Here is a 225,640-nt window from a genome sequence, read left to right on the forward strand (position 1 = left end):
TGTCGCCCTTGAACTTGCCCCAGTCGCCCGTGAGCTTCAGCAGCGCGGTGACCTGCTCGGTCGGCTGAGCGCCGACCGACAGCCAGTACTGGGCGCGGTCGGAGTCGACCTTGATGATCGAGGGCTCCTCGGTCGGGTGGTACTGACCGATCTCCTCGATCACGCGGCCGTCGCGCTTGGTGCGCGAGTCGGCGACGACGATGCGGTAGTAGGGCGCGCGGATCTTACCGAGGCGCTTGAGACGGATCTTGACAGCCACAATTCTCCTGAGTGGTGTGATGTGAAGTGAACGTCGCCTGGAGCGTGGGGTGCACACCCGGCGGGAGCTCTGAGGGTGGACCTTCCCGCCGGATAGAGGGTCGAGCGAGCGGTCCAACCGTCTATTTTGCCAGATGATGACGGTCGTCGCGAACCGCACCGCACCGCGTGTCAGACTGAGCGCATGACGGTCCCCTTCGCCACGTCTGCCCGCTCCTCCGTGGGCATCGAGTGGGAGTTGATGCTCGCCGACCGCGACACCGGGGATCTCGCGCCCCGCGCGCCCGAGGTGCTGGCCGAAATGGAGGACTCCTCCGCGCTCGAGCGCTACACGATCACCGGCGAGCTGCTGACGAACACCATCGAGGTGACGAGCGGCGTCGGCGACACGGTCGCCGCGGCGGTCGACGACATCGACGACGCGATCCAGCGGGTGCGCGAGTTCGCCGCACCGCGCGGCCTCGAGATGCTCTGCGCCGGAAGCCACCCCTTCGCCCGGTGGTACGAGCAGCAGATCACCGACAAGACCCGGTACCACAAGCTCATCGAACGGACCCAGTGGTGGGGCCGGAACATGATGATCTGGGGCATCCACATCCACGTGGGCGTCGAGGACGTCAACAAGGTGTTCCCGCTGATCAACGCACTGTCGCTGTACCTCCCCCACCTGCAGGCCCTGTCGGCATCGAGTCCGTTCTGGGCCGGCGACCGCACCGGGTACGCGTCCAACCGAGCCCTCGTCTTCCAGCAGCTGCCGACCGCCGGCCTGCCGTGGAGCTTCACGCAGTGGAGCGACTTCGAGAACTACCTCGACGGAATGGTCCGCACGGGGGTCATGGAGGACGCCTCGGAGGTGCGCTGGGACATCCGCCCCGCACCGAAGTGGGGAACGATCGAGATCCGCGCGTGCGACGGGATGTCGACGCTCCCCGAGCTCGCGGCCGTGGCATCCCTCGTCCAGGTCCTCACCGAGCACCTCTCACGCCAGCTCGATGAGGGGCGCGCGCTACCGACGATCCCGCCGTGGTTCGTGCGGGAGAACAAGTGGCGCGCAGCCCGGTACGGATTGGACGCGCGTCTCATCGTCGACGCCGATGGCACGCAGCGCCACGTCGCCGATCACCTCCGCGACACGATGGCCGAGCTCGAGCCGATCGCGGAGGAGCTGCACTGCGCGCGCGAGTTCCGCGGATTGACCACGATCCTCGATCAGGGGGCCAGCTACCTCCGTCAGACGCGCGTCGCGGATGCCGCCGACGGCGACCTTCGCGAGGTCGTCCAGCACCTGATCCACGAGTTCCGCGACGGGCCCACGCTGCGCCAGCACTTGGCGAAACCGGACGTCGGCCGCTGAGGCGGGGCCGCTGACTCAGCCCTTGCCGAAGAGCTTCTGGATCTCGGCGAGGTCGGCCTCGCTCGGCTGAGCCTGCCCGCCTGCCCCCAGACCGAAGCCGGAACCGGTCGGCGCCGTCGCGGTCGCGAGGCCCGCGTTCTCGGCGGCGCGCTTCGCGGGGTTGCCCGAGCGGGAACCGCCCTTGTTCTTGGCCTGCTTGCCGCGCTTGCTCGAGGCGCCGGGCTTGCCGCCCATCGGCCCCATTCCCGGGATGTTGGGAACGCCCCCGCGAGCGACGGTCTTCATCATCTTCGCCGCCTGCTCGAAGCGCTGGACCAGCTGATTGACGTCGGTCACCGTCATTCCCGAACCGCGCGCGATGCGCAGGCGACGCGAGCCGTTGAGGACCTTCGGGTTGCGACGCTCCGCCGGGGTCATCGATCGGATGATCGCCTCGGTGCGGTCGATCTCGCGCTCGTCGAACTGCTCGAGCTGCTGCTTCATCTGCCCCATGCCCGGCAGCATGCCGAGCATCTTCTTCATCGACCCCATCTTCTTCATCTGCTGAAGCTGGTCGAGGAAGTCCTCGAGCGTGAACTGCTCCTTGGCGAGCTTCTCGGCGACCGCGAGGGCCTCCTGCTCGTCGAACGCCTGCTGCGCCTGCTCGATCAGGGTGAGGATGTCACCGAGGTCGAGGATGCGGCTGGCCATGCGGTCCGGGTGGAAGGGTTCGAGGTCGTCGAGGCCCTCGCCCGTGGACGCGAAGATGATGGGGCGCTGAGTGACCGAGGCGACCGACAGGGCGGCACCGCCTCGGGCGTCGCCGTCGAGCTTCGAGAGGACGACACCGGTGAAGTCGACTCCCTCCTGGAACGCCTTCGCGGTGTTGACCGCGTCCTGTCCGATCATCGCGTCGATGACGAAGAGGACCTCATCGGGATCGGTGGCCTTGCGGATCGAGGCGGCCTGCTTCATCAGCTCCGCGTCGACGCCCAGGCGTCCCGCCGTGTCGATGATGACGACGTCGTGCTGCTGGCGGCGGGCATGCTCGACACCGTCACGTGCGACGCGCACGGGGTCTCCGACGCCGTTGCCGGGTTCGGGAGCGTAGATGGCGGCGCCGGCTCGCTCGGCCACGACCTGGAGCTGATTCACGGCGTTCGGACGCTGAAGGTCGCACGCGACGAGGAGGGGCGTGTGACCGTCCTTCTCGAGCTGCTTGGCGAGCTTGCCCGCGAACGTGGTCTTTCCCGAGCCCTGGAGCCCCGCAAGCATGATGACGGTCGGCGGGTTCTTCGCGAACTGCAGGCGGCGCTGCTCGCCGCCGAGGATGCCCACGAGCTCCTCGTTGACGATCTGGACGACCTGCTGCGCCGGGTTCAGCGCGCGATTGACCTCGTCGCCGAGCGCGCGCTCGCGCACCTTGGCGGTGAACTCCTTGACCACCGCGAGCGCGACGTCGGCGTCGAGAAGCGCACGGCGGATCTCACGGACGGTCTGGTCGACGTCAGCCGCCGAGAGCTTTCCCTTGGTGCGGAGATTCCGGAAGGTCTCGGTAAGACGGTCGGAGAGCGTGCCGAAAGTTGCCATGATCCCTCGATTCTATGCGAGAGGGCGACCCGGTCAGCGCCCCTGGACGATGGCGATGGCCCGCCCCATCTCCTGAGCCAGGTCGGCGCGACCCGCTCCCCCGCGGGCCCACGAGCGGACGGCGCCGAGCACCGCGCCTCCCCAGGCCGCGCCGAGGATGTCGGCTTCGAGTGGCGCCACCCCCGAGCGGTGAAGGGCGGCGGCGACGGCACGCGCGATGCGGGCGGCCCGCAGCGCGGCATCCCGCGCGAGCTCGTCCGACAGCCCCATGGCGACGTCGTTGACTATCGCCAGCGCCAGGGCGTCGGGGGCGAAGCCCCGCGCGAGGTCGGCGACCGCGGACGCGACCTCGTGGGCACCGCCGGCGCCCCGCAGCGCGAGCTCGAGCGCGCCGATCCGCTCGTCGAGCCCCGACCACAGGACGGCCGACTTCGACGAGAAGTAGTTGAAGAAGCTCGACCGGCTGACGCCGGCGCGCCGGGTGATGTCGGCGACCGTCGTCGCCTCGTAGCCGCGCTCGAGGAACAGCTCGCAGGCGGCCTCCGCGAGCGTCTCGCGGGACGACACGCGAGGCCGGCCGGCGCGGGTGGATGACGTCACCATGACAGCCTAGGCGTGTCGTATTGTTGGCCGCAGTCCAGTATCTCGAGGAGGATCCGTGCTCGATGTCCGCGTCGTGGGGCTCGCCCCCGCCGTCGTCCCCTACGCAGAAGGCTGGGAGCTTCAGCGCCGTGTTCACGACGCCGTCGTCGCCGGCAGTCCGGACACGCTGCTCCTGCTCGAGCACGAACCGGTGTTCACCGCGGGTGCGCGTACCGACCCCGCCGAGCGACCGACCGACGGGACGGCCGTCGTCGACGTCGACCGCGGCGGCAAGATCACCTGGCACGGTCCGGGTCAGCTGGTGGGGTATCCGATCCTGCGCCTGCCCGAGCCGGTCGACGTCGTCTCGCACGTGCGGAGGCTCGAGCGGGTCCTCATCTCAGCCGTCGCCGACCTGGGCGTCGCCGCCCGGCAGGTGGCGGGGCGAAGCGGCGTGTGGGTGAGTCAGGACGGCCACGATGCCAAGATCGCGGCCATCGGCGTCCGGGTTCAGCGCGGCGTGACGATGCACGGCTTCGCGCTCAACTGCGACAACGACCTCGCGCCGTTCGAGCAGATCATCCCGTGCGGCATCACGGATGCCGGCGTCGCGTCGCTCTCCACAGTCCTGGACCGGAGGGTCTCGCCCGCCGACGTGGTGGACACCGTCACGAGTCGCTTCCGCGCCGAGTTCGAGACGGCGGCCGCGGCATGAGCGGCGGATGCGCGGTGCCCGCCGCCCCCGCCGCGGGAGGGCCGGAGGGACGCAAGCTCCTTCGCCTGGAAGTGCGCAATGCGCAGACGCCGATCGAGCGCAAGCCGGAATGGATCAAGACGAAGGCGCGGATGGGCGAGGAGTATCGCGCGCTGCACGACCTCGTCCGCGAGGAAGGCCTGCACACGGTCTGCCAGGAAGCGGGATGCCCCAACATCTACGAATGCTGGGAAGACCGGGAGGCGACCTTCCTCATCGGCGGCTCGCAGTGCACACGACGGTGCGACTTCTGCCAGATCGACACGGGCAAGCCGGCCGAGTACGACACCGACGAGCCGCGCCGCGTCGCCGAGAGCGTCAGCCGGATGCAGCTGCGCTACGCGACGGTCACCGGGGTGGCGCGCGACGATCTCGCCGATGGCGGAGCCTGGCTGCACGCGGAGACGGTGCGACGGATCCACGCGGAGAACCCGGGCACGGGCGTCGAGATCCTCGCGACCGACTTCAACGGCGATGCGGCGCAGCTCGACGAGGTGTTCGCATCACGACCGGAGGTGTTCGCGCACAACGTCGAGACAGTCCCCCGCATCTTCAAGCGGATCCGGCCCGCGTTCCGTTACGAGCGCTCGCTCGGCGTGATCACGCGCGCCCGTGACGCCGGACTGATCACCAAGTCGAACCTCATCCTCGGCATGGGCGAGACCCCCGAGGAGGTCGTCCAGGCTCTCCGGGACCTGCACGATGCCGGCACCGACATCATCACGATCACGCAGTACCTGCGTCCGACGCCGCGCCACCTGCCCGTCGACCGGTGGGTCAAGCCGGAGGAGTTCGTCGGCTTCCGTGAGGAGGCGGAGCGCATCGGCTTCCTCGGCGTGCTCGCGGGACCGCTCGTGCGGTCGTCCTACCGGGCCGGCCGGCTGTGGGCGCAATCGATGACCGCCAAGGGTCGGCAGATCCCGCCGCACCTCGCGCACCTCGCCGACTCCGGGCAGTCCGGGTTCGCGCAGGCCGTCTGACGAGGCCCCGACCCGGCCGCGCGCGACTCAGGACGCGGTCGGGTCCGACGGCCAGATGTACGGGAGGTCGTCGGGAACATCGCCGAAACGCGGCCGGTAGAACGCGGCATCCTTCCGAACCAGGTTCGAACGGTGAGACAGATGGAACGCCTCATCGCCCAGCCACGGCGGCACGTCGAGTTCGCTCTGGGGCATCCCATCGACGTGAGGGGCGAACTCCAGCAGTTGCGGCCGGACGGTGTCAGCACGCCCGGCGCTGATCCACGCGTCGGTCATCGCGAGACCGTACGCCGTCAACGCGGGCAGGTATCCGCGCCACATCTTGGCGGCGGGGTGGTTGCGCCATCCGTATCCCGGCACGGTGTTGGCCCGCAGCAGCTGCAGCGTCTCGACGCGCTGCTTGCCGAGTCGCGCCGTGTCGAGCGCGGCCGCCGACTCGGCGAACGAGGGATAGGGCAGAAAAGTCTGCACGTCAGTCGGCGCTGGTGACCGACTGGATGCTGCCGTCGCTCGTGAGGTTGACCAGGAGCACCTCTTCGGTCGAGTCGGGGTCGAGCGCGTACTCCAGCACCGCGAACGGATCCGATCCGCCGTGCTCATCGGCCAGGATCGTCATGCTGATCAGCTGCAGCGACCGGATGACGTCCATGTGGACGTCGCCCGAGATGTCGACCAGGTACGACTCGATGTCCTCCCCGAGCTCCTCCTGCTGCTGGAGGATGAACTCGGTCACCTCGCTCGTGCGGTCGTTGAGCTCCGACACCATCGCGTTGCGGGCGGAGAGGTCGATCGATTCGATCGCCGAGATCATCGCGGCAGCGACGTCGAGCGCGGCGGCGGAGACGTCGTCCTGATCCGGGGCCGTGAGATCGACGGTGACCGTCTGGTCGCCGATCTCGACGTGATCCGACCAGAAGATCGATCCGTCCGGACCCGACTCGAGGAGTCCGAAGTAGTCGTGCTCGATCGCCATGTGTTTATGAAACCAGCCGTGAGGGTGCGGGGGAAGTGGAGATGCGGCGCGGCGCTCAGTCGACGAGAGCCGCTGCGAACACGTGCGGGGTGAAACCGGTGAGGTCGTTGATGCCCTCCCCCTGACCGAGCAGCTTGACCGGGATGCCGGTGCGTTCCTGGACGGCGAGCACGAAACCGCCACGCGCGGACCCGTCGAGCTTGGTGAGGACGAGACCCGTCACACCCGCGTGCTCGAGGAACGCCTCGGCTTGCATCACGCCGTTCTGGCCGGTCGTCGCATCCAGCACCAGCAGCACCTCGCTGATGGGCGCCTGCTTCTCGATGACGCGCCGGATCTTGGTGAGCTCGTCCATCAGCCCGCCCTTGGTGTGAAGGCGGCCCGCCGTATCGACGAGCACGATCTCCGTGCCCGTCCGCTTGGCGTAGTCGATCGTCTGGAAGGCGACGGAGGCCGGGTCCTGCCCCTCCTGCTGCGGCCGGACGATCTGGGCCCCGCCGCGCTCGGCCCACGTCGCGAGCTGGTCGACGGCCGCAGCGCGGAACGTGTCGGCCGCACCGACGACGACCGACCGGCCGTATCGCTGCAGGAACTTCGCGAACTTCCCGATCGTCGTGGTCTTTCCCACGCCGTTCACGCCGACGACGAGGACGACGGCGGGACGCTCGGTCAGACGCAGGGTCGAGTCGAACGCCGCGAACCGCTCCTCGAGCGTCTCCTTCAGCATGCGCTGGAGATCACGCGGGTCGGTTGTGCGATACCGCTCGACCTTGCCGCGCAGGTCGTCGACGAGACGCTCCGTGATGTCGGGCCCGAAGTCGGCCGTCAGGAGCGCCGTCTCGAGGTCGTCCCATGTGTTCTCGTCGATGGTCGGCTTGACGAAGAGCCCGCGCAGCGCGCGCGAGAGCGACCAGGGATTGTCGGCCATACCCTCAGCCTACGGCGCCCGCGCGCTCTCGCACGCGCTGACCGACGACCGCGGACACCCCGTCCTGCCGCATCGAGACGCCGTAGAGGGCGTCGGCGATCTCCATCGTGCGCTTCTGGTGCGTGATCACGATGAGCTGGCTCGACTCGCGGAGCTGTTCGAACACGCCGAGCAGGCGTCCGAGGTTGGCGTCGTCGAGAGCTGCCTCGACCTCGTCCAGGATGTAGAACGGGCTCGGCCGAGCCTTGAAGATCGCCGTCAGGAGCGCGACGGCGGCCAATGAGCGCTCGCCGCCCGAGAGCAGCGACAACCTCTCGATCTTCTTGCCGACGGGGCGCACGGCGACCTCGATGCCGGTCGTGAGCGGATTGTCCGGGTCGGTGAGCGAGATGCTGCCCGTCCCGCCCGGGAACAGGATCGGAAAGACCTCGCCGAACGCGATCTTGGTGTCCTCGAAAGCGGCGAGGAAGATCGACTGCATCCGCTCGTCCAGCTCCCCGATGATCGTCAGCAGATCGGTCCGCGTCTGCGTCAGGTCCGCGAGCTGTTCGGTGAGGAATGCGTGGCGCTGCTCGAGCGCGGCGTACTCCTCGAGAGCGAGAGGATTGACCCGCCCGAGCTGCGTGAGTTTTCGCTCCGCCTCGGCGAGGCGACGCCGCTGCGAGGTCCGGTCGAAGGGCACCGGCTCGCCCGAGTCGTCGAGCACGGGCTGGTCGGGACCATATTCCGAAACGAGAATGTCCTCGTCGAACCCGAGTTCGGATGCCACGCGTTCGAGCAGGCTCGTCACGTGCAGCTTCTTCTCGTGCATCTGCATCTCGAGTCCGTGGACCGATTCGGTGAGAGCTGACAGCCGGCTGCGCGCCGATTGATCCTGGCGGCGCAGCTCTGCGAGCTCGCTCGTGATCTCGCTCCGCGCCTGCTCGGCGCGACCCAGCTCCACGCGGGCGGCCGCGACCGACCTGTCGATCGACTCGAGCAGCGGCGGCAGCTGTGCGGCGACGGCATCCGCGATCGCACGCTGCTGCCGCCGGATGACGGCGCGCCGGGCGGCTTCGGCGGCGGCGGCGCGTTCGCGCTCGCGCTGGCGTTCGAGCTGAACCACCCGCGCCTCGCCGGCTCGCACACGCTCCCGCAGGGTCTCGACGTCGAGACGGGCGCGCATCTCGCGTTCGCGAGCCTGTTCGAGGGCTTCGAGAAGCCCCTCGCGCGCCGATGCGTCGAGGATCGGCCGCGGCGCCGCAGCTGCTGCCGCGAGCGCTTCCTCGGCCTCGCGAGCCGCCGATTCGGCCTCGGTCGCGGCAGACACGGCGGGGGCGATACCCGATTCGAGCCGGTCGCACTCCGCGACGGCCGCCTCATATCGCACGGTGGCTCGGTTGAGCTTCTCCGCGTCGGCCGCGAGCGCCGCATCGTGCGCGCGAAGGGTCTCGAGCGCTGTCCTCGTCCGGGTGCGAGCCTCGGACCACGCGGCCTGCGCCTCGGCGAGCGACTCGCGCAGCGCGTCGGCGACCACGCTCATCTCGCTGAGCCGCTCGGCCGCCGCATCCCGCTCGGCCGCGAGCTCGAGGCGCGAGCGCCCTTCGCCGGAGCCGGCCCGCACCGTGCGCCATGAGACGAGCTCACCCTGCTTCGTCACGACCACGGCACGGTCGCGTTCGTCCGCGCTCCAGCCGTCGCGGATGCGCACGGCGGCGTCGAGGTCGTCCGCGATGACCACGTTCCCCAGTTGCCCGACGACACCGTCGGGGCCGCTGACGACGTCGGTCGCGCGGACGGCACCCCGTGGGGCGGGGACAGCCTCTCCCCGCGCAGCATCGGCGAGGACGATGTCGACGACGCCGAGGTCGTCCGCGGAGGCGGTGGCGGCCGCGCGCAGCGCTGCCGCCACATCGACCGCGAGCACGCCTTCAGCGAGCGCCCCCAGAGCCGCAGCCACGGGTGCCTCGTAGCCCGGCTCGACCTTCACGGCGTCGGCGACGAGAGAACGCAGCCCCTCGTCGCCGCGCGAGAGGAGGTCGGCAGCGGCGTTTCGAACCTCGAGTGCGCGGCCGAGGGCGGCCGTCTGCGCCGTGAGCGACTCGACCTCGCGCTCGGCCGCGTGCAGCCGCTCACGGATCCCCGACAGCGCGGTCTCGGCGTCCGTCGCATCGCGCTGAGCCCGCTCGTAGGCGGCGGTGTGCTCGGCGGAGCTGATCTCGGGAGCCGCGTCCGCCTGGACCTGCTCGAGAGCTGCCTCGGCCTCGGCGCGGCGCGCGCGAGCGGCATCGAGGCCCCGCTGCTGCCGCTCGACGGTCGCCCGGAGGGCCTCCAGCCGAGAGGCTGCGGCCTCGGCACGCCCCCGGAGCTTGGTCAGGCGCATGTCGTGCTCCGAGACGAGAGCGCTCTGCGCGGCGATGTCGGCGTCGAGCGCATCGAGTTCGGCGCGCGCCCGGATGACGTCGCGGGATGCCGCAGCAGCCGCATCCTGCGCATCGCCGACGCCCGACGCGATGTCGTCGACCTCCTGCCGCGCCTCGTCGATGGCCGACTGCCCGACCGTGGCGACCTCGATGGAGAGCTGGCCGTCGTCTTCGAGGAGCGCCCGGCGCTGCGCTGCGAGCGTGTGCAACCCGCGCACCCGCTCCTGGACCTGTTCGAGCGCGAAAGCGGTGGCGCGTGCGCGATCGACGGCCTCGGACCGCTGCTCGGCCTCGAGCTCGTCGATACGCCGCTTCACACCGTCGAGCCGGTCCTGCAGCACGAGCCGCTCGGCGTGCCGCTCATGCTCGTCGCGGGCATGGTCGGCGAGTTGCGCACGCAGCGCGACGAGGTCGTCGGCGAACAGCCTCGCCTTCGCGTCGCGGACGACGGCGGCGATCGTCGCCGCTTCGCGTGCGATCTCGGCCTGCTTGCCGAGCGGCTTCAACTGCCGTCGCAGCTCGCCCGCCAGGTCGCTCAACCGCGTGAGGTTCGCCTCCATCGCCTCGAGCTTGCGAACCGTCTTCTCCTTGCGGCGCCGGTGCTTGAGGATGCCCGCCGCCTCCTCGATGAAACCGCGGCGGTCCTCCGCGCTCGCCTGCAGCACGGTGTCCAAGCGCCCCTGCCCGACGATGACGTGCATCTCGCGGCCGAGACCGGAGTCGCTCAGCAGCTCCTGCACGTCCAGCAACCGGCATGTCTCACCGTTGATCGCGTACTCGCTCGACCCGTTCCGGAAAAGCGTGCGGCTGATCGTCACCTCGGAGTATTCGATCGGGAGCACGCCGTCGTGGTTGTCGATCGTCAGCTGCACCTCGGCACGACCGAGCGGCCCGCGTGTCGCGGTGCCCGCGAAGATGACGTCCTCCATCTTGCCGCCGCGGAGCGTCTTGGCGCCCTGTTCGCCCATGACCCAGGCGAGCGCGTCGACGACGTTCGACTTGCCCGAGCCGTTCGGCCCGACGATGCAGGTGACACCCGGTTCGAGCACGAATGTCGTCTGTTGGGCGAACGACTTGAAGCCCTTGAGCGTGACGCTCTTCAGGTGCATGTCGAACCCTCCCGGCGCTCGGTCAACGTCCACACGCTACCGGAGGATGACGGGCCGGACTTGACGCCGCACCGGAGGGACCGCTAGCGTCACTTCCCGCATCCCTGACGAAAGGAGGTTCCCCGATGTTGATTTCTGTCACGGCGTTTAACGCTGTTGCTGTTCGTTCCGAGCACCGCGACCGTTTCTCGTGCGCTATCGGTGGAGCCGTCGTCGTCGATGCTCCGCTGAACGTCTGAGTCTGCGAGTCCCTCGCCCCGTTCCGCCTTTCCGCCCCGCGTGATCGCCACGCGCCGGGCAGCAGCCCTGGCTGCACCCGCGACGCACATCGTCGCCATCGCACATCCGCCCTCTTCGAACGAGGACACCATGAACACCGTCGTACAACGACGTCCCGAGGTCGCGCCTGCGCGGCCTGCCATTCCCGAGCAGACGGCCCTCGGCCGTCCGACCCTCGCCCAGCGCCTTGCGCTGCGGATCGCACTGCGCCTCATCGTGTGGAGCGCGAACCGCGGCGCCAGCTCTGCGCCCGAGGTCGCGTACCGCCGCGAGCAGCTCGCCGCCCTCGAGTCGCGCGAGCGCCACTGGGAGCGCGCGTACCTGCTCACTCCCTACCGTTGATCCGCGTGGGGTCTCGGCGACGAGACCCCACGCCATCGAAAGAGAACCATGAACGACATCACCGCGCAGCTCGAGCTGCGCTCCCTCCACATCCCCGACAGCATCGATGCACCGGACGCCGTGGACTTCTGCGAGATGGTGCGCGTGCGCAATCTCGTGTATCGCGAGATCACCGGCGGCGATGACGATGCCGCCCGCCCCGACGAGCTGCTCCCCCACTATCGCCCGAGCCCGGATGAGACGAGATTCAGCTGGCTCGTGCTCTGGGAGGGCAGAGTCGTCGGGCGCGTGGGTCTCGACATCCCCCACGAGGCCGGATCCGACACCGCGTACTGGCTCATCGAGCTGTTGCGCGAGGTCCACGGGCGCGGAATCGGGTCCCGCGCGCACGCTCTCATCGAGCGCACGGCTCGGGAGCATGGACGTCACGTTCTGCAGACGTACGCGGAGCATCCCGATCAGCCGGGCGACCGGCTGGCCGCGCCCACGGGGTACGGTGACATCCCCCGCGACCTTGCCGCGCGCTTCCTGCTGCGTCACGGCTACACCCTCGAGCAGATCAACCGGAAGAGCGTGCTGGATCTGCCCGGCTCCGCCGCCGTCATCGATGCGCACCTGGCGAGAGCCACAGTGGCGGCCGCCGGGTACCGCGTGGTGCGATGGACCGCGCCGACACCGCCGGCGTTCGTCGAAGGGTACGCGTGGCTGAAGTCCCGCATGTCGACCGATGCCCCCGCGGCAGGCCTCGAGGTGGACGAGGAAGAGTGGGATGCCGCACGCCTGGCCCGCCACGATGCGCGCTACGTCGAAGCGGACCAGACACTGCTCGTGACCGCGGCGCAGCACATCGAGACCGGCGAGCTCGCGGCCTTCAACGAACTCATGATCAGCTCCGACCGCACCGGCGCGACCCACCAGCACGACACGCTCGTGGCGTCGAGCCACCGGGGCCACCGGCTCGGCATGCTCGTGAAGTGTGCGGGGCTCGTCGCGTGGCGTGAGATCGCACCCGACTCACCCCGCGTCATCACGTACAACGCCGAGGAGAATCGCCCGATGCTCGACATCAACGAGGCCCTCGGGTTCCGGCCGCTCTCGTACGAGGGCGCGTGGAAGAGACGGCTCAGTGACGACGCCGCTGGCAGCGCGGGCAGTAGTGGGATGACCGGTTCGTGAACGCGACCCGGACGATGGCCGAGCCGCACCGCGAGCACTCCGCTCCGGTGCGGCCATAGGCCTCGAGAGAGTGCGCGAAGTAGCCGGCCTGGCCGTTGACGTTGACGTACTGGGCGTCGAAGCTCGTGCCGCCTTCGGCGAGAGCCTTCGTCATCACCGCGACGACGGCCTGCAACAGGCGTTCACGCGCGGGCCTCGAGAGGAGGGATGCCACGGTCTCCGGGTGGATGCGGGCCGCCCACAGCGCCTCATCGGCGTAGATGTTGCCGATTCCGCTGACCACGCCCTGATCGAGCAGAACGCGCTTGATGCCCGACGACCGCCGCGCCAGCTCCCGGTGAAAGCGGGCCGCATCGAAGGCCGGGTCGAGGGGGTCGCGGGCGATGTGCCGCACCTGACCCGGGATCAGCGCAGCATCCGTTCCGCGCCCGGCTGCGGCGCCGTCCGCTGTGGGCTCGAGGTCGTCGACGGCGAGAGAGCCGAAGGTCCGCTGGTCGACGAACAGGACGGAGAGCTCGCCGTGCTCCGGGTGCACGATGTCCCAGCGGATGCGTTCGTGACGCTCGGTCGGCGCACCGGGCTCGCGCAGCAGCATCTGCCCGCTCATTCCGAGGTGGGCGATGACCGCACGCTGGGTGCCCTCCACGGGGAACCAGAGGAACTTGCCGCGTCGCGCGGCGGCGGTCACGGAGCGGCCGGTCAACTCCTGCTCAAACGACTCCGGCGTCCCGACGTGGCGCGTGAGCGCGCGCGCGTCGAGGACCGTGCAGGCCTCGATCCGCGCACCGACGACGGCCGGCTCGAGACCGGCACGGACGACCTCGACTTCGGGCAGCTCAGGCACGGGCCGACAGCACGTGCCACACAGCGAGGGCGGCGGCCATCTCGGCCTGCTTCTTGCTGCTTCCCACGCCCTCGCGTGACACGTCGCCGACGGTGACGGTCGCGGTGAAGACACGGTGGTGGTCCGGCCCCGAGGCCACGATGCCGTACACGGGAGGTGCAACGCCCAGGTGCGCGGCGAGCTCTTGCAGCGAGGTCTTCGGGTCCATCGCCGCGCCGTACCGCGCGGGGTCGGCCAGAAGCGGCGCCACCAGGCGGAGGACCAGTTCCTGCGCACGGTCCGGGCCCGCCGAGAGGAACGCCGCACCGATCACGGCCTCCATGGCGTCGGCGAGGATCGAGTCCTTGTCGCGACCGCCGGTCTGGGTCTCGCCGCGGCCCAGCATGATGTGGTCGCCGAGCCCGATCGTCCGAGCGACCTCAGCGAGCGCGACCGTCGACACGACGCTCGCACGACGCTTGGCGAGCGCACCCTCGTCGAGATCCGGATGCGTGCGGAAGAGGTGCACGGTGACGGCCTGACCGAGGATCGAGTCGCCGAGGAACTCGAGACGCTCGTTGTGAGGCGTCCCGCCGTTCTCGTATGCGTAGGACCGATGGGTCAGGGCGAGCGACAGAAGCTCGGGGTCGATATCGACCCCGAGCTTGTCGGTGAGCGCTGAGCGCTCGGTAATGTTCTCAGTCACGCCGCTCGTCGTCAGACGTCAGCGACCTTGCGACCCTTGTACTCGAGGAACAGCTCGGTGCCCTGCGAGTCGGTGACGACCTTCGCCTGGTGGGGACGGCTGTAGACGACCTTGCCGTTCTCGATGGTCTTGACGAGGGCGGGAGCCTCGGCCTTCCACTGCGCGCGACGCGAACGCGTGTTGGAGCGGGAGACCTTCCGCTTCGGGGGGTTACCTGCCATGGCTAGCTCTTCTCTGTGTCGGGCGCGACGCGATGGTCTGCGTCGTCGTGGTCTGGGGTGTAGGCCGTCAGCGCGGCCCAGCGCGGGTCGATCTGCACCTGCTCCGCAGGCTCCGCTCCGGGCGTCAGCTTCTCACCCGTGACCGGGTCGAGCCCGGGGCAATCCGGCTGACACACCGGCTGGAACGGAAGCGCCAGGACGATCGAATCCCTGACCGGAGTTTCAAGATCCACGTGGTCGTCTTGAACCTCGAAGTCGGACGCTTCGTCCCCAGAATACCCGAAGAGCTCCTGAAACTCGATTCGGAGGGGGCGTGTCAGCTCCGTGAGGCACCGACCGCAGACCCCTTCGTAAACGGTGTCCGCCTCCGCGGTGGCCAGGATGCCCTCGTGGACCGACTCGAGGCGCACCTCGAGATCGATCGGCTGACCCGACGGGACGAAGACGAGGCCCTCACCCCATTTGTCGGGCGCGGGCACGCTGAACGCGAACTCCCGCATCTCCCCCGGCTGGCGCACGATGTCGTGCACGGGGATGACGAATGGTCCGGTGACGTGCTTTCTACCCACGATCGACCATGGTAGTCGCCGTGGCGACGAGCGGACTCAGATGCCGCGGGATCCCGTGTCGAGGAAGCGCGCGACGGGACCTGGGACGAAGGGCGACACGTCGCCGCCGAGCGACGCGACCTGCCGCACGAGCGAGCTCGAGACGAGCGCGTGCGCGGGGTCGGGAAGGAGGAACACGGTCTCGATCTGTGCGAGGTGTCGATTGACGATCGCCATCGGCGTCTCGTACGCGACGTCGACCTGCGAACGAATCCCTTTGACGAGGATCCCGGCGCCGACGTCGGTCGCGTAATCGACGAGCAGCCCCATGCTCCAGGCGGCGACGACGATCTCGCCCTCGATCCCGGCGTCGTCGATCGACTGCTCGAGAAGCGTCTGCCGCTGTGCGATGGGGAGCATCGCTTCTTTCCCCGGGTTGTGCACGACCAGGACGTGGAGCTGGTCGTAGAGTGCCGCGGCCCGACGGATGACGTCGAGATGGCCGAGGGTCGGCGGATCGAAGGAGCCGGGCACGACCGCGATCCGGTTGCTCATGCTCCGAGCCTAGTTCCTATGGAGCGCGCCGCGCTCGTCTTCGCCCAGCCGCCGCGCGATCGCGGCGGCGAGTCCCGGATGGCGGGAGAGATCGGGGTCGTCGCGCAGCACCGCGGCGGCTTCCTCGCGCGCCTGCGCGATCAGATCGGCGTCGGCGACGACGCGAAGCAGACGGAGGGAAGAGCGGGCGCCCGACTGGGCATCGCCGAGAACGTCTCCCTCGCCGCGGAGCTCGAGATCGACCTCGGCGAGGGAGAAACCGTCGGTCGTCGCCGCGACGGCCTCGACCCGCGAACGCGCCGCCGTGTCGGGGTCGGCCTCGGTGACCAGGAGGCAGAGACCGGGAACGCTTCCGCGACCGACCCGGCCGCGGAGCTGGTGCAGCTGCGAGACGCCGAAACGTTCGGCTTCGAGGATCACCATCGTCGAGGCGTTGGGCACATCGACACCGACCTCGACGACGGTCGTGGCCACGAGCACGTCGATCTCACCGCGGGCGAACGCCTGCATCACGGCATCCTTCTCGTCCGCAGGCATCTTGCCGTGCAGCGTGGCCACCGTCAGATCGGCGAAGGACGGATGCTGCGCGAGCATCGCGCTCGCCTGCACGACGCCCCACCGCGTGCGCGTGCGCGTGCCGTCTTCGAGCATGCCCGCATCATCGGTGTCGTCGACGACGGCCTTCTCGGCGTCGATCGCCGCGCAGACGACGAAGGCCTGACGCCCGGCAGCCACCTCCTCGGCCACGCGCTCCCACACCCGCCCGAACCAGCCCGGCTTCTCGGCCAGGGGCGCGACGAACGTCGAGATGCCCGCGCGCCCCGTCGGCATCGTGCGGATCGTCGACACGTCGAGGTCTCCGAAGACCGTCATCGCCACGGTGCGAGGAATCGGCGTCGCCGTGAGGACGAGCACGTGGGGCGAGGTGCCCTTGGCGCGCAGGGCCTCGCGCTGCTCGACCCCGAATCGGTGCTGCTCGTCGACGACGACGAGGCCGAGGTCGGCGAACGTCGTCGAGGCGCTCAGCAGGGCGTGCGTACCGACGACGATGCGCGCCTGCCCGGATGCGGCGCGCAGCGCGGCCTTGCGCCGTTCGGCGGCCGGCTGCGTCCCCGTGAGCAGGGTGGGCATCAGCTCGGGCGCCAGCCGTGGCCCGAGCATCTTCGCAATGGACCGCACGTGCTGCGCAGCGAGCACCTCGGTCGGCGCGATCAGCGCTGCCTGCCCACCCGATTGCGCAACCTGCAGCATCGCGCGCAGGGCTACGAGGGTCTTGCCCGACCCGACCTCCCCCTGCACGAGACGATTCATCGGCCACTCGTTGACGAGGTCTTCGGCGATCGCGTCACCGACCGCGATCTGGTCCGGTGTGCGCTCGAAGGGCAGGGAAGCATCGAACTGCTCGAGCAGGTCGCCCGCGGGCCGGGAGGTCGCGGCGAGCTGGCGGACCTGGATGCGGTGCTGAAGGAGTGCAGCCTGCAGGACGAACGCCTCGTGCATGCGGAGAGTCGCGAACCCCGGCCGCACCTGTTCGGGAACCGTGGGCGTGTGGACCTGGACGAGCGCCGCGCGCGCGTCGAGGAGCTGATGGCGTGCGCGCACGTCGTCGGGGAGCGGGTCGGGCACCTCGCCGAGGCGGGCGATGACATCGGCGATGATCTTGCGCAGCTGCCAGCTGGTGACGGTGCTCGTGGCGGAGTAGATGGGGATCGGTTCGAGGCTTCGCGCGACGGCGGTCACGCGTGCCTCGATCTCGTCATCGAAGAGCTCGTAGTCGGGATGCGCGAACTGCTGCTTCCCCTTGAATACGCCGACCTTGCCGGAGAAGATGCCCTGTCGCCCGACCCGAAGCTCTTGCAGACGCCACTTCTGTCCGAAGAAGGTCAGCGTCGCCTCGCCGACGCCATCGCTGATCACGACTTCGAGGAGCGAGCCGCGGCGCTGACGCATCGGGCGCTCGGACACCGATTTCACCTCGGCGACGATCGTCGCCATCTCGCCGACGGGCAGTGAAGAGATGGGCGTCAGCTCGCCACGACGGGCATAACGACGCGGATAGTGCGCGAGGAGGTCGCCGACGGTGGACATCCCGAAAGCACGCGAGAGGGTCGCAGCGACCTTCTCGCCCACGGCCTGCGGCAGCGGGGTATCCAGGTCGACCTGCGGCATGGACACGAGTCTAGGCAGGAGGTCGGACACGGTGCCGCCAGGCTCTACGGTAAGAGGATGCTCCGACGCGCGATCGCCCGCCTCTTCTGGACGTTCAGCCGCTGGCGCCTCGTCAGCACGCCGGCCCCCACGAGGCCCACGATCCTCATCGGGGCACCGCACACCTCGAACTGGGACTTCGTGCTCATGCTCGCCATCGCGTGGCGCCTGCAGATTCCGATCCGCTGGCTCGGGAAGAAGAGTTTGTTCCATGGGTGGCGGAACGGTCCGATGCGGCGGCTGGGCGGCATCCCCGTCGATCGGGACGACCCGTCGCGCGTCGTCGACGACGTCCTCGCGCTGATCGCGGCGGGCGACGTGTTCGGCCTCGTCATCACCCCCGACGGGACCCGGACCTCGCGCACCGGATGGAAGTCGGGCTTCTACCGCATCGCGCGTGCGTCGGGCCTGCCCGTCACGCTCGGCTACGTCGACCGCACCACGATGACCACGGGCCTGGGACCGACGATCGAGCTCACGGGCGACGTCGCGGCCGACATGACGGTCATCCGAAACTTCTACGCCGACAAGTCCGGGTTCCGTCCCGAGCTCCGCAGCGAGCCGCGTCTGCGCGATGAAGAGGGCCGCGGGGCCTCGGACGATGGTGCCGGAACGGCGGCTCCGGCATGACCCGCATCATCGCCGGCGCGGCAGGATCTCTCGCGCTGCGTGTACCCGATCGCGGGACGCGTCCGACGAGCGATCGCGTCCGCGAGTCCCTCTTCGGCGGCCTCGACGCATCGGGCATCCTCGACGGCGCGCGTGTGCTCGACCTGTATGCCGGCTCGGGAGCGCTCGGCTTGGAGGCGCTCAGCCGAGGGGCCGCATCCGTCGACCTCGTGGAGAAGTCGGCCTCGGCCGCCACCGTGACCGAACAGAACGCACGGACGGTCGCGCGAGCAGTCGCCTCGTCGGCGGTCAGGGTCCACCGCAGCAGCGCCGACACGTTCCTCCAGTCGGCGACCGGCCCGTTCGACCTCGTCTTCCTGGACCCGCCCTACGACCTCGACGACGGCGCCCTCGCCGTCACGCTCGCGTTGCTCGCAGACGTCTGCTCCCCCGGGGCGATCGTCATCGTCGAACGCGCCAGCCGCTCCCCCGAGCCGCGTGTTCCGGCCCAGCTCGAGCCGTTGCGCACGAAGCGTTACGGCGACACGGCCCTGTGGTGGTTCGAACGCGCGGTCGACGCCGATCAGCCGCCGGCGCCGTCCCAGTCGCGGTAAGGGTCCCACCCGCCGGCCGAACGCTCCGGCAGTCCATCGACGGTGAGCGGGTCGGGGCCGGCCTCCCCGACCGAACCGATCGGACGAAAGCCCGCCGGGAGGACGGCGTTCGCCGGGAAGGTCGCGAGGAGCGCATGATCCTCCCCGCCGCGGAGCGCACGATCGCTGTCCGAGCCGAGCGCGAGCCGTTCGATGTCGAGCGTCACCCCCGAGGCGCGCGCGAGCCGGCGGGCGTCGCGCACGAGGCCGTCCGAGACATCCATCATCGCGGTCGCGCCCGCTCTCGCCGCAGCCGCACCCGACCCGATCGGCGGGCGCGGACGGAGCTGGCCCGCCACGGCAGCCCCCTCGGACGCGGTGAGCGTTGCGGCGTCCACGGCGACCGCGTGACCGCGCTCGTCGCGGAACCTCTCGAACAGGATGTCGAGCCCGGCCGCCGCGAGCCCGACCTCGCCGCAGATCGCCAGGATGTCGCCGGGGCGGGCCCCCGAGCGGAGCACCGGTGCGTGCCCCGGCTCGAGTTCACCGACCGCGGTCACCGCGATCGTCAGAGTGTCCGAGCTCGTGAGATCGCCGCCCGCGACACGGCAGCCCGGGGCGAGCTCGTCACAGGCCTCGCGCAGACCGGTCGCGAGCTCCCGAACGAACCCGATGCTCGTGTCGGGGGGCATCGCGAGAGCGACGAACAGGGCTACGGGCCGGGCGCCCATCGCGGCGACGTCCGCCAGGTTGACCGCCGCGGCCTTCGCGCCGAGGTCCCTGCCGGACGACCACGCGAGACGGAAATCGGGCCCGTGGATGAGGGTGTCGGTCGTCACGACGACGCGCGCATCGGCGAGTCGAAGCACCGCCGCGTCGTCACCGGGTCCGACGAGCGAATCGGAAGGACCGAGGCGTTCGAGGATCGCGGCGAGCACCGCCTCCTCCGAGAGCGAGCCGACGGGGGTGGCGGAGGCGGCGTCGGGCATGGCTCCACGCTACCGTCGCGGTCGACCGGCTCGCGGCGCAGTACCCTGGAGAGGTGCTCCGCCGCCGATCCATCCCCGCTCTCGTCCTGGCCTCGGCGACCCTCGTTCTCGCCGGCTGCGCGGGAACCGTGAACGTTCCGGCGGCACCGCAGGCGAACGCTCCGGAGTGCGCGGACGTGATGGTCCGCCTCCCGCAGTCGGTCGCCGGAGCGGAGCGTCGCTGGACGGACAGTCAGGCCACCGCGGCGTGGGGCGACCCCGCCACGATCATTCTCTCGTGCGGCGTGGCCTCGCCCGGCCCGACGACGCTGCGGTGCGAGTCCGTCGCGGGAGTCGACTGGGTGATCGACGAATCCGAGGCCCCCCGGTTCCGCGTCGTCACCTTCGGGCGCACTCCGGCCGTCGAGCTCTACTTCGACACCGAGAGCTCCGAGGACGTTCAGGGCGTGTCGAGCCGAGAGGTTCTCGACGAGCTCTCGCGGGTCGTCTCCCGGCTTCCCCGCGACGGCGGCCAGTGCGTCGAACGCTCGGAGGCCACCCCGGTCCCGTCGCCCGTCGAGCCCTGAGCGCGGGTCGCGCCCCCGCCGTCGGAACCGATCAGACGCGGTCGGCGACGCGCGAGAGCGCGACCTCGATCAGCTCGGAGATGAGCTCACCGTAGCTGAGACCGGACGCGATCCAGCACTTGGGGAACATCGAGATGGGCGTGAACCCCGGCATCGTGTTGAGCTCGTTGACGTAGAGCCCGTCGGCCGCCCGGAAGAAGTCGACGCGCGCGAGGCCGCGGCCGTCGACAGCGGTGAAAGCGGCCACCGCCATCCGCTGGAGCGCGTCGATCTCTTCGTCGGTGACATCGGCGGGGCAGACGACCTCTGCGCCGTCGCCGCCGAGGTACTTCCCTTCGAAGTCGTAGAACTCTCGCGTCGTCAGCACGATCTCCCCCGGCAGCGACGCCCGGGCGGGCTCGCCGCCGCGCCCCTCCAGGACCGCGACCTCGACCTCACGGCCGACGATCGCGGGCTCGATCAGGACCTTGCCGTCTTCCGCGAAAGCGAGTTCGAGGGCGGCGTCGAGCTCACCGGGTTCGTGGACCTTCGACACGCCGACGCTCGAGCCGGCGCGTGCCGGCTTGACGAAGCTCGGGATGCCGAGAGCCGCGGCATCGGCGCGGACGCCTTCGGGATCCCGACGCCACCGGGCCTCGTCGACGGTGACCCAGGGCGCGACGGGGATACCGGCGGCCTGCAGCACGATCTTCATGAAGTGCTTGTCCATGCACAGCGCGGAGTCGAGGACGCCGCCGCCGGCGTAGGGCAGCTGCAGCGTGTCGAAGAAGCCCTGGATCGTGCCGTCCTCACCGTGCGGGCCGTGCAGGATCGGCAGCACGACGTCGACTTCGCCGAGCACGTCGACGGCGCCGTCGGCGCGGCGGACACGCAGCTCGCGCCGTCCACCCGGCTCGGGCCACAGCACGCGGGTGCCGTTGTCGACGACCTCCGGCATCCGCTCCGGGTTCAGCGCGAACTTGTCGGCGTCGTCGTCCTCGAGGACGAAAGCCCCCTCGCGCGTGATCCCGACGGGGATCACGCGGTAGCGCTCACGATCGATCGCGCGCAGGACCCCGGCCGCCGTTGCGGAACTGATCGAGTGCTCGCTGGAACGCCCGCCGAAGAGCACCGCTACTGTTGTCGTCGCCATGGGGGGTCCTCTCGCCGGTCGGCTTGTCGTCGTCGGTGGTCAGGTGGGGCGCGATGTCGCGCGGGTTCATGGTGCCGTCCAGGACCATCTTGACCTGTTCGACGATGGGCATCTGCACACCCGCCGCGCGCGCCAGCGTCAGAACGGGTGCCACGGACGCCAGGCCTTCGGCGGTCTGGTCCATCTGCTTCACGACGTCCTGGAATGAGAAGCCCTGTCCGAGCAGGCGCCCGGCCGTGTTGTTCCGGCTCAGGGGCGACTGGCACGTCGCGATGAGGTCGCCGAGGCCGGCCAGGCCCTGGAGCGTCTCGGGGTGAGCGCCCTGTGCCACGGCGAAGTCCGTCATCTCGACCAGACCGCGCGTGATGATCGAGGCCTTCGTGTTCTCGCCGTACCCGACGCCGTCCACGATGCCGATCGCGACGGCGATCAGGTTCTTCAGCACGCCGCCGAACTCGGTTCCGATGACGTCGGTGTTGACGAACGAGCGGAAGTACCCGTTGCGGGCGCGCAGCGCGACCGCCTCGGCGGTGTCCTGACTCGCCGAGGCGATGACGGCGGCCGTCGGCTGCTCACGCGCGATCTCGAGCGCGAGGTTGGGGCCGGATGCCACCGCGATGCGGTCGGGGTCGCAGTCGAGTCCCTGTTCGATCACCTGGCTCATCCGCAGCCCGGTGCGCTTCTCGACGCCCTTCATGAGCGACACGACCGGCATGTTCCGGCCGGCGATGAGCGGGCGGATGGCGGTGAGGTTCTCGCGCAGTGCCTGGCTCGAGACCGCGAGGTACACCTGCTCGGCACCGTCGAGCGCCTCCGAGAGATGATGGGTGGCCGTCATCGAGCGCGGGAGGTTGATGCCCGGCAGATAGCGGCTGTTGCGCTTGCCCTCGCGGATCTCGTGCGCAAGCTCGGCGCGGCGCGCCCACATCGTGACCTGTGCTCCGCCGTCGGCGAGCACCTTGCCGAACGTCGTTCCCCAGCTGCCCGAACCGATGACGGTGACGCGGGGTCCGGTGGTCTCGGTCCTACGGCTCAAGGCGACCCGTCTCCTTCTGGCCGTGCTGTCCCGGGTTCCAGCGCTCGGCGGGCGGCTCCTCGCCGCGGAGCTCTCCGAGCAGACCCGCGATACGCGCCATCACGGTATCCGTGGCGGCCACCAGCTGCGCCGGCGACGGCGTGACGCCCGGCTCCAGCGGGAGATCCACCCGCGGCCCGAACCGCACGCGGATGCGTTTGCGGAGCGGCCAGGCGCTGAACTTGCCGTAGCGGGGCAGAATCGACTGCACGCCCCACGTCGCGACCGGGATGATCGGGATGTCGCCGGCCGTTGCTACGCGCACCGCCCCCGACTTGCCGCGCATCGGCCACAGGTCGGGCTCGCGGGTCAGCGATCCCTCGGGATACACGATGACGCCGCGGCCGTCGGCCACGAGCTCGGCGGCCTGGGCGATCGCCTGGCCGGCAGCGGAGGCCGACGTGGTCCGGGAGACCGGGATCATGCCGAGGCCCTTCAGGACCGCGCCCACGACCGGTACCCGGAACAGGCTCTCCTTGGCCATGAAGCGCGGTGCCCGCCCGAGCCGCCAGGTCGCGACCGCGATCACGATCGGATCGAACTCGCTGTAGTGGTTCGGGGCGAGGACGTACGGTCCCTCCTCGGGGAGATGCTCGCCGCCCTCGATCTCGATCCGGGCGAGCAGCCCGACGGCGGGCACGACCACGGCGGCCGCCAGCCAGAACGGTGTCGGCTTGGTCTTCTCCGCTGACGCGCGACGGCGGTTCTCGGACATCGGTCAGCCGATGACGTCGAAGTCGGCGCCGAGCGCCTCGAGCTTGTCGAAGAACTTCTCGTAACCGCGACGGATGATCCCGACGTTGCGAACGACCGAGACGCCCTCGGCTGCCAGCGCCGCGATGACGTAGCTGTAGCCCCCGCGAAGGTCGGGCACGACGACATCCGCCCCGTGCAGTGGGGTCGGGCCGGTGATGACCGCAGCCTGCTCGAGCGCACGCCGCGGAACGCGGCGATCCGGGCTCGCGATGCCCTCGGGGTGCACCACGATCTGAGCGCCCATCTTGTTGAGAGCCTGAGTGAAGCCCAGACGGTTCTCGTACACCGTCTCGTGCACCGTCGAGACGCCTTCAGCCTGCGTGAGCGCGACGATGAGCGGCTGCTGCCAGTCGGTCATGAACCCGGGGTGGACGTCGGTCTCGACCGAGACGGGACGCAGAGCGCCGTCGCGACGGAACCGGATGCCGTCCTCCTGGATGTCGAAGTCGCCGCCGGCCTTGCGGAAGACGTTGAGGAACGTCAGCATCTCCTGCTGCTTCGCACCGCCGACGAAGATGTCGCCGTCGGTCGCCAGCGCGGCGCATGCCCACGACGCGGCCTCGTTGCGGTCGAAGATCGAGCGGTGGTCGTAGCCGCGGAGCCTGTCGACGCCCTCGATGAAGATGACGCGGTTCGGCTCGTAGGAGATGATCGCGCCCATCTTCTGCAGCACCGCGATCAGGTCCATGATCTCGGGCTCGATGGCGGCGTTGCGCAGCTCCGTCGTGCCCTTGGCCCGCACCGCCGTCAGCAGGACCTGCTCGGTCGCCCCGACGCTCGGGTAGGGCAGTTCGATGTCCGCCCCATGGAGGCCCTCGGGCGCCGAGAGACGGATGCCGCTGGGCTGCTTGTCGACGATGGCGCCGAACCTGCGGAGCGCGTCGAGGTGGAAGTCGATCGGGCGGTCGCCGATGCGGCATCCGCCGAGGTCGGGGATGAACGCCTGGCCGAGCAGGTGCAGCAGCGGCCCGCAGAAGAGGATCGGGATGCGCGAAGCGCCGGCGTGCGCGTCGATCTCCTCGAACCCGGCCGACTCGGCGCCGCTCGGGTCGAGCCGGTACGTGCCCTCGCCGTCGTCGGCGACCGTCACCCCGTGCACCTCGAGGAGCGAGCGCACCACGGCGACGTCGCTGATGTCGGGGACATCGCGCAGGACGCTCTCGCTCTCACCGAGCAGCGAGGCGACCATGGCCTTGGTCGCGAAGTTCTTGGCTCCCTTGACGTCGACACGTCCGACGAGGGGCCGTCCGCCCCGGATCTCGAGGATCTCGCCGTCTTCGCGACGGCTGCCGTTCTCCGATGCGATCGGCTCACTCGGCGGAGTGCTCATGCAGGACTTCCTCACTTGGTGATCGAGGGTGGGACGGATCTTCGCCCCACGGGTCAGGGGCGTGATCCGGGGCTACGCGACGGGGAGTGTCCGGGGTCGCCACGCCTCGCGGCGTGCCTCGAACTGCGCGATCGCCTCTTCATTGCGCAGCGTGAGCCCGATGTCGTCGAGTCCTTCGAGGAGCCTCCAACGAGTGTAATCGTCGATCTCGAAGGGGACTCGGAGGTCGCCCAGAGCGGCGACGCGCGCCTCGAGGTCGACCGTCATCCGCACCCCGGGCTGCGCATCCACGGCAGCCCAGATCGCCTCGCGGTCCGACTCGGAGATGACGCCTGCGAGGAGTCCCTGCTTCCCGGCGTTGCCGCGGAAGATATCGGCGAACTTGGGCGCGAGCACAACGCGGAAACCGAAGTCGCGCAGCGCCCAGACGGCGTGCTCACGGCTAGAACCGGTACCGAAATCCGGACCCGCGACGAGGATCGACGCGCCCGCGAAGGCCGGCTGGTTCAACACGAACTCGGGGTCCTGACGCCAGTTGGCGAAGAGGGCGTCCTCGAAGCCGGTCTTGGTGACGCGCTTGAGGTAGACGGCGGGGATGATCTGGTCGGTGTCGACGGCGGAGCGCCTGAGCGGGGCGACGACACCGGTGTGGGTCTCGAACTTCTCCATGGTCAGGCCTCGACCTTCTCGCGTGCGGGCAGATCGCTCGGTGACGCGAGGCGTCCGAGCACGGCGGTGGCGGCGGCGACGAGCGGCGAGACCAGGTGCGTGCGGCCGCCCTTGCCCTGGCGTCCCTCGAAGTTGCGGTTGCTGGTCGACGCGCATCGCTCACCGGGAGCGAGCTGATCGGGATTCATCCCCAGGCACATCGAGCAGCCGGCGAAGCGCCACTCGGCGCCGAACTCGGTGAAGACCCGGTCCAGACCCTCGGCCTCCGCCTCGAGGCGGACGCGGGCCGAGCCCGGAACGACCATGACGCGAACGCCGTCCGCCTTCGTGCGTCCCTCGATGATCGACGCGAACGCGCGGAGATCCTCGATGCGGCTGTTGGTGCACGATCCCATGAAGACGGCGTCGACCGGAATCTCCTTGAGCGGCGTCCCCGGCTGCAGGTCCATGTACTCGAGCGCACGTTCGGCCGCGGCCTTCTCGTTCGGATCGCTGAAGTCGTCGGGCGAGGGAACCGTCGCGCTGAGCGACACCCCCTGGCCGGGGTTGGTGCCCCACGTGACGAACGGCTCGAGCTCGCCCGCGTCGATGAAGATCTCGGCGTCGTAGACGGCACCCTCGTCGCTGGGGAGCGTGCGCCAGTAGGCGACGGCGTCATCCCAGTCCTGCCCCTTCGGCGCGTGGGGACGGCCCTTGACGTATTCGAACGTGATCTCGTCGGGGGCCACCATGCCGGCGCGGGCACCCGCCTCGATCGACATGTTGCACATGGTCATGCGCCCCTCCATCGAGAGGGAGCGGATGGCGCTGCCGCGGTACTCGAGCACGTAGCCCTGTCCGCCGTTGGTGCCGATCTTGGCGATCACGGCGAGGATGATGTCCTTCGCCGTCACGCCTTCCTTCAGCTCGCCTTCGACGGTGATCGCCATCGTCTTGAAGGGCTTCAGCGGCAGGGTCTGCGTCGCCATGACGTGCTCGACCTCGCTCGTGCCGATGCCGAACGCCATCGCGCCGAACGCGCCGTGCGTCGACGTGTGGCTGTCACCGCACACGACCGTGATGCCGGGCATCGTGAGTCCCAGCTGGGGACCGACGACGTGGACGATCCCCTGCTCGGCGTCGCCGAGAGAGTGGAGGCGGACGCCGAACTCATCGGCGTTGCGCCGCAGGGTCTCGATCTGCGTCCGGCTCGTGAGGTCGGCGATCGGCTTGTCGATGTCGAGGGTCGGGGTGTTGTGGTCCTCCGTCGCGATCGTGAGGTCGAGGCGCCGCAGCGGTCGCCCCTCGGCGCGCAGACCGTCGAAGGCCTGCGGGCTGGTGACCTCGTGGACGAGGTGCAGGTCGATGTAGATCAGGTCGGGCTGACCGTCTTCACCCTTGACGACGAGGTGGTCGTCCCAGACCTTCTCGGCCAGGGTGCGCGGGCGCTCGGGAGGGGTGGGGATGCTCATGGGTTTCGTTCTCCTTGCGAACCGGGATCAAGCCCACGACGGACTCCGCGGCGAGGAGGGGCTCAGAACGAGACCTCGCCGCGGCCGCTAAGGAGAAGGCGAGCGATCCGCATGCGGTCAGAATACCACCGGGCGCGGCGGCGACGTCCGGTCACGAGCGCTCGTCGTCGCGCGCGTGCGGCTGCTCGACCGTCGGGGGCGTGCCCTGCTCGTCGGCGACGGCAGCAGCGGCCTGGGTCGGGCCGGTCGCGTCGCGGTCGTGACGCGCGGCGATCAGGCTGGCGACGGTGGCGACGAGCATGGCACCGATGATGACTCCGAGCGAGACCCACGTCGAGATCTCGGGGGCCCAGTCGATCCCGTCGCCGCCGTTGATGAACGCGAGCTCGTTCTCGTGCATGGCGTGGAGGATCAGCTTCACGCCGATGAACGCGAGGATGAACGCGATGCCGTAGTGCAGGTACTTGAGCCGATCGAGCAGATCCCCCAGCAGGAAGTAGAGCTGCCGCAGGCCCATCAGCGCGAAGATGTTGGCGGTGAACACCAGGAACGGGTCCTGCGTGATGCCGAAGATCGCCGGGATCGAGTCGAGGGCGAAGAGCAGATCGGTGACGCCGATCGCGACGAAGACGATGATCATCGGGGTGAACATCCGCTTGCCGTTGACGACGGTCCGGACCTTGGGACCGTCGTACTCGTCGGAGATGTCGACGGTTCGACGGATGATGCGGACGAGGAAGTTCTCCTTCTTCACATCGTCGTCGTGATCGCCCTCGGGCAGCGCCTGCTTGATCGCCGTGTAGATGAGGAAGGCCCCGAAGATGTAGAACACCCAGCTGAACTGCTCGATGATCGCCGCCCCCGCGAGGATGAAGAGCCCTCGAAGCACCAGCGCGATGATGATGCCCACCATCAGCACCTTCTGCTGATATCGCCGGGGAACCGAGAACTGGCTCATGATCAGGACGAACACGAACAGGTTGTCGATCGACAGGCTGTACTCCGTCAGCCATCCCGCGACGAACTGGCCGGCATGCTCGACGTCGGCGACGGCCCACAGGATGCCGGCGAAGACGAGCGCCAGCGACACGTAGAACAGCACCCACAGCGTCGACTCCTTCGGCGACGGGATGTGGGGTCGCTTGACGATGATGAGCAGGTCGGCGACGAGCACGAGCACCAGGACGACGAGCGCGACGATCTGGAACGGCACGGGGAGGTCCATGCGAGCCTTTCGGGGAGGAAGCCTCCCGAGACTACACCCCGGCTCCCCCGCGGCCCGGGTGTGAGACGGTTCGCGACGACGGGACACTGATGGGGTGAGGGAAGGAACTCGGACGCATGGTCGACACGATCGCACGCGGTGATGCCGAACTCGTCGCAGCGGCGGCATCCGGAAGCGAACACGCCTTCCGCACGCTCTACCGGGCATACGTCCGGCCGGTTTACTGGCTCGCGCACGGCCTTCTCGGTGATCCCGCCGAGGCCGAGGACGTGGCCCAAGAGACGTTTCTCGTGGCCTGGCGCAAGCTCCCCGAGCTCGAGCTGGCGGGCGAGTCGCTTCTGCCGTGGCTGATCACGATCTGCCGGTTCCAGAGCGCCAACCGCATCCGAAGACGCCAACGCGAACGCCGGCACACGACCGAGGCGGACACCGCCGACGTCGCTGACACCGTCGATGTCGAGCGGCAGGTCGTGCAGAGCGACCTCGTCGAGCGGATCCTCGCTGCCGTCGGCTCGCTGAGCCCCCTCGATCAGGACATCTTCCGGCTCTGCGCCGCCGAGGGGTACGCGTACCAAGCGGCCGCAGACAGGCTCGGCGTCACCCACGGGACAGTCAGGAACCGCCTCTCCCGCATCCGCACATTCGTCCGCTCGAGCGTTGAACCGGAGCAGCCATGAACGATCTACCCACCCTCGACGACCGCCGCATCGATGCGATCGAGGAAGCACTGTTCGCGGACATCGCCCGCGAACGGGCGGAGGCACGGGCCCGCGAGGACCGCTCCGCGTCGCGGCGACGGCGTCGGCGCCGCGCCTGGTGGGGCGCGACAGGAGCGGCCGCAGCCGTCATCGTCGTCGCCGCGGCCATCGCTCCGCAGCTGACCAGCAGCAGCGGCGGGGCGTCTTCGGTCGCCCCCGTCAGCGAGCCGGGCTGGACGCTCGGCACGCCCGAAGACGGTGGCGTCTCGTCGGACGGCGGCAGCTCCGAGGCTGCTCCCGAGCCTTTCGTCCTCGACGACTCCGGCGCCGGGATCTCCGCGAGCCGCGCCGAGACCGGTGCGGCGGCGGACGGGCGCGAGGTCGTCGCAACGGCATCGGCCTCGGTGGTCGTCACCGATCCGCGCGCTGCAGCGCAGGCGATCGCCGACGCAGCGATCGCCGCCGGCGGCTACGTCGAGTCGATGAGCCTCGGCGACGGCGGATCGGCGTCCCTCGACGGCGTCGCGACGTGGCCTCGCCCGTCGGGGACGGCATGGGTGAGCGTGCGCGTGCCGGCGACGAGTCTCGACGACGTCAGCGCGGGCCTCGCGGACATCGGCGATGTCGAGAGCTCGCAGGTCTCACGCGACGACGTGACGACGCAGACGACCGACCTCCGCGCCCGGGTGGCCGCCGGTCAGGCTTCGGTCGAGCGGCTGACGGAGCTCATGGGGCAAGCCGGGTCGGTCGCGGACCTCATCGCAGCCGAGTCCGCGCTCGCTGAGCGACAAGCAGACCTCGACTCGCTGCAGCAGCAGCTCACCGCGCTCGAGTCCCAGGTCGCCCTGTCGTCGCTCACGGTTCAGCTGCAGGCGCCCGCCGAGAAGGTGGACGCCGACCCCGCGGGGTTCGCCGACGGCCTCGCGACGGGGTGGAACGGGCTCGTCGCGACGTTCAACGGGATCGTCGTGGGGCTCGGGTTCCTGCTCCCCTGGCTCGCCGTGATCGGGCTCACTGCTGCGCTGGTCTGGCTCGTCGTCTCGGCGATACGTCGGCGCCGGGCGCGACGGGAATCGCGCGAGTCCTGACCTGCAGCGGCGAGATCGCCCGCGGGAATGCGAAACGCCCATCCGATCGGATGGGCGTTTCGCGGTGGTGACCCCAGCGGGATTCGAACCCGCGTTACCGCCGTGAGAGGGCGGCGTACTAGGCCGCTATACGATGGGGCCGTACTTTTCTGTCTTCCCCGGGGCTCCGGAGGCAACCGTTAAAGTATGCCACGGCCTCGCGCATCCGGCAAAATCGGGGCCCCCATTGCCCTCTCGGGCGTGTCGGGCGTTGACTGAGGGCATGCATGTCACCAAGCACGAACACGCCTGCCTGCGCCTCGAGCGCGAGGGCAAGACCCTGATCATCGACCCCGGCACGTTCACCTCGCCGCTGGAAGACCTGCACGACGTCGTGGCGGTCGTCGTCACGCACGAGCATCCCGATCACTGGACGTCGCAGCACCTCTCGTCGATCCTCGAACAGTTCCCCAACATCCCCGTGTACGGCCCCGAGGGTGTCGTGCGGGCGGCCGCGGGGTTCGACATCCGCGAGGTCTCCCCCGGCGACAAGCTGGAGGCGGGCCCGTTCAGCCTCGAGTTCTTCGGCGGGCGCCACGCGGTGATCCACGAGTCGATCCCCGTGATCGACAACGTCGGCGTCCTCGTCGACGACGAGTTCTACTACCCCGGCGACTCGTACGCCGTGCCCAAGGGAGCGCATGTGAAGCTCCTCGCGGCGCCCGTCGGCGCCCCCTGGCTGAAGATCGGCGACGCGATGGACTTCGTGCTCGAGGTCAAGCCGCAACGGGTCTTCGCGACCCACGACATGACGCTGTCTGCGGCGGGCCTGTCGATGGGCCGCGAGCGGCTCACGTGGGCTGCGCAGCAGAACGGCGGTGACTTCGTCGCGCTCGACCCCGGCGATTCCACCGACCTCTGACGCGGAAACGACGGATGCCGTGGACCCGAAGGTCCACGGCATCCGTGCGTTGCGAGCGGATCAGGCCGCGTCGTGGTCGATCTCGAGGAAGGCGACGAGCTCGTCGAGCGCCTTCTCGGCACCCTCACCCTCGGCCTTGAGCGTCACGACCGAGCCCTGCGAGGCGCCCAGTCCCATGATGCTCAGGATGCTGCCGGCGTTCAGGTCGGGGCCGCCCTCGACGGCGATCGTGACGGGAACGCCCTTCGACTGCACCTCCTGCACGAAGAGCTTCGCGGGGCGGGCGTGCAGGCCGGAGCTGCTGGCGATGGTGGCGGTGCGTTCTGCCATGGTGGTGTCTCCTCAGACGGTCACGGTCGCCGCGGCCGGGGCCGGGGCGGTGGAGCTCTTGCGGACGTACTTCTTGAGCACGACGAGCAACAGCGCAGAAACGACGGTACCCGCCAGAAGCGCGACGAAGAAACCCCACACCGGCGAGATGGCGAACAGCACGAACACGCCGCCGTGCGGAGCGAAGCTCTGGACGCCGAACCACATGCTCAGCGCACCGGTGATCGCGCCGCCGACGAGCGAGGCCGGGATGACACGCAGCGGGTCCGCCGCGGCGAACGGGATCGCTCCCTCGCTGATGAACGAGGCGCCCAGCAGCCACGCAGCCTTGCCGTTCTCACGCTCGACCGGCGTGAAGAGCGGACGAGCGAGCACCGTCGAGGCGAGGGCAAGAGCCAGCGGCGGCACCATGCCGGCAGTCATGACGGCAGCCATGATGAGGTACGGCGCGGTGTTCTCGGTGGAGGCGGCCGCGAGTCCGGTCGTCGCGAAGACGTAGGCGACCTTGTTGATCGGACCGCCGAGGTCGAAGCACATCATGAGGCCCAGGATCACGCCCACGACGATGAGGCCCGCACCGCTCTGGGTGAGGTTCGTGAGTCCGTCGGTCAGGAGCGCCATGAGCGCGGCGATGGGGCGGCCCAGGAACAGGATCATGAGGCCCGAGGCGACGATCGAACCGAGCAGCGGGATGATGACGACGGGCATCAGACCACGCAGCCAGCGCGGCGCGGGGAGGCGTCCGAGCCACCAGGCCACGAAGCCCGCGAGGAAACCTCCGATGATGCCGCCGATGAAGCCGGCGCTCATCGTGACGGCGATCGCACCGGCGACGAATCCGGGCGCGATGCCCGGCCGGTCCGCGATCGCGTAGGCGATGTAGCCCGCGAGGGCGGCCACCAGGAAGCCCATGGACGTCGAGCCGATCATGAACGCCACCGACCCGAGGTACTGGCCGAGCGGCCCGAACGGTGAAGTGATGTCGGTCGTGGGCAGGTTCCACAGCGCGTTGTCGATGATGACCTTCGACGCGTTCGCCGTGACCTCGTAGCCGCCGAGGGCGAAACCGAGGGCGATCAGCAGTCCACCGCCGGCGACGAAGGGGATCATGTAGCTCACGCCCGTCAGCAGGATGCGCTGGATCTTCGCGCCCCACGACAGGTTCTGCGACGTGGCGCCCGCGCCGGAGCCGGCGTCCGCTGCGGCACCGCTGACGCGGGCGGCGTTCGGGTTGGACGCGGCGGCGACGGCCTCGCGGATCATCTGTGCGGGCTGCTCGATGCCGCGCTTGACGCCCGAGCGGATGACCGGCTTGCCGGCGAACCGCGAGATCTCGCGGACGTCGACGTCGGTAGCGAAGATCACGGCGTCGGCGTTGTCGATGACGGATGCCGGCAGCGCCTGGTATCCGCTCGAGCCCTGGGGTTCGACGACGAGGTCGATCCCGGCTTCCTTCCCCGCGGCGGTCAGCGCGTCGGCGGCCATGAAGGTGTGGGCGATGCCCGTCGCGCACGAGGTCACGGCGACGATGCGCGCGGGCCGGCCGTCGATCGTCAGGTCGCCGGAGGCTGCCGCAGTCGGTGCGGCGGAGGTGGCGGTCGGCGCGGCGGTCGCGGAAGCCGGAGCGGCATCGCCCTCGCCGATCGCCGCGCGAACCGTACGCACGACGTCGTCGGCAGTCGCCGCCGCGCGGAGGTCGCTCGTGAACGCGTCCTGCATCAGGCTGCGCGCAAGACGCGACAGCACCGCGAGGTGCTCTTCGGCGGCGTTCTCGGGCGCGGCGATGAGGAAGACGAGGTCGGCAGGCCCGTCGGGCGCCCCGAAGGCCACGCCCGGCTTCAGCCGTGCGAACGCGAGGGAGGCCTGCGTCACCGCAGAGCTCTTCGCGTGCGGGATGGCGATGCCACCGGGAAGCCCGGTCTCGTCCTTCTCCTCGCGAGCGATCGCGTCGTTCGCGAGGGCGTCGGCGTCCGTGGCGCGGCCCTGCGCTGCGACGAGGCGAGCGAGAGCGCGGATGACGTCCTTCTTGTCGGTCCCGAGGGGCGCGTCGAGGCTGACGAGCTCCGGGGTGATGGTGTCGGACACGGTGTCCTCCTGGTTCGAGTGTTGCGGGTCGTTCGGATCAGTGATGGAGCTCGCGGACGGGGACGTCCGCGGTGGGGATATCGGTCGGCGTCGGGGCTTGCGTGCCATCGAGCGCCGCGGCCGCCGAACCGTAACGGATGGCGGAGACGAGGGATGCAGCGGGGTCCGCGCCACGCGAGTCGGCGAGCAGGAAGCCCGCGAGTGAGCTGTCGCCCGCGCCGACCGTGCTGCGAACGCGGGTGGGAGGCGGAGCGGCCGCCCACGCGCCTCGGTCAGAGACGAAGACCGCCCCGTCGCCGCCGAGGGTGACGAGCGCCGCACCGACCGCTGCGGGCACGAGCTCACGAGACGCGATGTGGACGGCGTCCGCGAGGGTGTCGGCGGCCGGCAGCGCCGCTCCCAGCAGATCGGCGAGCTCCTCATCGTTGGGCTTGATGAGGTCGGGACGTCCGTCCGCGACGACCGCGCGCAGCGCGGCGCCCGACGTGTCGACGGCGATCCGGGGAGCCTCATCGCCCAGTCGCTCGCGCACCGCGCGGATGACCCGGACGTAGGCGTCATCGGGCAGACCCGGCGCGAGCGAACCGGCGAGAACAAGCCATTGAGCGCCGCGCGCGCACTCCGCGACGACATCGATCATGTGCGCGAGATCGGCCGCGCTCAGCGCCACACCCGGCAGGTTGATCTTCGTGGTCTCCCCCGTCGGGTCCGTGACCGCGATGTTCGCGCGCGTGCGGCCGCGCACCGCGACCGTGCGTACGTCGACATCCCCCTCCGCCAGCACCGCCTCGAAGGGGTCGGTGGGATCCAGCGGCAGCACGGCGAGGCTGTTCGTTCCCGACGCACGCAGCACACGAGCCACGTTGATGCCCTTGCCTCCGGCATCCTCACGGATGGCGGATGCCGTCTGCACCTCGCCGACGCGCAGCGGCGCGTCGATCGAGATGGTGCGGTCGAGCGACGGGTGCACCGTCAGGGTCACGATCATGCGATCCATACCTCCACGTCGGCCTCGCGCAAGGCGCGGGCGAGGTCCTCATCCGGCTCCCGGTCGGTCACGACGACGTCGAGGTCCGGGAGGTCGGCGAACGAGACGAGCAATTCAGAGTCGAACTTGTCGGCGTCGGCGAGCAGGATGACCCGCCGGGCGCCGGCGACGACGGCGCGCTTGACGGCGGCCTCGTCGGGATCGGGCGTGGTCAGTCCGGCGCCCCGCGCGATGCCGTTCGTGCCGAGGAAGGCCACGTCGGGGCGCAGCCGTGAGATGGCCGCCACGGTGTCGGATCCGACGGCGGCCGCGGTCAGTCCGCGGACGCGCCCGCCGATCGCGGTCAGCCCGATGCCGCTCGCGCCGGCGAGCGAGTGAGCGATCGTCATCGAATGCGTGACGACCTCGAGACCGCTGGGCGCGCTGCGCGCGATGAGCGCCTCGGCGAAGGCGGCGGTCGTCGTGCCCGCATCGACGTAGATCGATCCGGCGCCGCCCGGAAGCGCAGACAACGCGCGACGGGCGATCCGCTCTTTGGCAGCCGAGTGCCGCTGGGAGCGTTCCGCGACGGAGGGCTCGGCCGTGCTGACGCGTTCTGCCGAGACGGCGCCTCCGTGGACCCGGCGCAGGACGCCGGTCTCCTCGAGGACCGCGAGGTCGCGGCGGACCGTCTCGGTCGTGACGTCGAACCGCGACGCGAGGTCGACCACGGCGACGCGGCCGTGGGCGGCGAGCATTCGTTCGATGAGCTGCTGGCGCTCCATTGCGTACACGACATCCTCCTTCGGATGCCCACACGATACAACGCGATCAAACGCAAAGCAACAAAATGCAACACAGTCTTTGGTCCCGAGGCCGGAAACGACGGAGGGAGGCGCCGGCCGCAGCCGACGCCTCCCTCCGGGAGAATCCGAGGCTCAGGCCTCGCTCATCGCGATGACCTCCTGCTGGCCACGCGCTGCGAGCGCGGCCGCACGAGCTGCGATACGGCGCTCCTGCTCGATCTGACCAGCGTCGAGGGTCTCTTGGTCGACCGGGTAGCTCTCCACCTTGTTCACGCCGTTGTACTTCGCGATGTAGGCATCGAGCTCGGGGCCCGACTCCCACGACGTGATGAGGCAGTAGCGCGGCTCGTCGCCGTAGTGGGCGGCCGCGTGCCACAGGCGCTGGGTGTCGACGATGAGCTGCGCACCGGCGGGCAGCGCGATACGCGTCTCCTCGCTGGGATCGGTGCGGTTCTCACGGAGCACGAAGTAGCTCGTCTTGTCGTCCGTCAGGTTGAAGAAGCCGCGGACGACCCAGCCCGTGCCGTCGGGGTTGAGGCGGTTGTTGTCGTCCTGGTGCAGGTTGTAGAGGCAGTCGGCGTACGTGTTCGGCTGCAGCTCGATGATGCGGCAGCGGCCGACGTTCGCGCCGGGCTCCTGCGCACGCGCGGTCAGAGTCGGCGCGATCGCGGTCTGCGAGTCGATCCACACGCCGTCCTTGTCGGTGCGCGGCGGCTTGTGGTTCCAGAAACCGTTGCACTCGATCTCACCCTTGGCCGAGGCCAGCGGGGCGAAACGGGTGTCGCCCGAGGACTTCCAGTCGACGTACTCGACGTCGAGCCACTCCTTCGGATCGATCTCCTTGTTGTAGCGGTCGAGGACGACGTAGCCGGTCTCCTCGAGGGCAGCGGACTTGATGTAACCCATGACGGATCATGACCTTTCTGTCGGACAAGCGAAGTTTTTACAGGCCCGACTTAGGTCAGCCTACCTAGGGCTCCTGAGCGCGCCGGTAGACTCGTCCGGGGTTTTCGAGGAGCGATTTCGGAGAACATGAGCACTGCCACGAATGTCGAAGCGACCGCCGTCAACACGATCGGCTGGCTCTCGGCATCCGACACCACCATCGTCGTCCCGGTCTACCAGCGGCAGTACCGCTGGGACATCGGCGGCTGCGAGCAGCTGCTCGGCGACATCCGGTCGGTGTCCGCCTCCGATGACACTCACACCCACTTCATCGGATCGATACTCTCCACCGCGAGCACCTCGGCCGACGACGACGCCCAGCTCGTGCTGATCGACGGGCAGCAGCGGATCACCACCCTCATGCTGCTCGTCGCGGCACTGCACCACACCCTGCGCCACGACGATCCCGAGCTCGCGCGCGAGTTGGAGGCGGTCCTCGTCCGGGCCGACGATCGCACGCGCACCAAGCTCCGACCGCACCGGGCCTGGGCCGACGTCTTCGAGAGCGTCGTGCTCGACCGCCGCGACCCCGAGGACGAGCAGCGAGCCTCGCGCTTCGACGACAACTACGCGTTCTTCCGCAGCCAGATCCGGCCCGGCGAGGCGGCGGCGCTGTGGCGCGGACTGCAGAAGCTCGAGCACGTCGCCATCACGCTGGGAGCGCAGGCCAACGCACAGCAGATCTTCGAGAGCCTGAACTCCACGGGCGAGCCGCTGCGCGACCACGAACTCATCCACAACTACGTGCTCATGGGGCTCACGCACACCGAGCAGAACGAGATCGAGCAGGAGTACTGGCTCCCGATCGAGCAGAACACCGGCGATGCGATCGGGTCGTTCTGGAACCACTACCTCGTGATGCTCACGGGGCGCGAGGTGCTCATCACCGGGGGGCGCGGCGTCTACGACGTATTCCGGCAGCAGTTCCCGCGGCTCGACATCGGCAGCCTGCGGGAGCACGCGACAAGCTGGCGGACGTTCTCGGAGATCTACCGGGAGCTGCTCGATCCCGCCACGAGCGAGGACCCGGAGGTCGGCCGACAGCTCGGGTACCTCGCGGTGCTCGGACGCCAGATGTTCCCGCTCGCGATGCGACTCGTGCACGATCAGCGCGCCGGCATCCTGCCCCGCGACGAGCTGATCGCCCGTCTCGAAGACATCCAGTCGCTCCTGCTGCGCCGTGTCGTCGTCGGCATCGCGACGGAGCGGCTCGTCGCACGCCTCTGCCGTGCGTACGCCGAGGGACCCGACGCCCTGACTCGTGCGATCGCGCGCATCACCCCCTCGGACGAGCGCGTGCGCGTGGGACTCAAATACGGCGACCTCCCCCACCCGCGATACGTTCTCGGGCGCCTCGCCGACGTCGATCCGGGCGACCTGCTCGACGTATCGCCCGTCTTCCCCGCCGGCGCCGGCGACGACTGGTCGGGAGACGGCGCGCGACGCTTCGCCGAGTACAGCGAGGACGAGCAGAACAGCCACCGCGCCTTGGCGCACACGATCGGCAACCTCACGCTGCTCGAACAGGAGCGCGCGGAGCGCGCGCTCGATGCCACCTTCCCGCAGCTGCGTCCGCTCCTGGCGGGCAGCGCGGTGACGATGTCGCGCGAGATCGCCGACCGCGCGAGCTGGGATACCGCGGCGATCGGCGTCCGGACGGAGGAGCTGGCAGCGCGATTCGTCGACCTGTGGCGGCGGCCGCCGCTGACCGGCATCGACGACGACAACCTCACGCCGATCCTCGACGCCAAGCTGCGACGGGGCTGGCCGCGCGGCTGGCAGCGCGAGTTCGACTACGTCGAGTTCCGCGGCGAGCACTGGGAGGTTCCCGACGTCCGGTACCTGTTCAACCGCGTCTTCAAGCGCCTCTGGGTGGACTCCCGCCAGAGCGTCGTCGACTTCAGCGCCCGTCGCGGCGGCCCGGTGTACCCCGCGATGGCGTGGAACGGCCAGTGGGACGAACTCGGCGAGGGTAGCTACCTCTACATGGGCTGGGACTCCCGCTACATGCTCACGGCCGTTCAGGGCGTTCTCGAAGAGGCGGGCTGGGCGTCAGAGGTCTTCCTGAAGTACTCGTACATCGGCGAGGCGATGCGCTGATCGCGTAGCAGAGTCGGAAGCGCGGCGTCAACGACCCCGCGATCCGGTTCTCGACCGCGTAGCTTCACTGTTGTACGTGAGCGGCTCGGTAGAGACGGTGTTCGGGTCACTTTCTCCCAGGGCTCACTGACGGCCCCGCCGTGAGATCTCATCTCCGGCGGGGTCGTCCCCTCTCTACGGCTGCACGAGCTGCCAGGCGCGCAGGCCGACGGAGCGATCGGCGCGCAGAACGAACCGCTCCCCCGTCTGCGGGTAGGCCCGATAGGTCGCCGCCTCGCGCCCCGAGAAGAACACCTCCACGATGGAAGCATCGATCAGAAGACGGATCTGCTCGCCGTCTGCGAGCTCGCCGCGCCAGATCACCTGTACCGCCGCATCGTCACCCAGACCGAGCTCGGCGGCCCCCGGCCCGATCAGCTCGATCTCAGCCTGGTCGGGCAGCTCGTCCGGATCGGCATCCGGACCGCGCAGCGCCACCAGCTCGCGAGCGGGCACGGACTCGACGGCATCCTGGTGCACGACCAGCTCGCGCGGGAACGTGAGCAGCCCCGACCAGCCGTTGTCATCGTTGTCGGTCTGCGAGCGCGTACGGACTCCGGCGGGGGCGATCTCCTGCGCCCATCCCCAGAGCAGAACACGAGGCTCGACGCCGTCCCGCCCGTCGGACTGCACCGCTTGGGGTGCGTAGAAGCTGGAACCGGTGTCGAGGATCCCGGCGCGCCGCGAGGAGAACACCGGGAGTCCCGAACGCTCGTCGATGACGAGATCGCCCACGATGTAGCCGACACCGCGGTGCGGGGCGTTGTAACGCCAGAGCGACACGATGAGCACCCAGCTCTCACCGACACGGACGAGCTGCGGGCACTCCCAGGCATCGCATTCCGGGAGATCGCGGGCGATCGAGTCACTCGCGTCGATCAGGATGCCGCATTCGCGCCAATCGTCGAGATCGGACGCGTCGTACAGCAGCAGCGCGCCGCCGCTCTCGGCGAAACCCGCTCCCTGCAGCGCCCACCTCCGTCCGCCGAGTTCGAACAGGAAGGGGTCGCGCACGACGATCAAGCGCGGGTCGGCAGGCATCTCCGCCGCAACGACGCGCTCGGGTCCCCACGATGATCCGTCTCGAGCGCCGCGCACGACGAGGGCGTCGGAGCGATCGTCGCCCGCCTGGACCCCGGAGTAGACGAGCGCAGGCACGCCGTCGTCGATCGTCGCGACCCCGCTCCAGCATCCGAACGAGTCACGCCCGCCGGGCACGGGACGCAGTGCCACCGGGTGCTCATTCCACGTGAGCAGGTCCGGCGAGCTCATGTGTCCCCAGCAGATGTCGGCGTGACGAGCGGAAGCCGGGTTGTACTGGAAGAAGACGTGCCACCGACCGTCCAGGTAGAGGATGCCGTTGGGATCGTTCACCCACCCGCTCTCCGGTCGCGAGTGCAGGCGGGGGAAGCTGCGGTCGGCGTGCTCGATCGAGGTCGCGCTGGGCAGGGTCATGGGGTCCTTTCCGGGACGATGGGGGTAGGGGGGTCATTTGCTGACGCCGGCGGTCAGGCCCTCGCGGAGCGGCTTCTGCCCGAAGACGAACACCAGCACCGCGGGGATCATCGAGAGGATCACGCCGGCGAGCACGGTCGACACCGAGCCGGTCCCGAGGTTGCCCTGCAGCGTGACGAGCCCGAGGGGCAGGGTGAAGTTCTGCTCGCTGATCGTGAGGATCAGAGGCCGAAAGAACTCGTTCCAGTGATAGTTGAAGGCGAGGATGCCGACGATCGCGAGCCCGGGCGTCGCGAGGGGCAGGTAGATGCTGAAGAAGACCTTCCACGGCCCGGCCCCGTCGATCTGCGCCGCCTCTGCCAGCTCGGCCGGCAGGCCGAGGAAATACTGACGCATCAGGAACGTCCCGAAGGCGGTCGGCAGCATCGGCACGATGAGCGCGAGAAGCGTATCGGCGAGCCCCATCCCGCGGATGAGCATGAAGACCGGCACGATCGTCACCTGCATCGGCACCATCATCGTGGCGATGATCAGGCCGAACAGGAGCTTCTTGCTGCGGAACTCGTACCTCGCGAAGACGTACCCGGCCATCGCAGCCGTCAGCATCTGCCCGGCAGCGATGAGAAGCGTCACGAGAGCGCTGTTCCAGGTGTACAGCAGGACCGGGATCTTGTCGAACACGTCGGCGAAGGCGGCGAACCCCACCGTGGCCCGCCCGGTGTCGACGTCGTTCGGCGTCAGCGCCGTGATGAGCGTCCAGATGACGGGGGCCAGGGTGAAGAAGGCGGCTATGCCGAGGAGTGCGAAGCGGCCGGCGGTCGCCAGACGCGGGCGCGCCGAACGGGCGGAGACGGTTGCGATGGACATGACGGACCTCTACCCGTAGAAGACGAAGCGCTTGCTGAGCTGGAACTGGATGGCGGTGACGAGCATGATCAGCAACGTCAGGACGATGCCGATCGCCGCTGCCGCGCCGAACTCGAGCCGCTGGAAGGCCGACTCGTAGATGACCATGACGGCGGTACGGGTCTCATCGCCGGGACCGCCGCGGGTGAGCACGTAGGGCTGGTCGAAGATCTGCAGCGCGCTGATGATCGCCATGACGGAGGCGACCAGCAGCGTGGGGCTGATCAGCGGCAGGGTGACGTGCCGGAACTGCGACCACCCGGTGGCACCGTCCAGCGACGACGCCTCGTAGACCTCCCGCGGGATCGCGGCGAGCCCGCCGATGAAGAGCAGGAACGTGAAGCCGAAGTTCTGCCAGACGTACACGAACAGCACGACGACCTTGGCCCCGATCCCCGTCGTCAACCACCCGATCTTCCCGACGCCGAGGAAGGCAAGGAGCTGATTGACGAGACCGAACTCCTGGTTGAACAAGTAGGCCATGACGAGCGACACGGAGGCGGCCGACAGCACGAGGGGGAAGAAGAGCGCGGAGCGGAAGACGGTGCGCAGCCATTCGGGCATGCGCGACTGCACCAGAATCGCCAGCAGCAGAGCGACGCCGAGCTGCAGGACCACGGCGACCGCGACGAAGCCGACGGTGTTCAGGAACGACACGCGCACGGTCGGGTTGGCCGCCAGGTCGACGAAGTTGTCGATCCCGACGAACTCTGGAGCCGAGATGATGTCCCAGCGGAAGAACGCCAGCGCGAACGAGCCCAGGATGGGCAGGAAGCTGAACAGTCCCAGCCCGATGAGTGTCGGCGCGAGGAACGTCCAGACGAGCAGTCGAGGCGGGCGGCCGCTGCGGGCTCGGCGAGCCGCTGCGGTGTCGGCGGTGACCACGGCGACCGTAGGCGGAATCGGAGCGAGAGATGAGGTGGACATCAACGTCCCTTCAGAGCGATTTCGAGGTCACGCTGCATCGTCTCGAGTCCCCGGCGCACGCCGCCGGGACCGTTCGTGATGGTTGCGACGACGTTCTTGATGAGGGCCGACTCGACCGCCGCCTGCTGCGGCGGGGCCGGCATCGGCGCGGTATCGGGGAATCGGTCGAGAGTGTCGTAGAACACCTCCCAGTGCCGCGGACCGACCCCCGCCCCGTACAGCTCCGTGTTGAGCGAGCGGCGGGGCAGCGACGAGTCGGGCCGGGTGTGGGCCAGCCCCATGCCCTCGCGCGAGATGCAGTACTTCATCCATTCCCAGGCTTGGTCCTTACGGGGTGAGGTCCGCATCATCGCGTAGCCACCCGCGCCGAATTGATGTCGCTGACTGCGCATTTGGGGGAAGTAGGTGACGTCGTACGCGTCGTTCGGGAAGCCCGCCTCGTTCAGCCCGTGTACCCAGAAGCCGCCGGAGGGGGTCATACCGACCGATCCGCGCGCGAAGAGCGAGACGAGCTCGTTGCCGCCGCCCTGGGCCGGGTTGGCGGCGAGGCCCTCGGCGACCATGCGCTGCAGCACCTCGAAGCTCTCCACCGTGCGCTCGCCGAGTGCGTCGGCTCCCCGCCAGAGGAAACCCCCGCCGCGCGGTTTGTCATTCGGATAGAACTGCGACCAGAACCAGTCGCCGCCGCTCGCTTTCTCCTCGGTGAGGAAGCTGGCGTCGTTGACGTAGAGCCAGGGCACGACACCGCCCCACAGGCGGTTGTTCCAGAAGTACGGCAGGAACGAGCCGGACGCGCTGTCGCGCATGGTTCGCGCGACCGAGAAGAAGTCATCGACGGTCCAGTCGTCCCGGGGTCGCTCGAGGCCCGCGCGCTCGAGCGCCGCGGTGTTGTAGAACACGTTGGCCGCGTTGAAGTTGTCGGGCAGCTGGAAGAGACTCCCCTGGTACATGAACGACTCGACGAGGCTCGGGTGCACGTCGTCGAAGTAGTCGCGCAGCTCCGCGGCGTCGCGGCGCACGAACTCGTCGATCGGGTGCGCGAGGCGCTCGGCGAACAGCTGCGTGCCCTCGGTGGCGACCGAGACGACATCGGGCGCGTCGCCTGCGGCGACCATCGTCAGGATCTTCGCGAAGAAGTTGCTCCAATCCTGCCCCTGGATGGCCACGATCCGCACCGGGATGTCGGGATGCAGCCGCTGGAAACCGTCAACGAGCGACTGCCGCGCTGCGGCGTCCTGTGCGGTGCCGAACAGCGCCACCGTGAGGACATCGGATCTACGGCCGGGGATGTCGGAACCGGTCAGTCTCGGCCATGAGACCGCCGTGCCGACGACGCCTAGCCCGAGGAGGGCGAGGGTCGCCCGTCGAGTGAGTTCAACCACGTCGTTGCTCCTGCGTGTCGGATCACCGTCGGATCCGGCGACCACTGCTTGGATGCTGAATGCGTTCAGCAGGAGCAACGTAGCATCTTGGGGTGCGGGGCGCTACGGGTAAGCTGAACCAATTCAGCACAGCGCATCCGCTGAGCCGTCGATGAACGATGAACACTGAGCCATCGCTGCCGCCACCACGAGGGAGTGTCGCATGACAGAGCCGACGCGTAGGGCGACCCTCGCCGACGTCGCCGCACGCGCAGGCATGTCGAAGGCCGCGGTGAGCATGATCCTCAACGATCGTCCCGGCTCGCGACTCTCCGCCGCAGCAGCAGAGCGGGTTCGCGCCGCCGCCGCAGAGCTCGACTACCGCCCCAATCCCGCCGCCCGGATCCTGCGCAAGGGCCGGACGCGCACGATCGGTTTCATCTCCGACGAGGTCACCTTGACCCGGCAGGCGTCCGGCCTTCTTGGAGGCGCGCTCGAGGTCGCCAAGGCGCACGATCACACGGTGCTCATCGCCGAGACAGGCGGGGCGGACGGCGCGATCGATGAGGCCTTCGAGACGATGATCGATCATCGCGTCGACGGCATCCTGATCGGTTTGATGCGGGCCCGCCGTATCGCACTGCCGACGACCTCCACCGATGTGCCGATCGTGCTCGTCAACGGCGTGACCGCCGACGGCCATGCCAGCGTCCTGCCCGACGAACGCGCGGCGGGTCGGGCAGTCGCGGAGCGCCTCGTCCGTGCGGGGCATTCGCGGATCGGCGTGGTGGGGCGGCTACCCGACGCGCACGTCCGCGACCTCTCGCAGAGCGCCACGATCGCCCTCCGCTTCGCGGGTATCGACGCCGCGTTCGCCGGCGCTGGTATCGAGCCGGTGCAGATTCCGATGCTCGATTGGCAACCGGACCTCGGTTTCGACGGTACGGTCCGGCTGCTCGACGAGCACCCCGACGTCACCGCCCTCCTCGCTGGCAACGATGCTGTCGCGCTCGGCGCCTACCAGGCCCTCGCTCAAGCGGGACTGCGCATTCCCGATGACATGTCGGTCATCTCTTTCGACGACGAAGTGCTCGCGGGGTATCAGCGCCCGGGTCTGACGACAGCGCGGCTGCCGTACCCCGAGATCGGAGCATTGGGCGCCGAGATGCTGCTCGGTCGCCGTGATCTTTCGAACGAGCTGGTCGAGATGCCGATCGTGGAGCGAGCGTCGCTCGGTCCACCGCGACGGGCCTGAGCCAGACCGCACGACGCGGTCCACCGAAGACCCGCAGTCCGGATGTCGTAGAATTCCCTGTGCTTCCCGACACGATCTCCCCCGCTTCCGTCGCGCCCAGCGGCATCGATCCGGCCGACCTCGCCGCGACGCTGCGCGTTCTGGAGCAGCTCGCCGACATCGACCACGCGCACCCGGACTACGTCACGGTGCGTCGCGCGACGGCGGCGATGTTCAAGGCGGCGAAGAAGGTGCGGCGCCGCGAGATCCGGGATGCCGTTGCCTCCGCCGACCGTGCCGTGGTGCACGCCACCGCGACCGGCGCCCCCGACCGCATCGACGACGAGACCCGCGGCATCCCGATCTCGTCGTCGACGACCGCTCCGATCGCCGGCACCCTCATCAAGGCGCGCGCCTGCTACATCTGCAAGCAGCCGTACACGATCGTGGACGCCTTCTACCACCAGCTGTGCCCGGACTGCGCCGCTCTCAGCCACGCGAAGCGCGACGCCCGCACCGATCTCACGGGACGCCGGGCGCTGCTCACCGGCGGGCGCGCCAAGATCGGGATGTACATCGCATTGCGGCTGCTGCGCGACGGCGCGCACACCACCATCACGACGCGCTTCCCCCGCGACGCGGTCCGCCGGTTCACGAGCCTTCCCGACTCGGCGGAATGGATCGACCGGCTCAAGGTCGTGGGCATCGATCTGCGCGACCCCGCTCAGGTCGTCGGGCTCGCGGATGACGTCGCCGCGGCCGGTCCGCTCGACATCCTGATCAACAACGCCACCCAAACGGTGCGACGCTCCCCCGGCGCCTACCAGCCCCTCGTCGACGCCGAGCTCTCACCGCTGCCGGACGGACCGCTGCCCGAGCTGGTCACCTTCGGCCACACGAACGACATGCACCCGCAAGCGCTCGAGCGTTCGGTGAACGCTCACCCCATCCTCGCCGCCGCAGCCTCGCGCGCCGACGAGCTCACCGAGCAGGCGATGGCCGCGGGTTCGAGCTCGCTCGAACGCCTCGCCGCCGGCACAGCGATCGACGCCGGCGGACTCATTCCCGACCTCGACAGCGTGAACTCGTGGACGCAGCGCGTCGGCGATGTCGACCCGCTCGAGATGCTCGAGGTCCAGCTCGCCAACACCACCGCGCCCTTCCTGCTCGTCTCGAAGCTGCGCGCCTCGCTGGCCGCGAGCCCGGCCCGCCGCACCTACGTCGTCAACGTCAGCGCGATGGAGGGCGTGTTCAACCGCGGCTACAAGGGCCCCGGTCACCCGCACACGAACATGGCCAAGGCCGCCGTCAACATGCTCACGCGCACGAGCGCCCGCGAGATGTTCGAGACCGACGGCATCCTGATGACGAGCGTCGACACCGGATGGATCACCGACGAGCGTCCCCATCCGACCAAGGTGCGTCTCGCTGAGGAGGGCTTCCACGCCCCGCTCGACCTCGTCGACGGCGCGGCGCGCGTCTACGACCCGATCGTCCGCGGCGAGGCCGGCGAAGATCTGTTCGGGGTCTTCCTCAAGGACTACTCCCCCGGCGCATGGTGAGGCTGCCCGCTCCCGGCGCTCGCGTCGTCGTGCGCTACCTGCTGCCGACGGGACAGGCGACGGATGCTCTCGGCGAGCTGCTGAGCGCGGACGACGAGCTGGTCGTGGTGGACGGCAAGCGCGGTGTCGAGCGCATCCGCCGCTCGGACATCGTCGCGGCGAAACCCGTTCCGCCGCCGCCGGCACCGCGGCCGCGTCGCGCCTGACGCTCGCTTCTGCGGCGGGGCACGCAAAAGCCCGCGAGCCGATGACTCGGACTCGCGGGCTCTCGGCTGCGGGATCAGGCGTCCGGCCTCAGGCCTCCGAGCGCACCAGGATCTTCGCCCCGGCCCCACCACGGAGCTTCTCGATGGCGCCGACGACACCGTCGATCGGGACCTCCTCGACCCATCCCGTCGTGTCGTAGACGCCGCGCGACATGGCTTCGATGACGGCATCGAAGTCGGCCGGCAGGTACGCCAGCGCCCCCGCGATCTCGGTCTCGGCCATCACGAGCTGCGTCGGCGAGAACTCCATCGCGCGCTCGTGGATCGCCACGACGACGAGGCGCCCGCCGGGCACCAGGCTCGCGAGTCCCGACGTGATGGCGGGGCCGGCGCCTGCGGCGTCGAACGCGACGTCGGCACCGCGTCCGTCGGTCAGCTCGGCCACCGCTGCGGCGAGGTCGCCCGAGACAGGGTCGACGACCGAGGCCCCGAGCGCGGCGATCGTCTCGCGCCGCGACGCGCTCGGCTCCGAGACGAGCACCTTCTCGACACCGTGAGCCTTGAGAGCGAACCAGACTCCGATGCCGATGGGACCGGCACCCGCGACGATCGCGGTCTGCCCCTCCTTCACGAAGGAGCGCTCGACCGCGTGCCACGCGACGGCCATGGGCTCGACGAGGGCGCCCATCCGCAGATCGACGTTCTCGGGGAGCTTGTGGAGCATCGACGCCGGAACCGTCGTGAATTCCGCCATGCCGCCGCCGTGAGAGCTGAGGCCGTGGAACCCGATCTTCTGGCAGGCGTTGAACATGCCCTTCTGGCATGCGGGGCACTCGCCGCAGTAGTAGACGGGCCAGACGGCGGCACGGTCGCCGACCGCGACCCCCTCGACCCCGTCGCCGACCTCGACGACGGTTCCCGCGAACTCGTGACCGAGGATCTGCGGAAGCTGCGCGCCCGTCACGGGGTGCGGCTCGTCGAGCGTGAGGCCCGCGGCTTCCGGGGCGTAGTAGACGTGCAGATCCGACCCGCAGATGCCCGCGAAGGCGTTCTTCAGCTTCACCTGGCCTGCGCTCACCGTGGGTTCGTCGACGTTCTCCACGCGGAGGTCTTCCTTCGCGTGGAACACTGCTGCCTTCATCGTGATCTCCTCTCGTTCGGCTGCGTCACCGCAGCCACCATTCCGGTGATGCGGCGAGAATCGCCCTCGTCGCCCACGCAACGTCGTCCGCGCCGGAGCGCAGCCAGGACTCGATGGCGGCGACCGTCCCGCCCGCCGCGTACGCGACGGCGATCTCTCGCGACGGCACATCGTCGATCGCGGGTGGTTCGATCTCCGGATGTCGTTCGAGCCATTCCACGAGGCCGCCGGCGACGACCCGCTCGAGCACGTCGCGGATCGGCGCGGCGAGCGAAGGATGCAGCGCCCCGCGGTAAACGTCGGCTCGTTCCTTGACGTGCGTGAGCAGCAGGGTCTCGGCGGTCGAGAGCGAGTCGAGCTCGCCGACGTCGGAGAGCACCTCCGCCAGCTCGACGCTCAGCGCGTCGGCGACGAGCGAGACCGGGGCATCGGCATGACGGTAGAAGGTGTCGCGCGTCACGCCCGCCGTGCGGCAGATCTCCGACACCGAAAGGTCGGAGAGCGGGCGCGTCGCAGCCAGATCGAGCGCGGCCCGGCGCAGTGCCTCTCGGCTGCGCATCGACCGCGGGTCCATGACGTCAGCCTATCCGACACGTGTCAGACAGTGGGCGGCTCGCTGCTGGTCGATTCCGCGCCACCGTCGGTGTCGACCTCTCCACCCTCCGATGCGGTCGGGGGCGTGAGCGGGATCGCGATCGACGCGATACCGCCCCCGCCGAGCAGGTCGCCCGCGGGATCGGCGGGCGGCGGCTCGTCGGGCAGCAGCTCGGCGTTCGACTTCCGACGAACGGGCTCGGAGGGCAGACCCGCCCATTCGCTCGGTTCTTCGGGTCGCTGCGTGAAGAGTCCCATACGCCCATTGTGACTCCACGGCACGCCGTTCGCGGCCGCACGGCCGTCGTCTTGCGATGATCGTTTCGGTGCGTTGCACGACCCACCCCCTCCGCGGGCCCCGACGCGGTCCGCCGACGCCATCCGAAGCCCGAGAGAGACCGACGTGCCCGAACCATCTCCCGGTGCCGCAGCACCGCGCGCCGCGCGCACCCCGGTGCTGCTGGCGACGCAGTTCCTCTTCAACACGGGCTTCTACGCCGTTGTGCCCTTCCTCGCGCTCGTCCTCACCGAGGACTTCGGCGTCGCGGCCACCACCGTCGGACTGATTCTCGGGATCCGCACGTTCGCCCAGCAGGGAATGTTCCTCATCGGCGGGGTGCTCGCCGACAGAATCGGCGCGCGCCGCGTCATTCTCCTCGGCTGCGGCATTCGCGTGGCCGGATTCACGACGCTTGCGACATCCCTGCTGCTGGAACCGCCCCAGCTCGCCCTGTTCGTCATCGGTACCGTGCTCACGGGCCTCGGCGGAGCGTTGTTCTCACCGGGGCTCAACGTGCTCCTCGCGGACGCCGAGGGCCGGCGACCGCCCGCGGGAACCGGAACACGTGCCTCGCTCTTCGCCTGGCTCAGCATCACCGGCGAGCTGGGAGCCGTGACCGGACCCATGGTCGGTGCCGCTCTCCTCGGCTGGGGCTTCGAAGCGGTCGCGCTCTGCGGGGCCGCCTTCTTCGTCCTGATCGGACTGTTCCTCGCCTTCTCGCTGCCCGCCGCGCGCCGCGAACACACCTCGAAGGTCGCGGCGGGTCCGACAAGACGCTGGTGGTCGTTGCGCGACCGGCGCTTCGTCGGCTTCTCGGCCGCGCACGCCGCCGACCTGCTGGCCTACAACCAGCTCTATCTGGCGCTGCCGCTGCAGCTCGCGACGACGGCTCACCCGGCGACCGCGACCGCCGGGATGTTCGCGTGGGTGTCGGTTCTCACGCTGGCCCTGCAGATCCCCGTGGCCCGCTGGTCGGCACGTGTCGGCGCTCCGGTCGCCCTCCGCCTCGGCTATGCCCTCTCCGCCGCCGGCTTCGCCGTCGTGGCGATCGGCGCGATGACGCCGGTGACGGATGCCGCACGCGTCACCATCGTCGTCGTCGCGGCATCTCTCGTCGTGGCGGGCCACATGACGACCAACCCGACAGCCCTGTCGCTTGTCCCCCGTTTCGCGGACGATCACCCGACGGGGTCGTTCTTCGGCCTGCTCGCCACCTGCGGGGGCGTCGCGGTGCTGATCGGCAACCTCATCGTGGGTGTCCTGCTCGCGATGCCGGGGGCCTCGGCTGCGGCCTGGCTCTTCCTGGCGGCACCGCTGATCGTCGCCGCCGTCGTGGCACCCCGGCTGGCGCCGTCGCCCCGGCTCCACTGATCACGGTCACTCGCGGCGGGAAACGGAAAAGCCCCGCCGAAGCGGGGCTTTCTCGAAGCTGGGGTACCTGGACTCGAACCAAGAACAACTGAACCAGAATCAGCCGTGTTGCCAATTACACCATACCCCATGGTCGGTTTGACCTCAGTCGCACCGAGGATCAACTATACCCGACGGATGCGGTGGGGCCTAACCGAGCGCCGCCCGGGCGCGTCAGCCGACGCGCTGGACGAGCGCGTCGAGCCGGCGGATGGTCTCGGATTTGCCGAGCAGCTCCATCGACTCGAACAGCGGCGGCGACACGCGACGTCCACTGAGGGCGACACGCAGCGGCCCGTAGGCGACACGCGGCTTGAGCCCGAGCCCCTCGATGAGGGCGGGCGCGAGGGCATCCTGCACCGCGGCTGCGGTGAAGCCCTGCTCGGGGACGAGCTCGAGGGCGCCGACCGATGCGACGAGCACCTCCCCCGCGTTCGCCGGAAGGCCCGAGAGGGCATCGTCGTCGTACGCGACCTCGGAGCGGAACAGGAAGCCGAGCAGACCCGGTGCATCGCCGAGCAGCTGCATCCGCTCCTGGACGAGGGGCGCCGCGGCCTCGAGGATCTCGCGCTGCGCCGCCGTGGGAGGGTTCTCGATCAGCCCGGCGCCGGCGAGGTAGGGCACGAGGCGCTCGGCGAAGTCGTCGGGCGCGAGCATCCGCACGTGGTCGCCGTTGATCGACTCGGCCTTCTTCTGGTCGAAGCGGGCCGGGTTCGGGTTCACGTCGGCGATGTCGAACGCGGCGATCAGCTCGTCGCGCGTGAAGACGTCGCGATCGGGCGCGATCGACCAACCGAGCAGCGACAGGTAGTTCAGGAGCCCCTCGTGGATGAAGCCCTTCTCACGCTGCAGGAAGAGGTCAGCCTTCGGGTCGCGCTTCGACAGCTTCTTGTTGCCGGTCTCACCGAGGACGAGGGGCATGTGACCGAACCGCGGGACGAAATCGGTGACCCCGGCCTCGATGAGCGCCGCGTACAGCGCGAGCTGACGCGCCGTCGACGGCATGAGGTCCTCGCCGCGCAGAACGTGGGTGATGCCCATGAGCGCGTCGTCGACGGGGTTCACGAACGTGTAGAGCGGAACGCCGCCGGCGCGAACGATGACGAAGTCGGGGAACGACCCGGCGGGGAAGGTCACCTCGCCGCGGATGAGATCGACGAAGGTGAGGTCGTGGTCGGGCACGCGCAGGCGCCACGCGGGCTCACGACCCTCGGCACGGAAGGCGGCCTTCTGCTCGTCGGTGAGGTCACGGTCGAAGTTGTCGTAGCCGAGCTGCTTCGCGCGGCCGTTCGCCTCGTTGCGGGCGTCGATCTCCTCGGCGGTCGAGTACGACTCGTAGACGACCCCGGCGGCGATGAGCTTGTCGAGCACCTCGCGGTAGATCTCGTGGCGCTGCGACTGGCGGTACGGCGCGTGCGGGCCGCCCTTCTCGACGCCCTCGTCCCAGTCGATCTCGAGCCACCGCAGCGCTTCGAGCAGCTGCTGGTAGCTCTCCTCGCTGTCGCGCGCGGCGTCGGTGTCTTCGATGCGGAAGACCATCTTGCCGCCGTTGTGGCGTGCGTAGGCCCAGTTGAACAGGGCCGTGCGGATGAGGCCGACGTGCGGCAGACCGGTCGGCGACGGGCAGAACCGCACGCGGACATCGGTTCCGGTGGCGGTCGTGGTGGCGGGGTGCGGTGCGGTGGACATCCCCTCCAGCTTAGTTCTCGTGAGCGTCGCCGCCGGTGAGCTCCGCGACGACGGCCCGCAGGTGCCCCAGGACCGATGCCACCGCAGGAACCCGCCCCGCACCGCCCGCGGACACCGCGTGGATGGCGCGGCGTTCGCTCGCGGGAAGCGGGCGCGTCACCACCCCGGGGAGGACGGGGAACGACGCGACCGCGAGCCCGGGGAGGGTCGCGACACCGATTCCCTGTGCGACCAGCTGCTCGACCGCGACGAAGTTGTCGGTCTCGAAGCGGATCGCGGGGACGAACCCGGCTCGGCCGCACACCTCGAGCAGATGGCCGCGGCAACGGGGACACCCCGCGATCCAGGCCTCGTGCGCCAGCGGCGCGATCTCGATGGCGCCGGAGCCGCGGGCGGCCGGGTGCTCGGCCGGCAGCACCGCCAGCAGGTCGTCGTACCCGATGACCTCGGTGTCGAGTCCTCGGACGTTCTCACCGTGCGGGTCGCTCCGATCACCCGGGTAACCGAACGTCAGAGCGATGTCGGCCCGGTCCGCCCGCACATCGGCGATCGCCTCGGGCGGCTCCGCCTCGACGTACGTCAGGGTCAGCCCCGGCTCCGCCAGGGCGAGCCGGTCCATCAGCCGCGGCAGCACCGTCGGCGAAGCGGAGGGGAAGCCGACCATGCGCACGGTCCCCGACCGCAATCCGGCGAGCTCGGCCAGTTCACCCGAGGCCGCCTCGATGACCGTCGCGACCGCCGCCGCGTGCCGGGCGATCACGCGGCCTGCCTCCGTCAGCCGCATCCGTCGGCCGACCCGCTCGACGACCGGCACGCCGAGGCGCTGTTCCAGCCGCTTGATCTGCTGGCTCACGGCCGGCTGGCTATAGCCAAGGGCCGTCGCCGCCGCCGTGATGGAGCCCCCGTCGGCGACGGCGCGCACGACGCGCAACTCGGTGACGTCGAGGCGGTAGTCCGGAGCGCTCATGCCGACAGATAACTAGACGTGATGCTTTGCATGCAAATCCTGCCGTAGACCAATAGGTCAGGATCACGCAGCCTGGATGCATGCAGACGACGACTCTCACGCCCGAGGCGCTCCAGGCCGCATTCACCGGGTCTCGCGGCTACCTCGCCGCCTGCAGCACGGGTCTGCCGACCGCCGCGACGCGCGCGGCGGTCATCGCCGACCTCGACGTCCGACCCGATCTCGTTCATTACGCGGACGTGGCCGAACGTTGCCGTGCCCACTTCGCCCGATTGGTGTCCACCGTCCCCGACCGTGTGACCATCGGGTCGCAGACGTCGGTCCTGGTCGGACTGATCGCGGCTTCCCTCCCCGATGGTGCGACCGTGCTGTGCCCCGAGGGCGAGTTCTCCTCGCTCGTTCTCCCGTTCGCGCACGCCGGGCGCGGCATCCGGGTTCGCGCCGTCCCGCTCGCCGACATCGCCGGCGCGATCACTCCCGACGTCGACCTCGTCGCATTCTCGATCGTGCAATCGGCCACGGGAGAGGTCGCCGACGCGGCGGCGATCGTCGCGGCAGCGCGGCGGCACGACGCCCGCACACTCTGCGACGCGACGCAGGCCGCGGGTTGGCTCCCCCTGGACGCCGAGCAGTTCGACGCTCTCGTCTGTCACACGTACAAGTGGCTGTGCGCGCCCCGCGGCGTCGCCTTCCTCGCGCTCTCCGACGGTTTCGCGGCGACGCTCACACCTCTGCATGCCGGGTGGTACGCCGGCGAAGACCCCTGGGCTGCGTGCTACGGGACCGACGCGACCCTCGCCCGCTCCGCCCGACGCTTTGACGTGTCACCCGCCTGGCAGGCGATGGTGGGGGCGGAACCGGCCCTGGCGATGTTCGCGGATGCCGACCCTGCGGCCCTGCACGCGCGGGTGACCGGTCTCGCCTCGGACTTCCGCACGCGGCTCGGACTGCCCGAGCCGCTGCGCGCGAGCCCCATCGTCACGTGGCCCGACCCCGCGGGTGCGGATCTCGCACGTCTGACGGCCGCCGGGGTGGCGGCATCCGGTCGGCGCGGCAATGCGCGCGTCGCCTTCCACGTCTTCAACGACGAGGCCGACGTCGAGTTGGCTGCGAACGCCCTCCTCGCCTGATCAGCTGAAGAGAGCGACGGGTTCGTGCGTCAGGCGGTCAGCGCCCAGCCGCTCGCCCCGATCGCGTCGGCGATGTGGGAATCGCCCGCGAAATCGATGCCGTCGGTGAAGAAGCTGATGATCACCAGCGCGAACATCAGCGCGATGGAGAGGAAGAGGATCGCGCTCGAGACGAGGGCGATGATCAGCTGTGCGCGGTGACTCATGACTCCACGGTGCCAGCCTTCCGCGCCCGAGCAAAATGCTTGCCGCTGAGTGCCCCGGCAGCTAGAGCTCGACCGGGTCGGTGGCGGCGTCAGCCGAGCGCGTCGATCGGGCCGCGCGAAGGCCGCCGATCACCACGACGGCGACGACAGCGAGAGCGCACACAGCCAACCCCGCGAAGCCGATCAGGCCCAGCACTCCCCCGGCAACGGCAGCCCCCGCGGCCCCGACGACGTTCATGATGGCGTCGCTGCGCCCCTGACGCACCGTCCGTCGCTCCGGCGACGACGCCTCGGTGAGCAGCGCCGATCCCGCCACAGTGGCGCCGCTCCAGCCGAGGCCGAGCAGGATCAGCGAGACGGTGATAGCGAACGCCGAGTCGGCTCCCATCGCGGCGACGACGAGCGCGACGGCGAGCAGAGCCTGACCGAGCAGGATCGTCGCCACGCGCCCGAGGCGGTCGGCGAGGATGCCGAAGACAGGTGACAGCGCGTACATGCCGGCGATGTGCAGGCTGATGGTGAGCCCGACGACCGAGAGCTCCGCACCGTGATGGACGAGATGCAGGGGCGTCATCGCCATGACGGACACCATGACCCCGTGCGACCCGGCGATGGCGAGCATGGCGTAACGGGCGGCACGGGGCCGATCGGCACGCGCCCGGCGCGCCGCCGACACCTCGGATCCCCCCGCGCTCGACGCACGCGCGAGCAATAGCGGGTCGGGCCGCAGAGCGACGAGGTACAGGGCGATGGCCAGCAGCTGCGCGACCGCCGTGAACAGGTACGGCCCGGTCAGGGGAGGCATCCCCACCACGTCGCCGAGCGCCTCGCCGGCGCCGATCAGGTTCGGACCGAGCACAGCGCCGATGGTCGTCGCCCACACGACGATCGAGAGGTCGCGCCCGCGCGTGAGATCGGTCGCGAGATCGGTGGCGGCGAACCGGGACTGCAGATTCGCGGCCTGGCCCGCTCCGATCAACGCGAACGCGACCAGCAGCACGGGGAACAGCCCGGAAGCTGTGCCGACGACGACGAGGACCACCCCGACGAGAGCCAGCAGCATGCCGAAGGCCAGTGCCGGTCGGCGCCCCGCCCGCGACGCGAAGGAGGCCAACGGCATCGCGAGCAGCGCGGCGCCGAGGGTCACCGCCGCGGTCGGAAGACCCGCGAGCGCTTCGTCGCCCGTGAGCCGCTCGGTGATGACCGCACCGAGCGAGATCGTCGAGCCGAAACCGATGCCGCCGAGCACCTGACCGAGCGAGAGCACGACCAGGGCACGCCGGCGGACGGCGTCACGCGCGCCGACCTCGGCGGGCGTGGTCGGAAGCGGCATGCTCTCCCGGTCAGGCATCCCGGACGATGTTGCGCAGCATGCCGAGACCGTCGATCTCGACCTCCACGACGTCGCCGGCGACGAGCGGGCCGACGCCGGCGGGAGTGCCCGTCAGGATGACGTCGCCCGGCAGCAGCGTGAACGCTGCGGATGCGTAGGCGATGAGATCGGCGATGCCGTGGACCATGTCGGTCAGCGGAGCGCGCTGCTTCTCGTCGCCGTTGACACGCGCTACGAGCTGTGCCTGGGCCGGGTCGAACTCGGTCTCGATCGCCGGCCCGAGTGGGCAGAACGTGTCGAAGCCCTTCGCGCGGGTCCATTGCCCGTCGCTGCGCTGCAGATCGCGCGCGGTGACGTCGTTGGCGATCGAGTAGCCGAAGACGTGGCTCAGCGCGTCGTCGGCTGAGACGTTGCGGGTGACCTTGCCGATGACGACAGCCAGCTCTCCCTCGAAATCGACCTGCTGCGACTGGGCCGGGCGGACGATGGCGTCACCGGGACCGATCACCGAGGTGTTCGGCTTGAAGAACAGCAGCGGCTCGGCCGGGACCTCGTTGCCGAACTCGGCGGCGTGCTCGCGGTAGTTGCGGCCGACGGCGATGATCTTCGATCGCGGGATGACCGGAGCGAGCAGCACGGCGTCGCTGAGCGCCACGCGCTCGCCCGTCGTGTCGTAGCCCGCGTACATCGGGTCGCCCGCGAGCGTCACCAGGTCGGTGCCGTCGAGGATGCCGTAGCGGATGGCCTCGTTGTGCGAGAAACGTACGATCTTCATCTCAGCCGTCCAAACGCACGAGCCAGCCGTGCTTGTCTTCGCGACGTCCGTACTGGATGTCGGTGAGCTCCTCGCGCAGCGACAGGGCGAGCTCGCCGACGGGCTGCTCGTCGAAGAAGTCGCGGCCCTTGAGAACACCGATGGGGGTCACGACGGCAGCCGTACCGCAGGCGAAGACCTCGACGATGTCACCGGATGCCACACCCCGGCGCCATTCGTCGAGCGAGACGGCGCGCCCCTCGACCTTGTGCCCGCGGTCACGCGCGAGCTGGAGGATCGAGTCTCGGGTGATGCCCTCGAGGATCGAGTCGGACTGCGGCGTGACGATCGTGCCGTCCTTATAGACGAACACGACGTTCATGCCGCCGAGCTCCTCGACGTTGCGGTCCTGATCGAGGAAGACCACCTGGTCGCACTCGTTCTCGTACGCCTCCGCCTGCGGCAGAAGGCTCGACGCGTAGTTGCCACCGGTCTTGGCCGCGCCCGTGCCGCCCTTGCCTGCGCGCGCGTAGTCCTCGCTGAGCCAGATCGACACCGGCTTCACGCCGCCGGTGAAGTACGCACCCGCCGGGCTCGCGATGAGGTAGTAAGCGACCTTGTTCGCGGGGCGCACACCGAGGAACGCCTCCTTCGCGAACATGAACGGACGCAGGTAGAGCGACTGGTCGGCGCCCGAGGGGACCCAGTCCCCGTCGACCGCGATGAGCTCGCGGAGCGACTGGACGAACCACTCGACCGGCAGCTCGGGCAGCGCGAGGCGGCGCGCGGACCGCTGCAGGCGTCGGCCGTTCTGGTCGGGTCGGAAGGTGTGCACCGACCCGTCCGCGTGACGATAGGCCTTGATGCCCTCGAAGATCTCCTGGCCGTAGTGCAGCACGGCAGCCGCCGGATCGAGGCTGATGGGTCCGTAGGGCTGGACGCGCGGACGGTGCCAGCCGCCGCGGACCGACCAGCAGATGTCGACCATGTGGTCGGTGAAGTGCGTTCCGAAGCCGGGGTTCGCGAGGATCTCCTCGCGACGGGCGGCCGGGGCCGCGGCGAGGTTCCGGGTGACGGTGAACTCGAGGGGTTCGAGTCCGGCGTCGGGATCGTTTTCGAGGAGGGTCATCTGTCTTCCAAGCGAATGTCGGGCGGCGGGCGGATTCCAGGCTACGCCTGGAGGCGAGCCGCGATCGCGTCGCCGATCTGCGTCGTGGTGCGGGGCTCCGAGCTGCGGTCGGCGATGTCGGCCTCGACGGCGCGGGTGACGCGTCGGGCGGCGTCCGTGAGCCCGAGGTGATCGAGCAGCAGCGAGACGGAGAGGATCGCGGCCGTGGGGTCGGCCTTCTGCTGGCCCGCGATGTCGGGCGCCGATCCGTGAACGGGCTCGAACATCGAGGGGAACGCGCCGTCGGGGTTGATGTTCCCCGAAGCGGCGAGGCCGATGCCTCCGGTGACGGCGCCGGCCAAGTCGGTCAGGATGTCGCCGAAGAGGTTGTCGGTGACGATCACATCGAAGCGGCCCGGGTTCGTGACCAGGAAGATCGTCGCCGCGTCGACGTGGAGATAGTCTACGGCGACGTCGGGGTGCTCAGCGGCCACCTCGTCCACGATGCGCTTCCAGATGCCGCCCGCGTGCACGAGCACGTTCGTCTTGTGCACCAGCGTCAGCTTCTGCCGCCGGCGCTCGGCCAGATCGAACGCGTAGCGCACGACGCGCTCCACACCGAAGGCGGTGTTGACCGAGGTCTCGTTGGCCACCTCGTGCGGGGTGCCGCGGCGGATGCTGCCGCCGTTGCCGACGTACGGTCCCTCGGTGCCTTCCCGCACCACGACGAAGTCGATGTCGCCGGGCTCCGCGAGGGGACCGGGAACGCTCGGGTACAGCTTGGACGGACGGAGATTGACGTAGTGGTCGAGCTCGAAACGGAGCTTCAGCAGGAGCCCGCGCTCGATGTTGGCGTCACGCAGCCGCGGATCGCCCGGCACACCCCCGACCGCGCCGAGGAGGATCGCGTCGTGGCCTGCGATCGCCCGCAGGTCATCGTCGGTGAGGGTGTCGCCGGTCTCGAGGTACCGGGCGGCACCGAGCGAGAAGCGCGTCCTGTCGATGACGACATCGGTTCCCGCTACCGCCGCGTCGAGCACCTTCTCGGCCTCGGCGACGACCTCGGGGCCGATTCCGTCGCCCGGAATCACGGCAAGTTTCACGACGCGCGACATCGCTCTCCTCGTTCTCGGCGGCGCGGCGCGCCGAGCGCTCAGTGCTCGGCGGGCCGCGAGTGGGATCCCTTCAGCGTAGTGGCCGCGATGATGCCCGCGCAGACGACCAGCACGGCGCCGATCGTCGCCGTCACGCCGACGCCGGAGTCGAAGGCGTGCGCCGCGGCGTCCAGCAGCTGACGTCCGACGGAGTCGGGCAGGTCCTGTGCGACGTTGACCGCGCCCGCGAGGGTCTCTCGCGCCTCGTCGGCCGCTTCGGCGGGAACACCTTCGGGCACGGCCATGCCGAGCCGGTACATCGCCGTCAGGATGCCGCCGAGCACGGCCGTTCCGAGGACTGCGCCCACTTCATAGGCGGTCTCCGAGACCGCGCTCGCCGCGCCGGCCTTGGCGGGAGGAGCGCTCGCGAGCACGAGCTCGTTCGAGACCGTCTCCGCCGCCCCGATGCCCATGCCCAGCAGGGCGAAGGCAAGCACGAGCTCGATCATGCTGTCGGGCTCGGTGAGAAGAGCGATCATGACGTAACCGGCGGCCGAGAGCGTCAGAGCCGCGGGGACGACGATGCGAGGCGACACCCGGCGGGAGATGGGCACGACTCCCAGGCCCGCGACGATCATCATGGCCAGACCGGGCACGAGCGCGAGCCCCGCCTGCAGCGGCGACAGGCCGACGATGAGCTGCAGGTGCTGCGTGACGAAGTACAGGAAGCCCACGAGCGCGACGACGCTCAGCAGGTTGACCAGCAGCGCGCCGCTGAAGGTGCCGCGCGAGAACAGCCGCATGTCGAGCATCGGCTCGCTCGCCCGCAACTGACGACGCACGAAGAGCCAGCCGAACACCACACCGATCGCGAACAGCGCCGGCGGCATGACACCCCACCCCTTCACGGCGAAGTCCTTGATCGCGTAGACGATCGGCACCATCGTCAGCATCGACAGAGCGATGCTGATCGGGTCGATGCGGCCCGGTCGCGGATCGCGGCTCTCGGGCACGAGGAAGGGTGCCAGCACGAGAAGCGGTACCAGGACGGGCACCGCCATGAGGAACACGGACCCCCAGCTGAAGTGCTCGAGCAGGAGGCCACCCACGATCGGGCCGAGAGCCGCGCCGGCCGAGAACATGGATGCCCAGACCGCGATGGCGAGCCGTCGCTGATCGCGGTCGGTGAAGATGCTGCGCAGCAACGAGAGCGTCGAAGGCATCAGCATGGCACCGAACACGCCCATTGCGGCACGAGCGGCGATCAGGAGTTCGGCGCTCGGGGCGAAGGCCGCCAGCGCCGAGACGGTCGCGAACCCGGTGGCGCCGATCAGCAGCATCCGACGACGGCCGAACCGGTCTCCGAGCGACCCCATGGTCACGAGCAGGCCCGCGAGAATGAGCGGATACACGTCGATGATCCAGAGCTGCTGGGCGCTCGTCGGACTCAGCGCGCGAGCGATCTCGGGCAGCGCGAAGCTGAGCACCGTGTTGTCCACCGACACGAGCAGAACCGGCAGCATGAGCACGCCGAGTGCCGCCCACCCCTGCCAGCCGACGCGCCGGCCCTGTCCGTCTGCGATTGCGATCTCTTCTGTCAACGTCATTAGTTCACCGTCCAGCCGGTATAGTAACAGGACCGAACGCCGAAACGCGAGAGGATCGAAGACATGAGTCGTCCCCCACGTGCACGCGAGAGCGTGCTCGACGCGTACGAGAACCTTTTGATATCCGACGGCGCACGCGGCGCCACGATGGATGCCGTCGCCGCAGCAGCCGGTGTCTCCAAGGGAGGATTGCTCTACCACTACGCCTCGAAGGAGGCGCTCGAGACGGCCCTGCTGGATCGGATGATGGAGCTCGCCCGCCTCGATGTCGATGACATGGCGCAGCACCCCGAGGGCATCGTCGCCGCCTACCTGCGGACCTCCGTCATGGAGGACAGCGCCCTCGATCGCGCGCTCCTCGCCGGATCGCGACTCGCGCAGAGCGGGCACCCCGCCGCGAGCGCGGCGCTCCGCGACGTCCGGACTCTCTGGGAGGAGGCGCTGCGCGGTCACACTCGTGACGAGACGGCGCTGCAGCTCGTTCTGCTCGTGGGCGACGGCCTCTACTTCAACAACGCCCTCGGCGCGGGGGCGGTCGTCGGCCCCCTCCCCCAGGGCGAGGACTTCGACGCGCTCATCCGGCTCGTCCTCGGCGTCGCACAGCGATGACGATGCCCGGGGCGAAAGCACCCCGGGCACCGTTCCGCATCGTCAGACCTCGGTCAGCTCGATCTGGCGGAACAGATCGGCGGCCACGGCCTCGCGCATCTCGTCGAGCAGGTGGTCGGGCACCGGCGAGTCGACCGTCAGCACCGAGAGGGCCCGGCCGGACGCATCGGGCCGCGCGACCTGCAGGCCCGCGATGTTGATGCCCGCCTCCCCCAGCTTCTGGCCGTAGATGGCGACGATGCCCGGGCGGTCGGCGTATCGCATCACGACGTGATGGCGCTCGATCGGCACCTCGACCTCGTAACCGTTGATCCCGACGACCTTGGGCACCATGCGCGTTCCGGCGAGCGTGCCCTCGACAGTCAGGACCGAGCCGTCGGAGAGCGTGCCGCGCAGGATCGTGATGTTGCGGTACAGCGGGCTGTCGGACTCGACGATGAGACGCGTCTCGATGCCGCGCTGCTCCGCGAAGAGCGGAGCGTTCACGTACGAGACGTTCTCGCTGACGATGTTGGTGAAGATCCCCTTCAGCGCCGCGAGCCGGTAGACGCTGACGTCGTAGTCCGCCAGTTCGCCGCGGACCTCGATGTCGAGGCTCGTGAGCGCGCTGGGCGCGAGGCCGGTGAAGATCTGACCGAGCTGCTCGACCAGGGCGATACCGGGGCGGACGAACGGGTCGATGACGCCACCGGCGACATTGACGGCATCGGGCACCAGATCGCCCTCGAGAGCCAGCTTGACCGACTTCGCCACCGAGACTCCGGCCTTCTCCTGCGCCTCGTCCGTCGAGGCGCCGAGGTGGGGCGTGACGATGACGTTGGGCAGCGAGAGGAGGGGGAACGCAGTGCCGTCCTCCTTCGGGGGCTCGGTCGTGAACACGTCCAGACCGGCGCCCGCGATCTCTCCGGTCGTGAGCGCGGTGTACAGCGCCTCCTCATCGATCAGCCCGCCGCGAGCGACGTTGACCACGTAGGCCGACTTCTTCATGCGCGCGAACTGCTCCGCACCGATCATGCCGGTCGTCTCGGGGGTCTTGGGCATGTGGATCGTGACGAAGTCGCTCTGCGCGAGCAGTTCGTCGAGGCTCAGCAGCGTCACACCGAGCTGCTGCGCCCGGGTGGGCGTGACGTACGGGTCGTACGCGACGACGCTGACGCCGAAAGCCTGCAGCCGTGCGGCGATCAGCGCGCCGATGCGGCCGAGGCCGATGATGCCCACTGTCTTCTCGAACAGCTCGGTGCCGGTGAACGACGAGCGCTTCCAGGCGCCGGCTGCGAGGGACGCGTGAGCCGCGGGGATGTGACGCGCGAGGCTCAGGATGTGCCCGACGGTCAGTTCGGCCGCCGAGATGATGTTGGAGGTCGGGGCGTTGACGACCATGACGCCGGCGGCCGTCGCGGCCTTGATGTCGACGTTGTCGAGTCCGACGCCGGCACGCGCGATGACCTTGAGCGACGGCGCGGCGGCGATCGCTTCGGCATCCATCTTGGTCGCCGACCGGATCAGCACGGCATGCGCGTCGGCGAGGGCCGGGAGCAGCGCGGCGCGGTCGGCGCCGTCGACCGATCGGATCTCGAAATCAGGACCGAGGGCATCGATCGTTGCGGGCGAGAGTTCTTCGGCGATGAGCACGACGGGCTGGGGCACGGACGATCCTCTGGAGCATGCGCAGGAGCGCGGAACGGGTGGTCGCCACGACAGCCGACGGCGGTGCGGCGGGTCGTCTCAGCCTAGCGCGGCGCCGACGACACCCACGACCGTGTGACGTCGTGCGGACTCAGACGGCGCCGGAGGTCAGAGCGAACGACAGCACGTTCAGAAAGAACACCGCCGCGAGTCCGAGTCCCGCGAGAAGGATCAGCGCGAACGCGCCCGGGCGCCGGCGCCACCCGAGCGCGAATGCTCCTGCGAAGATCAGGATCGGCAGCACCACGGCGGCGATCACCGCGACCCACCCGACCGCGGTTCGAGCCGGCGACGGGGTGACCAGCAGTGGGACCGCGGCCCAGACCGCGTATGCGTAGAAGAGGCCGAAGGCACCGGCGACGGTGGCCACCTGCCATACCGCGGGCGTTCGACGGGCTTCTTGCGTGTCGCTCATCGCAGTCAACTCCCCGCTCCAAGGGTCGCGAACGGCCAGGGCACGAGCAGCAGCGCCCCCGCGACGAGCCAGGCGAACCGGATCCAGGCGCGCGCTCCCCGGGTGAGCACGTACGTCGCGATGAACCAGATGGCGGGCGCGGCGACGGCCAGCACGAGGACGGGAACCGAGACGGCGGCGTCGATCCCGAGCAGACCGCTGAGGTTGTGGACGCGGATGCCGCCCACGAACCAGCCGACCGAGTACAGCAGGTAGATGCCGCCGAGAACTCCCAGCGAGATCAGCGCGGCATTGCTCAAGCCCTCGGGCGGAGCCTCAGCCGAGACCTCGCCCGGCACGTCGGTCTCTGCGTCGACCGGCTCGTCGCGCTGGCGCCGCGCGGACCCGGGCCCTGCCACGGGAGCCGGCGCAGGCGCGGACACGAGGGTCGGGTCGTCGTCTCCGGCCCAGCTCAGGGCGTCGTCATCGCGGCTCGTCACCTCCTCAGAGTAGCGCCCGGCCACCGGCGAACGGGAGGCACGAGCGCGCTCGGACGAGGTCAGCGACCGATCTGGCGACCGCCACGCAGGACGAGCACGGCGACGGCGGCACCGGCGACGGCCAGGGCGCCGCCCCACGGGGCCCAGACGGCGGGTCGCGCGAGCTCGGCACCCGAACCGTCGTGCAGCGAGCCGACGCGGACGGCATCGGTTCGTCCCGTGGGGTCCTCCGCGGGAACCGACGCGCCGAGTTGGGCCGATCCCCCGACGTCGGGCCCGCCGTCGACATGGACGACATCGCTCGGCTCGGGCGTCGGCGAGGCCGGGGCGGCGTTGCGAGCCGTCAGGCGCAGCAGAGCGCCGAGGCGAACGGCGGTCGGTGCGCGCAGCTCGATGCCCGCGTCACCTTCGACGCGCGGCGGGACCGGTGCCGGCGGCACCGGAACGGGAGGAGAGGGCTCTGGCGTCGGCTGGCTCGGCGACGGGCTGGAGCTGGGCGACGGCGTGGGCTGCCCGTCGGTGGGCGAGGGGTCGGGCGTCGGCTCGGGAGACGGCGTGCCGCTCTCCCCCGGCGCCGGGCTCACGACATCCTCGTTCGTCTCGCCGTCCTCTGGTTCCGTCGGCAGGACCGGAGTGTCCGACCGCGGAACGATCTCGACCTCGTCGGCCGAGACCGACCAGGCGGATGGCGCGGTGATCGCCCCCGCGATCACAGAAGCTGCGACGCACACCGCCCCCAGGCGCGCGCGAGCGAACTGCTTCTTACGGACGGGCATGCATCCATCGTAAAAGGTCGGGGCGGTGCAAGCACGCCGAAAGCCCGGCCCCTGATGGGGACCGGGCTTCCGTGGCACGAGGCCGGGCTCGACGGGGTGCCGCCGAGGGTCGCGGAGCGGACGGAGCCGTCCGTCACGGGTCAGCGCGCGGCGCTGCCCTCGATGTAGTCGCTGTCCTGCTGCTTCCAGGCGAAGAGGCCGCGCAGCTCCTTGCCGGTCGCCTCGATGGGGTGACCCTGCTCCTTCTCGCGGAGGCCGAGGAACTCGGTGGCGCCGTTGTCCTGGTCGGCGATGAAGCGCTGCGCGAACGCACCCGACTGGATGTCGGCGAGCACGGCCTTCATGTTCTCCTTGACCTCGGGCGAGATGACGCGGGGGCCCGAGACGTAGTCGCCGTACTCGGCGGTGTCGGAGATCGACCAGCGCTGCTTGGCGATGCCGCCCTCCCACATGAGGTCGACGATGAGCTTGAGCTCGTGGAGCACCTCGAAGTAGGCGATCTGGGGCTGGTAGCCGGCCTCGATGAGCGTCTCGAAGCCGTACTGCACGAGGTGGCTCATGCCACCGCAGAGCACGGCCTGCTCGCCGAAGAGGTCGGTCTCGGTCTCTTCGGTGAACGTGGTCTTGATGACCCCGGCGCGGGTGCCGCCGATGGCCTTCGCGTACGACAGTGCGGTGTCCCAGGCCGAGCCGGAGGCGTCGCGCTCGACCGCGATGATGTCGGGGATGCCACGGCCGGCGACGAACTCGCGGCGCACGGTGTGGCCCGGAGCCTTCGGAGCGACGAGGATGACGTCGACACCCTCGGGAGCGTCGATGTAGCCGAAGCGGATGTTGAAGCCGTGTGCGAACGCCAGGGTCTTGCCCGCCGTCAGCTTGTCCTTGATGGAGTCGGCGTAGATCGAGCGCTGGTGCTGGTCCGGCGCCAGGATCATGATGAGATCAGCCCACTCCGCGGCATCCGCGACGTTCTTGACCTCGAAGCCCTCGTCCTGCGCCTTCGCGGCCGACTTCGAGCCGTCCTTGAGCGCGATGACGACCTCGACGCCGGAGTCGCGGAGGTTCTGGGCGTGAGCGTGCCCCTGCGAGCCGTAGCCGACGATCGCCACCTTCTTGCCCTGGATGATCGACAGGTCGGCGTGGTCGTCGTAGAAGATCTCGGCCATGTTCGTGTGTTTCTCCTTGATTCGTGGTTCGGAAGGTCAGCCGCGCAGGACGCGTTCGGTGATGCTCTTGCCGCCGCGCCCGATGGCGAGCAGACCCGACTGGGCGAGCTCCTTGATACCGAAGGGCTCGAAGGCGCGGAGGATCGCGTCGATCTTGCCGCGGTCTCCGGTCACCTCGACGACCAGGGCATCGGGTGCGTAGTCGACGATCGACGCCCGGAACAGGTTCGCGACCTCGATGACGTTGGAACGGGTCTGATTGTCGGCCCGCACCTTGATGAGGATGTGCTCGCGCTGCACCGACGACGAGAAGTCCAGTTCGACGATCTTGATGACGTTGACGAGCTTGTTCAGCTGCTTCGTCACCTGCTCGAGCGGGAGCTCCTCGACGTCGACGACGACGGTGATGCGCGAGAGACCCGGCACCTCCGTGACGCCGACCGCGAGCGACTCGATGTTGAAACCGCGTCGGGCGAACAGCCCGGCGACGCGGGTCAGCAGACCCGGCTTGTCCTCCACCAGGAGGCTCAGCACGTGGCGCGACATCTCAGGCCTCCTCGTCGAATGCGGGCGCGTGCTCGCGGGCGTACTGGATGTAGCTGTTGCTGACACCCTGCGGGACCATCGGCCACACCATCGCGTCGGCGCTCACGACGAAATCGATGACGACGGGGCGGTCGTTCGTCTCGAGTGCGAGCTTGATGGCGTCGTCGATCTGGTCCTCGGTCTCGACCCGGATGGCGAGACAGCCGTACGCCTCGCCGAGCTTGACGAAATCGGGGATGCGCGCCGTGCCGTGCCCGGTGTTCAGGTCGGTGTTCGAGTGGCGACCGTCGAAGAAGAGCGTCTGCCACTGGCGCACCATGCCGAGCGACGAGTTGTTGATGATGGCGACCTTGATCGGGATCTGGTTGATGACGCAGGTCGCCAGCTCCTGGTTGGTCATCTGGAAGCAGCCGTCACCGTCGATCGCCCAGACCACACGGTCGGGCTGGGCGACCTTCGCTCCCATGGCCGCGGGGACCGCGTAGCCCATGGTGCCGGCCCCGCCGGAGTTGAGCCACGAGTTGGGGCGCTCGTACTTGATGAACTGCGCGGCCCACATCTGGTGCTGGCCGACGCCGGAGGCGTACACGCCCTCGGGACCGGTGAGCTCGCCGATCCGCTGGATCACGTGCTGCGGCGACAGCAGCCCGTCGGTCGTCGGGGCGTAGCCGAGCGGGAACTCCTCGCGCAGCCCGTCGAGGTAGGCCCACCATTCGGTCGTGTCGGGCTTGCCGTCACCGATCACGCCGCGGAAGGCCGACTCGAGGTCGACCAGCACGTCGCGCACATCGCCCACGATCGGGACGTCGGCGAAGCGGATCTTCGAGATCTCGGCCGGATCGATGTCGACGTGCACGACCTTGGCGTGCGGCGCGAACAACGACGCCTTGCCGGTGACACGGTCGTCGAAGCGCGCACCGAGGGCGACGATCAGATCGGACTCCTGCAGCGCGAGCACCGCGGGCACCGTGCCGTGCATGCCCGGCATGCCGAGGTGCTGCGGGTGCGAGTCGGGGAACGCGCCGCGCGCCATGAGGGTGGTGACGACCGGTGCGCCCGTCGCCTCGGCGAGGGTCAGCAGCTCGTCCGAGGCACGCCCGCGGATGACGCCGCCGCCGACGTAGAGGACGGGCTTCTGCGACTCGGCCAGCAGCTGCGCGGCGGCCTGGATCTGCTTGCCGTGCGCCTTGGTCACCGGACGGTAGCCCGGCAGGTCGACCTTCGGCGGCCACACGAACGGCGCGGTGTTCTGCTGGGCGTCCTTCGTGATGTCGACGAGCACGGGGCCGGGGCGACCGGTGCCGGCGATCTCGAAGGCCGCGGCGATGGCGCCCGGGATCTCCTCGGCGGTCTTGACCAGGAAGGAGTGCTTCGTGATCGGCATCGTGATGCCGACGATGTCGGCCTCCTGGAAGGCATCCGTTCCCATCAGGGTCGAGAACACCTGGCCCGTGATGCACACGAGCGGGACGGAGTCCATGTACGCGTCGGCGATCGCCGTCACGAGGTTCGTCGCGCCGGGACCCGAGGTCGCGATGGCGACTCCGACTCGGCCGGATGCCGCGGCATAGCCCTCGGCGGCGTGGCCGGCGCCCTGCTCGTGCCGGACGAGGATGTGGCGCACCGCCTCATCGTCCATGAGCGGGTCGTAGACGGGCATGATCGCGCCGCCCGGAAGCCCGAAGACCTCGGTGACGCCGAGGTTGTCGAGCGAGCGGACGACGGCCTCCGCTCCCGTGATCACGGGTGCCGAGGGCGTGCGGGACGGCGGCCGGGGAATGGCCGCGGAGATGTCGGTGGACATGGTGATGAACCTCGCTGGAGAAGAGGAGACGATGTCGGAGCCGAAGTCAGCCGGTGGTCGCGCCCTCCGCGGCGGAGCGCACGAGCTTGGAGTACTTGGCCAGAACGCCACGGGTATAGCGCGGGGGAAGAGGAGCCCAGCCGTCACGGCGGGCGTTCAGCTCAGCCTCGTCGACGAGTAGGTCGAGGGAGCGAGCCGCGATATCGACCCGTATCAGATCACCATCGCGCACGAATGCGATGGGACCTGCGTCCACCGCTTCGGGTGCTATGTGGCCGATGCACAGGCCGGTTGTGCCGCCTGAGAATCGTCCGTCCGTCAAGAGTAGTACATCTTTCCCGAGGCCGGCGCCCTTGATGGCGGCCGTGATGGCGAGCATCTCGCGCATGCCGGGTCCGCCCTTCGGCCCCTCGTAGCGGATGACGATGACCGAGCCCGGCTCGATCTCGCCGTTCGCGACGGCATCCATCGCCGCCCGCTCGCGCTCGAACACGCGGGCGGGCCCTTCGAACATGGCCGCGTCGAATCCGGCGGTCTTGACGACGGCGCCCTCGGGGGCGAGCGATCCGTGCAGGATCGTGATGCCGCCGCTGGCGTGGATCGGGTTGTCGAACGTGTGGATCACCTTGCCGTCGATGGGCTCCGGGTCGAGGTCGCGGAGGTTCTCGGCCAGCGTCTTGCCCGTCACCGTCAGCGCGTCGCCGTGCAGCAGCCCCTCATCGAGCATCGCCTTCATGACGACGGGGATGCCGCCGTGGCGGTCGACGTCGTTCATGACGTACTGGCCGAACGGCTTCATGTCCGCGACGTGCGGCGTCTTGTCGCCGATGCGGTTGAAGTCGTGCAGGCTCAGGTCGACTTCGGCCTCGCGGGCGATCGCGAGGAGGTGCAGGACGGCGTTCGTCGAGCCGCCGAGCGCCATGACGAGGGCGATCGCGTTCTCGAACGCCTCCTTCGTCAGGATGTCCTTCGTCGTGATGCCCTGGCGCAGGAGGTTGACGACGGCCTCGCCGGAGCGGTGGGCGTAGTAGTCGCGGCGACGGTCGGCCGACGGCGGCGCGGCCGACCCCGGCAGGCTCAGGCCCAGGGCCTCACCGACGGAGGCCATCGTGTTGGCGGTGTACATCCCGCCGCACGCCCCCTCACCGGGAACGATGGCGCATTCGATGCGCTTGAGGTCGGCCTCGCTCATCTTGCCGGCGCGGCACGCGCCGACGCCCTCGAACGAGTCGATGATCGTGACGTCCTTCTCAGTGCCGTCGCTGAGCTTGACCCAGCCGGGCATCGTCGATCCGGCGTAGAGGAAGACGCTCGAGAGGCCGAGACGCGCGCTCGCCATCATCATGCCCGGGATCGACTTGTCGCAGCCGGCGAGCAGCACGGTGCCATCGAGCCGCTCGGCCATGATGACGGCCTCCACGGAGTCGGCGATCACCTCGCGCGAGACGAGCGAGAAGTGCATGCCCTCGTGGCCCATCGAGATACCGTCCGAGACGGAGATGGTGCCGAACTGCAGCGGGTAGCCGCCGCCGGAGTGCACGCCTTCTTTGGCGCCCTGCGCGAGCCGGTCGAGGCTCAGGTTGCAGGGAGTGATCTCGTTCCAGCTCGAGGCGATGCCGATCTGGGGCTTGTCCCAGTCCTCATCCCCCATGCCGACGGCACGGAGCATGCCTCGGGAGGTCGTGGCTTCGATGCCGTCGGTGACGGCACGACTGCGGGGCTTGATGTCGATGGTCTCGGAGCTGTCGGGCATTCTCGAATTGTATGCCCGCGGGCCGAGGCTCATTCTCCGGCGCGCGCCTCGGCGAGCCGGCCGAGCAGCTCCGCGAGCGCGGCGGCATCCGGCACCCGATACTGGGCGACGCTCTCTCCCCCGCCCACCCGGATGCCGACGTCGCCGGCACCGAGCGATCGCAATGCGTCCTCATCGGTGACATCGTCGCCCGCGAAGACGACCACGTCGGCACCGACCCGCTCACGGAGTCTGCGCACCGCCGAGTCCTTGCCCTCGTGACGCGACGCGAACTCGAGGATGTCCTGGCCGGTGCGCCGACGCCACGTCGGGGCTTCCGTGCGGACGAGCGCGTCGATACGAGCTGCTGCGTCCGCCGCGCTCGCCCGGTCGGCGAGGCGCGTGTGGAGACCGAATCCGAACCGCTTGTGCTCGATCCACGCGCCCGCGATGCCCTCGACCATCTGCTCCGCCTGCGCCGTCAGGGCATCGCGGAGTGCGGCATCGTCATCGGATTCGGAATCGGCTTCGGCGCCCGGATGCCAGAACTCGGCGCCGTGCGAACCGGCGAGATGGATCCGCGAATCGGGATCGCGCTCGGAGATCTCCGCCAGGTGCTCGAGCGTTCGCCCCGATACGAGCGCGACCGTCGTGTCGGGTTCCTGCGCGAGCCGCGTGAGCGCCTCGCGCGCCGCGGGCAGCATCCGGGCCGACATGGGCTCGTCGACCAGCGGCGCGAGCGTGCCGTCGAAATCGAGGGCGACGAGCAGGTGGCGCGCGTGCGCAGCCCGCGTGACGGCGGCCGTGAGCGCGTCGGGGGATGTCATCTCCTCGCCGGTCACGCGCTCGCCTCCGCTTCCGTCGCGGCGGTGGAGACCGCCCGAGCCGACGCCGCGCTGTCCGTCATCCCGTTGCGCTCGGCTGCTGCCGCCAGAGCGTCCAGGAACGAGCGGGACCAGTCATCCACGTCGTGCTCGCGGACGCGCTTGCGGAGAGCCCGCATGCGCCTCCCCTGCTCGGCCGCGGGCATCTCGATCGCCCGCACGATGGCGTCCTTCATGCCGTCGATGTCGTGCGGATTGATGCGCACGGCGCTCGCGAGCTCGTCCGCAGCGCCGGCGAACTCGCTCAGCACGAGGACACCGCGGTTGTCGATGCGGCTCGCGACATACTCCTTCGCGACGAGGTTCATGCCGTCGCGAAGGGCGGTGACGAGCATGACGTCGGCCGCGAGATAGAGAGCGACCATCTCCTCGCGCGGGAAGGCCTGGTGCATGTAGCGGATCGCGCTGTGACCCCACGTGTCGTGATCGCCGTTGATACGCGCGACCGTGAGCTCGATCTCGTCGCGCAACTGGACATACGACTCGACGCGCTCGCGGCTCGGGCTGGCGACCTGCACGAGCGTCGCATCCTCGACCGAGACGCGCCCGTCTTCGATGAGCTCGCCGAACGCCTTCAGCCGGTGCCGGATTCCCTTGGTGTAGTCGAGACGGTCGACCCCGAGCAGCACCGTCTTCGGGTTGCCGAGGTCTTCGCGGATCTCCGCCGCGCGCGCCTGGATGTCGGGGCGCTGAGCGAGCTCGATGTAGTCATCTGTCGAGATCGAGATCGGGAAGGCCTTCGCAAGAGCCGTGCGGTGCCCGCCGCCCTCCGCCGGGACGCGGATGCCGCTGGCCTTGGTCTCGTACCGCAGCTGGCGCCGCACGGCGCGGGCGAAGTTGCCGGCATCGGCGACCCGCTGGAAGCCGATCACGTCGGCGCCGAGCAGCCCCTCCAGCACCTGCTTGCGCCACGGAAGCTGCGAGTACAGCCCGTACGCCGGGAACGGGATGTGGTGGAAGTAGCCGATCGTGAGGTCGGGACGCATATCGCGCAGCATCTTCGGCACGAGCTGAAGCTGGTAGTCCTGCACCCACACGGTGCCGCCGTCCGCCGCGACAGCCGCCGCCGCTTCGGCGAAGCGGCGATTGACACGCTGGTAGGCCTCCCACCAGTTGCGTCGGTACCGCGGGGCCGCGATCACGTCGTGGTAGAGCGGCCAGATCGTGTCGTTGGAGAAGCCCTCGTAGTAGTCCTCGACGTCAGCGGCGCTGAGCGCGACGGGAACAAGGTGCATGCCGTCGAAGTCGAACGGTTCGAACGTGAGGTCGGGCTTACCGGGCCAGCCGACCCAAGCACCCTCGGTGCGTCGCATGACGGGCTCGAGGGCGGTGACGAGCCCTCCGGGCGAACGGCGCCATTCCCCGTCCCCACCACCATCCGTGTTCCGGTCAACCGGAAGCCGGTTGGCGACGACGACGAAATCAGCGGTGCTCATGCATGCCTCCAGGCTGCGATCGGCGGTGATGCCAGCCTACCCGCGCGCCCGGCGCCCCTCAGGGCCAGCTACGTTTGTGGTATGCGCAAGTACCTCTTCGGCACCGGCCTCTTCTCCGCGATCACCGGCGGCGTGACGCTGCTCCGCTCGGCCCGCAGCGACGAGCCGTTCACGTGGCGCACCGCCCTCGCCTGGCTCAGCTGGGGTATCACGATGGCTCTCGCGATCGGCGCCGTGGTCGACAGCTACCGCGGGGCGCGCGGACGTCTCGTCGCGGACGACTCCAACGTCGACCGCGACAAGCTCTTCGCCGAGCGGGTCAAGCGCAACCGCCGCTGACGAGGGCCGCCGGGGTCACCGAGTCAGGATGAGAGCCTCGCCCTGACCGCCGCCCCCGCACAGGCCCGCGGCGGCCGTCCCCGAGCCGCGGCGCGCGAGCTCGTGGGCCAGATGCACGACGAGCCGCGCTCCGGAAGCGCCGATGGGGTGGCCGAGCGCGATTCCCCCGCCGTCGATGTTGACGATGTCGGGTGAGACGCCCAGGCGGCGCTCCGAGGCCGCGACGACGGCGCCGAACGCCTCGTTGATCTCGATGAGATCCAGATCGGATGCCGTCATTCCGTGCTTCGCGAGTGCGCGCTCGATCGCGACGGCGGGCTGCTCGTGGAGCGAGTTGTCGGGTCCGGCCACCTGACCGCTGGCGCCGAGCACGGCCATGACCGGCCATCCCTCGCGCTCGGCACGCTCTCGCGTGGTGAGCACCACCGCGGCTGCGCCGTCGGAGATCTGCGAGGCGTTGCCCGCCGTGATCGAGCCGCCCTTCGCGAAGGCGGGGCGCAGACCGGCGAGAGTATCGGCGGTCGTGCCGGCGCGGATGCCCTCGTCGGTGTCGATGACGACAGGCTCACCTCGGCGCTGCGGAACAGTCACCGGCGCGATCTCAGCCGCGAAGCGGCCCGCGTCGCGGGCAGCCGCGGCACGCTGGTGCGAGCGCGCGGCGACGGCATCCTGCTCCTCCCGGGTGACGTCGAAGCGCGAGTTCAGACGCTCGGTCGAGGCGCCCATGCTCTCGCGATCGTACGCATCGGTCAGACCGTCGAACGCGGCGTGGTCGAGCACCTCGATGGATCCGTACGACCATCCCGAGCGAGAGCCGGGAAGCAGGTGAGGCGCTCGGCTCATCGACTCCATGCCGCCCGCGACGACCACCTCGGCGTCACCGAGCGCGATCATGCGCGACGCGTCGATGATCGCGGTGAGTCCGGACAGGCAGACCTTGTTGACGCTGGAGGCCGGGACATCCCACCCGATGCCGCCCGACAGTGCAGCCTGACGAGCCGGGTTCTGCCCGTTTCCAGCGGGGAGCACCTGCCCCATGATGACCGCGTCGACGGCCGCTGCGGCAACGCCCGACGCCGCGAGCGCCCCGGCGATGGCGGTGCCGCCGAGCTCGGGCGCCGGAATCGACGACAGACTGCCCTGCAAGCGCCCCTGCGGGGTACGGGAGGCTGCGACGATGACGATCTCGGGCGGGGTCATGCTCCCAGCCTAAGAGCGGAGCCGACGTCGACGGGCGACAGCGCACGAGCTCGGGATGACCGCGACCGTGTTCGAGCTGTGGAGAGTGACGGGGCGATGTCGGAGGTCCGTGACATGATTCGAACATGCATTCGAATGGCGGACTCGGCGGCGGGATGGGCAGCGACGGTGATGTCGACGTCCTCGCTCAGCTGGTCGCGGATGCCGAGGGGGTTTCGGATGCCGCGCGGGCGGTCCAGGTCCGGGAGGTTCGGGTGCTCGCGGCGGCCGGGGTACTCGCGGAGAAGCAGGCCGCTGGGGCATCCGAGAAGGTCAAGGCGCGAGAGATGGCGTTGCGCGGGATCGCCGCGGAGCTCGCCGGGGTGTTCGTCACGACCGACCGAACGCTGCAGCGCCGCATCGACGAGGCGCGGGACCTGGTTGAGAACTACCCGGTGACGATGGCGGCGTGGGAGGACGGGCGCATCGTCCGCGGCCACGTGCGGGTGATCCAGGAGGTCGGGGGTCTGGTGCCCGCGGCAGAGCGGGCGGAGTTCGAACGCGTTGCGGTCGAACGGTGCGAGGGCGAGACGCCGAATCGGGTGCGTGACGTACTGCGGATGCTGGCAGAGCGGATGCATCCGCGGAGCTTCACTGAGCGGCACGAGGAGGCCTCGGCGGGACGGTGCGTGCGGGTGCAGGCCGGCGCCGATGGGATGTCGGATCTCATCGCGACGCTGCCGACGGTGATCGCGGACGGGATCGTGGATCGTCTCACGCGGCAGGCGCGGGAGATCATCAACGCGCGGGCGCAGGCCGACGAGGTGCGTGCCGAGGTGGGTGACGAGGCGGAAAGCGCAGAGGGCGACGGAGACGAAGCGGTTGGCGGGGGCTCGTCCTTCATCGACGATGCCCGCACGATCGACCAGGTCCGCGCCGACGTGTTCTCCGACCTCTTGCTCGCCGGAACGCCCGCCCTCGATCCCACCGGCGCCGGTGACGGCGACGGAACGCTCGGAGCCATCCGCGCAAACGTGCAGGTCGCGGTCTCCGCGCTGACACTCATGGGACAGGACAACGGGCCCGCCGACCTGGCCGGCCGCTCCCCCATCGACGCCGCCACCGCCCGCGAGCTCGCCGGCAACGCGACCTCCTGGGACCGGCTGCTCACCCACCCCGTCACCGGAACCGTGCTCGAATGCGACACCTACCGGCCCACCGCCGCCATGGTGCGACTGCTGCGCGCCCGCGACCGGCACTGCCGATACCCCGGATGCCGACAACCCGCCATCCGCTGCGAACTCGACCACACCATCGCCGCATCCCACGGCGGCGCCACCCACGTATGCAACCTCGCCAACCTCTGCAAACGACACCACGACGTCAAACACCACTCCCGATGGCGAGTACAACAACTCCCCGGCGGGCGGCTCGTGTGGACCTCACCTACCGGGCGGATCTACCGCGATGACGCACCACCACCCCTGGTGGCATTCACGACCGCGGGTCCACCCGGCGGTGACAGACCACACTCCGTCGTGAACGCGACACCGACCGCGTTGGGCCATGCCCTGCGGACCGCCGGCGGCGCCCCGCCGTTCTGAGGCGCTCGACCGCGCCCTGACGGCAACACACGAAGGCCCCGCAACTGGCGAGAGTTGCGGGGCCTTCGTGCTGGTGCACCCCCTGGGACTCGAACCCAGAACCCACTGATTAAGAGTCAGTTGCTCTGCCGATTGAGCTAGAGGTGCAGGCTGTTCGCAGTGAAGCGAACCGAGGAGAAACGTTACCCCACTTCGCGTCATCGCGCCAATCGAGGCCTCCGGCGCGTCGTATCCTGGAGCCGTGACCCCCTCCACACCGGATCCGACAGCGCCGTTCGCAGACGCCCTGGCCGACGACCTGGCTCTCGCGCTCCGCCTGGCAGACGCCGCCGACGCGGTGAGCATGTCCAGGTTCGACGCGGCCGACCTCGACGTCCAGCTGAAGGCAGATGCATCGCACGTGACCGAGGCCGACCTGGCCACGGAACGCGCCATCCGCGACCTCCTGAGCGCGGAGCGACCTGACGACAGCGTGCTGGGCGAGGAGTACGGTGCCACCGGAGACGCGCGTCGCCAGTGGATCATCGACCCCATCGACGGCACCGCGAACTACCTCAAGGGCATCCCGATGTGGGCGACGCTGATCGCGCTGGCCGTGGACGGCGCGCCTCGGGTCGGTGTCGTCAGTCAGCCGGCGATCGGCCGCCGGTGGTGGGCCGCGACGGGACACGGCGCGTGGACGAACGTCCCGGGCGACACGACCCCCCGGCGCATCGCGGTGTCATCGATCGACGACCTCGCGCAGTCGAGCATCAGCTTCCAGAGCATCCATCAGTGGGACGAGGTGGGTCGCGGCGAGCAGCTGCTCGCACTCTCGCGACGGGTCTGGCGTGACCGCGGCTACGGCGACGCGTGGCCGTACATGCTCCTGGCGGAGGGCCGACTGGAGTTCGTGGCGGAGTTCGGCGTGAAGGAGTACGACCTGGCCGCACACGTCCCGATCGTGAGCGAGGCGGGCGGACGCTTCACCGACATCGACGGCGCCGAAACCCTGTCGACCCGCTCATCTCTCGCGACCAACGGCGTGCTCCACGACACCTACCTCGAACTGCTCTCCCGCGACGGCGGCGACGCATGACCCGGCGGCACGCACCCCTCGCCCTCGCGACCGGCTCCGCGGCGATCCTGATGCTGCTCGCCGGATGCTCGGCCCCCGAGCCCGCCGAGACCGCTCCTCCCGAGGCCGTGCCGTCGTCGCCCGTCGCGACGCCCGAGGCCACCGCTTCCGAGCCCGCCCTGCCCGACCCGACGTGCGAGAACATCATCCGAGAGGCGAGCCTCGAAGAGCTGCAGTCACAGGGCTGGGAGTACCAGCAGGGTCCGTTCATGATCGGCGAGATGCAGATCGACGCGGGAGTCTCGTGCACCTGGACGAACGCCGCCGAGCCCGGCGGCAACATCCTCCAGTTCGGATGGGCGCCCCTCACCGCTGCCGAGACGACGGATGCCGAGCGCGCCCTCGAGTCCCAGGGGTGGATCCGCGAAGAGGGCGACGGCGGGGTCTACCTGACCGAAGACCCGGCCTTCGCGCTCAACATCGACGGCGACGGATACGGCGTCACCTACTTCTTCGGCGACGGCTACGCTCAGGTCGCCGACGTGAAGCAGGGCCTCGTCGTCATCGAGCGACGTTGATGAACGAGCTCGAAGCCGTCGGCGTAGCCGACGACCTCGCCGGCCGCATCCGCGACGCCGAGCGCGACCTGCTCACGAGTGCCGTGCGCCAGGACGCGCGTCGCCTGCGTCAGCTCATCCATCCCGACTTCACCGAGATCGGCCGATCCGGTCGCCTGTGGACACGGTCCGATCTCCTCGTCGAGCTCGTCGAGGAAGCGGCCCGGGACACCCCGCAGACGGACGAGTGGGTCATCCAGCGCCTGGACGTCGACACGGTGCTCGTGACGTATCGCCTCATCGCCGGCACGCGCATCAGCCGCCACTCCTCCGTCTGGGCCACTACCGGCGACACCCTGACGCTGCGCTTCCATCAGGGGACCGAACAGTCACCCGCCGACGCGCGCCCGTAGGCGCCCTCATAGAGTCTGCGCAGCGCGAGGTCAAGGACCTGCGCCGAAGCCCGGTCCGCGTCACAATCGAGGCATGCCTGCACTTGCGATCATCCTCATCATCATCGGCATCGCGTTGCTCTTCACGGGAATCTTCGTCGAAGCGGTGAAGTTCCTGCTGTTCGTCGGCATCGCGCTCATCCTCATCGCGGTCATCGCCTGGCTCATGCGTTCGATCCGCAACAAGACCTGAGACCGCTATAGCCCACGAAAGCCCCCGTACCTCAGCCGAGGTCGGGGGCTTCCGCTTACGCGCACGACATCACTCAGCACGCTCATCGTCGACGGTCGCGCCTTCGCGTCGGGCCCGCAAGACGCCGATCAGCGTTGCGACCCAGAACACCAACAGCACGCCGAACAGCACGGCGAGCACGATGGTGAACGCGCCGCCGTCACCGCGCGCGACGGACCAGACGTTCATGACGAGCAGGCCGGCGGCCGCCACGATCTGAACGATCAGCAGCCACAGCCGCGATCCCGACCACGTCTTCACGTTGTCCCGCCAGTACGCCATGCCCCGAAGGTAGCGCACGACGGCCTCTGATCGACGTACGCGGCGAAAAAAGCCCCCGATCCCACTGTTTGCAGGGGATCGGGGGCTATGCAGCGTGACAGCGGCAGTGGTGGAGATGGGGGGAATCGAACCCCCGTCCATCGCTGAGATACGGCGTCTTCTCCGGGCGCAGTCTGTAGAGGCGTTCTGCTCGGCCCCGACTTTCAGTACAGACACATAAGTCGACGGGCCCAGTCCGGGAAGAGTCCCGCGTGACGTCCGGACGCCGTCACGCAGCAAGATCCCTAGATGACGCCAGGGTCCGTGGCGGGATCACACACGGTCTGACGGACTATCGGGCTCGCTTATGCAGCGAGGGCGAAGTCAGTGCGCTTGGATTCGGCACTTATTGGTTTGCAGAGATCGTTAACGAGATAACCCTGCATCCTCGGCCCGCTTCTCGCCGACACACAGGCGATGTCGAAACCGATCATCCCCATGAGCCTTCGGACGAAGGGCCGCTGTCACACTGTGGAGTTACCAAACCGGATGCCGCAGCACCCGAGCACTACAGACTACAACCGATCGGCATCCTGCGCCATTCCCGCCGACCGCGCCTAGAGTCGGACCATGGCAGACATCCTCATCTCCGTCCGCGGCGAGGCCGAGCGGCGCGTCTCGCCCGAGGTCGCGATCGTGTCCGCCGCCGCCTCCGCCGATGGTCCCGAGCGGACCGCCGTCGTGTCCCGGGCCACCGCGACCATCGCACCGTTGCGCACCCGCCTCGAACAGCTCACCCGTGCCGGCGCGGTCTCGAACTGGTCGAGCGGGTCCGTCTCGACCTGGTCGGACCGGCCGTGGACCCCCGAGGGGAATCAGCTCGCGCCCGTGCACCACGCCTCGATCGACCTCGTGGCCACCTTCGATGACTTCGTGGCGCTGGCCGAATGGGTGTCGCTGCTCTCGGACGACGAGGGGATGCGCGTCTCGCACGTCGATTGGCAGCTCTCCCCCGCGACACGAGCGACGATCGAACGCGAGGTCGCCACGTCGGCCGTCGGCGTCGCTGTGGCGCGCGCATCCGTGTATGCGACCGCGCTCGGTCACGGAACCGTCGAGCCCGTCGAGATCGCCGACGTCGGTCTGCTCAGCGGTGCCGACACGCCGCCCGCTTCGCCGATGTTCGCGCGCTCCGCGACGATGTCGGCCGACGCGTCATCCGCCGGTCTCGAGCTCCGCCCGGCTGAGATCGTCGTGACGGCCGCGGTGGAGGCCCGTTTCCGGGCTCGATGACGGGGCCAGAGCGAACCGCACGGCGGTCAGCCGCGGGCTATCCCGGATGCCGTCACTCCCCGAGGCGGTTGCGGGTGCGCATGGCGCGCTCGGCCTCGCGCTTGTCCTCGCGCTCGCGGATGGTCTGGCGCTTCTCGAACTCGCGCTTACCCTTCGCGACGGCGATCTCGACCTTCGCGCGGCCATCCGAGAAGTACAGTCGCAGCGGCACGAGCGTGTAGCCCCCCGCGCTGACTGCATGGGAGAGCTTGACGATCTCCTCCTTGTGCAGCAGCAGCTTGCGCGTCCGCTTCGCCGCGTGGTTCGTCCAGTGCCCCTGCGAGTATTCGGGGATGTGCACGGCATCCAGGTAGGCCTGGCCGTTGTCGATGTAGGCGTAACCGTCGGTGAGGTTGGCTCGGCCCTGCCGCAGCGACTTCACCTCGGTGCCGGTCAGCACGAGACCGGCCTCGTACGTCTTCTCGATGGCGTAGTCGTGACGGGCGCGCTTGTTGCTCGCGACGAGCTTCTCGCCCTGTTCCTTCGGCATGACGCGCCTCCTTCCTGGTGCACTGGCGCAGCCCTACAGTCTAGGGGCACACCGGCCGGGTGCTCGACGCCGAGCGCGCGACCCGATGTCAGGCGCGCAGCCACCGCCGGATGGCGAACCCGGCCGAGACGGCCGCCAGCACGACACCGATCACGATGACCGCGGGCACGACCAGCGCGACATCCCCCAGATTCACCCAGGTCGTGACGAAGTCGATCTGCGACGACAGATAGTCGCCGACGCCGACCTGCACCATCGCGATGATCGCGACGCTCGCGAGCGCCGATCCGATGAGCGCCGCGAACACCCCCTCGAGGATGAACGGTGTCTGGATGAAACGGTTGGAGGCGCCGACGAGGCGCATGATGCCGAGCTCTCGCCGACGCGCGTATGCCGACAGGCGGATCGTCGTCGCGATGAGGAGCACCGCGGCGATCAGCATCAAGCCGGCGATGCCGACCGCGATGTAGGTGGCGACGGTGAGCGCCGAGAACAACGGATCGAGGTATTGCAGCTGGTTCGCGACCTCTTCGACGCCGTCGAAGTCCTTGAACGCCTCGCTGATGACGTCGCTCTGCGACGGGTCGGCGAGATTGACCCAGTAGGTGTTGTTGAGCTGCTCGGGACTGACGAACTCGGCGTAATCCTGACCCATGAGAGAGAGGACGTTGTCGTACGCCTCCTGACTCGTCTCGAAGCGGACATCACGCACGACGCTCTGCAGCGCGGGTGATTCCAGCCGCTCCGCGACGGCTGCGATCTGCTCGTCGGTCGCGGCGCCGTCGGCGCAGTTCTGCACCGTGGCGTCCTCGCGGCACATGTAGACCGCGACCTGCGCACGCTCGGACCAGTAGTCCTTCGTCTTGCTGATCTGCATCTGCATGAGCATCGCCGCACCCACGAACGTGAGCGAGACGAAGGTGACGAGCACGACGGAGATGACCATCGACGCGTTGCGGCGAAGACCGGTCAGGGCCTCGCCGAGGATCAGACCGACTCTCATGACGTGGGCCCCACTTCGTCGCTGCGATCATCGCGATCGCCGAGTCCGAGCTTCTTGGCGACGTCGGGCAGCCCGAGGCCGGCGAGGTCGATGTCGGGTGCGACGATCGGGATGGCCCGCGTCTCCCCCACCGGCGGCGCGGGCTCCACGGGCTCCTCGGGCTCGTCGGGGACGGGAACGTGCGCGGTCGGCGGCGTCTCGGCGATCTCGCGTTGCAGTTCGAGGACCGCGGTGAGCGCGGCGACCGCGGCGGCGCCGCGCACCGGCTCGGGAGCCAGGCTCGGGAGCGCCGACGTGTCGCCGTAACCGCCCCCGACCTCATCCCGGACCATGACGCCACCGCTCAGCTCGATCACGCGGCGCTGCATCTGGTCGACGAAGCCGGCCTCGTGCGTGGCCATCACGACCGTGGTGCCGTTGGCGTTGATCCGCGCAAGCAGCTGCATGATGTCGACGGATGTCGCGGGGTCGAGGTTTCCCGTCGGCTCGTCGGCCAGCAGCACCTGCGGCCGGTTGACGATCGCGCGCGCGATGGCGACGCGCTGCTGCTCACCGCCCGACAGCTCGTGCGGGAGTCGCTTCTCCTTCCCCGCGAGGCCGACGAGCGCGAGCGCCTCCGGTACGGCCTGCGAGATGAAGGCGCGCGACGACCCGATCACCTGCAGCGTGAACGCGACGTTCTGGAAGACGGTCTTGTTCGGCAGCAGCCGGAAGTCCTGGAAGACGGCGCCGATGTGGCGCCGGAAGTACGGGACCTTGCGGGTCGACAGACCGCGGAGGTCGCGGCCGAGCACGACGACGCGGCCTTCGGAGGCGACATCCTCGCGCAGGATCATCCGCAGGCACGACGACTTCCCCGATCCGGAAGCGCCGACGAGGAAGACGAACTCGCCGCGCTGGATCTCGAAGTCGACGTCGCTGAGCGCGGGCTTCGAGGTGCCGCGATACCGCTTGCTGACGTGTTCGAACCGGATCATGACTCGATGAGCCTAAGCCGCTCCCCCGCACAACCCGGCCGCGACACCCGCGCGCCGCGGCATCCGCGCCTCAGCACTCGATCAGGCGTCGTCGTCCTTGCGCTTGCGCCACCGGATGCCCGCCGCGATGAAGCCGTCGAGGTCGCCGTCGAACACGGTCGAGGGGTTTCCGACCTCGTGGCCGGTGCGCAGGTCCTTCACGAGCTGCTGCCCGTAGAGGAAGTACGAGCGCATCTGGTCGCCCCAGCTCGCGGTAATCGTGCCCGCGAGCTCCTTCTTCTTCGCCGCCTCCTCCTCGCGCTGGAGCAGCATGAGGCGGGTCTGCAGGACGCGCATCGCCGCGGCGCGGTTCTGGATCTGCGACTTCTCGTTCTGCATCGACACGACGATGCCGGTGGGGATGTGCGTGATGCGAACCGCCGAGTCGGTCGTGTTGACCGACTGCCCGCCCGGGCCGGACGAGCGGAAGACGTCGACGCGGATGTCGTTCTCGGGCACGTCGACCTCGACGGCCTCCTCCATCACCGGGATCACCTCGACGGCGGCGAAGCTCGTCTGGCGCTTGTCCGCCGAGCCGAAGGGGCTGATGCGCGCGAGGCGGTGGGTTCCGGCCTCGACCGACAGCGTGCCGTACGCGTAGGGGGCGTCGACCTCGAACGTGGCCGACTTGATTCCGGCGCCCTCGGCGTACGAGGTGTCCATGACCTTCACGGGGTACTTGTGGCGCTCGGCCCAGCGCAGGTACATGCGCAGCAGCATGTCGGCGAAATCGGTGGCGTCGTCGCCACCGGCGCCCGAGCGGATCGTCACGACGGCTGCGCGGTCGTCGTACTCGCCGTCGAGGAGCGTCTGCACCTCGAGCTGACCGATGACCTCCTCGAGCTGCTTGAGCTCCTTGCGCGCTTCCTCGGCCGACTCCTCGTCGTCCATCTCGATCGCGAGCTCCACGAGCACGTCGAGGTCGTCGAGACGACGCTCGACCTCGGTGACGCGCTTGAGCTCGGCCTGGCGGTGGCTGAGCGCGCTGGTGACCTTCTGCGCCTTCTCGACGTCATCCCAGAGATCCGGCGCGCCGGCCTCCTCGGACAGGCGGGCGATCTCAGCCCGGAGAGCCTCGACGTCGACCACCGCCTGGATGTCGGCGAACGTGGAGCGCAGGGCCTGGATGTCGGCGGAGATATCGAATTCGAGCATGGCACTCCAGAGTATCGTGGAAGCAATGGGAGCCAGCCACGAGAACGAACCGATCCGCCGCGTTCTCTGGCGCCTCGCCCCGATGATCTACGGACCGACGACCCTGTTCGGGCTCGGCGAGGGCGCCGTCATCCCCCTCATCCCCGTGATCGCCGCCGAGCTCGGCGCTGACGTCGCCACCTCGGCGCTCGTCGCCGCCGCACTCGTGGTGGGCCAGCTGTGCGGCAATCTGCCGGCAGGATGGGCTGTCGCACGCATCGGTGAGCGGGCGACCATGATCATCGCCGGGCTGCTCGCGCTCGTCGGCGTCGGAGCGATGGCCTTCGCCCCGGTGCTGGGGGTGTTCGCGGCATCCGTCTTCGTCATCGGCATCTGCGCGGCGGCCTTCGGAGTCGCCCGGCACGCGTTCATGACCACGCGCGTACCCCTCACCTTCCGAGCTCGAGCCCTGTCGCTGCTCGGCGGCAGCTTCCGCCTCGGCATGTTCGTCGGGCCCTTCATCGCCGCCGCGCTGCTGTGGGCTTTCGGCGACGAGCACGCCACGATCTGGTTCTTCGGGGTCTGCCTCGTCGCGATGATCGCACTGGTCGCCTTCGGCCCCGAACCCGAGAAGCGGCTGGGACCGCCGCCCGCCATCGCGCGAACGGTCGAGGGCGAAGCGATCACGACGGCGCCTGTTCGGACGCGCCGCGTCCCCGGCACGGGCGTCGTCCGCACCGCCTGGCGCAATCGCGACGTGCTCGCGCGGCTCGGCGTCGCCGCCGCGTCGCTTTCGGCGCTGCGGTCCACACGTCAGGTCCTGCTCCCCCTGTGGGGCGTGGCGATCGGACTGGACGGCTCGACGATCGCGCTGGTCGTCGGCGTCTCCGGTGCGATCGACTTCGCGCTCTTCTACGCGAGCGGTCAGGTCATGGACCGCTTCGGCCGCCTGTGGGCCGCCCTCCCCGCGATGCTGCTCATGAGCGCGGGCCTCATCGCGCTCGCACTCACGTCGGCCAGCGCGCAGCCCGAGCTGTGGTTCGCGCTCTTCGCCGCGGTGCTGGGCGTCGGCAACGGTCTCTCGAGCGGCATCCTGCTCACCCTGGGAGCGGATGTCGCGCCGACGGCGAATCCGGCCCCGTTCCTCGGTTCCTGGCGCACGCTCACCGACGCGGGCGGTGCCGCCGCCCCGCTGCTGGTCTCCGGCATCACCGCCGTCGCCTCGTTGCCGGTCGCCGCCGCCGTCATGGGGGCGTTCGGTCTCGTCGGCGCGCTGGGTTTCATCCGCTGGGTCCCCCGGTTCGTCCCGCGAACGCGAGCGGACCGCGAACCCGGTGGCTCCGGGCAGGACGCCTAGCATGCGCCTCCGGCGCGGGTTCGCGGCGGTCGGCTCGGCCGTACTGAGCGTCGCCCTCCTGTGCGGCTGCTCCGCGCCCGCGCCGGCGAACGGGGAGGCGGATGCCGACGTCGCGCTGCCACCGGTCGCCGGAAAGCCGGACTACCAGCTGGGCGGAGCATATCCGCCCAGCGACGACGTGATGATCGTCGGTCGCGACCGCGCAGCGGAGCCCGCGCAGGATCGCTACTCGATCTGCTACGTCAACGGTTTCCAGACGCAGCCCGGCGAGCTCGAGCTCTGGGACGACGATCTGCTCGTGACCGTCGACGGCGAGCCCCTCACCGATCCTGACTGGCCCGACGAGGTGCTCGTCGATTCATCCACAGCCGACAAGCGCGAACGCATCCTCGCTCTGGTGTCGCCCTGGATCCGCGGCTGCGCCGAATCCGGCTTCGACGCCGTGGAGTTCGACAACCTCGACTCATTCACCCGATCCGAGGGCGTGCTCGACGTCGACGACAACCTCGCCCTGGCGACGGCCTACGTCGAGGTAGCGCATGCGGCGGGACTCGCAGCGGGTCAGAAGAACGCGGCGGAATTCGCCCGCCGGCTGCACGACGAGGCAGGGTTCGATTTCGCCGTCGTCGAGGAATGCGCCGCGTACCAGGAATGCGAGCGGTACCGGGACGTCTACGGCCCGGCTGTCGTGGACATCGAGTACACCGACGATCTGCCACGGACCTGGGCCGAGATCTGCGACGATACGGCCACGCCGGCATCCGTCGTCCTGCGGGACCGCGACCTCACGGTCGAAGGCGATCCTGAGCACGTCGCAACCCACTGCTGAGGCGGATCATCGTCTGATCGGTCACTCGGGCGCAACCCGTTTCCCCCGGCGGGCAGCTCCTGCGAACGTTGGCGTCGACCGAGGGAGATCGATGGTCTTCGAGACGACGCTGGGCCGCGAGGGCACACGGCGCGATGTCGCGCGCCAGTCGAAGCGGACGGCGAGACGCCTCGCCCTGATCCGGCTCGTCGTGCTGCTCGCCGCGATCTCCGGCGTGAACTACATCGTCTGGCGCTGGCTCGCCTCCGTGAACTGGGAGGCGTGGTGGATCGCCCTGCCCCTCGTCCTCGCCGAGACCTACAGCCTCATCGACTCGCTCATCTTCGCCGTCGGTGCCTGGCGGCTGCGGGAACGCCATGATGCGCCGCCGCTGACACGCGATGTCACGGTGGACGTCCTCGTCACCACCTACAACGAACCGCTCGACCTCGTCATGCGCACGGCACGTGCGGCCCAGGCGATCGACTACCCGCACGAGACGTGGATCCTCGACGACGGCGACCGGCCCGAGCTCCGCCGTCTCGCGGAGGCCGAGGGCATCGGCGTCGTCACCCGGTCGCAGGCATGGCGCGACCGCCCACGCCATGCGAAGGCCGGAAACATCAACAACGCCCTCATGGTCACCGAAGGCGAGTTCCTGCTCATCCTCGACGCCGACCAAGTGCCCTCGCCGAAGATCCTCGACCGTACGCTCGGCTGGTTCATGGACGACAAGGTCGCTCTCGTCCAGACGCCGCAGTGGTTCGTCAACGTCCCGCCGAGCGATCCGCTCGGCAGCCAGGCCCCGCTCTTCTACGGCCCGATCCAGCAGTCGAAGGACGGGTGGAACGCGGCGTTCTTCTGCGGCTCGAACGCGATCCTGCGCCGCGAGGCCCTGATGCAGCTCGGCGTCTCGCGGTACGTCGACGAAGTCACGCTCGCCGTCAACCGCGGCGTCCGCTCCTCCCGTCGCGTGCTCGCCCGTGCGCGCCGGGACCACGGCTCCGACCCGCGCATCGCGGCTGCCCTCGACACCGTCGCCGCAGCGCTCGACGAGGTCAAGGCGGAGATCGCGCGCGGTGACGCACTGGCGGATGTCACCTACGCCTTTCAGAGCCGGATCGACCGCGTCCGCCGCGACCTCGCCGACCAGGACGTCTCCGACGTCCGCGAAGAGCTGCGCGCTCTCGCCGAGCTGACCGCCGACACCGAGGCCCTCGCCGTCATCGACGAGGTCACTCTCGACGCTCTGGGCGATCGGAGCCTCTCTCCGTTGGCTGCGCTCGAGTCGATCAGCATGCTCGTCTCGGCGTTCGATGTCGGGCGAGACGAAGAAGCCCAGGCGATCATGCCTCTCGCGACCATCTCGGTCACGGAGGACATGGCGACGTCGATGCGGCTGCACGGCCTGGGCTGGAAGTCGGTGTACCACGATGAGGTGCTCGCCGAGGGTCTCGCCCCCGAGGATCTGCCGACGATGCTGACGCAGCGGCTGCGATGGGCTCAGGGCACCATGCAGGTGATGTTCCGCGAGAACCCCCTCGTGCAGCGCAGCCTCAGCTGGGGCCAGCGGATCATGTACTTCGGCACGATGTGGAGCTACCTGGCCGGCTTCGCCGGCATCGTCTACATCGCCGCACCGGTGCTGTACCTGACGTTCGGCGTCATGCCCGTGCAAGCGTGGAGCGTCGATTTCTTCGCTCGGTTCATCCCCTTCTTCCTCCTGAACCAACTGCTCTTCCTCGTCGTCGCCAACGGACGCCCGACCTGGCGCGGTGCGCAGTACTCGCTCGCGCTCTTCCCCGTCTGGATCCGCTCCGTGACGACGGCGTTCGCCAACGTCTACCGTGGTCGAGCTCTCGGCTTCGCGGTCACCCCGAAGACGCGCGCCACCGAGGACAGCCCGCGGTGGGATCTCGTGAAACCGCAGCTGATCGCGATGGCCGCGCTCGTCCTGTCGCTCGTCGCCGTCGCCATCCGTTACGCCGTCGGACAGGCCGAAGGCATCGCACCTCTCGTGAACATCGTCTGGGTGCTGTACGACCTCATGGTCTTCAGCATCATCATCCGCGCCGTGCTGTACCGGCCGCCGGCACACCTGGAACTGAAGGAGACCTGACCCATGCTGGAGCTCGATATCGACGTACGCGAGAACGGTCGGGTCGTCCGCCCCCACGGGCGTCTCACCATGGTCTCGGCCCGTCCCTTCCGAGAGCGGGTGACCCAAGAGATCGCCGCAGCGGGCGAATCGCCCGTGATCGTGGATCTGTCGGATGTCGCTTTCATCGACTCGTCCGGACTGGGCGCCCTCGTCGCCTGCCTCAAGACCGCTCGGCAAGGTGGTGGCGACCTCCGACTCGCCGCGCCGAGCGAACAGGTGACGATGGTGCTCGGCCTGACGAACCTCGACCGCGTGCTCCGGCCGCGCGCCACCGTGCAGGACGCCCTCGATGGCTGAGGTCGCGCACCGGTCGCTCGTCGCCGACGTCTCGCTCGAGAGCGTCGATGCCGTCCATGATCTGCTCGCATCGTGGTGGGAGGAAGCCGGCGACGTCGAGCCCCGTACGCGCTTCGCATTCGAGATCGCCGTCGTCGAGATCGCGGGCAACATCGTCGAGCACTCGGTCGCCGCGCACGGCGCCGAAGGACGGCACTTCACGCTCGACCTGCGGGCCACACCCGAGGCATTGACGGCGACCTTCGAGGACGACGCTCAGCCCGCCGAGCTCGACCTCAGCGCGGTGACCATGGCCGACGCCGACTCCGAGGACGGCCGCGGGCTCGCTCTCGCGCTCGCGAGCGTCGACTCCGTCGAGCACCGCTACGAGAACGGGCGCAACGTCTGGACTCTCGAGTGCCGCCGCGAGTGACGCGGCACCTGCGGCGGGCGCTCGCCGCCCTGACTCTCGCCGCCGCCGGCGCTCTCCTCGCGGCGCCCGCGGCCGTCGCTGATACTTCCGTGCCCGCGCCCGTCACGCAGGATGGGCTCTGGTTCGGCCCGGAGCTCGACTGGGGCTCGGACGGTCCGGACGGGTACGCCGACCGGCTCGGCGAGACACCCGCGACCTATGCCATCCGCTTGTCGTACCCGCTCGATGACAAAGCTCGCCAGGGCTGGTCTCGCGCCGCCACGGCAGCCGCTGCCCAGGGCGCCGTCCTCGTCCTGAGCATGGAGCCGCGGGTTCCTCTCGCGGACCTCACGCGCGACGATGCCGCGGCGTTCAACGCGATGCTCGAGAAGATGCAGGGCGACTACGACACGCACCACCTCGTGCGCTTCGCCCCCGAGATGAACGGTTCGTGGACCTCGTGGGGGCAGCAGCCGCGCGAGTTCGTGCGCGCCTTCGAGGCCGTGGCCGACATCGTCCACGACGGCGGTTCGGGCGCCGAGATGGTCTGGGCCCCCTCGTATGGCGCGGGGTACCCGTTCGAGCGCGCCGATGGGCGCCTCGACGATCTCTCCCCCGCCGACCTTCGGGCGCTCGACACCGACGCGGACGGTCTGCTGACGGAGGCCGACGACCCGTACGGCCCCTACTTCCCCGACGCGGATGCCGTCGACCGGGTCGGCCTGACGATGTTCTACTTCGGCAAGGGCGAGTCGGGTGCCGCCGCGGGCCGTGACGTGCCGCTCCTGTCGAACAGTGCGCCCGACGATGGCGAGGTAGCCGCGCGCCTGGACGAGCAGTGGGGCTACACCGTGCCGCAGGCGGAAACCTTCTACGACAGGTTCGCGGCGGGCGAGAGCCGCGACCTCCTGCTCGACACCGGTGCGCTCTACGACTTCTCGCTCGACGGAGACACCGAGCTCGCCGTCAAGCAGGGCTGGTGGCGCCAAGTGCTCGCCGAGCTGCCCGACCACCCGCGCATCACCGCGGTGACCTGGCTCGAGGCCGTGCGCGAAGAGGCCGAGGCCGGCGCGCAGGAGGTCGACTGGCGTCTGACGGCTTCAGGCGAGCTCGCGAGCGCGTTCCGTGCCGACCTCGCGGCATCCGGGCAGGTGCAGTGGAGTCCGATCACCGAGGTGATCACGCCGCAGGAGGGCTCGGCGACCACCGTCCAGGTGCGCGAGGGCAACGACGCGATGACCTGGCTCACGGGTTCCGTCGCCGCGCTCGCCATCGCGTTCCTCGCCTCCGGATTCGTCGGCAGGATGCTGCCGTCGTGGCGCTATCCGGACGAATCGGCGCCCCGTGACCTGCGCATCGACATGCTACGAGGGTTCGCCATCGTCGTCGTTGTGGTCACGCAGATCGAAGTTCTGAGCCCCTTCTCGCTGGCGGCTCTCGATGTGTTCGGGGTGGTCAGCGGCGCCGAGCTCTTCGTCCTGCTGAGCGGGATCGCCCTCGGCATGGCGTTCCCGGCCGCTGTCAGACGAGCCGGCGAATGGGGCGCAGCCCTCGTCGCCTGGGCGAGAGCTCGAAAGCAGTATCTCGTCGCGCTCGCCGTCACTCTGCTCATCTTCGTCCTCAGCTTCGTGCCGTTCATCGATGCGTCGTCGATCATGACGTTCACCGACCGTGGCACCGGCGACGACGGTCAGGCGACCTCCGGCCGCGTGTACGACCTCTACCCGAACGCCGACCGCCTGCTCGACTACCCGCCGCCCTGGTACGCGGTGAGACAGCTGCTCCTGCTCGAGATGGGCCCGTGGCCGTTCAACATCATGGGACTGTTCGTCGTCCTGAGCCTCGCCTATCCCGCGCTCATGTGGCTCATCCGCCGGCGCCTGTGGTGGCTCGTGCTGGCGGGCAGCTGGGGTCTCTACGCCCTCCACATCACGATGCCGGAGCTGTCGCCCCTGCCGTCGCAGTTCAACGCGGTCTTCCCGCTGCTGGCGTGGCAGGTGCTCTTCACGCACGGACTCGTCATCGGGTACTACCGGCGCCAGATCATCCGGGCGCTCACCTCCACACCGGGGAAGATCCTCATCGGCCTCTTCGTCGTCGGCTACGCCGGCTTCCTCGTCTATCTCTGGGCGGGCGACAGCTTCGGGTTCGAGCCGGCCCCGTTCCCCGCCGGCCTCTACGGGATGCTGTACGACTCGGGCTACCCGCGGATCGACCTGCATTGGGGGCGCCTGCTCGACCTCGTGCTCGTGATCACCTGCAGCTACGCCGTGCTCACGGTGGCTTGGAAACCGATCAACGCGGTCATGGGGTGGCTCTGGATCCCGCTGGGCCAGGCGAGCCTCTACGTCTTCATCGTGCACGTGTTCTTCGTGCTCGCCGTCGCGAACATCCCCGGCCTCGACCGGCAGAGCTTCTGGCAGGGAACGCTGATCCATACCGCGGTCATCGCGCTCATCTACCTGATGGTGCGGCGGCGGTTCCTCTTCTCGGTGATCCCCCGCTGACGCGCGGTCAGCGCGCCCGCGCCGTGCGTCAGCGCACCGAGACGACCACGGCCGTCACGTCATCGTCGACGACGTGCTCGGAGACGCGAATGGACAGCTCGTCGAAGAAGGCGTCGGGTTCGGCGGCGCGGCGGAGGTCTTCGCCGATGAGACGCAGGCTGTCGAGCGTGGAGTCGTAGGCATCGAGGGCACCGTCCGAGACCGAGATGATGAGGTCGCCGTGACCGACCACCGTCTCGCCGGCCTCCCACTCGGCGTCGGATGGGCGCAGGCCGAGCGGGAGGTTGCGGGAGCTCAGGCGCTCGCTCGTGCCATCGGCACGGAGAAGCAGCGTGAGCCCGTGTCCCGCATCGACATAATCCACGCGGCCGCTTCGGGTCTCGATGACCGCGTGGAACAGAGTGGCGAAGGTCTCGCGGTAGCGCTTGTCGTGCCGGGCGTAGTCCTCGACCGAGAGCATCGCCTCGACAGGGTCGAGGTGAGCGCGCTGCTGGAGTGCGCCGATCAGCTCCTCCGCGAACCCGCCGGCCTCTTCACCCTTGCCCATGACGTCGGCGAGGGTGACGATGATGCGGTCCCCGACCTGCTGCCAGCTGCTCCGGTCGCCGCTGACCTGCCCGTACGGGATCGCCAGGGCGGCCAGGCGGACCTCCCCTGCCGCGAGACGGTCATCGCGTACGGCCGGGGCGACCGACGCGGCGGGCACGGGCCCGGGCCCGGGCCCGGAGGCACCGGGATCGTCCATGCGCATCTCCGCCTGCGCCCATAGGCCGAAGCGTTCGAATGCGTCGCGGTCGGTGTCGCTGAGCTCGCGCGGCGAGGTGTCGAGCAGGCAGAGCGTGCCGACCGTCTCGCCCGCATCGGTGTGGATCGGGAAGCCCGCGTAGAAGCGGATGCCGTGCTCGGCGACGATCGCGCGGTCGGCGAACCGCGGATCGGCACGGCCGTCGGGGACCTCGAGCACGGCGGGCTGCTTGACGGCCTCGCCGCAGAACGAGTCCTCGATCGTGGTGTGCCGGAAGTCGGACTCCGCCGGCTGCGACTTCGTGAACACCGTCTCGGAGTTCACGACGTTGACGACGGCGTAATCGACGTCGAACATCTCGCGGGCGAGCCGCGTGATGCGGTCGAAACGCTCCTCCGGGGCGGTGTCCATCAGACCGAGACGTGTCACCGCGTCGTCGTTGACATCGAGTTGCTGGGTCATGAGCGGGCTCCCCCTCCACGCATAGCCGGTCATCCGACCCTAGCCAGCGCCGATTCCTCCGGGAAGGAGGTTGCGCAATCGCTGCGCGTCGGGGACTCAACGCAGCACGGTCCGGCTCGTCGCGGTCGCCTCGACCCGCACACCGTCGGGCACGAACAGCGATGACACCGGAGGGTGCCACACGGTCGCCACGGTGACGCGAGCGGACACGCCGTCGGGAGTAGCAGCGTCGACCAGCGTCACGTCACCGGATGCCGCGACGACCTCGGCGGCGAGGTCACGGACATCAGCCGGGTCGAGTAGCGCGCGCGGCGAGCCCTGTTCGACGGAGAACTCGAACCCGTCGGATGCGGCCAGGGCCGCGGCATCCGCGACGGTGTCCGCCCGCTTGTGGGCGAGATACAGGCTCATCGCGTCCGCGCTGACGAGGACGAGCACGATGGCGAGCAGAGCGTAGCCGAGGGCGAGGGGCAGCACGCTCCCCTCGTCGCCCAGCCGATGATGTCTCGTCATGGCGCGCCCCACAGCCGCGGCATCCGGTGCACCGCGCTCGCCTCGATCGGGACCCGAGCGAGCCGATCGAGGCCGAGCACGGGAGGCACGAGCGGCAGCACCGCCTCGGTCTCCGCCGTGACGCGGAACATCGCCCCCGGCCGCGGGCACGAACCGACGCCATCGCACGAGACGGCGAGCGCGAGATCGTCCGCCGTTATCCCGTACTCGGCGGCGATCGCCCGCGTGATGTCGTCGGCGCGGGCGTCGGCCTGGGCGACATCCGTCGCTGTCGCGATCGCGCGAGCCACGTGCCGCGCCGCCGCCTGCGCAGCGAAGGTGTGGGACTGCACGATACCGAGGGAGACGATCAGGTACACGACGGGGACGAGCAGGATGAGCCCTGCGGTCAGGAACTCGAGCGACGCCGATCCGTCGTCAGCACGGTGCTGCTCACTCCCCGTCGTCCGCAGGCGCATGCGCGGTCACCTCCCACGCGGCCGGGATGCCCATCAATCCGACGAGCGGCAGGGTGAGCCGCATCCTCACCTGCACCATCGCCGCGTCATTGACGGCCGTGCGCTGTGTCTGGACGTCCTGCACGAATGCCGGGCCGAGCGTCCGGTCGACGATCTCCCGTGCGCGCGCGGCGCCCTCCCCGTCGGTCACATCGGCGAGCGCGGCGTCATACGCTCCTTCGACCGCCGCGTCGTGCGCGACCTCTCGGACGTAGACGGCGAGAGCGAGCTGCATGACCCCCAGAGTCAGCAGGGTCAGCAGCGCTCCGACCATCACGAACTCCGCCGGACTCGAGCCTCGGTCGTCGAGAGTGAACGCCATGTCAGAGGCCGGAGACGCGTGCGATGGCTTGCTCGAACAGGTTCGACAGCGCGGGACCGGCGAGCGCCCAGATGACGACGACGAGCCCGGCCGTCATCAAGGTGACGAGCACCCAGCCGGGAACGTCGCCTTGCTCGTCATCCCGGAGCGCGCTCATCAGGCCGCGCATACTCTCTGCGGTTCTTCTCATCGTGTCATCCCTTCTTCGTCTCCGTTTCACTCACAGGCCCAGGCGCAGCATCACGATGCCGGGGAACACCGCGAACAGCACCGAGAGAGGCAGCACGAGGAAGACCAGGGGAAGCAGCATGAGGATCTCCTTGCGCCCGGCCTGCTCGATCAGAACCCGCTTCGCGTCCTCTCGCGCATCGGCGGCCTGGGTCTGCAGGACCTGCGCCAACGGCGCACCGCGCTCGATGGCTCCGACGAGCTGGTCGACCGCACGGTCGACGCTCGCCACGTCGAGTGAGCGCGCCATGTCTCGCAGGGCATCGGTCAGGCTCGACCCGGTGCCGGCCGCAAGGACGGCCGCACGCAGGTGACGGGTCAGTTCTCCGGCTCCCACGTCGCTGACCCGGCGCAGCGCATCGTTGAGGCTCTCTCCCGCAGAAAGACAGAGGGCGAGAAACTCCAGCACCGTCGGCACCTCTTCCCGCACCCGCCGCATCCGGTTCTCCGCGGCCTGCACGAGCACCATGTGGGCCGCGAGCACTCCGACGCCGGCGAAGACGATCGGCAGCAGCAGCGTCGCGCCGTTCGCATCGCCGCGCACGGCCACGGCAATCGTGATCGCGGTTCCCGCCACGAGGCCCCCGACGCCGGCGAACAATTGCCGCAGGCGGAACGTCTCGGGCGAGACGGACCATCCGGCCCGCAGAAGCCGGCGTCGCACCACGTCCGATCTGCCGAGTCGCGCGCCCAGCCGCGAGCTCCAGGCGCGGAGCCCGCTCTGCCAGGAGGATCCCGGGTGCAGCGGGGTCAGGCCCATCGGGTCGGCGATGTCGCGCAGGTACGGCGCGATGCGGCGTTCGAGCGGAGGTGCCGCCCATCGCGGCATCCCTGCGACGGTGAGGAGAACCCCGGCGGCGAGAACGCTCCCCCAGATGATCGCGAGGGCGAGGTCGGAGGCGGCCGTCATCGCACCCACCTCCGCGGTTCGGGGAGCCGGCCGATCCGCAGCATGAGCCGGTACGCGACGAAGGACACCGCTGCTCCGGCCACGATGAGGATCGCTCCCTCACCCGAGGCATACGCGCGTGCACCTTCCGGTCTGAGAGCCAGGAGCGTCAGCACCACCCAGGGCGCGACCAGTCCGAGCACGGCCGCGCCTCGGATCCACGATTGGCGCGCCTCCACCTCCGCGCGAAGGGCCGCATCGGCGCGGACGGAGGTCGAGAGCGCCCTCAGCACCGGGACAAGCTCGGTCCCACCCACCTGACGTGCCATCCGCAGCGTCTCCACGATGCGGTCGGCCGCAGGATCGGCGAGCATAGCCTGCAGGCGCACGGCGCTGCTGTCGAAGTGACCGGAGGCGGCGAGATCTCGCGCGAATCCTCGGAACGCGGGCCGCAGAGGCGGAGGCCCGTTCTCCCCTATCGACGCGACCGCCTCGCCGAGAGGCATCCCGGCTCGAACGGATGCGACGAGGAGGTCGCAGACATCGGGCCAGAGCCCTCGGCGAGCTCTCCGCAGTCTCCGCGCGCGGGATCGAAGCCAGGCCCCGGGCAGCAGTGCACCCGCGCCCCCGGCGACGATGGGCGCCACAGGCAGCGATGTCACGAGCCATGCAGTCGCGGCGGCGAGCATAGCGGCCCCGACCGATGTGGCGGCGAGCCCGCTCACCGGTGCGTGCGCGAAACCGGCGGATTCGAGGAGGACGCGACCGAAGCGCCGGGTCGGACCGGATGTCGCCGGGGTCGTCGCTGCCCGGGGCGCGAGCCAGGGCGCCGCTATCAGGAGGAGACCCGCGCCGAGCGTCGCGCCCCAGAGCAGGATCACGCGCCGCTCCGGAAAACCGAGCGCGTCGCGATCACCTCGTCGACCACTGCACCGGTCGGCGACACGATCTCTGCGATACGCCGCCGGCCCGACGACAGCAGCTCGCAGTGCACCACGAGATCGACGGACGCCGCGAGAGCATCCCGCACGAAGCCGACGTCGATGTTGCGGCCCGCCAGGAGGGGAAGGGCCGAGAGCTTCCGCAGCGCGTCCGCGGCGGAGTTGGCGTGAACGGTCGCGGCCGCGGGGACGCCGGTGTTGAGTGCGAGGATCAGGTCGAGCGCTTCCGCGTCGCGCACCTCACCCACGACGAGACGGTCTGGCCGCATTCGCAGAGCTTCTTTGACCAGACGCCGCAGCGTCACTTCGCCGCCGCCCTCGAGGCTCGGCTGACGGGCCTGCAGGGCGACGACATCGGGGAGGTCGACGGCGAGCTCGAACGTCTCCTCGACGGTGACGACCCGTTGCTCGGAGGGACTTGCTGCCATCAGCGCGCTGAGCATCGTGGTCTTCCCCGCGTGGGTCGCCCCGGAAACGATGATGTTCCGTCCGCCCGCGATCGCGGTGCGGAGGATGTCGGCAGCGTCGGGCGTCACCGAACCGACGGTGACCAAGTCGTCGAGGGTGCGGAACCTGCGCAGGAACTTGCGGACGTTGATCGACCAGTGGCGGGTGATGTCGGGGATGACGACGTGAAGCCGCGAGCCGTCCGGAAGCGAGGCATCGGCGAAGGGCTGACTCAAGTCGACGCGGCGACCACTCGCGTGCAGCATCCGCTCGACCAGGTCGCGTACCTCCCCCTCGGTCAGGGTCAGCGCGATCCTTTCGCTCCGGCCGCCGCGCGCGACGAAGATCCGGTCGGGAGCGTTGATCCACAGCTCCTCGACACTCGGATCATCCAGCAGCGCCTGCAAGGGTCCGTACCCGGCAACCGATGCCAGGACGCGGCGCACTGCTGAGACCTCGTCGTCGACCGCTGCGAGCCCCCGCGCCAGAGCGAAGTCATTGTGCCGCTGCACTTCCGCGACCGCGACGCGCTCGACCTCGTCCGGACGCTCAGCGGGGTCGATGCCCTCCGACCGCAGCCGATCGCGCAGACGGCACGCGATACGCGTCTCGGGAGGCAGGTCAGGCGGCTCGGAACCGGATGCGGACGAGAGGGAAATGCTCACCCGCAGCATCGTGGTCGCTATCTGATCAGCCGGTCGCGACTTTCCACAGGGCTCGCACGCGTACTCAAGGCGTCGGCGGCGAGTGAGCGCTACTCTGCCCGATCTCGCACCTCGTGGAGCGTCCGCGCGAGCGACAGCACTGCCGTCTTGTACAGCTCGGGGCTCACATTCTCCGGATCGAAAAGGGCGAGCGCAGACAAGCCCAAGTCGAGGGCCGTCAAGATGCGGAACTGATCGGCAGGAGGAATTCGCGCGAACCTGCTGTCAGTCGGGATCGGGGACGCATCGGCCAGGATGTCGTCGGACGGCGAGATGAACTCGAGCAGCCCAGCCGTGAGTCGGTCGTCCCGCAGCGCATACGGGATGAAGTCGAAGAGCAGCCGCGCGTAGCTCCCGCGGTCGCCGCTTCTCGCGGTGTGGATCCAGATGTCGCACCACGCTTCGAGTCGTTCATCGTCATCGGTCGCCCGATCGAGGATGGCACGAAAGTCCTGCGCCTCCGGCGAAAGCGCCTGCCGGTATCGGATGACCTCCAAGATCAGTTCGCCCTTGTCGCGAAAGTTGGAGTAGACCGCACCCTTCGTCAGCCCGGCTTCCAACGCCACGTCGTCGAGAGAGGCGCCCGCAACCCCGCGCGCGGCGAAGATGCGCTCTGCCGCTTCGAGCAGCAGAGTCCTGTTGCGCTGCCGCTGCTCATCGCGGGTCATCCGTGTCATGCGTCGAATCCTAGAACATCCGGACCAGCCGACTTCGCAACCCTGGAGCCGTTGATTCGGGCCTCAAATACTGCCAGTATCTGAATATGACGCGCGCGACGTCCGAGGCTGAGAACCTCTCGCTGGAGCAGATCACCAAGACCTACAAACGCGGGAGCACGGCCGCGAATCAGACGGTCAGTCTGACCTTCCGCCCGGGTGAGCTCGTCGCGTTGGTCGGCCACAACGGGGCAGGGAAGACCACGCTCCTCAATCAGATCATCGGGGTTGTGAAACCCACCTCCGGGGACATTCGTTACGGAGCAGTCTCTCTCGTTGCGTCACCGAACATCGCGCGCCGGGTCGCGTCGATGATGCCGCAGATGCACGCACCGCTGACCGGCGTGACACCGTGGCAGGCGATAACGTCGATCGCCCGATTGAGGGGCCTCTCTGGATCAGACGCCAAGACCGCCGCGCTCGGCTTGATCGATTCGCTCGACGTCGAGCCCTGGAAGAACACCGGCGGTGAGAAGCTCTCCGGCGGCCTGCGTCGGCTGACGTCCCTCGCCATGGCTGTGATCGCACCCCCGCCCGTGCTGCTGATCGATGAACCCACGAATGACGTCGACCCGGTCCGGCGCCCGCTGATCTGGCGGCATCTGCGCCGGCTCGCCGATGCCGGACATACCGTCGTGGTAGTCACGCACAACCTGGTCGAAGTCCAGCGCGCCGCCGACCGGTACGTGTTGCTCCAGAACGGCTCCGTCCTCATCGACAGCACGCCGACCCAACTGCGTCAACAGGCGCGCACCGCCACCCTCAGCGTTTCTCTCCATCCCGGTGCCGAGCTCACGACAACTCCCCCGGCCGCAGCGCACGTGGTCGACGACGACGGGCAGCTCACACTCGACCTCGAACCGGCGCAGATACCCGCCGCGATCGAATGGGTGCTCCATCTCGTCGATGCCGGCGCCGCCGACACCTATGCGCTCGCGCCGGCATCGCTCGAAACCCTCTACGAAGGGATCACCCATGGCCGTTGACGTTCTCACGACCCCGAAGATCACCGTGCCACGGCGGCGCGCGTGGCTCGGCAGCTGGTGGGGTCTCGTCCGGTGGAGCCTGACTCGGCACAGATACCTCTTGCCGGCTTTCACCGTGGTGCAAGCCCTGTTCGCCATCGCGATCGTTTACGGCCTCGCGCTGATGATCCCGAACATCGGCGCCGAGGCGGCCCGCTATCTCTCCTCAGGTGCCTGGACGCTGGGAATCATTGCCGTCGGGTGCGTGCTCGCCCCGCAGATCATGAGCACCTCGAAGCAGGAGGGCCTGCTCGATTATCAGAGAACCCTTCCGGTTCCGCGCTCCGCGATCCTCCTCGCTGACGCCGTCGTCTGGAGCTTCGCCGCGTTGCCCGGGATCGCAGTCGGAATGCTCGCCGCGTTCCTGCGCTTCGGGCTCGACATCCACATCGACCTGCTCGCCGTGGCCGCGATCCTCGCTGCGCAATTCACCGCGGTGAGCATCGGCTACGCGATCGCGCTCTGGTTGCCGCTGGGTGCGACGTCTCTCGTGACGCAGGTCATCATGATCGGAGGCTTGCTGTTCTCACCGATCACCTACCCCGCCGAGCGCCTCCCCGAGTGGGCCGTCACGCTCCACCAGTTCCTTCCGTTCACGCCGATGGCAGACATCATCCGCGAAGCGACTTTTCGGACCGGCGAGAGCCAGGTGGTGAACACTATCGTCGTGGCCGCGTGGGCGACGGCGGCATACTCGACGGCTTATCTCGCGCTGCGCAGGAGAAAGTGAACGCGTCGACCGACGTTCGGTGGGCGTCAGCCCGCGGCTGATCCCGTGTCGTAGGACATGCCCGCACCGTAGAAGCAGGCTTCCACACCGAGGTCGTCGGAATCGAACGGGAAATCACCTCGCATCGACGCGAACATGAACCGATGAACGTCCTCGACGGTGCCCGAGGCGGCGATGAGATCACCGTCTCGCAAACAGGTGAACGCCCGCAGTGACGGGTCGGCGTAGAGATCGGGATTCGCTTGCTGCATCTCGTATCCCATGATCACGTGGATCGATGTCGCCCGTTCGCAACCGTGCTTCACCGCCATCATCCTGTCCGGATCGGCCACGGCAGCGGGGGGCTGCACGTTCACGATCCCCGAGGGGTATGTCGTGAGGTCGAGGTCGTAGCCTGCGTCCGCCATACAGTCAACGAGCCGCTCGAGGGAGTCCTCGTACTGGACGTGTGTCACCCGGCCCGTCGCTTGGGCCTCGGTGAGGATCTCGACATCCCTCTCCGTCAGTTCAGGATCCTCGAGCCAGCTCGCGTACATCGCCTCGAAAGAGTCCGCCAAGCGCTCTGCCCCGTGCGCCTGTGTTGCGGGACGGACGCACCCGACCAGACCTCCCACCGTTAGCAATGACGCAATCGCGACGACGACGATTTTCTTCAGCATGACCCCTCCGCAAAATGTATTCGCGCTCTGCACCCTTGGCATGTTCACGCTAGCCAGCGGGACGTAGGGGCCGGGTGGCCGCAGCACCCGCTCCGTGAACTGTCAGGTCAATCTAGCCTTATCGCTTTTTCGGCGGCGCACCAAGGCCACGCTCGGCACTTTCCGCCTTCTGCTGCCGTCGCACCGCCCGATTCAGGGCCCCGATACCTACGTAGACGCTTCCGAGGACAAAGGCGAGGCCGAGCAGGAGCAGTAGATACGAAGCACTGGGTGGCGACAAGAGGACCGCAAGCGCCAAGAGAAGCAGCAGCGCGGCCGACGTCAGCACCCACGGATAGAGCGCCTGAAGACCGGCTCGCCAGGCGGCGTCGGACTCATCCGCTCGACGCCGCCGCATTCCGTTGATCGACGTCGTCTCGCATCTACCGCGTACGCCGAGGGTGCTGGCGATGACGACAGCCAACGCCCACGCCACCAGCAGCCCCGCGGTGATGATCTGCATCCCGCCGCACCTCCTCCAGGTCCGACGCGAAGGGGGATGTCACGCAGAGTAGACGACCGCGTAAGGCTCGGCCGCCAAGGCCCACCGGAATCGTGAACAATCCGTAACACTAACGAAACACACCGTTTCGTATCGTTGTCGTCATGACGCCGCAGACCGAGAAGCCGGGCCGCCCCACAGACGAGGACCTGACCCGCCGCATCCTCGTCACCGCCGCCGAACTCCTCGGCACGCACGGGTACCAGCAGCTCAGCGTCGAACAGGTCGCCAGGGCCGTCGGTTGCGGGAAGACGGCGATCTACCGTCGCTACTCCGACAAGGGAGCGCTCGTCGCCGCCGTGCTGCTGTCGCAGGTCGAGGTCGGCGCCATGCCCGACCACGGCGACGTGCGCGCCGACCTGCTCGAGCATGCCCTGCAGAACCAGCGCAACCAGGTGCTCTCCCCCGAACAGCGCAACGGACTCCGTGCGATGTTCGAGCCCGACGTCTTCACCCTGCTGTGGGACACCTTCTTCCAGCACCGCCGCCAACAGGGCATCGAGATCATCGATCGCGCCATCGCCCGGGGCGACCTCCCCGAGGACGTCGACCACGACATCCTCCTCGACACGATCGCCGGGCTCACCCTGTACCGGCAGTCCGTCAAGCGCATCCACATCGATGAGCGCCACTACGTCGACATCATCGACGCCCTCGTGACACACCCTCCCCGTCGACTGCCCGACGCCGATGAACAGGTTCCCGATGTCCCCTGAATCCCCGCCCCTCACCCAGTCCCTGCCGAAGGTCAGCGTCCGCGCCGTCGTCGGCTTCCTCGTCTTCTGCGAGCTCGCCAGCGGTTTCGTCCAGGGGTTCTACGCCCCGCTGCTCGGCGAGATCGCCGGTCACCTGCAGGTCTCCGACGCCGACATCACCTGGTTCCTCACGGTTCAGACGCTCGCCGCCGCCGTGTGCGTCCCCCTCCTGTCGCGACTCGGCGACATCTTCGGACACCGCCGGATGCTGCGCATCGCGGTCGTCGCGGTCCTCATCGGCACCGTCGTCACAGCGTTCCTGCCGAGCTACCCGATCGTGCTCGCCGCCCGCATCCTCGTCGGTCCGCTCGCCGTCTGGCTGCCTCTCGAGATCGCGCTCGTCCACAACCGCATCAAGGGCGAGACGGCTCGTACCTCGATCGGTCTGCTCGTATCGTGCCTGACCGGTGGAGCGATCCTCGGCACCCTCGCCGCCGGCCTGTTCTCCGCCGTGCTGCCGAGCCTCACCCTCACGCTCCTCGTGCCCGTCGTCTTCGTGGTGGTGAGCGCATACGCCGTCTTCTTCAAGGTGCCCGAATCGACGACGCGCACGCAGGTGAGGATCGACGTCCCCGGCTTCGTCGGCATCGGCCTGGCCATGGTCCTCCTCCTGTTCGGGCTCCGCCTCGCATCGACCGCCGGGTTCGCGTCGCTTGCGACGGTCGCAACGCTCGGTGCCGCCGTCATCGTGTTCGTCCTCTGGGTGCTCTGGGAGCTGCGGGCGCCGTCTCCCGCGATCGACATCCGGCTCGTGGTGTCGCCGAAACTGGGGCCGGTGTATCTCACCGCCTTCCTCTTCGGCATGGTCATGTTCGGGGCGCAATCGCCGACGACGACCTTCCTCACCGCCGACCCCGCGCAGACCGGCTACGGATTCGCCGCGTCGGCCAGCACGGCCTCGGCCGTCACCGCGGTCGTCACCATCCTCGCCACCGTCGGTGCCGCGACCTTCGCACCGATCGCGCGCCGCGTCGGGATCCGCGCCGTCCTCGTCACGGGGGCTCTCGCCGCCGCATCCGGCTCGCTGATCCAGATCGCCTTCCACGACCACCTCTGGCAGATCTTCCTCGTCTCAGCCATCAACGGCATCGGCATGGGACTGCTCCTGGGCGCGCTTCCGGCCCTCGTCGCCGAGATCGCACCGAGCGATTCGACGGGCATCGCGACCGGTGTCTACAACTCCCTCCGCACGCTCGGCGGTTCGACCGCGGGCGCCGCGTTCGCCGTCGTCCTGGCGGGCTTCACGAGCTCGGGCGCACTGCACTCGTCCATCCAGGGCTACATCACGATCTGGAGCATCTGCGCGGGCGCCTTCCTCCTCGCCGCCGTAGCGCTCGCTTCCCTGCGCATTCCGCGCGCCGCCGACATCGCAACGAAAGGCTGACATGCACACCCCCGACTTCACCGCCGATGCGGCCGCGATCCTTCCCGATCTCGTCGCACTGCGCCGGGCGCTCCACGCCGACCCCGAGCTCGGGCTCGACCTGCCCCGCACACAGCGGCGCGTGCTCGACGCCCTCGAGGGGCTGCCGCTCGAGATCACGACGGGAACAGCGACGACGTCGATCGTCGCCGTCCTCCGCGGTGCCCTGCCCGGGCCGGCTGTGCTGCTGCGCGGCGACATGGACGCGTTGCCGATCGACGAGGCCACGGGGCTCGACTACGCCGCGACGAACGGCAGCATGCACGCCTGCGGCCACGACCTGCACACGGCAGGCCTCGTCGGGGCGGCCAAGCTGCTCTCGGCTCGCCGCGACCAACTTCACGGGTCGGTCGTCTTCATGTTCCAGCCCGGCGAGGAGGGCCACGGCGGCGCCAAGGTCATGATCGACGAGGGGCTGCTGGATGCCGCGGGCGAGCGCCCCGTCGCCGCCTATGCGATCCACGTCGCCCCGGGGCCGCGAGGCGTGTTCGCAACCAGGACGGGCGCCGTGGCGGCCGGCTCGAACCAGCTCTTCGTCACCGTCAACGGTCGCGGCGGGCACGGCTCGCAGCCGCACCAGACGCTCGACCCGGTGCCGGCTGCCGCCGAGATCGTGCTCGCTCTCCAGAGCTTCGTGACGCGCAGCTTCGACGCCTTCGACCCCGTGGTGCTGTCCGTCACCCGCCTGTCGACGGGAGACGGTGCCGTCAACGTCATCCCTGAGAAGGTCGAGATCGCCGCGACCGTGCGGAACATGTCACCGGCTTCGCTGGCGATTCTGCAGACCGGACTGCCGCGGGTCGTCGACGGGGTCGCCTCGGCGCACGGTCTCACCGCCGACATCCGCTTCGAGACCATGTACCCCGTGACCGTGAACGACGTCGCCGAGACCGAGGCGACACTCGCCGAGCTGCGCCGGACGTTCGGCGAGCGGCGCGTCATGGTGATGCCCTCCCCGATGATGGGCTCCGAGGACTTCGCATTCGTGCTGGCAGACGTTCCCGGAACCTTCATCGCGCTCATGACGTCGCCCGAGGGAACCGACCTGAGCACCGTCGAGTGGAACCACTCCCCCCGCGTGGTGTTCGACGATTCGGTGCTGGGCGACCAGGCCGCGGCGTTGGCGTCGGTCGCCTTCGCGCGAACCTCCCGGTAGGCGGCGCGTCGTCGCCGCGGCCACCGCACACGGTCCGCGGCGACGACGTGGGCTCAGCCGAGCAGGTCGATGCCGAACCCCGCGACGACAGCGCGCACTTCCGCGAGATAGCGCTGCGCCTGCTCGGTGAGCGGAACGGCCGTGCGGCCGATCCAGCCGATCTCGATGCGCTCGTCGACGTCGAGCGGCACCGCGACGATCTCGGGGTCGAGGTCGTCGCTGATGATGCCCGTCGAGATCGTGTAGCCGTCGAGGCCGATCATGAGGTTGAAGATCGTCGCGCGATCCGACACCCGGATCTCCTGCTTGCTCGACAGCGTCGAGAGGATCTCCTCGGCGAAGTAGAACGAATTGTTCGCGCCCTGGTCGAACGTCAGCCGCGGCAGGTCGACGAGGTCATCCAGCGTCGCTCGGGATCGCGAGGCGAGCGGGTTGCGACGCGCGACGAAGATGTGCGGCTGGGCGACGAACAGCGGGTGGAACGCGAGCCCCGAATCCCGCAGCAGCTTGTCGATGACGTTCCGGTTGAAGTCGTTGCGGAACAGGATGCCGAGCTCGCTGCGCAGCGTCCGGACGTCTTCGATGATGTCCCACGTCCGGGTCTCGCGCAGCGAGAACTCGTATTCGGGCGCCCCGGTGCTCCTGACCATCCGCACGAACGCGTCGACGGCGAACGAGTAGTGCTGCGTCGAGACGCCGAGCAGCCGCCGCGACGGCGGCCGCCCGAGGTAGCGCTGCTCGAGCAGCTCGGCCTGCTCGACGACCTGACGGGCGTATCCCAGGAACTCCACGCCGTCAGTGGTGAGTGTCACGCCTCGGGCCGACCGCACCAGCAGATCGCGGCCGACCCGCGCCTCGAGGTCTTTCATCGCCGCCGACATCGTGGGCTGGGCGACGTAGAGCAGATCGGATGCCGCGGAGATCGAGCCCTCGGCGGCGACCTCGATGAAGTACTGCAGCTGCTGCAGGGTGATCCCGCTTCGACGCACGGCCATAGCTCCAGACTATGGCACCGGATAGTGAGGGGGAATTACCCGATGACCGCCGCCGGCCCGCACGATGGAGCCATCATCTTCCGCACGGCTCCCCGGAGCTCCGCTCGATTGGCTGCTCATGGCGAACGACTTCGCGTTCCGCATCTCGACGACGCGCTTCGACGAGGACTACACCCCCTCTGACTCGTCGCGCATCACCACGAACTTCGCCAACCTCGCCCGCGGCGAGCGCCGCCGAGAGAACCTCCGCAGCGCGCTCGCGATGATCGACGCTCGCCTGAACGACCTCGCCCGCACCGACAACCCGGACGGCGACCGCTACACAGCCGAACTCGACATCGTCTCGGCGAACCTGCGGTTCGACGCTGGCCCGGAGGATGCTACCGCGGATGCTGCGGAGGACCGTGAGTTCCCGCTCCTCGAGGTGCTCGACATCCATATCGTCGACCGACGGACCGGCGAGCGCCACCACGGCATCGTCGGCAACAACTTCTCGTCGTACCTGCGGGACTACGACTTCAGCATCCTGTTGCCGTCGGCGCAGCAGACGCCGGGCGAGTTCACGGTGCCGGACGGGTTCGGCGACCTCCACGGGAAGCTCTTCCAGCACTTCCTCGAGTCCGACGCCTACCGCGAGAGGTTCCCCCAGTCGCCCGTCGTGTCCATCAGCGTGTCGACGAGCCGGACCTACCGGCGCAACGGCAACCGGCATCCGGTCCTCGGCGTCGAGTACGAGCAGGACTCGTTCTCGCTGACGGACGAGTACTTCGCGAAGATGGGGCTGCAGGTGCGGTACTTCATGCCGCGCGGAAGCGTCGCGCCGCTGGCGTTCTACCACCGCGGCGACCTGCTCGCCGATTACACCGATCTGCAGCTGATCGGCACCATCAGCACGATGGAGACCTTCCAGAAGATCTACCGGCCCGAGATCTACAACGCGACCGAGCCTGCCGGCGAGGTCTACCGCCCCACCCTCAAGCGCGACGACTTCGTGCGGACCGACATCACCTACGACCGGGTCGAGCGCAGCCAGCTCGCCACGACGCAGGGCAGATACGCCGAGGAGCACTTCGTGACGCCCCACCGGCAGGTGCTCAGCCGCTGGGCCGCCCGCTACGCCGCCCCGACCGCCCAGACCGCGCCGACCCGCTGACCCGCTGACCCGCTGACCCGAAGGACGATCCGTGTCGCACACCCTTCTGCCCACCTCGACCGTCGGCAGCCTGCCTAAGCCCTCCTGGCTCGCCAAACCCGAAGTTCTGTGGTCACCGTGGGAGCTCTCCGGCGATGTGCTCGTCGAGGGGAAGCGCGACGCTCTGCGCGCTGCGGTTCACGAGCAGGAACGCCGCGGGCTCGACATCATCAGCGACGGAGAGCAGACGCGCCAGCACTTCGTCACCACCTTCATCGAGCACCTCGACGGCGTCGACTTCGAACGGCGCGAGACCGTACGCATCCGCGACCGCTACGACGCGAGCGTGCCGACCGTGGTCGGTGCCGTGAACCGCAAGCGCCCGGTCTTCGTCGACGACGCGGCGTTCCTCCGGACGCAGACCGACCGGCCGATCAAGTGGGCGCTCCCGGGCCCCATGACCATGATCGACACGCTGGCCGATCGCCACTACGGGAGCCGCGAGAAGCTCGCGTGGGAGTTCGCGACGATCCTCAATCAGGAGGCCCGAGAGCTCGAGGCCGCCGGCGTCGACATCATCCAGTTCGACGAGCCCGCATTCAACGTGTTCTTCGAGGAGATGAAGGACTGGGGCATCGCCGCGCTCGAGCGGGCTGCCGAAGGTCTGCGCGCCGAGACCGTGGTGCACATCTGCTACGGCTACGGCATCGCGGCCAACAACGAGTGGAAGGCGACGCTCGGGCCGGAGTGGCGGCAGTACGAGGAGTCCTTCCCCCTGCTGCAGCGCTCGAGCATCGACGCCATCTCGCTCGAGAGCCATCATTCGCATGTTCCGGTCGAGCTGATCGAGCTCATCAGTGGCAAGAAGGTGATGCTCGGCGCCATCGACGTCGCAAGCCACGAGGTCGAGACGCCGGACGAGGTCGCCGAGACGCTCCGTCGCGCCCTCGAGTTCGTCGACGCCGACAACCTGATCCCGAGCACCAACTGCGGCATGGCACCGTTGCCCCGCGCGGTGGCGTATGACAAGATCAGCGCTCTGGTGGCGGGCGCCGCCCTCGTCCGTGCCGAGGTTTCCGCGCCCAGCGCTCTCGCCGCGCGCTGACCCGGGTTATCCCCGGCCCGTCGCCGCCTCTCCGCCCGCGCCGCGAGCGCACACTGGCGGCGGAAGGACGGTGATCCTGTGCTCACGATCCCCGAAGCGCTCGGCGTACAAGCCGACAACGGCCGCCACAAGGCCGACGGGATGCACTCCCCCGCTCGCTTCACCGTCGCGGGCATGCTCGCGGGCGCATACATCGGTGTCGGGGTCGTCCTCATGGTCACCGCGGCCGGGCCCCTCTTCGCGGCAGGCTCGGGGTGGGGCAAGCTCGTGTCGGGACTCGTGTTCGGGGTCGCGCTGACGATCGTCGTCATCGCGGGAGGCGAGCTCGTGACCTCGTCGATGATGACGATCCCCCAGGCCGCGCTCATGGGGGCCGTGCGACCGGGGCGCGCTGCCGGGGCGATCATGTGGACCTTCGGCGCCAACCTCGTCGGCTCCATCGTGTTCGGGGCCCTGATCGTCGCATCCGGAGTACTGCACAGCAACGCTGCGGCCGGCGCGATGATCTCCGACATGCTCGCTGCGAAGGCCCACGAGTCGCCGCTCGAGCTGTTCGTCCGCGGCATCCTGTGCAACGTCCTCGTCTGCGTCGCGATCTGGATGACGGTCCGGCTGAGCAGCGAGACCGCCCGCATCCTCGTCGTGTTCGCCGCGATCCTCGCGTTCATCACCTCCGGCTTCGAGCACGTCGTGGCGAACATGACGACGTTCACGATCGGCCTGCTCTCCGGCGACCCGTCGGCCACGATCGGCGGTTTCGTCCTCAACCTGCTGCTCGTCGGCGCCGGGAACCTCGTCGGCGGCGGGCTCGTCGTCGGCGCCGGTTACTGGTTCGTCGGCGGCTCCCCGCGGCTCGCTGACGCGACAGCGAACGTCCCGAACTCCGGACTCGGGAGCTCTATCGCGCGATAGGTGCGCCCGAGCGGCCATGCGCGCCGTGGCCGCTTCGCCGTCTCGGCGAATTCGGGGGTTATCCGGACGGATTCGCTTATCGCTGACGCCTAGACTGAACCCGTCCGCGGGAGTGGTGGAATTGGCAGACACGCAGGATTTAGGTTCCTGTGCCTCACGGCGTGTGGGTTCAAGTCCCACCTTCCGCACGGATCGGGCGTTCGCCCGTCCTCGCGTCATCCTCTCCCGACGGGAAACTCGTGCATCAGATCGCCCTCATCCCCTGGCTCGACCCCGCCACCATCATCAGCGCGGCGGGCCCGTGGGCTCTGCTCGTGGTGTGCTTCATCATCTTCGCCGAGACGGGACTGCTCGTCGGGTTCCTGCTTCCCGGCGACACGCTGCTGATCATGGCGGGCCTGCTGTCGAACCCCGTCACGCATGCGCCGCACGGGGTCTTCGGGATCAACGTCTGGATCGTCGGTCTCCTGATCGGGCTGTCAGCCTTCCTCGGTGGTGAGGTGGGCTACGTCATCGGCCGCAAGGGTGGTCCCGCCGTCTTCGAGCGCAAGGAATCGGGCCTGTTCAGTCGCCGCAACGTCGAGCGCACGAACGCCTTCTTCGAGCGATACGGCGGCGTCACCGTCATCCTCGCCCGCTTCGTGCCCATCGTGCGCACCTTCGCGCCCGTCGCCGCCGGCGTCGGCAAGATGCCCTGGCACCGCTACTCGCTCTACAACCTCATCGGCGCGGTGATCTGGGGGTTCGGTCTGACCGTCATCGGCTACCTCGTGAGCCTCATCCCCGGCGTGGGCGAGTTCGTCGCGAAGTACATCGACATCATCCTGCTCGCGGCCGTCGTCGGCACGGTCTTCTTCATCGTGTGGCATTACTTCGCCGAGAAGCGGAAGGCCAAGAAGGAGATGGCCGCCGGACCCGACGAGTACACCGACGCCGAAGAGGCGCGCGAGCTCGTCCTCGACCCGGAGGTCTTCCGCGAGCACGGCCACGGCCACCCGCACATGCACCGCCCCGCGGCGCCGGCGGCCGACGCCGACGGCGGTCACGAGCCGCCGCGGAGCTGATCAGGACGCCTTCGCGCTCTTCTTCGCGGGAGTCTTCTTCTCGGCCGTCTTCTTGGCGGGCGCTTTCTTCGCCGGCGCCTTCTCATCGGCGTCCTTCTTCGCCGCTGCGCTCTTCCCGCCGCTCTTCTTCGCGGGAGTCTTGGTGTCGCCCCGTCCCGCGTCGTCGTCTGATGTCTTCGAGCCACCGCCACGCGCCGCACGGCTGCGCTCGACGCTCGCCCGCAGCGCTTCCATGAGATCGATGACCTCGCCGCCTTCCTTCTCGGCCTTCTCGCCGAAGGTCTCCGAGGTGTCGAGGGCGTCGCCCTTTTCGAGCTTGGCGTCGATGAGGGTCCGCAGTTCCTCCTGGTACTCGTCCGTGAACGCCTCGGGGTCGAAGTCGCTCGAGAAGCTCTCGACGAGGGATGCCGACATCTCGAGCTCCTTCGCCGAGATGCGCACCGACTCATCGAGGGCCGGGAACGTCGCCTCACGGACCTCGTCGGCCCACAGCAGCGTCTGCAGCACGAGCACATCGCCCCGCACCCGCAGCGCGGCCAGCCGCGTCTTCTGCCGCAGGGAGAACCGCACGATCGCGGTCCGATCCGTCTGCTCCAGGGTCTTGCGGAGCAGGACGTACGATTTCGGCGACGAGGAGTCGGGCTCGAGGTAGTACGCCTTGTCGAGCGTGAGCAGATCGATCTGATCGCTCGGTACGAACTCGACGACGTCGATCTCGCGGCTGCGCTCGGAGGGCAACGACGCCAGATCCTCTTTCGTGAGCACGACGGTCTGCTCGCCGTCGTCGTAGGCGCGATCGATGTCGGCGTAGGGCACGACCTCGCCGTCGATCTCGCAGATGCGCTGGTATCGGATGCGCCCGCCGTCCGCGTTGTGCACCTGGTGCAGCGGCACGTCGTGGTCCTCGGTCGCCGAGTAGACCTTCACCGGCACATTGACGAGCCCGAAGGTGAGGGCGCCTTTCCAGATCGATCTCATGCACGAAGTACACACCGCAACCCCTCGGCGACGCCAGCGGGTGGCGCAATACCCTGTCGGCATGGCAGGAGAGCAGACGGTACAGGTCGACGGCCGCCGACTGCGCCTGTCGAACCTCGACAAGGTGCTGTACCCGAGAACGGGCACCACGAAGGGCGAGGTGATCGACTACTTCTCGCGCATCGCGCCCCTGATGCTCCCCCACCTCGACCGGCGCCCGGTGACGCGCAAGCGCTGGCCCGAGGGTGTCGAGCAGCCCGATTTCTTCGCGAAGGCCCTCGAGCCGGGCGCCCCCGCGTGGCTCCCCCGCATGCCGATCGACCACTCCAGCGGGTCGAAGGACTACCCCCTCGTCGAGGAGGTCGCCTCGCTCGTCTACCTCGCACAGGTCGCGAGCCTCGAACTGCACGTCCCGCAGTGGCGCTTCACCGATACCGGCGAGCGCGGGTCCCCCGACCGGCTCGTCCTCGACCTCGATCCCGGCCCCGGCGTCGGGCTGGCCGAGTGCGCCGAGGTGGCGCGGTGGGTGCGCAGCATCCTCTCGGACATGGGAATGGACCTCTTCCCCGTGACGAGCGGCAGCAAGGGCATCCATCTGTACGCTCCCCTCGCGGGCGCGCAGACGAGCGACCAGGCCTCGGCGTTCGCGAGAGAGCTGGCTCGCGCCCTCGAGGCCGACCACCCCGATCTCGTCATCAGTCAGATGACCCGCAGCGCCCGCACAGGCAAGGTCTTCCTCGACTGGAGCCAGAACAACGGCTCGAAGACCACCATCGCCCCCTACTCCCTGCGCGGCCGCGATGAGCCGACCGTCGCTGCGCCGCGGACATGGGACGAGCTGGACGATCCGGGCCTCCGCCACCTGCGCTTCGACGAGATGCTCGAGCGCGCACATGACCTGGGCGATCTGCTGGCGCCCCTCGCGCCCCGGCGAACGGCGCCGCTCGCGCCCTACCTCGCGAAGCGGTCCGCGGACCGCACGCCCGAGCCCATGCCCGAGGCCGTGTCGGGTGCTCCGGTGGCCGTTCCGGATGCAGGCTCCCCGCGCAGGCCCCGCTTCGTCGTGCAGGAGCATCACGCCCGACGCCTGCACTACGACCTACGTCTGGAGCGGGATGGGGTGCTGGTCAGCTGGGCCGTGCCCCGCGGCATCCCCGAGACCACCGACCGCAACCATCTCGCCGTGATGACCGAGCCGCATCCCCTCGAGTACCTGACCTTCCACGGCGAGATCCCCGCCGGCGAGTACGGCGCGGGGACCATGACGATCTGGGACACCGGCGTCTATGACCTCGAGAAGTGGCGCGAGGACGAGATCATCTTTACGCTCCGCGGCACCACCGGCGGAGCCGCGGCCGACGCGCGCCTCGTGCTCATCCGCACCGGCGGGTCGGGTGAGAAGTCGCAGTGGCTTCTGCACCGGATGAAGACCGAGGCTCCGGCGGCCGGCTCCGCTCCGGCGGGATCCGCGCGGCCGGCGGCGTCCGATCATCCTGACGGCGACACGGGCGCGTCCCCGAGCGCCGCCGGTCCGGTGTCCCCCATGCTGTCCGTCTCATCGTCGCCCGGAGCCGCCCGGGCAACGGCGGAGCGCTGGGGGTCGTGGGTCGAGTTCAAGTGGGACGGCGTTCGGGCGATCGCGTATTGGGACGGCGAGCGGATGCGGTTGCACGCCCGCAGCGGCACCGACATCACGGCCCGCTACCCCGAGCTCACCGGAGACGATGCCGATCTGGGACTCGGCGAGACCCCGCTCGTGCTCGACGGCGAGATCGTCGCTCTCGACGCGGCCGGACGTCCGAGCTTCCCGCTCCTGCAGAACCGGATGCACCTCACGAAGGCTCGCGACATCGCGCGGGAGCGCGACCGCACGCCCGCCGATCTCTTCGTGTTCGATCTGCTGCGGCACGGCGACCGAGACGTCATGGCCCTGCCCCTGCGCGAGCGTCGTCGACTGCTCGAGTCCGCGACGGCGCACGCGAACCCGCCGCTCACGGTGCCACCGGTCACCGATGACCTCGACGCCGCGCTGACCGTGGCTCGAGAGCTCGATCTCGAGGGTGCCGTCGTGAAGGACCCGTCATCCCGTTACCGCGCCGGCGTCCGATCGGAGGAATGGCTCAAGGTCAAGCTCACCCGCACCCAGGACGTCGTCGTCGGAGCGATCAGGCCCGGCAAGGGAGCACGCCGCGGCGGAATCGGGTCGCTGCTGCTGGGCATCCCCGACGACGACGGCGCGCTGCACTACGCCGGGCGCGTCGGGTCGGGATTCTCCGATGCCGAGCTCGCCCGGCTGACCGCCGCCCTCGACCCCCTCCGCTCGCGCGAGAACCCGTTCGTCGGCATCCCTGCGGCCGACGCCTCCGACGCCCTGTGGGTTCGGCCCGAGCTCGTCGGCGAGGTCGAGTTCGCCGAGTTCACGCCCGGCGGCATCCTGCGCCACGCTCGCTGGCGCGGCCTGCGGCCGGACCGGACCCCCGGCGACGTCCGCCGAGACGAGGGCTAGGGACGCCGATCGGCCTCGCCCCGGTGGACGGCGCCTGGCCCGCGATTGGTCGCCGGTCCGGGCTCGGTCGCCGTTGCGGGCCGTGCGGTGCGGTGCAGGGCCGTGCGGTGCAGGGCCCAGCGGTGCCGTCAACAGGCTGAACGGCTGGACAGAGCCACATCGCGCCCTCCGCACCCGGCTCAGCCTGTCGACGGAACCGCACAGGTCGCGCGGCACGGTGTGCGCGACACCTCTCGCTCTGACACGAATGGCGTGCTCCGACGCGAACCGTGTGCTCTGGCGCCTCGCCGCCGCGCTGCGAGCAGTTGCGATTGAGCGCGATCCTCGTGCCGCGGACAGGCAGAACCGTGACTGGCCCTCTCGTTTCGGGCCGACGGCCACGCTCAGCCTGTTGGCGGCACCGATGTCCCAAAGCCGCAGCTGCCGTCGCCGGCCGATCGTCCGGGCGGCCGCAGGCCCGCCCACCGGCGCGAGGGGCGCGGCCGCCATCGGGCGGCAGGGGGGCTGAGAGGTGCCGCGAACAGGCTCCTGCAGGGCCTCCGGCCTCGACTGAGGCGTGCCGCGGCGCTCAGCCTGTCGACGGGACGCGAGCCGCGCGACGCGCCGACGCGAGGCAAGTCAGAGCGAGCGCAGCAGCTCGGTGAGCGCGACGAAGGCACGCGCGCGGTGCGATGCGGCGTTCTTCTCCGCCGCCGACCACTCCGCGACGGTGCGAGCCGGCTCCGGCTGCCCGTCGGGCACGAAGACCGGGTCGTATCCGAAACCACCCGCGCCGGCCGCCTCGGTCGCCAGCCGGCCCGGCCAGACGCCCTCGACGACGTGCTCGGTCCCGCCGTCGACGAGCGCGATGACCGAGACGAACTGTGCGGTGCGGCGCGGGTCGGCGATGTCGGAGAGCTGATCGAGCAGCAGGGCCGTGTTGGCTGCGGCATCCTTCTGGTGACCCGCCCAGTAGGCCGAGAAAGCACCCGGGGCTCCCCCGAGCGCGTCGACGCAGATGCCCGAGTCATCCGCGAGCGCCGGCAGCCCCGTGTGCGCCGCGGCGGCTCGGGCCTTGATCAACGCGTTCTCGGTGAAGGTGACGCCGTCCTCGACCGGTTCCGGTCCGTCGTACCCGATGACCTCCAGGTCGGGGCGGACCGCGGCGACGATCGCGTGGAACTCCTCGACCTTGTGCGGGTTGTGGGTCGCGAGGACGATACGACCGGTCATGCCAGCGTCGCCTCCTGGATGTCGCGCAGCTGCGCGCACCCGTTCACGCCGAGCTCGAGCAGGGCATCGAGCTCGCGCTTGTCGAAGGGAGCACCCTCGGCGGTCCCCTGCACCTCGACGAAGAGCCCGCGGCCGGTGACGACGACGTTCATGTCGGTCTCGGCCCGTACGTCCTCGACGTAGGCGAGGTCGAGCATCGGCGTTCCGTCGATGATCCCGACCGAGACCGCCGACACCGAGTCCACCAGCGGCGCCGAGCGCTGCGCGATGAACTTCTGCGACCGGCCCCACTCGATCGCGTCGGCCAGGGCGACGTAGGCCCCGGTGATCGCGGCGGTGCGGGTTCCGCCGTCGGCCTGCAGCACGTCGCAGTCGATGACGATCGTGTTCTCGCCCAGCGCCTTGGTGTCGACGACCGCGCGCAGCGCTCGACCGATGAGACGCGAGATCTCGTGGGTCCGACCGCCGACCTTGCCCTTGATCGACTCGCGGTCGTTCCGGCTGTTGGTCGCCCGCGGGAGCATGGCGTACTCCGCCGTGACCCACCCCTTGCCCTTGCCGGTCAGCCAGCGCGGGACGCCGTTGGTGAACGAGGCCGTGCAGAGCACCTTCGTGCCCCCGAAGCTCACGAGAGCCGACCCTTCGGCGTGAGCGCTCCAGCCCCGCTCGATCGTCACGGTGCGGAGCTGGTCGGCGGTGCGCCCGTCGGCGCGCAGGGAATCGGTCATGAGGGTGTCTCCGATCGGACGGCGGATGAGGGTCAGGATGCGGGCGGGGCGAGCTTCGGCAGCACGATCGCCCCCGTCTGGACCATGCGCACCGACGGCACGCCCCGGCCCATGAGCCGGTCGGCGAGGTCCAGGAAGTCGTCGCCGGAGTCGCCCGTGGCCTCGTAGACGTGGCGCGGCACGGCGGAGTCGTGCGCGAGCAGGCCGCGGGAGACGAGCTGACGGTACACGTCCTTCGCCGTCTCGGAGTCGCTCGAGACCAGCGCGACATCGGGGCCCATGACGTAACTGATCGCACCCTCGAGGAACGGGTAGTGAGTGCAGCCGAGCACGAGGGTGTCGACGCCCGCTTCGCGCAGGGGCGCGAGATAGTCCTCGGCGACCGCGAGCACCTCGGGCGACTGCGTGATGCCCGCCTCGACGAACTCGACGAAGCGGGGGCAGGATGCCGCGAAGACCTCGAGCCGCTCGTTGACCTCGAGCATGTCCTGGTAGGCGCGGGAGGCGATGGTGCCGACCGTCCCGATGACGCCGATGCGCCCGTTGCGGGTGGTGGAGATCGCTGCGCGCACGGCGGGGTTGATGACCTCGACCACCGGCACGTCGTAGCGCTCGCGCGCGTCGCGGAGCAAGGCGGCGGACGCGGTGTTGCACGCGATCACGAGCATCTTCACGCCCTCGTCGACGAGGGTGTCGAGCACCTCGAGCCCGTACCGCCGGACGTCGGCGATGGGCTTGGGCCCGTAGGGCGAATGCGCGGTGTCGCCGATGTACAGCAGCGACTCCCGCGGCAGCAGCTGCGAGATCGCCCGCGCCACCGTGAGCCCGCCGACACCCGAGTCGAAGATTCCGATGGGCGCGTCGTTCACGATCATCGAGCCTACCTGGCGTCGACGCCACGGCATCCCGTGCCGCTGATGCGGAATGCCGCGTCGCTACAGTGGCAGTCATGGCCTCCAGCGCTCTGCTCACCGACCGTTACGAGATCACGATGCTGCAGGCCGCCCTGCGCGACGGCACGGCCGATCGACGCTGCGTGTTCGAGGTCTTCGCCCGGCGGCTCCCCGGCGGACGCCGGTTCGGCGTCGTCGCGGGCACCGGGCGGCTGCTCGAGGAGATCGAGAGCTTCCGCTTCGGCGACGAGGAGCTGACGTTCCTGCGCGAGCACGCGGGACTCGATGAGACGACCCTCGCGTGGCTCGCCGACTACCGCTTCACGGGCACCATCACCGGATACCGCGAAGGCGAGCTCTACTTCCCCGGTTCGCCGGTCCTGACCGTCGAGGGGACGTTCGCCGAGGCGGTCGTCCTCGAGACCCTCGTGCTCAGCATCCTCAACTACGACTCCGCCGTTGCCACGGCCGCGGCGCGCATGGCGATCGCCGCCGGGGATCGCCCGCTCGCCGAGATGGGGTCGCGCCGTGCCCACGAACGCAGCGCCGTCGCGGCCGCTCGGGCCGCCCACATCGCCGGCTTCGGGGCGACGAGCAACCTCGAGGCGGGTCGCACGTGGGGCATCCCGACCATGGGTACCGCTGCACACGCCTGGACGCTGCTGCACGACAGCGAGGAGGCTGCCTTCCGCAGCCAGATCGACGCGCTCGGCGTCGACACGACGCTCCTGATCGACACCTACGACATCACCGAGGGCGTCGCGACGGCGATCCGGGTCGCGGGCACCGGCCTCGGCGGGGTGCGGATCGACTCGGGCGACCTCCCGACCGTCGCAGCGGACGTCCGCGCGCAGCTCGACGAACTCGGCGCCCAGGGCACGCGCATCACGGTCACGAGTGACCTCGATGAGTACGCGATCGCGGCCCTGGCGGCATCCCCTGTCGACGCCTACGGGGTGGGAACGTCGCTCGTCACCGGATCGGGCACGCCGACCGCCGGCATGGTCTACAAGCTCGTCGCGCGGCAGAACGACGACGGGTCCTGGCTCTCGGTCGCGAAGGCCTCGGCAGACAAGGTGTCGCACGGCGGACGCAAGACGGCGTTCCGGGCGCTCGACGGCGGCACCGCGGTCGAGGAGATCGTCGTCGTGTCCGATGGGTTCGAGCCGCTCGACACGCCCGCCGAGCATCCCGACGCCCGCGCCCTGCAGACGGCGTTGTTCGCCGACGGCCGGGCCGTCGCGGACTGGGTCGGTGCTGCCGGGGTTCGAGCCGCTCGAGCGCACCACGCGAGCGTGATCGAGGAGATGCCGGTCCGTGCTCTGGCGCTCAGCCGCTCCGAGCCCGCGATCCCGACGATCTACCGCGACGCCGACTGAGGCCACGGCCCCCGCTCACCGAAAACGCACCGTCCCGCTCAGAACGCACCCTTCACGGTGCACTCTCGGCGGGACGGTGCGTTTTCGCGAGTCCAGCAACGACGCGTCAGCGCGTCATCGACTCGTAGATCTCCTTGCACGTGGGGCAGACCGGGAACTTCTCGGGGTCACGACCGGGAGTCCACTTCTTGCCGCACAGCGCGCGTACGGGCTTGCCCGTGATGGCGGACTCGAGGATCTTGTCCTTCTTGACGTAATGCGAGAACCGCTCGTGGTCGCCCGGCTCGATCGTCTCCTCGCGGATGAGCTCTTCGAGCTCACGGTCGAGGGTCGCGAGACCGCCCTGGTCGGGAGAATCGAGAGGAGTGCTCATGCGGGAATTCTATCGGCGAACGGTCAGGTCGTCTCGGCGAATGCCATGAGCCGGTCCCCGCGCCGATCGAACAGCAGACCGCCGATGAGGATGCCGGCGACGAGCACGACGAGCCCGACCCCTACTCCGGTTCCGAGAGCCCACCACTGCGCGTGGGCCTCGCCCATCAGGAACCGCCACGACCACCACAGCGCCGGTGATGCCGCGAGCAGCGCCCCCACCAGCACGGCGCCCTGAGCGAGTCCGCCGCCGGTGCGCTGCGGCTGCTGGAAGGGGCTGTCGCCGTGTCGCGCGACCGCGTAGGGCGCGAGCACGGACGAGACCGACGAGAGGCCGAGACCGCCGAGGAGCAGCGCGGAGCAGACTCCGACCATCACCGGCAGCACGCCCCAATCACCGTGGATGCCGATGCCGACGGGGATCGCGATCGCGAGCAGCGGCAACGCGACGAGAAGCAGCGGCACGAGTCGACCGACCCGGTCGGACGCACCGCGAACCGCGCTGGAGATGTGCAGCCAGACGGCCGAACCGTCGTAGGCGAGGTCGTTGTGGACGACCCAGCCGAGCAGGAGGGCGATGAGCGGAGCGGGGATCAGCGCCGCGATCTCGTGCGGCACACCGACGATGACGAGGGGTACGACCGCGACGACGGCCGCCACCGGGATGATCGCGATGTCGACGAGATACCGGGGATCGCGTAGCCAGTACACGAGAGAACGCGCCGCGACGGCGCCCCCGGGCGTTCCCGGGGTCACGGTGAACCAGCCCAGTCCGCGGCGCTCGCGCACGGACACGGGCCGTTCCGTGTGAGTGAGCATCCGCCGCACGATCAGGATCCATGCCGCGGCCAATGCCACGGCCGAGAGGACCGCGACGATGGCGACGGCTGGCCGGGGGTCGAGCGGGAGAACCCAAGCCGCCCCGATAGGGGTGACCGCCAGCGTTTGCACGGCGGCGAGCAGCGGGCCCGGGACGCCGTCGTCCCAGTTGAGCGAGGCCAGGAAGACCGCGACCGGGATCGCGACCACGGCGATACCCAGCAGCAGCAGCGTCGTCAGCTCGCGCGATCGACGATCCGCGAGCACGAGAGCGGCGATTCCGAGCGCGACCCGCGCCAGGAGGAGCTGGGTGACGACGATCAGCGCAGCACCGAAGACTGCGGCCACCGGATCGACCCCGTGGGCGACCCAGGTGAGTGCGACGGCGACCGACACCGCGATCACGGCCGCCGACGGCAGGCTCAGCGGGCTTGCTGCCGCCGTCGAGGCGGCAACCAGCCGCCAGTCACGACCGGTCACGATGAAGGCGCGCGGATCGAGCGGGTCGCGAACGGGGGTGACCAGCGGAACGAGCGCGAAGCAGGCTGAGACGGCCGCGCCGCCGACAGCGAGCACCACGAGCGCGCTCGCGAGGGGCGCATCCTGCAGACGCAGGAGCGCGAGGACGATCGCGCCGACGAGAACCACGGTCGCAGCGAGCGCTGCCAGAGCGCGGGCACGGTGGAACCGCAGTGCCCCGACCAGGACGTCGAACCTCAGTCGGAGAACGTGTGCAACCATTCGAGGCCCTCCACCGCGCTCGTCCCGCCGGCAAGTTCGAGGAACCGCTGTTCGAGCGTGCGTCCGTCACGTACCTCGTCGACGGTGCCGGCCGCCAGGATGCGGCCGCCCACGAGGACCGCGACGCCCGAGCAGGCGCGCTGGACGAGCTCCATCCCGTGGCTCGACAGGATGACGGTGCCGCCGTGGTCGACGTACTTCTGCAGGATGTCGAGGATGACAGCGCTCGACACCGGATCCACCGACTCGAAGGGCTCGTCGAGGACGAGCAGCCGCGGCGCGTGGATCATGGCGCCCGCGAGCATGACCTTCTTCGTCATGCCGGCCGAGTAGTCCGAGACGCTGCGTCCGAGCGCGTCGGTCAGATCGAACGCCGCGGCCAGGTCGGCGATCCGGTTCTCGACGACCGCGGGCTTCAGCCCGCGCAGGACCCCGTAGTAGTAGAGGAGCTGGCGGCCGGAGAGACGGTCGAAGGTGCGCAGCCGATCGGGCAGGACGCCCATCTGCCGCTTGGCTCCGGCCGGGTCTCGACGGATGTCTATTCCCGCGATCTCGACCGCGCCCTCATCGGGACGGAGAAGGCCGGCGATCATCGAGAGCGTCGTCGTCTTTCCCGCACCGTTGGGCCCGACGAGCCCGAAGAACGATCCCGCGGGGATCTCGAGGTCGATGCGATCGACCGCGCGCGCCTCGCCGTAGGCCTTTGTGACGCCCCGCAGGCGCAACGCCGGCGCGCTCGAGGCGCGGTCCCCGGAATCGTGGGCCGACGTGGCGCCGCCCGCAGCGACCGTCACGATGCCGAGCACCTCGGACGGCTCGACGTCGTCGACGGCAGCGGTCGACAGGGACTGCGGTTCCGGCGACGCGTCCGGCTCGACGTCGGCGATCGCGTCGCGCGCCACCAGCTCCGGCTCCTCTTCCAGGCCCACGACCGACTCGGGCTCGGGCTCGGGCTCGGGCTCTTCATTCTCCGACAGGACGAGTTCGGGCTCCGGCTGCTCATCCGGAGTCACGACCGCGTCGGGTTCGAGTTCGGGTTCGGCGTCGGCCTCGGGTTCGGCGTCGGGCTGGGGCTCCGGTTCGGCGGCGAGCTCGGGTTCAGCGGCGGGCTCAGGACCCGCGTCCGGCTCGGGCGCGACGTCCTCGGGCACGACGTCCTCGCGCACCACGTCTTCCGCCACCACGTCTTCCACAACCGCATCCTGGTCGGGTTCCGCCTCGGTGGCAGCTTCCGGAGACGATTCGCCGACGGACGAGCCCACGGGCTCGCCGGTCGAAACCGTCTCCGGCGTGGTCGCATCGGTCGCAACGGCCCCGTCGTCCGAGTCGGGAACGGTCTCCGCGACCTTCGACCCCGCATCCTCCGTGGGCGCCGCGAACGCCGCCGCAGCCACGGCGGCGGGAATCTCCGGCTTCGGCGGTGTCGCACCGGCCTCCGGCGCGGCGTCCGCCGAGCGCGGCTTCCGCGGCGACTTCTTCGCGCCGGACGAGCCCGACCCGCGCGGCTTGCGCGGTTTCGTGGTGCGCGGAGAGCCCTTCTTGGACGCCGTCGAGGTTCGCTCGGGCGACCCCGCAGCGGGTGGTGCCGCGACCGCGAGTTCGGCGGCCGCGACCTCGGCGGGGATGTCGGGCAGAGGCGGCGCGGTCGTACCGACAGGCGACGCGCCACGCTGTTCGTGCTGGGGGGTGGCCGAGTCGTCTGTCACCCCCCAAACCTATCAAGCGGGCCGTCTGCGCCGAGGCTCTGCGTCATGAGGGAACACCGAGAATCGCGCTACCAGCAAGGTCACGAAAGCGCAACGGCTCCGGGTGTTCGGGCGACCTCCCAGAACGGGTCGGTACCATGAAAAACGCTGTCCCGGGGTGTCACTCCGGTGAATGCTGATCTAACTCGTAACTTCAGGAGATGCTCGTGGGCCTTCAGATCGTGATCCTCGCCGCAGGGATGGGCTCCCGCCTGGGCCGCTCCCTCCCCAAGCCGCTCACCGAGCTGAACGACGGCCGCAGCATCATGCAGCAGCAGCACGACAACATCCGCGCGGCGTTCGGCGACGATGCGCGCATCACCACGGTGGTCGGCTACCGTGCCGAGACGATCGTCGACGCTTTCCCGGATGTCGACTACGTCTACAACGCGCGCTATGACGAGACCAACACCTCGCAGAGCCTGCTGCGGGCGCTCAAGGCCTCGGGACGCGGGGGCGTCCTGTGGATGAACGGCGACGTCGTCTTCGACCCGCGCGTCCTCGGCCGCGCCGTCGCGCTCATCGAACGCGACCAGTCGTTCGTGACCGTCAACACCGCCAAGGTCAGCGACGAGGAAGTGAAGTACACCGTCGGTGCCGACGGGTTCATCAAGGAGCTCTCCAAGACGGTCCGCGGCGGTATCGGCGAGGCGGTCGGCATCAACTACATCTCGTCCCGCGACAAGAAGGCGCTCATCGCGCAGCTCGGCCGCGTCGACGACCAGGACTACTTCGAGCGAGGTCTCGAGCTCGCCGTCGCCGAGAACGACCTGCGACTCGAGCCGATGGACATCTCCGACCTGTACGCCGTCGAGGTCGACTTCGCCGAGGACCTCGAGCGCGCGAACCTGTACGTCTGACGGCGCCGCCGCGCCGCGGGCGCGAGAGGATGGGTGCCATGGCCCGTAAGGTGCACCGCATCGATTCCCTTCCCGACGACGCTCCGCGCCGCGACGCGGGCGAGGCCGGCGCCGGGCAGCATCCGCTCAGCGTCCGGACGCTCGATCGACTGCTCGCCGTGCAGCGTCCGGTCGTCCTCGCTCACCTCCGGGGCATCCGCCACCGGCATCCCGAGGCGACGACCGCGCAGGTCGTGCAGATGCTCGAGCGCCGCTATCTGACGGCCGTCACCACGGGCGGCGCGGCGGTCGGCGCGACAGCCGTGATCCCGGGGATCGGCACGGCGACGACCCTCGCGCTCAGCGGAGTGGAGACGGCGGGGTTCCTCGAGGCGACCGCGCTGTTCGCCCAGTCGCTCGCGGAACTGCACGGCATCCCCGTCGACAACCCCGACCGCGCGCGGGCTCTCGTGCTCGCGCTCATGCTCGGCCGCGAGGGCGCCGACCTGGTGGGGCAGTTCGCCAAGCAGGCGAGCGGAAAAGGCAGCCCCCGCAGTTCCTACTGGGGCGAGCTCGTCACGTCCTCGCTCCCCCGTACCGCCGTCGGCCCGGTGCTCGACCGGCTCAAGCACGCGTTCGTGCGACGGTTCGCCGCCGCAGGCGGAGCATCCGTCGTCGGCAAGGCCCTCCCGTTCGGCATCGGCGCGGCGATCGGCGGCACCGGCAACCACATTCTCGGCCGCCGTGTGATCTCCGGTGCCCGCCGCGCGTTCGGGGTGGTTCCCGTGAGCTTCCCTGCGGCGCTCGAATCACGCGACGAAAATCAACCGATCGGACGAGGCGCCGGGCTCGTGGCGCGGCGAATCAGCGGCGTCTTCGCCGAGGGAGGCCGTCAGATCGGGACATTCGCCTCTCGTCCGTTCCGGCGCGGCGAACGGCACGGCCCGATTGCAGACCCCGGCGGCCTGGATGAACCCGCCGCCGGCGCCGAGCACGACCTCGATGACCGGAAGGAACCATGACCGCTTTCCTGATCTCGATCCTCATCGTCGGAGCGCTGTTCAACGTCGTCACCTGGCCGACGTTCCTGCGGCGGGTGGCGCGCGATCCGCGCGCGACGGATGCCGCGGGCCGGCGCACCCGGTTCTTCACCGTGCACCTCGTCCTCGTCGTCATCGCCCTGGTGCTGGCGGTGCTGTTCGTGGTGGGCGCGGTGATGATCGGCACCGCCGCGCTCTGAATCCGGGGGCGCCGGCTGATCAGGCGTCGTCGAGCTCGGCCTCGTCGCGTTCGTCTGCGACTGTCACCGTGCGCGCGTCCCACTCCGCCCACCGCTGCATGAGCAGCTCGATGGCAGCGTGAAAACGAGCCGTCGCCGCCCCGGGCGAGGTGTCGCCGAAGTAGTGGCGCGACCAACCGCGCAGCCGCTGCGAGGCCTCCGGATCGTCGGCGACACGGTCGGCGATCTCGACGATCGACGCTGCCGAGGCCGCATCGAGCCACGCAGCGTCGGCGAGGTAGCCGCCCGTGTCGACGAGCGCCGCGGGGTCGACAGGACGCGTCACCAGCAGAGGCTTCGCCACGGCCAGCCGGTCGTAGATCATGGCCGAGATGTCCACGACGGCCAGGTCGGCGGCTGCCAGCTGCCAGCCCAGCTCTGGCCCGTCGTCGTAGACGTGGTGCGCGAGCGGGTCGGCGGCGTTGGCAGCCGCGATGGCGGCGACGATGCGTCGGTGCGCGTCGCCGTAGGCCGCATCCACGACGCCGGAGCGCGGGTGCGGGCGATAGATCAGCCGGTGCCGCGGTGAGGCGAGGACCGCCGACACGAGCGACTCGCCGTGCGATGCGATCGAGCCGTAGTGCGCAGCGGGCCGGTCGCCCTCCCACGTCGGGGCGTAGAGGATGACGCGGCGCCCGTCCTCGGGGTACGGGAGCGCACCCGAGAAGTGATCCGCTTGCGGCCGTCCGATCGCTATCGTGCGCGCGTCGAGGTCGTAGTCCCACAGGACGCGACCGAGCCGCTCGCGGGCCGCGTCACCGGCGATCAGCGCGTAGTCGTACGCCTTGAACTGGTTCGTGGTCATGTACATCTTGTCGGACTCGCCGTGGTTGATGAAGACGTGCCACCGGTGCCCGTACCGGAACATCTGGAAGTTGCGGGTGTTCTGGTTGACGTAGAGGACGACGCGGATGTCCTGGGCGGCGACCACCGATTCGAGCGCCCGCACGGTCGGCGCGAAGACGACGGGCAGGGCGCCGTCGGCGAGAAGGGCCTGCGCACCCGTCGCGCTGCGGCTGATGACGACCACCGGCCACGTCTCGGCGAGGAGCTGCAGCGGCTTGTACCACTGCCGCATCTGGTACATGTTCACCTCGCCGTCGGCGAAGTAGACGGCGACGCGGAAGTGGTCGGTCGCCGGCTTCGGCAGCCGGGCGAGGGAGCGCCGCACGTCGACGTACGCCGCCCGGTTCGATACCGCCCGCCGCACGAGGGCTACGGCTTTGCGCGCGTCCGCGATGATTCCCACCCCTCCAGGGTACCGAGGGTGCGAGCCAGGACCGGGACGCGTGACATGATCGACGGATGCATGACGACGCGCACCGGTGGCGTCCCGCGCCCGTCCCGGCCCCGCAGGCGGGCGTGTCGTTCGTCATGCCCGTCCTCAACGAGCGCGCGTACCTCGAGCGTGCCGTCCGCAGCGTGCTCGCCCAAGAGCTCGACGCCCCGATCGAGGTCATCCTCGCCCTCGGCCCGTCGTCCGACGATACGGAGTCCGTCGCCCGCCGGCTCGCCGACGAGGACGCGCGCATCCGCCTGGTGCGCAACCCCGCGGCCCACATTCCCGTCGGCCTGAACATCGCGATCCGCGCCGCCCGCTATCCGACGATCGTCCGGGTCGACGCCCACTCCGAGCTCGAGCCCGGCTATACCCGAGCGGCGCTGGAGACGCTCGCCCGGGTGCAGGCCGCGAACGTCGGCGGGGTCATGCGCGCCGAGGGCAGGAGCCCGTTCCAGCGAGCGGTCGCCCGCGCGTACAACTCCCGCATCGGGCTCGGCGGCGGCGCCTACCACGGCGGAACCGACGAGGGCCCGGCGGAATCGGCCTACCTGGGCGTGATGCGACGCAGCGTGCTCGACGAGGTCGGGCTGTTCGACGAGGGCATCCGCCGCGGCGAGGACTGGGAGCTCAATCTCCGCATCCGACGCGCCGGGTACCGCGTGTGGTTCGACCCCGACCTCCACGTCACCTACTGGCCCCGCGAGAGCTGGTCCCGCCTGGTGCGGCAGTTCCGGGCGACCGGCTCCTGGCGAGGAGAGCTCGTTCGGCGTTTCGGCCGGCGCAACGGCCTGCGCTTCTTCGCTCCCCCGCTCCTGGTCATCGCCACCGCCGCGTCGCTCGCCGTGGGCGCGGTCCAGGCGTCCGGGGTGTTGTCGGGGCGCACCGGCATCCTCCTGTCCGTCTTCCACCTTCCGGTCGCGGCTTACGCCGGACTCGTCGCCGTCGTCGCGGCGGGGCGGGGCGGGGGCCGGAGTCTGCGTGACCGGCTGTGGACGCTCGCGGTCCTGCCGTCGATGCACTTCTCCTGGGGCGTCGGCTTCCTGCAGGGTGCCTCGCGCGGCGCCCGGGGCACGGTCGACACATCGCGCCTGGCGCGCAATACGCCGCTGCCCTGAGTCGGTCTCGCCCGGTCTCGCTCAGTCTCGCTCAGTCTCGCGACACGAGCCCCTGGTCGAGGATGCGCGAGACGACGCGCTCCGCAGCATGCCCGTCATCACGGGGGTTGAAGCGGGCGCGCCAGCGGGCGTAGCGCTCGGGGTCACCGGCCTCGCCCGCCGCGATGGCTCGGACCAGATCGTCCTGCGTGCGCACGATCGGGCCCGGCGCGGACTCGGCGAGGTCGAAGTAGAACCCGCGCAGCTCGCCGCGGTAGTGCTCGAGGTCGGGCACGAAGAAGTAGATGGGACGGCCGGTGACGGAATAGTCGAACATCACCGAGGAGTAGTCGGTGATGAGGGCGTCCGAGGCGAGCTGCAGGGCGGCGAGATCGGGATGCGACGTCACGTCGATCACGCGCGCGCCGCGCTCGTCGGTTCCCGGCGCGAGCGTGCGCGAGTGTCCGCGCACGAGCACGACGGCGCCCGTCGAGGTGGCGAGGGCGGGCAGGTCGAGGAAATCGACGATCGTCTCTCGGTCATCCCGCCAGGTCGGCGCGTACAGCAGGACCTTCTCGTGCGCGTCGATGCCGAGTGCCGCGCGCGCGGCGTCCCGGTCGCCGGTGTGGAGGTCGTCGGTGCGCGGATACCCCTCGACCCATACGGGCTTGCGGCGGAAGGCGTAGGCGGCCCGCAGCACGCGGGCGCTGTACGGGTTCTGGGCCAGCAGGATGTCCCAGCGCCGGCTCTCGCGGAACACCGCCAGCGCCCGGCGGGGGTCGAAGCCGGGTCGGTGGAGGGCGAGTCGCTTCAGCGGTGTGCCGTGCCAGGTCTGCAGGACCACCTGACCCGGCTTGCGGACGAACGGTCGGCGCAGCCAGTCGTTGACCACGAGCAGCCGTGCGACGGCGCGGGCTCGCCACCACTCGGGGCTGCCGTCGACGACGGCGACCGCCCCCTCGGGCACGGCCACCGAGAGGTCGACGACGCTCCAATAGCGGGTGACCCCGGGGGCCGCCCGCGCCAGCTCCCGATCGATGGCGCGCGGATTGTCGCTCGCGCTCCGGCCGTAGAAGCTCTCGAAGAAGACGGCGTTCTCGAGGGGTTGGCGCTGCGCCGCGTAGCGCTGTTCGAGAGCGCGGCGCCCCTCACCCGAATCCAGCGCAGGGTCGACGGGAGGGGCGATCTCGAGCCGTGCTCCGTCCCAGCTCGCACGGGCCGTGGGCGTGCGCACGGCAGCGAGCGCACCGTCGGCCTGATCCTCGCCGCGGATCGGGGCACCGTCCACGACGAGGGCGTAGGTCCCGGAGGGCAGCGGGAGCTCGGCCCCGCCCCAGCGCGACGCGTGCAGGGGAACGCGAGCCGTCCAGCCGTCGTCGCCGGCGGTCACCTCGCCGCGCGCTCGGGCGCGGGGGCCGACGATCTCGATCCGGGCGGGAGCGGGCCCCGTCCCGGTCACCGTCATCACCGGCAGCCCCTCGCCGCCGAACCCGATGCGCATCACGACCGCTCCCCCGCTGATTCCGGCACCGCGGCGACGATGGCATCATGCACGCGACGCGCGTTCCGTCCGTCTCGCCACGCATGCATCCGGCGGCTCAGGTCGTCCGCCCGGGACCGCCGACGCTCCGCCTCGGAATCACTCCCCAGCACATCGGCGAGCTGCGAGCACAGGTCCGCCCATGACCGCGCGGCATCGTCGCCGGCGACCTCGGCATAGGTCCCGTAGAAGCCGCGGGTACGCGCGTAGCGCTCGACGTCCGGCGCGAGGAAGAGCGTCGGCAGGGGCACGAGTCCCGCGTCGTACGCGAGTGACGAGTAGTCGGTGACGAGCACGTCCACGGCTGCCAGCAACGGCGTGACATCGGGGACGACGTCGCTTCCCAGCATGCGCACGCGCGACGTCGCAGCCGGCGGCGAGTAGTCCCCGCCGCCCAGCGGGTGCGATCGCACGAGGAGGACGGCGTCGTGGAGCTCCAGGACGCTCAGGATGCTCTGCCAGTCGGCCGGATCGGGCGTCGCAGGGTCGGGCTCGCCGTCGCGCCAGGTCGGCGCGTAGAGGACGACGCGCGCGTCCGACAGGCCGGGGACGACGTCATCGAGCAGCCGCCGCGCCTCACGGCGTGCGGCGCGCGGGTCGGGCGGCGAGAGGACATCCACGCGCGGCTCGCCGAGGACGGGAACACGCGCGTCGTCGAGTCCGAACGCACTCTCCAGCCGGCCGCGGACACGATGGGATGCCGCGGGCAGCAGGTCGATCTGCGCCTGTGCTCGCCGGTACGCCAGCGCGAGGAGCCACCGGATGCCGGGAACGGCGCCGAGCCGCCCGGGATCGGTCGTCACCGGAGAGTCCAGGCCGATGCGCTTGAGCGGTATGCCGTGCCAGAGCTGCACGAGGAACGCACCGCCGACGCCGTATCGGTTGACATCGCCGAGGCCGTGGGTGACCACCACGACGCCCGCGCGGGCGGTGCGCCAGAAACCCGCGAACGAGTCGCGCTGCACGGTCGGGATGCCCCGACGTCTCGCTTCCTCCGCCTGACGGGGCGAAGACACCAGCCACACGGCCCGACGGCGGGGCGCGGCCTGCCAGAGAGCGAGCGCGCCGTCGGCGATGCCGACGGCGCATCCGAAGACCCACGCGGACCGGTCGCGCGGGATGACGAGGGTGGCGAGGCGTCCCGCGAGGTACACGGGGATGCGCAGGACCTTGCGTACGTTGCCCGCGCCGAACGAGAAGGACGCCACCCCGCGAGCCTATCGCGGGGTGGCGTCCGGGCCGGTACGGCGCCTACTGCTGCAGCTGGCCGAGGGTGACGGTCGCCGTCTGCTCGCGGCCGTCGCGGACGTACGTCAGCTTGGCCTCGCTGCCGGCGGCCAGCGCCCGCACCTGAGCGGTCAGGTCGACCTGGTCGGTGATGGCGATGCCGTTGAACTGCGTGACGATGTCGCCGTTGCGCAGGCCCGCGGATGCCGCGGCACCCCCCGAGGTCACCTCGTTGATGAGGGCGCCGGCACGGGTCGCTCCCGGAGCGGAGGCGGCATCACCGACGGTCGCGCCCAGCAGGCCGTGGGTGGCCGATCCGTTGTCGATGATCTCGTTGGCGACACGCTCGGCGACCGTCGAGGGGATCGCGAATCCGACGCCGATCGAGCCGGCCTCCGTCGACGCGCCACCGGCGCTCGCGATGGCGACGTTGATGCCGATCAGGCGCCCCTTTCCATCGACGAGGGCGCCACCGGAGTTGCCCGGGTTGATGGCGGCGTCGGTCTGGATGACCGAGATCGCGATCGACGACTTCGGCTGCGAGGGGGTCTGCTGCCCCTGGCCGAAGTCGAACTCGAACGGCGTCCGCCCGCCGGGTGTCTCCTCCTGCTGCGACCCGCCTTCGGACTCGGGCGCGGCCGACGACGCGATCTGGATCGAGCGGTTCAGCGCGCTGACGATGCCCGTCGTGACGGTGTTCGACAGCCCGAGCGGCGCGCCGACGGCGACCGTCGCGTCGCCGACGTTGAGCTTGCTCGAGTCGGCGAACTCGATGGGGGTCAGCCCGGAGGCGTCGGTGAGCTTGATGACCGCGAGGTCGTAGATCGGGTCGGTTCCGACGATCGTCGCGGCGTACACCCGGCCGTCCGACGTGGTGACCGACAGCTTCGGGTCCCCGGTGGCACCGTCGAGGGTGACCACGTGGGTGTTCGTGAGCACGTAGCCGTCGTCGCTCAGGATGACGCCCGAACCGGTGCCACCCGAGGTGCCCGCCGAGGCGGAGATGGTCACGACGCTCGGCAGCACCTTCGTGGCGATGGCGGTCGTGGCGTTGACCGAGTCGGGGTTGTTGACGGTGATCGACGACGGACCCGAGCTCTGCGAGGCGGGCGCCGAGACGAAGGACGAGCCCACCGCCGCCGCCCCTCCGACCCCGGCCGCTCCGCCGACGAGCGCGGCGGCCACGAGGATGGCTGCGATCTTGCCGCCGCCGACCCTGCTGCGGTCGTGCGACTCGGGGGCGGTGGTGGTGGCCGCGGGCTGGCCGAAAGCCGCGCCGGCATGCGACGCGGGCTGGCCGTAGGGCTGGGTCGGCTGCGTGTGGAACGCCGAGCCGGCGTCCGCCGGGGCGCCGGGCAGCGGCGGACGGGGCGGGATGGTCGCGTCTGCGCGCGGCGTCGCTGCCGCATCAGGTGCCGACACGGGCGAGGTTCGGGCGTGGTCGGCAGGCTGCTCGGCGTCGCTTCGCGCGTCGGGAGTGCGGTCGTCGGGGAAGTTCTGGTCGCTCATCGAGGTTGCTCCTTTGTCCAAGCAAGAACAGGTTGCCGCGCGATGCTGTGGTTTGCCTATGCCGAGGTTGGGACACGCCTATGCGTGTAGCGTGAACCGGATGCACGAGGTTCCCGGCGCCTGGCGCCGCGCCGCACGCGGCGCCGGCCTGCTCACCGATGAGGGCTCCCCCGTTCCCACCATCTTCGCGGAGATGACAGCGCTCGCGGCTCGGACGGGGGCGATCAACCTGGGTCAGGGCTTCCCCGACGAAGACGGTCCCGAAGAGGTGCTCGAAGCCGCTCGCGCGGCCATCTCCGACGGACGCAACCAGTACCCGCCGGGGCGCGGGGAACCGGAGCTCCTGACGGCGATCGCCGATCACCAGTCGCACTGGTACGGCATCGAGCTCGACGCCGACACGCAGGTGCTGGTGACCGCGGGCGCGACCGAGGCGCTCGCCGCCACGGTGCTCGCACTGGTCGACGGGCCGGACGACGAGGTCGTCGTCTTCGAGCCCTACTACGACGCGTACGCGGCGCTGGTCGCGCTGTCCGGCGCCCGGCTCGTGGGCGTACCGTTGCGCTGGCCCGACTTCCAGCCCGACCTCGACGAGCTCGCTGCGGCCGTCACCGACCGCACCCGCATCATCCTCGTCAACGACCCGCACAATCCGACCGGGACGGTCTTCTCGCGCGAGACGATCGACGAGATCGTCCGCCTGGCGCATCGCCACGACGCCGTCATCGTCACGGACGAGGTCTACGAGCATCTGACCTTTGATGCGCCCCACGTCCCGATCGCGACCGTGCCCGGTGCCGCCGAGCGGACACTGTCGATCTCGTCCGCGGGCAAGACGTTCTCGGTGACGGGCTGGAAGGTCGGGTGGGTCACGGGTCCCGCCGACCTCGTCCGCGCCGTTCTCGCCGTCAAACAGTGGCTCACGTACGTCAACGCCGGCCCGTTCCAGCCCGCCGTCGCCGCCGGCCTGCGGCTTCCCGACGGCGTCTTCTCGGGCATCGCCGATCGTCTGCGCGCCGGTCGCGACCTCCTGGGCGCCGGCCTTCGCGAGGCCGGCTTCGCGGTGTCGACTCCGGCGGGTTCGTACTTCACCGTCGCGGACGCCGCCCCGCTCGGGGCATCGGACGCTGATGCGTTCTGCCGGGAGCTGCCGGATCGCGCGGGTGTCGTAGCCATCCCGCTGACGGCGTTCGCGTCGGCCGCGCACCGCACCGAGTACGCCTCGCTGGTGCGGTTCGCCGCCTGCAAGCGCCCGGACGTCCTGGCCGAGGCGTCAGCTCGACTCGCGCGGGCCTTCTGAGCGGGGCACGACCTCGAATCGGCGCAGCCGGAGCGCGGGGTTGACCCGTCGGACGCGCTCGACCGCATGGACGTCGACGTGGGCGACGGCGACGTCGCTCGACGTTCCCACCGCGGCGATCTCGACACCCTGCGGATCGAACACCCCGGAGTTGCCGACCCCCAGCGGCGGCGGATGGTCCGCCGCGGCAACGAAGAGGGTGTTCTCGATCGCGCGAGCCCGCAGCAGCGTGTTCCACTGCAGTTCCTTGAGCGGGCCACGCACCCACTGCGCCGGAACGAGGACGACGTGCGCGCCGGTGTCGGCGAGCACGCGGCCGATCTCCGGGAACCGCAGGTCGTAACAGGTCATCAGAGCGAAGCGCACGCCGTCGATCTCGAAGGTCTCCGGGGGCGTGATCTCACCCGGCTCCACCCAGTCGGATTCGCGTTGCCCGAAGGCATCGTAGAGGTGCAGTTTGCGGTAGGACGCGACGAGTCCGTCGGGTCCGACGGCCACGACCGTATTGCGCACGCGCTCGGCATCCGACGCTCGTTCCAGCAGGCCCGCGACGATGTGCACGCCGTGGCGACGTGCGAGATCACGCAGCCCCTCGACGAACGAACCCTGGAGGTCCTGGGCGTGCTCTCGGAGCGTCTCGTCGAACGGGTCGACGAAGTAGCTCGAGTACTCCGGAAAGAGGACGATCTGGGCTCCGCGCGACCGCGCGCGATCGACGAACCCGGCGATCGCGCGGAGGTTTTCGTCGACGTCGGCGGCGGGGGCGAACTGGGCGACGGCGAGAGCTGTCATCGGTCCTCCGAACGGCGGTGGCGATAGATGAGCGGCGAGACCACCCAGAGCGCGGCGATGAGGAACGCCAGCGCGCCCCCCGCTATCCAGGATGCCGCAGTGCTGACGACGACGTCGAACACGAAGACGACCACGCCCACCAGCAGGACCGACACCGTCACCAGCGCGAACAGCAGAGCCGTGTGGCCGAAGGCGACCACGGCGGGCTTGGCCCGGCGGCGGAACAGGCCCCGGTGGAGTGCGACCGGTGACAGGGCGACGATCGCGCTGAGGGCCGCCAGCACGACGAGGGTCAGATAGAACACCCGCTGCGGCCCGTTGAGGTCGCGGAACGCGGGTTGGAAGGCGAGTGCCAGCAGAAAGCCGGTCAGGATCTGGGTGCCCGTCTGGAGCACGCGGAGTTCCTGCAGCAGCTCGTTCCAGTTCCGGTCGGCACGCTCATCCGCCGACTCGGCACGACCGTCGTCTGCGACGTCATCGCCTCGGTCGGCGACCGGGGTCGCGGGGCTCATGCCGCTATCCTCCTCGCCCCGGACCGCGGAAGCCAACACCCGGATGCCATTCGAGTCACGACACGCCCGGGGATGCCTCGAAGCCGCCCCGATTGGACGACCCCCTGAGCCCGTGCTAGTGTTATCTCTTGTGCCGCGGGGTGGAGCAGCTCGGTAGCTCGCTGGGCTCATAACCCAGAGGTCGCAGGTTCAAATCCTGTCCCCGCAACAAGAACACGAAGGCCCCGTCGAGAGACGGGGCCTTCGTTGCATGTAGCCGCGCCCGCCGGAAGCCAGCCGAGCCAGTCTCAGCGGCTCTTCGTCAGTCGGCCAGCATCGCGTCGCTCATGCTGTCGAGGAAGCGCGTGACCGTCGCGAGCTCTTCGGCGCTGAACGGACCCATCGCCTCCCGCATGCGCCGCAGGCGCGCGGCGAAATGGCGACCGAAATCCTGGCGCGACGACTCGGTCAGGGTGATGACCAGCGCGCGTCGGTCCTTCGGATGCGGCGCGCGCTCGATGAATCCTTCCTTCGCCAGGCGGTCGAGCATCTTCGTCGTGGACGCGCTCGATATGCCCAGATGGCGCGCGAGATCGTGCGGTTTCACCAGCTCGCCGCGCTGCTCTCGGATGCTGAGCATGCGCAGCGCCGAGAGGTCGGTGGCGTTCATGTCCATGTCGGAGCGGAGCCCCGTGTGCATGCGATCCATGGCGTCGCTGAACGCTCTCACGGCCTCCAGAGCCGATCGCTCTACACGATTTCTCGCGACCTCGGCATTCGGGTCAGCCATGTGGACACCACCTCTCGAGCCTGGTTATCATCGGCTCAAACGCTAGTTAAGCTAGCAAAAACGCCTCGCAAATGGCATATCCAGGACGGTGAACGTGATCTCCTTGCCCGATGACAGCCGAGCCGCTGTCGATCGCGCGCTCGACGAGGTCCTCACCAGGCTCACGGAGCGAGCCATCCCACGGGGATCGTCGGCGCTGGCCCTGATTCGCGCCGCCTCGGCGGCGACATCCGGCGGCAAGCGCTTCCGCCCGGCCCTGGTCGTCGCGGCGTTCGACGCGTTCGGCGGGGACCGGCAGGCCGCACCCGGACTGTGGGATGTCGCGGCCGCGTTCGAACTGCTCCACAGCGCGTTCGTCATCCACGACGACCTGATCGACCGCGACATCGAGCGGCGCGGTGTTCCCAACGTCGGCGGGACCTTCCGATCGCACGCCCGGTCCCTGGGAGTCAGCGCCGACGACGCCGAGCGGGTGGGCGATGCCGCGGCCGTCCTCGCCGGCGACATCCTCCTCTACGAGGCGGCCCGCCTCGTCGCGACGGCCGACGTCGCATCGGATCAGCGGGTACCCCTGTTCGACCTGCTCGACGACGCCGTGCTCGTGTCCGCGATCGGCGAGCTCGCCGATGTGGAGCAGGCGGTCGTGCCCACCGAGCCCGAGACCGCACAGCTGCTCAGCACGGCGCACGACAAGACCGCGGTCTACTCGTTCTGCGCTCCCCTCGCTGCAGGCGCCGTGCTCGCCGATGCCGACGGCGGCGATCGCGCCGTGCTGATGTCGGTCGGAGCAGACCTGGGCCTCGCCTTCCAGCTGGTGGACGACCTGATCGGCACCTTCGGCGACGAGGCGCAGGCCGGCCGCGGCGCGGGCGCGGATCTTCGCGAGGCCAAGCGGACACCGCTGATCTCGTTCGCGCGCGAGTCGGCGTCGTGGCCTCAGGTGTCGTCGGCGCTCGCGATGGCGCCGACCGGACCCATCGCGGTGCAGGCGGCACAGCGCGAGCTCGACGCGAGCGGTGCCCGCGAGCAGCTCGTGACCCTCGTCGGCCAGACGCTCGCCTCGGTGCGGCGCCGGACGACCGAGCTGCCGCCCGCCGCACGCGCCCTCATCGAACAGCTCGCAGACGGCATCGAAGGACGGATCCCGTGAACACCGACCACTCGGCCATCGCGCTGTACGACCAGACGGCGCGTGACGCGGCGGCCGTGGTCATCTCGGCCTATTCGACCTCATTCGGTCTCGCGGCCCGCCTGCTGGGTCCGCGCGTGCGCCCGCACGTCCGGAACATCTACGCACTGGTTCGGATCGCCGACGAGATCGTCGACGGCTCCGCCGAGCAGGCCGGCATGCCCGTATCGGCTCAGCGCCGCGTCCTCGACGCCCTCGAAGCGGAGACGCTCGTCGCCGTCGACGAAGGGTTCAGCGCCAACCTCATCGTCCACGCCTTCGCGTCGACGGCGCGGGAGTGCGGTATCGGTGCCGACCTCGTCCGGCCGTTCTTCGCGTCGATGCGCACCGATCTCGAGGTGACGTCCCACGACGCGGGCTCGCACGACTCCTATGTCTACGGCTCGGCGGAGGTCGTCGGGCTGATGTGTCTGCAGACCTTCGTCAACGCCGGCGGTTCGCACCCGCGTCCCGCCGACCCCGCTCTCGTCGACGGCGCACGCCGCCTCGGCGCCGCTTTCCAGGACGTGAACTTCTTGCGCGATCTCCCCCACGACGTCGGATCCCTCGGACGCGACTACCTCGGCGTCGACGGCGCCGACGGAACGTCGTCGCGCGTCGAGGTACTCGACCGCATCGACGCCGATCTCGACGCGGCGGGGGCCATCATCCCCCTCCTGCCGGCCGACTGCCGCCGGGCGGTGACCGCGGCTCATGACCTCTTCACCGCGCTCTCTCGCCGCCTGCGGCGTGCCGGTGACACCGACCAGCGGGTCCGCGTGCCCAACACCGTCAAGCTCGGGCTCGCGGCCCGCGCGACGGTGGGCGCCGCTCCCCTGCGGGCCGGCGCATGAGCCGGGCACGTGCGCACGAGGCCGCCCCGGGATCGCGCGCCGTCGTGATCGGCGGCGGCATCGCCGGGCTCTCCACGGCCGCCCTCCTGGCCCACGAGGGATACGCCGTGACCGTCATCGAGGCTCGGGACGAGACGGGAGGGCGCGCGGGCTCGTGGGAGCGCGATGGATTCCGATTCGACACCGGCCCGAGCTGGTACCTCATGCCAGAGGTCTTCGACCACTTCTTCGCGCTCCTCGGGACGAGCGCTGCGGCCGAGCTCGATCTGGCGCCTCTCGTGCCGGCCTACCGCGTTTACGCCGAGCCGGAGGGCGATGGCGTCGGCGAGCACATCGACGTCGTGTCAGGACGTGCCGAGGCGACCGCACTGTTCGAGAGCCGCGAGCCGGGGGCGGGGGCGCGGCTAGACGAGTACCTCGATTCCGCCGCCGACGCCTACGATCTGGCCGTATCGAAGTTCCTGTACGACACCTACGCCACCTCGGAGGGTCTCCGCGACCCCGACATCCTCAAGCGGGTGCCGACGCTCGCGCCGCTGCTGACCCGGTCGCTCAACCGCTTCGTCGAGCGCCGGTTCGACGACCCGATGCTCCGCCAGGTGCTCGGCTATCCGGCGGTCTTCCTCGGCTCGTCGCCGTATGACGTGCCGAGCCTGTACCACCTGATGAGCCACCTCGATCTCGATGACGCGGTGCTCTACCCGCGCGGCGGCTTCACGGAGATCATCGCGGCCATCGAACGTCTCGCCCGCGAGCGTGGCGTCGAGGTGCGCACGGGTACCCCGGTGGCCCAGATCCTCACCGCGGACGACGGCTCGGCGACCGGCGTCCGTCTCGCCGACACGACGGAGATCCCGGCCGACATCGTCGTCTCGACCGCCGACCTGCACCACACCGAGACCGTGCTGCTGCCGCCCGACCGGCAGTCCTACCCGGAGCGCTGGTGGCGCAAGCGCACTCCGAGCTTCGGTGCGCTCCTGATCCTCCTCGGAGTCGAGGGCGAGATCTCGGAGCTGCCGCACCACACGCTGCTGTTCACGCGCGGCTGGCGCGAGAACTTCGACGCGATCTCGGGCCGTGACACCCACATCCCCGATCCCGCGTCGCTGTACGTGTGCCGACCGAGTGCGACGGACGACACGGTGGCACCGGAGGGCTCGGAGAACCTGTTCGTCCTGGTCCCGATCCCCGCAGACCCGGAGCTAGGGCACGGGGGCGTGGACGGCCGTGGCGATCCCGCGATCGAGGCCGCCGCCGACCGCGCGATCGCCCAGATCGCGCAGTGGACGGGCGTGACCGACCTCGCCTCGCGCGTGACGGTCCGACGCACGATCGCTCCCGCCGACTTCGCCCGCGATCTCGGGGCGTGGCGCGGCAATTCCCTGGGTCTCGCTCACACCCTCGGGCAGAGCGCGCTCTTCCGTCCCGGCAACGCCTCGAAGAAGGTACCCGGTCTGTACTACGCCGGCAGCTCCGTGCTGCCGGGGATCGGGCTGCCGATGTGCCTCATCTCGGCGGAGCTGGTGGTCAAGCGCCTGCGCGGCGACACGAGCGCCGGACCGCTTCCCGAGCCCGCGACACCCGCCGGTTGAGCGGTGCCGGGCTCGTACCTGATCGCCCTGCTCGTGTCGCTCTGCGGCGTCGGGCTGCTCGACCGGCGGTTCCGGCTCGCATTCTGGCGCGACCGACGACGGACGATCATCGCCGCGTTGCTGGGGACGGTGTTCTTCCTGATCTGGGATGCCGTGGGCATCGCCACGGGCGTGTTCGTCAAGGGCACCGGCGGATCGCTGCTCGGCATCGACCTCGCGCCGCATCTCCCGCTCGAAGAACCCGTCTTCCTGCTGTTCCTCAGCTACCTGGCTCTCGTCGCGTACGGCGGAGCCCGGCGGTGGCGGGAGCGCCCGGGGCGCGGCAGACGGCGAACGGATGCCGCCCCGTGACCTACGCCCTCATCGTCATCCCCTTCGTCGTCGTGACCGTCGTCGTGACCGCACTGTCGGCCCGCCGCCCGCGCTTCCCCGCACGCATGGCCTGGTCCGCGGCTGCCGCGGTCGTGCTCATCCTGCTGACGGCCGTGTTCGATAACGTGATGATCGCCGCCGGCTTGTTCACCTACCCGGAGGAGCACCTCAGCGGCATCCGGATCGGTCTCGCACCGCTCGAGGACTTCGCATATCCGCTGTGCGCGGCCTTCCTGGTGCCGGCCATCGCGACCCTCTTGGAGAAGCCCGACCGATGACCGCCACCGCGCTCGCACGCCAGCTCCTCCTCGCCTCGCGTCCGGTGAGCTGGATCAACACGGCGTACCCGTTCGCCGCGGCCTACCTGCTCACGACACGCCAGATCGACGCGACGCTGGTCATCGGCACGCTCTTCTTCCTCATTCCCTACAACCTCGCGATGTACGGCATCAACGACGTCTTCGACTACGAGTCCGACCTGCGGAACCCGCGCAAGGGCGGCGCGCACGGCGCGATCCTGGATCGCAGCGTGCATCGGGCGACGTTGTGGGCCGCGGGTCTGTCGTGCCTGCCCTTCGTCGCCTACCTCGTCGCGGTCGGTTCGCCGCTGTCGTGGCTCGTGCTGGCTGCGAGCCTCCTCTTCGTCGTCTTCTACAGCGCTCCCCCGCTGCGTCTGAAGGAGCGGCCGTTCGCCGACTCGATCACCAGCAGCATCCACTTCTTCTCCCCGGCGGCGTACGGGCTCGTGCTGTCAGGGGCCACCTGGACCTGGCAGCTCGCCGTCATCCTGCTGGCGTTCGCCGCGTGGGGCATCGCGTCGCACGCCTTCGGCGCGGTCCAGGACGTCGGTGCCGACCGAGAGGCGGGCATCGCCTCCATCGCGACCGTGCGCGGCGCCCGGTGGACCGTGCGGTTCGCCCTGGCCTGCTACGCCCTGGCCGGCGCGCTCATGCTCGCGACGACGTGGCCGGGGCCGCTCGCGGCGCTGGTGGCGGTCCCGTATCTCGTCACGCTGTGGCCGTTCCGGAACATCACCGACGACACGTGCGAGCGCGCGACCGCGGGCTGGGACCGCTTCCTCTGGCTCAACCAGCTCGGAGGGTTCCTCGTGACGCTGCTGCTCGTCTGGTGGTGGCTGATCACGTCGTGATCGGCCACCACCCGTTCCGCGTCGACGAGATCAGGCGGCGGGGTTGGTCGCGTTCGCGGTCTCGATGATGCGGCTCGCGCGGATCGGGTGACCCTGGGTGGTCAGGCAGCGCCCGGTCGCGAGGTCCCACTTCCAGTCGTGCAGCGAGCAGGTGAGCACACCGTCCTCGATCTTGCCCGTCTTCGTGAGGTCTGCCCGCAGGTGCGGGCACCGCCGCTGCACGGTCCAGTCGCCGAGTTCGGCATCCTCGGTCTGATCCGACTGCTCGGCGTACCAGTTCTCGACGTACTCGATGCGGTCGCGCGACAGGCACTTGAGGAAGGTGGTCAGGAACTCGTTGAACTTGCCGCTGCGGCCGACCTCGAACTGCATCGAGAGGAAGATCGAGTTCGACCAGTCGATCTCGTGGTCGCGGATGTTCGTCGAGACGAGGTCGGCGGGGATCGTGTACCAGTAGATGCACTCCTCCCCCGCGTACTCGCGCACCTTCGCCTTCGGGAAATCGACCACCATGTCCAGGTCGCCGATGCGGAAGCGCACCATGCCGCCGACGCCGTTGCGGATGGTCCGGGCACGCCGCAGGAGCGGCTCCCACCACTGCTTGATCGCGGCCAGCATCTCCTCCGGCGGCAGGATCGGGGCGCGGCGCTCGATCTCGGCGCGGATCTCGTCCTGGCGGCTGTCGCGCTGCTCGGCGAGGTAGTTCCACTTGTCCGAGAAGATGCGCTCGATCTCGGCATCCGTATAGAGCGTCTGCGTGACCTCGAGGGCGCCGTCGTTCAGATCGACCTGCGTCCCGGGGAGGAACAGGTATCCCTTCTGGTCGGGTCGTTCTTCGGCCATGTGGGCCAGGAACTGAGCCTGGTCGGTGAAGATCGAGTCGTTCTGCTCGCCCCAGCCGTTGTACCGGAAGAGTTCCTCGCGCAGGAACATCGGCGGCCCGGCCATCGGGAAGACGTGAGGCGCGTCGACCTTGTCGATGTAGTACATGGCGCGCTTGTTCTGCGCATCGCGCTTGAGCTGGGCGAAGTTCTGCTTGGCGTCCTGCGGCAGGTCGTAGACCATCGGCCACCAGATGGCGCCCGACACCTGCGTGAAGTACGCGTCGGGCTTTCCGAACGACATCAGCTTCTCGAGGTCGAGCGGGTGCGAGTCGTTCTGGTTCAGCACCGACCCCGTGCCGTCGTCGACCGAGAGCGACGAGTCGCCGATCGGTCCGTCGCTCGGCGCCCGCAGCGGTGTGACCATGAGCTTCAGGTCGCCGAACTCCAGGGGCACGCCCGCCTGCGTATAGATGATGTTGTCGTACCCCAGCTCACGCAGATCGCGTTCGAGATCGTCAGTCGGGTACTCCGGCAGAAGCACGCGGATATCGGTGGGAACGTGTGCGCGCAGCAGCGCCGGGTCGAAGTGGTCGCGGTGCCGGTGCGAGATGTACAGGAAGTCGGCGCGGCCGAAGCGTTCCCAGTCGAGCCCGCGGTTGTCGGGGAACGGGAACCACGACCCGAAGAAGCTCGGTCCGACGACCGGGTCGCAGAGGATGCTGCCCCCTGCCGTTTCGATGAACATTCCGGCGTGTCCCAGGCCTGTGATGCGCATGACGATGACCTCCTGTTGCGACTGGTCGAGTCTACGTGAGGCCCCGACGGAGGCCGGTCGCGGGGCACCGTGTCATTCCCCGGGGGCGGATGCCGTCGAGTCAGGCGAGCAGGTGCCGGATGTCGTCAGCGGTCAGGGCGTTCGAGAAGGCGCCGTCGGCGTCGAGCACCGCACTGATGAGACGAGCCTTGCGCCGTTGCAGCTCGACGACCTTCTCCTCGATCGTGCCGGCGGCGATGAGGCGGTACACGCTCACGGGTCGCTCCTGTCCGATCCGGTGGGTCCGGTCGATCGCCTGCTGCTCCGCCGTCGGGTTCCACCAAGGGTCGAGGAGGAAGACGTAATCGGCCTCGGTGAGCGTGAGCCCGACGCCCCCGGCCTTGAGGCTGATGAGGAAGACCGGGTCGTCGCCCTGCTGGAACGCGTCGACGACCGCCGCCCGCCGGGTGGTCGAGCCGTCGAGGCGGACGACCCCGATGCCGTGCGCCCGCAGGTCGGCCTCGACGATGTCGAGGAAGGACGTGAACTGGCTGAACACGAGAGCGCGGTGGCCCTCCGCGATGAGCTCGTCGAGACGGCCGCGCAACGCGTCGAGCTTGCTGGGAACGAGCCCCGGGCCGCCCGCATCCACGAGCGCGGGAGCGAGCGCGAGCATCCGCAGGAGCGTCAGCGAGCGGAAGACGATGAATCGCTGACTGTCGAGATCGTCGAGCAGCCCCAGCACCTTGCGCCGCTCGCGCTGGAGCACGCGCTCGTAGACGGCACGGTGTCCGCTGGACAGCTCCACACGCACGTCCTGCTCCTGCCGCGGCGGAAGGTCGGCCGCCACGACATCCTTCGTGCGCCGCAGCAGGAAGGGCTGAACGCGCCGCCGCAGGCGGGCGAGCCGACGCTCGCGAGCGGCTCCACCCTCGGCGTTCTCCTCGACGCGTCCGCGCTCGATCGGTTTCACGTACTCCTCTCGGAAGCGCCGGGCGGAGGGGAACAATCCCGGACTCGTCAGCGAGAGAATCGCCCAGAGGTCGGTCAGGCTGTTCTCCAAGGGTGTCCCGGTGGCCGCGAGGACGACGTCGGCGCGCAGGCCGAGCGCGGCGCGATGCACCCTCGTCCGCGGATTCTTGACGTACTGCGCCTCGTCGAGGACGACCGTCGACCACTCCTGTTCCGCGTACGCGTGCTCGTCGAGACGCAGGAGCGCATAAGAGGTGACCACGACATCCGCCTCAAGCCGATCGAGCCGGACTCCCGCACCGTCCACCACGGCGATGCGTAAGCCGGGCGCGTGACGCGCCGCTTCATCGCGCCACGCCGACACGACCGACGTGGGAGCGACGACGAGCGCTGGACGGCTCTCGCCGCGCTCGTGCTCGCGCTGGAGCAGCGTCAGCAGCTGCACGGTCTTCCCCAGGCCCATGTCGTCAGCGAGGATGCCGCCCAGCCGGGCATCGCGGAGCGCCGCGAGCCACGCGAAGCCCTCGTGCTGATACGGCCGGAGGGTCGTCGCCATGCCTCCGGGCACGTCGGGCAGGGCACGCGGCGAGTCCGCTGATGCGGTCTGACGCAGACGATCGACCGCCGCACGCCAGCGCGACGCGGGCTCGGCTTCGTCGGCGAGATCCTCGAAGTCGGTCCAGAGCTGCAGCTGGTACCGGTTGAGCCGGGCGCCGCCGGTCTCCCACTCCACCAGGTCACGCGAGTCCTCGATGAGCTCGCGAAGGCGGTCCAGCGCCGGGTGCGAGAGCGAGAAGTAGGCGCCGTCCGAGAGCAGCATCTTCTTGCGGCGCTGCGCGAGCGCGGTGAACAGCGGCCGGAACGGCACGCGGCGCCCCTCGACCTCGACGTGCACGCCGAGCTCGAACCAGTCCGCGTCCGTCGTCTCGACCGTCCTCACCCGGATGCGAGGGTCGCCCGACAGCTCGCGGTAGGACCGCGTCACGCCCGAGACCTCGACCCGGACCCCGTCCACGGCCTGCAACACGGGCAGGAGCTCGTTCGTGAACTCCGCCGCGTCGACGCCGGTCCGGGTTCCGCCCGGCGAGAATGGCCGCTCGGTGGCACTCGCCCACGCTGCCTCGAGCGAGGTGCCAAGCTCGGGATCGGCCGATGACGAACCCGCGGCGCTCTCCCACGGCACCCGACCGACGCCCGGCACCTGCCACACCATCGCGTACGCCAGCTCGTCGCGCGGCCGCTGATCCACCGTGACGACGATGGTCGTCCGCTCCGGCGCCGGCAGCCGCACACCTGCGCCCGCGATGACGATCGTCTCGCGGGCCAGCTGCGGGTAGGCCTCCCGCAGGAAGTCGGCGCGCTCCGCTTCCGGCACGGTGACCGGTGCGCCTGCAGCCAGCAACGAACGCACGCCCGGACCGATACCGGCCGGCGCGAACACGACCCGGAGCGTATCCCCCGCCTGGTCGATCCCGTAGACCCCGACGTGGCCGATGGGACGCGCATGGGCGGCGGCATCCCCACCGTCGAAGCGCACGACGGGGGTGAGGCGCAGGCCGCCGTCGAGACCGTCGGCGCGCACCTCCACCGACGCGGCATCGCCGAGCCGGACGTCCTGGTCGGGCCGGGTCGACACGATCGGGATGCCGAGAACCGACGCCGCACGCAGATGCGGCCAGAGCAGCTCGGAGTCGGCGCCGTCGAGGGTCAGCCACTCGGAATCGCCGTAGCCGCCGAGCAGCCGGGCGTCGTGGGCGATGCCGTACAGGGTCGAGAACCAGCGGGCGCGCGCCGGATCGACCCGCCAGGCGCCGCGGCGGAGCGACTCCCAGCTCTCGTCGCCCTGCACCCACCGCCCGCTCGTCGCGCTCCGCGACAGGGGCCGCGCCGCGAGTCGGAGTTCACCGTCGGACGTGGCGACGCTGCGCGCGGTGGCCGGGAGCACACGCCGCGGGCCCCAGTGAGCCGTGCCGGCGCTCTCTCGCTGTCGCAGCTGCACGCCGAGGGCGACCGGGTTCTCTCCCGCCGCCGCGGGCGCGAGGACGGTACGCCACGACGGCGTCGTCCTCCCGATCACGAGTCCAGCCTCATAGGAGGATCCTCGCGCGTGCCTCCGACGTCGGTCAGCCCAGACGGGCGACCCGGCCGAGCACGCCGTGGACGAAGGCGCTCGACCCGTCGGTCGAGAACTCCTTCGCGAGCTCGACGGCCTCGTCGATCGCGACCGCCGCGGGGACCGCGTCGTTGTACACGATCTCCCAGACCCCGAGCCGCAGGATCGCTCGGTCCACCGCGGGCATCCGCGCGAGCGACCAGTCCTTCGCGAAGGTGGTGATCTGCTCGTCGATGTCCTCGCGGTTGTCGATGATGCCGTCGATGATCTCGCGCGCGTACAGCCACGACGCCTCGCGCGCAGGCTCGAGCGCAGCGCGCTTCGCCTCGGCGGCGAGGGTCACCCCGAGGTCGTCGCCGCGGATGTCGGACTGATAGAGGATGTCGAGGGCGCGCTTGCGCGCCTTGGAGCGAGCGCTCATCGGACGAGGGCCGGCGTCAGTTCACGCGGCCGAGGTAGTCACCCGTGCGGGTATCGACCTTGACCTTCGTGCCCTGCTCGACGAACAGCGGAACCTGGATCTCGTACCCGGTCTCGACCGTCGCGGACTTCGTTCCGGCCGATGAGCGGTCGCCCTGCAGGCCGGGCTCGGTGTACGTGATCTCGAGGACGACGGAGGCGGGCAGCTCGATGTAGAGCGGGTTGCCGTTGTTGAGCGCGATCTGCACCTGCTGGTTCTCGAGCAGGTAGTTCTTGGCGTCGCCGACGGTGACGGCGGGGACGGTGATCTGGTCGTAGTCGTCGACGTCCATGAAGACGAAGTTGTCGCCGTCGTTGTACAGGTAGGTGAAGTCGCGGCGGTCGACGTTCTCGATCTCGATCTTCGCGCCGGCGTTGTAGGTGCGGTCGACGGTCTTGCCCGACACGACGTTCTTGAGCTTCGTGCGCACGAAGGCGCCACCCTTGCCGGGCTTGACGTGCTGGAACTCGATGACGTTCCAAAGCTGACCGTCGATGCTGAGGACGACGCCGTTCTTGATGTCTGCGGTCGATGCCATGAGTGTGGAGTTCCGTTCGTGTGGTCGGGCGGCCGACGGGCCGAGGATCGATTCTACGCGAGGATGTCGAGCAGCTGTCGCGTCGCGCGCGCGTAACCGGCGACGCCCTCGCCGATGACGTGCACCGAGGCGACGTCGGCGACGAAGGAGTGATGCCGGAAGCTCTCGCGCTCGTAGACGTTGGAGATGTGGACTTCAGCCACCGGCAGGGAGACTCCCGCGAGGGCGTCGCGGAGGACGATGGAGGTGTGCGTGAGTCCGCCGGGGTTGATGACGATGCCGACGCAGTCCGCACGGGCCTCGTGGATGGCGTCGATGAGGACGCCTTCGTGGTTGCTCTGCACGCAGCGCACCTCGACGCCGTGTTCCGCCGCCACCGCGATGACGAGCGCCTCGACGTCCGCGAGGGTCTCGTGTCCGTAGATCTCGGGCTCGCGGGTGCCCAGCAGGTTGAGGTTCGGCCCGTTGACCAGCAGCAGACGGGGGGTGTTCACGCGCCCACCCTACCGACGACGCGCGGGTTCAGGCGCCGACCTCCTGGTAAGCGGCGAAGAGCAACGACTCGTCGGGCGCCTGCAGCACGGTCGGCTTCGCGATGTCGTCGAGCACGATGAAGCGCAGCATCGAGCCCCGCGTCTTCTTGTCGCGCTGCATCGTCGCGAGCAGCTGACGCCAGGCGCCCGCCCGGTACGACGTCGGCAGTCCGAGGGTCTCCAGGATGTCGCGATGACGCTGGGCCGCGGCATCCGGAAGCCTCCCTGCCAGCCGCGACAGCTCGGCCGCGAACATCATCCCCACGGAGATCGCGGCCCCGTGGCGCCACTGATAGCGCTCCGCGTGCTCGATGGCGTGCCCGAGCGTGTGCCCGTAATTGAGGACTTCCCGCAGCCCCGCTTCGCGCAGGTCCTCCCCCACGACCATCGCCTTCATGTCGATCGCGAGCTCGATGCTCCGCCGGAACGCGTCGCTGTGGGGGTCGACGGCGGCCTCGGGATCCGCTTCGATCAGATCGAGGATCTCGGGGTGCCAGATGAAACCGGCCTTCACGACCTCCGCGAAGCCGGCGACGCGCTCGTTGCGCGAGAGCCCGTCGAGCAGGTCGAGGTCGCAGACGACGGCGACGGGGGGCCAGAAGGCGCCCACCAGGTTCTTGCCCTCGGCGGTGTTGATCCCCGTCTTGCCGCCGACGGCCGCGTCGACCATGCCGAGCACCGTCGTGGGGACCTGCACGACCGCGATGCCGCGCAGCCACGTCGCGGCCACGAACCCGGCGAGGTCGGTCACCGCCCCGCCGCCGAATCCGACGACGGCGTCCGTCCGCGTGAAGTCCGCCTGGCCCATGACCTGCCAGCAGAAGGCGGCGACCTCGACGCGCTTGCCCTGCTCGGCGTCGGGGATCTCCGCCAGCAGCACCTGGCGGTCGCCGCCCAGGGTCTCGCGGAGGCGCTCGGCCTGCGCAGACAGGGTCGGGGGGTGCACGATGAGGACCTTGCGCGCGGCCTCGGGCAACGCCGAGCCGACGAGCGGGAGGATGCCGCGCCCGATGGTGACGTCGTAGGGCGCGGTGCCCCCGACGGTGATGACGGTGGTGTCTGTCATGACGTCCCCTCCTGCGCCCACGCCGCGACGGCGTCGACGATGTCCTGAATGCGGCCGGTGGATGTGTCGAAGCGTGCGTCGGCGAGCTGCTCGTAGAGCTCGCGTCGGCTCTCCGCGACCTCCCGCCAGCGCTTCACCGGGTCTTCCCCCTGGAGCAGCGGGCGCGTGGTCCCGGCCAGGCGGGAGGCGATCGTCTGCTCCGACACGGTGAGCAGCACGACGCGATGCGAGGCGACGTCGCTCCGGGTGCCCGGGTGCAGCACCGCGCCGCCGCCGAGTGCGACGACGCCGCCGCGCCCGAGCGCCTCGGCGACCGCGAGTCTCTCCAGCTCGCGGAAGCGCTCTTCACCGTGCTCCGCGAAGAGCCGCTCGATGGGGCCGTGGTCGCGGACGACGAGAGCGTCACTGTCGGTGAAGGTCGTGCCGAGGACGCGCGCCAGCTTCTTGCCGATGCTCGACTTCCCCGCGCCCATCGGACCGATCAGGACGATCGCCGGGGCGGTCATCCGATCGCGTCGTCGCTCAGCGCCGCCGAGCGCAGCGTCTCGGGGATCGCCGCGAGGTAGCCCTCGAGGTTGCGGCGGGTCTCCGCGACGTTGTCGCCCCCGAACTTCTCGAGCACGGACTCGGCGAGCACGATCGCCACCATCGCTTCGGCGACGACGCCGGCTGCCGGCACCGCGCACACGTCGGACCGCTGGTGGTGGGCCGTCGCCGCGTCGCCCGACGCCACATCGACGGTGCGCAGCGCCTTCGGAACCGTCGCGATCGGCTTCATGCCCGCCCGGACACGGAGCACCGTGCCCGTCGACATCCCGCCCTCGGTACCGCCGGCCTTATCACTGGAACGCGCGATGCCCGCGTCGGTCGCGAACAGCTCGTCGTGCGCTGCCGAGCCACGGCGGCGCGTGGTCTCGAACCCGTCGCCGACCTCGACGCCCTTGATCGCCTGGATGCCCATGAGCGCCTGGGCGAGCTTCGCGTCGAGACGACGATCCCACTGCACGTGCGAGCCGAGTCCGGGCGGCAGCCCGTATGCGAGGACCTCGACGATCCCGCCCAGCGTGTCGCCGTCCTTCTTCGCGGCATCGACCTCGGCGACCATCGCGGCAGAGGTCTCGGCGTGGAAGCACCGCAACGGATCCGCGTCCAGCGCGTCGACGTCATCGGGGGTCGGCAGAGCCGAGCCGTCGGGAACCCGCACGGGGCCGATCGAGAGGGTGTGGCTCACGAGGCGGATGCCGAGCTCGCCGAGGAACGATCGGGCGACGGCGCCGAGCGCCACGCGGGCAGCCGTCTCGCGCGCGCTCGCACGCTCGAGGATCGGCCGGGCCTCGTCGAACCCGTACTTCTGCATGCCGACGAGGTCGGCGTGGCCGGGGCGGGGGCGCGTCAGGGCGGCACCCCGTCCGCGTGAGCGTTCCGTGAGCTCGATCGGCTCGGGGTTCATCACCTCGACCCACTTCGGCCACTCGGTGTTTCCGATGCGCAGAGCGATCGGGCTGCCGAGGCTGAAGCCGTGCCGGACGCCCGTCGAGATGGTGAGTTCATCCTCCTCGAACTTCATGCGCGAGCCGCGGCCGTAGCCGAGCTTGCGCCGAGCGAGGTCGGCCTGGATCGCGGCGCGCGAGACGGGCACGCCGGCGGGGAGGCCCTCCATGAGGGCGACGAGTTCGGGGCCGTGGGATTCGCCGGCCGTGAGCACGCGGAGCATTCGTCTATCCTCCCACGAGCGCCCGGCGCATGACGGCGACGACGTCCTCCTCGCCGGGCAGCGGTTCGTCGGGCGAGCCCGAGGCGAAGATGCGGATCTGGAGCACCGCCTGGTGAAGCAGCATGGTCGCACCCGGGTAGGCCGGCTGTCCCGCCGCAAGCCAGGCGTGTCCGAGCGCGGTGGGCCACGTGCCGTAGACGACGTCGTAGAGCGTTCCGCCGGTCGCGGCGAGGCGCTCGGCGTCGGCATCCGAGACCGGAGCGTCGCCCGGCAGGGTCGACACGGTCAGCTCGACCTCTCCCGCGGGAGCATCGAGGGGCGACACGGTCGCCGGGATGCCCCGGCTCGCCGCGAGCGCCAGCAACGGGTCGGCCGCGGCGGGCCGTCGTGCGGCGATCTCGATGCGACCGACGCCGATGCGCTCGAGGGCGAGGAGCGCCGACGTCGCCGTCGCGCCCGCGCCGACGATGCGGGCGCGTGGCGCTGCGGCGGACCCGGTCTCCGTGAGCGCGGCCGCCAACCCGCCCACGTCGGTGTTGAACGCCGCCCAGCCGTCGCCGGAGCGGACGAGCGTGTTCGCCGCGCCGGTCGCGGTCGCCGCGGCATCCCGCGTCCGGCCCGCGTCGTGCGCGAGAGTCTTCAACGGCATCGTCAGCGACAGTCCACGGAACTCCGGCCCGAGCGACGCCAGCTCGCGAGCGAACGACGTTTCGTCGACGCGCCGTCGCCCGTACCGCCACGGCAGACCGAGCCGGTCGTACGCCGCGGCGTGAAGAGCCGGCGACAGGCTGTGCCCGATCGGCGAGCCCCAGACCTCGAAGCGGCGCGGCTCTCCCGCGGACAGGTCAGCAGCCGCGGTTGTCATTCGCGTCGCACCACGCGTGCCACTGCTCGATGCCGGCCTGATGCTCCTCGTAGGTCGCCGAGAAGATCGTCTCGCCGGTGTCCATGTTCCAGGTGACGAAATACAGCCACGGTCCGTCCGCGGGATGCATGGCGGCGTCGATCGCCTCGTCGCCGGGATTGGCGATCGGCCCGGCCGGCAGCCCGGCGCGGACGTAGGTGTTCCACGGGTTGTCGTCCTCGAGCGCCTCCGCCGACGAGCTGACGGTGCCGTCGTGCATCTCGTTGTAGCCGTACTGCGCCGTCGAGTCCATCTGCAGGGGCATGCCGTCGGCGAGGCGGTTGGCGATGACGCGGGAGACCTTGTAGAAGTCGTCCGACAGACGCGCCTCGCGCTGGATGATGGACGCCGTCGTGAGGATCTCCTCGCGGCGCTCCTGCGGCACTCCCGCGGCGTCGAGCGACTCGATCGTCCGATCGACCATCGTCCGCACGACGTCGGTGGCCGACAGGCCCGGATCGAACTGATAGGTGGCGGGGAACAGCCAGCCCTCGAGCGAAGCGGCGGCGACACCGTAGGCCGAGGGGTCGGCGACCGCGGCGGTGAAATCCGCCGCCGGCATCCCCGTGCCCTGGGCGAGCACCTCGACGGTCTGGTCGAGCGTCAGCCCTTCCCGCAGCTGTGCGGCGTTCTGGCGCTTGCTGGCCGGGTCGAGGATGAGGTCGAGGGCCGCCTCCGAGGTCATCCGCTGCTGCAGCGCGTACACGCCGGGCTGGAAGGTCGGGTTCTGGGCGGTCGCGATGAGGTGGTCGTAGAACGCCGTCGGCGTCTTCGTGACGCCCTGGTCGAACAGCGTCTGCGAGATCGTCGATCCGGTGTCCCCGTCGACCACGGTGACCAGCACCTCGCCCGTCGCCTCACCGGGCTCGAAGTCCTTCGGCTCCGTCCAGCCCATCACGGATCGGATCTGCGTCTCGTAGGTGCTCCAGACCCAGGCGGCCCCGGCGCCGATACCGCCGATGATCGCGAGGATCACGATCAGCACGACCCACTTCGCGATGCGGCTCTTCTTCCGGTCGCGGTCGTGGCGGCTGGGAACGGCCCCGACCTCGTGCGTGCTCACCTCGCCCGTGAACAGGGCGTCGAGCGTGCCGACCGCAGGCGCAGCTGCCCTCGGCGCCTGCGAATGCGACGGCTGCTCGCTCTGAGCCTGATCGCGGGACGCCGGCGCGTGCACCGATCCGCGGTGCTCAGCGGCGGAGGCCGGGGCATGCTCGGGACGCGCGGACTCCTCGGGACGCGCTGCACCACCCGGCGCGGATGCCGGACTCTGTGCGGCCGCACGCGCGGCGCGTCGGCTCGTCGGGACGGCGTTGTCGTGCGGCGGGCGGTCAGTCATGTCAGGGGTGCTCCTGCGAGGATGCGACGGAAGCACCGGGCGGGTTACCGGTGCTCTTCTCGACGTCGAGTGCCTGCTGGAGGAGCACTACGGCGGCGACCTGGTCAACAATGCTACGAGACGATCGCTGCGATCGGCCCGAACCGCGCAATGCGCTGTGCGCACTGACGGTGCTGAGCCGCTCGTCGACGAGACGAACGGGGTGCCCCGCAGCGGCGAGAGCCTCGGCGAATCCGCGGGCATCGGCCGTCGAAGCCGTCTCCCGTCCGCTGAGCGCGACCGGCAGTCCGACGACGAGCTCCACCGCGTCGTACTCCGCTGCGAGCGCGCTGATGCGCGCCAGGTCGCCCTCGCCGCGCGGCACCGTCTCGACCGGTACCGCGAGCAGACCGTCTCGGTCGCACCGTGCGATGCCGATGCGGGCGGTGCCCACGTCGACTCCGAGGCGTACGCCCGGGCGGAATCCGCTCACAGACCGCTCGCCGCGTCGCGGACGGCGCGGAGGGCCGCAGGAAGCGCCGCGGCGTCCGTTCCGCCGCCCTGCGCCACATCGTCACGTCCGCCACCGCCGCCACCGAGAGCGGATGCCGCCGCCTTGGCGAGCACACCGGCCCTGGCGCCGGCTGCGCGCGCGACGTCGTTGGTCGCGACGACGACGACGGGTCGCTCCCCCACGACGGCACCGAGCGCGACGATCGCCGCGGCGTCGGCCCCGAGCCGGTCGCGAACCTGCAGCGCAAGGGTACGCACGTCGTCGGCCGACCCCGCTGACCCCAGCGATTCGGCCACGATCCGGAAGGGTCCCGCGGCGGCGGCCGCCGACACGAGCTGCGGCAGCCGGTCGGCCAGCGCCCGAGCCTCGAATTGGGCGATCCGCTTCTCGGCGGCCTTCAGGCTCGCGGCCAGCTCGGCCACGCGCGCGGCGAGCTGGTCGCGCGGCGTCTTCAGCGAGCTCGTGAGCTGCGAGACGATGGCGCGTTCGGCCGCGAGCTCGCGGAAGGCGTCCTGGCCGACGAGGGCCTCCACGCGCCGGTTCGACGCACCCACCGACGACTCGCCGATGAGGTTGATGAGCCCGACCTCGGCGCTCGAGGACACGTGCGTCCCCGCGCAGAGCTCGCGAGACCACGGGCCGCCGATGTCGACCATGCGGACGGTCTCGCCGTACTTCTCGCCGAACAGCGCCATCGCGCCGGCGGCCTTCGCCTCATCGAGCGACATGATCCGGGTCGTGACCTCGAGGTTGTCTCGAACGGCGTTGTTGGCGATCTCCTCGATCTCGGTACGCGTCTCGGGCGAGAGGGCCTGGCCCCACGAGAAGTCGAAGCGCAGGTAGCCGGCGCGGTTGAGCGATCCGGCCTGCGTCGCGCTCTTGCCGAGCGTGTCGCGCAGTGCCGCGTGCACGAGGTGCGTCGCGGAGTGGGCCTGCTGCGCAGCGCGGCGGTTCGCGGCATCCACCACCGTGGTGGCGGCCTCGCCCACGGCCACTTCACCGGTCGTGACCTCCACGGTGTGGCTGACGAGACCGGGCACCGGCTTCTGCACATCGAGCACCTCGAGCTCGTAGCCGGGGCCCACGATGACGCCCTTGTCGGCGACCTGACCGCCGGATTCGGCGTACAGGGCCGTCTCGGCCAGGATCACCTCGGCGATCTGCCCCTGGCTCGCGCGGTCGACGGAGACACCGCCGACCAGGATGCCGAGCACGCGCGAGCCCGTCTCAAGCTCGGTGTAGCCCGTGAACACCGTCTCGCCGAGCGCGCGGAAATCGCGGTAGACGCTCGTGTCGGCGAGCTGCCCCTTGCGGGACCGCGCGTCGGCCTTGGCACGCTCGCGCTGCTCCTGCATCAGCGTGTCGAAGGCGCCCCGGTCGACGCTGAGACCCGCCTCCTCGACGATCTCGAGCGTCAGGTCGATGGGGAACCCGTACGTGTCGTGCAGCAGGAACGCCTGTGCACCGCTCAGCTCGCCCGCGCCGGTCTTCTTGGCCTGCTCGACCGACTCGTCGAGCAGCTCGGAGCCCGCGGCCAGGGTGCGCAGGAAGGTCGCCTCCTCGGCGAGAGCGTACTGCGAGAGTCGCGCGTAGTCGGTCTCGACGATCGGGTAGGCCTCCTTCATCGCGTCGCGGGACGCGGCGAAGAGCTCGGCGAAGCTCGGCCCCTCGACGCCCAGCAGGCGCATCGATCGGATGGCCCGACGCATCAGACGACGCAGGATGTAGCCCCGGCCGTCGTTCGACGGGGTGACGCCGTCGGAGAGCAGCATGAGCGAAGACCGCACGTGATCCGCGATGACACGGAAGCGCACGTCATCCTCGTGGTCGGCGCCGTAGGTCTTGCCCGACAGCTCGACCGCCTTGTCGAGCACGGGACGCACCTGATCGGTCTCGTACATGTTGTCGACACCCTGCTTGATGAAGGCGACGCGCTCGAGTCCCATGCCGGTGTCGATGTTCTTGTTCGGCAGCTCGCCGACGATCGTGAAGTCGTACTTCGAGCGCACATCGGCGATCTCGTACTGCATGAACACGAGGTTCCAGATCTCGACGTACCGGTCGTCGTCGGTCGCCGGTCCGCCGTCGATGCCGTACGCGGGGCCGCGGTCGAAGAAGATCTCGGAGCACGGCCCGGCAGGGCCGGGCAGTCCGGTGCTCCAGTAGTTGGTGTCCTTGCCGAGACGCTGGATGCGCTCATCGGGCAGCGTCGAGTGCTTCAGCCACAGATCGCGGGCCTCGTCGTCCTCTTCGTAGACGGTGACCCAGAGATCCTTCGGATCGAACCCGAGACCGCCTTCCGACTCGGGGCTGGTCAGCAGTTCCCACGCGAACGAGATGGCGCCCTCTTTGAAGTAATCGCCGAAGGACCAGTTGCCGAGCATCTGGAAGAACGTGCCGTGACGAGGGGTCTTGCCGACCTCCTCGATGTCGTTGGTACGGATGCACTTCTGCACGTCGGCTGCGCGCGGGTAGGGAGCGGGGACATCGCCCGAGAGGTACGGGATGAAGGGGACCATGCCCGCGACGGTGAACAGCAGCGCGGGGTCATCGGTGACGAGCGATGCGGAGGGCACGATCGTATGCCCCTTCTTCTCGAAGTAGTCCAGGTAGCGCTGGGCGATCTCGGCGGTCTTCATCGGGTTCCTTCGGCAGGCAGGCGTCGGCGTCGCGCCCCGGGGCGCGACGCCGCAATCGGGTCGGGTATCAGTCTGAGGAGTCGGCGGCGCTCTTGGCCTTGGCGACGGCGTCCCGCGCCGCGTCCGCGACGTCCGAGGCGGCGTCCGCGGCCGAGTCGAGGGCGTCGGATGCCGCGCCCTTCACGTCCGCCGCGAGACCCTCGATGCGGGCCTCCTGCTCGCGGTAGGCATCGCCGATCCGATCGGCGAACTCGGAGATCCGCGCATCGACTTCGGCGAGCATCTCGTGACCGCGCGGATCCTTGTTGACCACGTGCGCGGCGACGAAACCGCCGGCGACGCCCAAAACGAACCACAGCGCGTTCTTCATGGCATCCATGTTAGGTGCAAAGCACGAAGGGCGCCGGGAGAACCCGACGCCCTTCGCGGCAGTGCTGAGACTCAGCCGGCCGTGCGACTCAGCGCGCGGCGTAGTACTCGACGACGAGCTGGACGTCACACGTGACGGGCACCTCGGCGCGCTTCGGGCGACGCACGAGGCGCGCCTGCAGCTTGTCGAGCTCGACCTCGAGGTAGCCCGGGACCGGGGGCAGGACGTCGGCGTGACCGCCGGCGGCTGCGACCTGGAAGGGCTCGAGCGACTCGCTCTTCTCCTTGACGTGGATGAGCTGACCCGGCTTCACGCGGAACGACGGGCGGTCGACGAGCTGGCCGTCGACGAGGATGTGACGGTGCACGACCAGCTGGCGGGCCTGTGCGGTCGTGCGGGCGAAACCGGCACGAACGACGAGCGCGTCCAGACGCATCTCGAGCTGCTCGACCAGGTTCTCACCGGTCAGGCCGTCCTTGCGGCGGGCCTCGTTGAACTGGATGCGCAGCTGCTTCTCGCGGATGCCGTACTGCTCGCGCAGACGCTGCTTCTCGCGCAGACGGACGGCGTAGTCGCTGTCGGCCTTGCGCTTGGTGCGGCCGTGCTCACCCGGAGCGTAGGGACGCTTCTCGAGGTAGCGGGCGGCCTTCGGGGTCAGCGCGACGCCGAGGGCGCGCGACAGACGGACCTTGCGGCGGTCCTGAGACTTCGTGGTCACGAAGCTCTCCTTCCGATGACGTGGTCGCGACGTTCACGACTCACGGACGTATCTCCGTCTCCTCGCCCGTCTCGGACTGCACGCCGGGGCACGCCGAGAGGTCTTCATCAGAGGAGAGGGATGCCCGAAAACTGGGCTTCGAGCCGGTCGAGTCTATCAGACGGCGCCCCCGCCGACCGCGTCGACGAGGTCGAGGACGCCTGCCGGATAGAACGGAGGCCCCTCCCGTCGCAGGTCGTCGATGCGGTACCAGCCGACGGAGGTGTCGCCGTCGAGCACCGGGAGACGCTGCCCCCGCGGCAGTGCCTCGAGCACGGCGCTGCGGACGGCGAAGACATGAGCGATCTCGTGGCCGCTCTTGCGGCCGTCGTCGAAGATGTTCTCGCTCACCGTGAGCAGCCTGAGTTGCTCGACGTCGGCGGCCAGTTCCTCGCGCAGCTCGCGGCGCATGGCCGCAGCCGCGGTCTCACCGAACTCGATACCGCCGCCGGGAGCCCGAAGGAAGGGCCCCGACCCGGGTGCGCCCGGGTACTCCTCGGCCAGGACGTACCCGTCGGAGACGACGAGGGCCACGGAGATCGCGCGAATGCGGTGCGGCGAAGCCAGCTCGTCCGCGTAGGCGGTCACCGCGCGCCGGTAGGCGGGCAGGTGCGGGGCGAGGGCTCGCAACGCGGTCCGGAGCGCGGGCGCGGGCTTCTGATCGCTGAACAGTGCCAGCGCCTCGAACGCCCGGGCGGCGTCGGCGAGCGGATCGGTGTCGGGAAAACGGTGCAGCAGTGCCAGAGCGCCCGAGGGATCTCCGACGTTGCGAAGCGAGCTCGCCAACTGGATGACGCACGCCGAGCGCCGCTCTCCGGTCAACCCCGCCTCGAGCGCCGCCCGATACAGCGGGATCGCGTCGGCCTCCTCGCCGAGGAAGTCGTGCAGCGAGGCACGCTCGTAGCTGCGCACCGACTCGGCCGCGTCCGCCGCGAGCTCGTCGAGCTCGCGCCACAGCACGGGGGCGCTCTTGCCCGCTGCGGCATCCCAGAACGCGTCGAACGGATCGGAGCGGGCCGCGGCGCCGTCGGCCGGGGCTACGGCATCGTCGGCGGGAAACGCGGAGAGAAGCTGACGCACGCGGGACTGCAGCCGGCGAAGTGCGGGATCGACTCCCCGGGCCGCCGCGAAGCGGACCAGCCCGCGCAGGGCGGGCCCGCCGTCGCTGGTCTCCCCCGCCGTCAGATGATCGACGAGATCGGATGCCGGGATGGTCCGCACCCGCCCGGTCTCGTGCTCGCCCCACGCCGGCTCGGCGACGCGCGCGCAGTCCGCCGCGATGATGACGTGCCGGCGGCGTCGAGCGTTCGCCGCCGCCCATTCGGCGCCGGCGTCGAAGAGGGGGCCGGCGCGGTACCCGGTCTCCTCCAGCAGTTCCCGCACGCCCGCCGCGACGGCGTCCTCTCCGGGATCGATCAGGCCGCCGGGGAGTTCGCCCAGCACGCGCCGCGGGCCGACCCGATACTGATCGAACAGCACGACCGCGTCATCGGCCGTCACCGCGATCACCGTGACGGTGTCGCCGACCTCGACGACATCCCAGTCGCTCTCGCTGCCGTCGGGCAGCCGGTAGCGGTCGCGGCGCACGCGCACGTATCCGTCGAAGGCGGGCGACGAGCCCAGCAGCGTCCACGCGGGCACGGGGTCGTCCACGGGTCAGTCCCCCAGGATCTTCCGCAGCTTCTCGACGCGCGCACCGATCTCGCGCTCGACGCCGCGATTGGTCGGCTCGTAGTAACGCTTGCCGCGGAGTTCATCGGGAAGGTACTGCTGCGTGGCGACTCCGACCTCGAGGTCGTGGGGGTAGACGTACCCCTTGCCGTGCCCGAGCCGCTTCGCGCCCGCGTAGTGGGCGTCGCGCAGGTGCTTGGGCACGCGGCCGAAGCCGCCGGCACGGACGTCGGAGATCGCGGCGTTGATGGCGTTGTAGGCGGCGTTCGACTTGGCGGTGGTGGCGAGATACGCCGTCGCCTCGGCGAGCGGGATGCGGCCTTCCGGCATCCCGATGAAGGCGACCGCGTCGGCGGCGGCGACGGCGATCGTCAGCGCCTGGGGATCGGCCAAGCCGATGTCTTCCGAGGCCGAGATCACGAGGCGCCGCGCGATGAAGCGCGGATCCTCGCCCGCCTCGATCATTCGGGCGAGGTAGTGCATGGCGGCATCGACGTCCGACCCTCGTATCGATTTGATGAAGGCGCTGATGACGTCGTAGTGCTCATCGCCCTGCCGGTCGTAACGCAGCAGCGCGCGGTCGACCGCCTGCGCGACGTGGTCCGCCGTGATCACCGGCGCCTCGTCGTCATCGCCGGGCTCGGCCATCGTGGCGGCGGCCTCGAGCGAGGTCAGCGCCCGCCGCGCATCGCCCGAGGCCAGCCGGATGAGGGCGGTCCGCGCGTCGTCGGCGAGGACGATCGAGCCGGCGAGGCCGCGGGCATCCGTGACGGCGCGGTCGATGAGCCCGCCGAGGTCGTCGTCGCTGAGCGGCTGGAGGGTGAGGAGCAGCGAGCGCGACAGCAGCGGCGCGACCACGGAGAAGGACGGGTTCTCGGTCGTCGCCGCGATGAGCAGCACCCAGCCGTTCTCGACGCCGGGGAGAAGGGCGTCCTGCTGCGCCTTGGTGAACCGATGGATCTCGTCGAGGAACAGGATCGTCGAGATGCCGTAGAGGTCGCGCTGCGTCATCGCCTCCTGCATGACCTCGCGGACGTCCTTGACGCCGGCGGTCACCGCCGAGAGCTCGACGAACCGACGCCCCGACGAACGCGCGATCGCCTGGGCGAGCGTCGTCTTCCCGGTTCCGGGCGGCCCCCACAGGATGACCGAGACCGCTCCCGCCCGGTTGCCGTCGGGCGAGGCGAGGGCGACCAGGGGCGAGCCGGGCCGCAGCAGATGTCCTTGGCCCGCGACCTCGTCGAGAGACGTGGGCCGCATCCGCACGGCGAGCGGCGTCTGCCCGGAGAAGAGCGCGCTCGAATCGGTCATCCTCTCAGGCTACTCGCGCGCGGGGACACCGGGATTTTGTCGCCGTAGCGACCCGCGCCGTAGGCTTGAGCGGCCCGGAACGGGGCACGGAGGAGGCAACGTGGCAGGTCGCGGCAAGAACCGGGACGATCGCGCGGCGCAGGAACGCGCCCGTCTGTACGCTGCACGGCGCGAGTACCACGAGGGGCTCGCGCGGCGCCGGTCGCGCGACAACATCGTCGCCGCCGTCGCCGGCGGCGTCCTCATCCTCGCCGCGATCGGCGCTCAGGTCGCGTACTTCACCGCCGGCCCCGGGGCCCCGGTGCCCGCCGAGACCCCCGCGCCCTCCCCGACCGAAACGGTGCCGGCATCGCCGACGCCGACACCGTCGGATTCCACTCCGGCAACGATCCCGACTCCCTGACCCCCTCCGTACTAGGCTGTCCCCCGACCTGACCCCCATGCGGCGCGAGCCGCGACGAGGTGCCTTCCGTGACTTCCACCCCTGACTCCACGATCACCCCCGCCGACGACGCCCCGTGGGGTCGCGTCGATGACGACGGCACCGTCTCGGTGCGCGAGGGGGATCAGTGGCGCGTCGTCGGCCAGTACCCCGACGGCACGCCGGAAGAGGCGCTCGCCTACTTCCAGCGCAAGTTCTCCGACCTCGCCGGCGAGGTGACGCTGATCGAGGTGCGTCACCGCCGCGGCGGAGCCTCGGCGTCCGACCTTCGCTCGACCGTCAGCACGCTCCGCTCGCGCATCGCAGGAGCGGCGGCCGTCGGCAACCTGGCTGCCCTCGAGGCACGCCTGGTCGCCCTCGAGGGCGAGCTCGACGCCGCCTCCGAGTCGGAGGCGGCCGAGGCCAAGCAGGCTCTCGACGCGGCGATCACCGAGCGCACCGCGCTCGTCGAGGCGATCGAGGCGATCGCCGCCCGCGACCCCAAGTCGATCCAGTGGAAGCAGACGTCCGCCGAGGTGAACGATCTCTTCGAGCGCTGGCAGCGACACCAGGCCGACGGCCCGCGCCTGCCCCGCGGCACCGGCCAGCAGCTGTGGAAGCGGTTCCGCGACGCCCGCTCGATCATCGACAAGCACCGCCGCGAGTTCTACGCGAGCCTCGATGAGACCCACAAGAGCGCGCGCGACGCCAAGCAGCGGCTCATCGAGCGCGCCGAGGCCCTCGCGCCGCGCGGGGAGGACGGCATCGGCGCGTACCGCGACCTGCTGGAACAGTGGAAGCAGTCCGGCCGCGCGGGCAAGAAGGCCGACGACGCGCTCTGGGCACGCTTCAAGGCCGCGGGCGACGCCCTCTACGGTGCGCGCGCCGAGCGCGAGCAGGCCGACGCCGAGGCATCGCAGGAGAAGATCGTCGCCAAGCGGGCTCTGCTCGACGAAGCCGCTGCCGTCAACGCCGAGAAGGACACCGCCGCCGCGCGGGCACTGCTGACGGGCATCCAGCGCCGCTGGGACGAGATCGGTCGCATCTTCCCCCGCGACAAGGAGCGTGCCCTCGACGACGAGCTCCGCAAGATCGAGCAGGCGGTGCGCGCGCGCGAAGACGCCGACTGGAAGAACAACAACCCCGAGACGAAGGCGCGCCAGGGAGACATGCTGTCGCAGCTCCATGACGCGATCGCGAAGCTCGAGGCCGAGGTCGCCGAGGCCGAGGCGTCGGGCGATCAGCGTGCCATCGCGCAGGCCAAGGAAGCACTGAGCGCCCGCAAGGCCTGGCTCAGCGCGCTCGGCGGCTGAGCGCCGTTCCGCACCGGGGCCGGTGACCGCACGGCTCTCCACAGATCGTGCGCCCGTGCCGGCGCCCGCTCCGGCGGGCGCCAGACTGGCGGAATGGTCTGGCCGTTCGTCTACGCCCCCGGTGATCGTCTCTCCGGAGCCGAGCTGACCGCCGCACGCCTCGACGGCGACGTGGTCGAGGTCGGCGAGGCGTTCATGCCCGCGGATGTCGTCGAGAGTCCCGAGATCCGTGCGGCGTCGCTCCGTCCCCTCGTCGCCCCCGGGCTGGCGCTGACGCACGAGTCGGCCGCCTGGGTCCACGGCGCGCTGCCGGACCCGCCGCTCCGGCACAGCGTGCAGCGATGCACCGAACGACGCCGCAACCACGTGCTCGACCATCGGCTGCACTACCGCGATCTGCAGCTCCCCGCGCACGACACCGTGCGGCTCGGCGGGATGCCGGTGTCGAGTCGCGTACGCACCGTCTGCGACCTGCTGCGCGCCGATGCCGCCGCCGGCGACACGCCACGTCGCGGCGCGGTCGCCATGATCGCCACGTTCCCGGACCTGCTGGCCGAAGCGCACGAGTCGCTGGCGTCCAGCGGCCCGCTGCCCTTCAAACGGCAGGCGCTGGCGTGGCTGGAGAGCGCTCGGTTCAGGACGACGTGACGCGGTAGACGTCGTAGACCGCGTCGATGCGCCGGACCGCGTTCAGCACGCGGTCGAGGTGCACGGTGTCACCCATCTCGAACACGAACCTGCTGAGTGCGAGCCGATCGTTGTTGGTCTGCACCGAGGCCGACAGGATGTTGACGTGATGCTCGCTGAGCACGCGCGTGACGTCGCTGAGGAGCCCGGCTCGATCGAGCGCCTCGACCTGGATCTGGACGAGGAAGAGGCTCTTCGTGGTCGGCGCCCACGACACCTCGATGAGACGCTCCGGATCGCGCATGAGCGACTCGACGTTCGTGCAGTCCGAGCGGTGCACGGACACACCGCTGCCGCGCGTGACGAAGCCGACGATCTCATCGCCCGGAACGGGTGTGCAGCACTTCGCCAGCTTGACGAGGATGTCGGGCGCGCCGCGGACGAGGACGCCCGAGTCGCTGTCGCGCTTCTGCCGGGATCGTCCCACGGCCGGCAGCTGGATCGGCCCGGTGGAGGTGTCCTCCTCCGCACGGACGAGCGCGGTGACCTTCTCGATCACCGACTGCGTCGAGACATGCCCCTCGCCCACCGCCGCGTAGAGCGCCGTGACGTCCTCGTAGCGGAGCTGGTGGGCCACCTCGCTGAAGGCGTCCTGTCCCATGAGGCGCTGAAGCGGGAGGTTCTGGCGCCGCATCGCCCGCGCGATCGCGTCCTTGCCCTGCTCGACGGCCTCTTCGCGCCGCTCCTTCGTGAACCAGCCGCGGATCTTGTTGCGCGCTCGTGTGCTCTTGACGAAGGTCAGCCAGTCCTGGCTCGGGCCGGCGTCGGGGTTCTTCGAGGTGAAGACCTCCACGACGTCGCCGCTGGAGAGCGTCGACTCGAGCGGCACGAGACGCCCGTTGACCTTGGCGCCCATCGTGCGGTGACCGATCTCGGTATGCACGGCATAGGCGAAGTCGACCGGGGTGGCACCCGCCGGCAGGCCGATGACCCGCCCCTTCGGGGTGAAGACGTAGACCTCCTTCGCGCCGATCTCGAACCGCAGTGAGTCGAGGAACTCCCCCGGGTCGGCCGTCTCGGCCTGCCAGTCGGAGATGTGCGCGAGCCACGCCATGTCGTTGTCGATCGCCTTGGCGTCGGCCTTGCCGCCCGCCATCCGCTCCTTGTACTTCCAGTGCGCCGCGACGCCGAACTCGGCCTGCTGGTGCATCTCGTGGGTGCGGATCTGGATCTCGACCGTCCGCCCGCCCGGGCCGATGACGGTCGTGTGGAGGGACTGGTAGAGGTTGAACTTCGGAGTCGCGATGTAGTCCTTGAAACGCCCGGGAAGGGGCGTCCACCGCGCGTGGATCGAACCGAGCACGGCGTAGCAGTCGCGGACCGTCGTCACCAGAACGCGGATTCCGATGAGGTCGTAGATGTCGTCGAACTCACGACCCCGGACGACCATCTTCTGGTACACCGAGTACAGCTGCTTCGGACGACCCATGACGCGGCCGCGGATGCGGAGCTCGCGAAGGTCGCTCTCGACCGCGTCGATGACCGTCTGCAGATACTGCTCGCGCTGCGGCGTGCGCTGCGTGACGAGGCTGTCGATCTCGGCGTAGAGCTTGGGGTGCAGCACCGCGAACGACAGGTCCTCGAGCTCGCTCTTGATGGCCTGGATGCCGAGCCGGTGCGCGAGCGGCGCGTAGATCTCGAGCGTCTCCGTCGCCTTCTTCGCCGCCTTCTCGGGCGGGACGAAACCCCACGTCCGGGCATTGTGCAACCGGTCGGCGAGCTTGATCAGGAGCACGCGGATGTCGCGAGACATCGCGACGATCATCTTGCGGACCGTCTCGGCCTGCGCGGCGTCGCCGTACTTGACCTTGTCGAGTTTCGTCACGCCGTCGACGAGCATGGCGACCTCGTCGCCGAACTCCGCCGTCAGCTGGTCGAGACCGTAGGAGGTGTCCTCGACGGTGTCGTGCAGCAGCGCGGCTGCGATGGCCCGGGGGCCGAGGCCGAGCTCCGCCAGAATCTGCGCGACGGCGAGCGGGTGCGTGATGTACGGCTCGCCGCTCTGGCGCTTCTGCTGCGCGTGCGCCCGCGATGCGGTCTGATAGGCGCGATCGATGATCGCGATATCGCCTTTGGGATGGTGCGCGCGCACCGTCCGGACGAGCTGCTCGAGGCCTTCGCGGGGTGCCGCCCGCGAGAAGATGCGCGGGACGAGGCGCCGGAGCGAGCTCTGGGCAGGGGGCGGGGTGATCTCGGTCATGCCCTCACCTCCGCCATGCAGACATCGATTCTACGCGCCCTCGCGGCGCTCAGGCCTCGACCGAGGCTCGCTCGCGCGACTCGCGCACCCGCGCGTCGTTCGCCTTGATGCCGGGCTCGTTCTCGCGCAGCAGCGCGAACAGCGGCACGGCGACGAACAGCGTCGAGTAGGCGGCGACCAGCGTTCCGACGAAGATCGACAGCGAGATGTCGGTGAGCGTCTGGGCGCCCAGCCAGAGCGCACCGATGAAGAGGATCGCGCCGGTGGGGAGGGCCGCGACGATCGTCGTGTTGATCGAGCGCACGAGCGTCTGGTTGGCCGCCAGGTTGACCGACTCGCCGAACGTGCGCCCCGACTTCTCGCCGTCTTCGAACGTGTTCTCGCGCACCTTGTCGAAGACGACCGTGGTGTCGTACAGCGAGTACGACAGGATCGTCAGGAAGCCGATCACGGCGGCGGGAGAGATCTCGAACCCGAAGAGCGAGTAGACGCCCACGGTGACCACGAGCACGTCGATCAGACCGATGATGGCGGCGACGGACATCTTCCAGGTGCGGAAGTACAGCGCCAGGATGAGGAACGTCAGGGCGAGGAAGATCGCCAGGCCCCACAGCGACTGACGGGTGACGTCCTGTCCCCAGCTCGGGCCGATGAACGACGAGCTCACCTCGGCGGCGGGGACGTCGTACGCCTCAGCGAGGCGTGCCGTGACGTCTCGGGTCTCGGCATCCGACATCTGGTCGGTCTGCACGCGCACGGCGTCCTCGCCGATCGTCGTGACCTTCGTCGTCGCCCCGCGCACGACGTCCTGAACCGCGGCGGTCGCCAGCAGCTGGTCGGTGTTCGAGACGTTCGTCACCGTGAACTGCGACCCGCCCGTGAACTCGATCGAGAACTGCGGGGGCTTCACGACGAGGACGAGCACGGACCCGAGCACGAGGGCTGCGGCGATGATGAACCACAGCGTGCGACCAGCGACGAAGGGGAACGACAGCTTCCCCGTGTAGAGGTCGTTTCCGAACCGGTTGAAGAATCGCATCAGTGCTTGTCCCCCGTCGCGTCGCGCTTCTCACCCGCGGCCTGCTCGGCGCGCTTGCGTTCCGCGATCGTCTGTCGCCGTTCCGCCTCGCCGCGCGACTTGGCGGCACGGCGCCCGGCCGAGGTCTTCGCGCCGGCAGCGACCGGCGCGCGGAACTGCGCGCGCCCGCGGTAGACGGCGCCGAGCGCATCCGGGTCGAGACCCGACAGCTTGTGACCCGACCCGAAGAAGCGCGTGCGCACGAGCAGCTGCAGCACGGGGTGGGTGAAGAGGATGAAGATCAGGATGTCGATCGCGGTCGTCAGTCCCAGCGTGAATGCGAAGCCCTTCACCGTCGAGTCGGCGAGGATGTACAGCACCACGGCGGCGAGGATGTTGATCGACTTCGAGATGAAGATCGTCCGCTTGGCGCGCGACCAGCCGTCCTCGACGGCGCCGGTGATCGACTTGCCGTCGCGCAGCTCGTCCCTGATCCGTTCGAAGTACACGATGAACGAGTCGGCTGTGAAGCCGATCGTGACGATCAAGCCGGCCACACCCGCCAACGACAGGCGGAAGCCCATGCGCCACGCGAGGATCGTCAGTGCCGCGTAAGTGAGCACGGCCATGACGACCAGCGACGCGATGATCACCGTTCCCAGTGCCCGGTAGACGACGAGCGAGTACACCGCGACCAGCGCGAGACCGATGAGGCCCGCGATGAGTCCGATCTGCAGCTGCTGCGAACCGAGGGTCGCGGAGATCGTGTTGGTGCTCTGCACCTCGAAGCTCAGCGGCAGAGCGCCGAACTTGAGCTGGTCTGCGAGGACCTTCGAGCTGTCCTGATCGAACGAACCCGTGATCGACGGCTTGCCCGTGAGGATGACGGCGTCCATGGAGGGCGCCGACAGCACGTCGCCGTCGAGGACGAAGGCGAACTGGTTGCGCGGCGACTGCTGACCGTAGAGCCGCTGGCTGATCTTGCCGAACGTGTCGGTGCCCTGCTGGTCGAACGTGATGTTCACCGCCCAGCGGCCGGTGCTCTGCTCGAGGCCGTTGGTGGCGTTGTCGATCGACGACCCGTCGAGCTCGACCGGCCCGAGGATGTACTTCGCGGTCCCGGTGCGGTCGCACGTGATCAGCGGCTGATCGGCCGGCGCGTTGGCCGGGTCGTTCGCCGGGTCGGCGCAGTCGTAGGCAAGGAACTGCGCTTGCAGCGCCTCGGTGATCCACGCGGGGTCGCTGCCGTTGGAGGGCGTCGTCGACGGCGTCGCGGGCAGGTTGGGGTCGGGCGTCGGATACGGCGTCTGATTGCCGTCGTCGCCGACGAAGCTGGTCGCGGGAGTGCCGGTGTAGAGCACGGCGCGCAGCTGGAGCTGCGCCGACGCGTCGATGCGCTCCCGGGTCTCGTCGTCGACCTCGCCGGGCAGCTGCACCACGATCTGGTTGCCGGCCTGCGTGGCGATGTCGGCCTCGACGAGCCCCGACGCATCGACGCGCTGGCGGATGATGGAGGCCGCCTGCTGCATCTGCTCGCTCGACGGCACCGCCCCGTCGGACTGCGCCTGGAGGACGATCTGCGTCCCGCCCTGGAGATCGAGCGCGAGCTCGGGAGCCCACGAGCTCGCCTTGAACACGTAGACGCCGAGGGCGTTGATGCCGAACAGGAGCGCCGTCAGGACCACGAGTCCGGTCAGCGCGCGCCAGGCACGGCGCACAGGTGTGGAAGTCGCCACGGGGAGGTCAGCTTTCGTCGAGCGAGCGCCGGATCAGCGGCGGTTCAGGCGCGGGGCTTGTCGTCGCGGTCGGCCGCACCCTCGGAAGCGGCGTCAGCGCGATTGCGCGCGGCGTCGTCGCTTACCGAGGTGATGAGACCCTGCTCGACGTCGGCGACGTACTCGTCGTGGTGCTCTTCGGCCTCGATGTACTCGTCCTCGGTGAGCGACCCCTCGGCGGGATCGACGACGCGGAGGATCGCCTGGCTGTGGACCTCGACCTCGACGCCGGGCGCGAGCTCGACGCGAGCCGACTTCGAGAGGTCCTCGCCGTCGTACTCGACGATCGTGCCGTAGAAGCCGCCCTGGAGCAGCACCTTCGCGCCGGGCAGCAGCTGACGCGACTTCTCCGCCTGCTCCGCCTTCATCCGCTGCGCGCGGCGACGCTGGCTCCAGAACATGAACACGATGAGCAGCGCGAGGATGATCAGCAGACCGTACTCGGCGAAGAACTGCACTGCCGGGTTCGCGGGAGGAGCGTCGGCCGGGGTGGTGGCGAAGAAGAGCATGGAGGTGGGAGCACCTTTCACGGGTAGGCACGCGAAGAATGCGCACCCTCGGGATTCGTCGGCGAGAAGCCTTCAGCGATTATAGGTCATCGATCTCCAGCGCCCCGTCGGCACGGGGAACGCCGAGATGGCGGTAGGCGGAGGGCATCGCGACACGACCTCGCGGCGACCGGCCCACGAATCCGATCCGGACGAGGTACGGCTCGACGACCGACTCGATCGTCTCCGCCTCCTCGCCGACCGTCACGGCGAGGGTGTTGAGCCCGACGGGCCCGCCGCCGAAACGGCGCACGAGGGCGTCGAGCACGGCCCGGTCGAGGCGGTCGAGGCCGATCGCGTCGACGTCGTAGAGCTCGAGGGCGGCGGCGACATCCGCCTCCGTCGCGCCGGTCCCGGTGTCGCCGTGGACGACGACGAAATCGCGCACGCGGCGCAGCAGGCGGTTGGCGATGCGCGGGGTGCCGCGCGAGCGACGCGCGATCTCCGCGCGCGCGACGGGCGGGATGTCGACGGCGAGGACACTCGCGGAGCGCTGGATCACTCGTTCGAGCTCTTCGGGCTCGTAGTACTCCATGTGAGCGGTGAAGCCGAAACGATCGCGGAGCGGATTCGGCAGGAGTCCCGACCGGGTGGTGGCACCCACGAGGGTGAAGGGAGCCAGCTCGAGCGGGATGCTGGTGGCGCCGGCGCCCTTGCCGACCATGATGTCGATGCGGAAGTCCTCCATCGCGAGGTACAGCATCTCCTCCGCCGAGCGGGCCATTCGGTGGATCTCGTCGATGAAGAGCACCTCGCCGGGCACGAGGCTCGACAGGAGCGCCGCGAGATCACCCGCGTGCTGGATTGCCGGGCCGCTCGACATCCGCAGGGGGCGGCCGCTCTCGTGGGCGACGATCATCGCGAGCGTCGTCTTGCCGAGCCCGGGCGGGCCCGACAGCAGGATGTGGTCGGCGGGTCGGTCCTGCATCGCAGCGGCCTGCAGCAGGAGCTCCAGCTGTCCGCGCACCTTCTGCTGCCCGACGAATTCGGCGAGCGACGTCGGTCGCAGGGCTCCCTCGACGGCCAGCTCGGTCTCGTCGGCGGCCAGCTCGTGGGCGTCAGACACCGGTCTGCTCCGGTCGCGCGGGACCGAGCTGCGCCAACGCGAGCTTGAGCAGCGCGGGCACGGTCGCCGGGGCCGCGGCATCCGCTGTCACCTGCGCGACGGCCTCGGTGGCCACCCGTTCGCTCCACCCCAGCGCGACGAGTGCCGCGACGACCTGACCGACGAGCGTCCCCCCACCCGAGGGAGCCGACGCGGGCTGAGCGGACGGCACCGCCTGGAGCTTGCCCGCCAACTGCACCACGATGAGCTTCGCGGTCTTGGGCCCGATCCCCGAGACACGGCGGAACGGAGCGTCGTCCTCGGCGGTGACCGCCTCGGCGATCTGCGCGACGCTCAGCGCCGACAGGACGCCGAGCGCGGACTTCGGGCCGACGCCGGTCACCCCGATGAGAAGGAGGAACACCCCGAGCTGCTCGCGGGTCTCGAAGCCGAAGAGCGAGAGGGCGTCTTCGCGCACGACGAGGTTCGTGTGCAGCACGATCTCATCGCCGACATGGAACGAGCGCGGGATGTCGGGGGTCACGGCGACCGAGAACCCGACCCCGCCGACGTCGATGACGACGCTGTCGGACTCGAGGTGCAGCACGCTGCCGCGGAGGGAGGAGATCATGATCCGAGCCTAGGCGCCGCTTCGCAGGTATGTTCGAGCGACACGCATGACGCCCGGCCGCACGGCCGCCTCAGCGGCGTGACAGCCGTTCCGCATCCGCCCAGGCGCGCTGCGCAGGAGTGAGCGCTGCGGCCGCGGACCCGGTCGCGGCGCCGCCGGGACCGCGGCGCCAGGCATGGCAGATCGCGAGGGCCAGCGCATCAGCGGCATCCGCCGGCTGCGGCAGGGAGTCCAGGCGCAGCACCCGGGCGACCATCGTCTGCACCTGCAGCTTCTCGGCCGAGCCGTAGCCGGTGATCGCGGCCTTCACCTCGGAGGGCGTATGGGTCGCGGCATCGAGGCCGCTCTCCGCGGCGACCAGCAGCGCGATGCCGCTCGCCTGCGCCGTCCCCATGACGGAGCTCCGGTTGTGCTGAGCGAAGACCCGCTCGACCGCGACGACGTGCGGCCGATGCTCCGCGATGACCGCCCGCAGCCCCGCGGCGATCGTCGCGAGTCTGCGTTCGATGGGCAGATCGACGGCCGACCGGACGACTCCGACGTGCACGAGGGCAGCGGATCGATCGCGAGCGACGTCGACGACACCGACACCGCATCGGGTGAGACCCGGGTCGACACCGAGCACGCGCAGAGAGGTCACTCCCCCACGCTACGTCCGACGCGGCGACCCGGCGCGGCGACAGCCCGCGAAACGCGCAGTTCCCGGCATCCGACGCAGAACGAGCTGCGGTGGATGCCGGGAACTGCGCGCGATGCCGGGACTCTTACTCGTCGTCGTTCTCGAGCTCGGCCTGCACCTCGGGGGTCAGGTCGAAGTTCGTGTAGACGTTCTGCACGTCGTCGCTGTCCTCGAGCGCGTCGATGAGACGGAACACCTTGCGGGCGGTGTCGGCGTCGACCTCCACCTTGAGCGAGGGCACGAACTCGACGTCGGCGGAGTCGTACTCGATGCCGGCGTCCTGCAGGGCGGTGCGCACCGACACGAGGTCGGAGGCCTCGGTGATGACGCCGAAGCCGTCTCCGTGCGGCTCGACCTCTTCCGCCCCCGCTTCGAGGACCGCGAGCATGACGTCGTCCTCGGTCGTGCCCTCGGACGGGACGACGATGACGCCCTTGCGGCTGAAGTTGTACGCGACGCTGCCCGGATCGGCGAGCGTGCCGCCGTTGCGGCTGAGGGCGGTGCGAACCTCGGCCGCGGCGCGGTTCTTGTTGTCGGTCAGACACTCGATGAGGAATGCGACGCCGTTGGGCCCGTAGCCCTCGTACATGATGGAGGAGTACTCGACGGCCTCGCCGCCGATCCCGGCGCCGCGCTTGATCGCGCGGTCGATGTTGTCTTTCGGGACCGAGGTCTTCTTGGCCTTCAGAACGGCGTCGAAGAGCGTGGGGTTGCCCTGCAGATCGGGACCGCCGAGCTTGGCAGCGACCTCGATGTTCTTGATGAGCTTGGCCCACGACTTGGCACGACGCGCGTCGACGACGGCCTTCTTGTGCTTGGTCGTGGCCCATTTGGAGTGACCGGACATGCGCTCGATCTTACCGGGCGGATGCGCGCGCCTCGCGGACGTGCGCGAGGAACCTCTCGTGGAAGCGGCGCTCGCCCGATACCTCCGGGTGGAACGCGGTGGCGAGCAGTCGTCCCTGCTCGACCGCGACCACGCCACCGTCGGGCAGGGTCGCGAGGGCCCGCACCTCCGGTCCGAGCCCGGTGACGAGGGGCGCCCGGATGAACGCCGCGTGGACGGGCGCGTCCCAGCCCGCGACGGCGAGCGCCGTCTCGAACGATTCGGTCTGACCGCCGAAGGCGTTCCGTCGCACGGTCACGTCGAGCCCGCCGAAGGTCTCCTGCCCGGCGATCGCCCCGTCGACGCGGTCGGCGAGCAGGATGAGCCCGGCGCACGTGCCGTAGACCGGCATGCCCGCCGTGATCGCGTCGCGGATGGGCTGCTGCATCCCGAACGCACGTGCCAGCTTGTCGATGACGCTCGACTCACCGCCCGGCAGGACGAGTCCCTCGATCGTTCCGAGGTCGTCCGGGCGGCGGACGAGGGATGCCGCCGCCCCGAGCTCCTCGAGCACGCGCAGGTGCTCGCGGACGTCCCCCTGCAGGGCGAGGACTCCGACGCGCGGCGGCATCCCCTCGCTCATCGGCTCACCAGCCGCGGTCGGCGAGACGGTGCGGAGCAGGCAGATCGGAGACGTTGATGCCGACCATCGCCTCGCCCAGGCCGCGCGAGGCCTCGGCGACGACGGACGCGTCGTCGTGGAAGGTCGTCGCCTTCACGATCGCCGCGGCACGGCGAGCGGGGTCGCCCGACTTGAAGATGCCCGAGCCGACGAAGACGCCGTCGGCGCCGAGCTGCATCATCATGGCGGCGTCGGCGGGGGTGGCGACACCGCCCGCGGTGAAGAGCACGACGGGGAGGGTCCCGGTGGCCGCGACCTCGGCGACGAGGTCGTACGGCGCCTGGAGCTCCTTCGCCGCGACGTACAGCTCGTCGGGGCTCTTCGCCTGCAGGGCCCGGATCTCGGCGGTGATCGTGCGGATGTGCCGCGTCGCCTCCGAGACGTCGCCGGTGCCGGCCTCGCCCTTGGACCGGATCATCGCCGCGCCCTCGGTGATCCGGCGCAGAGCCTCACCGAGGTTGGTCGCACCGCAGACGAACGGGACGGTGAAGCCCCACTTGTCGATGTGGTGGGTGTAGTCGGCCGGCGAGAGCACCTCGGACTCGTCGATGTAGTCGACGCCGAGCTCCTGCAGCACGCGCGCCTCGACGAAATGTCCGATGCGGGCCTTGGCCATCACGGGGATCGACACCGATGCGATGATCTCGTCGATCAGGTCGGGGTCGCTCATGCGGGCGACGCCGCCCTGGGCGCGGATGTCGGCGGGGACGCGCTCGAGCGCCATGACGGCCACCGCGCCGGCATCCTCCGCGATCCGCGCTTGATCGGCCGTGACGACGTCCATGATGACGCCGCCCTTCAGCATCTCGGCGAGGCCGCGCTTGACGCGCGAGGATCCGGTGACGGTCTGGTCGTTCGACACGGTGAAGCTCCGATCTGGGCCGCCTGGTCGGGAATCAATTTCGGCCTAGGCCAAAAAATAGCATGGCATCCGACATAAGATCGTGCCGATGACTTCCCGTGACACGATCACCGGGCACACGGCGGGCGAGATCGCCGACAGCGTCCGGATGCTGCTGGAGCGCGGTGCCCTGCGCGCCGACGACGTGCTGCCGCCCGTTCGCGCGCTGGCCGAGCAGCTCGGCGTCAACCGGAACACCGTCGTCGCCGCGTACCGGCTGCTCGCGCAGGCCGGCGTGGTCGTGGCTCGCGGCCGCGGCGGCACGCGTATCGCCGAGGTCTCCCCCGTCGCCGCCGAGGGGGTGGCCGCCGACACGGTGCTGCGCGACGTGGGTTCGGGCAATCCCGATCCCGCCCTCATCCCCGACCCGAGCGGCGTGCTCGCCCGGGTCGCCGGGCGCCCCGTCCTGTACGGCGAGCCCGTCATCGATGCCGGGCTCGCCGACTGGGCCACGCGCTGGTTCGCCGCGGACTCGGCGGAAGAGGCCGACGTCCACCTCACCGTCACGGGCGGCGCCGTCGACGCCGTCGAGAGACTGCTCGCGCAAGCGCTCACCCGCGATGACGCGGTCGCGCTCGAAGACCCCTGCTTCCTCGCCAGCATCCACACGGTCCGGCTCGCCGGCTACCGTGCGGTCCCCGTTCCCGTCGACGGCGAGGGCATGACGGTCGGCGGTCTGCGCGCCGCCCTGGACGCGGGAGCCCGAGCCGTCGTCATCACCCCGCGAGCGCAGAATCCCACCGGGTCGAGCCTGTCGGCCGAGCGTGCCGCGGCGCTGCGCGAGGTGCTGGCCGATCACCCCTACGTCCTGGTGATCGAGGACGACCACTTCTCGCTCCTGTCGACCCAGCCGTATCGCTCGGTCATCGGTGAGAATCACGAGCGGTGGGCGCGCGTGCGCTCGGTGTCGAAGTTCCTCGGACCCGACATGTGTCTCGCGGTCACGGCATCCGATCCCACGACCGCCGAACGCCTCGCGCTGCGCCTCGGCTCGGGCACCACGTGGGTCAGCCACCTGCTGCAGCGGCTCACCCACGCTCTCCTCTCCGATGACACCGCCGCGGCCACGATCACCGCCGCTCGGACCCACTACGCCGACCGCAACGCCGCCTTCGCCGCACGGCTCACGCGTGCGGGCCTGCCCTGCGCACCCGGCGACGGGCTCAGTCTCTGGGTCGAGGTCCCCGGCACCGCTCGTTCCGTCGCCGACGCCATGATGCGCCGGGGGTGGCTGGCGCGCACCGGTGACGAGTTCCGGCTCGCCGACGATGCACCGTCGCGCCACCTGCGCCTGACCGTGCACGATCTGAACGACGCCGACGCGGCGCAGCTCGCGCGGGACCTCGTCGCATCCGCCCTCCCCTCTCGAAAGGCATGACCCCATGAAGGTGCTCTCGATCCAGTCGGCCGTCGCATACGGACACGTCGGCAACTCCGCCGCGGTGTTCCCCCTGCAGCGCATCGGCGTGGAGGTCATGCCGGTCTACACGGTGAACTTCTCCAACCACACCGGCTACGGCGCCTGGGGCGGTCCGATGATCAGTCCCGACGACGTCCGCGCCGTCATCGCGGGCATCGAGGATCGCGGCGCCTTCCCGCAGATCGACGTCGTCCTCTCGGGCTACCAGGGCGGCGAGGGGATCGCCGACGTCATCCTCGACACCGTCGCGCGCGTCAAGGCGGCGAACCCGGATGCCGTCTACGCGTGCGACCCGGTCATGGGCAACGCGAAGTCGGGATGCTTCGTGGCACCGGCCATCCCCGTTCTGCTGCGCGAACGCGTGGTGCCGGCTGCAGACATCATCACGCCCAACCAGTTCGAGCTCGGCTTCCTGACCGAGACCGAGCCGACCGACCTCGACTCGACGCTCGCATCCGTCGACGCCGCCCGGGCGATGGGTCCGCGCACCGTGCTCGTGACCAGCGTCGAGCGCCCGGACCGCCCCGAGGGCACGATCGAGATGCTCGCCGCGGACGACGCCGGAGCATGGCTCGTCCGCACGCCCCACATCCCCATGAAGGCGAACGGATCCGGTGACGTGACGGCGGCCCTCTTCACGGCCCACTACCGCAGCACCGGCTCCGCAGCCGAGGCGCTGGCCCGCACGACTTCGAGCGTGTTCGACCTCCTCACGCGCACGCACGAGTCGGGCGAGCGCGAGCTCCAGCTCGTCGAGAGCCAGGAGGCCTACGCCCACCCGCGGATGCAGTTCACGGTCGAGCAGGTGCGCTGACCGGCGCCGCTACTGTCCGCTGGACTCGGTCCAGGCCTGTTCCCACTGCGGAGCGTCATCGGGGCAGAGGAACCGGGTGCCGAAGACCATGATGCTCACGGCGCCCTCACGGGACGCGTCGTCGATGGCGAGACTCTGGATGAGCGGCGACGACGCGACGTGCACCTGGTACACGTTCTGGTCGACCTGGTGCCCGTTGAGGATAGAGGTCTCGCACGCATCCAGAGCGAGGGCGAGCGTCACGGTCTCGGCCTGCTCCGACCACTGACCGCCGTTCGCCTCGACATGCGCGCGCTGCTGCGCGACGAGCTCCTGCTGCGCGGGTGTCTTCGCGGTGAGCGTGGGCTGACCCACGGGCTGCTGCTGTGCCGCGATGAACGCGTCGCGCTCGGCGAGGGCATCGGCGGTCGTGGCTGCGTCGCCGCCGGCGTCGGGGCTCGCGGCTCCGCTCTTCTCCGGTGCCGACGTCGTCGCGGCCGGAGTCGCCTCGGACGGATTCGCGTCGCCCGCGGGCGTGCACCCTGTCAGGGCGAGGGCCCCGACGACGGCCAGCGCGGCGAGAGTCGCGGTACGGGGACGGGCGGTGATCGACATGATGCCTCCTCAGTGAACGCTCAGGCTATCGGCATCTCGGCGCTCCTCGCCGGGGCTTGCGTTCGAGACCGAGCGCGAGGAAGTACGCGGTCAGCCCGTCGGCCAGGCGGCGGCGACGGCCTCGCGGACCTCGCCGAGCAGCTGTGGAAGCGCCTTCGTCTTCGCGATGATCGGGAAGAAGTTGGCGTCGGTCGCCCACCGGGGCACGACGTGCTGGTGCAGGTGCCCGTCGACCCCGGCCCCGGCCACGGCGCCCTGGTTCATCCCGAGGTTGAAGCCGTCGCACCGCGACACCTCCCGCAGCACGCGCATGGCCGTCTGCGTCAGCGCGCCGATCTCGGCGACCTCCTCGGGCGTCGCGAGATCGTATGTCGGGATGTGCCGATACGGGCAGACGAGCAGGTGACCGGAGTTGTACGGGAAGAGGTTGAGCAACACGTAGGCCGTGCGGCCGCGCGCGACGATGAGCCCGTCGGCATCCGATTTGCCGGGCGCCGCGCAGAACGGGCACTCGTCACGCAGTGGTTCCGGACCCGCCTGGATGTACGCCATCCGGTGCGGCGTCCACAGGCGCTGGAACTCGTCGGGCACCCCGGCCAGGTGCGCGGCGTCCTCGACCGGGCGCGGGGTGTCCGACGAGCCGGTCACGCGAGCTGTCCCGCAGCGTCCAGGTGCTCCGCCGTGTCGACGAGCGTGCGGTTCGCGATGGCCGCGAGGATGCGCTCGACGGCCTCGTCCACGGGCACGCCGTTGGTCTGCGATCCGTCACGGAAGCGGAACGAGACCGTGCCGGCTGCGCGGTCCTGTTCGCCCGCGATGAGCTGCAGCGGCACCTTCTGCGTGGTGTGGGTGCGGATCTTCTTCTGCATCCGGTCGTCGGAGCGATCCAGCTCGGCGCGGACCCCGGCCTCGCGCAGACGGGAGACGATCTCCTGCAGGTAGGGCGCGTAGTCATCGGCGACGGGGATGCCGACGACCTGCACGGGCGCGAGCCAGACCGGGAAGGCACCCGCGTAGTGCTCGAGGAGGATCGCGAAGAACCGCTCGATCGACCCGAACAGGGCACGGTGGATCATCACGGGGCGGTGCTTCTCACCGTCGGGCCCGGTGTACTCGAGCTCGAAGCGCTCGGGCTGGTTGAAGTCGAGCTGGATGGTCGACATCTGCCAGGTGCGGCCGATCGCGTCGCGCGCCTGGACCGAGATCTTCGGGCCGTAGAACGCCGCGCCGCCCGGATCCGGGACCAGCTCCAGGCCCGACCCCTCGGCCACGCGGCGCAGGGTCTCGGTCGCCTGCTGCCAGAGGGCATCGTCGCCGATGAACTTCGGGTTGCCCTCCTCCTTCGTCGACAGCTCGAGGTAGAAGTCGTTGAGTCCGTAGTCGCGCAGAGTCTGCAGCACGAACTCGAGGCTCCGCACGAGCTCGTCCTCGACCTGGTCGGGGGTGACGTAGATGTGCGTGTCGTCCTGGGTCATCCCCCGCACGCGGGTGAGGCCCGAGAGGGTGCCGCTCTTCTCGTAGCGATAGACCGACCCGAACTCGCTCAGGCGCAGCGGCAGCTCACGGTAGCTGCGCCCGCGCGAGCGGAAGATCAGGTTGTGGAACGGGCAGTTCATGGGCTTGAGGTAGTACTCCTGCCCCTGCCGGGTCACGTTGCCCTCGGCGTCGACGACCTCGTCGAGCTTCATCGGCGGGTACATGCCGTCGGCGTACCACTGCAGGTGTCCGCTCGTCATGAACAGGTCGCCCTTGGTGATGTGCGGGGTGTTGACGACCTCGTAGTCGTGGGCGAGCAGCTGCTCGCGCATGTAGCGCTCGATCTCGTAGCGGATGATGCCGCCCTTGGGGTGGAACACCGATAGACCGGGTCCGATCTCGTCCGGGAACGAGAAGAGGTCGAGCTCGACGCCCAGCTTGCGGTGGTCTCGGCGAGCCGCCTCGGCCAGCCGCTCCTGGTAGGCGCGCAGTTCGTCCTTCGACGGCCACGCGGTGCCGTAGATGCGCTGCAGCTGGGGGTTCTTCTCGGAGCCGCGCCAGTAGGCGGCGGCGACACGGGTGAGGTCCCAGCCGTTGCCGACCATCCGGGTGCCGGGCACGTGGGGTCCGCGGCACAGATCCTTCCACGCGGTCGCGCCGTCGCGGGTGACGTTGTCGTAGATCGTCAGCTCGCCGGCCCCGATCTCGGCCGAGGCCCCTTCGGCCGCATCGGCGCCCGATCCGGGACCACCGGCGAGGTCGACGAGCTCGAGCTTGAACGGCTCGTCGGCGAGCTCCTGGCGCGCCTCGTCGGCGGTGACGACCCGCCGGACGAACCGCTGGTTCTCGCGAACGATCCGCTCCATCTCCTTCTTGATCGACTTGAGGTCCTCAGGGGTGAAGGGCTCGTCGACGCCGAAGTCGTAGTAGAAGCCGTCCTCGATGGGCGGTCCGATGCCGAGATTCGACTGCGGCCGGATGCGCTGCACGGCCTGGGCCAGCACGTGCGCGGTCGAGTGGCGGAGGATCGCGAGGCCGTCGGGGCTCGACACGGTCACCGGCTCGACGGCATCCGTCTCGTCGACGACCGTGGCGAGGTCTTTCAGCTCTCCGTTCACGCGCAGGGCGACGACGGAGCGGTCGGGGAAGAGGGCGAAGCCGTCGGCGGGGTACGACACGTCCGACGGGGAAACGACGTCAGTCAAGGGAACATCTCCAGATGGGTGGCTCGGATCAAGGCTACTCAGCTTCGGACGCTCGCCGCGTCCCGCCCGCTCAGGCCGAGAGCGTTCGGCCGGCGGCGACGAAGCGGGTGAGCACACGGGCTCCGATCCGGCGACGTTCCATCCGACCACTGTATCCCGCGCCGCCGGGCCGCTAGAAAAGGGTGATGAAGTCCCACACCGCTGTGCCCGCCTTCCTCGCCGTCGCGTGCACGATGGCCCTCGCGGGCTGTGTTCCCGCTTCGCCCGCCGCGGTTTCGTCTCCGCCGACGAGCGCGAGCGCGACGCCGCCGACGCCGCAGCGCGAGACGCCCTCCCCCGTGGCGACCGACTGGCAGGAGGGCGATCTCACGATGGCGACCGGCGCGGATCTGCCCGAGGGTCTCGACACGGTGGTCGTCAACAGCTACGCCGGCGCGGACGTGTGGGAGAGGTCCCCGGGTTCGGATCCGTCGCTCAGCACCTACGTGCATGCGGCGACGCAATGCTTCGCGACGCACGGCGTCCTCGCGCTGCCCGGTCGGTCGGACGTCGGCGACCTCGCGGCGACGGCGGACTTCCTCGGCGCGGTCCAGGGAAGCGACATCAGCGACATCGAGCCCATCATCATGACGATGCCCTACACCGCGGGAATCGCTGCGCCCATCGCCGAAACCTCGGATCTGCACAAGATCGAGATGGCGGCGTATCCGGCCGCCGGGGAGGACACCGCCACGATCTGGGCCGCGCGAGCACTCGAGCGCGTCGGCAAGGGGTTCATCTTCGCGCTGACGTGTCCCGATGTCGACCAGCTCGGGGACATCTTTGAGGAGGCCAAGAGTCTCGTGACGTTCGGGGTTTACGACCCGGTCACGTACGGGTTGCCCTGAGCCACCGCCCGCGACGCGGCTCCGAGCGCGCCGACCGTCCCGGGTCGGCGACAGGGCGCATGATGGATGCCGTGAAGCTCGCCATCGCCGGAGCCGCACTGCTGCTCGTGGCGGCGGGCGCGGTCGTCAGCGGCATCCTGCCCCCCGACGACCTCGTCGGCATCGCCGAGCGCGTCGCGCCGATCCTCGCCTTCGTCGTCGCCGTCACGATCGTGGCGGAGCTGGCGGCGAAGGCCGGCGTGTTCGACGTCGCAGCCGGGTGGCTCGCCCGCGCCTCGCGGGGCCGTACGACGCTGCTGTGGCTCCTCGTCGTGGCGCTGGCCGTCGTCGCGACGGCTTTCCTGTCGCTCGACACGACCGCCGTGCTCCTCACGCCGGTCGTCGTCGCCGTCGCGCGCGCTAACGGACTGCCACCGCTCCCCTTCGCCTTCACGACGGTGTGGCTCGCGAACACCGCGTCACTCGTGCTGCCGGTGTCGAACCTGACGAACCTGCTGGCCCTCAGTCGGCTGCCCGAGGGCGGACCCCTGGCGTTCCTCGCGCTCATGGGGCCGTCTGCGGCCGTCGCGATCGCGGTGACCGTGGGCCTGCTGTTCGCCATCCATCGGCGCTCGCTCGTCGGGCGGTTCGACCCGGCCCCCGTGCCGCGCGTCACCGACCGGATGCAGCTGGTCGTGGCATCCGTCGTCGTCGTCGCGCTCATGCCGGCCCTCGTCAGCGGCCTGGAGCCGTGGATCCCGGCGACGGTCGCCGCGGCTCTGCTCGTCGGCCTCTTCGCATGGCGCTCGCCCCGTGGGCTGTCGCTTCGGCTCGTCCCGTGGCAGTTGCTCGTGTTCGCCGCGGGACTGTTCACCGCCATGGCCGCGCTCGAGTCGCTCGGCTCCGCAGCGGTGGTATCGCTGGTCGCCGGGGAGACCGGCGGGCCGTTCGAGCTGTGGCGCATGGCGGGCACCGCCGTCGTCGCGGCGAACACCGTCGACAACCTGCCCGCTTACCTGCTGCTCGAGTCGGCGGCGGGAACCCCGGAGCGTCTCGGCGCGCTGCTCATCGGTGTCAACGCGGGCCCGCTCATCACCCCCTGGGCGTCGCTCGCGACGCTGCTCTGGCACGAGCGGCTGCGCACCGTGGGCGTCGACGTCCCCTGGCGGCGTTTCGTCCTCTGGGGACTCGTCGCCGCGCCCCTCATCGTCGGGCTGTCGGTTCTCCCGCTCGCCCTCCGCTGAGCTTCCGTCGCTCAGCGGCACCGCTCAGCGGTGTCGAGACTCACGTCAGGGTGAGGTCGACCTGGATCTCACCCGCGAGACGCTCGAGGTCCGCCACGATGTCGGCGGCGTCGAACTCCGCGGGCAGGCGCACCACGACAGTCGCCTCGAACAGCGTGCCGCCCGCCATCGGAGCGTCGAGGGTGCGGCTGGTCAGCGCGTCGATGCTGAGGGCGTGGGCGCCGATCGCATCGCTCACCTCACGCACGATGCCGGGACGGTCGTTGCCGAGCACCGTGAATCGGAGCACCTGGCCGCTCGCGACGACCGGTGCCAACGGCTGGTGAGTCGTGATGCGCAGCAGACCGTCCAGACGCTCGAGCGCTTCGACGAGGCCGGCCTCGCGATCGGCGGGCACCTCCACCAGCACGATTCCGGCGAATGCGCCGGCAAGTTCCGCGAGTTCGCTGCGCTCCCAGTTGCCGCCGTGCGCTGCGACGGTGTCGGCGAGCGTGCGGACGAGTCCGACCCGGTCGTCTCCGACGACGGTGAGCACGAGCTGAGTCATGGCGCCGAGCCTAACCGGCAGCGCTGACCGGCGCCCCGTGAAACGACAAAACCCCCGGTGATACCGGGGGTTTTACTCGGTGCGCGATACTGGGATCGAACCAGTGACCTCTTCCGTGTCAGGGAAGCGCGCTACCGCTGCGCCAATCGCGCCTATACAGGCTGTTCAGTTATGAGGCGAGGTGGCGACGGGATTCGAACCCGTGTAAACGGCTTTGCAGGCCGGTGCCTAGCCGCTCGGCCACGCCACCGTGTGTGGTTCTGACCCACGTGCCGGATCACCCTGACGGGAGATCCTCGCACTCGAGCGGATGACGAGATTCGAACTCGCGACCCTCACCTTGGCAAGGTGATGCGCTACCACTGCGCTACATCCGCATTTCGTTCCGGATCGCTCCGGCACTTGTTAAACATTAGCCGACGATCGCACGAGTGCAAAACCGGCGACGCCCCGCGCGTGTCTCGCCGCCGCGTTCGGGAACCGTCGCGGCATCCGGTATGCTCGTGTCTCGGCCCTCACGGGCCAGATGGGCGATTGGCGCAGTTGGTTAGCGCGCTTCCTTCACACGGAAGAGGTCGTGGGTTCGAGTCCCGCATCGCCCACCATCCCCGCCCCGGCTGCCCTCCGCCGAGCACGCACCCTCTCCGCGAGAACGCACCGTGCATGGTGCGCGCTCGCGGCATCCGCGCGTTCTCGCGGTGCTCCACATCGCGCGCGGGGACCGGTCAGACGGCGCCGGAGACGCCGAGGAGCGAGCCCACCGTGAAGGTCGCGATCAGCGCGAGGGCCCCGCCGGCGACGACGCGCACGACCGGGCGGAGCGGCGGGCTGTCGCCGAGACGCGCGCTCAGATACCCGGTGAGAGCGAGAGCGATGAGGACCGCGACGAAGGTGACGGGAACCCGGATGTCGGCGGGCGGCAGGAGGATCGCGAGAAGCGGCAGCAGCGCGCCGATGGTGAAGGCGAGCGCGCTGGCCCCGGCAGCCGCCCACGGGCTGACCACCTCGTCCTCGGTCAGCCCGAGCTCGGCCTCGAGGTGCGCGGCGACGACATCGTGCTCGGTCAGTTCCTCCGCGACCCGCCGCGCCGTCTCGGGCGAGAGCCCGCGCTGCTCGTACAGCCCGGCCAGCTCGAGGAGCTCCGCCTCGGGGGCTTCGATGAGCTCGCGACGCTCCTTCGTGATCATCGCCCGCTGGCTGTCGCTCTGGCTGCTCACCGAGACATACTCGCCGAGCGCCATCGAGATCGCGCCGCCCACGAGGCCCGCGACGCCGGCGGCGAAGATCGGTGCCGTCTCCGTCGTGGCCCCCGCGACGCCGACGACGAGGGCGGCGGTCGACACGATGCCGTCGTTCGCGCCCAGGACCCCCGCGCGCAGCCAGTTCAGCCGCCCCGACATGGATGATGCGTGCGGCTCCCCCGGGTGCGCCCCCGGTACCTCCGAGAACGATTCGCTCATGACGCCATGAAACCACCCCGGCGTCCATCGCGGCAGGCCCCCGCGGCCCGAAGACGCAGCACCTCGGCGAGAGCGCATGGTTTCCGGTACGTTCTCGCGGAGCGGGTGCACTCTCGGCGAGGGGCAGGCGCGGCGCCGGCGCGGGTCAGCGGGCGGTGCGCCAGCCGTAGCGCTGTGAGAGGGACTGCGCGACCCGAGCGTAGGTGGTGCGGTCGAGGCCGCCCGCGGTGCGGCGGATGCCGCTCGTCGGCACGAGGTAGATCTGGTCGACGTCAAGCCACGACGGGCGCCGCTCACGGTCCCAATCCCCCGTCCCGAGCGGGATGTGATCGCGCTCGCCGTCGTGCGGCTTGCTCGTGAGCTTCATGGCCCAGCTGCGGCCGCTGTCGGCACGCGCGAGCACGAGCAGCGGGCGGTCCTTGCCGCGCGCGGCATCCTCCGCATACGGAACCCATGCCCAGACGATCTCGCCGGGATCAGGGTGTGCGTCGGGTCGCGGATCGTAGGCGAGCCGCAGGCCGCCGGCATCGGGGAGAGCGACCTCGACGACGGATGCCGCGTCCGCGCCCGCTCCGCTCGACGCGGACGGCCTGTTCGGGCGAGCCGGCGTGACGGTCCCCGGCCGCGGACGCGTTGTGGCCGGCCGACCCGAGCCACCCGCCGTCCGACGCGGTCGCAGCAGATCCCACACACGCGAAAGCACACCCATGCGCCCAAACCTACCCAGCTCGCGAGGCGCGCCGCCTCCGCCTCACCCTCCGCCTCACCTGGCAGCTCGCGCCGCTTCACCTCTCGCGAAGCGGCGCCGCCTGCCAGCCGGCGCCAACAAGAAACAGGGCGGGGCACCGCGGAGTGATCCGCGATGCCCCGCCCGAGTCAGAGCCGAGGTCCGGTCAGACCTTCGCGTCGGAGAGGGTGTAGCCGACCTCGCCGTGCATGACCGTGTCGATGCCGGCGATCTCGTCCTCGTTCTTCACGCGGAAGCCGATCGTCTTCTCGATCGCGAACCCGATGATGAAGGCCAGCACGAAGGAGTAGACGAGGACAGCGAGGGCCGCGATCGCCTGGACGATCAGCTGGCTGGCGTCGCCGCCCATGAACAGGCCCGTGCCGTTGGCGAAGAAGCCGAGGTAGAGCGTTCCGATGAGGCCGCCGACGAGGTGGATGCCCACGACGTCGAGCGAGTCGTCGAAGCCGAGCTTGTACTTCAGCTCGATCGCCAGGGCGCAGGCGGCACCGGCGATGAGGCCGAGCACGATCGCCCAGATCGGGTCGACCGAAGCGCAGGCAGGGGTGATGGCGACGAGACCCGCGACAGCGCCCGATGCGGCGCCGACGGAGGTGGGCTTGCCGTCCTTGATCTTCTCGACGAGCAGCCAGGCCAGCAGAGCGGCGGCGGGAGCAGCGATGGTGTTGATGAAGGCGAGCGCGGCGGTGCCGTCGGCGGCGAGCTCGGAGCCCGCGTTGAAGCCGAACCATCCGAACCACAGCAGACCGGCGCCGAGGAGCACGAACGGCGGGTTGTGGGGAACGTGGACGCCCTTCTGGAAGCCGACGCGCTTGCCGAGGACCAGAGCGAGGGCGAGAGCCGCAGCACCGGCGTTGATGTGCACTGCGGTGCCACCGGCGAAGTCGATCGCCCCGACGCCGAAGACGTCCTGCAGACCCTTGGTGATCCAGCCGCCGTACTCGAACGAGCCGTCATCGGCGAGGCCGAAGTTGAAGACCCAGCTCGCGACCGGGAAGTAGACCACGGTCGCCCAGACACCGGCGAACAGCATCCAAGCGCCGAACTTGGCACGGTCGGCGATCGCTCCGGAGACGAGCGCAACGGTGAGGATCGCGAAGGTTGCCTGGAAGCACACGAACGCCATGGGCGGGAAGGCGGCGTCGTCGGGCGTCTCGAGCAGGCTGCTCAGGCCGATCGCGCTCCAGTCGATCGACCACGGGGCGACGGTTCCCTCAGCGCCGGGGAAGGCGATGGCGTAGCCGAAGAGCACCCAGAGGACGCCGATGAGTCCGAGGGCGCCGAAGCTCATCATCATCATGCTGATGACGCTCTTGGCCTTGACGAGACCGCCGTAGAAGAATGCGAGTCCTGGCGTCATCAGCAGGACGAATGCGGCCGCGATGAGTATGAATGCGGTGTTGCCTTGATCCATCTCGAAGGGAACCTCTCTGCAGGGACGCAGGTGTAGCGTCGGGTCCCCTCAGTGTCGAGGTACCCAGTTTCCCCCGACGGCGCAGTCGTGTTTCCGAACGGTTACGCGAGCGCTCCCCCGGTAAACATCAGGTTTCCTCGCGCCGCACGGGCCCTGGGCAGGTGCTCAGGAGTGGGTGAGAGCCACGAGGCGCGAGATGGCGCGCAGGTACTTCTTGCGGTATCCGCCGCCGAGCATCTCGTCGCCGAAGACCTCGTCGAGAGGCCGGCCCGTGGCGCGGATCGGGATCTGCGCGTCGTAGGCGCGGTCGACGAACGCGACGAAGCGCAGGGCGGCCGACTGATCGGTCAACTGCGTGACGTCGCGCAGGCCGATCGTGGAGATGTCGTCGACGAGGCGGATGTAACGCGACGGGTGGACCGTCGCGAGGTGCGCGATGACGTCGGCGAAGGGGTCGTCCGAGACGAGACCGGATGCCGCGGCCTCCGCGATCGCCGCCTCGTACTTCTCGGGGGCGAGCGCGACGGCGTGCCCGTCGACGGCACGCTGCCGGTAGTCGGTGCCGTCGATCCGGATCGTCTGGAAGCTCGCCGACATCGCGTGGATCTCGCGCAGGAAGTCCTGAGCGGCGAATCGCCCCTCGCCCAGCGCGTTCGGCGGCGTGTTCGAGGTCGCCGCGAGACGCGTGCCCGACGCGACGAGCTCGCCGAGGAGCCGCGTCATCACCATCGTGTCGCCCGGGTCGTCGAGCTCGAACTCGTCGATGCAGAGCAGATCGGCTCCGCGGAGGAGCTGCACGGTGTTCTGGTAGCCGACGGCCCCCACGAGCGCGGTGTACTCGATGAACGACCCGAAGTACTTCCGGCGTGCCGGCATCGCGTGATAGATCGCGGCGAGCAGGTGGGTCTTGCCGACGCCGAAACCGCCGTCGAGGTAGACGCCGGGCTTCGTCTCGGGCGCCTTCTTCGCACGGCGGAACAGCCCCCCGCGCGCCGCGGGGGCGCCGCCCCCGGCGAACGCCTCGAGGAGGTCCTTCGCCTCCTGCTGCGACGGGTACTGCGGGTCGGCCCGGTACGAATCGAACGTCGCCTCGTCGAACTGCGGCGGCGGAACCAGGGCGCCGAGCATCTCGGCGCCGCTCACCTCGGGACGGCGGTCGCTGAGGCGCAGGATTCCGGCGGATGTGCTCGTCACGGATCAACCCTAACCGCGTGAAAGGATGACGCCGTGCGTGTGACCGAGATGCTTCCGGAAACCGGCGAGAGCGCCGATTCCACGACGGATGCCGGACGGGAGTGGCTCGCGCGGCGCTACCGGCGGGCGCCCGGCGGGTACGTCCGCGTGAACATGGTCACCACCCTCACCGGGTCGGCATCCGGCGGCGACGGGACGAGCGACACGATCACGAGCCCGACCGACCGCAGCATCCTCGGCATCATCCGCCGGGACGCCGACGTCGTCGTCGTGGGCGCGGAGACCGTACGCGCGGAGGGCTACGTCGTTCCGCGAACGGCGGCCCTCGCGGTCGTCTCACGGTCGGGGCGTCTCGACGGCCACCGCCTGACCGAGGCCGAGGCCGGGCGCGTCGTCCTCGTCGTCCCCGCCGGCGTCCATCCCGAGGCGCCCGCCGGCGTCACCGTCGTCAGCGTCGGCAACGGGCCCGACCTGTCCCCCGCCGACGTGCTCGCCGTCCTGTCGGCCCGCGGGTGGGAGCGCGTGGTCTGCGAGGGCGGACCGACCCTCGCAGCGCAGTTCGTCGCCGCGGGCGTCGTCGACGAGATCTGTCTCACGGTCGCGCCGCGGATCGGACCCGTCCGGCATCCGGTCCTGCCGGTCGCGGACGATGTGCCGACCGCCGTCGCGGGTGCGCTGATGGATGCCGCCGGCTTCAGCTATCTGCGGCTGAGCGTCGGCGCTCGAGCCAGTCGCGGATGACCGAGGTCCAGCGCTCCGGATCGTAGTTCCACAGCTTCGTGTGCCGGGCGGTCCGGAACACCTCGAGCTCGACCAGATCGGGACGTGCCTCCGCCAGCTGATACGACGCGTCCGCCGGGACGAAGCCGTCGTCATCGCTGTGCAGGATGAGGATCGGATGCCGCAGCTCGGCGGCACGCGCGACCACGTCGAGCCGGTCGAACGGGATCGGGGTGTTCAGGCCGACGACCCGCGCCCCCCACTCGCTGTCGAGTGCGCGCACGGCGGTGCTCGCGACGGGGGCGGGGATGCGCAGCAGGTGCGCCTGGTAGTCGAGCACGATGCGCCAGTCGATCGCCGGCGATTCGAGCACGACTCCGGCGATGATGTCGCGATGGGCTGAGTTCAGGGCGACCTGCAGGGCGATCGCGCCACCCATCGACCACCCCATGAGGAAGATCCGGCGCGCACCGCGGCGACGGGCGGCCCCGATCGCCGCATCCACATCACGCCATTCGGTCGCACCGAGCATGTACGTGCCCGAACGGCTGCGCGGAGCCTCCCCGTCGTTGCGGTACGACACCAGCAGCGACGACACACCGGCGGCGTGGAACACCGGCACCGCACGCAGCGTCTCGGTCCGCGTCGTGCCGCGTCCATGAACCTGGATGACCCAGGTGTCGCTCGGCTTCCCGGCCTCGTCCGTCGCCGGGAAGAACCAGGCGGGGCAGGGCCCCAGCGGAGACCCGACGAGCTCGGAACGGTAGGGCAGGTGCAGTTCCGCGGGATCGGAGTAGTACCACCCGCTGAATGCTGCGGCGGACGACAGCTGATCGTCCGTTCCGATCTGCGTGAGCAGCTTGCGCTTGACCGACGTCTCATCCAGAGCCAGCACGGCGCCGACCTTCACGTACGACGCGGTGCCCGTCGTGAACAGTCCGTACCGCCCCGGCAGCTCGGTGTCGGGGGTACGCGAGAGGGTCAGGGTCTGCGCGGCGACATCGACGGCGAGCAGTTCGGTGTCGGGCACTCGGCCGGCGGGCGTCACGACCTTGCGGGCTACGCGCATCGAGACGGTTCCGAGCGCCGCGAGCGAGATCCCGAGGGCTCCGGCAAGTGCCGCGATCGTCGTCTTCGCGGCGGTGGCTGCTGCGGGAGATGCGCCCGCAGCCCCGGCGCGCCTGGAACCCATCATCGAGGCCTCACTCTAGTCTGTCGACGTGGCCGATTCCCGTCCTCCCGCCGACACGACGGCATTCGTCGTCGCACGCGAGGCGGTGCTGGCGATGACGTTCCGCGACGACCTCGTGGTCCGCGAGATCCCCGCTCCGACCGGCCTCGCGCCCGATGCTCTCGCACTCGCGGGCGATGTCCGGCCCGAGGATCACGCCGTCGACTCCCCCTACGGCACCGGCCGCATCGTGGTGCTCCACGATGCGGACGAGCCGGATGCCTGGGGCGGCCCCTGGCGCATCGTCGCGTTCGCCCAGGCCCCGCTCGAACCCGAGATCGGCGTCGACCCGCTTCTGGCCGAGGTCGCCTGGTCGTGGCTCATCGACGCGCTCGATCATCGCGGCGCCTCGTTCCACTCCGTCTCCGGGACCGCGACGAAGACGCTCTCGCGCGGTTTCGGAAGTCTCGCCGACGAGGGCGATGGTGCGCAGATCGAACTGCGCGCCTCGTGGACCCCCGTCGGCGACATCACCGCCCATATCGACGCCTGGGCGGAACTGACCTGCATGCTGGCCGGCCTTCCTCCGGGGTCGGAGGGCGTCGCCGTCTTCGGAGCACGCCGGGGGAACCGTGGCTGAATACACCGTCATCGCCGATGACGCCGGACTCGAACGCGCCGCGGAACTGCTCGCGGCCGGTGACGGACCCGTCGCCGTCGACGTCGAGCGGGCGTCGGGCTTCCGATACTCGCAACGCGCCTATCTCATCCAGGTCTTCCGCCGCGGCGCCGGCGTGCACCTGTTCGATCCACCGGCGATCACGACCTTCGCCCCCCTCCAGGCCGCCATCGGCGACGTCGAGTGGGTGCTGCACGCCGCGAGCCAGGACCTGCCTTCGCTGCGCGAGGCCGGCCTCGACCCGACGTCGATCTTCGACACCGAACTCGCCGCACGCCTGCTCGGGCACGCCCGCGTCGGGCTCGGCGCCGTCGTCGAGGACACGCTGGGCATCGTCCTCGCCAAGGCGCACTCGGCCGCCGACTGGTCGACGCGGCCGCTGCCGCAGTCGTGGCTCGAGTACGCAGCCCTCGACGTGGAGCATCTCATCGACGTGCGAGACGTGCTCGCACGGGAGCTCGAGGCCCAGGGCAAGGTCGAGTTCGCCGCCCAGGAGTTCCAGGCCGTCCTCGACCGCCCGGTCAAGCCGCCTCGCGAGGACCCGTGGCGCCGGCTCAGCGGCCTGCACACGATCCGAGGCCGCCGCGCGCTCGCGGTGGCCCGAGCGCTGTGGACCGCGCGCGAGGAGTACGCCCGTGAGCAGGACATCGCCCCCGGCCGGCTCGTCCCCGACCGCGCGCTCGTCGCGGCGCTCGCCGCCGACCCCAAGACGAAGCAGGATTTAGCGAAGGTCAAGGACTTCACCGGCCGCGCGAGCCGCTCGCAACTCGACCGCTGGTGGGCGGCCTTCGAGGCCGGGCGGGCCGAGCAGTCGCTGCCGCCGGACCGGCTGCCGGGCGACGGCCTGCCGCCGGTGCGGGCCTGGGTCGACCGCAACCCTCCCGCCGACGCCCGCCTGAAGGCTGCGAAGCCGCTCGTCGAGCAGCGCGCGGAGGAATTGTCGATGCCGACGGAGAACCTGCTCACCCCCGAGCTGCTGCGACGCGTGGCATGGGCGCCGCCCGCCGAGATCTCCGCCCAGACGCTCGGCGCGGCACTCGCGGAGCTCGGCGCACGGCCGTGGCAGATTGAGCAGACCGCACAGCTGATCGCTCAAGCCTTTGTGGATTCCGTGAACGGGGATGCCGCACCTTCCTCGACCGGTTCGTAGGTTCGACCCAACCGATTTTCCCCGCCTCCGCGGCTCCCTAGGCTGGAGCAGATCCCATCTTCTGGAGGCAAAGTGGCCGAGATCTCGGACGTCTACTTCATCGACGGCATGCGCACCCCGTTCGGGCGTGCCGGCGAGAAGGGCATGTACTGGAACACCCGAGCGGACGACCTCGTCGTCAAAGCGATCCGGGGCGTGATCGAACGCAACCCCGATGTGCCGCTCGACCGGATCGACGACGTGGCGATCGCCGCGACGACCCAGCAGGGCGATCAGGGTCTGACCCTCGGCCGCACCGCAGCGATCCTCGCCGGCCTCCCGCAGAGCGTGCCGGGCTTCGCGATCGACCGCATGTGCGCGGGCGCGATGACGAGCGTCACCACGATGGCCGGCTCGATCGGCATCGGCATGTACGACCTCGCCCTTGCGGGCGGCGTCGAGCACATGGGCCGCCACCCCCTCGGCGGGGGCGACACCGACCCGAATCCCCGCTTCCTCACCGAGAAGCTCGTCAGCGCGGACGCTCTGAACATGGGCATCACCGCCGAGCGCCTGCACGACCGCTTCCCGGTCCTCACGAAGGAGCGGGCCGATCGCTTCGGCATGCGCAGCCAGCACAAGGCTCAGGCCGCGTACGACGCGGGCAAGCTGCAGCCGGACCTCGTTCCCGTCGCGGTGAAGTCCGCCGACGGTGCGTGGGGCCTGGCGACCGAGGACGAGGGTCGCCGGCCCGAGACCACGATGGAAGGTCTCGCGCAGCTGAAGACGCCCTTCCGGCCGCACGGCCGGGTCACCGCGGGCACCTCGTCGCCCCTCACCGACGGCGCGACCATCAGCCTGCTCGCCGGCTCGCGCGCGGTGAAGGAGCTCGGCCTCACCCCGAAGATGCGGATGGTCTCATTCGGCTTCGCCGGCGTCCAGCCCGAGGTCATGGGCATCGGTCCCATCCCTTCGACCGAGAAGGCGCTCGCCAAGGCCGGCCTGACGATCGACGACATCGGCTTGTTCGAGCTCAACGAAGCGTTCGCGGTGCAGGTGCTCTCCCTCCTCGACCACTTCGGCATCGACGACGACGATCCGCGCGTCAACCCGTGGGGCGGCGCGATCGCGGTCGGTCACCCCTTGGCGGCATCCGGTGTGCGTCTGATGATCCAGCTCGCCGCCCAGTTCGCCGAGCGTCCAGACGTCCGCTACGGATTGACGGCCATGTGCGTCGGCCTCGGCCAGGGCGGATCGGTGATCTGGGAGAACCCGCACTACACCGGCAAGAAGAAGACCGCGAAGAAGTGAGGCGCGCCGACATGACCTACGACGACATCGACTTCTCCCCCCTCGACGCCCTCACCGGTGACGAGGTCGGCACCCACTCGCTCGTGCGGGATGTCCGGCTCGCCTCGGGCCGCACGCTCGCGCTCATCACCCTCGACAACGGCCGCGACCACACCCGACCGAACACGCTCGGTCCGGCGACGCTCGCCGAGCTGGGCGGCGTCCTCGACACGCTCGCCGCGCGCGCGGCCGGCGGGGAGATCGATGCCGTCGGCATCACGGGCAAGCAGTACATCCTCGCCGCGGGGGCCGATCTGTCCGACGTCTCGCGGCTGCCGTCGAAGGACATCGCGAAGCTCGTCGCGCAGCGCGGTCACCAGGTGCTCGGGCGGCTGTCGCGCCTCGGCGTGCCGTCCTTCGCGTTCGTCAACGGACTCGCCCTCGGCGGGGGTCTCGAGATCGCGCTGAACAGCACCTACCGGACCGTGGATGCCTCCGCGGCCGCGATCGCGTTGCCCGAGGTCTTCCTCGGCCTCATCCCGGGCTGGGGAGGCGCCTACCTGCTGCCGAACCTCATCGGGATCGAGAACGCGCTCGAAGTGGTCATCAGCAATCCGCTCAAGCAGAACCGCGTGCTCAAGCCGCAGCAGGCGTTCGACCTGGGCATCATGGACGCGATCTTCCCCGCGGTGAGCTACCTCGAGGACTCCCTCGCCTGGGCCGATCGCGTGCTGTCGGGCGCCGTCTCGGTCACGCGGAAGAACGAGCCCGGCAAGCTCGAGCGCCTGACGAAGTGGCCGATCGCCGTCAAGGTCGCCCGCGGCATGCTCGAGTCGAAGATCGGCACCGTGCCGAAGGCGCCGTACCTGGCGCTCGAGCTGCTCGAGAAGGCCCGCAGCGGATCGCGCGATGAAGGCTTCGCGCGCGAGGACGATGCTCTCGCCGAACTCATCTCCGGCGACCAGTTCGCCGCGTCGATGTACGCCTTCGACCTCGTGCAGAAGCGGGCGAAGCGGCCGGTCGGCGCTCCCGACAAGGCGCTGGCGAAGAAGGTGACGAAGGTCGGCGTCATCGGCGCGGGCCTCATGGCCAGCCAGTTCGCGCTGCTGTTCGTCCGCAAGCTCCAGGTGCCCGTGCTCATCACGGACCTCGATCAGGCGCGCGTCGACAAGGGGCTCGCCTACATCCGCGACGAGATCGGCAAGCTCGAGGCGAAGGGCCGCATCGATTCCGACACGGCGGGCAAGCTCCGCTCGCTCGTGCACGGCACGGTCGACAAGAGCGAGTACGCCGACTGCGACTTCGTCATCGAGGCGGTGTTCGAGGAGGTCGGGGTCAAGCAGCAGGTCTTCGGCGAGATCGAGAAGATCATCGCCGACGACGCGATCCTCGCGACGAACACCTCGTCGCTGTCGGTGGCGGAGATCGGCGCGAAGCTCGCCCACCCCGAGCGTCTCGTCGGTTTCCACTTCTTCAACCCCGTCGCGGTCATGCCGCTGATCGAGATCGTGAAGACGCCGCAGACGACGGATGCTGCCCTGTCGACGGCGTTCGTCGTGGCGAAGGGGCTCGGCAAGAACGCCGTGCTGACCAAGGATGCGCCCGGCTTCGTCGTGAACCGGCTGCTCGCGAAGGTCATGGGTGAGGCGGCGCGAGCCGTCTACGAGGGCACGCCGGTCGCCGACGTCGAGAAGGCCTTCGCGCCGCTCGGCCTGCCGATGGGGCCCTTCCAGCTCATCGACCTCGTCGGCTGGAAGGTCGCCGCGCATGTGCAGGACACGATGACCTCGGCGTTCCCCGACCGCTTCTATGCCAACGAGAACTTCCACCAGCTCGCGGAACTGCCCGAGGTGGTCGAGAAGGACAAGGGAGGGCGGGTCACCGGCTTCACCAAGGCCGCGGAGAAGATCGCGAAGAAGGCGACGGGTTCGTCGCCGGTCGCTGCCGAGACGATCCTCCAGTGCGTTCAGGACGGCCTGGCGCAGGAGATCAAGCTCATGCTCGACGAGGGCGTCGTCCCCGAGGTCCAGGACATCGACCTGTGCCTCATCCTGGGCGCCGGCTGGCCGTTCATCGACGGCGGGGCCTCGCCCTACCTCGATCGGGAGGGCGCATCGGAGCGGGCGTTCGGCGACACGTTCCACCACCCGCCCATCCGCGGGATCGCGAACCGCTGACAACCAGCGCTGCACCGCTGACGAGGACCCCGTGGCACGAAGCCGCGGGGTCCTCGTCGCGTCACGCCGGTCGGCCGCCCTGCGCGCTCTGCACGCGCAGGTCGCGCTCGCGGACATCGCGCTGCTCGATCACGATGCGACGCAGCGCGGCCGGCGCCCCGGGGTTCGAATCCAGCCACGCCGTCGCCGCCGTCAGATCGTCCGTCGCCGGGAACAGACCGCGCACGAGGCGGCGCGCGATCTCGATGCTGCGGGTGTCCCAGAGCCAGCCGATGCGCGAGAAGTAGTCCCCGTCGAAGGCCGCGATGAGATCGCGTCGCCCTCCGGCGCGGACACCGGCGATCGTGGCGTCGAGCTCGTCGTTCGACAGGGTCTCATCCGTCCACGCCGCGACCCACGCGGCCTCGCGCACCGCCGCCTCCGGCAGCGCCGCTCGGGCGGCGCGGTGGGCTCGCCTCCCCTTCGCGGTATCGTCGCCGACCAGCTCGGCGTCGATCTCGGCCGCGCTGGCCTGGCCGGTCGCGGCGAGCGCGAACAGCCAGCTCCATCGCAGGTCGGCGTCGAGCACGAGACCATCGGGGAGTCCTCCTTCGCCGGCGAGCAGCTCGCGCAGCGACGCCGCGCGCCCCGCATCCACCGCGGCGGCAGCGCCCAGGGCGCGCGCCCAGACGAGCTGGGCGTCGGTCCCGGGGCGGGCTTCGTGCAGGGACTGCCAGACGGTCTCCAGCCAGCGCGCGGCGAGCGACTCGCGCTGTGCGGGAGCGGCGTAGTGGGCGATCGCGTAGTCGGCATGAGCGACCGCGTCGGTGAGGAGGCCGATGTGGGTCTCGGCCGCGGCGTGCGCTCTGACGATCCCGAGGTAGCGCGCGACGTCGAGTCGACCGTCGCGCACCGCGTTCCAGAGCGCGGCCCAGGCCACCGATCGAGCGAGCGGGTCGCCGATCGTCGAGAGCGAGCGCTCGAGCGCCGCCGTCGTCTCGTCGTCGAGGCGGACCTTCGCATAGGTCCGGTCGTCATCGTTCGGGATGATCAGGCACGCGGCATCCTCGGACAACGGCGTTCGGGCGTCGACGAGATCGAGCTCGACCCCGCCCTCTCGGCGAAGCGCCCCGTCCGACGCCGCGTACCGTCCCATCGTCACGCGATGGGGTCGGGGATCGGTCTGCACGATCGTGAGGCCGTCCGACCCATCGCGCTCGACCGACAGATCCGACATCCCGGTCGTCTCGAGCCAGGCGCGACTCCACGCCCGCAGGTCGCGCCCGGAGGTGTGCTCGAGCGCGTCCAGCAGATCACCGAGCGTGGTGTTCCCGAAGGCGTTGTCGGCGAAGTACTTGCGCGCGCCGGCGAAGAAGGCCTCCTCCCCCACGTACGCGACGAGCTGCTTGAGCACGGACGCCCCCTTGGCGTACGTGATGCCGTCGAAGTTGAGCTTGGCCGCCTGCAGGTCGGGGATGTCGGCCACGATCGGATGCGTGGTCGGCAGCTGGTCCTGCTCGTAGGCCCACCCCTTCCGCCGGCTCGCGAAGCTCACCCAGGCATCCGGATAGAGCCCGGTCGCGACCGACGCATGCGAGCCCATGAAGTCCGCGAAGGACTCCTTCAGCCACAGGTCGTCCCACCACCGCATGGTGACGAGGTCACCGAACCACATGTGCGCCATCTCGTGGAGGATCGTGTTGGCGCGGGCCTCGCGCTGCGCCGCCGTCGCGGCCCCGCGGAAGACGTACGCCTCGGTGAACGTGACGAGACCGGGGTTCTCCATCGCGCCGAGGTTGTACTCGGGCACGAAGATCTGGTCGTACTTGCCCCACGGATAGCCGAGCCCGAACGCCTCACCGAAGTATGCGAGCCCGCGGCGGGTGATGTCGATGATCTCCTCGGCGTCGAGATGCGGTGCCAGCGAGGCACGGCACAGGACGCCCAGGTCGACGGGTCCCTCGGGCCCGTCCCAGACCGCGCCGACGCGGTGGTAAGGGCCTGCTGCGACGGCGGTGATGTAACTGGAGATCGGAAGGGTCTCGGCGAAGGCGACCTCGGTACCGCCGGCGAGGTCCCGTCGATCGGTCTCCGCACCGTTGGACAGCACCCGCCAGCCCTCCGGCGCCGCGACCCGCATCCGCCAGCGCGCCTTCAGATCGGGTTGCTCGAAACAGGGGTAGACGCGACGCGCGTCCGCGGGCTCGTACTGCGTGTACAGGTAGACGGCGCTGTCGACCGGGTCGACGAAACGGTGAAGACCCTCGCCCGAGCGACTGTAGACCCCCCGCGCCTCGATCGAGACGGTGTTGTGCTCCGCCAGGTCGCGGATGCGGATGCGCGCACCATCCCAGTCCACCGGGCGGCTCTCGCCATTCATGGTGACCGCGTCGACGGCCGAGCCGAGGAAGTCGACCCAGGTCTCTCCGCCGGCCGGCGCATCGAACGAGAGGATCGCGCGGGTGCCGAAGGTCGTCTCGTCGGCGCGCGGGGCGTCGCGGACATCGAGGAACACCTCGGCGGTGCGGAGCCGGATCTCGGCTGCGCGTCGCTGGGCGTCGGTACGGGTGAGGTTGTCTCCGGTCATCCCTTCATGCTTTCACGCGAGCGTGGATCGGACGCCGTGCGGAGCCGGACTGTAGAGTCTGAACATGTTCAGCACACCGGAGCCGACCGGATCGAAACGAGACCGCACGCGTGCACGGATCGTCGAGACCGCGCTGCGGTCGTTCCGCGAACGCGGCTACGACGCGACCACGATCCGTCACATCGCCGCGGAGGCGGGCGTCTCGGTCGGCACGACGAACTACCACTTCGCATCGAAGAACGAGCTCGTGCAGGAGTTCTACCTCCAGGTGCAGCAGGCGCACCGAGCCGCCGCCCTCCCCCGACTCGAGTCGGAGCGCGGCCTCACGGACAGGCTCGCGATCGTCTTCCACACCGGCCTCGACCAACTGGCCCCGACGCATGGCCATGCGCCCGAGTTCCTGACGGCCGCCGTCTCGCCGCGATCGTCGATCAACCCGCTGTCGCCCGAGTCGGATGCCTCGCTCACGATCGTGGCGGACCTGTTCCGCACTGCCGTCGACGGTGCCGACCACAAGCTGCCGAAGGACATCGCCGAGGCGCTGCCCGGAGCGCTCGTTCTCGCACACCTGCTGCTCGCGATGTACTGGGTCTACGACCAGTCCGACGACCAGGCGAAGACCCGTCGCTTGCTCGACAGAGGCTTGGCACTGCTCGCGATGGCCCTCCCCCTCGCCCGCCTCCCGATGCTGCGACGGCCACTGCGAGAACTCCTCGACCTCATCGCCGAGGCCCGATCGTGACGGGCGCCGGTCCCCAACCGCCGCGCGAGTCCCGTCCCGACTCGCCCCGCACGGATGCCGCACCCCTGGCGTTCACCCCGTCCGAATTCGTCGCGGGTGCCGCTCGCGCGTGGGCCGCGACGACCCTGCTGATCATCACCGCCTGGGCTGTTCTCACGGGCGGCCTGAGCTTGATCGTGGGCACCGTGATGATCGTGATGGCCTCGGTCCCAGCTGTCGTGGTCGGCTCCCCCGGCGCATACCTGCTCGGCCGCTTCCTGCGACGCATCCCGCGTGTCGGGGCGCATCTCATGGTCTTCGCGGGATACGGCGCGCTGGTCGGAGCCATCACCACGGCCGTCGCCGTTCCCGTGCTCATCGGCGACGCGGGAGGCACTGGCGTCAGCGACACCGTGTTCCTCGTCAATGTGCCGCTCAGCGCCATCGGAGTCGCCGGCGCCTGGTTCCTCACCATGCGACGGGCCCTGCGCCGCGATGCCGGTGGGCTGGACGAGAGGGCACCGACACCGGATGCGGATACCGCGACCGAGGACGCCCTCGACCAGCGCTACCGCATCATCGACCCCGACCGGCGACGGCGTCAGCGGCCTCGAGACTGACGCTCGCCGTCGGCAGCCTCCGCCCGGTTCGGTGCGTCAGCGGCATCCGACCAGTCCGACTCCGCGTCCGCGCTGGGGCGAGCGATCGGGATGCGGGTGCCGAGGACCTGCGCGACGACGTCGTGCGCGATCTTCGCGGCAGTCAGGCCCGCGTCGTCGAGGATCTCGTCGCGCTCCGCGTGATCGATGAACTCGTCGGGGAGGCCCAGCTCGTCGACGGCCGTGTCGATGCCGGCCTCGCGAAGCACCTGGCGGATGCGGGTGCCGATGCCCCCGACACGGATCCCGTCTTCGATCGTGATGACGAGCCGGTGTTCGGCGGCGAGGTCGACGACCGAGCGCGCGACCGGGACCACCCAGCGAGGATCGATGACGGTCGCGCCGATCCCCTGTGCTCGCAGGCGCTCGGCGACCTCGATGCCGAGACGAACCATCGGACCGATCCCCACGATGAGCACATCGTCGGATTCGCCCCGCACCAGCACGTCGGTCCCGTCGTCCAGACGCTCGAGGGCCGGCAGCTCGTCGCCGACCGAGCCCTTCGGATAGCGGACGACCGTGGGCGCGTCCTCGATGTCGACGGCCTCGCGGAACACCTCGCGCAGACGCTCGGCATCCCGGGGCGCAGCGATGCGGATGCCGGGCACGAGCTGAAGCATCGCGAGGTCCCAGATGCCGTGGTGACTGGGCCCGTCGGGCCCGGTGACGCCGGCCCGATCGAGCACGAACGTCACGCCGGCACGATGCAGCGCGACATCCATCATCATCTGGTCGAACGCGCGGTTCATGAACGTCGCGTAGATCGCGACGACCGGATGCAGCCCACCGAAGGCGAGACCCGCGGATGCCGCGACAGCGTGCTGCTCCGCGATGCCGACGTCCAGGACGCGATCGGGGAACCGCTGCGCGAACGGCAGCAGCCCGGTCGGACGCAGCATCGCCGCCGTGATCGCCACGACATCACCGCGGCGCTGCCCCGCCGACACGAGCTCCTCGGCGAAGACGTCCGTCCAGCTCGTCTTGCCACCCGAGGAGACCGGCCGGCCCGTCGCGGGGTCGATCTTGCCGACCGCGTGGAACTGATCGGCCTCGTCGAGGCGAGCGGGCGCGTAGCCTCGGCCCTTCTCGGTGATCGCGTGCACGATGACCGGGGCGCCGTACGACTTCGCGAGCCGCAGCGTCTCGATCATGGCCTCGAGATCGTGGCCGTCGACGGGCCCGAGGTACTTGATGTCGAGGTTCGAGTACAGCGCCTCATTGTTCACGAAGCGGGACAGGAACCCGTGAGTACCCCCGCGAAGTCCGCGGTAGACGGCCCGCGCCGCCGGCCCCAGCCGACCGAACAGCGAGGCCGAGCCCTCGTGCAGGGACCGGTAGCCCTCGGTCGTGCGTACCTTGTTCAGGAAGCGCGCCATCCCGCCGATCGTCGGCGCGTAGGAGCGTCCGTTGTCGTTGACGACGATCACGAGGTTGCGATCGTTGTCGTCGGAGATGTTGTTCAGCGCCTCCCACGTCATCCCGCCGGTCAGCGACCCGTCGCCCACGACAGCGACGACGTGCCGGTCGGTGCGACCGGTGCGGGCGAAGGCCCGGGAGATGCCGTCGGCCCAGCTGAGCGAGCTCGAAGCATGCGACGACTCGACGACGTCGTGCTCGCTCTCGCTGCGCTGCGGGTAGCCCGCCAGGCCGCCCCGAGAGCGCAGCCGCGAGAAGTCCTGCCGACCGGTGACGAGCTTGTGGACGTAGGACTGGTGTCCGGTGTCGAAGACGACCGGGTCGTTCGGAGAGTCGAAGACCCGGTGGATCGCGAGCGTGAGCTCGACGACGCCGAGGTTGGGGCCGAGGTGCCCGCCGCTGCGCGCGACGTTCTCGACGAGGAACGAGCGGATCTCACTCGCGAGAGCCTCGAGCTGCGGAAGCGAGAGGGCGTCCAGATCGCGCGGGTGCGAGATCGAGGAGAGCAACGACATCGCGCTCCTCCTTCCATCGGTGCCGGTAAGTCTAATGAGCGGGATGCACGAGAGGCCGGAGCTGGACGCTCCGGCCTCTCGTGGACTATGCGGCTGGCGGGCTCAGACGAGCGAGCGCAGCACGTACTGCAGGATGCCGCCGTTGCGGTAGTAGTCGGCCTCACCGGGGGTGTCGATGCGCACGATCGCGTCGAACTCGACCGTCTGCTTGCCCTCGGGCGAGAATTCGCTCGGCTCGGCGACGACCTTCACCGTCTTGGGGGTGACGCCCTCGTTCAGCTGCTCGAGACCCGTGATCGAGATGATCTCGGTGCCGTCGAGTCCCAGCGACTTCCAGCTCTCGCCGGCCGGGAACTGCAGGGGCACGACGCCCATACCGATCAGATTCGAGCGGTGGATGCGCTCGAAGCTCTCGGTGATGACGGCCTTCACGCCGAGCAGGTTCGTGCCCTTGGCGGCCCAGTCGCGCGACGATCCCGAGCCGTACTCCTTGCCGCCGAAGATGACGAGCGGCGTGCCCTGGGCCTGGTAGTTCTGGCTCGCGTCGTAGATGAACGACTGCGGGCCGCCCTCCTGGGTGAAGTCGCGCGTGTAGCCGCCCTCGACGACCTTGCCGTCGTTGACCGCGGCCGTCAGCTCGTTCTTCAGGCGGATGTTGGCGAACGTGCCGCGGATCATGACCTCGTGGTTGCCTCGACGCGAGCCGTAGGAGTTGAAGTCCTTCTGCGCGACGCCGTGCTCGGTGAGGTACTGCGCGGCGGGGGTGCCGGCCTTGATGTTTCCGGCCGGGCTGATGTGGTCGGTCGTCACGGAGTCGCCGAGGGTCGCCATGACGCGCGCACCGGTGATGTCGCTGACCGGGGTCAGCTCCATCTGCATGCCGTCGAAGTACGGCGCCTTGCGCACGTAGGTCGAGTTCTCGTCCCACTCGAACACCGGCCCGGTCGGCGTGGGCAGGTTCTTCCAGCGCTCGTCACCGTCGAACACGGTGGCGTACTGCTTGATGAACTGCTCGCGCGAGATCGACGAGTCGATGATCTCCTGGACCTCGTCCGGAGCGGGCCAGATGTCCTTCAGGAAGACGTCGTTGCCGTCGGAGTCCTTGCCGAGCGGGTCGGTCTCGAAGTCGAAGTTCATCGACCCGGCCAGGGCGTACGCGACGACCAGCGGCGGCGAGGCGAGGTAGTTCATCTTGACGTCGGGGCTGATGCGGCCCTCGAAGTTGCGGTTGCCCGAGAGCACCGCGGTGACCGCGAGATCGTTGTCGTTGACCGCGGCCGAGACCTCTTCGATCAGCGGGCCGGAGTTTCCGATGCAGATCGTGCAGCCGTAGCCGACGGTGTAGAAGCCGAGGCTCTCGAGGTCCTTGTCGAGACCGGACTTCTCGTAGTAGTCGGTGACGACCTTCGAGCCGGGTCCGAGGGTCGTCTTGACCCACGGCTTGCGGGTGAGACCGCGCTCCGAGGCCTTGCGGGCCAGCAGCCCCGCGGCGATCATGACCGACGGGTTCGACGTGTTGGTGCACGAGGTGATCGCCGCGAGGGTGACGGCGCCGTTGTCGAGCATGTAGCTCTCGCCCGACGGCTGGGTGACCTTGACCGGGTTCGACGCCGCGTGGCGCGCGCCGCTCGAGAGCAGTCCCGCGTGAGCGTGGTCGTGCTGGTGCGAGACGGTGTCGTCGGAGTGGGTCTCGTGCTCGACACCGGGCGCGGTGCCCGGGTCGGATGCCGGGAAGGTGCCCTCGACCTCGACGGACTCGTCGGCGGCCGTCGCGTAGTTGAGGATGTCCTTCGCGAACTGCGCCTTCGACTCCGAGAGGAGGATGCGGTCCTGCGGACGCTTCGGACCGGCGATCGAGGGGACGACGGTCGAGAGGTCGAGCTCCATGTACTCGCTGTAGCTCGGCTCGTTCTCGGGGTCGTGCCAGAGCGACTGCTCCTTCGCGTACGCCTCGACGAGGGCGACGGTCTGCTCGTCGCGGCCGGTCAGACGCAGGTAGTCGAGCGTGACGTCGTCGATGGGGAACATCGCGGCGGTCGAGCCGAACTCGGGGCTCATGTTGCCGATCGTGGCGCGGTTCGCGAGCGGGACGGAGCCGACGCCGGCGCCGTAGAACTCGACGAACTTGCCGACCACGCCGTGCTTGCGCAGCATGTCGGTGATCGTCAGCACGACGTCCGTCGCGGTGACGCCCGCGGGGATCTCGCCGGTGAGCTTGAAGCCGACGACGCGCGGGATGAGCATCGACACGGGCTGACCCAGCATCGCCGCCTCGGCCTCGATGCCGCCGACGCCCCAGCCCAGGACGCCGAGGCCGTTGACCATCGTGGTGTGCGAGTCGGTGCCGACGCAGGTGTCGGGGTACGCACGGAGCACGCCGTCGACGTTGCGGTCGTAGATGACCTTCGCGAGGTGCTCGATGTTCACCTGGTGGACGATGCCGGTGCCCGGGGGGACGACCTTGAAGTCGTCGAACGCGCCCTGACCCCAACGAAGGAACTGGTAACGCTCGCCGTTGCGCTCGTACTCGATCTCGACGTTGCGCTCGAGGGCGTTCTCGCTGCCGAAGAGATCGGCGATGACCGAGTGGTCGATGACCATCTCGGCGGGCGAGAGCGGGTTGATGCGGTTCGGGTCACCGCCGAGGGCGGTCACCGCCTCGCGCATGGTGGCGAGGTCGACGATGCAGGGCACGCCGGTGAAGTCCTGCATCACGACGCGGGCCGGGGTGAACTGGATCTCGGTGTCGGGCTCGGCCGACGCGTCCCACGAACCCAGCGCGCGGATCTGCTCCTGCGTCACGTTCGCGCCGTCTTCGGTGCGCAGGAGGTTCTCGAGCAGCACCTTCAGACTGAAGGGAAGACGGTCGTAACCCTCGACCGTGTCGATCCGGAAGATCTCGTAGTCGGTGCTGCCGACCGTCAGGGTGCTCTTGGCTCCGAAGCTGTCAACAGTGGACACGTCTGCTCTCCTTCATCGGCGGGCCGCGCGCTCGCGCGCACTGTCCCATCATCCCCTCGCCGCACCGGTCGATCTAGTGAGGCGACCCTTAGTCGTATCGGGGAAATTTATCTTGACGTCAAGATAAATGTATCACTCGGCGGGCCGCTTATAGAGCGCCCGCACGGCGAGCCAGGTGACCGCCGCGAGCGGGGCGAACAGCGGAAGCCCCATCACGAGCTTCAGGGTTCCGAGGGCGGCCACCTCGTCGGCGAAGTACAGCGGCAGCTGCACCGCGAGTCGCACGTAGAAGAGAGCTGCCCAGGCGATGGCGAGCCAGAAGTAGACCCGGCGCTTGCGCTTGTCACGCCGCCAGGCGATCCCCTCGTTCATGAGGAATCCCGCGGCCAGCCCGATGAGGGACCACCCGATGAGAGCCGAGACGAGGAACGCCGTGCCGTACGCGGCGTTCGTGATCAGCCCCGGGATGAAGTTGTCCTGACCCCGTCCCGTCCACAGCGCGAGGCCCGCGGCGACGGCGGTCGCGATGAGACCGCCGAAAGCGGCCCCAGCGGGCCCCCGCTGGATCAAGCGGAGCAGCGTGAACACCGCGGCGACCCCGACCGAGAGACCGAGCGACAGCCAGAGGTTCGCTTCGCGCGTCTCGGGGTCCGTCGTCAGCGTGAACACCACGATGAAGACCAGACCCGGCAGGACGGCTTCGACGATTCCGCGGAATCCGCCCATGGCGCGCCACACGACTCCCCCGGTGGAGGCGTTCGTCTCCGGATCGAACCCCGCCCTGCGCGCGGCCTCGCCGAGGGCGGCACCCAGCACACCCGACGCCGAGCCCGCCGGCTGCGGCGGGGTCAGGTCGGCGGGACGCTCGCGCGCCGCGTCGGGACGCTCGTCGCCGTTCACGCCGAGCCGGGGGTCGCCGGCATCTTCAGCGGGATGAGGTCACGCGGCGGCATCGGCGACCCGCCGCGCACGACCACGAGGGATCGGAACAGGTCCTCGACCTGCGCGGCCGCCTCGACGTCGTTGGTGGCGGCGCCGCCGATGACCCCGCGGAGGAACCAGCGCGGACCGTCGACGCCGACGAATCGGGCCAGGCGCTTGCCGCTGCCGTCAGCTCCCGCGATCACGGGAACCTCCGCGAGCAGCTCCGGACCGAGCGGGCCCTCGCGCTCCTCGACGCGGCCGCCCTGCTGGCGCACCTGCTGACGGATCTGCTCGCGCGTCTCGTCCCAGAGCCCCGTCGAGCGGGGCGCCGCGAACGGCTGCACCTGCAGCGTGGACCCGGCGTAATCCAGACCGACCGCCACGATGCGCTTGGTCTGCTCCTCGACCTCGAGGCGCAGGTTGAGACCTTCGCGGGGCAGCACCTTGATGCCGCCGAGGTCGATGTAGGGGCGGACCGGGTTGGCCTCGGACTCGTCGAACGGTCCGGCGGTGGCGCGGTCGGCGGGCGCGGACTTCGCGTCGTCGCTCATGCGGATACTCCTGTCTGCTGGTAGCCGGTCGAGCCGAACCCGCCCTCGCCGCGGACGCTCTCGGGCAGCGTGTCGACGGGGATGAAGCGGGCGCGGGTCACCGGCATGACGATCACCTGTGCGATGCGGTCGCCGGGCGCGATGTCGTACGCCTCGGACGTGTCGGTGTTCAGGAGGGTGACCTTGATCTCGCCGCGGTATCCGGCGTCGACCGTCCCGGGAGAGTTCACCACGGTGATGCCGTGCTTGGCGGCGAGGCCGCTGCGCGGAACCACGAAGGCGGCGAAGCCTTCGGGCAGGGCGATGCGGACGCCGGTGCCCACGAGCGCGCGCTGTCCGGGCTCGAGCCGCACCGTCTCGGTGGAGACGAGATCTGCTCCGGCATCCCCCGGGTGGGCGTACACGGGAACGTCGGCGGCGATAATGGGGACGTCCACGGATTCGGTCACCCCACGAGGCTAATGCACAGTTCCGCCCCCGCCACCCCGCCCGCCACGAGCTATCGCGAGCGCCTGAGCCCATCGCTCTGGCTGCTGGTGAGCGCGGCCGTCTGCGGCCCGATGGTCGCCCTCGTGCTCGCGCCGCTCGACTCGATCGTCGGGCTCGTCGCCGGGATCGTCGTCGGCGCGCTCATCGTCGCCGGCCTGATCGCCCTCTCACCGGTCATCGAAGTCGCCGACGGACGCCTGCGCGTCGGCCGGTCGAGCATCGAGCTCGGGTATCTCGGCCGGATCGAGGCGCTGACGGGCGACGATGCGCGACAGGCACGCGGGCCCGGACTGTCGCCGAGCTCGTGGCACCTGCTGCGCGGTGGCATCGACGGCGTGGTTCGCGTCGCGATCGACGACGACGACGATCCGGTCGCGCACTGGGTCTTCTCCTCCCGGACGCCGGCCCGGGTCGTCGCGGTGATCGAGAGCGCTCGCGCGGACGCGGCGTCCCGTGCCCGCCGGGCCTAGTCCGTCACACCGCTTCGCGCAAAAGACAGACCCCCGACGCCGGAGCGTCGAGGGTCAGCGAGAGTCGTGATGCTCAGGCGGCGCACTCGGTGCAGATCGCGCCGACCTTGGTCTCGTGGTCGATCTGGGTGCGGTGCTTCACCAGGAAGCACTCCATGCACGTGAACTCGTCCTCCTGCGGGGGAAGGACGACGACATCGAGCTCGAGGTCCGAGAGATCGGCCCCGGGCAGCTCGAAGCCGGACGGGTTGTCCGCGTCCTCGTTGTCGATCGAGCCCGACGACTTGTCGGGCACGCGCTCCTTCAGGGCCTCGATCGACTCGCTGTCGTCCTCGGTCTTGCGGGGTGCGTCGTAATCCGTAGCCATGTCGAAAGGCCTCTACTTCCAGGTGTTGCCGGTTGCCGCGCCGAGTGGGGCGGCGATAGTTTGCATGACGGGCGCGTATTTCGCAAAACGTCGCGGAAGATCCTTCCGGGAACGGATGCGCACGACCGGTTCGCCCCCCGAAACCGACGGCGCGCCCCGGATATTCCCGCGGTCCCCGGATGCCTGTGACACCATGACGGCACACGCATCGCTGGGAGGGTTCTGCGCATGGAACAGCTCAAGGTCATCGGGACCGAGGAGGGCATCCTCGTCCTCGCAACCGAGTCCGGGGAGCGCTTCGCGTTGCCGGTGAACGAGACGCTGCGCGCCCAGTTGCGCCGCGCCCGTCCGGCTGACGAACCGCGGGCGCCCCGCCCCAGTCCTCGCGAGATCCAGTCGCACATCCGCGCCGGCATGAGCGCCGCGGATGTCGCCACGCTCCTCGGCATCCGGGTCGAGGACGTCGCCCGCTACGAGCGGCCGATCATCGCCGAACGCGAGCACATCGTCGGACAGGCCCTCGCGGTGCCGGTCCTCATCGCGGGCGAGCTCGAGCCGGATGCCCAGCCGACCTTCGGCACCGCCGTGCGCACCAAGCTCGCCGAGGCGGGCGCGACGGGTGAGCGCTGGAGCAGCTGGCGCGAGCCCGACGGCTGGATCGTCAAGCTCGAGTTCACCGTGGGCGAGGTCGAGCACGACGCCCGGTGGTCGTTCGACCCCCGACGCTCGTCGCTCGCGCCCCTCAACTCCGACGCGACCCAGCTGTCGCGGCAGGGGTCGCTGCCCGAGGGGCTGATCCCGCGGTTGCGGGCCCTCGACACACCGCAGGCCAAGGACGAGTCGCGGTTCGACAGCGGAGCGTTCGGCCCGCGGCATCCCGCCGCCGAGCCGGAGACGGCGACGTCCGGCTCGCTGCGCAGCACGACCGCGAAGGACGCGGCGATCAAGCGCGCTCCCGAACCGGTGGTGACGTCGTCCGAGACCGCCGACCTCCTCGAGGCGCTCCGCCGCCGCCGCGGACAGCGCGAGCCCATGCCCGGGGAGGACCGCGGGCAGGACACGCGTGAACGGACGCCGGTCGCGCTCTTCGACGCGCTCGAGCCCGGCTATCGCGAACCCGCCGAGCCGGCTCCCGAGCCCGAGGCGCCCCAGGCGGAGCCGGCGAACGAGGACGCGGCCCCGGAGACCCGCCGCCGCGGCGGCCGGACCTCGATGCCGTCGTGGGACGAGATCGTCTTCGGCGCGCGCAGCGAAGACGCCTGATCGCTCAGGCGGCGCGCTGGGCTCGACCTCTCAGGCGAACACGCCGAATCGGATGAGGGGAACGATCCGTTCCTGGTCGGTGAGCGACCCGTGCTGTCCGATCATCCGCTGCGGCTTCTTGTCGGTCAGCCGGTCGTCGTAGTACGCCACGCTCGAGCGAGCGGCGACGAGGACGTCCCCGATGCGCGGCGCCACCTCGGGGTGAACCGTCCCGAAGAGCCCGGCGTCGACGGCCTCGGCCCGGGTCATCACCCACGCACGATCCGATTCCGATTCTCGCCAGCGCGAGGCCACGCGTTCGGCGGCGCCGTCTGACGCGTAGAGGTGAAGCATCCGCGGCTCGCCGCCGATGACATCGACCTCATCGAGCAGTTCGTCGCCTTCCCGCAGCAGGACGTGCCGGTGCGCGGGGACGTCGATCATGCCGTGATCCGCCGTCAGCACAGCACCGATGCCCGGCCCCAGCCGACGATCCCACCGGCGCAGCTCGGCGTCGAGCGATTCCAGCTCCGCCGCCCACCGGTCACCCTCCCAGCCGTGCCCGTGGCCGATGACGTCGAGCTCCGGGATGTAGACGTAGACGAGAGCTCCCTCGTGGGCTCCGGCGAGGGCCTCGGCCCGCGCCAGACGCTCGCCGATCCCGGAAGCCGGCACGAACTCCGCCCCGCGGACGGTCGCCGTCGTGAACCCGGTGGCGGCGTACTGCGCACGGCTCACGACGAAGCAGCGGCGGCCCGCGGCGGCCTCACGCTCGAACACGGGCTGCGAACGCTGCCAGGAGAGCGGGTCGAGGCCGTCGTCTTCCCAGCCGGTGAGCTGGTTCGGGGCCGAGGCCGTGCCGGGCACCCTCACCCGATAACCGACGATGCCGTGCTCCCCCGGCGGCACAGCTGTGAAGAGACTGCTCAAGGCGGCGGCCGTCGTCGCGGGGAACACCGTGCGGGCGGCATCCCGCTTGGTCATGCGCTCGGAGAGGAAGCGAGCGTAGGCGGCGCGCTGTGCGAGGTTGCCGCGTCCCAGCCCGTCCGCGACGATGACGATCGCCGACCGTGCCGGAGCGAACCAGTCGGACCGACCCGACAGCGAGGTCAGCAGCTGCGGCAGCACACCGGTGAGGCTCCGGGCCGTGGGCGGGTCGATCGGTAGGCTTGAGGGCATCGCGGACAGTCTGACACAGACCGCATCCGCCCTCCCATCCCCGATCGAGGTCCGAACAGCTTCATGGCCGCATCCCGCACCGCTTCACCCGTCCCCGACCAGCCGGAGCGCATCGAGGACGTCGACGTCTCGGCGGAGATGCAGGGATCGTTCCTCGAGTACGCGTACTCGGTCATCTACTCCCGCGCTCTCCCCGACGCTCGCGACGGCCTGAAGCCGGTGCAGCGGCGCATCCTCTTCCAGATGGCCGACATGGGCCTTCGTCCCGACAAGGGCCACGTCAAGAGCGCCCGGGTCGTGGGCGAGGTCATGGGAAAGCTCCACCCGCACGGCGATTCGGCGATCTACGACGCGCTCGTCCGCCTCGCCCAGGACTTCGCGCTGCGTGTGCCCCTGGTCGACGGACACGGCAACTTCGGTTCGCTCGACGACGGCCCGGCGGCCGCGCGCTACACCGAGGCACGGCTCGCGCCTTCTGCTCTCGCTCTGACCGAGAATCTCGACGAGGACGTCGTCGACTTCATCCCGAACTACGACGGTCAGTTCCAGCAGCCGGCGGTCCTGCCCGCCGCGTACCCCAATCTGTTGGTCAACGGCACGACCGGCATCGCGGTCGGCATGGCGACGAACATGGCGCCGCACAACCTCGTCGAGGTCGTCGCAGCAGCCGTGCACCTTCTCGACAATCCCGAGGCGACGCTCGACGAGCTCATGGAGTTCGTGCCGGGCCCCGACCTGCCCGGCGGCGGCGTAATCGTGGGGCTCGACGGGATCAAGGACGCGTACGCCAACGGGCGCGGCACCTTCCGCACCCGCGCCAAGGTGTCGGTCGAGTCGCTCGGTCCGCGCCGCACCGGCCTCGTCGTGACCGAGCTGCCCTACATGGTCGGTCCCGAGCGGATCATCGAGAAGATCAAGGATGCGGTCAACGCCAAGAAGCTGACCGGCATCTCGGATGTCCAGGACTTCACCGATCGCAACCACGGGCTGCGCCTCGTCATCACGATCAAGACCGGGTTCGACCCGAACGCGGTGCTCGAGCAGCTCTACCGGTTGACCCCGCTGGAGGACTCGTTCGGCATCAACAACGTCGCGCTCGTCGAGGGACAGCCCCAGACCCTCGGGCTCAAGGAGCTCCTCCGGGTCTACCTCGACCACCGCATCGAGGTCGTCACGCGACGCAGCCGTTACCGGCTCGCCCGGAAGCAGGAGCGCCTGCACCTCGTCGAGGGCCTGCTGATCGCGATCCTCGACATCGACGAGGTCATCCAGGTCATCCGCACCTCCGATGACGGCGAGCAGGCGAGGACGCGACTGATCGACGTCTTCGATCTCTCGCAGCCGCAGGCCGATTACATCCTCGAACTGCGTCTGCGCCGCCTGACGAAGTTCTCCCGCATCGAGCTGGAGACCGAGCGCGATCAGTTGAAAGCCGAGATCGCGCACCTCGAGGAACTCCTCGCGAGCGACGTGCTGCTCCGAGCCCAGGTGGCCCGCGAGCTCGAGGCGGCAGCCGAGACCTACGGCACGCCGCGTCGCACGCTGCTGCTCAACGGCGGGCCCGTGACCGCGCGCTCGGGCAAGAAGGCCGCCGCCGACCTGCAGATCGCCGACGCGCCCTGCCGCGTCTTCCTCTCGGCGACCGGCCGAATGGTCCGGGCAGAGCTCGGCGAAGACCTGCTCAGCAGCGGTATCGTTCCGCCGGCCCGGCGCAGCAAGCACGACGCCATCCGCTCCGCCGTCGACGCCACGGTCCGCGGTGACCTCGGCGCCGTCACCAGCTCCGGACGCCTCGTGCGCTTCTCCCCCGTCGACCTGCCCTCGGTACCGGGCAACAGCGTTCAGCTCGCGGCGGGGTCGAAGGCCGACCAGTATCTCGGTCTCGGAGCCGGCGAGCACGTCGTGGCGATCGTGCCGCTGACCGGCGAGCCGCCGATCGCCCTCGGCACGGCTCAGGGCGTCGTCAAGCGCGTCGCGGCGACCGAGCTCGCGCCGGGCAAACCCGACGCCGAGATCATCTCCCTCAAGCCCGGTGACCGGGTCGTCGGCGCCGCCCCGGCGCCCGACGGCTCCGAGCTGGTCTTCGTCACCTCCGACGCGCAGTTGCTGCGATTCGATGCGGCGGCGGTGCGTCCGCAGGGTCGCGCGGCCGGCGGCATGGCGGGAGTCCGCGTCGCGGACGGTGAGCGCGTCATCGCGTTCACCGCGGTCGCGGCATCCGATGACACGGTCGTCGTGACGATCGCGGGCTCGACGCAATCGCTCGCCGGTGCCGACGCCGGCAGCGGCAAGGTGTCGGCGTTCTCGGAGTTCCCCGCGAAGGGACGCGCGACAAGCGGAGTCCGCGCACAGCGGTTCCTGCGCGGCGAGGACACGCTGACCCTCGCGTGGGTGGGCGACTCCCCGCGCGCGGTCGGTCCCGACGGCGCGACGCGGGCCCTCCCCGAGGCGGGGGCCAAGCGCGATGCCTCCGGCCAGCCCCTCGACGGCGTCATCGGCGCGATCGGCACCGTCGTCGCCTGAGCCCGCCCGGCCCCGAACCTCGGAGCATGACGCCACCGTCGGACGCTTCGCCGGAATCCCTCCGAACCTCGCGTCATCCTCCGAGTTCCGTGCGCGCGGCCGCGGCGCGGGTCAGGCGTCGATGGACTCGCGCGAGAGGCGATCGCTCGAGGTGACGATGAAATCGCGGCGCGGGGCGACCTCGTTGCCCATGAGCAGCTCGAAGACCGCATTGGCGGCGTCGGCATCCTCGACGCGGACACGGCGCAGCGTGCGGCCGGCGCGATCCATCGTGGTCGTCGCCAGCTGATCGGCATCCATCTCGCCGAGGCCCTTGTAGCGCTGCACCGGCTCCTGCCACTTGCGGCCCGACTTGCGGAGCTTCGCGAGCAGCCCGTGCAGCTCGGCCTCCGAGTAGGTGTAGATCGTCTCGTTCGGCTTCGAACCCGGATTCACGACGACCACACGATGCAGCGGAGGCACGGCAGCGAACACGCGGCCCTCCTCGATCAGCGGTCGCATGTAGCGGAAGAAGAGGGTCAGCAGCAGCGTGCGGATGTGCGCGCCGTCGACATCGGCGTCGCTCATCAGGATGACCTTGCCGTAGCGGGCCGCGCTCAGGTCGAACGAGCGCCCGGAACCGGCGCCGATCACCTGGATGATCGCGGCGCACTCGGCGTTGGAGAGCATGTCGCTCACCGACGCCTTCTGGACGTTCAGGATCTTGCCGCGGATCGGGAGGAGCGCCTGATACTCGCTGTTGCGGGCGTGCTTGGCGGTGCCGAGCGCCGAGTCGCCCTCGACGATGAACAGCTCGGATTCGGCCACGTCGTTGCTGCGGCAGTCCGCCAGCTTCGCCGGCAGCGACGACGACTCGAGCGCGGTCTTGCGGCGCTGCGTCTCTTTGTGCGTGCGCGCCGAGATGCGCGCCTTCATCTCGGAGACGACCTTCTCGAGCAGCTGTCCGGTCTGGGCCTTGTCGTCGCGCTTCGTGGAGGAGAAGAGCGCCCCCATCTCGCGATTGACGACCGAGGCGACGATCTGGCGCACCGCCGGCGTTCCCAGGATCTCCTTGGTCTGGCCCTCGAACTGGGGCTCGGGGAGCCGGACCGTCAGCACCGCCGTGAGGCCGGCGAGGATGTCGTCCTTCTCGAGCTTGTCGTTGCCGACCTTCAGGCGTCGTGCGTTCTGCTCGACCTGGCTGCGGATGACCTTCATGAGCCCCTGCTCGAAGCCCTGCTGGTGCGTTCCGCCCTTCGGGGTGGCGATGATGTTCACGAACGACCGGGTGACGGTCTCGTAGCTCGTCCCCCATCGCAGCGCGATGTCGACCTCGCAGGACCGCTCGACCTCGGTCGGCACCATGGCTCCGTTGGCCTGCAGCACGGGGACGGTCTCGGTGAACGTTCCCGAGCCGGTCAGGCGCCACGTGTCCGTGATCGGCGCATCCGGGGCCAGGAACTCCGCGAACTCCGAGATGCCGCCGTCGAAGCGGTAGCTGGTCTCGACCCGCTCCTCGCCGCGCTCGTCGACGATGACGATCTCGAGGCCGGGCACGAGGAACGCGGTCTGCCGCGCCCGCTGCACGAGCTCTTCGAGGTGGAACGCGGCATCCTTCGTGAAGATCTGGCGGTCGGCCCAGTATCGGATGCGGGTGCCGGTGGTGCCTCGGGGCGCTTTGCCGACCACGCGCAGCTCGGAGGAACGCTCGAACGGCGTGAACTCCGAATCGGGAGCATCGCCCGCGAACAGACCGGGCTCGCCGCGGTGGAACGACATCGCGTAGGTCTTGCCGCCCCGATCGACCTCGACGTCGAGGCGCTCGGAGAGGGCGTTGACGACCGAGGCTCCGACGCCGTGGAGTCCGCCCGACGCGGCGTAGGACCCGCCGCCGAACTTTCCGCCGGCGTGCAGCTTGGTGAACACGACCTCGACACCGGTCAGACCGGTGCGGGGCTCGACATCGACGGGGATGCCGCGAGCGCGGTCGCGAACTTCGACGCTGCCATCGGCGTGGAGGACGATGTCGATGCGCGAGCCGTAACCGCCCAGGGCCTCGTCGACGGAGTTGTCGATGATCTCCCAGAGGCAGTGCATGAGGCCGCGGGAGTCGGTCGAGCCGATGTACATGCCGGGGCGCTTGCGGACGGCCTCCAGCCCTTCGAGCACCTGGAGGTGGTGGGCGGAATACTCAGCAGTCACGATCTCCAAGCGTATCCGCGGGCGCCGACACGACGGGGAGGACACACGCGCGCGGGAGCGACTCGAGCCCGAGTGCGCGCGGTGAGCGTACGCGCTGAGCGAAATGATCGTCAAACGGGGCATACCCCCGGCTGGGCGTGGTTGTATCGAGGGACTCAGTTGCACGACCCGATCGACCGAGGAGGCACCCATCATGACCACGAACACTTCCGAGAGCACCGCCGTCCTCGACCACCGCCTGACCGCGGCCGATCGCTGCGACTCGTGCGGCGCCCAGGCTTACATCGCCGCAGAGGTGAACGGCAGCGAGCTGCTCTTCTGCGCCCACCACGGCCGCAAGTACGAAGAGAAGCTGCGCGCCGTCGCCACGAGCTGGCACGACGAGACCTCGCGCCTCGTCGCCGCCGGCTGAGGCCGGCTCCACGACGAAAGCCCCGAGCATCATGCCCGGGGCTTTCGCGTTGTCCGGCGGCGAGGTGCGATGCCGGGTCGCCGGTCAGAAGCCGACGGCTGCCTGGTAGACGGGAAGCAGGCCGGTGCGCACGCCCGAGGCGGACGGTTTGGGCTGGAACACGCTGGAGTTGTGGTTGCCCTCGATGACGACGGGGCCGTTGGGCGTGATCGCCAGGTCCCAGCCGACGTAGGGAGCTTCCGGTGTCCGGCGCGCGAGCTGCTCGGTGAGGGCGAGCACCTGGTCGAACAACGGCACCGTGAAGCCGACGATCGGGGTACCGGTGACGGGGTGCTCGCGATAGACGTTCGAGTTCTTGTCGACACCCGGATAGAGGGCGACGCCGTGCTCGTCGAGCATCGTGAACATGCCGCCCGAGGCGAAGTTGTCGATGACGTCGCCGTTCCCGATGCGCAGCACGCCGGCCAGGAGGCGAACGTGTCCGTCGGGGGTGAGGAACGTGATCATCCTCACCGTGTTGACGCTGTCGGGATAGAGCGAGGCCATCTCGGGGTGCTGGACGATGAACTCGTCGACGATCGACTGGCCCGCTGCGGTCGCCTCGGCCCGGAACGCGGCGGCATCCGTCACGTTCTCGTGCAGGGTGATTCCCCCGCCGCCGTGCCCGTCGAGCGGCTTGGCCAGCACCTTCGGGTGCCGCGCCAGGAACGCGGCGAGCTCGGCGTCGTCGACATCCCGGAGGTCGAGCGTCTCGCGGCCGAGCAGGTCGGCGTACTCGCGCGCGAAGCGGCGCTTGTCCTCGAGTTTCGCGCGCCCCTCGGGCGTGTTGTGCATGCGGGTGATCCGGAACGACTTCGGGTGCGTCATCCAGGTCGCGCGCTCGCGTGCGTTGAGCAGGCGGATGTCCCACACCGCGTAGTCGCGGAAGCCCATGTCGTACTTGACCGAGCACCACAGCATGTCGGCGATGATCAGCGGCAGCGGCGCTCTCGACACCTTCTGCACCTGACGCCCGAACTCGATGAGATTGCCGACCCGGATGTTGCGGGCGCGGTCGAGGAGGTAGCCCAGCCGGACGCGTGATCGACCCATTGCTCGTTCTCTCCGTGTTCTCGGTGTTCCGGTTGCGGATCCGCGGGCGCTCAGAAGCGCATGGCCGCACGGTAGCGCGGCAGCAGCCCGCGCCGGATGCCCGACACCGACGGCTTGGACTGGAACACGCCCGTGTTGTGGTTGCCCTCGATCACGACCGGACGCTCCGGCGTGATCGCGATGTCCCAGCCGATGTACGGCATCTCGGGAACCCGCCGGGCGAGCCGATCGACGAGCTCGAGCACCTGCGGGTACAGCGGAACCTGGTACCCCGTGATCGCGACTCCCGTGATCGGGTGCGTCTCGAAGGGGCGGCCCTCTTCGTCGCTCGCGGCGTGGCGCGCCCGCCCCTCCTCGTCGAGCATGGTGTACATGCCGCCGTTGGAGAAGTTGTCGATGACCCCGCCGTTGCCGACTTTCAGCACCGCGGCGAGGACGTGCACGACGTCGTCGGGATCGCGGTAGGTCACGACGCGCAGCGAGTTGACGCTGCCGGGATACAGGCGGGCCATCTCGGGATGCTGCACCAGGACCTCCTCGACGAGCGTCTCGCCCGACGCCAGCAGTTCCTCTCGGAGGCTCGCGACGTCGCCGATCGAGGCGACCTCGCGCATCGTGATGCCGTTGCCGCCGACTCCCCCGGGGTTCTTCGTGATGACGCGCTCGCGGCCGTCGAGGAAGGCCGCCAGCGCTGCGGTGTCGGACGAGGCGACATCGAGCCACGCGCGCCCGAGCTCGTCGCCGAACCGGCGAGCGAACTGGAGCTTGTCGTCGAAGACACCGCGCACGGAGTTGTCGTTGAGGCGCCGCGAGAGGTGGAACGACTTCGGGTCGGTCATGTAGGTGCGGCGCTCGCGCGCCTTGAGGATCCGGAAGTCCCACTCGGAATAGTTCTCGAACGTCGTCTCGTAGCGGACGGCGCACCACGCCATGTCGGCCGCGACCCACCAGACGGGCGCCTTCGAGAGGGCGGCGGACTGCCGGGCGAACTGCAGCACCCGCTCGCCGTCGAACGAGACGACGCGGCGGACGAAGAAGCGCGCGCGCCGGTAGAGCCGATTCACCGCTCCCACGTCAGACCTCGCGGATGACGCCGAGCGGCGTCGACTCGTGGCCCTGACCGAGCGGGTTGTCGCGCAGGATCCGCACGAGCCGCTGCTCTCCCGCCTTGTCGAGCGTCGAGCCGAGGATGTTGCCGCCGATGTCGTTGATGTCGACGACCGCCACCTCGGCGATGCCGCCCAGCTGGGACTTGATCCGCGCGGCCACGCCCTTCGGATCGGTCGGGCCCAGGACGACCGCCTTGTTGTAGGGCGGGATGGTGCCCGACGTCGGGCCGTCGATCGCGCGCGCTTTGTCTCCCGCGACACGGTAGAAGTCGCCGCGTCGGCCGAAGAGCTTCGTGACGGCGCTGACCGCCGCGGCGAACAGGATGCGCGGCGTACCGCACTCGCGGAGCGCCATCTCCATCGTCTCCGGCATGCCCAGGCCGATTCCGTACGGCGTGCGGGTGACGTACGTGGAGAGGAACCTCGCGAGCGGGCGAACACGGATCTCGTCGAGCGTGTACGAACGGCCCTGCGTGATCGCGACGATCTTCTCGGTGACGAACAGCAGGTCCCCCGCCTGGACGGTCGAAGCGGCGTACTCCGAGATGACGGCGTCGAGATCGTCGCCGGGCATCACCACACGGGTGCGGATCGGGATCCGCGCGTAGGAGGTGCCGTCGACGACGACCTCGAGAGCCTTGCCCTCGTTCGCGGCGCCGGTCACTCGAGGTAGTCCCGGAGCGACTGCGACCGCGACGGGTGGCGCAGCTTGGCCATCGTCTTCGACTCGATCTGACGGATGCGCTCGCGCGTGACGCCGAACGTGTCGCCGATCTGGTCGAGAGTCTTGGGCTGACCGTCGCCCAGGCCGAAGCGCATGCGGATGACGCCCGCCTCGCGCTCGCTGAGCGAGTCGAGGAGCGACTCCAGCTGGCGCTGCAGCATCGTGAAGCCGACGGCGTCGGCCGGGACGACCGCCTCGGTGTCCTCGATGAGATCACCGAACTCGCTGTCGCCGTCCTCGCCGAGCGGGGTGTGCAGCGAGATGGGCTCGCGCCCGTACTTCTGGACCTCGATGACCTTCTCGGGCGTCATGTCGAGCTCGCGGCTGAGCTCCTCGGGCGTGGGTTCGCGACCGAGGTCCTGCAGCATCTGACGCTGCACGCGGGCGAGCTTGTTGATGACCTCGACCATGTGCACCGGGATGCGGATCGTGCGCGCCTGGTCGGCCATGGCGCGCGTGATCGCCTGACGGATCCACCACGTCGCGTAGGTCGAGAACTTGAAGCCCTTGGTGTAGTCGAACTTCTCGACGGCGCGGATGAGGCCGAGGTTGCCCTCCTGGATGAGGTCGAGGAACTGCATGCCGCGACCCGTGTAGCGCTTGGCGAGCGACACGACCAGACGCAGGTTCGCGCCCAGGAGGTGGCTCTTCGCGCGCTGGCCGTCGCGGGCGACCCACTGCAGGTCGAGACCGAGCTGACTCGACTTCTCGGCAGCGGACATGTGCGACAGCTTCTCTTCGGCGAACAGACCCGCCTCGATGCGCATCGCGAGCTCGACCTCTTCGGCCGCGTTCAGCAGCGGGACCTTGCCGATCTGCTTGAGGTAGTCCTTGACCGGGTCGGCCGTGGCGCCGGTGATCTGCGTCGAGTAGACGGGGACGTCTTCCTCGTCGCTCGAGGAGATGACGATGGCGCCGGTGGGCAGGGCCTCGGTGACGGCCGGCTTCTTCGGCTCGTCATCGTCCTCGTCGTCGTCGGCCTTGGCGGCGTCGCCCGCGGGGGCGGCGTCGTCGTCCGAGGCGTCGTCGGCGTCGACCTCGACGTCGACCTCGACGTCCTCGTCGTCCATCTCTTCGTCGTCGTCGGCCTTGGCCTTCGCCTTGGAGGCCTTCGCGGGCGCGGCCTTCTTGGTCGCGGCCTTCTTGGCGGGCGCCTTCTTCGCGGCGCTCTTGGGCGCAGCCTTCGCCGCGGTGGCGGGCGCGTCCTCGACGAGTTCGGTGTCCTCGCTCGCGCGGGTGCGGGTGGTCTTCGTGCCTGACGTCACGGTTAGCCTCTCACCGGTGCGAACGCACCGGGTTCTCGGACACTAGTAAGACCCTTGTCAAGTCCCCCGCCACTCGAGCGAACGAGGAGCACAGGATCGACAACGGGTCAGGTCCTTCATTGTCTCATATCTCGTGCGCTGTTCCTGCGCAAGCATTCATTCCTATGAGAACGCCGACCGGGCGTGACGCATTCCCTCCACCGGGAATCGGGGTGCGCAGCGTTCCGATATCAGGAGCGTCCGCGCTTGTCGTCGTCGCCCGGCGGGCGCGACGCGAGGAATCGTTCGAGTTCGGCGGCCAGCTCATCCGCGCTCGGAAGATCACCCGTATGGATGATGGGCTGCCCGAGAGCCGACGCCGCCATGTAGGAGTCGTACCGTTCCTCGAGCGTGTGCAGCATCGTCGTCAGCTCTTCGCTGCCCGACACCTGGTCCTCGACCTTCTCGAGATAGTCGCGGTTCTCGTTGCGGAGCGTGTCGCTGTCGAACACGAGCCCGGTCGCGACGCTGAGGCTGTCGAGGCCCGCGATGGCTGCGGCGGGGTACTCGGTGTCACCGAGGTAGTGGGGCACCAGCAGCGCGAAGCCCGCGACGCGCGCATCCGCCTCCGCGAGCCGGAGCTCGAGCAGATGTCCCGCCGTGGCGGGGATCTGCGTGCGCGGCTGCCACACGGAGTGAGCCGCGGTCAGCTCGGATCGGGTACCGCTGACCGTCGCCCCGATGGGACGGGTGTGGGGCACCGGCATGGGAATGGCATGCACCCACGTGATCGAGGCGACCTGCATCCCCTCGGCCAGCCCCACGACCGTTTCGGCGAAGGCTTCCCAGGCGAAGTCCGGCTCGTAGCCCGCGAGCAGCACGAACGGCTGACCGAGCGAGTCGTGTGCGAGCGACAGCTCCAGGCGCGGCGCGCGGTAGTCGGTCAGGTGGTCCTCGTCGAAGGTCACGATCGGCCGACGCGCGCGGTAGTCGAACAAGACGTCGTTGTCGAAGGCGACGATCGTCGTCGGGTCGAGTTCGCCGCGGAAGTACTCCACGATGCGGGACACCGCGCCGCCGGCATCCGTGAATCCGGTCAGCGCGATGACGAGCGGCAGCCCCGCGGGGACGGGCGGAGACCCGGCGGCACGTGCGTAGAGCGGTCCGGACAGCGGCATGCTCCAACTCTACGAGGCGCATCGCGCCCCGGAGGCGGCTCGCCCCTCGCTGACAGCGAACGCCGCCGGCTCGCGAACCTAGGATGGGAGGATGCCGTTCCCCGAGATCGCGCACACCAGCGCGCCCGTCACCGAGTCCGACGCCGACGCCCTGGTCCTCGCTCTGCCACCGCTCGACGAGCAGGCCGACGTCGCCGGGTGGCCGGGCATCACCGAGATGCTGTCCGCCGTCGGGTTCACCGGCGCCCGCGGGTCGGTGCACCGCGTGTTCCTGCCCGCCGTGTCGTCGACTCCCGTCGTGGTCGTCGGAACCGGAAGCGACCCCGACGTCCACGCGCTGCGCGATGCCGCCGGCACCGCGGTTCGCGTGACCACCGGGTTCGCCTCCCTCGCCGTCGCCGCTCCGCTCGCGCCCGCCGAGGCGTGGGGCGCTCTCGCCGAAGGCGCCGTCATGGGCGGGTACCGCTTCGCGGGATACAAGGGCGGCACGCCGAAGTCGCGAGCGGAGCGCGTGACGGTCCACTCGTCCGCCACTCCTTCCGCCGAGGAGGTCGCCGGCGTCAACGCTCTCGGGCGATCGCTCGCCCTGGTGAAGGATCTGGTCAGCACGCCCGCCGAGTGGCTCTCTCCCGCCGACCTGGCGGAGCGCGCGGTCGAGGCGGTCGCGGGACTGCCCATCGAGGTCGAGGTGCTCGACGAGGCGGAGCTCGAGCGGCAGGGCTTCGGCGGAGTGCTCGGTGTCGGGCAGGGCTCGGACCGGCCGCCGCGCGTCGTGCGCGTGGAGTACTCCCCCGCTGACGCCGAGCGCCACGTCGCACTGGTCGGCAAGGGCATCACGTTCGACACGGGAGGCCTCTCGCTGAAGCCGGCCGCGAGCATGGTCGGGATGAAGTACGACATGGCCGGTGCCGCGACGGTGCTGGCGGTCGTCCAGGCGGCAGCCGCGCTCGCTCTTCCGGTACGCGTCTCGGCCTGGCTGTGCGTGGCCGACAACATGCCCTCCGGCCGCGCGACGCGTCCGGGTGACGTGCTCCGGATGCTGGACGGGACGACCGTCGAGGTCCTGAACACCGACGCGGAAGGTCGCCTCGTCCTCGCGGACGGCCTCGTCGCCGCGAGCCGGACGCGACCCGACGCGATCGTCGACGTGGCGACCCTGACGGGGGCGATCATCGTCGCGCTCGGAAACCGTCACACCGGCGTCATGGGAGACGATGACGCCGTCGCCGACTACCTGGCGGCCGCCGAGCGCGCGGGCGAAGCCGCGTGGCAGCTGCCGTTGCCGGCGCACATGGAGGACGAACTCGACTCCCCCATCGCCGACATGCAGAACGCGAAGATCGGCGATCCCTCCGGCGGCTCGCTCTTCGCCGGACTGTTCCTCCAGCGCTTCGTCGGTCGCACCGGCGAGGAGGACGACGCGCCCCGCATCCCCTGGATCCACCTCGACATCGCGGGGTCCGGCACGACCAAGGCCGCCTTCGGCGGGACCGACAAGGGGCCGACCGCGGCCACCGTCCGCTCGCTCGTCGAATACCTGCGGGGTTCGCAGCGATGACCGATCACAGCGTCGATCTCGTCGTCCTCGGCGGCGGCAGCGGTGGCTACGCGGCCGCGCTGCGCGCGGCTGAGCTCGGTTCCTCGGTGGTGCTCATCGAGAAGGACAAGCTCGGGGGAACGTGCCTGCACCGGGGCTGCATCCCCACCAAGGCCCTCCTGCATTCCGCGGAGGTCGCAGACAGCGTCCGCGGCTCGGAGCACGTCGGCGTCCGGGCCGCGTTCGAGGGGATCGACGTCGCGGGGGTCCATGCGTACCGCGACGGCATCGTCGCGAAGAAGCACAAGGGTCTCGAGGGTCTCATCGCAGCACGGAAGATCACCGTCGTGCACGGCGAGGGCAGGCTCGAGGCGGACGGCGGCGTGGCCGTGGGCGACGATCGCTACCGTGGCACCGACGTCGTGCTGGCGACCGGTTCGTACAGCCGCTCGCTGCCGGGACTCGAGCTCGATGACCGGATCATCACGAGCGAGGGTGCCCTGGCGCTCCCCACCGTGCCGCGGCACGCCGTCATCCTCGGCGGTGGCGTCATCGGCGTCGAGTTCGCGAGCATCTGGCGCTCCTTCGGCGCGGACGTGACGATCATCGAGGCGCTCGACCGGCTGCTGCCGACCGAGGATGCCGCGATGAGCAAGACGATCGAGCGCGCGTTCCGCAAGCGCGGGATCGACGCGCGCACGGGAGTCCGCTTCAGCGCCGCGGAGTCGCACGCGGACGGCGTCCGGGTGTCGCTCGAAGACGGCACCACGCTGGAGGCCGACGTACTGCTCGTCGCGGTCGGCCGAGGTCCCGCGACGGCGGGCCTCGGCTTCGAGGACGCCGGTGTCGAGCTCGATCGCGGCTTCGTCCGCGTCGACGAGCGGCTGCGCACCACGCGCGACCGCGTGTGGGCCGTCGGCGACATCGTCCCCGGCCTGCAGCTCGCCCATCGCAGCTTCCAGCAGGGCATCTTCGTCGCCGAGGAGATCGCGGGCCTGCGACCCACCGTCGTTCCCGACAGTCTCGTTCCGCGCGTGACCTACAGCAGTCCCGAGGTCGCCTCCGTCGGGCTGACCGAGGAGCAGGCCCGCGCCGCGCACGGCGACGCGATCGTCGTGCGCGAGTACAACCTCGCCGGAAACGGGAAGAGCGAGATCCTCGGGACGGCCGGACTGGTCAAGATCGTCCGGCGCCTCGACGGCCCGATCGTCGGGGTGCATCTCGCGGGCGACCGCGTCGGCGAGCTCATCACCGAAGGCCAACTCGCCGTGGGCTGGGAAGCCCACCCCGAGGACATCGCACCATTCATCCACGCCCATCCGACCCAGAGCGAAGCTCTCGGAGAAGCATTCCTGGCGCTGGCGGGCAAACCGCTGCATGCGCTCTGACCGGTCGACCGATGCAGATCAGTAAGCTAGAAGGACATCGGCATTTCTTGAAGGAGACAGATTCATGAGCACTTCCGTGGTCCTCCCCGCGCTCGGAGAGAGCGTCACCGAGGGAACGGTCACCCGCTGGCTCAAGAAGGTCGGTGACACCATCCAGGAAGACGAGGGTCTTCTCGAGATCTCCACCGACAAGGTGGACACCGAGATTCCGTCGCCCGTGAGCGGCGTCATCGAAGAGATCCTCGTGCAGGAGGACGAGACCGTCGAGGTCGGCGCCGTCCTGGCGAAGATCGGCGATGGCTCGGGAGCGCCCTCCAGCGACGCCCCCACCGAGCAGGCGCCGGCCGAAGAGGCCCCCGCCCCCGCGCAGGAGGCTCCCGCCGCCGAGGCGCCCGCGGAGTCCGCACCGCAGCAGTCCGCGCCCGCCCCGGCAGCGTCCGGCGATGCGAAGGATGTCGTCCTCCCCGAGCTCGGCGAGAGCGTCACCGAGGGAACCGTCACCCGCTGGCTCAAGCAGATCGGCGACGACGTCGCGGTCGACGAGCCGCTCCTCGAGATCTCGACCGACAAGGTCGACACCGAGATCCCCGCTCCCTTCGCCGGCACGCTCGTCGAGATCCTCGTCCAGGAGGACGAGACCGTCGAGGTCGGCTCCGCTCTCGCCCGCATCGGCTCGGGTGCCCCCGCTCCGGCCGCCGAGGCGCCCGCCGCTCCCGAGCCCGCCGACGAGAAGCCGGCCGCACCGGCCGAGGCCCCCGCCCAGCAGCCCGCTCCCGCTCCGACGCAGCAGGCCGCCCCCGCTCAGCAGGCCGCTCCCGCTCCCGCGCAGCAGACCGCTCCCGCCGCTGCACCGGCCGCACAGCCTGCGCCCGCAGCCGACAACGACGGCGTCACGTACGTGACCCCGCTCGTGCGCCGCCTCGCGCAGCAGCAGGGTGTCGACCTCTCGTCGATCAAGGGCAGCGGCGTCGGCGGTCGCATCCGCAAGGAGGACGTCCTCAAGGCCGCGGAAGCCGCGTCGGCGAAGCCCGCCGCAGCGGAGGCACCCGCCGCGCCCGCTCAGGTCGAGGTCTCGGAGCTCCGCGGCACGCGCGCACCGATGTCGCGCCTGCGCAAGGTGCTCGCCAAGCGCGCCGTCGAGTCGATGCAGCAGACCGCTCAGCTGACGACCGTCGTCGAGGTGGACGTCACCAAGCTGTCGGCGTTCCGCGACAAGGTGAAGGTCGACTTCAACGAGAAGACCGGGGCCAAGCTGTCGTTCCTGCCGTTCTTCGCTCTCGCAGCGGCCGAGGCGCTCCAGACCTTCCCGATCGTGAACTCGACGGTCGACGGCGAAGAGATCGTCTACCCGGCCACCGAGAACATCTCGATCGCGGTCGACACCGAGCGCGGTCTGCTCACGCCCGTGCTGCGTGACGCCGGTTCCAAGAACCTGGCCCAGATCGCACAGGACATCGCCGACCTCGCCGCACGCACGCGTGACAACAAGCTGAAGCCCGACGAGCTCGCCGGCGGCACGTTCACGATCACCAACACCGGTTCGCGCGGCGCGCTCTTCGACACCCCCGTGGTGTTCCTCCCGCAGTCGGCCATCCTCGGCACCGGCATCGTCTACAAGCGCCCCGGCGTCGTGACGGTGGACGGCAAGGACGCGATCTCGGTGCGCTCGTACGTGTACCTCGCGCTCTCGTACGACCACCGCACGATCGACGGCGCCGACGCGGCGCGCTTCCTGAGCGCCATGAAGGCACGCCTCGAGGGTGCTCAGTTCGAGGGGAACCTCGGCTACTGATCAGCTGAGCCACCGCATCACGGCTGGTCCGCGACGTCGTACACGTCGCGGACCAGCCGTTTCTCGTCTTCGGTGACGACCACGACGATCTGAGACGGGCGCGCTCCGGAGGGGTCGTCGACGCGCACCACCTCCACGCCGCCCAGGTCGTCGAGCAGGCGCACCTCGCGCGGTGCACCGGCAGTCGCGATGCCCTCCGGCAGCGCGGCATCCGGTCGCTCGAGAAGCACGGTGCGGCACGCCGGATCGGCGGTACGCCAGCAGTCCGCGAGTTCGTCGACGACCCGGAGGGCGGGGTCGGTCGGTGGTGTTTCAGCACCTGACGACGGCGACGAACGATCGTCCCCCGGGGAGTCCCTGACGCCCGACGGAGACGGGGAGCGGGCTTCCGCCCGGGGCCCCTCCTCCGTTTCCGAGGCCGGCACGTCCGGGGCGGATCCTTCGTCGCCGTCCGCGCCGTACGGGAGGGAGAGACCGATGGCGAGGGTCGCCCCGACCGCGGCCAGCGCGACCCACATCACGCGTCGCCGGCCGGCCGGCGGGGCCTCGCCACTCCGCTCGGATCGGCGTCGTCGCTGCCGCGGGAGAAGACCAGCCGCGTGCTGCAGCGACGCACGGGCCGCGGCGATCGTGGTGCTCACGCGCCCCATCAGCTCGCGGTCGAGGAGCCCCGCCGCCGCGCTTCGCGCCACGATCACGGCATCCGTCGCGGGGCGTTCGCCGGCAGCACTACCCGAAGGGTGATGAAGCCCCGCCGGCACGATGACGAACGGCTCCGGGGAGGCCACCGCGAACAGCTCGTCTTCGAGACCGGGCGTCGCGAACGGCAGTGTGACCCGGTCGGCCAGGGCGTCGCCGACCCGCTGGCGGATATCGGGGGACAGCGCCGCGTCGGGGATGCGACTGAGCACGGCCCGCGACGACGTCTCCCATCCCCGAGCTCCCGTGGGGACGAGCACAGGGCGCCCATCGCTCGTCGACCACCACTCCCCTGTGCGCCATTCCGACTGCGCCGCATCCACCGCCCCGCGCAGGACGCTGACGACGAGGGTCACCGCTTGACCTGATGTGAGGTCGAACGCGCTGTCTCCGCCGCACAGACGCGCCCGGAGCAGCGGCAGGATCACGAGCGTCTCGTCCGCGACCCGATCGACGTCGTCGGGAGCGAGAAGGTGACCGTCGGGGCGCGCCGACCACACCTCGCGAGGCAGGCGCGCCGCGGCGACCCGGTAGGCGGCGCCTTCGGGCGACGCCAGGATCTCACCGGGGAAGGGTGCCTCAGGGGGTGCCACACGCCGCAGCGGCGCGGGGACATCGGCGGACGGCGTGCGATTCATCGTCCCAGTGTCGCCCCCGCTCGTCCCGCTCTCTCCCGCTTCGAGTCGGTGTGTGCACAGTCACCGGCCAGGGGCGGTTGTGGAGGCGGAACGACGCGGCCGAAAAGGTAGGCTGTGAGCATGTCGTCCCGCAGCACCGCACCCGAGAAGCGCCCCGGATTCTTCTCCCAGCTCCGCTCCCTCTTCACCTTCACGAAGGAGTACTACAGCTGGCTGCCGTGGCTGCTCATCGGCATCGTGGTGGCCGGTGCGGGCCTCGGCGTCCTCGTCGGCTTCCTCGTTCCGCCGGGCGCCATCTGGAGCGTCATCCTCTGGGGTGTCACGGGCCTGCTCTTCGGCATCCTCGGCGCGATGATCACGATGACGCGTCTGGCCACGCGGGCCATGTACAAGCGCATCGACGGGATGCCCGGTGCGACCGGACACATCATCTCGACCAACCTGGGCCGCAAGTGGCAGGCCTCGGAGATGCCGGTCGGCGTCAACCCGAAGACGCAAGAGGCCGTCTACCGCGCAGTGGGCCGCGGCGGCGTCGTCATCATCGGCGAGGGAGCCCGCGGGCGTCTGACGCGACTGATCAACGACGAGCGCAGCAAGGTCAAGCGCGTCGCTTCGGGTGTTCCGATCCACGTCTTCTACGTCGGCCACGGCGAGGACGAGGTGCCCATCGCCAAGCTCGCCCCGACCATCAAGGCTCTGCCGAAGGCGATCGACCGCACCACGATGGCAGCCGTCATCAAGCGCATCGAGTCGGTCTCGCAGTCGGTGACGTCGCTGCCGATCCCCAAGGGTGTCGACCCGATGAAGGCTCGCGCTCAGCGACCCCGCTGATCCGTCTGAGGGCGCGGCCCCGCGCCCTCAGACGCGGACGAGGATCGTGCCCGCGGCCTTGTCGTGGAGCCCACGCTGATCGGGATCGAACACCACGGCGGGGATGACCAGGATGAGGAGCAGCGTCCGGACGATCGGACGCCAGAGGCCCGTCCAGCCCCCGTGCAGAAGCTCGAGGCGCAAGCCGACGATACGGTGACCCGGGCTTCCCCCGATGAGCGGGATGAAGATGACCTGGAGCGCCGCGAAGACCGTGATCGGCGCGAACTGCGTCACCCCGGCCTCACCCGGAAGAGCGAACTGGTTGAACCCGAGGAACGCGGTCGCGAGCAGGGTCGCCGCCGCGTAGTCGATCACGAGCGCCGCGAGCCGCCGTCCCAGGCGGCCGACGCTGCCGGGCCCGTCCTCGGGACGCCCCAGCCGCTCGCCGGGATAGGTGTTCTCGCGCAGGGATTCGGGCACCCGTCCAGCCTAAACGGGGCCGGCCGCGTAACATCCCGGAAACATCCGAGATACTGCCGGGCAACTGGATGCCGATAGGTTCGAAGAGGTCTGGATGACTCCAGGCTGTTCCTCACCCGATCTTGGAGACTCCATGTTCAAAGATTCTTCCGAGGTGCTCAAGTTCATCCAGGACGAGGACGTCAAGTTCCTCGACATCCGTTTCACGGATCTTCCTGGCGTGCAGCAGCACTTCAACATCCCGGCCTCGACCGTCGACGAGGAGTTCTTCACGGTCGGTCAGCTGTTCGACGGCTCGTCGATCCGCGGCTTCGCGAACATCCACGAGTCGGACATGCAGCTGATCCCGGACGTCTCGACGGCTTACGTCGACCCGTTCCGCGAGGCGAAGACGCTGATCATGATCTTCGACATCTACAACCCGCGCAACGGCGAGATCTACGCCAAGGACCCGCGGCAGGTCGCCAAGAAGGCCGAGAAGTACCTCGCCTCGACCGGCATCGCCGACACGGCGTTCTTCGCCCCCGAGGCGGAGTTCTACATCTTCGACGACGTCCGCTACGAGGTGAAGCAGAACTCGAGCTTCTACTCCGTCGACTCCGAGGAAGGCGCCTGGAACACCGGCCGCGTCGAAGAGGGCGGAAACCTCGCCAACAAGACCGCTTACAAGGGCGGCTACTTCCCCGTCTCGCCCGTCGACAAGACCGCCGACCTGCGCGACGACATCTCGCTCAAGCTCATCGAGTCGGGCCTCGTGCTCGAGCGCGCCCACCACGAGGTCGGCACCGGTGGACAGCAGGAGATCAACTACCGCTTCGACACCATGGTGCACTCGGCGGACGACATCCTGAAGTTCAAGTACATCGTCAAGAACACCGCCGAGATGTGGGGCAAGGTCGCGACCTTCATGCCCAAGCCCCTCTTCGGCGACAACGGCTCGGGCATGCACACCCACCAGTCGCTGTGGCTGAACGGCGAGCCCCTCTTCTACGACGAGAAGGGCTACGGCGGACTCTCCGACATCGCGCGCTGGTACATCGGCGGCCTGCTCAAGCACGCTCCCGCGGTCCTGGCGTTCACCAACCCGACGCTCAACTCGTACAAGCGTCTGGTCAAGGGCTACGAGGCCCCGGTCAACCTGGTCTACTCGGCCGGAAACCGTTCGGCGGCCGTCCGCATCCCGATCACGGGAACCAACCCCAAGGCCAAGCGCATCGAGTTCCGCGCCCCCGACGCCTCGGGCAACCCGTACCTCGCCTTCGCCGCTCAGATGATGGCCGGCCTCGACGGCATCAAGAACCGCATCGAGCCGCACGAGCCGGTCGACAAGGACCTCTACGAGCTGCCGCCCGAGGAGGCCAAGAACATCCCGCAGGTTCCGAACTCGCTGCTCGACTCCCTCGAGGCGCTGCGCAACGACCACGAGTTCCTGCTGGCCGGCGGCGTCTTCACGCCCGAGCTGATCGAGACCTGGATCGAGTACAAGATCGAGAACGAGATCCAGCCGATCAACGCCCGTCCTCACCCCTACGAGTACGAGCTGTACTTCGGCGTCTGACGCCACCGCTGCGACGAGCCCCGTCGCCCGCTCTGCACGAGTCGGGCGGCGGGGCTCCGTCATTTCCCGGAGCTTGCATCGCGGGCATCGCCGGAGCCATCCTGATCGGGTGAATCTCTCCGACATCCCCGGACCGTTCTTCCACGGCACGAAGGCGTCGCTTCGCGTCGGCGACCTGCTCACCCCGGGATTCCCGTCCAACTACCGCCCGGAGATCACGATGAACCACGTGTACTTCACTGCGGTGAAGGACGGCGCGGGTCTCGCGGCGGAGATCGCGCCGGTCCCGGGTCAACCGCACGTCTACGTCGTCGAGCCCACCGGCGAGTTCGAGGACGACCCGAACGTCACCGACAAGAAATTCCCCGGCAACCCCACCCAGTCGTATCGCTCCGCCGCTCCCCTGCGCGTCGTCGCCGAAGTCACCGACTGGACGCGGCTGTCGGCCGAGGCGCTGCAGACATGGCGGGAGCGCCTCGACCGGATGGCGGCCGAACGCGCCGAGATCATCAACTGACAGGCTTCACTCGGCCAGGCGCACGACCTCGGCGATGACCCGCGGGTGCGCGAGGATGCGGAAATGTCCTCCGGTCTCCAGCCGGACGTTACGCGCGCCGTCGAGCTCGCTTCCACCGGGGATGTGAGGGTCGAACTCGCCGTAGACCGACACGATGTGCGGGTTGGGTGCGACTTCGCGCGCCAGCGCCAGAATCCCGGGCGCACTCGGCGAGAACGCACGCAGCGTGGGCACGAGCATGAGCCGACCGTACACAGACCCCGCGAACGGGCTCGCGACGGCCACCATGCCCCGGACGCGGCTGCCGACAGCGGCATCCGCCATGACCTGCTTGCCGACCAGGCCGCCCTTGCTGTGCGCGACGATCACGACGTCGTCGAGATCGTGCTGCCGCAGATACTCCGCGACGTGACCCGCGGCGCGCGGCACCGGCCAGCGGTTCCGGCCCAATGCGGTGATGACATGGACGGGATGCCCGCGGTCGTGGAGCTCGGTGATGAGGGGCTGCAGGAACCGCCACGTCTCGTAGACGCCGGGCAGCACCACGATGGGCGTGCCATCCCCCGACCCGAAGTCGCCGGGATCCGTCCGCGAGAAGAAGGCGCGAGCCTGCCAGGCGACGGCGTAGGCGTAGTCCGCGATCCACCACGCTGCATTTCTCACGAGCCGGAAAATCACGGGCCCTCTCCCGGGTCCCTCGACGCGGCCATCGCGAGGATGCCGCGGGCGACGGGTTCAGCGTCAGTGCGCTCGACGTGGTGGCCTGTTCCCGGGACGACGAGCACGCTGCTCTCAGCCGTTCGGCCCGCGAGGCGCTCCACCCACGTGTCGCCGGCGATCGGGTCACGTCCGCCGCGCACGATGAGCGTCGGCACCGTCAGCCCGGCAAGGCGCCCCTCGATGGGATAGGCGAGCATGTGCCGGACCTGCGCGAAGAACCAGCGCGGGCCGGTGCGGAGATAGTCGAGCGTGACACGGACGTTCACCCGCGGCGGCTCGAGCAGTCCATCCCGGGCCAGGGCCACGGCCTGCGCGGCAAGCGTGCGGTGGTGATCATCGACGACCGGCCCGATCAGGCCGAGCCCTCGGACCAGATCCGGATGCCGCGACGCCGTCTCCACCGCCCACTGCACCCCCATCGAGTGCCCGACGAGCACGGCCGGTCGGCCGACGACACGACGGAGCAGCTCCGCGAGCGCATCGGCCATCGTGGCGACCGGCACGTTCCGGCGCGGCGCCGGCAGGCCCGCGAATCCGGGCAGATCGATGCTGTGCACCGATGCGCTCCGCGCGAGCAGGGGGTGCAGCCGAAGGAACGAGCGGTGCGACATCCCCACCCCGTGGAGAAGCACGATGGTCGGGAACGACGCCACCGCGGGCGAGCTCCAGACACGGAACTCGAGGCCGTCGATGGAGATCCGCCGGGGCGACCATCCGACGCGCTCCGGGCGAGGCAGCGTCGAGGTCGTCATCACCTCGTCAGGCTATGAGACGCACCGGCGGTGAGCAGGCGGCTTGACTTCGTGTCAACCACCGTGACCGGATGCCGTCGCCGCGGTGGACTGCTGTCATGACCGATGCATCCCGTGACTCACAGCCCATCGCCGACCCCGCCGCGCAGGATACCGATCGCGATGACACCTCGATCGTGCCCGATCTCGACGCCGATCCCGTCGAGGCTGAGCAGGACCGGATTCCGGACGCCGAGCGCGGCGAGCACTGACGCTCAGTGCGTAGCGGCGCCTCCGGCGTGGTGAGGTTCGCCGTGCCGGAGGCGCCGCATCACCGTGAGCACACCGACGATCACGAGACCGACGAGCAGTCCGGCGATCGCCGATACGGCCGTCTCACCGATCCAGACGACCGCACCGCCCGCGGCTTCGAGCAGGTGCTCCACCCCGTGCAGCAGGTCGAGGGTGAAAGTCACGCCCACCTCGCCCAGGTTCGCGAGCACGAGGTGGCCGCCGACCCACAGCATCGCGACGGTGCCCACGACGCTGATCACGCGGAACACAGCGGGCATCGACCGGACGATCCGCATGCCGGTGTGCCGGACGCGCGCTGACGGATTCTTCGCCATCCGCAGGCCGATGTCGTCGATCTTCACCAGCAGGGCGACGGCGCCGTAGACGATTCCCGTCATGAGCAGGGCGATCACCGCGAGGACGGCGAGGGTCTGCCAGATGCTCATCCCCTCATCGAGGTTCGACAGTGAGATGAGCATGATCTCGGCCGACAGGATGAGATCGGTCCGCACGGCCCCGAGAACGAGCTTCTTCTCGTCACGAGGGCCGTCATCCTCCGCGCCGTGATGCACCCCGAACCACTCCAGCACCTTCTCGGCTCCCTCGTAGCAGAGGAACATCCCGCCGAGGATGAGCAGGAACGGCAGCACGGCGGGCGCGAACGCCGTTAGCAGCAGCGCCACCGGGATGATGATGAGGAACTTGTTCGCGATCGAGCCGAGCGCGATCTTCGCCACGACGGGAAGCTCCCGCGCGGGCGTGATCCCCTGGACGTACTGGGGCGTCACGGCGGCATCGTCGATCACGACACCCGCAGACTTCGCAGAGGCGCGGAGAGCAGCGCTCAGGATGTCGTCGACGACAGCCAGCAGACCAACCGACATGTTTCCCCTTAGCCGTAGAAGAGCTTCTCGAACACGCGGCGGGCTTGACGCGCAGCGCGCATCCAATCCTCCTCCACGACGGTCGCCGATCGTGCCGGATACTCCAGCAAACGACCGATTCCGTCCAGTCGTCCGCGATCGGTCGGCAGGACGTCGCTGGTCTGTCCCGACAGCAGGGTGTTCGCCGACCGGAGGCGACTGGCCAGCCGCCACGCCGCCGCGAGCTTCTCCGCGGCATCGCGCGGGATGAGGTCGGCCTCGACCGCCGCTCCGAGCGCGGCGATGGTCGAGGTCGTGCGCAGGCCCGGCACGCGGTGGCCGTGCTCGAGCTGGATGAGCTGCACGAGCCACTCGACATCGCTCAAGCCGCCCGGGCCGAGCTTGAGGTGCCGGGACCGGTCCTGCCCCTGCGGCAGTCGCTCGCTCTCGACCCGGGCCTTGATGCGCCGGATCTCACGGAGACCCTGAGGATCGGGCGCCACCGGGTAGCGCAGGTCGTCGGCGAGGGCGAGGAAGCGTTCGATGAGCGTCACGCTGCCCGCGACGCCACGAGCGCGCAGAAGGGCCTGCGCCTCCCACGACAGTGACCAGCGTCGGTAGTACTCCGCGTACGACTCCAGCGAGCGCACGAGCGGGCCGTTCCGTCCTTCGGGTCGCAGCCCCGCGTCGAGCTCGAGCGGCAAGCGGTGATCCTCGGAGTATCGGCGCACACCCTGAACGAGCTGGAGGGCGAGTTCCTGAGCGCGCTGCGCCGGCACGCCGTTGGCGTCGAAGACGTAGATGATGTCGGCATCCGACCCGAACCCGAGCTCGGAGCCCCCGAAACGCCCCATCGCAATGACGGAGAAGTCGAGGCGGTCGTCTTCGGGCGGTACCACCTCGCGCCGCACGGCGCGCAGCGTCGCCTGGATGGTGACCTCCGTGATGGTGGTCAGGCCCTCGGCGAGCTCTTCGATCGACAGCTCACCGACGACGGCCGCCATCGCGAGGCGCAGCAGCTCGCGCCGCCGGAGGGCGCGGACCGCCGACATCGCGTCGTCGATCGAGGCATGCCGGGTCTGGATGGCCCGCGCCTCTTCCTGCAGCACGAATCCGGGTCGGGGCCGCAGCTGATCGGGCGAGTCGAGCCAGGCGATCGACTCGGGGATCCACTCCATCAGTTCGCCCACGTAGCGGGAGCCCGAGAGCAGGCGGGTGAGACTCTCGGCGGCACCCGACGAGTCGCGCAGCATCCGGAGGAACCACGGCGTGTTCCCCAGTCGCTCGCTGATGCGTCGGAACGCCAGCAGCCCGTAGTCGGGATCGACCCCGTCGGCGAACCAGCGGATCATGACCGGCATGAGGTGCCGCTGGATGACGGCCTTGCGGCTGAGGCCGCTCGTCAGAGCTCCGATGTGCCGCAGCGCGCCCGCGGGATCACGGAACCCGATCGCGGCGAGACGCGCCCTCGCCGCCTCGGGCGAGAGCGTCTGCTCGTCAGCGGGCAGTGCCGCGACAGCCGAGAGCAGCGGCCGGTAGAACAGCCGCACGTGGATCTCGCGCACCTCGCGCTTGATCTCCTCCCACACCGCGACGACCCGGTCGCCGCCGTCGCCGATGCGCGACGACCGCGCGAGCGTGCGCAGGGCCGCCCCGTCTTCGGGCATGAGATGGGTCCGGCGCAGCTCGCGCAGCTGCAGCCTGTGCTCCATGACGCGCAGACGCCGGTAGTCGAGCGCGAAGCGCGACGCGTCCTCGCGTCCGATGTATCCCTCCGACACGAGCGCATCCAGCGCGTCGAGCGTCGAGCGCTCCCGGATACGGTCGTCGGTCGCGCCGTGCACGAGCTGCAGCAGCTGGACGGTGAACTCGACATCGCGGATGCCGCCCGGCCCGAGCTTGAGCTGCCGCGCGACCTCGGCCGGAGGGATGTGGTCGGTCACCCGCTCGCGCATCTTCTGCACGCTCTCGACGAAGTTCTCACGGGCCGCGCTCGCCCACACCATCGGTTGCACGGCGTCGACGTACTGCTCCCCCAGCTCCGCGTCGCCGGCAAGCGGACGCGCCTTGAGCAGAGCCTGGAACTCCCAGCTCTTCGCCCAGCGGTCGTAGTAGGCGATGTGCGACTCGAGGGTGCGCACGAGTGCGCCCTGCTTCCCCTCGGGGCGCAGGTTCGGGTCGACCTCCCACAGGGGCGGCTCGATCTCAACCTCCGAGATGCCGCGCATCGTCTGAATCGCCAGTCGCGTCGCGACCTCGACGGCCTGCGCCTCCGAGACGACGTCTTCGTCGGCCGACCCGCCGACGAAGATGACGTCGACGTCGCTGACGTAGTTCAGCTCGCGCG

The 225,640-nt window shown here is 69.8% G+C and carries 216 protein-coding genes, 9 tRNA genes and 1 other RNA gene (2 of these 226 only partly in view); 81 read left to right on the forward strand and 145 right to left on the reverse strand.

From position 1 onward, the window contains the following. Window positions 1-259, reverse strand: partial view of a 30S ribosomal protein S16 gene (gene rpsP / locus CI089_RS11240; protein WP_094261652.1) — the 5' portion only. Its footprint begins 164 nt before the window's first position; 259 of the gene's 423 nt are visible here — the first part of the coding sequence; the start codon lies at window positions 257-259; its stop codon lies beyond the left edge, outside the window. 183 nt (window positions 260-442) lie between these two features. Here rpsP and CI089_RS11245 point away from each other — a divergent pair, with 183 nt between their 5' ends. Continuing rightward, window positions 443-1,612, forward strand: a complete 1,170-nt coding sequence (locus CI089_RS11245) for a glutamate--cysteine ligase (protein ID WP_094261653.1) — start codon at window positions 443-445, stop codon at window positions 1,610-1,612. 15 nt (window positions 1,613-1,627) lie between these two features. On the opposite strand, the gene ffh is transcribed toward CI089_RS11245, so the two are convergent. Beyond that, complete coding sequence (gene ffh / locus CI089_RS11250; RefSeq protein WP_094261654.1) at window positions 1,628-3,181, reverse strand: signal recognition particle protein; 1,554 nt, start codon at window positions 3,179-3,181, stop codon at window positions 1,628-1,630. A 33-nt stretch (window positions 3,182-3,214) separates the two neighbouring features. Next, complete coding sequence (locus tag CI089_RS11255) at window positions 3,215-3,781, reverse strand: TetR/AcrR family transcriptional regulator (protein ID WP_179223314.1); 567 nt, start codon at window positions 3,779-3,781, stop codon at window positions 3,215-3,217. 58 nt (window positions 3,782-3,839) lie between these two features. Between CI089_RS11255 and lipB the strand changes: the two genes are divergently transcribed. Together lipB and lipA are read left to right on the forward strand one after the other, a co-directional pair. Continuing rightward, on the forward strand, window positions 3,840-4,478 hold the full coding sequence (gene lipB / locus CI089_RS11260) for a lipoyl(octanoyl) transferase LipB (protein WP_094261656.1): 639 nt from the start codon (window positions 3,840-3,842) through the stop codon (window positions 4,476-4,478). Further along, a complete protein-coding gene (gene lipA, locus CI089_RS11265; protein ID WP_094261657.1) occupies window positions 4,475-5,497 on the forward strand; it encodes a lipoyl synthase in 1,023 nt (340 codons plus the stop codon). Before lipB ends, lipA begins: the two co-directional genes overlap by 4 nt. Window positions 5,498-5,524: 27 nt before the next feature. Here lipA and CI089_RS11270 read toward each other — a convergent pair whose 3' ends face one another. From CI089_RS11270 to smc, 4 genes are read right to left on the reverse strand one after another with little or no spacing between them, the layout of a single operon-like run. Continuing rightward, window positions 5,525-5,968, reverse strand: a complete 444-nt coding sequence (locus CI089_RS11270) for an MSMEG_6728 family protein (RefSeq protein ID WP_094261658.1) — start codon at window positions 5,966-5,968, stop codon at window positions 5,525-5,527. Window position 5,969: 1 nt separating this feature from the next. Beyond that, complete coding sequence (locus CI089_RS11275; RefSeq protein ID WP_023950989.1) at window positions 5,970-6,470, reverse strand: DUF2004 domain-containing protein; 501 nt, start codon at window positions 6,468-6,470, stop codon at window positions 5,970-5,972. Between the two features lie 55 nt (window positions 6,471-6,525). Beyond that, the gene (gene ftsY / locus CI089_RS11280) at window positions 6,526-7,398 is read right to left on the reverse strand and encodes a signal recognition particle-docking protein FtsY (RefSeq protein ID WP_094261659.1); all 873 of its coding nucleotides are present in this window, start codon (window positions 7,396-7,398) and stop codon (window positions 6,526-6,528) included. A 4-nt stretch (window positions 7,399-7,402) separates the two neighbouring features. Then, entirely contained in the window at window positions 7,403-10,909 is a 3,507-nt protein-coding gene (gene smc, locus CI089_RS11285; RefSeq protein WP_094261660.1) for a chromosome segregation protein SMC, read from the reverse strand. A gap of 369 nt (window positions 10,910-11,278) precedes the next feature. On the opposite strand from smc, the gene CI089_RS11290 reads away from it, so the two are divergent. Next, window positions 11,279-11,530 carry a hypothetical protein gene (locus CI089_RS11290; RefSeq protein WP_143738990.1) on the forward strand — a complete coding sequence of 84 codons (252 nt, stop codon included), beginning with the start codon at window positions 11,279-11,281 and terminating at the stop codon, window positions 11,528-11,530. 48 nt (window positions 11,531-11,578) lie between these two features. Further along, window positions 11,579-12,706: a GNAT family N-acetyltransferase gene (locus CI089_RS11295; protein WP_094261662.1), complete on the forward strand. Its 1,128-nt coding sequence runs from the start codon at window positions 11,579-11,581 to the stop codon at window positions 12,704-12,706. Here CI089_RS11295 and mutM read toward each other — a convergent pair. The 6 genes from mutM to CI089_RS11325 all read right to left on the reverse strand — a co-directional run bounded on the left by mutM (window position 12,654) and on the right by CI089_RS11325 (window position 17,728). Next, window positions 12,654-13,550 (reverse strand): bifunctional DNA-formamidopyrimidine glycosylase/DNA-(apurinic or apyrimidinic site) lyase, encoded by an 897-nt coding sequence (gene mutM, locus CI089_RS11300; protein ID WP_094261663.1) that lies wholly within the window; start codon window positions 13,548-13,550, stop codon window positions 12,654-12,656. The genes CI089_RS11295 and mutM overlap by 53 nt on opposite strands. Then, entirely contained in the window at window positions 13,543-14,235 is a 693-nt protein-coding gene (gene rnc / locus CI089_RS11305) for a ribonuclease III (protein WP_094261664.1), read from the reverse strand. Before rnc ends, mutM begins: the two co-directional genes overlap by 8 nt. Window positions 14,236-14,246: 11 nt before the next feature. Further along, window positions 14,247-14,456 carry a 50S ribosomal protein L32 gene (rpmF, locus tag CI089_RS11310; RefSeq protein ID WP_013586329.1) on the reverse strand — a complete coding sequence of 70 codons (210 nt, stop codon included), beginning with the start codon at window positions 14,454-14,456 and terminating at the stop codon, window positions 14,247-14,249. A 2-nt stretch (window positions 14,457-14,458) separates the two neighbouring features. Next, the gene (locus CI089_RS11315) at window positions 14,459-14,956 is read right to left on the reverse strand and encodes a YceD family protein (protein ID WP_094262463.1); all 498 of its coding nucleotides are present in this window, start codon (window positions 14,954-14,956) and stop codon (window positions 14,459-14,461) included. A gap of 105 nt (window positions 14,957-15,061) precedes the next feature. Next, the gene (gene coaD / locus CI089_RS11320) at window positions 15,062-15,559 is read right to left on the reverse strand and encodes a pantetheine-phosphate adenylyltransferase (protein ID WP_094261665.1); all 498 of its coding nucleotides are present in this window, start codon (window positions 15,557-15,559) and stop codon (window positions 15,062-15,064) included. A gap of 9 nt (window positions 15,560-15,568) precedes the next feature. Next, complete coding sequence (locus CI089_RS11325; RefSeq protein WP_094261666.1) at window positions 15,569-17,728, reverse strand: ATP-dependent DNA helicase RecG; 2,160 nt, start codon at window positions 17,726-17,728, stop codon at window positions 15,569-15,571. Between the two features lie 57 nt (window positions 17,729-17,785). Here CI089_RS11325 and CI089_RS11330 point away from each other — a divergent pair, with 57 nt between their 5' ends. Both CI089_RS11330 and rsmD read left to right on the forward strand, forming a co-directional pair. After that, on the forward strand, window positions 17,786-18,397 hold the full coding sequence (locus tag CI089_RS11330; RefSeq protein WP_094261667.1) for a 1-acyl-sn-glycerol-3-phosphate acyltransferase: 612 nt from the start codon (window positions 17,786-17,788) through the stop codon (window positions 18,395-18,397). Next, a complete protein-coding gene (gene rsmD / locus CI089_RS11335) occupies window positions 18,394-18,990 on the forward strand; it encodes a 16S rRNA (guanine(966)-N(2))-methyltransferase RsmD (RefSeq protein ID WP_094261668.1) in 597 nt (198 codons plus the stop codon). The genes CI089_RS11330 and rsmD overlap by 4 nt, the downstream gene beginning before the upstream one ends. On the opposite strand, the gene thiL is transcribed toward rsmD, so the two are convergent. Beyond that, a complete protein-coding gene (gene thiL / locus CI089_RS11340) occupies window positions 18,960-19,958 on the reverse strand; it encodes a thiamine-phosphate kinase (RefSeq protein ID WP_094261669.1) in 999 nt (332 codons plus the stop codon). The genes rsmD and thiL overlap by 31 nt on opposite strands. A gap of 53 nt (window positions 19,959-20,011) precedes the next feature. Here thiL and CI089_RS11345 point away from each other — a divergent pair, with 53 nt between their 5' ends. After that, the gene (locus CI089_RS11345; protein ID WP_094261670.1) at window positions 20,012-20,524 is read left to right on the forward strand and encodes a DUF3515 family protein; all 513 of its coding nucleotides are present in this window, start codon (window positions 20,012-20,014) and stop codon (window positions 20,522-20,524) included. 31 nt (window positions 20,525-20,555) lie between these two features. Here CI089_RS11345 and CI089_RS11350 read toward each other — a convergent pair whose 3' ends face one another. The 7 genes from CI089_RS11350 to CI089_RS11380 all read right to left on the reverse strand — a co-directional run bounded on the left by CI089_RS11350 (window position 20,556) and on the right by CI089_RS11380 (window position 28,162). Beyond that, the gene (locus CI089_RS11350; protein ID WP_094261671.1) at window positions 20,556-21,656 is read right to left on the reverse strand and encodes a D-alanine--D-alanine ligase family protein; all 1,101 of its coding nucleotides are present in this window, start codon (window positions 21,654-21,656) and stop codon (window positions 20,556-20,558) included. Next, on the reverse strand, window positions 21,556-22,692 hold the full coding sequence (locus CI089_RS11355; RefSeq protein WP_094261672.1) for an NAD(P)H-dependent glycerol-3-phosphate dehydrogenase: 1,137 nt from the start codon (window positions 22,690-22,692) through the stop codon (window positions 21,556-21,558). The genes CI089_RS11350 and CI089_RS11355 overlap by 101 nt, the downstream gene beginning before the upstream one ends. After that, a complete protein-coding gene (locus CI089_RS11360) occupies window positions 22,682-23,446 on the reverse strand; it encodes a lysophospholipid acyltransferase family protein (protein WP_094261673.1) in 765 nt (254 codons plus the stop codon). Before CI089_RS11360 ends, CI089_RS11355 begins: the two co-directional genes overlap by 11 nt. 3 nt (window positions 23,447-23,449) lie before the next feature. Then, entirely contained in the window at window positions 23,450-24,817 is a 1,368-nt protein-coding gene (gene murA / locus CI089_RS11365) for a UDP-N-acetylglucosamine 1-carboxyvinyltransferase (protein WP_094261674.1), read from the reverse strand. Window positions 24,818-24,889: 72 nt separating this feature from the next. Then, entirely contained in the window at window positions 24,890-25,486 is a 597-nt protein-coding gene (leuD, locus tag CI089_RS11370; RefSeq protein ID WP_094261675.1) for a 3-isopropylmalate dehydratase small subunit, read from the reverse strand. A gap of 2 nt (window positions 25,487-25,488) precedes the next feature. Next, on the reverse strand, window positions 25,489-26,937 hold the full coding sequence (gene leuC, locus CI089_RS11375; RefSeq protein WP_094261676.1) for a 3-isopropylmalate dehydratase large subunit: 1,449 nt from the start codon (window positions 26,935-26,937) through the stop codon (window positions 25,489-25,491). Window positions 26,938-27,088: 151 nt separating this feature from the next. Continuing rightward, entirely contained in the window at window positions 27,089-28,162 is a 1,074-nt protein-coding gene (locus CI089_RS11380) for a TerC family protein (protein ID WP_094261677.1), read from the reverse strand. A 116-nt stretch (window positions 28,163-28,278) separates the two neighbouring features. On the opposite strand from CI089_RS11380, the gene CI089_RS11385 reads away from it, so the two are divergent. Together CI089_RS11385 and CI089_RS11390 are read left to right on the forward strand one after the other, a co-directional pair. After that, window positions 28,279-28,839: an RNA polymerase sigma factor gene (locus tag CI089_RS11385; RefSeq protein ID WP_094261678.1), complete on the forward strand. Its 561-nt coding sequence runs from the start codon at window positions 28,279-28,281 to the stop codon at window positions 28,837-28,839. After that, complete coding sequence (locus CI089_RS11390; RefSeq protein WP_094261679.1) at window positions 28,836-29,948, forward strand: DUF4349 domain-containing protein; 1,113 nt, start codon at window positions 28,836-28,838, stop codon at window positions 29,946-29,948. Before CI089_RS11385 ends, CI089_RS11390 begins: the two co-directional genes overlap by 4 nt. A gap of 65 nt (window positions 29,949-30,013) precedes the next feature. Here the strand turns inward: CI089_RS11390 and CI089_RS11395 are convergent. After that, window positions 30,014-30,089: transfer RNA gene (locus tag CI089_RS11395), tRNA-Glu, on the reverse strand. A 121-nt stretch (window positions 30,090-30,210) separates the two neighbouring features. On the opposite strand from CI089_RS11395, the gene CI089_RS11400 reads away from it, so the two are divergent. Further along, the gene (locus tag CI089_RS11400; protein WP_094261680.1) at window positions 30,211-30,849 is read left to right on the forward strand and encodes an MBL fold metallo-hydrolase; all 639 of its coding nucleotides are present in this window, start codon (window positions 30,211-30,213) and stop codon (window positions 30,847-30,849) included. Window positions 30,850-30,909: 60 nt separating this feature from the next. Here the strand turns inward: CI089_RS11400 and CI089_RS11405 are convergent, their stop codons facing one another. The 5 genes from CI089_RS11405 to CI089_RS11425 all read right to left on the reverse strand — a co-directional run bounded on the left by CI089_RS11405 (window position 30,910) and on the right by CI089_RS11425 (window position 35,943). After that, a complete protein-coding gene (locus CI089_RS11405; protein WP_023951028.1) occupies window positions 30,910-31,179 on the reverse strand; it encodes an HPr family phosphocarrier protein in 270 nt (89 codons plus the stop codon). 12 nt (window positions 31,180-31,191) lie between these two features. Further along, a complete protein-coding gene (locus CI089_RS11410; protein ID WP_094261681.1) occupies window positions 31,192-33,264 on the reverse strand; it encodes a PTS fructose transporter subunit IIABC in 2,073 nt (690 codons plus the stop codon). Window positions 33,265-33,301: 37 nt separating this feature from the next. Next, window positions 33,302-34,252 carry a 1-phosphofructokinase family hexose kinase gene (locus CI089_RS11415; RefSeq protein WP_094262464.1) on the reverse strand — a complete coding sequence of 317 codons (951 nt, stop codon included), beginning with the start codon at window positions 34,250-34,252 and terminating at the stop codon, window positions 33,302-33,304. Beyond that, complete coding sequence (locus tag CI089_RS11420) at window positions 34,249-35,025, reverse strand: DeoR/GlpR family DNA-binding transcription regulator (RefSeq protein ID WP_094261682.1); 777 nt, start codon at window positions 35,023-35,025, stop codon at window positions 34,249-34,251. The genes CI089_RS11415 and CI089_RS11420 overlap by 4 nt, the downstream gene beginning before the upstream one ends. 144 nt (window positions 35,026-35,169) lie before the next feature. Continuing rightward, on the reverse strand, window positions 35,170-35,943 hold the full coding sequence (locus CI089_RS11425; protein WP_023951035.1) for a hypothetical protein: 774 nt from the start codon (window positions 35,941-35,943) through the stop codon (window positions 35,170-35,172). Window positions 35,944-36,069: 126 nt separating this feature from the next. Between CI089_RS11425 and CI089_RS11430 the strand changes: the two genes are divergently transcribed. Continuing rightward, complete coding sequence (locus CI089_RS11430; protein ID WP_094261683.1) at window positions 36,070-38,082, forward strand: DUF262 domain-containing protein; 2,013 nt, start codon at window positions 36,070-36,072, stop codon at window positions 38,080-38,082. A 174-nt stretch (window positions 38,083-38,256) separates the two neighbouring features. On the opposite strand, the gene CI089_RS11435 is transcribed toward CI089_RS11430, so the two are convergent. The 4 genes from CI089_RS11435 to CI089_RS11450 are packed head-to-tail and all read right to left on the reverse strand — an operon-like array spanning window position 38,257 to window position 42,791. Then, window positions 38,257-39,576 (reverse strand): glycoside hydrolase family 32 protein, encoded by a 1,320-nt coding sequence (locus CI089_RS11435; protein WP_094261684.1) that lies wholly within the window; start codon window positions 39,574-39,576, stop codon window positions 38,257-38,259. 33 nt (window positions 39,577-39,609) lie between these two features. Further along, entirely contained in the window at window positions 39,610-40,443 is an 834-nt protein-coding gene (locus tag CI089_RS11440) for a carbohydrate ABC transporter permease (protein WP_094261685.1), read from the reverse strand. Between the two features lie 9 nt (window positions 40,444-40,452). Next, window positions 40,453-41,409 (reverse strand): carbohydrate ABC transporter permease, encoded by a 957-nt coding sequence (locus CI089_RS11445; protein ID WP_094261686.1) that lies wholly within the window; start codon window positions 41,407-41,409, stop codon window positions 40,453-40,455. Continuing rightward, on the reverse strand, window positions 41,409-42,791 hold the full coding sequence (locus CI089_RS11450) for an extracellular solute-binding protein (protein ID WP_094262465.1): 1,383 nt from the start codon (window positions 42,789-42,791) through the stop codon (window positions 41,409-41,411). Before CI089_RS11450 ends, CI089_RS11445 begins: the two co-directional genes overlap by 1 nt. A gap of 202 nt (window positions 42,792-42,993) precedes the next feature. Here CI089_RS11450 and CI089_RS11455 point away from each other — a divergent pair, with 202 nt between their 5' ends. The 3 genes from CI089_RS11455 to CI089_RS11465 are packed head-to-tail and all read left to right on the forward strand — an operon-like array spanning window position 42,994 to window position 45,772. Then, window positions 42,994-44,025, forward strand: coding sequence for a LacI family DNA-binding transcriptional regulator (locus CI089_RS11455; RefSeq protein ID WP_094261687.1), 1,032 nt, complete (start codon window positions 42,994-42,996; stop codon window positions 44,023-44,025). Between the two features lie 59 nt (window positions 44,026-44,084). Continuing rightward, window positions 44,085-45,566 carry an SDR family NAD(P)-dependent oxidoreductase gene (locus CI089_RS11460; RefSeq protein WP_094261688.1) on the forward strand — a complete coding sequence of 494 codons (1,482 nt, stop codon included), beginning with the start codon at window positions 44,085-44,087 and terminating at the stop codon, window positions 45,564-45,566. After that, window positions 45,560-45,772 carry a putative acetyltransferase gene (locus CI089_RS11465; protein WP_094261689.1) on the forward strand — a complete coding sequence of 71 codons (213 nt, stop codon included), beginning with the start codon at window positions 45,560-45,562 and terminating at the stop codon, window positions 45,770-45,772. Before CI089_RS11460 ends, CI089_RS11465 begins: the two co-directional genes overlap by 7 nt. 88 nt (window positions 45,773-45,860) lie before the next feature. Here the strand turns inward: CI089_RS11465 and CI089_RS11470 are convergent, their stop codons facing one another. Genes CI089_RS11470 through CI089_RS11480 form a run of 3 tightly spaced genes read right to left on the reverse strand, consistent with a single transcriptional unit; the run spans window position 45,861 to window position 47,765 of the window. Continuing rightward, a complete protein-coding gene (locus CI089_RS11470) occupies window positions 45,861-46,913 on the reverse strand; it encodes a 2,3-butanediol dehydrogenase (protein WP_094261690.1) in 1,053 nt (350 codons plus the stop codon). Between the two features lie 25 nt (window positions 46,914-46,938). After that, window positions 46,939-47,487, reverse strand: coding sequence for a TetR/AcrR family transcriptional regulator (locus CI089_RS11475; RefSeq protein WP_094261691.1), 549 nt, complete (start codon window positions 47,485-47,487; stop codon window positions 46,939-46,941). Between the two features lie 23 nt (window positions 47,488-47,510). Beyond that, a complete protein-coding gene (locus tag CI089_RS11480; protein ID WP_094261692.1) occupies window positions 47,511-47,765 on the reverse strand; it encodes a hypothetical protein in 255 nt (84 codons plus the stop codon). Between the two features lie 145 nt (window positions 47,766-47,910). Between CI089_RS11480 and CI089_RS11485 the strand changes: the two genes are divergently transcribed. Continuing rightward, the gene (locus tag CI089_RS11485) at window positions 47,911-49,158 is read left to right on the forward strand and encodes an MFS transporter (protein ID WP_179223315.1); all 1,248 of its coding nucleotides are present in this window, start codon (window positions 47,911-47,913) and stop codon (window positions 49,156-49,158) included. 58 nt (window positions 49,159-49,216) lie between these two features. Here the strand turns inward: CI089_RS11485 and CI089_RS11490 are convergent. From CI089_RS11490 to CI089_RS11500, 3 genes are all read right to left on the reverse strand, one after another. After that, window positions 49,217-49,288 (reverse strand) — tRNA-Gln (locus CI089_RS11490). 83 nt (window positions 49,289-49,371) lie between these two features. Next, the gene (gltX, locus tag CI089_RS11495; RefSeq protein ID WP_094261694.1) at window positions 49,372-50,886 is read right to left on the reverse strand and encodes a glutamate--tRNA ligase; all 1,515 of its coding nucleotides are present in this window, start codon (window positions 50,884-50,886) and stop codon (window positions 49,372-49,374) included. Window positions 50,887-50,896: 10 nt separating this feature from the next. Next, window positions 50,897-51,853 (reverse strand): LysR family transcriptional regulator, encoded by a 957-nt coding sequence (locus CI089_RS11500; protein ID WP_094261695.1) that lies wholly within the window; start codon window positions 51,851-51,853, stop codon window positions 50,897-50,899. 80 nt (window positions 51,854-51,933) lie between these two features. Between CI089_RS11500 and CI089_RS11505 the strand changes: the two genes are divergently transcribed. After that, entirely contained in the window at window positions 51,934-52,983 is a 1,050-nt protein-coding gene (locus CI089_RS11505) for an aminotransferase class V-fold PLP-dependent enzyme (protein WP_094261696.1), read from the forward strand. A 29-nt stretch (window positions 52,984-53,012) separates the two neighbouring features. Here the strand turns inward: CI089_RS11505 and CI089_RS16450 are convergent, their stop codons facing one another. The 6 genes from CI089_RS16450 to CI089_RS11530 form a co-directional block, all read right to left on the reverse strand. Further along, window positions 53,013-53,189 (reverse strand): hypothetical protein, encoded by a 177-nt coding sequence (locus CI089_RS16450; RefSeq protein ID WP_179223316.1) that lies wholly within the window; start codon window positions 53,187-53,189, stop codon window positions 53,013-53,015. Window positions 53,190-53,250: 61 nt separating this feature from the next. After that, a complete protein-coding gene (locus CI089_RS11510; RefSeq protein ID WP_256977859.1) occupies window positions 53,251-54,540 on the reverse strand; it encodes an MFS transporter in 1,290 nt (429 codons plus the stop codon). Continuing rightward, the gene (locus tag CI089_RS11515) at window positions 54,533-55,297 is read right to left on the reverse strand and encodes a fumarylacetoacetate hydrolase family protein (protein ID WP_094261698.1); all 765 of its coding nucleotides are present in this window, start codon (window positions 55,295-55,297) and stop codon (window positions 54,533-54,535) included. Before CI089_RS11515 ends, CI089_RS11510 begins: the two co-directional genes overlap by 8 nt. 1 nt (window position 55,298) lies before the next feature. Next, window positions 55,299-56,405, reverse strand: coding sequence for a branched-chain amino acid aminotransferase (locus CI089_RS11520; protein WP_094261699.1), 1,107 nt, complete (start codon window positions 56,403-56,405; stop codon window positions 55,299-55,301). Window positions 56,406-56,446: 41 nt separating this feature from the next. Further along, the gene (locus CI089_RS11525; RefSeq protein WP_094261700.1) at window positions 56,447-57,499 is read right to left on the reverse strand and encodes a 3-isopropylmalate dehydrogenase; all 1,053 of its coding nucleotides are present in this window, start codon (window positions 57,497-57,499) and stop codon (window positions 56,447-56,449) included. A 38-nt stretch (window positions 57,500-57,537) separates the two neighbouring features. Continuing rightward, entirely contained in the window at window positions 57,538-59,085 is a 1,548-nt protein-coding gene (locus CI089_RS11530) for an MFS transporter (RefSeq protein ID WP_094261701.1), read from the reverse strand. Window positions 59,086-59,148: 63 nt separating this feature from the next. Between CI089_RS11530 and CI089_RS11535 the strand changes: the two genes are divergently transcribed. After that, window positions 59,149-59,694, forward strand: coding sequence for a TetR/AcrR family transcriptional regulator (locus CI089_RS11535; RefSeq protein ID WP_179223317.1), 546 nt, complete (start codon window positions 59,149-59,151; stop codon window positions 59,692-59,694). A 42-nt stretch (window positions 59,695-59,736) separates the two neighbouring features. Here the strand turns inward: CI089_RS11535 and serA are convergent, their stop codons facing one another. The 10 genes from serA to CI089_RS11585 form a co-directional block, all read right to left on the reverse strand. Further along, the gene (serA, locus tag CI089_RS11540; protein WP_094261703.1) at window positions 59,737-61,341 is read right to left on the reverse strand and encodes a phosphoglycerate dehydrogenase; all 1,605 of its coding nucleotides are present in this window, start codon (window positions 61,339-61,341) and stop codon (window positions 59,737-59,739) included. Window positions 61,342-61,471: 130 nt separating this feature from the next. Further along, window positions 61,472-61,795, reverse strand: coding sequence for a hypothetical protein (locus tag CI089_RS11545; RefSeq protein ID WP_094261704.1), 324 nt, complete (start codon window positions 61,793-61,795; stop codon window positions 61,472-61,474). A 5-nt stretch (window positions 61,796-61,800) separates the two neighbouring features. Then, window positions 61,801-62,274, reverse strand: a complete 474-nt coding sequence (locus CI089_RS11550) for a hypothetical protein (protein WP_094262466.1) — start codon at window positions 62,272-62,274, stop codon at window positions 61,801-61,803. A gap of 59 nt (window positions 62,275-62,333) precedes the next feature. Continuing rightward, window positions 62,334-63,050: a hypothetical protein gene (locus CI089_RS11555; RefSeq protein ID WP_094261705.1), complete on the reverse strand. Its 717-nt coding sequence runs from the start codon at window positions 63,048-63,050 to the stop codon at window positions 62,334-62,336. Window positions 63,051-63,190: 140 nt separating this feature from the next. Beyond that, a complete protein-coding gene (ilvC, locus tag CI089_RS11560) occupies window positions 63,191-64,216 on the reverse strand; it encodes a ketol-acid reductoisomerase (protein ID WP_023951072.1) in 1,026 nt (341 codons plus the stop codon). A gap of 36 nt (window positions 64,217-64,252) precedes the next feature. Continuing rightward, entirely contained in the window at window positions 64,253-64,762 is a 510-nt protein-coding gene (gene ilvN, locus CI089_RS11565) for an acetolactate synthase small subunit (protein ID WP_023951074.1), read from the reverse strand. A gap of 1 nt (window position 64,763) precedes the next feature. After that, the gene (locus CI089_RS11570; protein WP_094261706.1) at window positions 64,764-66,566 is read right to left on the reverse strand and encodes an acetolactate synthase large subunit; all 1,803 of its coding nucleotides are present in this window, start codon (window positions 66,564-66,566) and stop codon (window positions 64,764-64,766) included. 46 nt (window positions 66,567-66,612) lie between these two features. After that, complete coding sequence (ilvD, locus tag CI089_RS11575; RefSeq protein WP_094261707.1) at window positions 66,613-68,319, reverse strand: dihydroxy-acid dehydratase; 1,707 nt, start codon at window positions 68,317-68,319, stop codon at window positions 66,613-66,615. Between the two features lie 29 nt (window positions 68,320-68,348). Beyond that, window positions 68,349-69,140, reverse strand: coding sequence for a trehalose-phosphatase (gene otsB, locus CI089_RS11580; RefSeq protein WP_256977874.1), 792 nt, complete (start codon window positions 69,138-69,140; stop codon window positions 68,349-68,351). Then, window positions 69,137-70,618 (reverse strand): alpha,alpha-trehalose-phosphate synthase (UDP-forming), encoded by a 1,482-nt coding sequence (locus CI089_RS11585; protein WP_094261708.1) that lies wholly within the window; start codon window positions 70,616-70,618, stop codon window positions 69,137-69,139. The genes otsB and CI089_RS11585 overlap by 4 nt, the downstream gene beginning before the upstream one ends. Before the next feature lie 81 nt (window positions 70,619-70,699). On the opposite strand from CI089_RS11585, the gene CI089_RS11590 reads away from it, so the two are divergent. Continuing rightward, window positions 70,700-70,957, forward strand: a complete 258-nt coding sequence (locus tag CI089_RS11590; RefSeq protein ID WP_023951084.1) for a hypothetical protein — start codon at window positions 70,700-70,702, stop codon at window positions 70,955-70,957. A gap of 15 nt (window positions 70,958-70,972) precedes the next feature. Here the strand turns inward: CI089_RS11590 and CI089_RS11595 are convergent, their stop codons facing one another. After that, the gene (locus CI089_RS11595; protein ID WP_094261709.1) at window positions 70,973-72,157 is read right to left on the reverse strand and encodes an acetyl-CoA C-acyltransferase; all 1,185 of its coding nucleotides are present in this window, start codon (window positions 72,155-72,157) and stop codon (window positions 70,973-70,975) included. A 125-nt stretch (window positions 72,158-72,282) separates the two neighbouring features. On the opposite strand from CI089_RS11595, the gene CI089_RS11600 reads away from it, so the two are divergent. Continuing rightward, window positions 72,283-73,740 (forward strand): HNH endonuclease signature motif containing protein, encoded by a 1,458-nt coding sequence (locus tag CI089_RS11600; RefSeq protein WP_256977877.1) that lies wholly within the window; start codon window positions 72,283-72,285, stop codon window positions 73,738-73,740. Window positions 73,741-73,811: 71 nt separating this feature from the next. Here CI089_RS11600 and CI089_RS11605 read toward each other — a convergent pair. Further along, a tRNA-Lys gene (locus tag CI089_RS11605) sits at window positions 73,812-73,887 on the reverse strand. Between the two features lie 94 nt (window positions 73,888-73,981). Here CI089_RS11605 and CI089_RS11610 point away from each other — a divergent pair. From CI089_RS11610 to CI089_RS16465, 4 genes are all read left to right on the forward strand, one after another. After that, window positions 73,982-74,818, forward strand: coding sequence for an inositol monophosphatase family protein (locus tag CI089_RS11610; RefSeq protein ID WP_256977879.1), 837 nt, complete (start codon window positions 73,982-73,984; stop codon window positions 74,816-74,818). Continuing rightward, complete coding sequence (locus tag CI089_RS16455; RefSeq protein ID WP_179223318.1) at window positions 74,815-75,375, forward strand: hypothetical protein; 561 nt, start codon at window positions 74,815-74,817, stop codon at window positions 75,373-75,375. Before CI089_RS11610 ends, CI089_RS16455 begins: the two co-directional genes overlap by 4 nt. Continuing rightward, entirely contained in the window at window positions 75,375-75,767 is a 393-nt protein-coding gene (locus CI089_RS16460; RefSeq protein WP_179223319.1) for a nuclear transport factor 2 family protein, read from the forward strand. The genes CI089_RS16455 and CI089_RS16460 overlap by 1 nt, the downstream gene beginning before the upstream one ends. 73 nt (window positions 75,768-75,840) lie before the next feature. Then, window positions 75,841-75,999 carry a hypothetical protein gene (locus tag CI089_RS16465; protein WP_023951097.1) on the forward strand — a complete coding sequence of 53 codons (159 nt, stop codon included), beginning with the start codon at window positions 75,841-75,843 and terminating at the stop codon, window positions 75,997-75,999. A 69-nt stretch (window positions 76,000-76,068) separates the two neighbouring features. Here the strand turns inward: CI089_RS16465 and CI089_RS11620 are convergent, their stop codons facing one another. Both CI089_RS11620 and ssrA read right to left on the reverse strand, forming a co-directional pair. Further along, a complete protein-coding gene (locus CI089_RS11620) occupies window positions 76,069-76,320 on the reverse strand; it encodes a hypothetical protein (protein ID WP_094261711.1) in 252 nt (83 codons plus the stop codon). Window positions 76,321-76,427: 107 nt separating this feature from the next. Further along, window positions 76,428-76,797: a transfer-messenger RNA gene (gene ssrA / locus CI089_RS11625) on the reverse strand. Window positions 76,798-76,929: 132 nt separating this feature from the next. Between ssrA and CI089_RS11630 the strand changes: the two genes are divergently transcribed. Next, window positions 76,930-77,592, forward strand: coding sequence for an SIMPL domain-containing protein (locus CI089_RS11630; RefSeq protein WP_094261712.1), 663 nt, complete (start codon window positions 76,930-76,932; stop codon window positions 77,590-77,592). A 52-nt stretch (window positions 77,593-77,644) separates the two neighbouring features. On the opposite strand, the gene smpB is transcribed toward CI089_RS11630, so the two are convergent. The 4 genes from smpB to prfB all read right to left on the reverse strand — a co-directional run bounded on the left by smpB (window position 77,645) and on the right by prfB (window position 81,295). After that, entirely contained in the window at window positions 77,645-78,121 is a 477-nt protein-coding gene (gene smpB / locus CI089_RS11635) for an SsrA-binding protein SmpB (RefSeq protein WP_023951101.1), read from the reverse strand. Between the two features lie 88 nt (window positions 78,122-78,209). Beyond that, window positions 78,210-79,124, reverse strand: coding sequence for a permease-like cell division protein FtsX (ftsX, locus tag CI089_RS11640; RefSeq protein ID WP_094261713.1), 915 nt, complete (start codon window positions 79,122-79,124; stop codon window positions 78,210-78,212). Continuing rightward, window positions 79,121-80,101, reverse strand: a complete 981-nt coding sequence (gene ftsE, locus CI089_RS11645) for a cell division ATP-binding protein FtsE (protein ID WP_094261714.1) — start codon at window positions 80,099-80,101, stop codon at window positions 79,121-79,123. Before ftsE ends, ftsX begins: the two co-directional genes overlap by 4 nt. 81 nt (window positions 80,102-80,182) lie before the next feature. Further along, window positions 80,183-81,295 carry a peptide chain release factor 2 gene (gene prfB, locus CI089_RS11650; protein ID WP_023951108.1) on the reverse strand — a complete coding sequence of 371 codons (1,113 nt, stop codon included), beginning with the start codon at window positions 81,293-81,295 and terminating at the stop codon, window positions 80,183-80,185. Between the two features lie 25 nt (window positions 81,296-81,320). On the opposite strand from prfB, the gene CI089_RS11655 reads away from it, so the two are divergent. From CI089_RS11655 to opgC, 6 genes are all read left to right on the forward strand, one after another. Continuing rightward, complete coding sequence (locus tag CI089_RS11655; protein WP_256978074.1) at window positions 81,321-82,631, forward strand: MFS transporter; 1,311 nt, start codon at window positions 81,321-81,323, stop codon at window positions 82,629-82,631. A 1-nt stretch (window position 82,632) separates the two neighbouring features. Beyond that, a complete protein-coding gene (locus tag CI089_RS11660) occupies window positions 82,633-83,460 on the forward strand; it encodes an endo alpha-1,4 polygalactosaminidase (RefSeq protein WP_094261715.1) in 828 nt (275 codons plus the stop codon). A gap of 91 nt (window positions 83,461-83,551) precedes the next feature. Continuing rightward, entirely contained in the window at window positions 83,552-85,558 is a 2,007-nt protein-coding gene (locus CI089_RS11665) for a glycosyltransferase family 2 protein (RefSeq protein ID WP_094261716.1), read from the forward strand. A 3-nt stretch (window positions 85,559-85,561) separates the two neighbouring features. Further along, window positions 85,562-85,897 (forward strand): STAS domain-containing protein, encoded by a 336-nt coding sequence (locus CI089_RS11670; protein WP_094261717.1) that lies wholly within the window; start codon window positions 85,562-85,564, stop codon window positions 85,895-85,897. Next, the gene (locus CI089_RS11675; RefSeq protein WP_094261718.1) at window positions 85,890-86,309 is read left to right on the forward strand and encodes an ATP-binding protein; all 420 of its coding nucleotides are present in this window, start codon (window positions 85,890-85,892) and stop codon (window positions 86,307-86,309) included. Before CI089_RS11670 ends, CI089_RS11675 begins: the two co-directional genes overlap by 8 nt. Then, the gene (gene opgC / locus CI089_RS11680; RefSeq protein WP_143738992.1) at window positions 86,306-88,795 is read left to right on the forward strand and encodes an OpgC domain-containing protein; all 2,490 of its coding nucleotides are present in this window, start codon (window positions 86,306-86,308) and stop codon (window positions 88,793-88,795) included. Before CI089_RS11675 ends, opgC begins: the two co-directional genes overlap by 4 nt. A gap of 28 nt (window positions 88,796-88,823) precedes the next feature. Here the strand turns inward: opgC and CI089_RS11685 are convergent, their stop codons facing one another. From CI089_RS11685 to CI089_RS11720, 9 genes are all read right to left on the reverse strand, one after another. Further along, window positions 88,824-90,002, reverse strand: coding sequence for a SpoIIE family protein phosphatase (locus tag CI089_RS11685; RefSeq protein WP_179223320.1), 1,179 nt, complete (start codon window positions 90,000-90,002; stop codon window positions 88,824-88,826). 96 nt (window positions 90,003-90,098) lie between these two features. Further along, window positions 90,099-90,515: a pilus assembly protein TadG-related protein gene (locus CI089_RS11690; RefSeq protein ID WP_094262471.1), complete on the reverse strand. Its 417-nt coding sequence runs from the start codon at window positions 90,513-90,515 to the stop codon at window positions 90,099-90,101. Beyond that, window positions 90,512-90,973: a hypothetical protein gene (locus CI089_RS11695; RefSeq protein WP_094261721.1), complete on the reverse strand. Its 462-nt coding sequence runs from the start codon at window positions 90,971-90,973 to the stop codon at window positions 90,512-90,514. The genes CI089_RS11690 and CI089_RS11695 overlap by 4 nt, the downstream gene beginning before the upstream one ends. Next, entirely contained in the window at window positions 90,948-91,334 is a 387-nt protein-coding gene (locus CI089_RS11700; RefSeq protein WP_094261722.1) for a TadE/TadG family type IV pilus assembly protein, read from the reverse strand. The genes CI089_RS11695 and CI089_RS11700 overlap by 26 nt, the downstream gene beginning before the upstream one ends. 1 nt (window position 91,335) lies before the next feature. After that, window positions 91,336-91,524: a hypothetical protein gene (locus CI089_RS16275; protein ID WP_143738994.1), complete on the reverse strand. Its 189-nt coding sequence runs from the start codon at window positions 91,522-91,524 to the stop codon at window positions 91,336-91,338. Window positions 91,525-91,554: 30 nt separating this feature from the next. Beyond that, window positions 91,555-92,472 (reverse strand): type II secretion system F family protein, encoded by a 918-nt coding sequence (locus CI089_RS11705; RefSeq protein WP_094262472.1) that lies wholly within the window; start codon window positions 92,470-92,472, stop codon window positions 91,555-91,557. Further along, a complete protein-coding gene (locus tag CI089_RS11710; protein WP_256978075.1) occupies window positions 92,469-93,140 on the reverse strand; it encodes a type II secretion system F family protein in 672 nt (223 codons plus the stop codon). Before CI089_RS11710 ends, CI089_RS11705 begins: the two co-directional genes overlap by 4 nt. Window positions 93,141-93,328: 188 nt before the next feature. After that, a complete protein-coding gene (locus CI089_RS11715; protein WP_373441599.1) occupies window positions 93,329-94,504 on the reverse strand; it encodes a CpaF family protein in 1,176 nt (391 codons plus the stop codon). An 89-nt stretch (window positions 94,505-94,593) separates the two neighbouring features. Further along, window positions 94,594-95,220, reverse strand: coding sequence for a TetR/AcrR family transcriptional regulator (locus CI089_RS11720; RefSeq protein ID WP_094261725.1), 627 nt, complete (start codon window positions 95,218-95,220; stop codon window positions 94,594-94,596). An 86-nt stretch (window positions 95,221-95,306) separates the two neighbouring features. Here CI089_RS11720 and CI089_RS11725 point away from each other — a divergent pair, with 86 nt between their 5' ends. Both CI089_RS11725 and CI089_RS11730 read left to right on the forward strand, forming a co-directional pair. Beyond that, a complete protein-coding gene (locus CI089_RS11725) occupies window positions 95,307-96,245 on the forward strand; it encodes an ABC transporter ATP-binding protein (protein ID WP_218823039.1) in 939 nt (312 codons plus the stop codon). Then, window positions 96,235-97,014, forward strand: coding sequence for an ABC transporter permease (locus CI089_RS11730; RefSeq protein ID WP_094261726.1), 780 nt, complete (start codon window positions 96,235-96,237; stop codon window positions 97,012-97,014). The genes CI089_RS11725 and CI089_RS11730 overlap by 11 nt, the downstream gene beginning before the upstream one ends. Window positions 97,015-97,040: 26 nt before the next feature. On the opposite strand, the gene CI089_RS11735 is transcribed toward CI089_RS11730, so the two are convergent. Next, window positions 97,041-97,673 (reverse strand): hypothetical protein, encoded by a 633-nt coding sequence (locus CI089_RS11735; protein ID WP_094261727.1) that lies wholly within the window; start codon window positions 97,671-97,673, stop codon window positions 97,041-97,043. Window positions 97,674-97,791: 118 nt separating this feature from the next. Then, window positions 97,792-98,175 carry a hypothetical protein gene (locus CI089_RS11740; protein ID WP_094261728.1) on the reverse strand — a complete coding sequence of 128 codons (384 nt, stop codon included), beginning with the start codon at window positions 98,173-98,175 and terminating at the stop codon, window positions 97,792-97,794. Window positions 98,176-98,318: 143 nt separating this feature from the next. Here CI089_RS11740 and CI089_RS11745 point away from each other — a divergent pair, with 143 nt between their 5' ends. From CI089_RS11745 to CI089_RS11755, 3 genes are read left to right on the forward strand one after another with little or no spacing between them, the layout of a single operon-like run. After that, window positions 98,319-98,930 carry a TetR/AcrR family transcriptional regulator gene (locus CI089_RS11745; protein WP_094261729.1) on the forward strand — a complete coding sequence of 204 codons (612 nt, stop codon included), beginning with the start codon at window positions 98,319-98,321 and terminating at the stop codon, window positions 98,928-98,930. After that, window positions 98,920-100,353, forward strand: coding sequence for an MFS transporter (locus CI089_RS11750; RefSeq protein ID WP_179223321.1), 1,434 nt, complete (start codon window positions 98,920-98,922; stop codon window positions 100,351-100,353). The genes CI089_RS11745 and CI089_RS11750 overlap by 11 nt, the downstream gene beginning before the upstream one ends. 1 nt (window position 100,354) lies before the next feature. Beyond that, window positions 100,355-101,548 carry a M20 metallopeptidase family protein gene (locus CI089_RS11755; RefSeq protein WP_094261731.1) on the forward strand — a complete coding sequence of 398 codons (1,194 nt, stop codon included), beginning with the start codon at window positions 100,355-100,357 and terminating at the stop codon, window positions 101,546-101,548. 53 nt (window positions 101,549-101,601) lie between these two features. On the opposite strand, the gene CI089_RS11760 is transcribed toward CI089_RS11755, so the two are convergent. Then, window positions 101,602-102,543, reverse strand: a complete 942-nt coding sequence (locus CI089_RS11760) for a LysR family transcriptional regulator (protein WP_094261732.1) — start codon at window positions 102,541-102,543, stop codon at window positions 101,602-101,604. Between the two features lie 118 nt (window positions 102,544-102,661). Between CI089_RS11760 and CI089_RS11765 the strand changes: the two genes are divergently transcribed. From CI089_RS11765 to CI089_RS11785, 5 genes are all read left to right on the forward strand, one after another. Then, window positions 102,662-103,696, forward strand: a complete 1,035-nt coding sequence (locus CI089_RS11765) for a putative oxygenase MesX (RefSeq protein WP_094261733.1) — start codon at window positions 102,662-102,664, stop codon at window positions 103,694-103,696. A gap of 31 nt (window positions 103,697-103,727) precedes the next feature. After that, the gene (locus CI089_RS11770; protein ID WP_094261734.1) at window positions 103,728-104,780 is read left to right on the forward strand and encodes a methionine synthase; all 1,053 of its coding nucleotides are present in this window, start codon (window positions 103,728-103,730) and stop codon (window positions 104,778-104,780) included. A gap of 78 nt (window positions 104,781-104,858) precedes the next feature. Then, window positions 104,859-105,692, forward strand: a complete 834-nt coding sequence (locus CI089_RS11775; RefSeq protein ID WP_094261735.1) for a formate/nitrite transporter family protein — start codon at window positions 104,859-104,861, stop codon at window positions 105,690-105,692. A gap of 106 nt (window positions 105,693-105,798) precedes the next feature. Continuing rightward, window positions 105,799-105,880: transfer RNA gene (locus CI089_RS11780), tRNA-Leu, on the forward strand. A gap of 51 nt (window positions 105,881-105,931) precedes the next feature. Further along, entirely contained in the window at window positions 105,932-106,756 is an 825-nt protein-coding gene (locus tag CI089_RS11785; RefSeq protein ID WP_094261736.1) for a DedA family protein, read from the forward strand. Here the strand turns inward: CI089_RS11785 and ku are convergent, their stop codons facing one another. Beyond that, entirely contained in the window at window positions 106,757-107,734 is a 978-nt protein-coding gene (gene ku / locus CI089_RS11790; RefSeq protein ID WP_094261737.1) for a non-homologous end joining protein Ku, read from the reverse strand. Window positions 107,735-107,795: 61 nt separating this feature from the next. Between ku and CI089_RS11795 the strand changes: the two genes are divergently transcribed. Continuing rightward, the gene (locus tag CI089_RS11795) at window positions 107,796-110,240 is read left to right on the forward strand and encodes an ATP-dependent DNA ligase (protein WP_094262473.1); all 2,445 of its coding nucleotides are present in this window, start codon (window positions 107,796-107,798) and stop codon (window positions 110,238-110,240) included. 618 nt (window positions 110,241-110,858) lie between these two features. Here CI089_RS11795 and rdgB read toward each other — a convergent pair. From rdgB to murI, 3 genes are read right to left on the reverse strand one after another with little or no spacing between them, the layout of a single operon-like run. Beyond that, a complete protein-coding gene (gene rdgB, locus CI089_RS11800; protein WP_094261738.1) occupies window positions 110,859-111,452 on the reverse strand; it encodes an RdgB/HAM1 family non-canonical purine NTP pyrophosphatase in 594 nt (197 codons plus the stop codon). Further along, window positions 111,449-112,180 carry a ribonuclease PH gene (gene rph / locus CI089_RS11805; protein ID WP_094261739.1) on the reverse strand — a complete coding sequence of 244 codons (732 nt, stop codon included), beginning with the start codon at window positions 112,178-112,180 and terminating at the stop codon, window positions 111,449-111,451. Before rph ends, rdgB begins: the two co-directional genes overlap by 4 nt. Window positions 112,181-112,212: 32 nt before the next feature. After that, window positions 112,213-113,049, reverse strand: coding sequence for a glutamate racemase (gene murI, locus CI089_RS11810; RefSeq protein WP_036304919.1), 837 nt, complete (start codon window positions 113,047-113,049; stop codon window positions 112,213-112,215). A gap of 71 nt (window positions 113,050-113,120) precedes the next feature. On the opposite strand from murI, the gene CI089_RS11815 reads away from it, so the two are divergent. Continuing rightward, a complete protein-coding gene (locus CI089_RS11815; RefSeq protein WP_256977897.1) occupies window positions 113,121-114,452 on the forward strand; it encodes a nicotinate phosphoribosyltransferase in 1,332 nt (443 codons plus the stop codon). Between the two features lie 106 nt (window positions 114,453-114,558). Here CI089_RS11815 and CI089_RS11820 read toward each other — a convergent pair whose 3' ends face one another. From CI089_RS11820 to CI089_RS16710, 3 genes are read right to left on the reverse strand one after another with little or no spacing between them, the layout of a single operon-like run. Then, window positions 114,559-114,825 (reverse strand): DUF3039 domain-containing protein, encoded by a 267-nt coding sequence (locus tag CI089_RS11820; protein ID WP_023951164.1) that lies wholly within the window; start codon window positions 114,823-114,825, stop codon window positions 114,559-114,561. A gap of 23 nt (window positions 114,826-114,848) precedes the next feature. After that, window positions 114,849-116,384 carry a hypothetical protein gene (locus CI089_RS11825; RefSeq protein WP_094261741.1) on the reverse strand — a complete coding sequence of 512 codons (1,536 nt, stop codon included), beginning with the start codon at window positions 116,382-116,384 and terminating at the stop codon, window positions 114,849-114,851. Further along, entirely contained in the window at window positions 116,360-118,090 is a 1,731-nt protein-coding gene (locus CI089_RS16710; protein WP_306426970.1) for an ATP-binding cassette domain-containing protein, read from the reverse strand. Before CI089_RS16710 ends, CI089_RS11825 begins: the two co-directional genes overlap by 25 nt. 206 nt (window positions 118,091-118,296) lie before the next feature. Here CI089_RS16710 and CI089_RS11835 point away from each other — a divergent pair, with 206 nt between their 5' ends. Genes CI089_RS11835 through CI089_RS11845 form a run of 3 tightly spaced genes read left to right on the forward strand, consistent with a single transcriptional unit; the run spans window position 118,297 to window position 120,208 of the window. Next, window positions 118,297-118,989 carry a phosphocholine cytidylyltransferase family protein gene (locus tag CI089_RS11835; protein ID WP_094261742.1) on the forward strand — a complete coding sequence of 231 codons (693 nt, stop codon included), beginning with the start codon at window positions 118,297-118,299 and terminating at the stop codon, window positions 118,987-118,989. Window positions 118,990-119,027: 38 nt separating this feature from the next. Then, the gene (locus tag CI089_RS11840; RefSeq protein ID WP_256977902.1) at window positions 119,028-119,990 is read left to right on the forward strand and encodes a hypothetical protein; all 963 of its coding nucleotides are present in this window, start codon (window positions 119,028-119,030) and stop codon (window positions 119,988-119,990) included. Next, window positions 119,987-120,208, forward strand: a complete 222-nt coding sequence (locus CI089_RS11845; protein ID WP_094261743.1) for an SCO4848 family membrane protein — start codon at window positions 119,987-119,989, stop codon at window positions 120,206-120,208. The genes CI089_RS11840 and CI089_RS11845 overlap by 4 nt, the downstream gene beginning before the upstream one ends. A gap of 19 nt (window positions 120,209-120,227) precedes the next feature. On the opposite strand, the gene CI089_RS11850 is transcribed toward CI089_RS11845, so the two are convergent. Beyond that, window positions 120,228-121,496 (reverse strand): CDP-glycerol glycerophosphotransferase family protein, encoded by a 1,269-nt coding sequence (locus tag CI089_RS11850; protein ID WP_094261744.1) that lies wholly within the window; start codon window positions 121,494-121,496, stop codon window positions 120,228-120,230. A 56-nt stretch (window positions 121,497-121,552) separates the two neighbouring features. Here CI089_RS11850 and CI089_RS11855 point away from each other — a divergent pair, with 56 nt between their 5' ends. Continuing rightward, window positions 121,553-122,644, forward strand: coding sequence for a glycosyltransferase family 2 protein (locus CI089_RS11855; RefSeq protein WP_094261745.1), 1,092 nt, complete (start codon window positions 121,553-121,555; stop codon window positions 122,642-122,644). Window positions 122,645-122,675: 31 nt separating this feature from the next. Here CI089_RS11855 and CI089_RS11860 read toward each other — a convergent pair whose 3' ends face one another. The 3 genes from CI089_RS11860 to CI089_RS11870 are packed head-to-tail and all read right to left on the reverse strand — an operon-like array spanning window position 122,676 to window position 126,899. Beyond that, complete coding sequence (locus CI089_RS11860) at window positions 122,676-124,124, reverse strand: CDP-glycerol glycerophosphotransferase family protein (protein WP_094261746.1); 1,449 nt, start codon at window positions 124,122-124,124, stop codon at window positions 122,676-122,678. Continuing rightward, complete coding sequence (locus tag CI089_RS11865; RefSeq protein ID WP_094261747.1) at window positions 124,124-125,371, reverse strand: CDP-glycerol glycerophosphotransferase family protein; 1,248 nt, start codon at window positions 125,369-125,371, stop codon at window positions 124,124-124,126. Before CI089_RS11865 ends, CI089_RS11860 begins: the two co-directional genes overlap by 1 nt. A gap of 43 nt (window positions 125,372-125,414) precedes the next feature. Beyond that, the gene (locus CI089_RS11870; protein ID WP_094261748.1) at window positions 125,415-126,899 is read right to left on the reverse strand and encodes a S1C family serine protease; all 1,485 of its coding nucleotides are present in this window, start codon (window positions 126,897-126,899) and stop codon (window positions 125,415-125,417) included. Window positions 126,900-126,999: 100 nt separating this feature from the next. Between CI089_RS11870 and CI089_RS11875 the strand changes: the two genes are divergently transcribed. Then, window positions 127,000-128,199: an aminotransferase class I/II-fold pyridoxal phosphate-dependent enzyme gene (locus CI089_RS11875; protein ID WP_094261749.1), complete on the forward strand. Its 1,200-nt coding sequence runs from the start codon at window positions 127,000-127,002 to the stop codon at window positions 128,197-128,199. Here the strand turns inward: CI089_RS11875 and CI089_RS11880 are convergent. After that, entirely contained in the window at window positions 128,173-128,991 is an 819-nt protein-coding gene (locus tag CI089_RS11880; RefSeq protein WP_094261750.1) for a carbon-nitrogen hydrolase family protein, read from the reverse strand. The genes CI089_RS11875 and CI089_RS11880 overlap by 27 nt on opposite strands. Further along, entirely contained in the window at window positions 128,988-129,503 is a 516-nt protein-coding gene (locus CI089_RS11885; protein WP_094261751.1) for a DUF6328 family protein, read from the reverse strand. The genes CI089_RS11880 and CI089_RS11885 overlap by 4 nt, the downstream gene beginning before the upstream one ends. A gap of 134 nt (window positions 129,504-129,637) precedes the next feature. Here CI089_RS11885 and CI089_RS11890 point away from each other — a divergent pair. Continuing rightward, window positions 129,638-129,711 (forward strand) — tRNA-Met (locus CI089_RS11890). 93 nt (window positions 129,712-129,804) lie between these two features. Here the strand turns inward: CI089_RS11890 and CI089_RS11895 are convergent. Continuing rightward, entirely contained in the window at window positions 129,805-130,191 is a 387-nt protein-coding gene (locus tag CI089_RS11895) for a MarR family transcriptional regulator (RefSeq protein WP_256977904.1), read from the reverse strand. Window positions 130,192-130,366: 175 nt separating this feature from the next. Between CI089_RS11895 and CI089_RS11900 the strand changes: the two genes are divergently transcribed. Genes CI089_RS11900 through CI089_RS11925 form a run of 6 tightly spaced genes read left to right on the forward strand, consistent with a single transcriptional unit; the run spans window position 130,367 to window position 135,408 of the window. Next, a complete protein-coding gene (locus CI089_RS11900; protein WP_094262475.1) occupies window positions 130,367-131,422 on the forward strand; it encodes a polyprenyl synthetase family protein in 1,056 nt (351 codons plus the stop codon). Further along, a complete protein-coding gene (locus tag CI089_RS11905; RefSeq protein WP_094261753.1) occupies window positions 131,419-132,294 on the forward strand; it encodes a phytoene/squalene synthase family protein in 876 nt (291 codons plus the stop codon). Before CI089_RS11900 ends, CI089_RS11905 begins: the two co-directional genes overlap by 4 nt. Further along, window positions 132,291-133,886 (forward strand): phytoene desaturase family protein, encoded by a 1,596-nt coding sequence (gene crtI, locus CI089_RS11910; protein ID WP_094261754.1) that lies wholly within the window; start codon window positions 132,291-132,293, stop codon window positions 133,884-133,886. The genes CI089_RS11905 and crtI overlap by 4 nt, the downstream gene beginning before the upstream one ends. Window positions 133,887-133,889: 3 nt before the next feature. Beyond that, window positions 133,890-134,237 carry a lycopene cyclase domain-containing protein gene (locus CI089_RS11915; RefSeq protein ID WP_094261755.1) on the forward strand — a complete coding sequence of 116 codons (348 nt, stop codon included), beginning with the start codon at window positions 133,890-133,892 and terminating at the stop codon, window positions 134,235-134,237. Continuing rightward, window positions 134,234-134,536: a lycopene cyclase domain-containing protein gene (locus CI089_RS11920; protein WP_094261756.1), complete on the forward strand. Its 303-nt coding sequence runs from the start codon at window positions 134,234-134,236 to the stop codon at window positions 134,534-134,536. Before CI089_RS11915 ends, CI089_RS11920 begins: the two co-directional genes overlap by 4 nt. Then, a complete protein-coding gene (locus tag CI089_RS11925; RefSeq protein ID WP_094261757.1) occupies window positions 134,533-135,408 on the forward strand; it encodes a prenyltransferase in 876 nt (291 codons plus the stop codon). Before CI089_RS11920 ends, CI089_RS11925 begins: the two co-directional genes overlap by 4 nt. Before the next feature lie 30 nt (window positions 135,409-135,438). Here CI089_RS11925 and CI089_RS11930 read toward each other — a convergent pair whose 3' ends face one another. The 16 genes from CI089_RS11930 to CI089_RS12005 form a co-directional block, all read right to left on the reverse strand. Beyond that, window positions 135,439-137,007 carry an MBL fold metallo-hydrolase gene (locus CI089_RS11930; protein ID WP_094261758.1) on the reverse strand — a complete coding sequence of 523 codons (1,569 nt, stop codon included), beginning with the start codon at window positions 137,005-137,007 and terminating at the stop codon, window positions 135,439-135,441. Window positions 137,008-137,107: 100 nt separating this feature from the next. Continuing rightward, window positions 137,108-140,035: a DEAD/DEAH box helicase gene (locus CI089_RS11935; RefSeq protein ID WP_094261759.1), complete on the reverse strand. Its 2,928-nt coding sequence runs from the start codon at window positions 140,033-140,035 to the stop codon at window positions 137,108-137,110. 46 nt (window positions 140,036-140,081) lie between these two features. Continuing rightward, on the reverse strand, window positions 140,082-140,492 hold the full coding sequence (nusB, locus tag CI089_RS11940) for a transcription antitermination factor NusB (protein ID WP_094261760.1): 411 nt from the start codon (window positions 140,490-140,492) through the stop codon (window positions 140,082-140,084). A gap of 16 nt (window positions 140,493-140,508) precedes the next feature. Continuing rightward, on the reverse strand, window positions 140,509-141,069 hold the full coding sequence (gene efp / locus CI089_RS11945) for an elongation factor P (RefSeq protein WP_023951208.1): 561 nt from the start codon (window positions 141,067-141,069) through the stop codon (window positions 140,509-140,511). Between the two features lie 53 nt (window positions 141,070-141,122). Next, complete coding sequence (gene aroQ, locus CI089_RS11950; protein WP_094261761.1) at window positions 141,123-141,563, reverse strand: type II 3-dehydroquinate dehydratase; 441 nt, start codon at window positions 141,561-141,563, stop codon at window positions 141,123-141,125. A 28-nt stretch (window positions 141,564-141,591) separates the two neighbouring features. After that, complete coding sequence (gene aroB / locus CI089_RS11955; protein ID WP_094261762.1) at window positions 141,592-142,668, reverse strand: 3-dehydroquinate synthase; 1,077 nt, start codon at window positions 142,666-142,668, stop codon at window positions 141,592-141,594. Continuing rightward, window positions 142,665-143,174 carry a shikimate kinase gene (locus tag CI089_RS11960; RefSeq protein WP_094261763.1) on the reverse strand — a complete coding sequence of 170 codons (510 nt, stop codon included), beginning with the start codon at window positions 143,172-143,174 and terminating at the stop codon, window positions 142,665-142,667. Before CI089_RS11960 ends, aroB begins: the two co-directional genes overlap by 4 nt. Beyond that, window positions 143,171-144,382 carry a chorismate synthase gene (gene aroC / locus CI089_RS11965; protein ID WP_094261764.1) on the reverse strand — a complete coding sequence of 404 codons (1,212 nt, stop codon included), beginning with the start codon at window positions 144,380-144,382 and terminating at the stop codon, window positions 143,171-143,173. The genes CI089_RS11960 and aroC overlap by 4 nt, the downstream gene beginning before the upstream one ends. A gap of 4 nt (window positions 144,383-144,386) precedes the next feature. Then, entirely contained in the window at window positions 144,387-145,247 is an 861-nt protein-coding gene (locus CI089_RS11970; RefSeq protein ID WP_094261765.1) for a shikimate dehydrogenase family protein, read from the reverse strand. Continuing rightward, window positions 145,228-146,625, reverse strand: a complete 1,398-nt coding sequence (mltG, locus tag CI089_RS11975; RefSeq protein ID WP_094261766.1) for an endolytic transglycosylase MltG — start codon at window positions 146,623-146,625, stop codon at window positions 145,228-145,230. Before mltG ends, CI089_RS11970 begins: the two co-directional genes overlap by 20 nt. Before the next feature lies 1 nt (window position 146,626). Continuing rightward, window positions 146,627-147,097, reverse strand: coding sequence for a Holliday junction resolvase RuvX (gene ruvX, locus CI089_RS11980; protein WP_094261767.1), 471 nt, complete (start codon window positions 147,095-147,097; stop codon window positions 146,627-146,629). Next, complete coding sequence (alaS, locus tag CI089_RS11985; protein ID WP_094261768.1) at window positions 147,094-149,757, reverse strand: alanine--tRNA ligase; 2,664 nt, start codon at window positions 149,755-149,757, stop codon at window positions 147,094-147,096. The genes ruvX and alaS overlap by 4 nt, the downstream gene beginning before the upstream one ends. 67 nt (window positions 149,758-149,824) lie before the next feature. Continuing rightward, window positions 149,825-150,127 carry a hypothetical protein gene (locus CI089_RS11990; protein ID WP_036304601.1) on the reverse strand — a complete coding sequence of 101 codons (303 nt, stop codon included), beginning with the start codon at window positions 150,125-150,127 and terminating at the stop codon, window positions 149,825-149,827. 88 nt (window positions 150,128-150,215) lie between these two features. Then, window positions 150,216-150,845 carry a 30S ribosomal protein S4 gene (gene rpsD, locus CI089_RS11995; protein ID WP_023951228.1) on the reverse strand — a complete coding sequence of 210 codons (630 nt, stop codon included), beginning with the start codon at window positions 150,843-150,845 and terminating at the stop codon, window positions 150,216-150,218. Window positions 150,846-151,001: 156 nt separating this feature from the next. Beyond that, entirely contained in the window at window positions 151,002-152,537 is a 1,536-nt protein-coding gene (locus CI089_RS16715; protein WP_306426971.1) for a tetratricopeptide repeat protein, read from the reverse strand. 3 nt (window positions 152,538-152,540) lie between these two features. Beyond that, window positions 152,541-153,866, reverse strand: a complete 1,326-nt coding sequence (locus tag CI089_RS12005) for a replication-associated recombination protein A (RefSeq protein WP_094261769.1) — start codon at window positions 153,864-153,866, stop codon at window positions 152,541-152,543. Window positions 153,867-153,966: 100 nt separating this feature from the next. On the opposite strand from CI089_RS12005, the gene CI089_RS12010 reads away from it, so the two are divergent. The 3 genes from CI089_RS12010 to CI089_RS12020 all read left to right on the forward strand — a co-directional run bounded on the left by CI089_RS12010 (window position 153,967) and on the right by CI089_RS12020 (window position 156,248). Then, window positions 153,967-154,269, forward strand: a complete 303-nt coding sequence (locus CI089_RS12010) for a dioxygenase (protein ID WP_094261770.1) — start codon at window positions 153,967-153,969, stop codon at window positions 154,267-154,269. 68 nt (window positions 154,270-154,337) lie between these two features. Further along, window positions 154,338-155,600 carry a DUF349 domain-containing protein gene (locus CI089_RS12015; RefSeq protein ID WP_094261771.1) on the forward strand — a complete coding sequence of 421 codons (1,263 nt, stop codon included), beginning with the start codon at window positions 154,338-154,340 and terminating at the stop codon, window positions 155,598-155,600. A 93-nt stretch (window positions 155,601-155,693) separates the two neighbouring features. Beyond that, window positions 155,694-156,248 carry an SAM-dependent methyltransferase gene (locus tag CI089_RS12020; protein ID WP_256977916.1) on the forward strand — a complete coding sequence of 185 codons (555 nt, stop codon included), beginning with the start codon at window positions 155,694-155,696 and terminating at the stop codon, window positions 156,246-156,248. On the opposite strand, the gene CI089_RS12025 is transcribed toward CI089_RS12020, so the two are convergent. The 10 genes from CI089_RS12025 to pdxS form a co-directional block, all read right to left on the reverse strand. Then, window positions 156,235-158,487: a RelA/SpoT family protein gene (locus tag CI089_RS12025; protein ID WP_094261772.1), complete on the reverse strand. Its 2,253-nt coding sequence runs from the start codon at window positions 158,485-158,487 to the stop codon at window positions 156,235-156,237. The genes CI089_RS12020 and CI089_RS12025 overlap by 14 nt on opposite strands. Before the next feature lie 49 nt (window positions 158,488-158,536). After that, window positions 158,537-159,526 (reverse strand): protein translocase subunit SecF, encoded by a 990-nt coding sequence (secF, locus tag CI089_RS12030; protein ID WP_094261773.1) that lies wholly within the window; start codon window positions 159,524-159,526, stop codon window positions 158,537-158,539. Further along, window positions 159,526-161,241 carry a protein translocase subunit SecD gene (gene secD, locus CI089_RS12035; RefSeq protein ID WP_094261774.1) on the reverse strand — a complete coding sequence of 572 codons (1,716 nt, stop codon included), beginning with the start codon at window positions 161,239-161,241 and terminating at the stop codon, window positions 159,526-159,528. Before secD ends, secF begins: the two co-directional genes overlap by 1 nt. A gap of 44 nt (window positions 161,242-161,285) precedes the next feature. After that, entirely contained in the window at window positions 161,286-161,810 is a 525-nt protein-coding gene (locus CI089_RS12040) for a preprotein translocase subunit YajC (protein ID WP_256977917.1), read from the reverse strand. A 58-nt stretch (window positions 161,811-161,868) separates the two neighbouring features. Next, window positions 161,869-162,894, reverse strand: a complete 1,026-nt coding sequence (ruvB, locus tag CI089_RS12045) for a Holliday junction branch migration DNA helicase RuvB (protein WP_256977918.1) — start codon at window positions 162,892-162,894, stop codon at window positions 161,869-161,871. Further along, window positions 162,887-163,504, reverse strand: a complete 618-nt coding sequence (gene ruvA / locus CI089_RS12050) for a Holliday junction branch migration protein RuvA (RefSeq protein WP_094261777.1) — start codon at window positions 163,502-163,504, stop codon at window positions 162,887-162,889. Before ruvA ends, ruvB begins: the two co-directional genes overlap by 8 nt. 70 nt (window positions 163,505-163,574) lie before the next feature. Beyond that, entirely contained in the window at window positions 163,575-164,144 is a 570-nt protein-coding gene (gene ruvC, locus CI089_RS12055; protein ID WP_094261778.1) for a crossover junction endodeoxyribonuclease RuvC, read from the reverse strand. A gap of 124 nt (window positions 164,145-164,268) precedes the next feature. Further along, window positions 164,269-165,030, reverse strand: a complete 762-nt coding sequence (locus tag CI089_RS12060) for a YebC/PmpR family DNA-binding transcriptional regulator (RefSeq protein WP_094261779.1) — start codon at window positions 165,028-165,030, stop codon at window positions 164,269-164,271. A gap of 10 nt (window positions 165,031-165,040) precedes the next feature. Beyond that, a complete protein-coding gene (pdxT, locus tag CI089_RS12065; protein ID WP_256977919.1) occupies window positions 165,041-165,640 on the reverse strand; it encodes a pyridoxal 5'-phosphate synthase glutaminase subunit PdxT in 600 nt (199 codons plus the stop codon). A gap of 16 nt (window positions 165,641-165,656) precedes the next feature. Beyond that, window positions 165,657-166,553, reverse strand: coding sequence for a pyridoxal 5'-phosphate synthase lyase subunit PdxS (gene pdxS / locus CI089_RS12070; protein ID WP_094261781.1), 897 nt, complete (start codon window positions 166,551-166,553; stop codon window positions 165,657-165,659). 88 nt (window positions 166,554-166,641) lie between these two features. On the opposite strand from pdxS, the gene CI089_RS12075 reads away from it, so the two are divergent. Next, window positions 166,642-167,970, forward strand: coding sequence for an aminotransferase class I/II-fold pyridoxal phosphate-dependent enzyme (locus CI089_RS12075; RefSeq protein ID WP_094261782.1), 1,329 nt, complete (start codon window positions 166,642-166,644; stop codon window positions 167,968-167,970). A gap of 4 nt (window positions 167,971-167,974) precedes the next feature. After that, window positions 167,975-168,826, forward strand: coding sequence for a pyridoxal kinase PdxY (gene pdxY / locus CI089_RS12080; RefSeq protein WP_094261783.1), 852 nt, complete (start codon window positions 167,975-167,977; stop codon window positions 168,824-168,826). 9 nt (window positions 168,827-168,835) lie between these two features. Here the strand turns inward: pdxY and CI089_RS12085 are convergent, their stop codons facing one another. The 3 genes from CI089_RS12085 to thrS all read right to left on the reverse strand — a co-directional run bounded on the left by CI089_RS12085 (window position 168,836) and on the right by thrS (window position 172,101). After that, complete coding sequence (locus CI089_RS12085; RefSeq protein WP_094261784.1) at window positions 168,836-169,420, reverse strand: hypothetical protein; 585 nt, start codon at window positions 169,418-169,420, stop codon at window positions 168,836-168,838. A 90-nt stretch (window positions 169,421-169,510) separates the two neighbouring features. After that, window positions 169,511-170,068, reverse strand: coding sequence for an HIT family protein (locus CI089_RS12090; RefSeq protein ID WP_179223322.1), 558 nt, complete (start codon window positions 170,066-170,068; stop codon window positions 169,511-169,513). Further along, window positions 170,065-172,101 carry a threonine--tRNA ligase gene (gene thrS, locus CI089_RS12095; protein WP_094261785.1) on the reverse strand — a complete coding sequence of 679 codons (2,037 nt, stop codon included), beginning with the start codon at window positions 172,099-172,101 and terminating at the stop codon, window positions 170,065-170,067. Before thrS ends, CI089_RS12090 begins: the two co-directional genes overlap by 4 nt. A 185-nt stretch (window positions 172,102-172,286) precedes the next feature. On the opposite strand from thrS, the gene CI089_RS12105 reads away from it, so the two are divergent. Next, window positions 172,287-172,988 (forward strand): hypothetical protein, encoded by a 702-nt coding sequence (locus CI089_RS12105; RefSeq protein ID WP_143738995.1) that lies wholly within the window; start codon window positions 172,287-172,289, stop codon window positions 172,986-172,988. Between the two features lie 62 nt (window positions 172,989-173,050). Further along, on the forward strand, window positions 173,051-174,211 hold the full coding sequence (locus tag CI089_RS12110; protein WP_256978080.1) for an SLC13 family permease: 1,161 nt from the start codon (window positions 173,051-173,053) through the stop codon (window positions 174,209-174,211). A 40-nt stretch (window positions 174,212-174,251) separates the two neighbouring features. Here CI089_RS12110 and CI089_RS12115 read toward each other — a convergent pair whose 3' ends face one another. The 4 genes from CI089_RS12115 to CI089_RS12130 all read right to left on the reverse strand — a co-directional run bounded on the left by CI089_RS12115 (window position 174,252) and on the right by CI089_RS12130 (window position 175,135). Further along, window positions 174,252-174,758: a glycine cleavage system protein R gene (locus CI089_RS12115; protein ID WP_094261789.1), complete on the reverse strand. Its 507-nt coding sequence runs from the start codon at window positions 174,756-174,758 to the stop codon at window positions 174,252-174,254. An 80-nt stretch (window positions 174,759-174,838) separates the two neighbouring features. Next, window positions 174,839-174,910, reverse strand: a tRNA-Val gene (locus CI089_RS12120). A 27-nt stretch (window positions 174,911-174,937) separates the two neighbouring features. Next, a tRNA-Cys gene (locus CI089_RS12125) sits at window positions 174,938-175,008 on the reverse strand. Window positions 175,009-175,063: 55 nt separating this feature from the next. Next, window positions 175,064-175,135: transfer RNA gene (locus CI089_RS12130), tRNA-Gly, on the reverse strand. A 151-nt stretch (window positions 175,136-175,286) separates the two neighbouring features. Here CI089_RS12130 and CI089_RS12135 point away from each other — a divergent pair. Beyond that, window positions 175,287-175,363 (forward strand) — tRNA-Val (locus CI089_RS12135). A 120-nt stretch (window positions 175,364-175,483) separates the two neighbouring features. On the opposite strand, the gene CI089_RS12140 is transcribed toward CI089_RS12135, so the two are convergent. The 4 genes from CI089_RS12140 to zapE form a co-directional block, all read right to left on the reverse strand. Continuing rightward, window positions 175,484-176,218: a VIT1/CCC1 transporter family protein gene (locus tag CI089_RS12140; protein WP_094261790.1), complete on the reverse strand. Its 735-nt coding sequence runs from the start codon at window positions 176,216-176,218 to the stop codon at window positions 175,484-175,486. Between the two features lie 145 nt (window positions 176,219-176,363). Beyond that, complete coding sequence (locus CI089_RS12145) at window positions 176,364-176,927, reverse strand: type II toxin-antitoxin system PemK/MazF family toxin (RefSeq protein ID WP_094261791.1); 564 nt, start codon at window positions 176,925-176,927, stop codon at window positions 176,364-176,366. Window positions 176,928-177,111: 184 nt separating this feature from the next. Beyond that, window positions 177,112-178,380: an ammonium transporter gene (locus CI089_RS12150; RefSeq protein WP_023951284.1), complete on the reverse strand. Its 1,269-nt coding sequence runs from the start codon at window positions 178,378-178,380 to the stop codon at window positions 177,112-177,114. Window positions 178,381-178,545: 165 nt separating this feature from the next. Beyond that, window positions 178,546-179,574 carry a cell division protein ZapE gene (gene zapE, locus CI089_RS12155; RefSeq protein WP_094261792.1) on the reverse strand — a complete coding sequence of 343 codons (1,029 nt, stop codon included), beginning with the start codon at window positions 179,572-179,574 and terminating at the stop codon, window positions 178,546-178,548. Between the two features lie 33 nt (window positions 179,575-179,607). Between zapE and CI089_RS12160 the strand changes: the two genes are divergently transcribed. Further along, a complete protein-coding gene (locus CI089_RS12160) occupies window positions 179,608-180,315 on the forward strand; it encodes a dihydrofolate reductase family protein (RefSeq protein WP_256977924.1) in 708 nt (235 codons plus the stop codon). Here the strand turns inward: CI089_RS12160 and CI089_RS12165 are convergent. After that, window positions 180,269-181,489 carry an alpha/beta hydrolase family protein gene (locus CI089_RS12165; protein WP_094261793.1) on the reverse strand — a complete coding sequence of 407 codons (1,221 nt, stop codon included), beginning with the start codon at window positions 181,487-181,489 and terminating at the stop codon, window positions 180,269-180,271. The genes CI089_RS12160 and CI089_RS12165 overlap by 47 nt on opposite strands. 25 nt (window positions 181,490-181,514) lie before the next feature. On the opposite strand from CI089_RS12165, the gene CI089_RS12170 reads away from it, so the two are divergent. From CI089_RS12170 to CI089_RS12185, 4 genes are all read left to right on the forward strand, one after another. Then, on the forward strand, window positions 181,515-182,105 hold the full coding sequence (locus CI089_RS12170; RefSeq protein ID WP_094261794.1) for a DUF3000 domain-containing protein: 591 nt from the start codon (window positions 181,515-181,517) through the stop codon (window positions 182,103-182,105). After that, window positions 182,098-183,294, forward strand: coding sequence for a ribonuclease D (locus CI089_RS12175; RefSeq protein ID WP_094261795.1), 1,197 nt, complete (start codon window positions 182,098-182,100; stop codon window positions 183,292-183,294). Before CI089_RS12170 ends, CI089_RS12175 begins: the two co-directional genes overlap by 8 nt. A 72-nt stretch (window positions 183,295-183,366) precedes the next feature. Beyond that, entirely contained in the window at window positions 183,367-184,584 is a 1,218-nt protein-coding gene (locus CI089_RS12180; RefSeq protein ID WP_094261796.1) for a thiolase family protein, read from the forward strand. 11 nt (window positions 184,585-184,595) lie between these two features. Further along, complete coding sequence (locus tag CI089_RS12185; protein WP_094261797.1) at window positions 184,596-186,740, forward strand: 3-hydroxyacyl-CoA dehydrogenase NAD-binding domain-containing protein; 2,145 nt, start codon at window positions 184,596-184,598, stop codon at window positions 186,738-186,740. A 61-nt stretch (window positions 186,741-186,801) separates the two neighbouring features. Here the strand turns inward: CI089_RS12185 and pepN are convergent, their stop codons facing one another. Continuing rightward, window positions 186,802-189,306 carry an aminopeptidase N gene (pepN, locus tag CI089_RS12190; RefSeq protein WP_094261798.1) on the reverse strand — a complete coding sequence of 835 codons (2,505 nt, stop codon included), beginning with the start codon at window positions 189,304-189,306 and terminating at the stop codon, window positions 186,802-186,804. 64 nt (window positions 189,307-189,370) lie between these two features. Between pepN and CI089_RS12195 the strand changes: the two genes are divergently transcribed. Both CI089_RS12195 and CI089_RS12200 read left to right on the forward strand, forming a co-directional pair. Next, a complete protein-coding gene (locus tag CI089_RS12195; protein WP_094261799.1) occupies window positions 189,371-190,048 on the forward strand; it encodes a TetR/AcrR family transcriptional regulator in 678 nt (225 codons plus the stop codon). Next, entirely contained in the window at window positions 190,045-190,647 is a 603-nt protein-coding gene (locus tag CI089_RS12200) for a hypothetical protein (RefSeq protein WP_094261800.1), read from the forward strand. The genes CI089_RS12195 and CI089_RS12200 overlap by 4 nt, the downstream gene beginning before the upstream one ends. On the opposite strand, the gene dxs is transcribed toward CI089_RS12200, so the two are convergent. The 5 genes from dxs to dut all read right to left on the reverse strand — a co-directional run bounded on the left by dxs (window position 190,629) and on the right by dut (window position 197,502). Next, a complete protein-coding gene (gene dxs / locus CI089_RS12205; RefSeq protein WP_094261801.1) occupies window positions 190,629-192,617 on the reverse strand; it encodes a 1-deoxy-D-xylulose-5-phosphate synthase in 1,989 nt (662 codons plus the stop codon). The two genes, CI089_RS12200 and dxs, sit on opposite strands and share 19 nt — an antisense overlap. 102 nt (window positions 192,618-192,719) lie before the next feature. Next, on the reverse strand, window positions 192,720-195,578 hold the full coding sequence (locus CI089_RS12210; RefSeq protein ID WP_094261802.1) for an aconitate hydratase: 2,859 nt from the start codon (window positions 195,576-195,578) through the stop codon (window positions 192,720-192,722). A gap of 132 nt (window positions 195,579-195,710) precedes the next feature. Beyond that, window positions 195,711-196,478: a DUF3159 domain-containing protein gene (locus CI089_RS12215; RefSeq protein ID WP_094261803.1), complete on the reverse strand. Its 768-nt coding sequence runs from the start codon at window positions 196,476-196,478 to the stop codon at window positions 195,711-195,713. Beyond that, on the reverse strand, window positions 196,475-197,053 hold the full coding sequence (locus tag CI089_RS12220) for a DUF3710 domain-containing protein (RefSeq protein ID WP_023951313.1): 579 nt from the start codon (window positions 197,051-197,053) through the stop codon (window positions 196,475-196,477). The genes CI089_RS12215 and CI089_RS12220 overlap by 4 nt, the downstream gene beginning before the upstream one ends. Beyond that, a complete protein-coding gene (gene dut / locus CI089_RS12225) occupies window positions 197,050-197,502 on the reverse strand; it encodes a dUTP diphosphatase (protein WP_179223323.1) in 453 nt (150 codons plus the stop codon). Before dut ends, CI089_RS12220 begins: the two co-directional genes overlap by 4 nt. 12 nt (window positions 197,503-197,514) lie before the next feature. Here dut and CI089_RS12230 point away from each other — a divergent pair, with 12 nt between their 5' ends. After that, the gene (locus CI089_RS12230; RefSeq protein ID WP_094261804.1) at window positions 197,515-198,012 is read left to right on the forward strand and encodes a DUF3093 domain-containing protein; all 498 of its coding nucleotides are present in this window, start codon (window positions 197,515-197,517) and stop codon (window positions 198,010-198,012) included. 73 nt (window positions 198,013-198,085) lie between these two features. Here the strand turns inward: CI089_RS12230 and CI089_RS12235 are convergent, their stop codons facing one another. Further along, window positions 198,086-198,379, reverse strand: coding sequence for a DUF4193 domain-containing protein (locus CI089_RS12235; protein WP_023951316.1), 294 nt, complete (start codon window positions 198,377-198,379; stop codon window positions 198,086-198,088). A 228-nt stretch (window positions 198,380-198,607) separates the two neighbouring features. On the opposite strand from CI089_RS12235, the gene sepH reads away from it, so the two are divergent. Beyond that, window positions 198,608-199,642: a septation protein SepH gene (sepH, locus tag CI089_RS12240; RefSeq protein WP_094261805.1), complete on the forward strand. Its 1,035-nt coding sequence runs from the start codon at window positions 198,608-198,610 to the stop codon at window positions 199,640-199,642. A gap of 30 nt (window positions 199,643-199,672) precedes the next feature. Here sepH and CI089_RS12245 read toward each other — a convergent pair whose 3' ends face one another. Then, window positions 199,673-200,800, reverse strand: coding sequence for an alkaline phosphatase family protein (locus tag CI089_RS12245; protein WP_179223324.1), 1,128 nt, complete (start codon window positions 200,798-200,800; stop codon window positions 199,673-199,675). A 63-nt stretch (window positions 200,801-200,863) separates the two neighbouring features. Here CI089_RS12245 and CI089_RS12250 point away from each other — a divergent pair, with 63 nt between their 5' ends. Continuing rightward, on the forward strand, window positions 200,864-203,323 hold the full coding sequence (locus tag CI089_RS12250) for a DNA gyrase/topoisomerase IV subunit A (protein WP_094261806.1): 2,460 nt from the start codon (window positions 200,864-200,866) through the stop codon (window positions 203,321-203,323). 111 nt (window positions 203,324-203,434) lie between these two features. Here the strand turns inward: CI089_RS12250 and CI089_RS12255 are convergent, their stop codons facing one another. Next, window positions 203,435-205,504 (reverse strand): DNA gyrase/topoisomerase IV subunit B, encoded by a 2,070-nt coding sequence (locus CI089_RS12255; RefSeq protein WP_023951320.1) that lies wholly within the window; start codon window positions 205,502-205,504, stop codon window positions 203,435-203,437. 193 nt (window positions 205,505-205,697) lie between these two features. On the opposite strand from CI089_RS12255, the gene CI089_RS12260 reads away from it, so the two are divergent. Further along, the gene (locus tag CI089_RS12260; RefSeq protein ID WP_023951321.1) at window positions 205,698-205,916 is read left to right on the forward strand and encodes a DUF7455 domain-containing protein; all 219 of its coding nucleotides are present in this window, start codon (window positions 205,698-205,700) and stop codon (window positions 205,914-205,916) included. 84 nt (window positions 205,917-206,000) lie between these two features. Here CI089_RS12260 and CI089_RS12265 read toward each other — a convergent pair whose 3' ends face one another. The 5 genes from CI089_RS12265 to CI089_RS12285 all read right to left on the reverse strand — a co-directional run bounded on the left by CI089_RS12265 (window position 206,001) and on the right by CI089_RS12285 (window position 211,263). Continuing rightward, complete coding sequence (locus CI089_RS12265) at window positions 206,001-207,008, reverse strand: sugar-transfer associated ATP-grasp domain-containing protein (protein WP_094261807.1); 1,008 nt, start codon at window positions 207,006-207,008, stop codon at window positions 206,001-206,003. Between the two features lie 50 nt (window positions 207,009-207,058). Next, window positions 207,059-208,072, reverse strand: a complete 1,014-nt coding sequence (locus tag CI089_RS12270) for a sugar-transfer associated ATP-grasp domain-containing protein (RefSeq protein ID WP_256977934.1) — start codon at window positions 208,070-208,072, stop codon at window positions 207,059-207,061. A gap of 10 nt (window positions 208,073-208,082) precedes the next feature. Beyond that, entirely contained in the window at window positions 208,083-208,781 is a 699-nt protein-coding gene (locus tag CI089_RS12275; protein WP_094261809.1) for a coenzyme F420-0:L-glutamate ligase, read from the reverse strand. Further along, on the reverse strand, window positions 208,778-210,106 hold the full coding sequence (locus CI089_RS12280) for an RNA polymerase sigma factor (RefSeq protein ID WP_094261810.1): 1,329 nt from the start codon (window positions 210,104-210,106) through the stop codon (window positions 208,778-208,780). The genes CI089_RS12275 and CI089_RS12280 overlap by 4 nt, the downstream gene beginning before the upstream one ends. A 230-nt stretch (window positions 210,107-210,336) precedes the next feature. Then, window positions 210,337-211,263 (reverse strand): proteasome assembly chaperone family protein, encoded by a 927-nt coding sequence (locus CI089_RS12285; protein WP_094261811.1) that lies wholly within the window; start codon window positions 211,261-211,263, stop codon window positions 210,337-210,339. A gap of 91 nt (window positions 211,264-211,354) precedes the next feature. Between CI089_RS12285 and CI089_RS12290 the strand changes: the two genes are divergently transcribed. The 3 genes from CI089_RS12290 to sucB all read left to right on the forward strand — a co-directional run bounded on the left by CI089_RS12290 (window position 211,355) and on the right by sucB (window position 215,980). Beyond that, window positions 211,355-212,821: a leucyl aminopeptidase gene (locus CI089_RS12290; protein ID WP_094261812.1), complete on the forward strand. Its 1,467-nt coding sequence runs from the start codon at window positions 211,355-211,357 to the stop codon at window positions 212,819-212,821. Continuing rightward, entirely contained in the window at window positions 212,818-214,188 is a 1,371-nt protein-coding gene (gene lpdA / locus CI089_RS12295; RefSeq protein ID WP_094261813.1) for a dihydrolipoyl dehydrogenase, read from the forward strand. The genes CI089_RS12290 and lpdA overlap by 4 nt, the downstream gene beginning before the upstream one ends. A gap of 64 nt (window positions 214,189-214,252) precedes the next feature. Continuing rightward, window positions 214,253-215,980, forward strand: coding sequence for a 2-oxoglutarate dehydrogenase, E2 component, dihydrolipoamide succinyltransferase (gene sucB, locus CI089_RS12300; RefSeq protein ID WP_094261814.1), 1,728 nt, complete (start codon window positions 214,253-214,255; stop codon window positions 215,978-215,980). A gap of 17 nt (window positions 215,981-215,997) precedes the next feature. Here the strand turns inward: sucB and CI089_RS12305 are convergent, their stop codons facing one another. Beyond that, window positions 215,998-217,317: a hypothetical protein gene (locus tag CI089_RS12305; RefSeq protein ID WP_094261815.1), complete on the reverse strand. Its 1,320-nt coding sequence runs from the start codon at window positions 217,315-217,317 to the stop codon at window positions 215,998-216,000. A 120-nt stretch (window positions 217,318-217,437) separates the two neighbouring features. Between CI089_RS12305 and CI089_RS12310 the strand changes: the two genes are divergently transcribed. Further along, window positions 217,438-218,148 carry a DUF4191 domain-containing protein gene (locus CI089_RS12310; protein ID WP_094262482.1) on the forward strand — a complete coding sequence of 237 codons (711 nt, stop codon included), beginning with the start codon at window positions 217,438-217,440 and terminating at the stop codon, window positions 218,146-218,148. A gap of 27 nt (window positions 218,149-218,175) precedes the next feature. On the opposite strand, the gene CI089_RS12315 is transcribed toward CI089_RS12310, so the two are convergent. Beyond that, a complete protein-coding gene (locus CI089_RS12315; RefSeq protein WP_256977937.1) occupies window positions 218,176-218,610 on the reverse strand; it encodes an RDD family protein in 435 nt (144 codons plus the stop codon). Window positions 218,611-218,743: 133 nt separating this feature from the next. On the opposite strand from CI089_RS12315, the gene glnA reads away from it, so the two are divergent. Together glnA and arr are read left to right on the forward strand one after the other, a co-directional pair. Beyond that, a complete protein-coding gene (glnA, locus tag CI089_RS12320) occupies window positions 218,744-220,168 on the forward strand; it encodes a type I glutamate--ammonia ligase (RefSeq protein WP_023951345.1) in 1,425 nt (474 codons plus the stop codon). Window positions 220,169-220,277: 109 nt separating this feature from the next. Continuing rightward, a complete protein-coding gene (arr, locus tag CI089_RS12325) occupies window positions 220,278-220,685 on the forward strand; it encodes an NAD(+)--rifampin ADP-ribosyltransferase (protein ID WP_094261816.1) in 408 nt (135 codons plus the stop codon). 6 nt (window positions 220,686-220,691) lie between these two features. On the opposite strand, the gene CI089_RS12330 is transcribed toward arr, so the two are convergent. Together CI089_RS12330 and CI089_RS12335 are read right to left on the reverse strand one after the other, a co-directional pair. Further along, window positions 220,692-221,348 carry an esterase/lipase family protein gene (locus CI089_RS12330; protein ID WP_256977939.1) on the reverse strand — a complete coding sequence of 219 codons (657 nt, stop codon included), beginning with the start codon at window positions 221,346-221,348 and terminating at the stop codon, window positions 220,692-220,694. An 11-nt stretch (window positions 221,349-221,359) separates the two neighbouring features. Beyond that, window positions 221,360-222,157 carry an alpha/beta fold hydrolase gene (locus tag CI089_RS12335; protein WP_094261817.1) on the reverse strand — a complete coding sequence of 266 codons (798 nt, stop codon included), beginning with the start codon at window positions 222,155-222,157 and terminating at the stop codon, window positions 221,360-221,362. Between the two features lie 98 nt (window positions 222,158-222,255). Here CI089_RS12335 and CI089_RS16470 point away from each other — a divergent pair, with 98 nt between their 5' ends. Then, entirely contained in the window at window positions 222,256-222,408 is a 153-nt protein-coding gene (locus CI089_RS16470) for a hypothetical protein (protein WP_162815414.1), read from the forward strand. Window positions 222,409-222,411: 3 nt separating this feature from the next. Here CI089_RS16470 and CI089_RS12340 read toward each other — a convergent pair whose 3' ends face one another. Next, the gene (locus tag CI089_RS12340) at window positions 222,412-223,314 is read right to left on the reverse strand and encodes a DUF808 domain-containing protein (protein ID WP_094261818.1); all 903 of its coding nucleotides are present in this window, start codon (window positions 223,312-223,314) and stop codon (window positions 222,412-222,414) included. An 8-nt stretch (window positions 223,315-223,322) separates the two neighbouring features. Next, window positions 223,323-225,640, reverse strand: the 3' portion of a protein-coding gene (locus tag CI089_RS12345; protein ID WP_094261819.1) for a bifunctional [glutamine synthetase] adenylyltransferase/[glutamine synthetase]-adenylyl-L-tyrosine phosphorylase. 673 nt of this gene lie beyond the right edge of the window; only the last 2,318 of its 2,991 coding nucleotides appear in the window; its start codon lies off the right edge, out of view; it ends in the stop codon at window positions 223,323-223,325.

The sequence above is a fragment of the Microbacterium sp. Yaish 1 genome, assembly GCF_002245215.1.
Classification (GTDB): Bacteria; Actinomycetota; Actinomycetes; order Actinomycetales; family Microbacteriaceae; genus Microbacterium.

Bases quoted from the DNA above. Each gene is read 5' to 3' on its own strand.
- CI089_RS11545 (WP_094261704.1), bottom strand. From the start codon at position 61,795: ATGAGCGACACGCAAGAAGCCCGTCGAACGCCCGCGGTATGGCAGGTG.
- CI089_RS12230 (WP_094261804.1), top strand. From the start codon at position 197,515: ATGCACAGTTCCGCCCCCGCCACCCCGCCCGCCACGAGCTATCGCGAG.
- CI089_RS11440 (WP_094261685.1), bottom strand. From the start codon at position 40,443: ATGTCCATCGCAACCGTCTCCGCCCGTTCGGCGCGCCCGCGTCTGGCG.
- CI089_RS12140 (WP_094261790.1), bottom strand. From the start codon at position 176,218: ATGAGCGAATCGTTCTCGGAGGTACCGGGGGCGCACCCGGGGGAGCCG.
- rph (WP_094261739.1), bottom strand. From the start codon at position 112,180: ATGACCGATTCCCTGCGCGCCGACGGGCGCACCGCCGACCAGCTCCGC.
- CI089_RS11700 (WP_094261722.1), bottom strand. From the start codon at position 91,334: ATGGCGTTCACTCTCGACGACCGAGGCTCGAGTCCGGCGGAGTTCGTG.
- CI089_RS12020 (WP_256977916.1), top strand. From the start codon at position 155,694: ATGGTCTGGCCGTTCGTCTACGCCCCCGGTGATCGTCTCTCCGGAGCC.
- ku (WP_094261737.1), bottom strand. From the start codon at position 107,734: ATGAGATCGATCTGGAAAGGCGCCCTCACCTTCGGGCTCGTCAATGTG.
- CI089_RS11465 (WP_094261689.1), top strand. From the start codon at position 45,560: ATGGTGAGGCTGCCCGCTCCCGGCGCTCGCGTCGTCGTGCGCTACCTG.
- CI089_RS12305 (WP_094261815.1), bottom strand. From the start codon at position 217,317: ATGAATCGCACGCCGTCCGCCGATGTCCCCGCGCCGCTGCGGCGTGTG.
- CI089_RS11990 (WP_036304601.1), bottom strand. From the start codon at position 150,127: ATGAAGAACGCGCTGTGGTTCGTTTTGGGCGTCGCCGGCGGTTTCGTC.
- CI089_RS11740 (WP_094261728.1), bottom strand. From the start codon at position 98,175: ATGCAGATCATCACCGCGGGGCTGCTGGTGGCGTGGGCGTTGGCTGTC.
- lipA (WP_094261657.1), top strand. From the start codon at position 4,475: ATGAGCGGCGGATGCGCGGTGCCCGCCGCCCCCGCCGCGGGAGGGCCG.
- CI089_RS11675 (WP_094261718.1), top strand. From the start codon at position 85,890: ATGGCTGAGGTCGCGCACCGGTCGCTCGTCGCCGACGTCTCGCTCGAG.
- CI089_RS11730 (WP_094261726.1), top strand. From the start codon at position 96,235: ATGGCCGTTGACGTTCTCACGACCCCGAAGATCACCGTGCCACGGCGG.
- CI089_RS11690 (WP_094262471.1), bottom strand. From the start codon at position 90,515: ATGACGAGACATCATCGGCTGGGCGACGAGGGGAGCGTGCTGCCCCTC.
- CI089_RS11735 (WP_094261727.1), bottom strand. From the start codon at position 97,673: ATGCTGAAGAAAATCGTCGTCGTCGCGATTGCGTCATTGCTAACGGTG.
- alaS (WP_094261768.1), bottom strand. From the start codon at position 149,757: ATGAAGACCGCCGAGATCGCCCAGCGCTACCTGGACTACTTCGAGAAG.
- CI089_RS11535 (WP_179223317.1), top strand. From the start codon at position 59,149: ATGAGTCGTCCCCCACGTGCACGCGAGAGCGTGCTCGACGCGTACGAG.
- CI089_RS11315 (WP_094262463.1), bottom strand. From the start codon at position 14,956: ATGCGGGAGTTCGCGTTCAGCGTGCCCGCGCCCGACAAATGGGGTGAG.
- CI089_RS11895 (WP_256977904.1), bottom strand. From the start codon at position 130,191: ATGGATCGCATGCACACGGGGCTCCGCTCCGACATGGACATGAACGCC.
- CI089_RS16275 (WP_143738994.1), bottom strand. From the start codon at position 91,524: ATGAGAAGAACCGCAGAGAGTATGCGCGGCCTGATGAGCGCGCTCCGG.
- ftsX (WP_094261713.1), bottom strand. From the start codon at position 79,124: ATGAGAGTCGGTCTGATCCTCGGCGAGGCCCTGACCGGTCTTCGCCGC.
- secF (WP_094261773.1), bottom strand. From the start codon at position 159,526: ATGCGATTCTTCAACCGGTTCGGAAACGACCTCTACACGGGGAAGCTG.
- CI089_RS11505 (WP_094261696.1), top strand. From the start codon at position 51,934: ATGCAGACGACGACTCTCACGCCCGAGGCGCTCCAGGCCGCATTCACC.
- CI089_RS12260 (WP_023951321.1), top strand. From the start codon at position 205,698: ATGACCACGAACACTTCCGAGAGCACCGCCGTCCTCGACCACCGCCTG.
- CI089_RS12220 (WP_023951313.1), bottom strand. From the start codon at position 197,053: ATGAGCGACGACGCGAAGTCCGCGCCCGCCGACCGCGCCACCGCCGGA.
- ilvC (WP_023951072.1), bottom strand. From the start codon at position 64,216: ATGGCCGAGATCTTCTACGACGACCACGCCGACCTGTCGATCATCCAG.
- CI089_RS12075 (WP_094261782.1), top strand. From the start codon at position 166,642: ATGACTTCCCGTGACACGATCACCGGGCACACGGCGGGCGAGATCGCC.
- CI089_RS11695 (WP_094261721.1), bottom strand. From the start codon at position 90,973: ATGCGCCTGCGGACGACGGGGAGTGAGCAGCACCGTGCTGACGACGGA.
- CI089_RS11380 (WP_094261677.1), bottom strand. From the start codon at position 28,162: ATGGACCTCCCCGTGCCGTTCCAGATCGTCGCGCTCGTCGTCCTGGTG.
- thiL (WP_094261669.1), bottom strand. From the start codon at position 19,958: ATGCCCGACGCCGCCTCCGCCACCCCCGTCGGCTCGCTCTCGGAGGAG.
- CI089_RS11555 (WP_094261705.1), bottom strand. From the start codon at position 63,050: ATGCCCGTCCGTAAGAAGCAGTTCGCTCGCGCGCGCCTGGGGGCGGTG.
- rdgB (WP_094261738.1), bottom strand. From the start codon at position 111,452: ATGACCGGTCGTATCGTCCTCGCGACCCACAACCCGCACAAGGTCGAG.
- crtI (WP_094261754.1), top strand. From the start codon at position 132,291: ATGAGCCGGGCACGTGCGCACGAGGCCGCCCCGGGATCGCGCGCCGTC.
- pdxT (WP_256977919.1), bottom strand. From the start codon at position 165,640: ATGCCGCCGCGCGTCGGAGTCCTCGCCCTGCAGGGGGACGTCCGCGAG.
- CI089_RS11515 (WP_094261698.1), bottom strand. From the start codon at position 55,297: ATGAAGATCGTACGTTTCTCGCACAACGAGGCCATCCGCTACGGCATC.
- CI089_RS12235 (WP_023951316.1), bottom strand. From the start codon at position 198,379: ATGGCTACGGATTACGACGCACCCCGCAAGACCGAGGACGACAGCGAG.
- CI089_RS11590 (WP_023951084.1), top strand. From the start codon at position 70,700: ATGCGCAAGTACCTCTTCGGCACCGGCCTCTTCTCCGCGATCACCGGC.
- smpB (WP_023951101.1), bottom strand. From the start codon at position 78,121: ATGCCGAAGGAACAGGGCGAGAAGCTCGTCGCGAGCAACAAGCGCGCC.
- CI089_RS12285 (WP_094261811.1), bottom strand. From the start codon at position 211,263: ATGCCGCTGTCCGGACCGCTCTACGCACGTGCCGCCGGGTCTCCGCCC.
- CI089_RS11840 (WP_256977902.1), top strand. From the start codon at position 119,028: ATGGCCCGTAAGGTGCACCGCATCGATTCCCTTCCCGACGACGCTCCG.
- leuD (WP_094261675.1), bottom strand. From the start codon at position 25,486: ATGGAGAAGTTCGAGACCCACACCGGTGTCGTCGCCCCGCTCAGGCGC.
- CI089_RS11330 (WP_094261667.1), top strand. From the start codon at position 17,786: ATGCTCCGACGCGCGATCGCCCGCCTCTTCTGGACGTTCAGCCGCTGG.
- CI089_RS11585 (WP_094261708.1), bottom strand. From the start codon at position 70,618: ATGAGCACCGCTGATTTCGTCGTCGTCGCCAACCGGCTTCCGGTTGAC.
- CI089_RS11385 (WP_094261678.1), top strand. From the start codon at position 28,279: ATGGTCGACACGATCGCACGCGGTGATGCCGAACTCGTCGCAGCGGCG.
- CI089_RS11960 (WP_094261763.1), bottom strand. From the start codon at position 143,174: ATGACCGCCCCGGCGATCGTCCTGATCGGTCCGATGGGCGCGGGGAAG.
- CI089_RS11825 (WP_094261741.1), bottom strand. From the start codon at position 116,384: ATGGTTGCACACGTTCTCCGACTGAGGTTCGACGTCCTGGTCGGGGCA.
- CI089_RS16470 (WP_162815414.1), top strand. From the start codon at position 222,256: ATGACCGATGCATCCCGTGACTCACAGCCCATCGCCGACCCCGCCGCG.
- CI089_RS11480 (WP_094261692.1), bottom strand. From the start codon at position 47,765: ATGGGACTCTTCACGCAGCGACCCGAAGAACCGAGCGAATGGGCGGGT.
- CI089_RS11435 (WP_094261684.1), bottom strand. From the start codon at position 39,576: ATGACCCTGCCCAGCGCGACCTCGATCGAGCACGCCGACCGCAGCTTC.
- CI089_RS12310 (WP_094262482.1), top strand. From the start codon at position 217,438: ATGTCGTCCCGCAGCACCGCACCCGAGAAGCGCCCCGGATTCTTCTCC.
- CI089_RS11425 (WP_023951035.1), bottom strand. From the start codon at position 35,943: ATGGGTTACATCAAGTCCGCTGCCCTCGAGGAGACCGGCTACGTCGTC.
- CI089_RS11765 (WP_094261733.1), top strand. From the start codon at position 102,662: ATGGCGAACGACTTCGCGTTCCGCATCTCGACGACGCGCTTCGACGAG.
- CI089_RS12265 (WP_094261807.1), bottom strand. From the start codon at position 207,008: ATGGGTCGATCACGCGTCCGGCTGGGCTACCTCCTCGACCGCGCCCGC.
- CI089_RS16455 (WP_179223318.1), top strand. From the start codon at position 74,815: ATGACCCGGCGGCACGCACCCCTCGCCCTCGCGACCGGCTCCGCGGCG.
- CI089_RS12250 (WP_094261806.1), top strand. From the start codon at position 200,864: ATGGCCGCATCCCGCACCGCTTCACCCGTCCCCGACCAGCCGGAGCGC.
- CI089_RS11725 (WP_218823039.1), top strand. From the start codon at position 95,307: ATGACGCGCGCGACGTCCGAGGCTGAGAACCTCTCGCTGGAGCAGATC.
- CI089_RS12185 (WP_094261797.1), top strand. From the start codon at position 184,596: ATGACCTACGACGACATCGACTTCTCCCCCCTCGACGCCCTCACCGGT.
- coaD (WP_094261665.1), bottom strand. From the start codon at position 15,559: ATGAGCAACCGGATCGCGGTCGTGCCCGGCTCCTTCGATCCGCCGACC.
- CI089_RS11755 (WP_094261731.1), top strand. From the start codon at position 100,355: ATGCACACCCCCGACTTCACCGCCGATGCGGCCGCGATCCTTCCCGAT.
- CI089_RS11445 (WP_094261686.1), bottom strand. From the start codon at position 41,409: ATGTCCACCTCATCTCTCGCTCCGATTCCGCCTACGGTCGCCGTGGTC.
- leuC (WP_094261676.1), bottom strand. From the start codon at position 26,937: ATGAGCATCCCCACCCCTCCCGAGCGCCCGCGCACCCTGGCCGAGAAG.
- CI089_RS11875 (WP_094261749.1), top strand. From the start codon at position 127,000: ATGCACGAGGTTCCCGGCGCCTGGCGCCGCGCCGCACGCGGCGCCGGC.
- rpmF (WP_013586329.1), bottom strand. From the start codon at position 14,456: ATGGCAGGTAACCCCCCGAAGCGGAAGGTCTCCCGCTCCAACACGCGT.
- CI089_RS11295 (WP_094261662.1), top strand. From the start codon at position 11,579: ATGAACGACATCACCGCGCAGCTCGAGCTGCGCTCCCTCCACATCCCC.
- glnA (WP_023951345.1), top strand. From the start codon at position 218,744: ATGTTCAAAGATTCTTCCGAGGTGCTCAAGTTCATCCAGGACGAGGAC.
- CI089_RS12340 (WP_094261818.1), bottom strand. From the start codon at position 223,314: ATGTCGGTTGGTCTGCTGGCTGTCGTCGACGACATCCTGAGCGCTGCT.
- CI089_RS11500 (WP_094261695.1), bottom strand. From the start codon at position 51,853: ATGAGCGCTCCGGACTACCGCCTCGACGTCACCGAGTTGCGCGTCGTG.
- CI089_RS11925 (WP_094261757.1), top strand. From the start codon at position 134,533: ATGACCGCCACCGCGCTCGCACGCCAGCTCCTCCTCGCCTCGCGTCCG.
- CI089_RS11860 (WP_094261746.1), bottom strand. From the start codon at position 124,124: ATGCGCATCGGGTTCGGCGGCGAGGGGCTGCCGGTGATGACGGTGACC.
- CI089_RS16465 (WP_023951097.1), top strand. From the start codon at position 75,841: ATGCCTGCACTTGCGATCATCCTCATCATCATCGGCATCGCGTTGCTC.
- CI089_RS11820 (WP_023951164.1), bottom strand. From the start codon at position 114,825: ATGAGCACTCCTCTCGATTCTCCCGACCAGGGCGGTCTCGCGACCCTC.
- CI089_RS11660 (WP_094261715.1), top strand. From the start codon at position 82,633: ATGCGCCTCCGGCGCGGGTTCGCGGCGGTCGGCTCGGCCGTACTGAGC.
- CI089_RS11290 (WP_143738990.1), top strand. From the start codon at position 11,279: ATGAACACCGTCGTACAACGACGTCCCGAGGTCGCGCCTGCGCGGCCT.
- murA (WP_094261674.1), bottom strand. From the start codon at position 24,817: ATGAGCACTCCGCCGAGTGAGCCGATCGCATCGGAGAACGGCAGCCGT.
- CI089_RS11415 (WP_094262464.1), bottom strand. From the start codon at position 34,252: ATGATCGTGACCCTGACGGTGCACCCGTCGCTCGACCGCACCATCTCG.
- CI089_RS12005 (WP_094261769.1), bottom strand. From the start codon at position 153,866: ATGACCGATTCGAGCGCGCTCTTCTCCGGGCAGACGCCGCTCGCCGTG.
- ilvD (WP_094261707.1), bottom strand. From the start codon at position 68,319: ATGCCCGACAGCTCCGAGACCATCGACATCAAGCCCCGCAGTCGTGCC.
- CI089_RS11620 (WP_094261711.1), bottom strand. From the start codon at position 76,320: ATGGCGTACTGGCGGGACAACGTGAAGACGTGGTCGGGATCGCGGCTG.
- dxs (WP_094261801.1), bottom strand. From the start codon at position 192,617: ATGTCGTTGCTCTCCTCGATCTCGCACCCGCGCGATCTGGACGCCCTC.
- ilvN (WP_023951074.1), bottom strand. From the start codon at position 64,762: ATGTCGCGCCACGTGCTGAGCCTCCTGGTGGAGGACAAGCCGGGTCTG.
- CI089_RS11360 (WP_094261673.1), bottom strand. From the start codon at position 23,446: ATGTCCGAGAACCGCCGTCGCGCGTCAGCGGAGAAGACCAAGCCGACA.
- prfB (WP_023951108.1), bottom strand. From the start codon at position 81,295: ATGCTCGAATTCGATATCTCCGCCGACATCCAGGCCCTGCGCTCCACG.
- CI089_RS11595 (WP_094261709.1), bottom strand. From the start codon at position 72,157: ATGACCCCGCCCGAGATCGTCATCGTCGCAGCCTCCCGTACCCCGCAG.
- CI089_RS11670 (WP_094261717.1), top strand. From the start codon at position 85,562: ATGCTGGAGCTCGATATCGACGTACGCGAGAACGGTCGGGTCGTCCGC.
- CI089_RS11350 (WP_094261671.1), bottom strand. From the start codon at position 21,656: ATGGCGACGACAACAGTAGCGGTGCTCTTCGGCGGGCGTTCCAGCGAG.
- CI089_RS11405 (WP_023951028.1), bottom strand. From the start codon at position 31,179: ATGGCAGAACGCACCGCCACCATCGCCAGCAGCTCCGGCCTGCACGCC.
- CI089_RS11855 (WP_094261745.1), top strand. From the start codon at position 121,553: ATGCATGACGACGCGCACCGGTGGCGTCCCGCGCCCGTCCCGGCCCCG.
- CI089_RS11390 (WP_094261679.1), top strand. From the start codon at position 28,836: ATGAACGATCTACCCACCCTCGACGACCGCCGCATCGATGCGATCGAG.
- CI089_RS11710 (WP_256978075.1), bottom strand. From the start codon at position 93,140: ATGCTCGCCGCCGCGACTGCATGGCTCGTGACATCGCTGCCTGTGGCG.
- CI089_RS11655 (WP_256978074.1), top strand. From the start codon at position 81,321: ATGGGAGCCAGCCACGAGAACGAACCGATCCGCCGCGTTCTCTGGCGC.
- CI089_RS11930 (WP_094261758.1), bottom strand. From the start codon at position 137,007: ATGCGCATCACAGGCCTGGGACACGCCGGAATGTTCATCGAAACGGCA.
- CI089_RS12025 (WP_094261772.1), bottom strand. From the start codon at position 158,487: ATGACCGAGATCACCCCGCCCCCTGCCCAGAGCTCGCTCCGGCGCCTC.
- lpdA (WP_094261813.1), top strand. From the start codon at position 212,818: ATGACCGATCACAGCGTCGATCTCGTCGTCCTCGGCGGCGGCAGCGGT.
- smc (WP_094261660.1), bottom strand. From the start codon at position 10,909: ATGCACCTGAAGAGCGTCACGCTCAAGGGCTTCAAGTCGTTCGCCCAA.
- CI089_RS12290 (WP_094261812.1), top strand. From the start codon at position 211,355: ATGCCGTTCCCCGAGATCGCGCACACCAGCGCGCCCGTCACCGAGTCC.
- CI089_RS12115 (WP_094261789.1), bottom strand. From the start codon at position 174,758: ATGACTCAGCTCGTGCTCACCGTCGTCGGAGACGACCGGGTCGGACTC.
- CI089_RS11880 (WP_094261750.1), bottom strand. From the start codon at position 128,991: ATGACAGCTCTCGCCGTCGCCCAGTTCGCCCCCGCCGCCGACGTCGAC.
- ffh (WP_094261654.1), bottom strand. From the start codon at position 3,181: ATGGCAACTTTCGGCACGCTCTCCGACCGTCTTACCGAGACCTTCCGG.
- CI089_RS11430 (WP_094261683.1), top strand. From the start codon at position 36,070: ATGAGCACTGCCACGAATGTCGAAGCGACCGCCGTCAACACGATCGGC.
- mltG (WP_094261766.1), bottom strand. From the start codon at position 146,625: ATGACTGACCGCCCGCCGCACGACAACGCCGTCCCGACGAGCCGACGC.
- CI089_RS11600 (WP_256977877.1), top strand. From the start codon at position 72,283: ATGCATTCGAATGGCGGACTCGGCGGCGGGATGGGCAGCGACGGTGAT.
- CI089_RS11475 (WP_094261691.1), bottom strand. From the start codon at position 47,487: ATGGACCCGCGGTCGATGCGCAGCCGAGAGGCACTGCGCCGGGCCGCG.
- CI089_RS16450 (WP_179223316.1), bottom strand. From the start codon at position 53,189: ATGAGTCACCGCGCACAGCTGATCATCGCCCTCGTCTCGAGCGCGATC.
- CI089_RS12110 (WP_256978080.1), top strand. From the start codon at position 173,051: ATGGATGCCGTGAAGCTCGCCATCGCCGGAGCCGCACTGCTGCTCGTG.
- CI089_RS11705 (WP_094262472.1), bottom strand. From the start codon at position 92,472: ATGACGGCCGCCTCCGACCTCGCCCTCGCGATCATCTGGGGGAGCGTT.
- CI089_RS11745 (WP_094261729.1), top strand. From the start codon at position 98,319: ATGACGCCGCAGACCGAGAAGCCGGGCCGCCCCACAGACGAGGACCTG.
- CI089_RS12060 (WP_094261779.1), bottom strand. From the start codon at position 165,030: ATGTCCGGTCACTCCAAATGGGCCACGACCAAGCACAAGAAGGCCGTC.
- CI089_RS11530 (WP_094261701.1), bottom strand. From the start codon at position 59,085: ATGACGTTGACAGAAGAGATCGCAATCGCAGACGGACAGGGCCGGCGC.
- CI089_RS11970 (WP_094261765.1), bottom strand. From the start codon at position 145,247: ATGACAACCGCGGCTGCTGACCTGTCCGCGGGAGAGCCGCGCCGCTTC.
- CI089_RS11845 (WP_094261743.1), top strand. From the start codon at position 119,987: ATGACCGCTTTCCTGATCTCGATCCTCATCGTCGGAGCGCTGTTCAAC.
- CI089_RS11245 (WP_094261653.1), top strand. From the start codon at position 443: ATGACGGTCCCCTTCGCCACGTCTGCCCGCTCCTCCGTGGGCATCGAG.
- CI089_RS11470 (WP_094261690.1), bottom strand. From the start codon at position 46,913: ATGAAGGCAGCAGTGTTCCACGCGAAGGAAGACCTCCGCGTGGAGAAC.
- pepN (WP_094261798.1), bottom strand. From the start codon at position 189,306: ATGACCGGAGACAACCTCACCCGTACCGACGCCCAGCGACGCGCAGCC.
- CI089_RS11750 (WP_179223321.1), top strand. From the start codon at position 98,920: ATGTCCCCTGAATCCCCGCCCCTCACCCAGTCCCTGCCGAAGGTCAGC.
- CI089_RS12165 (WP_094261793.1), bottom strand. From the start codon at position 181,489: ATGATGGGTTCCAGGCGCGCCGGGGCTGCGGGCGCATCTCCCGCAGCA.
- CI089_RS11720 (WP_094261725.1), bottom strand. From the start codon at position 95,220: ATGACACGGATGACCCGCGATGAGCAGCGGCAGCGCAACAGGACTCTG.
- sepH (WP_094261805.1), top strand. From the start codon at position 198,608: ATGGAACAGCTCAAGGTCATCGGGACCGAGGAGGGCATCCTCGTCCTC.
- pdxY (WP_094261783.1), top strand. From the start codon at position 167,975: ATGAAGGTGCTCTCGATCCAGTCGGCCGTCGCATACGGACACGTCGGC.
- ruvA (WP_094261777.1), bottom strand. From the start codon at position 163,504: ATGATCTCCTCCCTCCGCGGCAGCGTGCTGCACCTCGAGTCCGACAGC.
- ftsE (WP_094261714.1), bottom strand. From the start codon at position 80,101: ATGATCCGGTTCGAACACGTCAGCAAGCGGTATCGCGGCACCTCGAAG.
- CI089_RS11455 (WP_094261687.1), top strand. From the start codon at position 42,994: ATGACAGAGCCGACGCGTAGGGCGACCCTCGCCGACGTCGCCGCACGC.
- CI089_RS12195 (WP_094261799.1), top strand. From the start codon at position 189,371: ATGTTCAGCACACCGGAGCCGACCGGATCGAAACGAGACCGCACGCGT.
- CI089_RS11665 (WP_094261716.1), top strand. From the start codon at position 83,552: ATGGTCTTCGAGACGACGCTGGGCCGCGAGGGCACACGGCGCGATGTC.
- CI089_RS11870 (WP_094261748.1), bottom strand. From the start codon at position 126,899: ATGAGCGACCAGAACTTCCCCGACGACCGCACTCCCGACGCGCGAAGC.
- aroB (WP_094261762.1), bottom strand. From the start codon at position 142,668: ATGACAGACACCACCGTCATCACCGTCGGGGGCACCGCGCCCTACGAC.
- CI089_RS11325 (WP_094261666.1), bottom strand. From the start codon at position 17,728: ATGCCGCAGGTCGACCTGGATACCCCGCTGCCGCAGGCCGTGGGCGAG.
- CI089_RS16460 (WP_179223319.1), top strand. From the start codon at position 75,375: ATGAACGAGCTCGAAGCCGTCGGCGTAGCCGACGACCTCGCCGGCCGC.
- nusB (WP_094261760.1), bottom strand. From the start codon at position 140,492: ATGAGCGCTCGCTCCAAGGCGCGCAAGCGCGCCCTCGACATCCTCTAT.
- ftsY (WP_094261659.1), bottom strand. From the start codon at position 7,398: ATGGCCGACAATCCCTGGTCGCTCTCGCGCGCGCTGCGCGGGCTCTTC.
- CI089_RS11520 (WP_094261699.1), bottom strand. From the start codon at position 56,405: ATGACCCTCCTCGAAAACGATCCCGACGCCGGACTCGAACCCCTCGAG.
- CI089_RS11760 (WP_094261732.1), bottom strand. From the start codon at position 102,543: ATGGCCGTGCGTCGAAGCGGGATCACCCTGCAGCAGCTGCAGTACTTC.
- CI089_RS12150 (WP_023951284.1), bottom strand. From the start codon at position 178,380: ATGGATCAAGGCAACACCGCATTCATACTCATCGCGGCCGCATTCGTC.
- CI089_RS12145 (WP_094261791.1), bottom strand. From the start codon at position 176,927: ATGGGTGTGCTTTCGCGTGTGTGGGATCTGCTGCGACCGCGTCGGACG.
- CI089_RS11275 (WP_023950989.1), bottom strand. From the start codon at position 6,470: ATGGCGATCGAGCACGACTACTTCGGACTCCTCGAGTCGGGTCCGGAC.
- CI089_RS11570 (WP_094261706.1), bottom strand. From the start codon at position 66,566: ATGTCCACCGACATCTCCGCGGCCATTCCCCGGCCGCCGTCCCGCACG.
- CI089_RS11795 (WP_094262473.1), top strand. From the start codon at position 107,796: ATGGCAGGAGAGCAGACGGTACAGGTCGACGGCCGCCGACTGCGCCTG.
- CI089_RS12105 (WP_143738995.1), top strand. From the start codon at position 172,287: ATGAAGTCCCACACCGCTGTGCCCGCCTTCCTCGCCGTCGCGTGCACG.
- CI089_RS11630 (WP_094261712.1), top strand. From the start codon at position 76,930: ATGGCAGACATCCTCATCTCCGTCCGCGGCGAGGCCGAGCGGCGCGTC.
- gltX (WP_094261694.1), bottom strand. From the start codon at position 50,886: ATGTCCACCGCACCGCACCCCGCCACCACGACCGCCACCGGAACCGAT.
- aroC (WP_094261764.1), bottom strand. From the start codon at position 144,382: ATGCTCCGCGTGCTCACGGCCGGCGAATCCCACGGCCCCGAACTCGTC.
- sucB (WP_094261814.1), top strand. From the start codon at position 214,253: ATGAGCACTTCCGTGGTCCTCCCCGCGCTCGGAGAGAGCGTCACCGAG.
- CI089_RS12335 (WP_094261817.1), bottom strand. From the start codon at position 222,157: ATGACGACCTCGACGCTGCCTCGCCCGGAGCGCGTCGGATGGTCGCCC.
- CI089_RS11685 (WP_179223320.1), bottom strand. From the start codon at position 90,002: ATGACCCAGCAACTCGATGTCAACGACGACGCGGTGACACGTCTCGGT.
- rsmD (WP_094261668.1), top strand. From the start codon at position 18,394: ATGACCCGCATCATCGCCGGCGCGGCAGGATCTCTCGCGCTGCGTGTA.
- CI089_RS12085 (WP_094261784.1), bottom strand. From the start codon at position 169,420: ATGTCGATCACCGCCCGTCCCCGTACCGCGACTCTCGCCGCGCTGGCC.
- CI089_RS11885 (WP_094261751.1), bottom strand. From the start codon at position 129,503: ATGAGCCCCGCGACCCCGGTCGCCGACCGAGGCGATGACGTCGCAGAC.
- CI089_RS11400 (WP_094261680.1), top strand. From the start codon at position 30,211: ATGCATGTCACCAAGCACGAACACGCCTGCCTGCGCCTCGAGCGCGAG.
- CI089_RS11510 (WP_256977859.1), bottom strand. From the start codon at position 54,540: ATGCCTGACCGGGAGAGCATGCCGCTTCCGACCACGCCCGCCGAGGTC.
- CI089_RS11525 (WP_094261700.1), bottom strand. From the start codon at position 57,499: ATGTCGCGCGTCGTGAAACTTGCCGTGATTCCGGGCGACGGAATCGGC.
- CI089_RS12245 (WP_179223324.1), bottom strand. From the start codon at position 200,800: ATGCCCTCAAGCCTACCGATCGACCCGCCCACGGCCCGGAGCCTCACC.
- efp (WP_023951208.1), bottom strand. From the start codon at position 141,069: ATGGCATCGACCGCAGACATCAAGAACGGCGTCGTCCTCAGCATCGAC.